The organism is Kouleothrix sp. 19917 (assembly GCF_057073505.1).
On sequence record NZ_CP097099.1, the window covers coordinates 2,595,097 to 2,825,782 of the forward strand.

General features: G+C 62.6%; 183 protein-coding genes, 1 tRNA gene and 3 rRNA genes (2 of these 187 running past the window's edge). 91 read left to right on the forward strand and 96 right to left on the reverse strand.

The annotated features are described in order from the left end of the window. Positions 1–520, forward strand: partial view of an aminoglycoside phosphotransferase family protein gene (locus tag M1P90_RS10565; protein ID WP_483702581.1) — the 3' portion only. 392 nt of this gene lie to the left of the window's left edge; 520 of the gene's 912 nt are visible here — the last part of the coding sequence; its start codon lies beyond the left edge, outside the window; it ends in the stop codon at positions 518–520. A gap of 64 nt (positions 521–584) precedes the next feature. On the opposite strand, the gene M1P90_RS10570 is transcribed toward M1P90_RS10565, so the two are convergent. The 13 genes from M1P90_RS10570 to M1P90_RS10630 all read right to left on the reverse strand — a co-directional run bounded on the left by M1P90_RS10570 (position 585) and on the right by M1P90_RS10630 (position 21,668). Continuing rightward, the gene (locus M1P90_RS10570; RefSeq protein ID WP_483702582.1) at positions 585–3,032 is read right to left on the reverse strand and encodes an ATP-binding protein; all 2,448 of its coding nucleotides are present in this window, start codon (positions 3,030–3,032) and stop codon (positions 585–587) included. Positions 3,033–3,037: 5 nt separating this feature from the next. Next, on the reverse strand, positions 3,038–3,478 hold the full coding sequence (locus tag M1P90_RS10575) for a response regulator (RefSeq protein WP_483702583.1): 441 nt from the start codon (positions 3,476–3,478) through the stop codon (positions 3,038–3,040). Positions 3,479–3,496: 18 nt separating this feature from the next. Next, the gene (locus M1P90_RS10580) at positions 3,497–5,749 is read right to left on the reverse strand and encodes an ATP-binding protein (protein WP_483702584.1); all 2,253 of its coding nucleotides are present in this window, start codon (positions 5,747–5,749) and stop codon (positions 3,497–3,499) included. Between the two features lie 912 nt (positions 5,750–6,661). Then, positions 6,662–8,593: an ATP-binding response regulator gene (locus M1P90_RS10585; protein WP_483702585.1), complete on the reverse strand. Its 1,932-nt coding sequence runs from the start codon at positions 8,591–8,593 to the stop codon at positions 6,662–6,664. 260 nt (positions 8,594–8,853) lie between these two features. After that, positions 8,854–10,383: a circadian clock protein KaiC gene (gene kaiC, locus M1P90_RS10590; RefSeq protein WP_483702586.1), complete on the reverse strand. Its 1,530-nt coding sequence runs from the start codon at positions 10,381–10,383 to the stop codon at positions 8,854–8,856. Then, on the reverse strand, positions 10,383–10,691 hold the full coding sequence (gene kaiB / locus M1P90_RS10595; RefSeq protein WP_483702587.1) for a circadian clock protein KaiB: 309 nt from the start codon (positions 10,689–10,691) through the stop codon (positions 10,383–10,385). Before kaiB ends, kaiC begins: the two co-directional genes overlap by 1 nt. A 12-nt stretch (positions 10,692–10,703) precedes the next feature. Next, positions 10,704–11,522 carry a response regulator gene (locus tag M1P90_RS10600; RefSeq protein ID WP_483702588.1) on the reverse strand — a complete coding sequence of 273 codons (819 nt, stop codon included), beginning with the start codon at positions 11,520–11,522 and terminating at the stop codon, positions 10,704–10,706. A gap of 11 nt (positions 11,523–11,533) precedes the next feature. Beyond that, a complete protein-coding gene (locus tag M1P90_RS10605) occupies positions 11,534–11,986 on the reverse strand; it encodes a response regulator (protein ID WP_483702589.1) in 453 nt (150 codons plus the stop codon). After that, the gene (locus M1P90_RS10610) at positions 11,983–14,280 is read right to left on the reverse strand and encodes a PAS domain-containing sensor histidine kinase (RefSeq protein WP_483702590.1); all 2,298 of its coding nucleotides are present in this window, start codon (positions 14,278–14,280) and stop codon (positions 11,983–11,985) included. The genes M1P90_RS10605 and M1P90_RS10610 overlap by 4 nt, the downstream gene beginning before the upstream one ends. A gap of 39 nt (positions 14,281–14,319) precedes the next feature. Continuing rightward, positions 14,320–14,784 (reverse strand): response regulator, encoded by a 465-nt coding sequence (locus M1P90_RS10615; protein WP_483702591.1) that lies wholly within the window; start codon positions 14,782–14,784, stop codon positions 14,320–14,322. A 334-nt stretch (positions 14,785–15,118) separates the two neighbouring features. Then, positions 15,119–15,418, reverse strand: coding sequence for a response regulator transcription factor (locus M1P90_RS10620; protein ID WP_483702592.1), 300 nt, complete (start codon positions 15,416–15,418; stop codon positions 15,119–15,121). Further along, positions 15,397–15,768 carry a response regulator gene (locus M1P90_RS10625; RefSeq protein ID WP_483702593.1) on the reverse strand — a complete coding sequence of 124 codons (372 nt, stop codon included), beginning with the start codon at positions 15,766–15,768 and terminating at the stop codon, positions 15,397–15,399. The genes M1P90_RS10620 and M1P90_RS10625 overlap by 22 nt, the downstream gene beginning before the upstream one ends. A 17-nt stretch (positions 15,769–15,785) precedes the next feature. Beyond that, positions 15,786–21,668, reverse strand: coding sequence for a PAS domain S-box protein (locus M1P90_RS10630; RefSeq protein WP_483702594.1), 5,883 nt, complete (start codon positions 21,666–21,668; stop codon positions 15,786–15,788). Positions 21,669–22,147: 479 nt separating this feature from the next. Between M1P90_RS10630 and M1P90_RS10635 the strand changes: the two genes are divergently transcribed. Then, positions 22,148–22,495 carry a hypothetical protein gene (locus tag M1P90_RS10635; RefSeq protein ID WP_483702595.1) on the forward strand — a complete coding sequence of 116 codons (348 nt, stop codon included), beginning with the start codon at positions 22,148–22,150 and terminating at the stop codon, positions 22,493–22,495. Between the two features lie 201 nt (positions 22,496–22,696). Here M1P90_RS10635 and M1P90_RS10640 read toward each other — a convergent pair whose 3' ends face one another. The 15 genes from M1P90_RS10640 to M1P90_RS10710 all read right to left on the reverse strand — a co-directional run bounded on the left by M1P90_RS10640 (position 22,697) and on the right by M1P90_RS10710 (position 39,777). Then, a complete protein-coding gene (locus M1P90_RS10640) occupies positions 22,697–23,299 on the reverse strand; it encodes an HD domain-containing protein (protein ID WP_483702596.1) in 603 nt (200 codons plus the stop codon). Positions 23,300–23,426: 127 nt separating this feature from the next. Further along, positions 23,427–24,683 (reverse strand): enolase C-terminal domain-like protein, encoded by a 1,257-nt coding sequence (locus tag M1P90_RS10645; RefSeq protein ID WP_483702597.1) that lies wholly within the window; start codon positions 24,681–24,683, stop codon positions 23,427–23,429. Between the two features lie 76 nt (positions 24,684–24,759). Then, positions 24,760–25,161, reverse strand: coding sequence for a GxxExxY protein (locus tag M1P90_RS10650; RefSeq protein ID WP_483702598.1), 402 nt, complete (start codon positions 25,159–25,161; stop codon positions 24,760–24,762). 120 nt (positions 25,162–25,281) lie between these two features. After that, a complete protein-coding gene (locus tag M1P90_RS10655; protein ID WP_483702599.1) occupies positions 25,282–26,598 on the reverse strand; it encodes a mandelate racemase/muconate lactonizing enzyme family protein in 1,317 nt (438 codons plus the stop codon). A 388-nt stretch (positions 26,599–26,986) separates the two neighbouring features. After that, positions 26,987–27,808, reverse strand: a complete 822-nt coding sequence (locus M1P90_RS10660) for an RraA family protein (protein WP_483702600.1) — start codon at positions 27,806–27,808, stop codon at positions 26,987–26,989. A gap of 195 nt (positions 27,809–28,003) precedes the next feature. After that, a complete protein-coding gene (locus tag M1P90_RS10665) occupies positions 28,004–28,831 on the reverse strand; it encodes an NAD-dependent epimerase/dehydratase family protein (protein WP_483702601.1) in 828 nt (275 codons plus the stop codon). Between the two features lie 85 nt (positions 28,832–28,916). Then, positions 28,917–29,894, reverse strand: a complete 978-nt coding sequence (locus M1P90_RS10670; protein WP_483702602.1) for a mannonate dehydratase — start codon at positions 29,892–29,894, stop codon at positions 28,917–28,919. Positions 29,895–30,075: 181 nt separating this feature from the next. Then, the gene (locus tag M1P90_RS10675; RefSeq protein WP_483702603.1) at positions 30,076–31,164 is read right to left on the reverse strand and encodes a GntR family transcriptional regulator; all 1,089 of its coding nucleotides are present in this window, start codon (positions 31,162–31,164) and stop codon (positions 30,076–30,078) included. Positions 31,165–31,552: 388 nt separating this feature from the next. Next, entirely contained in the window at positions 31,553–32,344 is a 792-nt protein-coding gene (locus tag M1P90_RS10680) for an SDR family NAD(P)-dependent oxidoreductase (protein ID WP_483702604.1), read from the reverse strand. A gap of 65 nt (positions 32,345–32,409) precedes the next feature. Beyond that, a complete protein-coding gene (locus M1P90_RS10685) occupies positions 32,410–33,570 on the reverse strand; it encodes a mandelate racemase/muconate lactonizing enzyme family protein (RefSeq protein ID WP_483702605.1) in 1,161 nt (386 codons plus the stop codon). A gap of 114 nt (positions 33,571–33,684) precedes the next feature. Then, positions 33,685–34,695 carry an ABC transporter ATP-binding protein gene (locus M1P90_RS10690; RefSeq protein WP_483702606.1) on the reverse strand — a complete coding sequence of 337 codons (1,011 nt, stop codon included), beginning with the start codon at positions 34,693–34,695 and terminating at the stop codon, positions 33,685–33,687. A 3-nt stretch (positions 34,696–34,698) separates the two neighbouring features. Continuing rightward, positions 34,699–35,667, reverse strand: a complete 969-nt coding sequence (locus tag M1P90_RS10695) for an ABC transporter ATP-binding protein (protein ID WP_483702607.1) — start codon at positions 35,665–35,667, stop codon at positions 34,699–34,701. Positions 35,668–35,760: 93 nt separating this feature from the next. Beyond that, positions 35,761–36,660, reverse strand: coding sequence for an ABC transporter permease (locus M1P90_RS10700; RefSeq protein WP_483702608.1), 900 nt, complete (start codon positions 36,658–36,660; stop codon positions 35,761–35,763). Between the two features lie 10 nt (positions 36,661–36,670). Continuing rightward, positions 36,671–37,669 carry an ABC transporter permease gene (locus tag M1P90_RS10705; RefSeq protein WP_483702609.1) on the reverse strand — a complete coding sequence of 333 codons (999 nt, stop codon included), beginning with the start codon at positions 37,667–37,669 and terminating at the stop codon, positions 36,671–36,673. 185 nt (positions 37,670–37,854) lie between these two features. After that, the gene (locus M1P90_RS10710) at positions 37,855–39,777 is read right to left on the reverse strand and encodes an ABC transporter substrate-binding protein (protein ID WP_483702610.1); all 1,923 of its coding nucleotides are present in this window, start codon (positions 39,775–39,777) and stop codon (positions 37,855–37,857) included. A 256-nt stretch (positions 39,778–40,033) separates the two neighbouring features. Between M1P90_RS10710 and M1P90_RS10715 the strand changes: the two genes are divergently transcribed. The 10 genes from M1P90_RS10715 to M1P90_RS10760 all read left to right on the forward strand — a co-directional run bounded on the left by M1P90_RS10715 (position 40,034) and on the right by M1P90_RS10760 (position 55,592). Continuing rightward, positions 40,034–43,363 (forward strand): DUF5107 domain-containing protein, encoded by a 3,330-nt coding sequence (locus M1P90_RS10715; RefSeq protein ID WP_483702611.1) that lies wholly within the window; start codon positions 40,034–40,036, stop codon positions 43,361–43,363. A 12-nt stretch (positions 43,364–43,375) separates the two neighbouring features. After that, on the forward strand, positions 43,376–44,872 hold the full coding sequence (locus M1P90_RS10720; RefSeq protein WP_483702612.1) for a PQQ-dependent sugar dehydrogenase: 1,497 nt from the start codon (positions 43,376–43,378) through the stop codon (positions 44,870–44,872). Between the two features lie 81 nt (positions 44,873–44,953). Continuing rightward, entirely contained in the window at positions 44,954–45,742 is a 789-nt protein-coding gene (locus M1P90_RS10725; RefSeq protein ID WP_483702613.1) for a FadR/GntR family transcriptional regulator, read from the forward strand. Between the two features lie 251 nt (positions 45,743–45,993). After that, positions 45,994–46,827, forward strand: coding sequence for an NAD-dependent epimerase/dehydratase family protein (locus M1P90_RS10730; RefSeq protein ID WP_483702614.1), 834 nt, complete (start codon positions 45,994–45,996; stop codon positions 46,825–46,827). 218 nt (positions 46,828–47,045) lie between these two features. Further along, positions 47,046–48,224 (forward strand): mandelate racemase/muconate lactonizing enzyme family protein, encoded by a 1,179-nt coding sequence (locus tag M1P90_RS10735; protein WP_483702615.1) that lies wholly within the window; start codon positions 47,046–47,048, stop codon positions 48,222–48,224. 243 nt (positions 48,225–48,467) lie between these two features. Beyond that, positions 48,468–49,526 carry a lactonase family protein gene (locus tag M1P90_RS10740; protein WP_483702616.1) on the forward strand — a complete coding sequence of 353 codons (1,059 nt, stop codon included), beginning with the start codon at positions 48,468–48,470 and terminating at the stop codon, positions 49,524–49,526. A 204-nt stretch (positions 49,527–49,730) separates the two neighbouring features. Next, positions 49,731–50,729 (forward strand): sugar kinase, encoded by a 999-nt coding sequence (locus M1P90_RS10745; RefSeq protein ID WP_483702617.1) that lies wholly within the window; start codon positions 49,731–49,733, stop codon positions 50,727–50,729. Between the two features lie 247 nt (positions 50,730–50,976). Continuing rightward, complete coding sequence (locus tag M1P90_RS10750) at positions 50,977–51,603, forward strand: bifunctional 4-hydroxy-2-oxoglutarate aldolase/2-dehydro-3-deoxy-phosphogluconate aldolase (protein ID WP_483702618.1); 627 nt, start codon at positions 50,977–50,979, stop codon at positions 51,601–51,603. Positions 51,604–51,759: 156 nt separating this feature from the next. After that, positions 51,760–52,812 (forward strand): aldose epimerase family protein, encoded by a 1,053-nt coding sequence (locus M1P90_RS10755; protein WP_483702619.1) that lies wholly within the window; start codon positions 51,760–51,762, stop codon positions 52,810–52,812. Positions 52,813–53,144: 332 nt separating this feature from the next. After that, positions 53,145–55,592: a GcvT family protein gene (locus tag M1P90_RS10760; RefSeq protein ID WP_483702620.1), complete on the forward strand. Its 2,448-nt coding sequence runs from the start codon at positions 53,145–53,147 to the stop codon at positions 55,590–55,592. Between the two features lie 87 nt (positions 55,593–55,679). Here M1P90_RS10760 and M1P90_RS10765 read toward each other — a convergent pair whose 3' ends face one another. Further along, positions 55,680–56,540: an IclR family transcriptional regulator gene (locus tag M1P90_RS10765; protein ID WP_483702621.1), complete on the reverse strand. Its 861-nt coding sequence runs from the start codon at positions 56,538–56,540 to the stop codon at positions 55,680–55,682. A 369-nt stretch (positions 56,541–56,909) separates the two neighbouring features. Between M1P90_RS10765 and M1P90_RS10770 the strand changes: the two genes are divergently transcribed. From M1P90_RS10770 to M1P90_RS10790, 5 genes are all read left to right on the forward strand, one after another. Continuing rightward, the gene (locus tag M1P90_RS10770; RefSeq protein WP_483702622.1) at positions 56,910–58,661 is read left to right on the forward strand and encodes an ABC transporter substrate-binding protein; all 1,752 of its coding nucleotides are present in this window, start codon (positions 56,910–56,912) and stop codon (positions 58,659–58,661) included. 88 nt (positions 58,662–58,749) lie between these two features. Beyond that, entirely contained in the window at positions 58,750–60,057 is a 1,308-nt protein-coding gene (locus tag M1P90_RS10775) for an ABC transporter permease (RefSeq protein WP_483702623.1), read from the forward strand. Between the two features lie 77 nt (positions 60,058–60,134). Further along, the gene (locus M1P90_RS10780; RefSeq protein WP_483702624.1) at positions 60,135–61,082 is read left to right on the forward strand and encodes an ABC transporter permease; all 948 of its coding nucleotides are present in this window, start codon (positions 60,135–60,137) and stop codon (positions 61,080–61,082) included. Between the two features lie 107 nt (positions 61,083–61,189). After that, positions 61,190–63,304 carry a dipeptide ABC transporter ATP-binding protein gene (locus tag M1P90_RS10785; RefSeq protein WP_483702625.1) on the forward strand — a complete coding sequence of 705 codons (2,115 nt, stop codon included), beginning with the start codon at positions 61,190–61,192 and terminating at the stop codon, positions 63,302–63,304. A gap of 211 nt (positions 63,305–63,515) precedes the next feature. Next, complete coding sequence (locus M1P90_RS10790) at positions 63,516–64,181, forward strand: CBS domain-containing protein (protein ID WP_483702626.1); 666 nt, start codon at positions 63,516–63,518, stop codon at positions 64,179–64,181. 126 nt (positions 64,182–64,307) lie between these two features. Here the strand turns inward: M1P90_RS10790 and M1P90_RS10795 are convergent, their stop codons facing one another. Continuing rightward, positions 64,308–64,727 carry a hypothetical protein gene (locus M1P90_RS10795; protein ID WP_483702627.1) on the reverse strand — a complete coding sequence of 140 codons (420 nt, stop codon included), beginning with the start codon at positions 64,725–64,727 and terminating at the stop codon, positions 64,308–64,310. Between the two features lie 253 nt (positions 64,728–64,980). Between M1P90_RS10795 and M1P90_RS10800 the strand changes: the two genes are divergently transcribed. From M1P90_RS10800 to solA (M1P90_RS10820), 5 genes are all read left to right on the forward strand, one after another. Continuing rightward, positions 64,981–66,156 carry an iron-containing alcohol dehydrogenase gene (locus M1P90_RS10800; RefSeq protein WP_483702628.1) on the forward strand — a complete coding sequence of 392 codons (1,176 nt, stop codon included), beginning with the start codon at positions 64,981–64,983 and terminating at the stop codon, positions 66,154–66,156. Positions 66,157–66,461: 305 nt separating this feature from the next. Continuing rightward, positions 66,462–67,583, forward strand: a complete 1,122-nt coding sequence (locus M1P90_RS10805; protein WP_483702629.1) for a mandelate racemase/muconate lactonizing enzyme family protein — start codon at positions 66,462–66,464, stop codon at positions 67,581–67,583. Between the two features lie 17 nt (positions 67,584–67,600). Then, a complete protein-coding gene (locus M1P90_RS10810) occupies positions 67,601–68,533 on the forward strand; it encodes a hypothetical protein (RefSeq protein WP_483702630.1) in 933 nt (310 codons plus the stop codon). A gap of 160 nt (positions 68,534–68,693) precedes the next feature. Further along, positions 68,694–70,223, forward strand: a complete 1,530-nt coding sequence (locus M1P90_RS10815) for a trimethylamine methyltransferase family protein (RefSeq protein ID WP_483702631.1) — start codon at positions 68,694–68,696, stop codon at positions 70,221–70,223. 850 nt (positions 70,224–71,073) lie between these two features. After that, positions 71,074–72,252: an N-methyl-L-tryptophan oxidase gene (gene solA / locus M1P90_RS10820; RefSeq protein WP_483702633.1), complete on the forward strand. Its 1,179-nt coding sequence runs from the start codon at positions 71,074–71,076 to the stop codon at positions 72,250–72,252. Between the two features lie 196 nt (positions 72,253–72,448). Here the strand turns inward: solA (M1P90_RS10820) and M1P90_RS10825 are convergent, their stop codons facing one another. The 3 genes from M1P90_RS10825 to M1P90_RS10835 are packed head-to-tail and all read right to left on the reverse strand — an operon-like array spanning position 72,449 to position 73,823. Then, positions 72,449–72,679 carry an indolepyruvate ferredoxin oxidoreductase subunit alpha gene (locus tag M1P90_RS10825; RefSeq protein WP_483702634.1) on the reverse strand — a complete coding sequence of 77 codons (231 nt, stop codon included), beginning with the start codon at positions 72,677–72,679 and terminating at the stop codon, positions 72,449–72,451. 53 nt (positions 72,680–72,732) lie between these two features. After that, positions 72,733–73,578, reverse strand: coding sequence for a ferric reductase-like transmembrane domain-containing protein (locus tag M1P90_RS10830; RefSeq protein WP_483702636.1), 846 nt, complete (start codon positions 73,576–73,578; stop codon positions 72,733–72,735). A gap of 17 nt (positions 73,579–73,595) precedes the next feature. After that, positions 73,596–73,823 (reverse strand): hypothetical protein, encoded by a 228-nt coding sequence (locus M1P90_RS10835; protein ID WP_483702637.1) that lies wholly within the window; start codon positions 73,821–73,823, stop codon positions 73,596–73,598. 365 nt (positions 73,824–74,188) lie between these two features. Between M1P90_RS10835 and M1P90_RS10840 the strand changes: the two genes are divergently transcribed. The 4 genes from M1P90_RS10840 to M1P90_RS10855 all read left to right on the forward strand — a co-directional run bounded on the left by M1P90_RS10840 (position 74,189) and on the right by M1P90_RS10855 (position 78,407). Beyond that, positions 74,189–74,983 carry a PhnD/SsuA/transferrin family substrate-binding protein gene (locus M1P90_RS10840; protein WP_483702638.1) on the forward strand — a complete coding sequence of 265 codons (795 nt, stop codon included), beginning with the start codon at positions 74,189–74,191 and terminating at the stop codon, positions 74,981–74,983. A 75-nt stretch (positions 74,984–75,058) separates the two neighbouring features. Then, positions 75,059–75,694 (forward strand): hypothetical protein, encoded by a 636-nt coding sequence (locus M1P90_RS10845; protein ID WP_483702640.1) that lies wholly within the window; start codon positions 75,059–75,061, stop codon positions 75,692–75,694. A 23-nt stretch (positions 75,695–75,717) separates the two neighbouring features. Continuing rightward, complete coding sequence (solA, locus tag M1P90_RS10850) at positions 75,718–76,878, forward strand: N-methyl-L-tryptophan oxidase (RefSeq protein WP_483702641.1); 1,161 nt, start codon at positions 75,718–75,720, stop codon at positions 76,876–76,878. Between the two features lie 158 nt (positions 76,879–77,036). Continuing rightward, the gene (locus tag M1P90_RS10855; RefSeq protein ID WP_483702642.1) at positions 77,037–78,407 is read left to right on the forward strand and encodes a hypothetical protein; all 1,371 of its coding nucleotides are present in this window, start codon (positions 77,037–77,039) and stop codon (positions 78,405–78,407) included. 222 nt (positions 78,408–78,629) lie between these two features. On the opposite strand, the gene M1P90_RS10860 is transcribed toward M1P90_RS10855, so the two are convergent. Then, positions 78,630–79,463 carry a DeoR/GlpR family DNA-binding transcription regulator gene (locus M1P90_RS10860; protein WP_483702643.1) on the reverse strand — a complete coding sequence of 278 codons (834 nt, stop codon included), beginning with the start codon at positions 79,461–79,463 and terminating at the stop codon, positions 78,630–78,632. A 154-nt stretch (positions 79,464–79,617) separates the two neighbouring features. Between M1P90_RS10860 and M1P90_RS10865 the strand changes: the two genes are divergently transcribed. The 11 genes from M1P90_RS10865 to M1P90_RS10915 all read left to right on the forward strand — a co-directional run bounded on the left by M1P90_RS10865 (position 79,618) and on the right by M1P90_RS10915 (position 94,931). After that, complete coding sequence (locus M1P90_RS10865) at positions 79,618–80,655, forward strand: amidohydrolase family protein (protein WP_483702644.1); 1,038 nt, start codon at positions 79,618–79,620, stop codon at positions 80,653–80,655. Positions 80,656–80,770: 115 nt separating this feature from the next. Beyond that, positions 80,771–81,802 (forward strand): SIS domain-containing protein, encoded by a 1,032-nt coding sequence (locus M1P90_RS10870; RefSeq protein WP_483702645.1) that lies wholly within the window; start codon positions 80,771–80,773, stop codon positions 81,800–81,802. A gap of 187 nt (positions 81,803–81,989) precedes the next feature. Next, complete coding sequence (locus M1P90_RS10875; protein WP_483702646.1) at positions 81,990–83,396, forward strand: ABC transporter substrate-binding protein; 1,407 nt, start codon at positions 81,990–81,992, stop codon at positions 83,394–83,396. A gap of 17 nt (positions 83,397–83,413) precedes the next feature. Further along, positions 83,414–84,301 carry a carbohydrate ABC transporter permease gene (locus tag M1P90_RS10880; RefSeq protein WP_483702647.1) on the forward strand — a complete coding sequence of 296 codons (888 nt, stop codon included), beginning with the start codon at positions 83,414–83,416 and terminating at the stop codon, positions 84,299–84,301. Further along, positions 84,294–85,175 (forward strand): carbohydrate ABC transporter permease, encoded by an 882-nt coding sequence (locus tag M1P90_RS10885; protein ID WP_483702648.1) that lies wholly within the window; start codon positions 84,294–84,296, stop codon positions 85,173–85,175. Before M1P90_RS10880 ends, M1P90_RS10885 begins: the two co-directional genes overlap by 8 nt. A 188-nt stretch (positions 85,176–85,363) precedes the next feature. Then, a complete protein-coding gene (locus M1P90_RS10890; protein WP_483702650.1) occupies positions 85,364–86,947 on the forward strand; it encodes an STAS domain-containing protein in 1,584 nt (527 codons plus the stop codon). A gap of 489 nt (positions 86,948–87,436) precedes the next feature. Next, entirely contained in the window at positions 87,437–87,916 is a 480-nt protein-coding gene (locus tag M1P90_RS10895; RefSeq protein ID WP_483702652.1) for a MarR family winged helix-turn-helix transcriptional regulator, read from the forward strand. 36 nt (positions 87,917–87,952) lie between these two features. Then, positions 87,953–89,710 carry an ABC transporter ATP-binding protein gene (locus M1P90_RS10900; protein ID WP_483702653.1) on the forward strand — a complete coding sequence of 586 codons (1,758 nt, stop codon included), beginning with the start codon at positions 87,953–87,955 and terminating at the stop codon, positions 89,708–89,710. A gap of 98 nt (positions 89,711–89,808) precedes the next feature. Next, positions 89,809–90,210, forward strand: a complete 402-nt coding sequence (locus M1P90_RS10905; protein WP_483702654.1) for a nitroreductase family deazaflavin-dependent oxidoreductase — start codon at positions 89,809–89,811, stop codon at positions 90,208–90,210. A 318-nt stretch (positions 90,211–90,528) separates the two neighbouring features. Continuing rightward, positions 90,529–92,349, forward strand: coding sequence for an ABC transporter ATP-binding protein (locus tag M1P90_RS10910; RefSeq protein ID WP_483702655.1), 1,821 nt, complete (start codon positions 90,529–90,531; stop codon positions 92,347–92,349). A 635-nt stretch (positions 92,350–92,984) separates the two neighbouring features. Beyond that, the gene (locus M1P90_RS10915; protein ID WP_483702656.1) at positions 92,985–94,931 is read left to right on the forward strand and encodes a S8 family peptidase; all 1,947 of its coding nucleotides are present in this window, start codon (positions 92,985–92,987) and stop codon (positions 94,929–94,931) included. A gap of 180 nt (positions 94,932–95,111) precedes the next feature. Here M1P90_RS10915 and M1P90_RS10920 read toward each other — a convergent pair whose 3' ends face one another. Beyond that, positions 95,112–95,549 (reverse strand): nitroreductase family deazaflavin-dependent oxidoreductase, encoded by a 438-nt coding sequence (locus M1P90_RS10920; RefSeq protein WP_483702657.1) that lies wholly within the window; start codon positions 95,547–95,549, stop codon positions 95,112–95,114. 243 nt (positions 95,550–95,792) lie between these two features. Between M1P90_RS10920 and M1P90_RS10925 the strand changes: the two genes are divergently transcribed. The 4 genes from M1P90_RS10925 (at position 95,793) to M1P90_RS10940 (ending at position 101,215) form a co-directional block, all read left to right on the forward strand. Beyond that, the gene (locus M1P90_RS10925; protein WP_483702658.1) at positions 95,793–97,832 is read left to right on the forward strand and encodes a sensor histidine kinase; all 2,040 of its coding nucleotides are present in this window, start codon (positions 95,793–95,795) and stop codon (positions 97,830–97,832) included. Between the two features lie 11 nt (positions 97,833–97,843). Next, on the forward strand, positions 97,844–98,530 hold the full coding sequence (locus M1P90_RS10930) for a response regulator (protein WP_483702659.1): 687 nt from the start codon (positions 97,844–97,846) through the stop codon (positions 98,528–98,530). A gap of 153 nt (positions 98,531–98,683) precedes the next feature. Then, positions 98,684–99,559, forward strand: coding sequence for an acyl-CoA desaturase (locus M1P90_RS10935; protein ID WP_483702660.1), 876 nt, complete (start codon positions 98,684–98,686; stop codon positions 99,557–99,559). Between the two features lie 354 nt (positions 99,560–99,913). Beyond that, positions 99,914–101,215: a glycosyltransferase 87 family protein gene (locus M1P90_RS10940; protein ID WP_483702661.1), complete on the forward strand. Its 1,302-nt coding sequence runs from the start codon at positions 99,914–99,916 to the stop codon at positions 101,213–101,215. 92 nt (positions 101,216–101,307) lie between these two features. Here the strand turns inward: M1P90_RS10940 and M1P90_RS10945 are convergent, their stop codons facing one another. Both M1P90_RS10945 and M1P90_RS10950 read right to left on the reverse strand, forming a co-directional pair. Further along, positions 101,308–101,676, reverse strand: coding sequence for a VOC family protein (locus M1P90_RS10945; protein ID WP_483702662.1), 369 nt, complete (start codon positions 101,674–101,676; stop codon positions 101,308–101,310). 53 nt (positions 101,677–101,729) lie between these two features. Beyond that, positions 101,730–102,989, reverse strand: coding sequence for a glycosyltransferase (locus tag M1P90_RS10950; protein ID WP_483702663.1), 1,260 nt, complete (start codon positions 102,987–102,989; stop codon positions 101,730–101,732). Positions 102,990–103,306: 317 nt separating this feature from the next. On the opposite strand from M1P90_RS10950, the gene M1P90_RS10955 reads away from it, so the two are divergent. Together M1P90_RS10955 and M1P90_RS10960 are read left to right on the forward strand one after the other, a co-directional pair. After that, positions 103,307–104,236 carry a trypsin-like serine peptidase gene (locus M1P90_RS10955; RefSeq protein WP_483702664.1) on the forward strand — a complete coding sequence of 310 codons (930 nt, stop codon included), beginning with the start codon at positions 103,307–103,309 and terminating at the stop codon, positions 104,234–104,236. 170 nt (positions 104,237–104,406) lie between these two features. Beyond that, positions 104,407–105,192: a hypothetical protein gene (locus M1P90_RS10960; RefSeq protein ID WP_483702665.1), complete on the forward strand. Its 786-nt coding sequence runs from the start codon at positions 104,407–104,409 to the stop codon at positions 105,190–105,192. 94 nt (positions 105,193–105,286) lie between these two features. Here M1P90_RS10960 and M1P90_RS10965 read toward each other — a convergent pair whose 3' ends face one another. From M1P90_RS10965 to M1P90_RS11020, 12 genes are all read right to left on the reverse strand, one after another. Then, the gene (locus M1P90_RS10965; RefSeq protein WP_483702666.1) at positions 105,287–106,393 is read right to left on the reverse strand and encodes an alginate lyase family protein; all 1,107 of its coding nucleotides are present in this window, start codon (positions 106,391–106,393) and stop codon (positions 105,287–105,289) included. Positions 106,394–106,687: 294 nt separating this feature from the next. Beyond that, positions 106,688–107,125 carry an SRPBCC family protein gene (locus M1P90_RS10970; protein ID WP_483702667.1) on the reverse strand — a complete coding sequence of 146 codons (438 nt, stop codon included), beginning with the start codon at positions 107,123–107,125 and terminating at the stop codon, positions 106,688–106,690. A gap of 345 nt (positions 107,126–107,470) precedes the next feature. Then, complete coding sequence (locus tag M1P90_RS10975; RefSeq protein ID WP_483702668.1) at positions 107,471–108,022, reverse strand: hypothetical protein; 552 nt, start codon at positions 108,020–108,022, stop codon at positions 107,471–107,473. A gap of 126 nt (positions 108,023–108,148) precedes the next feature. Further along, complete coding sequence (locus M1P90_RS10980; RefSeq protein WP_483702669.1) at positions 108,149–108,400, reverse strand: DUF4242 domain-containing protein; 252 nt, start codon at positions 108,398–108,400, stop codon at positions 108,149–108,151. A 254-nt stretch (positions 108,401–108,654) separates the two neighbouring features. Further along, the gene (locus M1P90_RS10985; RefSeq protein WP_483702670.1) at positions 108,655–111,261 is read right to left on the reverse strand and encodes a LuxR C-terminal-related transcriptional regulator; all 2,607 of its coding nucleotides are present in this window, start codon (positions 111,259–111,261) and stop codon (positions 108,655–108,657) included. Positions 111,262–111,367: 106 nt separating this feature from the next. Next, a complete protein-coding gene (locus M1P90_RS10990; protein WP_483702672.1) occupies positions 111,368–112,258 on the reverse strand; it encodes an MOSC domain-containing protein in 891 nt (296 codons plus the stop codon). A 109-nt stretch (positions 112,259–112,367) separates the two neighbouring features. Then, a complete protein-coding gene (locus tag M1P90_RS10995; protein WP_483702674.1) occupies positions 112,368–113,372 on the reverse strand; it encodes a LacI family DNA-binding transcriptional regulator in 1,005 nt (334 codons plus the stop codon). Between the two features lie 92 nt (positions 113,373–113,464). Then, complete coding sequence (locus tag M1P90_RS11000) at positions 113,465–114,292, reverse strand: response regulator transcription factor (RefSeq protein ID WP_483702675.1); 828 nt, start codon at positions 114,290–114,292, stop codon at positions 113,465–113,467. 31 nt (positions 114,293–114,323) lie between these two features. Next, positions 114,324–116,870 carry a PAS domain-containing sensor histidine kinase gene (locus M1P90_RS11005; RefSeq protein ID WP_483702677.1) on the reverse strand — a complete coding sequence of 849 codons (2,547 nt, stop codon included), beginning with the start codon at positions 116,868–116,870 and terminating at the stop codon, positions 114,324–114,326. A 302-nt stretch (positions 116,871–117,172) separates the two neighbouring features. Beyond that, complete coding sequence (locus tag M1P90_RS11010) at positions 117,173–119,176, reverse strand: S8 family peptidase (protein WP_483702678.1); 2,004 nt, start codon at positions 119,174–119,176, stop codon at positions 117,173–117,175. 181 nt (positions 119,177–119,357) lie between these two features. Next, a complete protein-coding gene (locus M1P90_RS11015; RefSeq protein WP_483702680.1) occupies positions 119,358–119,777 on the reverse strand; it encodes a nitroreductase family deazaflavin-dependent oxidoreductase in 420 nt (139 codons plus the stop codon). A 176-nt stretch (positions 119,778–119,953) separates the two neighbouring features. After that, the gene (locus tag M1P90_RS11020; RefSeq protein WP_483702681.1) at positions 119,954–121,087 is read right to left on the reverse strand and encodes an alginate lyase family protein; all 1,134 of its coding nucleotides are present in this window, start codon (positions 121,085–121,087) and stop codon (positions 119,954–119,956) included. A gap of 487 nt (positions 121,088–121,574) precedes the next feature. On the opposite strand from M1P90_RS11020, the gene M1P90_RS11025 reads away from it, so the two are divergent. The 3 genes from M1P90_RS11025 to M1P90_RS11035 are packed head-to-tail and all read left to right on the forward strand — an operon-like array spanning position 121,575 to position 123,556. Continuing rightward, on the forward strand, positions 121,575–121,904 hold the full coding sequence (locus M1P90_RS11025; RefSeq protein ID WP_483702682.1) for a hypothetical protein: 330 nt from the start codon (positions 121,575–121,577) through the stop codon (positions 121,902–121,904). A 10-nt stretch (positions 121,905–121,914) separates the two neighbouring features. Next, positions 121,915–122,964 (forward strand): D-TA family PLP-dependent enzyme, encoded by a 1,050-nt coding sequence (locus M1P90_RS11030; RefSeq protein ID WP_483702683.1) that lies wholly within the window; start codon positions 121,915–121,917, stop codon positions 122,962–122,964. A 13-nt stretch (positions 122,965–122,977) separates the two neighbouring features. After that, positions 122,978–123,556, forward strand: coding sequence for a GNAT family N-acetyltransferase (locus M1P90_RS11035; RefSeq protein ID WP_483702684.1), 579 nt, complete (start codon positions 122,978–122,980; stop codon positions 123,554–123,556). A gap of 295 nt (positions 123,557–123,851) precedes the next feature. On the opposite strand, the gene M1P90_RS11040 is transcribed toward M1P90_RS11035, so the two are convergent. Next, a complete protein-coding gene (locus tag M1P90_RS11040) occupies positions 123,852–124,505 on the reverse strand; it encodes an MOSC domain-containing protein (protein ID WP_483702685.1) in 654 nt (217 codons plus the stop codon). A gap of 591 nt (positions 124,506–125,096) precedes the next feature. Here M1P90_RS11040 and M1P90_RS11045 point away from each other — a divergent pair. The 3 genes from M1P90_RS11045 (at position 125,097) to M1P90_RS11055 (ending at position 127,699) form a co-directional block, all read left to right on the forward strand. Continuing rightward, the gene (locus M1P90_RS11045; protein WP_483702686.1) at positions 125,097–126,533 is read left to right on the forward strand and encodes an ammonium transporter; all 1,437 of its coding nucleotides are present in this window, start codon (positions 125,097–125,099) and stop codon (positions 126,531–126,533) included. Positions 126,534–126,745: 212 nt separating this feature from the next. After that, complete coding sequence (locus M1P90_RS11050; protein ID WP_483702687.1) at positions 126,746–127,117, forward strand: roadblock/LC7 domain-containing protein; 372 nt, start codon at positions 126,746–126,748, stop codon at positions 127,115–127,117. Positions 127,118–127,237: 120 nt separating this feature from the next. Then, a complete protein-coding gene (locus M1P90_RS11055) occupies positions 127,238–127,699 on the forward strand; it encodes a V4R domain-containing protein (protein WP_483702688.1) in 462 nt (153 codons plus the stop codon). A 97-nt stretch (positions 127,700–127,796) separates the two neighbouring features. Here M1P90_RS11055 and M1P90_RS11060 read toward each other — a convergent pair whose 3' ends face one another. The 4 genes from M1P90_RS11060 to M1P90_RS11075 form a co-directional block, all read right to left on the reverse strand. Next, positions 127,797–130,091: a sensor histidine kinase gene (locus tag M1P90_RS11060; RefSeq protein ID WP_483702689.1), complete on the reverse strand. Its 2,295-nt coding sequence runs from the start codon at positions 130,089–130,091 to the stop codon at positions 127,797–127,799. Positions 130,092–130,320: 229 nt separating this feature from the next. Next, positions 130,321–131,208, reverse strand: coding sequence for a DAK2 domain-containing protein (locus M1P90_RS11065; RefSeq protein ID WP_483702690.1), 888 nt, complete (start codon positions 131,206–131,208; stop codon positions 130,321–130,323). Between the two features lie 498 nt (positions 131,209–131,706). Further along, positions 131,707–133,152: an HlyD family secretion protein gene (locus tag M1P90_RS11070; protein ID WP_483702691.1), complete on the reverse strand. Its 1,446-nt coding sequence runs from the start codon at positions 133,150–133,152 to the stop codon at positions 131,707–131,709. Between the two features lie 54 nt (positions 133,153–133,206). Next, the gene (locus M1P90_RS11075) at positions 133,207–136,437 is read right to left on the reverse strand and encodes an efflux RND transporter permease subunit (protein WP_483702693.1); all 3,231 of its coding nucleotides are present in this window, start codon (positions 136,435–136,437) and stop codon (positions 133,207–133,209) included. Between the two features lie 212 nt (positions 136,438–136,649). Between M1P90_RS11075 and M1P90_RS11080 the strand changes: the two genes are divergently transcribed. Together M1P90_RS11080 and M1P90_RS11085 are read left to right on the forward strand one after the other, a co-directional pair. After that, complete coding sequence (locus M1P90_RS11080; RefSeq protein ID WP_483702694.1) at positions 136,650–137,318, forward strand: TetR/AcrR family transcriptional regulator; 669 nt, start codon at positions 136,650–136,652, stop codon at positions 137,316–137,318. Positions 137,319–137,340: 22 nt separating this feature from the next. Further along, entirely contained in the window at positions 137,341–138,576 is a 1,236-nt protein-coding gene (locus M1P90_RS11085) for an MFS transporter (RefSeq protein ID WP_483702695.1), read from the forward strand. A gap of 152 nt (positions 138,577–138,728) precedes the next feature. Here M1P90_RS11085 and M1P90_RS11090 read toward each other — a convergent pair. The 4 genes from M1P90_RS11090 to M1P90_RS11105 all read right to left on the reverse strand — a co-directional run bounded on the left by M1P90_RS11090 (position 138,729) and on the right by M1P90_RS11105 (position 143,672). Then, a tRNA-Met gene (locus M1P90_RS11090) sits at positions 138,729–138,803 on the reverse strand. Between the two features lie 4 nt (positions 138,804–138,807). Further along, positions 138,808–138,923: ribosomal RNA gene (gene rrf, locus M1P90_RS11095) — 5S ribosomal RNA — on the reverse strand. A gap of 76 nt (positions 138,924–138,999) precedes the next feature. Continuing rightward, a 23S ribosomal RNA gene (locus M1P90_RS11100) occupies positions 139,000–141,949 on the reverse strand. 242 nt (positions 141,950–142,191) lie between these two features. Beyond that, positions 142,192–143,672: ribosomal RNA gene (locus tag M1P90_RS11105) — 16S ribosomal RNA — on the reverse strand. Together the 16S, 23S and 5S rRNA genes with 1 tRNA gene alongside form the textbook arrangement of a ribosomal RNA operon. An 807-nt stretch (positions 143,673–144,479) precedes the next feature. On the opposite strand from M1P90_RS11105, the gene M1P90_RS11110 reads away from it, so the two are divergent. The 5 genes from M1P90_RS11110 (at position 144,480) to galE (ending at position 149,628) form a co-directional block, all read left to right on the forward strand. Next, complete coding sequence (locus tag M1P90_RS11110) at positions 144,480–145,397, forward strand: oxidoreductase (RefSeq protein ID WP_483702697.1); 918 nt, start codon at positions 144,480–144,482, stop codon at positions 145,395–145,397. A gap of 52 nt (positions 145,398–145,449) precedes the next feature. After that, positions 145,450–145,851 (forward strand): hypothetical protein, encoded by a 402-nt coding sequence (locus tag M1P90_RS11115; protein ID WP_483702698.1) that lies wholly within the window; start codon positions 145,450–145,452, stop codon positions 145,849–145,851. A gap of 26 nt (positions 145,852–145,877) precedes the next feature. Beyond that, positions 145,878–147,155, forward strand: a complete 1,278-nt coding sequence (locus M1P90_RS11120) for a M16 family metallopeptidase (protein ID WP_483702699.1) — start codon at positions 145,878–145,880, stop codon at positions 147,153–147,155. Between the two features lie 9 nt (positions 147,156–147,164). Next, the gene (locus tag M1P90_RS11125; protein WP_483702700.1) at positions 147,165–148,445 is read left to right on the forward strand and encodes a M16 family metallopeptidase; all 1,281 of its coding nucleotides are present in this window, start codon (positions 147,165–147,167) and stop codon (positions 148,443–148,445) included. 199 nt (positions 148,446–148,644) lie between these two features. Then, on the forward strand, positions 148,645–149,628 hold the full coding sequence (galE, locus tag M1P90_RS11130) for a UDP-glucose 4-epimerase GalE (protein WP_483702701.1): 984 nt from the start codon (positions 148,645–148,647) through the stop codon (positions 149,626–149,628). 62 nt (positions 149,629–149,690) lie between these two features. On the opposite strand, the gene M1P90_RS11135 is transcribed toward galE, so the two are convergent. Then, on the reverse strand, positions 149,691–149,891 hold the full coding sequence (locus M1P90_RS11135; RefSeq protein ID WP_483702702.1) for a hypothetical protein: 201 nt from the start codon (positions 149,889–149,891) through the stop codon (positions 149,691–149,693). Between the two features lie 160 nt (positions 149,892–150,051). Between M1P90_RS11135 and M1P90_RS11140 the strand changes: the two genes are divergently transcribed. Continuing rightward, positions 150,052–150,963 (forward strand): hypothetical protein, encoded by a 912-nt coding sequence (locus tag M1P90_RS11140; RefSeq protein ID WP_483702703.1) that lies wholly within the window; start codon positions 150,052–150,054, stop codon positions 150,961–150,963. A gap of 157 nt (positions 150,964–151,120) precedes the next feature. Here M1P90_RS11140 and M1P90_RS11145 read toward each other — a convergent pair whose 3' ends face one another. Together M1P90_RS11145 and M1P90_RS11150 are read right to left on the reverse strand one after the other, a co-directional pair. Beyond that, entirely contained in the window at positions 151,121–151,942 is an 822-nt protein-coding gene (locus M1P90_RS11145) for an HTD2 family dehydratase (protein ID WP_483702704.1), read from the reverse strand. Between the two features lie 149 nt (positions 151,943–152,091). Continuing rightward, positions 152,092–153,495: an MBL fold metallo-hydrolase gene (locus M1P90_RS11150; RefSeq protein WP_483702705.1), complete on the reverse strand. Its 1,404-nt coding sequence runs from the start codon at positions 153,493–153,495 to the stop codon at positions 152,092–152,094. A gap of 97 nt (positions 153,496–153,592) precedes the next feature. On the opposite strand from M1P90_RS11150, the gene M1P90_RS11155 reads away from it, so the two are divergent. Further along, complete coding sequence (locus tag M1P90_RS11155) at positions 153,593–154,963, forward strand: CCA tRNA nucleotidyltransferase (RefSeq protein WP_483702706.1); 1,371 nt, start codon at positions 153,593–153,595, stop codon at positions 154,961–154,963. Between the two features lie 67 nt (positions 154,964–155,030). On the opposite strand, the gene M1P90_RS11160 is transcribed toward M1P90_RS11155, so the two are convergent. From M1P90_RS11160 to rarD, 3 genes are all read right to left on the reverse strand, one after another. After that, positions 155,031–155,546 (reverse strand): SRPBCC family protein, encoded by a 516-nt coding sequence (locus M1P90_RS11160; protein ID WP_483702707.1) that lies wholly within the window; start codon positions 155,544–155,546, stop codon positions 155,031–155,033. Further along, entirely contained in the window at positions 155,521–155,865 is a 345-nt protein-coding gene (locus M1P90_RS11165) for an ArsR/SmtB family transcription factor (protein WP_483702708.1), read from the reverse strand. The genes M1P90_RS11160 and M1P90_RS11165 overlap by 26 nt, the downstream gene beginning before the upstream one ends. A 175-nt stretch (positions 155,866–156,040) precedes the next feature. After that, on the reverse strand, positions 156,041–156,934 hold the full coding sequence (rarD, locus tag M1P90_RS11170) for an EamA family transporter RarD (protein WP_483702709.1): 894 nt from the start codon (positions 156,932–156,934) through the stop codon (positions 156,041–156,043). A gap of 105 nt (positions 156,935–157,039) precedes the next feature. Between rarD and M1P90_RS11175 the strand changes: the two genes are divergently transcribed. Continuing rightward, the gene (locus M1P90_RS11175; RefSeq protein ID WP_483702710.1) at positions 157,040–158,248 is read left to right on the forward strand and encodes a class I SAM-dependent methyltransferase; all 1,209 of its coding nucleotides are present in this window, start codon (positions 157,040–157,042) and stop codon (positions 158,246–158,248) included. A 125-nt stretch (positions 158,249–158,373) separates the two neighbouring features. Here M1P90_RS11175 and M1P90_RS11180 read toward each other — a convergent pair whose 3' ends face one another. Next, positions 158,374–159,465 carry a hypothetical protein gene (locus M1P90_RS11180; RefSeq protein WP_483702712.1) on the reverse strand — a complete coding sequence of 364 codons (1,092 nt, stop codon included), beginning with the start codon at positions 159,463–159,465 and terminating at the stop codon, positions 158,374–158,376. Between the two features lie 167 nt (positions 159,466–159,632). On the opposite strand from M1P90_RS11180, the gene larB reads away from it, so the two are divergent. The 6 genes from larB to M1P90_RS11210 all read left to right on the forward strand — a co-directional run bounded on the left by larB (position 159,633) and on the right by M1P90_RS11210 (position 164,401). After that, positions 159,633–160,406, forward strand: a complete 774-nt coding sequence (gene larB, locus M1P90_RS11185) for a nickel pincer cofactor biosynthesis protein LarB (protein ID WP_483702713.1) — start codon at positions 159,633–159,635, stop codon at positions 160,404–160,406. Continuing rightward, a complete protein-coding gene (larE, locus tag M1P90_RS11190; protein WP_483702714.1) occupies positions 160,390–161,259 on the forward strand; it encodes an ATP-dependent sacrificial sulfur transferase LarE in 870 nt (289 codons plus the stop codon). The genes larB and larE overlap by 17 nt, the downstream gene beginning before the upstream one ends. Positions 161,260–161,322: 63 nt before the next feature. Next, entirely contained in the window at positions 161,323–162,873 is a 1,551-nt protein-coding gene (locus tag M1P90_RS11195) for an acyl-CoA carboxylase subunit beta (protein WP_483702715.1), read from the forward strand. 28 nt (positions 162,874–162,901) lie between these two features. Further along, positions 162,902–163,516, forward strand: coding sequence for an ATP-binding protein (locus M1P90_RS11200; protein ID WP_483702716.1), 615 nt, complete (start codon positions 162,902–162,904; stop codon positions 163,514–163,516). Positions 163,517–163,526: 10 nt separating this feature from the next. Next, positions 163,527–163,976 (forward strand): ATP-binding protein, encoded by a 450-nt coding sequence (locus tag M1P90_RS11205; protein ID WP_483702717.1) that lies wholly within the window; start codon positions 163,527–163,529, stop codon positions 163,974–163,976. Positions 163,977–164,038: 62 nt separating this feature from the next. Then, entirely contained in the window at positions 164,039–164,401 is a 363-nt protein-coding gene (locus M1P90_RS11210) for an STAS domain-containing protein (RefSeq protein WP_483702718.1), read from the forward strand. Between the two features lie 54 nt (positions 164,402–164,455). Here M1P90_RS11210 and selD read toward each other — a convergent pair whose 3' ends face one another. Beyond that, positions 164,456–165,505, reverse strand: a complete 1,050-nt coding sequence (gene selD, locus M1P90_RS11215) for a selenide, water dikinase SelD (RefSeq protein WP_483702719.1) — start codon at positions 165,503–165,505, stop codon at positions 164,456–164,458. A gap of 410 nt (positions 165,506–165,915) precedes the next feature. Here selD and M1P90_RS11220 point away from each other — a divergent pair, with 410 nt between their 5' ends. Beyond that, entirely contained in the window at positions 165,916–166,329 is a 414-nt protein-coding gene (locus tag M1P90_RS11220; protein ID WP_483702721.1) for a hypothetical protein, read from the forward strand. A gap of 27 nt (positions 166,330–166,356) precedes the next feature. Further along, positions 166,357–167,676 (forward strand): amidohydrolase family protein, encoded by a 1,320-nt coding sequence (locus tag M1P90_RS11225; RefSeq protein WP_483702722.1) that lies wholly within the window; start codon positions 166,357–166,359, stop codon positions 167,674–167,676. A 57-nt stretch (positions 167,677–167,733) separates the two neighbouring features. Here M1P90_RS11225 and M1P90_RS11230 read toward each other — a convergent pair whose 3' ends face one another. Then, positions 167,734–168,390 carry a Crp/Fnr family transcriptional regulator gene (locus M1P90_RS11230; protein WP_483702723.1) on the reverse strand — a complete coding sequence of 219 codons (657 nt, stop codon included), beginning with the start codon at positions 168,388–168,390 and terminating at the stop codon, positions 167,734–167,736. A gap of 119 nt (positions 168,391–168,509) precedes the next feature. Then, the gene (locus tag M1P90_RS11235) at positions 168,510–169,832 is read right to left on the reverse strand and encodes an MFS transporter (RefSeq protein ID WP_483702724.1); all 1,323 of its coding nucleotides are present in this window, start codon (positions 169,830–169,832) and stop codon (positions 168,510–168,512) included. Between the two features lie 289 nt (positions 169,833–170,121). Between M1P90_RS11235 and M1P90_RS11240 the strand changes: the two genes are divergently transcribed. From M1P90_RS11240 to M1P90_RS11250, 3 genes are all read left to right on the forward strand, one after another. Next, the gene (locus M1P90_RS11240; RefSeq protein ID WP_483702725.1) at positions 170,122–171,486 is read left to right on the forward strand and encodes a family 43 glycosylhydrolase; all 1,365 of its coding nucleotides are present in this window, start codon (positions 170,122–170,124) and stop codon (positions 171,484–171,486) included. 164 nt (positions 171,487–171,650) lie between these two features. Further along, positions 171,651–172,283: an antibiotic biosynthesis monooxygenase family protein gene (locus M1P90_RS11245; protein ID WP_483702726.1), complete on the forward strand. Its 633-nt coding sequence runs from the start codon at positions 171,651–171,653 to the stop codon at positions 172,281–172,283. A 175-nt stretch (positions 172,284–172,458) separates the two neighbouring features. After that, positions 172,459–172,935, forward strand: a complete 477-nt coding sequence (locus M1P90_RS11250) for a cupin domain-containing protein (RefSeq protein WP_483702727.1) — start codon at positions 172,459–172,461, stop codon at positions 172,933–172,935. A gap of 351 nt (positions 172,936–173,286) precedes the next feature. Here M1P90_RS11250 and M1P90_RS11255 read toward each other — a convergent pair whose 3' ends face one another. From M1P90_RS11255 to M1P90_RS11265, 3 genes are all read right to left on the reverse strand, one after another. Continuing rightward, a complete protein-coding gene (locus M1P90_RS11255; protein ID WP_483702728.1) occupies positions 173,287–173,625 on the reverse strand; it encodes an ArsR/SmtB family transcription factor in 339 nt (112 codons plus the stop codon). 36 nt (positions 173,626–173,661) lie between these two features. Next, positions 173,662–174,588, reverse strand: coding sequence for an SRPBCC domain-containing protein (locus M1P90_RS11260; RefSeq protein WP_483702729.1), 927 nt, complete (start codon positions 174,586–174,588; stop codon positions 173,662–173,664). 391 nt (positions 174,589–174,979) lie between these two features. Beyond that, positions 174,980–175,348, reverse strand: coding sequence for a nitroreductase/quinone reductase family protein (locus tag M1P90_RS11265; RefSeq protein ID WP_483702730.1), 369 nt, complete (start codon positions 175,346–175,348; stop codon positions 174,980–174,982). A gap of 184 nt (positions 175,349–175,532) precedes the next feature. On the opposite strand from M1P90_RS11265, the gene M1P90_RS11270 reads away from it, so the two are divergent. Then, positions 175,533–176,543 carry a hypothetical protein gene (locus M1P90_RS11270; RefSeq protein WP_483702731.1) on the forward strand — a complete coding sequence of 337 codons (1,011 nt, stop codon included), beginning with the start codon at positions 175,533–175,535 and terminating at the stop codon, positions 176,541–176,543. On the opposite strand, the gene M1P90_RS11275 is transcribed toward M1P90_RS11270, so the two are convergent. The 3 genes from M1P90_RS11275 to M1P90_RS11285 form a co-directional block, all read right to left on the reverse strand. Next, positions 176,529–177,248 carry a GNAT family N-acetyltransferase gene (locus tag M1P90_RS11275; RefSeq protein WP_483702732.1) on the reverse strand — a complete coding sequence of 240 codons (720 nt, stop codon included), beginning with the start codon at positions 177,246–177,248 and terminating at the stop codon, positions 176,529–176,531. The genes M1P90_RS11270 and M1P90_RS11275 overlap by 15 nt on opposite strands. A gap of 108 nt (positions 177,249–177,356) precedes the next feature. Further along, positions 177,357–177,962, reverse strand: coding sequence for a GNAT family N-acetyltransferase (locus M1P90_RS11280; protein WP_483702733.1), 606 nt, complete (start codon positions 177,960–177,962; stop codon positions 177,357–177,359). A 343-nt stretch (positions 177,963–178,305) separates the two neighbouring features. Further along, complete coding sequence (locus M1P90_RS11285; protein WP_483702735.1) at positions 178,306–178,773, reverse strand: N-acetyltransferase family protein; 468 nt, start codon at positions 178,771–178,773, stop codon at positions 178,306–178,308. A gap of 420 nt (positions 178,774–179,193) precedes the next feature. Between M1P90_RS11285 and M1P90_RS11290 the strand changes: the two genes are divergently transcribed. Beyond that, the gene (locus M1P90_RS11290; RefSeq protein ID WP_483702736.1) at positions 179,194–179,895 is read left to right on the forward strand and encodes a WYL domain-containing transcriptional factor; all 702 of its coding nucleotides are present in this window, start codon (positions 179,194–179,196) and stop codon (positions 179,893–179,895) included. A gap of 514 nt (positions 179,896–180,409) precedes the next feature. Here M1P90_RS11290 and M1P90_RS11295 read toward each other — a convergent pair. The 6 genes from M1P90_RS11295 to M1P90_RS11320 all read right to left on the reverse strand — a co-directional run bounded on the left by M1P90_RS11295 (position 180,410) and on the right by M1P90_RS11320 (position 188,391). Continuing rightward, on the reverse strand, positions 180,410–181,480 hold the full coding sequence (locus M1P90_RS11295) for a hypothetical protein (RefSeq protein ID WP_483702737.1): 1,071 nt from the start codon (positions 181,478–181,480) through the stop codon (positions 180,410–180,412). Continuing rightward, positions 181,461–181,919 (reverse strand): hypothetical protein, encoded by a 459-nt coding sequence (locus tag M1P90_RS11300; RefSeq protein WP_483702738.1) that lies wholly within the window; start codon positions 181,917–181,919, stop codon positions 181,461–181,463. The genes M1P90_RS11295 and M1P90_RS11300 overlap by 20 nt, the downstream gene beginning before the upstream one ends. Positions 181,920–182,414: 495 nt before the next feature. Continuing rightward, complete coding sequence (locus M1P90_RS11305) at positions 182,415–182,879, reverse strand: hypothetical protein (RefSeq protein WP_483702739.1); 465 nt, start codon at positions 182,877–182,879, stop codon at positions 182,415–182,417. 152 nt (positions 182,880–183,031) lie between these two features. Next, positions 183,032–184,828 carry a choice-of-anchor Q domain-containing protein gene (locus tag M1P90_RS11310; protein ID WP_483702740.1) on the reverse strand — a complete coding sequence of 599 codons (1,797 nt, stop codon included), beginning with the start codon at positions 184,826–184,828 and terminating at the stop codon, positions 183,032–183,034. Between the two features lie 434 nt (positions 184,829–185,262). Continuing rightward, positions 185,263–186,288, reverse strand: a complete 1,026-nt coding sequence (locus M1P90_RS11315) for an aldo/keto reductase (protein WP_483702741.1) — start codon at positions 186,286–186,288, stop codon at positions 185,263–185,265. A 762-nt stretch (positions 186,289–187,050) separates the two neighbouring features. Beyond that, positions 187,051–188,391 (reverse strand): fasciclin domain-containing protein, encoded by a 1,341-nt coding sequence (locus tag M1P90_RS11320; protein ID WP_483702742.1) that lies wholly within the window; start codon positions 188,389–188,391, stop codon positions 187,051–187,053. 164 nt (positions 188,392–188,555) lie between these two features. Between M1P90_RS11320 and M1P90_RS11325 the strand changes: the two genes are divergently transcribed. After that, positions 188,556–192,350 (forward strand): nSTAND1 domain-containing NTPase, encoded by a 3,795-nt coding sequence (locus tag M1P90_RS11325; protein WP_483702743.1) that lies wholly within the window; start codon positions 188,556–188,558, stop codon positions 192,348–192,350. Between the two features lie 10 nt (positions 192,351–192,360). On the opposite strand, the gene M1P90_RS11330 is transcribed toward M1P90_RS11325, so the two are convergent. Together M1P90_RS11330 and M1P90_RS11335 are read right to left on the reverse strand one after the other, a co-directional pair. Continuing rightward, complete coding sequence (locus tag M1P90_RS11330) at positions 192,361–192,702, reverse strand: DUF5615 family PIN-like protein (protein ID WP_483702744.1); 342 nt, start codon at positions 192,700–192,702, stop codon at positions 192,361–192,363. A 3-nt stretch (positions 192,703–192,705) separates the two neighbouring features. Continuing rightward, entirely contained in the window at positions 192,706–193,062 is a 357-nt protein-coding gene (locus tag M1P90_RS11335; protein ID WP_483702745.1) for a DUF433 domain-containing protein, read from the reverse strand. Positions 193,063–193,225: 163 nt separating this feature from the next. Between M1P90_RS11335 and M1P90_RS11340 the strand changes: the two genes are divergently transcribed. Beyond that, complete coding sequence (locus M1P90_RS11340; protein ID WP_483702746.1) at positions 193,226–193,951, forward strand: HAD family hydrolase; 726 nt, start codon at positions 193,226–193,228, stop codon at positions 193,949–193,951. 388 nt (positions 193,952–194,339) lie between these two features. On the opposite strand, the gene M1P90_RS11345 is transcribed toward M1P90_RS11340, so the two are convergent. Together M1P90_RS11345 and M1P90_RS11350 are read right to left on the reverse strand one after the other, a co-directional pair. Continuing rightward, positions 194,340–194,720 carry a hypothetical protein gene (locus M1P90_RS11345; protein ID WP_483702747.1) on the reverse strand — a complete coding sequence of 127 codons (381 nt, stop codon included), beginning with the start codon at positions 194,718–194,720 and terminating at the stop codon, positions 194,340–194,342. Next, complete coding sequence (locus tag M1P90_RS11350; protein ID WP_483702748.1) at positions 194,717–195,766, reverse strand: response regulator; 1,050 nt, start codon at positions 195,764–195,766, stop codon at positions 194,717–194,719. Before M1P90_RS11350 ends, M1P90_RS11345 begins: the two co-directional genes overlap by 4 nt. Before the next feature lie 96 nt (positions 195,767–195,862). Between M1P90_RS11350 and M1P90_RS11355 the strand changes: the two genes are divergently transcribed. Continuing rightward, a complete protein-coding gene (locus M1P90_RS11355; RefSeq protein WP_483702750.1) occupies positions 195,863–196,867 on the forward strand; it encodes an NAD(P)H-dependent amine dehydrogenase family protein in 1,005 nt (334 codons plus the stop codon). 273 nt (positions 196,868–197,140) lie between these two features. Here the strand turns inward: M1P90_RS11355 and nikC are convergent, their stop codons facing one another. The 3 genes from nikC to M1P90_RS11370 form a co-directional block, all read right to left on the reverse strand. Then, a complete protein-coding gene (nikC, locus tag M1P90_RS11360) occupies positions 197,141–198,016 on the reverse strand; it encodes a nickel transporter permease (RefSeq protein ID WP_483702751.1) in 876 nt (291 codons plus the stop codon). Positions 198,017–198,051: 35 nt separating this feature from the next. Further along, the gene (locus M1P90_RS11365) at positions 198,052–199,059 is read right to left on the reverse strand and encodes an ABC transporter permease (protein WP_483702752.1); all 1,008 of its coding nucleotides are present in this window, start codon (positions 199,057–199,059) and stop codon (positions 198,052–198,054) included. 86 nt (positions 199,060–199,145) lie between these two features. Next, the gene (locus tag M1P90_RS11370) at positions 199,146–200,855 is read right to left on the reverse strand and encodes an ABC transporter substrate-binding protein (RefSeq protein ID WP_483702753.1); all 1,710 of its coding nucleotides are present in this window, start codon (positions 200,853–200,855) and stop codon (positions 199,146–199,148) included. 377 nt (positions 200,856–201,232) lie between these two features. Between M1P90_RS11370 and M1P90_RS11375 the strand changes: the two genes are divergently transcribed. Continuing rightward, complete coding sequence (locus tag M1P90_RS11375) at positions 201,233–202,345, forward strand: site-2 protease family protein (RefSeq protein WP_483702754.1); 1,113 nt, start codon at positions 201,233–201,235, stop codon at positions 202,343–202,345. A 268-nt stretch (positions 202,346–202,613) separates the two neighbouring features. Here the strand turns inward: M1P90_RS11375 and M1P90_RS11380 are convergent, their stop codons facing one another. After that, a complete protein-coding gene (locus tag M1P90_RS11380; protein WP_483702755.1) occupies positions 202,614–203,447 on the reverse strand; it encodes a class I SAM-dependent methyltransferase in 834 nt (277 codons plus the stop codon). Positions 203,448–203,675: 228 nt separating this feature from the next. Between M1P90_RS11380 and M1P90_RS11385 the strand changes: the two genes are divergently transcribed. The 7 genes from M1P90_RS11385 to M1P90_RS11415 all read left to right on the forward strand — a co-directional run bounded on the left by M1P90_RS11385 (position 203,676) and on the right by M1P90_RS11415 (position 214,339). Then, positions 203,676–204,356, forward strand: a complete 681-nt coding sequence (locus M1P90_RS11385; protein WP_483702756.1) for a carboxylesterase family protein — start codon at positions 203,676–203,678, stop codon at positions 204,354–204,356. 32 nt (positions 204,357–204,388) lie between these two features. Continuing rightward, positions 204,389–207,634 (forward strand): substrate-binding domain-containing protein, encoded by a 3,246-nt coding sequence (locus M1P90_RS11390; protein WP_483702757.1) that lies wholly within the window; start codon positions 204,389–204,391, stop codon positions 207,632–207,634. Between the two features lie 236 nt (positions 207,635–207,870). Next, positions 207,871–208,254, forward strand: a complete 384-nt coding sequence (locus M1P90_RS11395) for a hypothetical protein (protein WP_483702758.1) — start codon at positions 207,871–207,873, stop codon at positions 208,252–208,254. 293 nt (positions 208,255–208,547) lie between these two features. Further along, a complete protein-coding gene (locus tag M1P90_RS11400) occupies positions 208,548–210,461 on the forward strand; it encodes an ABC transporter substrate-binding protein (RefSeq protein ID WP_483702759.1) in 1,914 nt (637 codons plus the stop codon). Between the two features lie 217 nt (positions 210,462–210,678). Next, positions 210,679–212,007: a mandelate racemase/muconate lactonizing enzyme family protein gene (locus M1P90_RS11405; RefSeq protein WP_483702760.1), complete on the forward strand. Its 1,329-nt coding sequence runs from the start codon at positions 210,679–210,681 to the stop codon at positions 212,005–212,007. Positions 212,008–212,227: 220 nt separating this feature from the next. Next, complete coding sequence (locus M1P90_RS11410) at positions 212,228–213,136, forward strand: dihydrodipicolinate synthase family protein (RefSeq protein ID WP_483702761.1); 909 nt, start codon at positions 212,228–212,230, stop codon at positions 213,134–213,136. A gap of 423 nt (positions 213,137–213,559) precedes the next feature. Further along, positions 213,560–214,339 carry an NAD-dependent epimerase/dehydratase family protein gene (locus tag M1P90_RS11415; RefSeq protein ID WP_483702763.1) on the forward strand — a complete coding sequence of 260 codons (780 nt, stop codon included), beginning with the start codon at positions 213,560–213,562 and terminating at the stop codon, positions 214,337–214,339. 91 nt (positions 214,340–214,430) lie between these two features. On the opposite strand, the gene M1P90_RS11420 is transcribed toward M1P90_RS11415, so the two are convergent. The 3 genes from M1P90_RS11420 to M1P90_RS11430 form a co-directional block, all read right to left on the reverse strand. Beyond that, complete coding sequence (locus M1P90_RS11420; protein WP_483702764.1) at positions 214,431–215,285, reverse strand: amidohydrolase family protein; 855 nt, start codon at positions 215,283–215,285, stop codon at positions 214,431–214,433. Positions 215,286–215,525: 240 nt separating this feature from the next. Next, on the reverse strand, positions 215,526–216,827 hold the full coding sequence (locus tag M1P90_RS11425) for an L-fuconate dehydratase (protein WP_483702765.1): 1,302 nt from the start codon (positions 216,825–216,827) through the stop codon (positions 215,526–215,528). Between the two features lie 161 nt (positions 216,828–216,988). Further along, complete coding sequence (locus M1P90_RS11430; RefSeq protein WP_483702766.1) at positions 216,989–217,645, reverse strand: transaldolase family protein; 657 nt, start codon at positions 217,643–217,645, stop codon at positions 216,989–216,991. Positions 217,646–217,727: 82 nt separating this feature from the next. Here M1P90_RS11430 and M1P90_RS11435 point away from each other — a divergent pair, with 82 nt between their 5' ends. Together M1P90_RS11435 and M1P90_RS11440 are read left to right on the forward strand one after the other, a co-directional pair. Continuing rightward, entirely contained in the window at positions 217,728–218,144 is a 417-nt protein-coding gene (locus M1P90_RS11435) for a hypothetical protein (RefSeq protein ID WP_483702767.1), read from the forward strand. A 96-nt stretch (positions 218,145–218,240) separates the two neighbouring features. Continuing rightward, positions 218,241–218,462, forward strand: a complete 222-nt coding sequence (locus M1P90_RS11440) for a transposase family protein (RefSeq protein WP_483702768.1) — start codon at positions 218,241–218,243, stop codon at positions 218,460–218,462. A 52-nt stretch (positions 218,463–218,514) separates the two neighbouring features. Here the strand turns inward: M1P90_RS11440 and M1P90_RS11445 are convergent, their stop codons facing one another. Next, positions 218,515–219,096: a biliverdin-producing heme oxygenase gene (locus M1P90_RS11445; protein WP_483702769.1), complete on the reverse strand. Its 582-nt coding sequence runs from the start codon at positions 219,094–219,096 to the stop codon at positions 218,515–218,517. A gap of 383 nt (positions 219,097–219,479) precedes the next feature. Here M1P90_RS11445 and M1P90_RS11450 point away from each other — a divergent pair, with 383 nt between their 5' ends. From M1P90_RS11450 to M1P90_RS11460, 3 genes are read left to right on the forward strand one after another with little or no spacing between them, the layout of a single operon-like run. After that, positions 219,480–220,448, forward strand: coding sequence for an aldo/keto reductase (locus M1P90_RS11450; protein ID WP_483702770.1), 969 nt, complete (start codon positions 219,480–219,482; stop codon positions 220,446–220,448). A gap of 7 nt (positions 220,449–220,455) precedes the next feature. Continuing rightward, positions 220,456–221,175, forward strand: a complete 720-nt coding sequence (locus tag M1P90_RS11455; protein WP_483702771.1) for an SDR family NAD(P)-dependent oxidoreductase — start codon at positions 220,456–220,458, stop codon at positions 221,173–221,175. A gap of 22 nt (positions 221,176–221,197) precedes the next feature. Beyond that, a complete protein-coding gene (locus M1P90_RS11460; RefSeq protein ID WP_483702772.1) occupies positions 221,198–221,839 on the forward strand; it encodes a ThuA domain-containing protein in 642 nt (213 codons plus the stop codon). 96 nt (positions 221,840–221,935) lie between these two features. Here the strand turns inward: M1P90_RS11460 and M1P90_RS11465 are convergent, their stop codons facing one another. Next, entirely contained in the window at positions 221,936–223,003 is a 1,068-nt protein-coding gene (locus M1P90_RS11465) for an alpha/beta hydrolase (RefSeq protein ID WP_483702773.1), read from the reverse strand. Between the two features lie 393 nt (positions 223,004–223,396). After that, positions 223,397–224,944, reverse strand: a complete 1,548-nt coding sequence (locus tag M1P90_RS11470) for an acyl-CoA synthetase (protein ID WP_483702774.1) — start codon at positions 224,942–224,944, stop codon at positions 223,397–223,399. A gap of 387 nt (positions 224,945–225,331) precedes the next feature. Here M1P90_RS11470 and M1P90_RS11475 point away from each other — a divergent pair, with 387 nt between their 5' ends. Further along, the gene (locus tag M1P90_RS11475) at positions 225,332–225,862 is read left to right on the forward strand and encodes a histidine phosphatase family protein (protein ID WP_483702775.1); all 531 of its coding nucleotides are present in this window, start codon (positions 225,332–225,334) and stop codon (positions 225,860–225,862) included. Between the two features lie 94 nt (positions 225,863–225,956). Here M1P90_RS11475 and M1P90_RS11480 read toward each other — a convergent pair whose 3' ends face one another. Continuing rightward, positions 225,957–226,787: an endonuclease III domain-containing protein gene (locus M1P90_RS11480; protein WP_483702776.1), complete on the reverse strand. Its 831-nt coding sequence runs from the start codon at positions 226,785–226,787 to the stop codon at positions 225,957–225,959. Positions 226,788–226,939: 152 nt separating this feature from the next. Next, complete coding sequence (gene purF, locus M1P90_RS11485; RefSeq protein WP_483702777.1) at positions 226,940–228,337, reverse strand: amidophosphoribosyltransferase; 1,398 nt, start codon at positions 228,335–228,337, stop codon at positions 226,940–226,942. 387 nt (positions 228,338–228,724) lie between these two features. On the opposite strand from purF, the gene M1P90_RS11490 reads away from it, so the two are divergent. Then, a complete protein-coding gene (locus M1P90_RS11490; protein WP_483702778.1) occupies positions 228,725–229,360 on the forward strand; it encodes a TMEM175 family protein in 636 nt (211 codons plus the stop codon). A gap of 6 nt (positions 229,361–229,366) precedes the next feature. Beyond that, positions 229,367–230,686: the beginning of a glycoside hydrolase family 2 protein gene (locus tag M1P90_RS11495; RefSeq protein WP_483702779.1), read on the forward strand. It continues 1,506 nt past the right edge of the window; 1,320 of the gene's 2,826 nt are visible here — the first part of the coding sequence; it begins with the start codon at positions 229,367–229,369; its stop codon lies off the right edge, out of view.

Below are 230,686 nucleotides of genomic sequence, written 5' to 3' on the forward strand. Positions count from 1 at the left end.
TTTGGGTGCATTCCTGCGGGCATTGCACCGGCCCGCCCCCGCCAATGCGCCGACCAACCCGGTGCGCGGTGGCCCGCTGCAGGATCGGGCCGGCCCAACTGCCGTGCGCATCGACCGGCTGTCGCAAACCACAACACACATCACCCCAGCGTTGCTTGCGCTCTGGCAAGCTGCCCTCGCCGCGCCAATCGACGCAGCGCCAGGCTGGCTGCACGGCGACCTCCACACGCGCAATATTTTGGTAGAAAAAGGGCGCATTAGTGGCATCATCGACTGGGGCGACATCACAGCCGGCGACCCGGCAACCGATCTGTCGGTGCTGTGGATGCTGTTCGGCAGCGTGGCGGCCCGGCAGGCAGCGCTCCGTGCCTACGGCCCGGTGTCGGCCGCCACGCTGCTGCGCGCCCGTGGCTGGGCGCTGGCCTTTGGGCTCATCCTGCTCGACAGCGGGATTGTCGACAACCCCCGCAACGCTGCGCTGGGCGCGCAAACCCTGCGCCGGGTTGCCGAGCCAGGCTAGCGCATTCATACACGCAAAAAAACGCCCGCCCATGCGCAACAGCCAGGGCGGGCGCGCGGCCAGCTTACTGAACCAGCGGGATTTGCACAGTGAAGGTGCTGCCCACGCCTTCCTGGCTCGTAACAGTGATAACGCCGCCGTGGCCCTGCACGATCTGGTTGACCACATACAGGCCAATGCCCGAGCCCGAAACCTGCTGCACCGACTCGCGCGAAACACGGTAAAAACGCTTGAACAAATGCGGCAGCGCGTCGGCAGGAATACCAATGCCTTCGTCGCGAATGGCGATCTGAGCACTGTTCTGTGCCGCACGCACATCAACGTGTATCGTGCCACCCGCCGGGCTGTATTTAATGGCATTGCCGATCAAATTCAGCAGCATCTGATCGAGCCGGCCAGCATCGCCGTCCACCCAGAGCAGGCTATCGCCACCGGTCAATGCGATAGAATAGCCGGGTGCCGAAACCTGCAAGCTTGCCACCGCATTGCGCACCAGCTCCGTCAGTTCCAGCGGCTTGCGCGTGATCGTCAGCTGCTCGCTGGCCAGCCGCGACACATCGAGCAGGTCGGTAAGCAGCGAGCTAATACGCAAACCCTGCGACACAATAATCTCGGCGTCGTCCTGGGCGCGGCCTGCCTCGGGCAGGCGTGCCAGGCGCCGCTGAAGCATTTGCGCACGGCCCAGTAAACTGGTAAGTGGGTTCTTGATCTCGTGTGAGGCGATCGAGATAAACGCTTCGCGCTCGCGCAGTGCTTCCTGCGCTTCCTGATACAGCTGCGCATTATCAAGCGCCAGCGCGACACGTCGTGCCAGCTCTTCAAGCGTCATCAGATCATCGGGGCTGTAGTGGCGGGGCGCGCCAAGCGCATACAGCTCGAGCACGCCAACGGTCCGTTCGCGCACGATCAGCGGCACCATCAGGAACGAGGCAGGCTGGAGTTTGTGGAATATGCGCGCATGTTCACCGTCGTAGATATTATCGGCAATAATCTGCGCAGGAATAGTGTCGACGACGAGTTTTTGGCCGTGCTTTAAAACGTATGCTACCGGGTGGCTGCTCTCGGCGCGCACCGGGTAGCGCTGCCGCATCTCGGTGAACGAGGCAGCAATATCCGGATCGTGATGCGCAATGGCTGCGACACGTATATCGTTTTGGTCGGCAAGGTCGATTGCGCAAGCCCCGCCAAAGTACGCGATCGTGCTTTGCGCCATATTCGTGAGCATTGTCACCGGATCGAGCGAGCCAGCGAGGGCAGTACTAGCATCGGCAAGAAAGCGCAAGCGCCGCTCGGCCGTTTTGTAGTCGGTGATGTCGCGCGCAACGCTCATCACAGTTGCGACCTCGCCATCAGGCGAGCGCTCGGGCACAATCGTGGCCTGGTAATGATGCAGGCCTTCAGGTGTTTGGAAATCGAACTCCATGCGCTCGGGCTGGCCATTTGCAAAGACCGCGCGCAAGTGTGTATTCCATAATGCACACTGGGGCTCGGGCATGCCCAGGTCGCGGTTGGTTTTGCCAAGAAACGCTTCCTGCGGCATACCAGTGGCCTGAGCGACAGTTGGGCTCACATAAATATGCTGCAAATCACGATTAAAGCGCGCAATAATATCGGGCGCATTTTCCACCAGCATTTTGTATTCATGCTCGCGCCGCCGCAGCTCAAGCTCGGCTTGCTTACGCGCAGTAATGTCCATCACAATGCCGATCAAGCGGGCAGGCGCGCCGCTCGCATCACGCTGCGTGTACCCACTGGCCAGCATCCAAATTGTATTGCCGTCGGCCGCGCGCAGACTGAATTCCACCTCGTCGAGCGTGCCACTTGCCACGGCCTGCTCGAGGCGCAGGCGGGTCGTTTCGCGATACTCGGGCGCCAGCAAGCCAAAAAAAAGCTCGAAGTCGCCGCCAATAACATCGGAGGCCATGCCGACACGCTCGGCAAAACCTTCGCTCCAGCGCAGTTGCCGGGTGGAAATATCCCACTCCCAGGTTACCATCTGTGCCGCGCGCAGCGCCAGGTGGAGTTGGTCGGCGCTGGCCTGCTGGGCCTGGAGCGCAGCCTGCAGCTGCTGATTACTGGCCTCGAGATCGAGGCGCTGCTGCTCAATTTTTTTCTGAAGCGCAACCTTATCGAGCGCGCTGTGGATGGCGAGGATCAGGCGCTGCTGAAGCCCGACGCTCTTGACCATATAGTCGTGCGCGCCGCGCTTCATTGCCTCGACGGCAACATCTTCGTTGCCAGTACCAGTGAGCATGAGAATAGCGAAGCGCGCCGGGCCAAATTCGCCGAGCAGGCTTTCGAGCAGATCCAGGCCATCTTCGTCGGGCAGCATGAAGTCGATCAGCACCACGTCGGGGGCGTGCTCGCGGCACAGCGCCAGCCCTTCGTCGGCCGAGCCAGCCTCGCGAAAGGTGTAGGAAGCGTCGGGATCGTGGGCAAGAAAACGCCGGTACATCATGCGATCTTCGGGCGTGTCGTCGACGATAAGAACGGAATAGGAAAGATTCGTCATATTTGTTAGGCCCGCGCTTCCGGCAATATCACTGCGCCAAACCAGTAGTCGTACACGAGTTTGAGCACTTTGGTGAAATATGTCATATTAACAGGCTTTACTAAGTAGCTATTTGCGCCATTTCGGTAGCAAACTTCAATATCTTTTGGGTTTGCCGAAGTCGTTAAAATTACAACAGGGATCGATTTTAACGTTGCATCGCGCTTGATTTCGGCCAGCACTTCGCACCCGTCGGTGGAGGGCAGGTTCAGGTCAAGCAGCACCAGGCCAGGCAGGCGCGTGCCGGCCAGGTTGCCATACACGCCGCGCCGGTGCAGCAGATCGAGCGCGTCGTCTCCATCGGTGCAGCGCGTGATCGCCACCGGCACGCCCAGCTTGCGCAAGGCCCGGCTGGCGGCTTCAAAATCTTCGTCGCTATCTTCCACAATCAGCAGTGTATGCTGCACGGCAGAGGCCTCCATCGCTTACTCCGGAATTGAAAAGAAGAATGTCGTGCCAAGATCGGGTGTCGATTCCAGCCAGATCGCCCCGCCGTGACGCTCGACGATCTTCTTAGCAATAGTGAGACCAGCGCCCGTGCCCCCGCCAAAGCGATCGCGGGCATGAAGCCGCCGAAAAATGCGGAAAATCGGCTCGAAATGCTTGTCGCGGATGCCGATGCCATTGTCGCGCACATAGATCACGTGCTGGCGCTGGCGAGCTGCGCCTTGCTGCTCGTCGGGCGATTGGTAGCCCACTTCGATCCACTTCTCGGGCTTGTCGTTATATTTTGCCGCATTACCAATCAGATTTTGCAGTACCTCGGCCAGGCGCACTGCGTCGCCTTTCACTGTTGGCAGCGGGCGCGGCACGCGCAGTTGCACACCGTCCATGCGCAAACGAAGCACTTCCACAACTTCGGCAAGCAAGGCATTTAAATTCACCGTCTGCAACAGCAGATCGACACGCCCGACCCGCGAGTATTGCAGCAGCGAATCGAGCAGTGCGTCCATGCGCTGGGTAAGCCGCACCAGTGTATCGAGCTTATTTTTCCCCTCGTCGTCGAGCTTGTCCTGGTAATCTTCCAGCAGAAAGTGCGCGTAGTTATGCAGGCCGCGCAATGGCTCCTTGAGGTCGTGCGAGGCAACATAGGCAAAGGCATCGAGCTCGACATTGCTGCGCTGCAGGGCTTCATTCAAAATCGCCATGTCGGCGGCGCGCTTGAGGATGACGCCGCGCAGGGTGTTGCCCAACCTGGCTGCTGCGGCCATTTCGGCTGGCTGCCAGGCCAGGGCGTGCTGCGCCAGGGTTTGCTGCCACAGCGCAAACGATTTGCGCGGGCTCAGCCGCACGCCGTCGTCGCTCAGCGTGACGGCTTTTTCGGGGGCGCCGGCCCAGTTGACGGTTTGCAGCACTTCGGGGCGGAACCACAGCAGATACTCGCCCAGTTCGCGCGAGATCGGCACGGCCAGCACGCCACTGGCAACGGTGGCACAGTGCGCCAGGGCTGGCAGATCGCGCGCGAGGGTATTGGTTGCATAGACATCGTCGGTCGTGCTGCCCAGCCAGCCAATCAGCGTGTGAATATCGGCCTCGGCAGGCGTGGCCCCAAGCGTCTCAAGCTCGCCGCCAAAGGACAGCGCCGCGCCGCCCGCATCGAAGAGATTCAGCAGGGTTGTGCTGCCGCGCATCAGGCCAGCGCGCCAGCTTTCGGCCTGGGCCATCTGCTGCACCAGCTGCGCGCCAGTGTCTTTCAGCTGCAGCTCGTAGGTGTGGAAATCGCCGTCTTCTTTTGCCCCAAGCTGGAGCGATACGGCCTGCGCCAGAAACTCGCAGGCAGCACGCAGTTCAAACGGCAGAAATTTCGCCGCGTAGTGGTGGCACGCAATCAGGCCCCACAGCGCGCCGTCGCGCACCAGCGAGATCGACATGGACGCGCCCACGCCCATGTTCGAAAGATACTCGACATGAATAGGCGACACACTGCGCAACACCGCGTAGCTCAGGTCGAGCGGCGCCTCGGTGCCGGGCGTCAGCGTTGGCACAATATCGGACGGCGCGTAGTGAATGCTGGGAATCAGGCGCAGCCAGTTGCGCAGGTACAGGGCGCGCGCCTGTTTGGGAATATCGGAAGCGGGGTAATGCAGGCCCAGAAACGACTCGTGCCCGGCGGTGACGGCTTCGGCGATAACGGTGCCGTGGCCGTCTTCATCGAAACGATACACCATCACCCGGTCAAAGCCGGTGAGCGCCTGAACCTCGCGCGCAACTGCATCGCAGAACGGCTGAAAGCCTTTCGCCTGCTGTAACCGGCCAACCACATTACGAACCATACGGTAGAAATCGGGCGGGCCACCCGTGCCAGGCAGCACCGGCTCAAGCTCAAGAATCAGCACACCCTGGTGGCGATGGATCAAGCCATCGTATCGTTGGGCGGCCCCATTGAGTTCCGCCGTCCAGAGATATAACGGGTTGTCGTCGATATTTTCGAGCGCGATGGTGTTGCGCAAGTAGGCCGCATACTGGGCCGGTACGAGCGTTTCCAGCGGCTGGCCCAGCATGCTGGCAGGCTCTCTGCCAATATGAACCTGAATATTCGCGCTGATCTGAAGGATGCGCAGATCAGTTTCGGCAAGCGCAACCAGCACGCCGTGCGGTTGAATACGGCCAGGAATATGAATTGGCTCGCGGTCGCAGTTGGTAAGATCAACTGGCTCATTACGATCAGGCATCGACATAGAGTATCCTCGCGTGCAATGCTCCAAAGCAGTTTGCGGTTGGCAGAAAGCAGGAGGCAGTTGCATTTTCTACGCTACAGCGCGTTTCTCGCCAGCTCATGAATGGCTCGTCGTTTTGCAAATCGCCCCAGGCCTCAGAACGCAGCAGACCCGGCTCCGTGGTATCGGAGCCAGGCAATATGTGTGCCGGCTTGCACAAGGCACCCGCTCTGCCCCGGCAAAGCCGGGCAATCAGCAGCGCCGAGTATGCCGCAAAGAAAGAGCAAGCAGATACAGCATGGCGGCGGGCGTACAAGAAGCCTGGGGCGCAGAGCTTGATTGCAAACGCAGGAAGAAGATCGCTGCGGGGGCATTGCAGCAGCCAAAAAGGCTTGTTGTTTCGTTGGCGAAGTATCATGCGTTTAAGCCACTAACACCATCGCAAATGGCTACGTCCCGCATTCCCACTCCGTACACGAACTCCCACAGCGCAGACGACACCAGCGAAATCTGCCGCGCGCGCCCACCGGATGGTGCCCTGCGCACCGCCGCGCAAAGAGCAGGGCGGGCACCGGCACGGCCCACTCGGGCAAACGCGGTTTTGCTGAACCAGACGCCAAATTCGAAGCATTAGCAACGGAAGTATTTTGGCCCACTAATAATACCATATTCTGCCTAATGCACAAATGTTTGCATAGCAATCTATGCGTAGCACAATCTGCGCCATCCGCCTACAAACAGCAAAGTCGGGGCGGCAATGCCGCCCCGACCGCCACGTTTTGTCGTTTCTCACAAATACCAAAAACTGCGCTCACGCTCCGTCCAACAGCGCTTGCTCAGTGCGCCAGGGAAGAGCGGAGCGTTGCGCAGCATGACAATTCAGAAGTAATCATCTGTACTTCGTATCAGTTGCTTTTGTGCGCGATCTGTGGCTCAACCGCTTTGCTCTGGGCTATACGTGACGTATTGTGTCGAACCGTGAACCGACTGCGACATTTGCAGGCTATCGGAAGCCTGCCCGTTTCCCGAACTATGAAACACCTCATTCAGCAGGCGGCTCAAGTCTTCGAGCGTGTTCGGCTTGAGCAAAATGCCATACAAACCCAGCTGGCGAGCGTTGGTTTCGTCTTCGGGGCGCACATAGCCCGAGGTCATAATAATCGGCACATCTGCGCGCACCGCCCGCAGCGCGCGCACCAGCGCAAAGCCCGACATCCCTGGCATCGAAAGATCGGTGATCACCGCATCATATTGCTCTGGGCTGAGCTCGAATGCCTGGAGCGCCGCCGCCGGGTCGGTATAGCCCGTCACCACATAGCCAAGCCGCGTGAGCATGCGCCGGCCAAGCATAACAAGCGCCTGTTCGTCGTCGACATACAATATATGCTTGCCCTGGCCGCTTGGCGCCTGGCTTGCCTGGTTTGGCACGCGCTGGCCAGCGAAATTGGCGGCTGGAAAATACAAGCGGAATTGCGTGCCCTTGCCAGGCTCGCTATACACACTTATTGCGCCACCGTGATCGCGAACAATGCCATGGACCACCGAAAGGCCAAGCCCCGTTCCTTCGCCCATCGGCTTGGTGGTAAAGAACGGATCGAAAATGTGCTGAAGCGTTTCCTTATCCATGCCGTGGCCGGTATCGCGTACTTCCAGTGTTACATAGTGGCCCGACTTTAAATCGCCCATGTGGCTGGCCATGTCGCTGTCGATATTCGTGTCGCTCACCGATATCTCAAGCCGACCGCCAGGTTCGCGCATTGCATGGACAGCATTCGTCGCAAGGTTCATGAGCACACGATGCAGCTGAATCGGGTCAGCCAGAGTCGCGGGCAGCTGTGGGGCGAAGTTGGTGATGATATGAACGTTGGGCGGCAGCGTGGGCCGCACAAAACGCACCACTTCCTGCACCAGCGGCGGCAGGTGGGTTGGCTCGCGCTTTAGTTCCTTCTGGCGGCTGAACAGAAGTATCTCGCGCAGCAGTTCGCTGGCCCGCTCGACGGCGCGCTCGATTTCGCCCAGGCTTTCCTGAACATTGTGGTTGCGCGGCGAATCGATCTGTGCCAGCCGCACATTGCCCAGGATCGACGTCAGAATATTATTAAAATCGTGAGTAATACCACCGGTCAGGCGACCTAACGCCTCCATCTTGCTCGATTGCTGAAGCTGGTTAGCCAGCTTTTTCTGCTCGGTTACATCGCGGATAGAAGCGAGGCAGGCCGGCTTTCCTTCCCACTCAAGGCTCACCACATGCATTTCGGCAATGCGCAGTTTATCGCCGCGCCGCACTTCAATCTCCGAGACCTCGCCTTCCCTGGTCGAAAACCCGATCAGCTCACCAACGAAATCCTCGCGGCTGCGCCCGAACAAGATGAGCGCGGCTTCGTTTACAAAACGCACAATACCCTGCAAATCAACGACAATCACCGCATCGGGGTTGGCAGCAAGCAATTTCAGCAGTTGCTCCTGCCCTTTGATCGCGCGCTGCCGTTCGAGCACATACAGCAGGCTATTGATCAACATCTTCGCAGATGTCTCGCTCTTGCTAATGAAATCGCACGCGCCTTCCGCAAGTGCCTGCTGGCTGAGCGCCTCGGAATATGAGCCCGAAAGCACGATGAAGTCGATATCGCTACGCATTGCGCGCACACGGCGCAGGGTTTCCATGCCAGAAGAGTCGGGCAGCGAAAGATCAAGCACAACGGCATCGAGATTAGCCTGGCTGAGGATTTGCTGCGCGCTTTGCAGGCTGCTCGCCTGAGAAATTTCGAATTCGTAGCCTGGTATCTCTGCAAGATGCATGGCGATCAGGTCTGCATCGCCAGGGTTATCTTCAATGAGCAGCAGGCGATATACGTTTTGTTGCATAGTAAGGCATCCTCAGGTAGGTAGCACAATTCGCGAACGCTTGGAACCAAACCATCCAGGAGCTTGAACGCCGACTTACGCGCATTGGCTTACGTACATAGTTTAGGTTTGTGCAAAAGACGCCCGGTGATATTGTATCGATATCGCGGCCTTTTTTGCCTAGCAAATTCATAGCAATTAGTTTGCTTGCAGCAGGGGGCACAAAACCAGGGCAGCGGCTTGCAGCCGTGCCTTCGGCCCGATTGGCGCAGAATAGTTGGTTAATCGGTCTTTTGCGGCGAGGAACCAAACATGCCGCCGAGGCGCTGGCGCTCTTCGGCATACGAGTAGACCGGCGTGCCGCTCAGGATGCCGTGAATGCCGCGGAACGGCTCGCGGATGTGCATCCCCTGGTTGTCGATCACATACTCGCGGATGTCTTTTTCGTGCCACGTCCCCCGCATCTTCAGCACCGTCAGCCCCCGCCGCATCTCCCCGTGCAGCTCCACATACCGCAGCAGGATGATCGTGTCCGTAATCGTCGAGATGTGCGTTTCCGTGATCGTCTCCCCGCCCATCAGCATCGACGTCGTGTTCGTGAACAGGCCCGTGATCTCCTGCTGCTTGATGAAGCTCGTCAGCCCGATCACAAACTCCCGAAACGACTTCGGCGTCGACACCCGCTCGAACGCCGACATGCTGTCCACCGCCACCCGCTTCGGCTCGAACGTCTTGATGTCGCGCTTCAGGTGCAGCAGGTGGTCTTCCAGCCCCATGATCTCCGGGTAGCGGCAGATGATCTTCAGCAGCCCGTCGCGCTCGGCCTTCTCGAAATCCACCCCCCACGACGCCGCGTTGCGCGTCAGCTGCTCGCGGCTTTCTTCCGCCCCGAACAGGATCGCCCGCTCGCCCGCCTCGATCGCCGCCTTGATATACTGCGTCACCATCAGCGTTTTGCCCGTGCCGGTTGCGCCGCTGGTCAGGATGATCGAGTCGCGGTACATCCCGCCGCCGCACATCGTGTCGAGTTCGCGCACGCCCGACGACACGCGGATCTGCGACGAGCGCTGCTTCAGCTCGATCGCCGACAGCGGGATGATCATCACGCCGTCCTCGGCGTCGATCGTGAAGGGGTATTCGCCCTTCTGGTGCGTCGAGCCGCGGAACTTGAGGATTTCGATCGTGCGGCGGCGCTTTTCCTGGTCGATGCGATTGCGCAGCAGGATGACATTGTCGGCCACGAACTCTTCCACGCCAAAGCGGCCAATGCCGGCTTCCTCGCCGGTGCGCTCCATGGTGATCAGGGTGGTGACACCGAGCATGCGCAGGCCGGCGTGGATGCGGTGCAACTCGCGTCGGACAACGTTGGCATCGGTGAACTGCGGAAACAAGGCACCGACGGCATCAAGAATGACGCGCTTGGCGCCGACCTGGCGAATGGCGTTTTCGATGCGGGCGAGCAGGGCAGAAAGGTCGTAGGCACCGGCTTCGATGGTGACCTCGCCGGGCTCGGGGGTGGCGTCGACGACGGCGATCTTGTGGTCGCGGACCATGGCCTGCAGATCCCAGCCGAAAGAAACGACGTTGCGCATGAGGTCGTCAGGAGTTTCTTCAAAGGTGACGAAGACGCCGTTTTCGCCAAAGTCGGAGACGCCAGAAACGAGGAACTGGAGGGCAAAAACGGTTTTGCCGCTGCCAGCCGTGCCCGAGATCAGCGTGCTGCGGTTTTCGGGCAAGCCGCCATTGGTAATCTGCTCGAACCCGGCGATGCCGGTTCGCATCTTTGGCAAGAGTTGGTGTATTGTTGCCATCAGATTTCCTCCTGGTTATTTGCTGGTGACGCAGGCTTGGTTGGGAAGAAATCGAGCCCAAGCAGCACTTTTTCACGATCACTGAGATCGCCAATGATCTTGCGCACCGGTTCAGGAAGCTTCTTCACCAGCGTTGGAGTCGCCATGATTTTTTCGTTTTCGGCAAGCTGTGGGTGTTCAAGAATATCGATCACTTCGACCTCGTACATTTCACGCAAATCGCGCTCGCAGATCTGGCGCAGGTTCTCGATCGCGCGGCGCGAGTGCGAGGTGTAGCCAGTTATGAACAGGCGAAGTCGGTATTTCATAGGGGTATTTCCTTATAGAAAACGGCGCCGCTGCCCGATGCGGTAGTAATCGACCAGCAGCCCCATCATCTCAAGCGCCAGTAGCCGGCCTTCAACTGCCAGCGCGCGGCGGCGCTCGGCATTTTGTTTCGCCACACTCGCATCGAGCGCAGCAACGTGAACATCCATCAGGTCACGCGGGCCGCCCCCCAGGTCGCCCAGGCGCGTAATCAGCAGTTCCATCTGATCGCGCGGCTTTTCTTTGTATACAATGAGATGATCGAGATAGGTTCCCATTACTGAGTTATAGTCGTCAACAAGCTGGCTAAATGCGCCGCTGTGGCGCTCGCGCACCGCGCCGTTCAGGGTAAGCATGGCGGTGGTTTGGGTGCGCGCACTCCCCGACGAAAGCTGGCGCATGCGCCCTATCGTTTGCTGCAGCTCGCGGATCTGGGCTTCGCGCTGGCGCGTGATCGCGTAGCCAATCGCGCGGCGCAGCGTTTGCGGCCGGATTTCTTCTTTCGCCAAATAATCCTGCGCGCCGGCGTCGATGCATACAAGCGCCAATTCTTCATCGTTTATGCCTGTCAGCACCACAATAGGGATATTTCCCGCGGCGGCCCGTATCACTTTCACTGAGCCAGATCCTTCGCCATCGGGAAGGTGCAGATCCAGCAAAATAATATCGACCTGCGTGGTTTCGAGCCGGTGAATGGCGTCGGAGATGGTCGTTGCTTTGAGAATATCGTACTGTTTGGCCGAATGATCGGCAAGCATTTCAGCGACAAGTTCTGCGTCGGAAGAGCTATCCTCCACCAGCAGTAATATATACGTTTGCAGATCTGCGTCCATTGTTTCGCCTCTTATGCGGAACTGGTTCCATCACGCGGTGGCAGCTTGGCAATCGTGAACCAAAACTGCTCAATTGATTTCACAATCGCCTGAAACGCCTTGAGATCAAGCGGTTTGGTAACGTAGCAGTTTGCACCTAAATCGTAGCTGCGGGCAATGTCGTTTTCGGCATCCGACGAAGTGAGCACCACAACCGGGATGCGTTTGATATCGTCATCCTGCTTGATTTCTTCGAGCACCTGGCGGCCATCCTTGCGCGGCAGGTTGAGATCGAGCACAATCAGGTCGGGGCGCACGGCAGATGTATGTTTCCCGCGCTGGAACAGAAATTCAAGCGCCTCCACACCATCGGTCACAACAAACAGTTGCAGAAACAGCTTGTTAAGCTCAAGCGTTTCGCGCGCCAGGTCGGCATCGGCCGGGTTGTCTTCGATCAGCAGAATGGTTGTTGGTCGCAGCATCATGAGTACTTCTCTTCTACCCCTGGCAGCGTAAAGTAGAAAGTCGATCCCTGCCCGGCTTCTGACTCAAACCAGATCCGGCCGCCATGGCGCTCGACGATCTTTTTTGCTATGGCCAGGCCAATGCCGCTGCCAGGGTAGGTATTACGCTCGTGCAGGCGCTGGAAGATCTGAAAGATCCGCTGCGCATACTCGCTGTCGATGCCGATCCCATTATCGGCGACGCTAAACTGCCACAGTTTCTGATCGATCTGCTGCGCACTGACGACGATTTCGGGCGCTTTGTCGCCGCAAAACTTGATCGCATTGCTGATGAGATTTTGAAATAGCTGGCCGATTTGAATAGGGTCGGCCATAACCATGGGCAAATGGCCATAGGTAATCTGCGCGTTGGTTTCGCGAATTCTGAGCGCGATGCTGGCCAGCACACGCTTCAGCACAAAAGCGGTGTCGGTTGGCTCGAATGCTTTGCCCTGCGTGCCAATGCGCGAGTAGCTGAGCAAATCGTTGACGAGCTGCTGCATGCGCCGCGCGCCATCGACCGCATAGTTAATAAACTTGTCGGCCCGCGCGTCGAGCTGGCCCGCATAGCGTTCGCGCAGCAGCTCGGTGTAGCTTGCCACCATGCGCAGTGGTTCTTGCAAATCGTGCGAGGCGATATAGGCAAACTGCTCAAGCTCGGCGTTCGAGCGCCGCAATTCTTGTGTTTGGGCAAGCAGCGCCATTTCGGTGCGCTTGCGCTCGGTGATATCGCGGTTGACGAGCACCAGGCCAATGATTTCGCCTGCTGCATCTTTGAGCTGCGCCACCGAGCTCAGAATATTCAGCGGCGAGCCATTGCTGCGGTAGTGAACAACCTCGCCGCGCCACGAACCTTTCTGCTTCAGCTCGGCCTGCACCTGCGCAGCCGCAGTATCAACATACTCAGTTCGCAGCACGTCGGCCATTGCCATGCCCAGCGCCTGCTCGCTCGTCCAGCCGTATAATTCTTCGGCAGCAGCGTTCCAGTTGGTGATAAGATCGTGGAGGTTGGTTGCAATAATAGCATCCGAAATATTTTCTAGCAAACATGCTTGAAAACGCAGGTTATCCTGTGCATTTTTGCGCTCAGTGACATCTGTCGTCACAATAACGACACGCCAATCGGAAAAGCTGACTGGCGCTGCGCTCACGTTTGTCCATGTTACGGTGCCATCTTCTTTAATAATGCCTGTTTCAACGTCGTACACAGTTTCCATCTGGCGCAGCGCACGATTGCTGGCAAATTCTTCTGGGTGCATCGGCGTCCCATCGCTTTGAACATAGCTTCGTTGCCGATACTCAGGCATGTCGGGCGTGCCGGGTGGCAGGTTGACGATTTTGGCCAGCGCCGGGTTGGAATAGATCATATTCCGCTGTTGATCTAAAATTGCCACGCCCACCGGCAGCAAATCGACAATGGTGCTCAGCTTCTGTTCGGTTTCGCGCACGATGCGTTCGGCTTCCACGCGCTTCGAGATATCGACAATTGCGCTGAGCACATGCACGCCATCAGAGACATGGATGGGATTCAGGCCGATCTCAACAGGAAAGGTTGAACCATCCTTACGCATCCCATGCAGCTCGCGCCCCGACCCCATCATGCGCTGTGCCGAATCGGCGGTGAAGCCAGCGCGGTGCTGGCTGTGGGTGTCGCGCAGCAGAGCGGGCACAAGCATATCGACCGGGTTGCCAAGCAATTCGGAGCGCGGGTAGCCAAATTGCCGCTCGGCTTCGGTATTCACCAGCACAATACTGCCCGCATCATCGACCATAATAAATCCGTTAGGCGATGCCTCGACAATTGTGCGGAAGAGCTGGTCGGCATTCTTCTGCCGGGTGATATCGCGCGTAATAATCGACACGCAGCTCACCTGCCCATCGGGCGACCAGACGGGCGAAACCGTGAGCGACACATCGAGCAGGTAGCCATGCTTATGCATGCGCATCGTTTCGAAATGATGCACGCGCTCGCCATTACGGATGCGCTCGATGATCGTCCAGATCTCATTGCGGCGATCTTCGGGCACAATGATCTCGATACTGCTGCCAATTGCTTCCTGCGCCGTAAAACCATATAAATGTTCGGCCCCCGGGTTCCAGGCGATAATCACGCCATCCAGCCGCTTGGCAATAATTGCGTCATCGCTCGATTCGATGATTGCGCTATACAGCCGCTCAAGCTCGCTTGCTTCACTCGCCGGGATGCGCCCAGGCATATGCGCTGTGCCGTTGCCATTATGTGAAGCATGGTGCAGGTTATCGTTCGATGCGATCATAAGGCTACCTTCCAGTGTGGCAGTGTATTCTCAGCAGCGCTATGCCGATTGCCGCCCACCATATTCTTCGCCATGTGTCCGGCTGTGTTGTTTTGCGGCAACCTTGCGAATCGCGGGCAGCAGGGTTGTGTCGAGCTGTGTTTTTGAAACAACGCTATGTGCGCCAGCTGCCAGGGCTTGTGAAACGTACTCTTCGTCATCGAGCCAGCTCAGCGCAATGATGCCAACCTGCGGCCAGTGCTGGCGCAGCTGCTGAATCATTGCCGGGTCGATCAGGTTTGGAACGCTGAGCCCGATCAGTACAATAGCTGGCGCAACGTCCGCTTGTTCGATCAGCGCAGGTATATCGTTTGCCGCAGCGACTACTGCTACTTCAGCTGCATCGCGCTGTTGAAGCACATACACCAGCAGGTGCAAAAATGACTTACTGCGATCAAGAATTGCTATGGGAATTTTCACCATCTCATAGATCCTTGCCTCGTGCCTATTTATCTTTCTAGGCATAGCGTATCAATAAAATTGTGCCCTGTATATTCGTATATTAAGCTGATTATGCCTCCGTACTTAGCGCTATAAGGAAAAGAGCGCGAATACCGTAGAATTACGCACGTAGAATGAGCATGACATGCGTACATGTACATATTCTAATAATCCACGTATGATCGTAGCAGTAGAAAAATCGACAGTCTATTCGTAGATAGGCAGATCTCTTTACCTACGTATCCTTACGTAGTGCCCGAGCAGATGGAAACAGCGATCTTCTTCACCGTGCCAACAAAAAAGGGTTCGGGGGCGGGCATCCCACCCCTGAACCCGGCCATAGTATGGTGAATGCCGTTTATGCTTCTGGGTCGGCAGCAATGCCATTGGTGATCGCGTAGCGCAGCAGTTCGGCCTGCGATTTCAAATTCAGTTTGCGCATAAGATTTGCGCGATGTGTCTCGACCGTGCGCGGGCTGATAGTCAGGCGGTCGGCTATCGTAATGCTGGTGCTTCCCGCCGCCACAAGATGCAAAATCTGCCGTTCGCGCGCTGTGAGTATCTCGATCTGCGTGTTGGCTGGCATGCCGCCGTGCTGCAAGAAAAGGTCGACGGCGCGATCGGTGATGGCCGGGCTCAGGTAGCGGCGCCCTGCCACTGCCTCACGAATCGCGTGGAGCAATTCCCCGGCTGGGCATCTTTGAGCACAAACGAGGACGCGCCGGCCTGAAGGGCAGCACGGACATAGCTGTCATTCGCGTGCATGGAGAAGATCACCACACGGATGTGGCCGTTCGTGTCGATCTGTTCGAGCAGATCGATGCCATTGATATCGGGCAGCAGAATATCGAGTACCAGAATATCGGGGTGCAGGCGGGCAAGCAGCTCTAGTGTCTCGGCACCACTGGTCGCCTCGCCAACAATCTCAAGATCCGGGGCATCGTGAATGACCGCGCGCAAACCATGCAGCACCATCGGATGATCGTCGGACAAGACAACCCTTGCCATATCAACCTTCCTTTATGTTATTCCTCGGCATCATGTTCTGGCAAAAGAGCTAGTACCGGCAGCGGGATAGTGATATTCAGGTGCGTTCCTTCATGGGGTGCCGATTCGATCAGGAACGAACCTCCCAGCAGATCGATACGTTCGCGCATACCAATCAGCCCAACGCTCTGGCGTGATTGCAGGCGCGTTTCGACATCAAAACCCACGCCTTCGTCGTCGATCTGCACCAGCAGCTGATCGTAATCGCCCATGATGCGCAGCTCGACCTCGGGCACCTTTGCGTAGCGTGCAACGTTGGTTAACGCTTCCTGCACAACGCGATACACCGTGGTTTCGACCAGCGCAGGGAAGCGCCGATCGATATTAACATACCACCATTGAACGTTGATGCGTGTTTGCGCCTGGTAGCGATCGATCAGCCAGCGCAGCGCCGGCAGAAGGCCCAGGTCGTCGAGCATGCTGGGCCGCAGATCGAGCGACAGGTTGCGCACCCGGCCCAGCAGCTCGTTGATGGCGCTGCGGGCTTCGGCAAGCTGCGCGCCCAGGTCTTCGGGCGCAAGCATGCGCGCGCTGTCGAGCACGAGCTTCAGGCCGGTGAGCGACTGGCCCACCTGGTCGTGCAGCTCGCGGGCAATATAGCGCCGTTCGGTTTCCTGAGCTTCAACCAGCTGGTGCGAAAGCCGCTGAAGCTGCTCGGCGTTTTGTTCGAGTATTTTCTGGTTGCGGCGGCGCTCTTCGATGTCGGTATTGGCGCCGACCCATTTCAGTGGCAGCCCGGCAGCATCGTGCAACAAGACGGCGCGTGAGTCGAACCAGCGGTACACGTCGTCGTAGCGCCGAATGCGAAACTCGCTCGTGAAATCGGCATTGCTGGCCACTGCTGCTTCCCAGGCGGCAATAGTTGGCGCGCGGTCGTCGGGATGCAGCGCTTCGAGCCAGCCAAAACCAAGCTGCGGGGCTTCGGGAACGCCGGTATACTCGATCCACTGGCGGCTCAGGTAATCGCACTGCCCGTTGGGCTGGCAGGTCCACACGAGCTGGGGCAGGCTTTCGGCCAGCTGGCGGAAGCGCGCCTCGCTTTCGCGCAGGGCGTCTTCGGCCTGTTTGCGCTTGGTAATATCGATGCCGGTGACCAAAAAGCATGGCTCGCCAGCAATTTCGATTGCCTCGGCCGAAAGCAGAAACAGGCGCAGCTCGCCAGACTTGGTTCGCATGAGCGATTCGATATTATGAACCGTCCCCGTTGTATCGATCTGGCGAAGCATGCTCGCGCGCACTGCCGGATCGGCAAAAATCTTCAGATCTGCGGCCGTGTGGCCCACTAGCTCTTCGGTGTTGTAGCCCAGCGTCTGTTTGTAGGTATCATTGGCATCGACAAACATCCCGTCGCTGCGGCGAACAATAATCAGCGTGGCCGGGTTGGCGCGAAATGCTGTTGCAAAGCGCTGCTCGGACTGGCGAAGCGCGGTTTCGGCGCGGCTGCGCTCGGCCAGCTCGGCCTGAAGCTGCTGGAAAAGCTGTGCGCCGCTAATCGCAAGCGCGGCACGGTCGGTCAGATCCTGCATCAGCCGCAGGTCTTCGGCATCGAATGGTGGATGCTCGGGGCGATGACGGTACAGGCTCACCACGCCGCGCGATTGCCCCTGGATGATCAGCGGCACAAGCATAATGCTGTGCACAGAAATACGTTCGATCAGCGCCTGGAATTCGGGCTTGGTTGCTGCACGAAGCTGCTCGGGGCTGACAAACGGTATCAGCAGCGGCTGCCCACTTTGCATCACGCGCGTGTTCATCGAAAAATCGTCGGCAGGAAGTGATATTTCGCCCACCACCTTGCGCAGCAGCTCCGCCGTTGCGGGGTCGCTGTCGTAGAGTGCACGCATCGGCAGCCACGCGCCATCGTCGGAAAGCAGGCGCAGCGCGCAACCATCACCCATCAGCGAGGCGATTGTTTTGACAATACTGGCGAGCAAGCTGGCGTAATCGGTGCCAAGCTGGGCAAAAACATGCGACGCATCGGCAAGCACGCGCAGGCGCTGGGTGTAGGCTTCAAGCTGCAATTCGGCCAGCTTGCGCTCGGTGACATCAAACAGCAGCGTCAGGAAGCAGGGCTCGCCATTCACCTCGATCAACTCGGCCGAAAACAGGATCACAAGCTGCCTGCGATCTTTGGTTTGCATCGCGATTTCGGTATTGCGCAACCTGCCCTGCGCGCGGGCAGCGCTGCGTATTTCGGCCAGCGCCCCGGCATCGGGGAACAGATCGAGCTGGCCCAGCGTATGCCCAACCACCTCGCCACGCTCGTAGCCAAACAGCGTGCAAAAGCGTTCGTTAACGTCGACGAAACAGCTGTCGCGCAGGCGGCTGATCGAAAGCGCGGCCGGGCTGGCCTGAAAGGCCTTGCCAAAGCGCTCTTCCGATTCGCGGAGCGCGGCCTCCGAGCGTTTGCGCTCGGTGATGTCGCTGGTCACAACCACTGCGCGCCAGTCGGGCAGCGCCACGGGCGCGGCATTCACGCTGACCCATGTGATTGCGCCATCTTCTTTGACAATGCCAGTTTCGACCCCATACACAGCGCGCTGCTCATCGAGCGCCTGCGAGCTGGCGAAATCCTCGATCCGCATGGGCGTGCCATCCGGGTGGATGTATTCGCGCTGCCGGTAGGCACCTTCGTGCACCAGCCCAAGCGGAAGATCGATAATGTGCTCAAGCGCAAGGTTTGAATACACAACCTGGCGCTGTTCGTTCAAAATCGATACGCCAACCGGCAGCAGATCGACCAGCGCGCTGAGCTTTTGCTCGCTTTCGCGCAGCGCCGTCTCGGCCCGCTTGCGCTCGGTGATATCGACCAGGCTGCCCAGGTAGCACGCCACGCCATCAATGTCAATGCTTTCCAGCCCGCACAGCACCGTGCGAAGCTCGCCCGACTTGGTGCGCAGAAGCAGCTCGTAGTTGGATAAGGAGCCGCTTTCGCGCAGCAAATCGACAATCTCAGCGCGCTGGGCGGGGTTGAGGTACAGATCAAGCCCGATGCCAGTCTTCCCAATCAGCTCATCGCGGGCATAGCCAACCAAATCTTCATAGCTCTCGTTCACGTCCATGAAGGTAGCGTCGCTCTGGCGGGTTATCAGCATTGCAGCCGGGCTGGCGTGAAATGCCTGCGCAAAGCGCTCTTCCGATTTGCGCAATGCGGTTTCGGCGCGCTTGCGCTCGGTTATATCCACAATCGTGCTGAGAATGTGCATGCCCTGGCTGGTCTCGATGGGAGTTAAACCAATCTCAATCGGGAACTCGCTGCCATCCTTGCGCAGCCCGTACAGATCGCGCCCGGCGCCCATGGGGCGGGTTTCGGGATGCAGCCCAAAGCCCTGGCGAAAGCGGGCGTGGTTGGCGCGAAAGCGCGGCGGCACCAGCATTTCGACTGGCTGGCCAGCAAGCTCCTGCGGCAGGTAGCCAAACATGCGCTCGGTTTCGGCATTCACCAGCACAATCTGCCCATCGGTGCCCGCCATCACCAGCCCGCTCGGCGAAGCCTCAACAACCAGGCGGAAGCGCTCTTCGGCGCGCTCGCGCTCGTTCATCAGCTGCATCTGGCGCAGCACAATCGCGATCTGGCCGCCGATCTCGGTGACGATCTGCTGTTCTTCTTCCAGCAGCGTGGTGGCCTGCCCGGTAAACAGGTTGAGCTGCCCCATGCGCACGCCATCGGCATCAAGCGGCAGCGTCAGCAGGCCGTGCAAGCCCTGACTGGCGAGATGCTCGCGTGAAGGCGATTGCGGCAGGGCATCGGCGAACGCAGGCACATAGCGCAGCGATTGCCCGTAAAAGATTTCCACAGCTTTGGCAAGCTGAACTGGTTCAGCAGCTTCGCCGAGCGGCAGCAAGCGCCACTCGCGCTCAAGGGCGACCTGTGGCGGATGCCCTTGCGCAAAGAGCAAAACAGCACCGTAGGCATAAGGCACCAGGCTGTGCAGATCATCGAGGGCGTGGCCAATAATATCGTCCGCTTTCTGGCCCGCGAGCATTGCCTGGTCGATCGCGCGCAGCGTGCGCAGGCGTTGCAGGCTGCGTTGCAGCACGTCGTAGGCACGGGCGCGATCGAGTGCCTGCGCGCCAGCGGCGGCCAGCGCTTCGAGCACAGTGCGCTCGGCAGCTTCAAATCTGCGGCCTTCGCGGAAGTTGATCTGCAGCACGCCAATCTTGCGCTCGCCAGAAAGCAGCGGCAGTGCCGCGCGTGCCTGGAACCCTGCGCTGAGCGGCAGCACCAGCAGGTTCGGGAACTCGCGCGTTTGCTGGGAAAGCGAACTGATCCAGAGCGGCACGCCGACCTGCACCGCCTCGGTGAGCGCCGACGGCTGGGCGAGTGGAATGCGCGGCTGGGTTTCGAGAAGGGTGGCTTCGTACCCACGCGCATCAATGATTTGAAGATCGTGGGTTACTGGATCGAGCAGGGCTACCAGGCCGGCATCGGCGCCAAGCGCGTCAACGCCCTGTGTCATAATAATTTTGCTGACTTCTGCCACCGAAAGCGCACCCGAGAGTGCTGTCGTAACGGCATGCAATCGTTCCAGCCCCGCCGAGGTCTGTTCGGCCGAGATACGATCGCGCTGCTCGGCATCGAAGCGTTGCGCACTTTCAATGGCCAGGCTCGCGCGCACGCCCAATTCCTGGGCCAGGGCGAGATCGCTTGGGGTAAAAGTGGGCCGCTCGGGCTGGTAGCGATACACGGTGAGCACGCCCACCCTGGTGCCATAAACGTGCAATGGCACGCTCATCAGGCTGTGCATGCCGATGGCATCGCAGGTGGCCCAATAGTCTTCCGGCAAAAATGTTTTGCGCTCGCCGCGATCACCGAGCGACACAATGACCGGCTGGTTGCTGGTTAGCACACCTGAATTAACGCCGCCACCCGAAACGCCGATTGACAAGCCTTCCACGAGCTTTTGTATCAGCGCCACCCCGTCGGGCCTGGCATCATAGAACGCGATCGGCTCCAGGCGCTGTTCATCGGGCGAAAGGTAGAGAATGCCACAGCCATCGCCAAGCTGCGCAGCCACCGTGCGCGCGATCTGGCCGAGCAGGGCTGGGTAGTCGTTGCCCGCCTCGGCAAAGGCCAGCGACGCCGCCGCAAGCGAATCGAGCCGGGCAGCGTGGGCGCGCTCTTCGGCCTCGGCGGCGGCGCGCCCGCGCTCGGCCTGTTCAAGCGCCTGCATCAGCCAGTTGATCAGCGCGGCACCGGCGGCAACCAGCAGCACCAGTGTCAAGCCATTGCCAAATATTCCAGCGCGCGTATTCAGGCTATGCAATACGAGGCCGAGCACCAGCAGCACGCCCATACCAAGCATCATGCGGCGAAACACGCGCCCGGTGGCGGTCGCCTGCTGAAGCAGCCACAGCGCGCCCACGTCGGCCGTGAGCAGAAGCGCGCCACACGATAGCACCAGGAATAAAAGGCTGGTGATCAGCGACATGCCGGTTTCGCCAACCACCACATAAAAGCTGGGGTCGCCGATCAGGTAGCCGATCAGCGCGCGCAGGCCGAGGAAGAACACCAGGGAAGCCAGCCACTGCGCCAGAGACACCCCCCACGCGATCGGGCGCCCCAGCAGCGCCAGCGACGCGCCAGCCAGCACAAAGGTGAGGGCGGTTGATGGCGAAGGCGTGCCACCAAAAGGGGTGTGAAGCTGGGCAACTGCCTGCGGAAACAGCCAGCCAGCCAGCGCAAACGGCTGGCCACTGGCATAGGCAAACAGGATGAGCGCGCCAAACATGCTCGCCAGCGCGCCCAGCGCACTGGCAAGCGAGCGAAGCAGCTTCACTGGCCCAACACCCTGTTGCACCCAAGCCAGCAGCGCCAGGGCGGTGCCGCTGCCCAGGAATAATAGGGCAGTTGACGGCACCAGGGGCGGCAAAGCAGGGCTTACACGATATAGTATCGGAATACCAAACGCCCAACCACACAGCGCCAGCGCGCCAACCGCTAGAACGAGCACAGCAGAAAGAAGCGCGCCTGCGCGCGCCCGAGGCAATCCTGACGATGCAGAAGCATCATTCATGGGCGATCCCTTTGTGTCCCCACCACCGACCAACACCCACATCGAGCTAATTGCAGGACGAGTTCTTTAACGAGTATTTGTAGTTGAGGGCACTTTCATCTCAGCACGTAGCTGCGGGGTATGGCAGGAATGTTCTGCGGGCGTGGCAGAAGGCATTCACTGAGCATGAAGCGCTTGATATTGCCGAATCTGGTATAGTAGCATCGTCCAGAGAGTATAGCACCTTGCGGGAATTCGTGCGCAGCGCTTGCACACGCGCATCCCGTTTTCGCAGATCGAGCCAGGTGTGAGTGAATACGTTTCTTGAAGTACAGGGGATGGCAATGAGCGAAACCGAGGCAGAAACGCCAGCCGCGCGCTATGCGGCGCTGGTGGGCACATTTGGCGGGCGCGCGGGCGTGGCGCTTGGCGCAGGCAAGAAGCGGGGCTTTGGCAGCGACGCGCTGGCCGTGCACGGCAAAATCTTCGCCATGCTGGTGAGCGGCGCGCTGGTGTTCAAGCTGCCGCGCGAGCGTGTGGCCGAGCTGGTTGCCAGCGGCGCGGGCACGCACTTTATGGTTGGCGCGAAAGGCCAGCCCATGCGCGAATGGCTTGTGCTTGCGCCCGCCGCCGATGTCGATACTCAGGCGCTGGCCGAAGAAGCGCTGGCCTTTGTTGGCAAGGGGCGCTAATGCGCTTTCAGCGCAGGGGTTAGGGGTTGGGGGTTAGGGGCTGGGGATACAATACGCAACGCGGCGTTCCCTGCCGTATAGCAGTTTGCAGTCGGCAGGAGGCAGAAGGCAGTTGCATTTTCCGCGCTACAATGCGTTCTTACAAGCATATGAGTATTCTATTGTTCTGCAAACCGCTCTACAACCTCACCTGGAATTGCGCTACAGCGGTGCGCCCGCGCCTTCGTCGTCGGCGGCGTCGAGGAAATCGCGCAGCACCTGGATGCGCGGCGCGGCCAGGGCGCGGGCGCTTGGCAGGCGCAGCTGGCCGGGCAGGGTGTGCAGGTTGCGCCGCAGCAGCGCCAGCACTTCGGCAAAGGTTGGGAAGCGCGTGTCGCGCCCGATCTTGCTGACATTGCGCAGAATACCGACCGCGCCAAGCTGCTCAAGAATGTCGGCGTCGCGCAGAATAATCCCCTCAATCGTTTCAGGCGCGCGCGCCGGCAGGTGATCGCGGATAGCAGCCTGCACCGCCACAATTTTTTCCGGTGGGAAGCCCCACCCAGCCAGCAGGGCCGGCGCGCGCTCCATGGCGTAGGCCACATTGTCCCACCGGCTGAGCGCCTCGATCTCCTCGGGGCGGTGCCCGATGAACACGCCCAGGTCGTGCAGCCATGTCGCCGCGTACAAAATCTCGTCATCGTACTCCTGCCCAGCGCCAACACGCACCGCCAGCGCATACAGGCGCGGCTGGTGGCTGTACTTGTCGATGGGCAGCGCCTGCTCGCGGATGTAGGCGGCAATTGCCGCGCGCACAGTGTCCATGTTCACTCCTAGCACGTTCAGATCACCACCAAGACACCAAGGCACCAAGTTTCACCAGGCACTTCACATGCATCTTGGTGTCTTGGTGCCTTGGTGGTAAAGCTAGAGGTCGTTTACAACAACAATCCTACGGCGTCCAGATCGTGCCGTCAGGCCAGCGGCTCTGCGTCCAGCCAATCGGCTTGATCTCGATCGGGTACTTCGCCGCCGCCGCCTCGTCGATGTCGATGCCCAGGCCGGGCTGGTCGTTGGCCCACAGGTAGCCATTCGCCAGGGTCGGCGTGCCGGGGAAGACCTCGTAGATGCGGTCGCTGAAGTTAATCACTTCCTGAATGCCGAAGTTGTGGCAGGCCAGGTCGAGGTGCAGGTTCACTGCGTGGCCCACGGGCGAGGTGTCGCCCGGGCCATGCCATGCCGTGCGCACGCCGAAGTTCTCGCACAGCGCCGCCATCTTGCGCGCAGGCGTCAGGCCGCCAAGCTGCGAGATGTGAGCGCGCACATAGTCGATCAGCTGCTCGACAATCAGCGGTCGCCATTCGAGCGGGTTGTTGTGCAACTCGCCCATGGCGATTGGCGTGGCGCTCTGTTGGCGCAGGCGGCGGAACCACTCGATCTGGTCGGGCGCCAGCGGGTCTTCGAGGAAGAAGAGCCGGTACTGCTCAAGCTCCTTGGCCATGCGAATCGCGTCGATTGGCGCAATGCGCTCGTGGATGTCGTGCAGCAGGAACAGATCAAAGCCGATCTTCGAGCGAATATGGTCGAACAGCGGCGGGATCGAGCGCGCGTACACGTCGGCGTCGTAGTAGGCACCCGGAAAGGCGCTGTCGGCGCGATCAAGCGTCTTCATGCGGTGGGTGGCCTGCGGGGCGTCCTTGCTCGGCACAGCCGTCGCGGCGGTGATCTCCTTCACGCGCCCGCCGTAGCCGCCCATCTGGCAGCGCACCGCCAGGTAGCCTTCTTCCTGGTATTTAATGACGTTTTCGAGCACTTCCTGCGGCTCACGACCGTCGGCATGGCGGTAGACCATGGCGGCCTCGCGGCACTTGCCGCCCAGCAGGTCGTACACGGGCATGTTGGCGATCTTGCCCTTGATGTCCCACAGCGCCTGGTCCACGCCGCTGATCGCGTTGTTCAGCACCGGGCCGTTGCGCCAGTAGGAGTTGACGTGCATCATGTGCCAGAGGTCTTCGATGTTGGCGGGGTCGCGGCCCTGCAAGAGCGGATCGAGGTATTCTTCCACCGCTTTGGCAACCAGCGTCGGGCGCTGCGTGAAGGTCGCGCAGCCAACGCCGTACAGGCCGTCCTGGTCGGTTTCAACCTTGACAATCACCAGCGCGATGCCGTCGGGCGCGGTGAGGATCGGGCGGACTTTGGTTATTTTCATAATCGTGTCCTGTTATTTATCCACAGATTACGCAGATTACGCAGATTTTTATAAAGAGCCGAGCAATCTAGATAATCTATGGATTCGTTTTGTTCCACACGAGACGTTCGTATTGAAGGCTACGCGCACCAAAATTAATCAGTAAGCCAACGCGAAACCCCGATGCCTTCAGATAGTTGAGAAGCTGCGCTTTCTCTCGGCCGCTCAGTATATCAAGTGCCTTTATTTCGACAATTACACGCTCGAACACAACGAAATCTGCGCGGTAGCAGGTTGAAAGGATTTGCCCTTTATAGCTCACCGGCAGTTCACGTTGTTCCTGGAATGGAATAGCACGATTGTGTAATTCACGAGCAAGTGCTTCTTGATACACTGCTTCAAGAAAACCGCACCCTAATATCCGATGCACCTCCATTGCAGCACCAATAACTGCAAATGTCTGAGGGTCGCGCTCCTGAACTCGGAGTGGCGTATCCATCACATTATGCTCCACAGATTACGCAAATACCACGATTGCATCAATTATAGGAAGGTGCCGTAACCATCGTTTCTATAATCTGTGTAATCTGCGTAATCTGTGGATGTATACGGTTCCGTGCTACGACCAGAGCCGATCGTGGCTGGGCACGCGATCCCACTCGGGCGTAGGCTCGAAGAAGCCCTTGTCCCACTCGACCAGATGCTCCTTGATCACGTCCTCGTTGACGGTGAAGCCCAGGCCCGGCCCTTCGGGCACCGGGATGTAGCCGCGCTGGATGATTGGCTTGGTTTCGCCGTTGATCGCAATAAAGTCGTTCCAGAACGGGATTTCGGTGAAGTGGTGCTCCAGCGCGATAAAATTCTCAGTCGCGGCGGCGCAATGCACGCTGGCCATGGTGCTGATTGGCGTGCCGGCCATATGCAGCGCCATGCTGATGCCATACTCCTGCGCTAGGTCGCCAATCTTCTTGGTTTCCACAATCCCGCCGCTGGTCGCCAGGTCGGGGTGGACGATGTTGACGCCACGGGCGTGGATCAGCGGGCGGAAATTCTCGGCCAGGTAGATATCCTCGCCCGTGCAGACCGGCGTGTTCAGCGCGCGCTCAAGCTGCACCCACTTGTCGGTGTACTGCCAGGGCACCATGTCTTCCAGCCAGGCCAGGTTGTAGGGCTCCAGCGCCTGCCCAAGCCGGATGCAGTCGTCGATGCCGATATGCCCGAAGTGGTCGGCCGCGATTGGCACCTCGTCGCCAACCGTTTCGCGCACCTCGGCCACATACTGGCAGATCGAGTCGATGCCCTTGGGCGTGAGGCGCACATGCGTGAAGGGGTGCTGGAGCGTCTGGATGTTGAGCATGCGCTCCAGCTTGTCTTCGGGGTCGCCGGGCAGCATGCCCTGCGGCCAGGAAAGCATGCCGGGCTTGCCGATCAGCGGCTGCACGCCCACGTCCATCTTCAGCATGGTGAAGCCGCGATCCAGTCGCTCTTGCAGCTTCTTGCCCATTTCCGTGCCGGTTTCTTCGTTGGGCGTGTCGCAGTACATGCGCACGCGGTCGCGGAACTTGCCGCCCGCCAGCACATAGGCCGGCACGCCATAGGCCTTGCCAGCGAGGTCCATCAGCGCCATCTCGACGCCGCAGACGCCGCCAGCCTGCCGGCCGTGGTGGCCGAACTGCTTGATCTTGCGGAACAGCCGGTCGATATTACACGGGTTTTCGCCCAGCAGGCGGCTTTTGAGCATCAGCGCGTAGTTCTTGCTGGCGAAGTCGCGCACCTCGCCGTAGCCGCTGATACCCTGGTTGGTGTCGATCCGCACGATTGTGAAGAACCAGTTGTTCCAGCCCACCGTGGCGGTGCGCAGGTCGGTGATCTTCAGCTCGCTCGGGCGCGACGCCGTTGCGACGTGGTCTTCGGGACGGGGTGTTTGTTCTGTCATTGTTTCTTCCTCGTTGGGGCGCAGCAGCCCTCACCGCTTCCTCTTGCGCAAAGCTCTGCTGGCTGCTGCGCCCTTACGCGCTTGGGCTACTGCGAGACCCGTTGGGGCGCAGCAGCCCTCACCGCTTCCTCTTGCGCAAAGCTCTGCTGGCTGTTGCGCCCTTACGCGCTTGGGCTACTGCGAGACCCGTTGGGGCGCAGCACCCCTCACCGCTTCCTCTTGCGCAAAGCTCTGCTGGCTGCTGCGCCCTTACGCGCTTGGGCTACTGCGAGACCCGTTGGGGCGATGCGTTCGCCGTTGTTGGGGCGAAGCATTCGCCCTGATATCTTTGCTTCTACCGCAGCTTGGTGAGGGCGAATGCTTCGCCCTTACGTAGTAGTACTGCGAGCTACAACGAGCGCGCCGTTTTCCATTCCTCGAAGTCGGCCTGGATGTCATCGCGCCAGGTTGGCACGTCGATCTCGCCGCTGATGTACTTGCCTTCGGCCAGCCGCAGCTTGCCGAACTCGTCGCGCACACGGATGTCTTCGCTGCGCTCGACCACTTCCTGCACCAGATGCGGCGGGATGGCGATGATGCCGGTGGGCGTACCCAGGATCACGTCGCCGGGCAGGATGGTGATGCCGCCGATGCGGATGGGGATGTTCAGCCCGGCCAGCGTGACATCGGCAATCGCGGTTGGGTCGACGCCGCGGATATAAAAGTTCACGTCGGTCAGCTCGACCAGCCCCTGGTAGTCGCGGATGCCACCGTCGATTACCGCGCCGGCGCGCGTGCGCGTGCGCACCGAGGTGCCCAGGTTGTCGCCCACCACGGTGCCGTCTTTCACCTTGCCGAAAATGTCGACCACCATCACGTCGTGCATTTGCAGCGTTTCGATCACCCACGAGTTCTGCCCGCCGATGCTGGCGCGCCCTTCGCGCAAGCCGGCCTGCTGAATCGCGTCGTGGTAGTCGGGGCGGTGCGGCAGAAACTGCGCCGTGACCGCGCGCCCAACCATGATCGTGTTCGGGTGGGTTTCCTTCCAGTTGCCTTCGAACTGGCGGTTGTAGCCGTGGCGGCGCATCACGCCCCAGGCTTCTTCGGTCGTCACCAGCTTCATGCGCTCAAGCAGCTCATCGGGCACCTTGGGGCGGCCGTCTTCGAAGCGCTCGAACGGGTTCTGGCTGGTCAGCTCGATCATGTCTTCGCGGGAGGGTTGGATGTGCATTTGTATCTCCAGAATAGAGCAGTCGGCAGTCGGCACTCGGCAGTCGGCAGTCGGCACTCGGCAGTCGGCACTCGGCAGTCGGCAGTCGGCACTCGGCAGTCGGCACTCGGCACTCGGCAGTCGGCACTCGGCGTTGGCAGTCGGCAAATGGATACTGCATACTGGCTACTGCATACTGCCTCCTGCCTCCTCGTCTCACTCGTCGTGTTTCCAGCCCAGCAGGCGCTCGGCCTTGCTGCAATCGAAAAAGCTGCGGTTGCCGCTCAGGTCGCCGCGGATGGGCACATCGGGGAAGTAGCGCTGCGCCAGCTCCAGCGACGGCTGGTCGGTGGTGGTGTTCGGGCCGATCAGGTAGAAAACTTCGTGGCCCTTGTAGTCGGCAGAAAGTGAGGCGAGGCAGGCGCGCGCCGCCGAGTCGAAGCGCGTGTAGCCCCACAGGTGCTTGGCCAGGGCGTCGCCAATGCGGTTGTTGTACTGCACGGCGATGGCGCGTTCGGCCACAACCCAGTGGAAGCGCATGCTGGCGATCGTCATGTCTTCGTAGCGCCGCGCAATCGAGTCGGCCTGCAGCTCGCAGATCCACTTCGAAAGGCTGTAGGGGTCTTCGTTATAGGTTGGGTGCGCTTCGTCCAGCGGGAAGTAGTCGTAGCGCGGCCAGCGGCTGTAGGCTGCGCCAATCGCGTTGACGCTTGAGGCCTGGCACACGCGCGTGATGCCCAGCTCGGCGGCGGCGCGCAGGGCATTGTAGCTGCCCACGACATTGTTGTTATGCACAACATGGTCGGGCAGGCGGCCCGGCGAAGGAATCGCGCCCATGTGAATCACCGCGTCGCAGCCGCGAAATGCCTCCAGCAGCCCATCATAGTCAGAAAGATCGAGCTGCACAAACGGCACATCGAGGTTTGCCGTTCCTTCCGGCGGCGCGACCCGGTCGATTCGTACCGGGCTGTGGCCCTGCGCCACCGCCATGTCGATAATTGCGCGGCCCACGCCGCCGCTGCCGCCCGTTACTGCAATTCGCATTATTGTTTGCTCTTGTGTTCATTCACAGATTTCACAGCGTATGTCAAATAATCTGTGCAATCTGCGTAATCTGTGGATAGAATGATTATTCGGTTGCGTACACGCCTTCAATCAAGCCGCGAATGTAGCCAATCGCATACAGCCGCCCGAACGACGAGTAGCCGGCGTTGCTGTTGCTGTCGCCCTCGACCGTGGGCACATGGTCGGGCCGCAGCACGCCCTCGAAGCCAATGTCCTTGTAGGCGCGCAGGCATTCGAGCATGTTGGTTTTGCCGGCGTCGTGCCATGTTTCTTCGAACTTCTCGGGCGTGCCCTTGACATCGCGGAAGTGAACGAAGAAGATTTTGTTCTGCCGGCCAAACTCGCGGATGGCCTTGGGCAAATTGTCGGTCATGAGCGTGAAATTGCCCTGGCAGAGCGTAATCCCGTTCACCGGGCTGGGCACCATGTCGATCAGGCGCTGGAAGTTCTCGATGCTGCGCATGATCCGGCTCACGCCACGAATGGGCGAAAGCGGCGGGTCGTCGGGGTGCATGGCCAGCTTCACGCCGGCCTTTTCGGCCACTGGCACCACGCGCTTGAGGAAGTACTCAAGGTTGGCCCACAGCTCTTCTTCGCTGATCGGGCCGAGGTCGGTGTTCGGCGCATCGCGCACCATCGCATAGTCGAAACTGGTGACCACCGAGCCGCCGCGCGAGGGCGTGTTCGTGCTGGTGCGCAGCCAGTTGAAGTCGGTCATCCACTCGTAGCACCACACCGGGATGCCCAGCCGGCCCATGTTCTCCAGCAGCGTGCAGACCGTGTCGATCTCGGCGTCGCGGCCGGGCAAACCGCGCTTGGCCAGGTTCAGCGGCGGGCGCGACTCAATCACCGCCTCGGTGAAGCCAGCATTCTCATAGGCTTGTTTGGTGCGCAGCAGCGGCATGTAATCCCACGGCGCGTCGCCCGCGTTGAGCGGCTCGTTGAACGGCAGCCCGCCAACCACCCAGTCGGCGCCGGCCTGCTTCGCCAGCTTCCACAGCGGCGAAGGTGAGGTTGGAAGCACTTCAGCGATTTTGATCATGGCTCTCCCCAAATGTTTCGTATCGTTGCAGGTTCGCAGGTTGAACGTTTCAGGTTCGCAGCGTAGTATTCCGCGCTGCGGCGGCGGCGTGAGGAATTTCGGCGTGGGGTGAAAAAGAAGGTTGAGGATTCCACATCGAAATGTTTCTCATCATCGAGCAGTGCGCGAGCGCACCAGGAAATTACGACTGCACAGACGCCGCGCCACTGGAGGCGCGCAGCACCAGGCGCGGCTGAATAATGACATGGCGGGCCGGGCCAGTGTAGCGCCCAACCATGCGATCTTGCAGAAACAGCACCGCCAGGCGACCAATCTCGCTCACGGTATGGTCAACCGTGGTCAGCGGCGGGTCGAGATGCTCGGCAATCGGGATATTGTCGAAGCCGACCACCGACACGTCGTGCGGCACGCGCAGCCGGGCGGCGCGCAGGCCGCGCAGCACGCCAACTGCCACCGTGTCGATCTGGGCGAAAATGGCAGTAAATGGCACGCCACGCGCTAATAACTCTTCCACTCCATGCTGCCCCAGCTGATCGGGTGTGTCACTGTCGCGGTGCACCATCAGCGCCGCGTCCTCGGCAATGCCGGCTTCTTGCAGCGCCTCGCAGTAGCCCACAAAATGCCGGGGCCGCACCGCGCGCGCCTGACCAATATAAGCAATGCGCCGGTGGCCCAGCCCAAACAGGTGGTGCATCAGCGCCCGTGCCCCGCCCACATGGTCAGTCGAAACCGAGTCGGCGCTGAGCATGTCGGCCTGGCGCACCACAAACAGGAAAGGCTTGCCGATCTGGGTGAGCTGCGCATAGGAATCGACCGGCACCGCATAGTCGCTGGCGATGGTAATGACGCCCTGCACGGCTGGATTCTCGGCGTAGCGCGCCAGGTAGGGCGCTTCGCTAAAGCTATCGAGGTTCGATTGACCAAGCAGCAGCTGGTAGCCGCTGCGCGTGCACTCGCGCTCAATCGCGGTCGCCAGTTCGCCAAAGTAGGGGTTGGAAAGCGAGGGCAGGATCAGGCCGATACTGGCGTGCTGCTGGCTGGCCTCGGCGAGTTGCGGGCGCGGCCGCCCAACGTAGGTACCCGAGCCGGGCACGCGGTACACCACCCCTTCGTCGACAAGCTGCTGGATGGCGCGGCGCACGGTTGTGCGCGACAAACCCTCGCGGCTGCACAGCTCGCGCTCGGATGGCAGCAGCTGCCCGGCGACATACTGCCCCTGGCTGATCGCGTCGCGCAAGCTGCTGACGAGATGTTGCGTCCGATGCACCATGATACCTGTCTTCGTTGAGCAAGTGAGTGGTATGATACCGGTCGAATGAGGCGATTATAAAACAGGAATCGTGGTTGTCAAGTGCCTGTTTGGGGGTAAAAATCGGCAAGTATCGGGGCAAAATCGTGGCACGCGCAAAACTGGTATGATACCAGTTCAATATCTCGCCACCAGGCACGCACAGGCATTTATAGGAACGAGCAGAAGTATTGGGCCACAGAGAACACGGAGGCCTCCGAGTCTGATACCCTTACTCAGTGATCTCTGTGCGCTCTGTGGCCTAAACGTTTTGCTGCCAGCTATATATTTTTTTGCCACAACGACTCGAAGTGCATGCGTTCAACCTTCGAGTCTGCGAGTTGTTGTGGCATTTCACAAGCTGGTTCCGCTAGCGATCCTGCATCACCGCGCTGCGCCCGCCGTCGATCAGGAATGTGGTGCCAGTGATAAAGCCCGCCAGCGGGCTGCACAGAAAGGCGCACAGCGCGCCGACTTCGGCGGCGGTGCCAATGCGCCCAACCGGGTGCAGGCGCTCGATCTGCGTGCGCGTCGCGGCCGGGTCGGGCGTGCGGCCAAACCACTCGACGTTCATTGGCGTGTCGATGAAGCCCGGCGCAATGCCCACCGCGCGCGCGTGCGGCCCCCACTCTAGCGCCAGCGACTGCACCAGCGCGGGCAGGCCAGCCTTGGCGACGTTGTAGGGGAAGCTGTTCGGCACCGTGAAAAAGGCGTGGTTCGAGGCAATAATAATCACCACCGGCTGCGCGGCCCGGTCGAGCCAGGGTTTGGCCTCCTGCGCCACCCGCCAGTGCGCGGCCAAGTTCAGATCCATGTTGGCCTGCCAGTCGCCTTCGCTGGCTGCGGCTGCGCCGAGGTTGTAGTTACGGCCCGCATTCGAAACCACCAGATCGATGCCGCCCAACGCTGCCGCGCCCCAGGCCACGGCCGCGCGCGTCGCCGCGCCATCGGTGAGATCGACCTGCCGGTAGGCGGCACGCAGGCCGGCGCCCCGCACCGCCACCAGAAACTCCTGCGCGCCGGAGTGCTCGGCTGGCTCGAAGGCACAGCCCGCCACATCCGCGCCAGCCTGCGCCAGCGCCAGCGCAATGCCCGCGCCAATTCCGCTGCTCACGCCCGTCACAAACGCGCGTCTGCCCGATAAATCGATCGTTAAACCCATACTTTTCATATATCCGCAGATTACGCAGATTTCTTCATCTGTGTAATCTGCGTAATCTGTGGATGCTACTCATACCCAACCACTGGCTTGCGGCGCTCCCAGCCATCACGGAACAGCGGCAGGAAGTTGTTCGGATTGTATGGGTGCTGCGCGATCTCGTCGTAGTTGAGGTCGGTGCCCCAGCCCACGCGGTCGTCGCCCAGCTCGATATAGCCGTCCTGCACCGTCACCGGGTTGGTCAGAATCCGCGCGCTCCAGTCGTCGTTGAACTCGTCGAAAATCTCGTGGATGAAGAAGTTCGGCGTGGCGGTGTTGAGGTGCGCGCACACCAGCGAGCAGATCGGCCCCTGCGCGCTGTGCGGCGCGGTGACGCCGTTGGCGGCGTTGACCATGCCACACACCTGCTTGGACGCGGTGATGCCCAGATATTGCGGTTCGAGCTGCACGATCCGCACGGCGCTTTGCGCCAGCAATTCGGCGAACTGCTGCGCGCAGTAATAGTCTTCGCCGCAGGCCACCGGCACCGGGCTGTTCCGCGCCACCTCAACCATGTCCGAAAGGCGCTGTGGCGGCACTGGCGCTTCAAACCAGGTCGGGTTGTAGGGCGCCATGGCGTCGGCGAATTGCAGGGCGGTGTGCACGCTGAAGCGGTTGTGCCCTTCGATCAGGATGTCGACGTTCGGGCCAACCGCCTCGCGCACCGCCGCAATGATCTCGATCGAGAGGCCAAAGTCGGGGCGATCAACGGCGCGCCAGGCTGCGCCAAACGGGTCGAACTTCAGCGCAGTGTAGCCGCGCGCCACCACGTCTTTGGCTTTCTCGTGAAAGCTCACCGCCTCGCGCGGGCCGCGATACCAGCCGTTTGCATACACGCGCAGGCGCTCGTGGCAGCGCCCGCCGATCAGCTTGTAGACGGGCAGATTGGTCGCCTTGCCCATGATGTCCCAGCAGGCAAACTCAATGCCGGCCAGCGCCGCGCCTTGCACCTGCCCGCCATCGGAATATACCTCGCGAAACAGGCGCAGCGTGTGGTTCTCGACGTCGAACGGGTCCTGGCCGATCACAAAGCGCTTCAGCTCGTGCACGGCCGCCTCAACCGTTTTGGCGAAGCCGTTCAGCGTACATTCGCCAATGCCATAAAGCCCTTCGTCAGTGTCCACACGCGTAAACACCCAGTTCTTCCAGGCGTTACCAACAATGTAGGTCGAAACATCGGTTATTTTCATCGGGCGCTCACTCTTGCCATGCGCAATGCCGGGTACGGGCACCGTTCGCAGGCGAAAAAAAGAGCGTGCGCAATGCGGCAGCCCGCACCACGCACGACTCACGGAGGGAAACGACTAAACCGGCAGCAGCTCGGTCAGCTGGTCGGAATGGATCTGCGGGTACTGCTCGTGCAGGAAGCACGACGTGGCCTGGTGCTCGTTCAAGCGGAACAGCGGCGGCTCGGCCGCGCACTGGTTCATGGCGAAGGGGCAGCGCGGCTGGAACTTGCAGCCCTTGCCACTGTCGCCAATATCCGATTCCTTGGCCTTGATCTCGGTTTCGCCCCAGCGGCGGCTCAGGTCGGGCCAGGGGATCGAGTCGATCAGCAGGCGCGTGTAGGGGTGCTGCGGGCTCTTGATCACCGAGTCGACATCGCCCGCTTCCATCACCGAGCCGCGATACAGCACGATGATTGACTTGGCGATATGGTAGGCGGTAGTCAGGTCGTGGGTGATGTAGATGATCGAGACGCCGTGGTTCTTCTGCAGGCCGCGCAGCGTTTCGAGAATGTTCGCGCGCAGCGAGGCATCCACCATCGACACCGGCTCGTCGGCCACCAGCAGCTTGGGCTTGAGCACCAGCGCGCGCGCGACATTGATGCGCTGGCGCTGGCCGCCCGAGAGCTGGTGCGGGAAGCGACCCAAAATATCTTCCGGGCGCAGACCCACGGCTGTGAGCGCTTCTTCCATGCGATCGCGGGCCTGCTGCTTGGTGCTGGCGAGCTTGAACTTCTTGATCGGCACCGTCAGCAGATGATCGACCGTGTAGAAGGGGTTGAACACCGCAAACGGGTCCTGAAACACCGCCTGCACCTCGCGCCGGAACGACAGGCGATCCGCGCCGCTGAGGCGCGTGATATCCTGCCCCTGGTAGAGGATCTGGCCCGAGGTTGGCGTAATAAAGCCAAGCAGCAGCATCGCCAGCGTGGTCTTGCCGCTGCCGCTTTCGCCCGCCACTGTCATGATCGTTGGCTCGTTCTCGGCCAGCTTCAGCGAGACATCATTCAGCGCCGTTGTCGACGAGCGCGACAGCACGCCGCGCGTGTAGATCTTGGTGACGTTTTTTAGCTCGAGTAAGTCGGCCATTGGTTATGCCTTTTCCGTATAGAGATGGCAGGCGACCTGCTGGCCATCTTCCAGTGTCACGAGTTCGGGGCGAACGGTGGTGCAGACTTCCATCGCATGCGGGCAGCGCGGGTGGAAGGCACAGCCGCTCGGCAGGCGCAGCAGCGAAGGCGCGAGGCCCGGGATGCCCTGGAACACACCTTTGTTTTCGAGGCTGGGCAAGCTGCTGATCAGCGCCTGCGCGTAGGGGTGCGCCGGCTTGGTGAACATCTGGCGCACGGTGCTGACCTCGGCAAGGCGGCCGGCATACATCACTGCAACCTTGTCGACGAACTGCGCCATCAGCCCCATGTCGTGGCCGATCAGGATCACCGCCGCGCCGATCTGCTTCTGCACGCGGTCGATCGTTTCCATCACCTGCCGCTGTGTCACCACATCCAGCGCGCTGGTTGGCTCGTCGGCGATGATCACCTTCGGCTTGAGCAGAATACCAATCGCGATGCACACGCGCTGCTTCATACCGCCGGAAAGCTCGTGCGCATACATTTTGAACACGGCCGGCTTCAGCTCGACCGACTCAAGCGCCTCGATGCAGCGTTCCTGAATATTGGAAGACGACTCCCTCGGGGTATGCGCCTTGACTGCGTCCATCATCTGCCGGCCAATGCGCAGCACCGGGTTGAGCGAGTTCATGGCGCCCTGCGGGATGTAGGCGATCTTGCTGAGGCGTGCCTTGAGCATTTGCTCGTCGGTCAGCGCCGTCAGGTCGGTATCGCCAACCACAACGTGCCCGCCTTCGATACGGCCCGGCGGCTTGATCATACGCATCATAGCCAGCGCCATGGTGCTCTTGCCCGAACCCGACTCGCCCACGAGGCCCAGCTTCTCGCCGCTTTCAAGCGCCAGCGAGACATTATTCAAGGCAACCGCGCGCCCGAGATCCGTGTAGTACGAAACCTGGAGATCAGATACTTTGAGGACTGGATTGCTCATATATTCCACTCACAATACCGGGTCGCAACGGCGCGCAGTGGCGGCAGCGTGGCCGCCAGGCGCGTGGCCGTTGCGCCAGGGCGCGGATACGGGCTACTCGGTTCGGCGCACGCGTGGGTTGGCCAGCTCGTCGAGGCCCATGTTGATCAGCGCAAGCGCGCTCAGGATCAACACCATCGCCAGCGACGGCCACACCGGCCACCACCACCAGCCGTTGAAGAATGCCGACTGACCTTGCGCGGCCCAGATTAGGTTGCCCATCAGCGGCTCGCGCAGCGGGCCAAGGCCCAGCACCGACAGGTAGAATGAGCCGAACAGGCCCACAAATACCTGACCGACGAAGGCGGCGACGATGAAGGGCAAGAGGTTTGGCAAGATCTCGCCAAAAATAATCCCCAAGTCGCCGACGCCCGAAAGCTTGGCGACCGAGACAAACTGGCGTTCCTTCATGGAAAGCACCTGCGAGCGGATGACGAGTGTTGGCCCCATCCAGGCGAGCAGCGCCACCACAAACGCCATGGTATAGATCGTCACCGAGCGTTTATCGATCGAGCCGGCGATAATCACCTGAATCAGGAAGGCTGGAATTGGCGTCAGAATCTGGCAGATACCTTTGATCAGCGCATCGATCATGCCGCCGAAATAGGCCGAAATAAAACCCAGCACCACACCCGTGAGCGTGCCGATGCCGCCCGCGATCAAGCCGATCAGCGCCGTCTGCCAGACGCCAACCACCATTGCCGCCAGCATATCGCGCCCGAAGAAATCGGTACCCAGCGGGTATTTCAGGCTCGGCGGCTGCTTGGAGCGCACCGACAGCGGGTAGGCATTCTTGGGGTTCACGGTCAGCAGGCCGATCACCGTAAAGCCAATCAGGAACAGCAAGATAATCAGGCCAACCACCAGCGTCTTGTTCCGGCGCAGATAGCGCAGGGCGAGCGTCACCTTGCTCGGCTGGACAACCTGCGTCTGAGGAAGAGCAATCGTTGCCATACTGGCCTCTCTAGCTGTCGCGGATGCGCGGGTCGAGCAGCGGGTAGAGCATTTCTACCACGACCATGAGCGTCGCGACGGTGATAGTGATAAACAAGACGATCCCGTAGATCACGAGAAAGTCGTTCGACTGGATCGCCGCATTGAGCACCGAGCCAACGCCGGGCAGGCCATACAGACCTTCGACGATCAGGCCAGAAAATACCAAACCGCCCAGTGCGAGTGCCAGGCCGGTAACCTGAGGCAGCAGCGCATTGCGCAGGTAATAATCACGGAAAATAGTGTAGCCGCTCAGGCCCTTGTGCTCGGCGAAGTTCACATAGTCTTCGCCCTGGATCGTCACGCCCATACCGCGCATCGAAAGCACCCACGCACCCACCGTGCCAAGGATCAGCGACAGGGCGGGCAGGATCTGGTGCTGCACGACATCGAGGAAGAACGAAAACGACCAATCGGGGATGCGGCCGGTTGAGTAGGCACTGCCGAGTGGCAGGAGCTTCAGCTTGAAGCCGATAAAGAACAGCAGGAAAATGCCGAGCAGCACCGGCGGCACGCCCTGCAACAGCACAAATGGCGTTGCTATCGAGCGCAGCCAGCCGGGGGCACGCGGCCAGGCCGCGACTGCGCCAAGCAGGTTCCCAATAATAAAAGACAGAATTGTGGTGGTAATCAGCAGGGCGATCGTCCACGGCAAGGCCTCGGCGATCAAATCCCACACGGTTTTGGGGTACTGGTTGAGCGAAACGCCAAGATCAAAACGAGCAATACTGGCCACATAATCGGCGTATTGCTGGAGGAGGGGTTTATCGAGGCCGAACTTCGTGTTGAATGAGGCGACAATCTTTTCCATGTCGCCGGGCGAGAAACCGCCCGTTCGCGCCAGGGCAGCGAAGCGCTCACGAATGGGGTTTTTGCTGGAAAGGCGTGGGATGAAGAACGTAATCGTGGACGCCGCCCACACCACGAGCACCAGGAACAGCAGGCGTTGGATCAATCGTTTAATGCTCACGGTAGTTGTCCTCGAGCTCAGTTACCAGGTTCCACATCGAAGGCTCTGCCGCGCTGCGGCACGGCAGCGTCGGGCTGGTAGCTCCATGAGCCGGTACCTTATTGTTGGCAGGCCACGCCGCCGGGAACGCAGTCGCTAAGCATAGTATCTGGGGGGCGCTGGCATGCAGCGCCCCCCAGCGTCGATTACTGGGCTGGCTTGAGCTGGGTGATGACCAGCATGCCGGTGTGGGCCCAGAAGGCACCGTTGGTACCGCCGGCAACGTTCGCCGCCGTCGGCCAGTTGGTCCAGTAGGTCTGGTTGTACGGAATGCGATGCAGCCACTGGATGATCGGAATGTCGATCACGTCGCGCCAGTAGATCTCCATCAGCTTGATCGCGTCCTCGTTGAACTTGGGATCCTCGCTGCCGAGCGGGGCCATTTCGTCAAGCAGCTTGTCGTAGTCGGGGTTCTTGTAGCGCGAGAAGCGGTTGTTGCCCGCCGAGGTGCCCACTGCCGCGCTGTACTTGCTGTGGAACAGCTCGAACGCCGCGTAGGGGTCCTTCAGGCTCGCGCCGTGGCCGAACATGTACAGGCCCGGCTTGCCATCGGCCATGTTGCTGTAGGCGTCGGTGCCGAAGTTCACGCTGGCGTCGAAGCCACCGGCCTTCAGCATTTCCACCAGCACCGGCACGATGTCCGAGTGAATGCCCTCGAAGCCGTTTATCACGGCCGACACCGTCTTGCCATCCTTCTCCCACAGGCCATCGCCATTCTGGGTGAAGCCGGCCTCGGTCATCAGCTGACCGCTCTTCTCAATGCTGAACTCGCGCGGGTTGTACTTCTCAACCAGCGCCTTGACCTCGGGCTGGTCGATGAACTTCTGGAGGCCCGGGTAGAGCGGGAAGGGATAGATCGTCGAAACCTTGGCGCCGTCGTAGATGATCTCGTCGATCTTGTCGCGGTCGATCGAAAGGCTCATGGCCTTGCGCACGCGCACGTCGTTGTATGGCTCGATCTGGGTGTTCATCCAGAGCGAGTTGGGCCACCAGTCCAGGTAGCCAAACGGCGGCTCGTTGCCAGTGTGCGACGTGATCTTGGGGTTCGAGTCGAGCAGCTGCTTGGCAACCGACGAGCGAACGTCCAGAATGGCGTCGAACTCGTTGTTGACTTCGCGCTGCACCACGATGTCCATGTTCTGGCCGACCTGGCCACCGATGTTCACCATGACGATGCGCTTGACCTCGGGCAGGGCCTCGCGGCCGGCCTTAGCCGCCCACCAGTCCTCGCGCAGGTCGAAGATCTTCTGGTTCTTGTCCCACTGCACCAGGTTGTACGGGCCCGAGTGCGGCATTTTGATGCCACCGAAGTAGGAGTTGACATCGGCCTGCTTGCTCAGGTCGTGCTCGGGAACAATCGGAATACCGGTGTCGAACTTCAGCGTCAGCACTTCGAACTTGAAGCGCGGCGCCGGGATCTTGAAGGTCACGACGACGGTCTGATCGTCCACCGCCTTGACTTCCTGCACGTACTGGTCGAACTGCGCGTGGTACGGCAGCTTCTCGTTCTTCATCTGGCCTTCGAAGGTGAACACCACGTCCTTCGAGGTCACCGCAACGCCGTCGCTCCAGGCTGCATCCTTGTTCAGCTTGATCGTCAGCTCGGTGAAGTCGGGCTTGGTGTACTCCATGCTGTCAGCCAGCCAGGGGATGTCTTTGTCGGAGAAGATACCGAAGTAGTACAGCGGCTCCCACAGGAACGCATTGCCTTCCTGGTGGGTGTAGCCCGGCACTGCCCACGGGTTCGTCACGCCAATCGGCGAGCTGATGCTCCAGCCCAGGTTGACGGTGCGGTTGCGCGGAACTTCCTTCAGCGGGCCGGCCGAAATCGGGCCGGGCTCGGCGGTGGGGGCGGCGGCGGCGGTTGGCTGCTCGGCCGGAGCCGCAGTAGCCTCAGGCGCTTGTGTAGGAGCCTCGGCCGCAGCAGCGGTGGGCTGCTCGGCTGGCGCGGCAGCGGTGGGCTGCTCGGCGGCGGGTGCGGCGGTTGGCGTTGCGGCAGGCGCGCCACCACACGCGGCCAGAACCATCATGGTTACGGCGAAGAGAATGAGAAACTTGAGTCTGATCATGGTTTTGGGTCTCCTCCATTGGAGTTGAATAGCTGCATTCCATCGTGCGGCCACCAGAACGGGTAAGAGATCAGATCAGTGCTCGCTGGCGTGGCACCTCCTTTTGGCTCGTGTTGCCTTTTTTCCCTACGGAGATTATAATTCTAGGCCAAGTACGGCGCTCTGTCAACTGCAACGTGGCAGCTTCTTTTCTGCCCTCGCCATGATTGCGCTTGCGCAGGTGCCAAGTCATTAGATCACTTGTGGAGCACGCGCCATGGTCGCCAGCCCCGATCCCGTTCGCGCCTGGGCCGAAACCGTGATGATCCCGACCTACGCCGTCGGCCAGCCCGACCGCAACCCGATGTTCCTGGAAAAACGCGTTTACCAGGGCAGCAGCGGCGTGGTCTACCCCTACCCGGTGATCGACCGCGTGTTCGACGAAAAGCGCGACCAGCCCTACACCGCGGTGTTTCTCGAAAATCGCTACCTGCGCATCATGATCCTGCCCGAGCTGGGCGGGCGCGTGCAGATGGCGCTCGATAAAACCAACGGCTACCATTTCATCTACTACAACCAGGTGATCAAGCCCGCGCTGGTGGGCCTGGCCGGGCCGTGGATCTCGGGTGGCATTGAGTTCAACTGGCCGCAGCACCACCGCCCCAGCACCTTCAGCCCGCTCGAATGGCGCATTGCCGAGAATGCCGACGGCAGCCGCACGGTGTGGTGCTCGGAGATCGAGCGCATGTTTTTCACCAAAGGCATGCACGGATTCACGCTCCACCCCGACCGGGCCTACCTCCAAATCGATGTCCAGCTCTACAACCGCAGCAGCGAGCCGCAAACCTTTTTGTGGTGGGCCAACCCGGCGGTGCACGTGAACGACGACTACCAGTCGGTGTTTCCGCCCGATGTCCACGCGGTGATGGACCACGGCAAGCGCGATGTCAGCGCCTTCCCGATCGCCACGGGAACCTACTACAAGGTCGATTACGCGCCCGGCACCGACATTTCGCGCTACAAGAACATCCCGGTGCCAACGTCGTATATGGCCTACCATTCCGATTTCGATTTTGTTGGCGATTACGACCACAGCCGCCAGGCTGGCATGCTGCATATCGCTAACCACCACCTGGTGCCGGGCAAAAAACAGTGGACGTGGGGCAACAGCGAGTTTGGGCGCGCCTGGGATCGCCAGCTGACCGACAGCGACGGGCCATACATCGAATTGATGTGCGGCGCGTTTACCGACAACCAGCCCGACTTCTCGTGGATCATGCCAGGCGAAGAAAAACGCTTCACCCAGATTTTCATGCCCTACAAGGAAGTCGGCCCGGCGACGAATGCGAGCAAAGATGCGGTGGTGAATCTCACCATCGCCAGCGATACGGCGCGGATCGGTGTGTATTGTACCGGGCCACGAACGGCCCGCGTTGAGCTTGTGTTCGACGAAACGGCGGGCGAAGCGGGCGGCGCAGTGATCTGGGCGACCACGGCGGCACTTTCGCCCGAGGAAGTGCTGGCGGAAACGCTGCCGCTGCCCGCCGGCGCGCGCCCGCAGCACCTGCTGCTGCGCGTTTCTGACGCCGACACCGGGCAGCTTCTGGTGGAATTTCGCCCGCTGCCCGACGATCACGCGCCCATCCCGGCGCCGGCCAGCCCGGCCCAACCGCCGGCCGAGATTATAACAAATGAAGCGCTTTTTCTCAACGGCCTGCACCTTGAGCAATACCGCCACGCCACCTACGCGCCCGAGCCCTATTACGAAGAAGCGCTGCGCCGCGATCCACTCGACAGCCGCTGCAATAATGCGCTGGGCCTGCTGCTCTACCGGCGCGGCATGTTTGCCGAGGCCGAGGCATATTTCCGCGCCGCCATTCGCGGCCTGACGCGCCGCAACCCCAACCCCTACGACGGCGAGCCATTCTACAATCTCGGGCTGGCGCTGCGCATGCAGGCACGCTGGCGCGAAGCGACCGACGCCTTCTACAAAGCGGCGTGGAACGCTGCCTGGCAGGATGCCGCCTTTTTCGAGCTGGCGCGATTGGCCGCGCGCGGCGGCGACTACCCGCAAGCACTGGCGCTGGCCGGCGAAGCGCTGCGGCGCAACTGGTCGCACCACCAGGCCCGCCACCTGCAAGCCGCGCTCCTGCGCCGCAGCGGTCAGCCCGACGCGGCCGCGCGCACGGTGGCGCTAGCGCTCGAGCAGGATGCGCTCGACCTTGGCGCGCTGCACGAAGAACGATTGCTGCGCGGCGACACGAGCCAGCCGCTAAGCGACAACGCCGACACCTGCATCGCCATTGCGCTCGATTACGCGCACGCCGGCCTGTGGGACGAAGCCGCCGCGCTCTTGCGTGCCGCGCCCGGCCCCGACCCGCTCGCGCTCTACCTGCTGGCGTGGTGCCACGCCCAGGCCGGCGACCCTGCCGCCGCGCAGGCCGCGCTCCACGAAGCCGCCGCTCGCCCGGTGGATGGCTGCTTCCCGCACCGGCTGGAAAGCGTGCCCGCGCTCGAATACGCCACCGCGCACCGCCCCGCCGACGCCCACGCGCCCTACCTGCTTGGCACCTTCTGGTACGCGCACCGCCGCTACACCGAAGCGATTGCCTGCTGGGAACGTGCCGCCGCGCTCGACCCAGCCTTCCCAACCGTGCAGCGCAACCTGGGCCTGGCCTCCTTCAACAAGCTAGGCGACGCCGAGCGCGCCGCAGCGGCTTATGAGCGCGCTTTTGCGCTGGAGCCGAACGACGCCCGCGTGCTGTTCGAGCTTGATCAGCTGGCGAAAAAGCGCAACCGCCCGCCGGCCGAGCGCCTGGCGCTGCTGGAGCAACACCCGGCCTTGCGCGAGCGCCGCGACGACCTGACGATTGAGTATGTCACGCTGCTGAACCTGCTTGGTCGCCACGCCGACGCGGAAAGCGCCCTGCTCGCCCGCCAGTTCCACCCGTGGGAAGGTGGCGAAGGCAAAGCGCCCGCCCAGTACGTCGCTGCGCTGCTTGGGCAGGCTGCCGCCGCGCTTCACGCTGGCGAGGCTGCCCACGCCGCTGCGCTGGCCGAACGCGCGCTCGTGTACCCGCCGAATCTGGGCGAAGGCAAGCTGCCCGCCGCGCAGGATAACAACGTGTTCTTCTTCCTCGGGCGCGCACATGCCGCATTAGGCGAATCTGAACAGGCGCGCGAGGCGTTTGAGCGCGCCGCCAGCGGGCCAAGCGAGCCAAGCTCGGCCATGTACTACAACGACCAGCCGCCCGACATGATTTTCTACCAGGGGCTGGCCCGCCGCGAGCTTGGCCGCGACGCCGAGGCGCGCCAGATCTTCGCGGCGCTGGCCGAGTATGGCGCGGCGCACCTGAACGACGCGGTGCAGATGGACTATTTCGCGGTCTCGCTGCCGACCTTTCTGGTGTTCGACGAAGACCTCGGGCAGCGCAACCAGATTCACTGCCACTACATGCGCGCGCTCGGCCTGCTGGGTCTGGGCGAGTACGCTGGCGCGCAGGCAGAATTCGCGGCGGTGCTGGCGCTCGACGCCAACCACCAGGGCGCGATCGTTCACCGGGCGCTCGTTCCCACCCAACCTGCCGACACCACTGGAGAGGGATAGATGGAGAATTTGATGACCAGTCAACGCCGACCCGCCCCACCCCGCCGTGGCTTGTTCTGGCGCGGCGCTGCCGCGCTTGCGCTTGCGGCCAGCCTGCTGGCAGCCTGCCAGTCGGGCACACCCGCCGCCGTGCCAACCGCTGCGCCCGCCCCTGCGCCAACCGCCGCGCCAGCCGCCCCAACCGCCGTGCCCACGCCCGCCAGGGTCGAAAACCAGCCGGTGGCCGGCGGCCCCACGCTGCTGCGCGCCGATATCAGCCTGCGCAAAGTTGGCGACGCGGGCGGTGGCAGCATCAAGCTGGCGCGCAGCCCGAAGGATGGCTTTCTGTACATCCTGAACGCTGGCCAGGGCTTGTTTCGCCTGAACCTCGACAGCAACGGCGGCCCGGCGCAGGTGATCGCCACCACCGGCATCTTCACCGACGCGGTGCCAGCCGGCATGGCCTTTGCGCCCGACGGCACGCTGTTCGTGTCGGGCAATCGCAAGGTGCGCACCACCTCGAATCAGGCGATCATCCGCAAAGGTACGCCCGGCGGCGCGAGTGGTTTTACCTGGACGACGCTGGCCGCGACCGCGCCCTACCCGCTCAGCGACACGCCCTTCGACCATTTGGTGAACGGCATGGCGGTCAGCCCCGACGGCAAGTTCCTGTATATCAACAGCGGCTCGCGCACCGACCACGGCGAGGTTGAGACTAACCGTGGCAACTTCCAGAATGTGCGCGAGGTGCCAATCACCTCGGCAATCCTGCGCGTGCCAACCGACGCCGAAAACCTGACGCTGCCCAACGACGAAGCCGGCCTGAAGCCCTACTTCTTTGCCGACGGCACGCGCAACTCGTTCGATCCCGAGTTTGCGCCCAACGGCGAGCTGTTTGCCAGCGAGAACGGGCCCGACGCCGACTACCCCGACGAGCTGAACTGGCTGCGCGAAGGCAAGCACTATGGCTTCCCGTGGCGCTTCGGCCAGCAGGATAACCCGCAGCAATTCCCCGACTACGACAGCAGCAAAGACAAGCGCCTGCAGCAGGATTTCACCGCCGTGCAGATCGGCGCCTACCGCACCGACCCGACCTTCCCGAAAGCGCCGGGCGCGTTCACCGACCCGGTGGCGAACAATGGCCCGGCAGCCGCGCAATACCGCGCCGACGACGGCAGCGCGCACGACGCGGCGACGGAAAACAAGCCGCTGTACAGCCTGACGCCGCACCGCTCGCCGCTGGGCCTGGTGTTCGCTACCGACGCCAAGATACCAGCCGACCTGCGCGGCGAAGGCGACAACCTGAGCGCATTTCTGCTGAACTGGGGCGCGGCCGGCGGCACGCTCACCGACCGCGGGCAGGATTTGCTGCACCTGACGCTCACCAGGGAGGGCGACAACTACAGCGCCGTCACCACGCAGATCGCGCGCGGCTTTAAAAACCCGATCGACGCCGTGCTGATCGAAAATCGCCTGTATGTGCTGGAATTTAGCGGCGACAGCACCATCTGGGAACTCACCTTCCAGTAATGGGTATCAGCGGAACGACTGACGGAATCGATTGTGTTGGCGCAACACGCGCCACACGCAGACGGCATGAGCGTGACAGCTATGACACCTGAGCTCGACTCACAATTCCAGCACGAGCCGCAGGCCGAGCCACCCGCGCGGCTCACCGACGCGCTTGCGCCCGGCAACCCGGTGTTTCAGGCGGTGTTCGATGTTCTGCGCCAGCGCATTCGTCGCGGCGAGTGGCTGCCCGGCGAGCGCCTGCCCAGCATCAGCCAGCTCTCAAAAACCATGGAGGTCAGCACCGGCTCGGTGCGCGAAGCCCTGCGCTCGCTCCAGTCGATCGGGCTGGTGAAGATTGAGCATGGGCGCGGCGTGTTTGTCACTGGCTGGCGCCCAACCACCGACCTGACGTCCTATTTCCAGAACGTCAACACCGGCCTGATTGTGGCGCTGGCCGAAACGCGCCGCATTCTGGAGCCAGAGCTGGCGGCGCTGGCCGCCGAGCGCGGCACAATCTCCGAGCTGGCGCAGATCGAGACGCTGGCGCAGGCGATGGAGCAGGATGCCCGCGAAGGGCTCGATTTTGTCGCGCCGGATGTCCAGTTTCACCGGCAGATCGCGCAGGCGGCACGCAACCCGATTATGTTTCGCATGATGGAAAGCATCAACGACCTGTTTCTCGAAAGTCGCCAGCTTACCTCGCTTGAGCCAGGAATGACCGCGCGGGCGGTGCGCTACCACCTGCTGATTGCCGAGGCGCTGCGCGACCGCAATGCGCCGCAGGCACGGCTGCTTATGCTGGCGCATATGAACGACACCCTGAGCAGCCTGATGGCGGTCGAGGCGCGCATTGCTGGGGATGGCCAGCTTGCGCCGCCCGAGCAATAAGAACCGAGAACCGCAGAGCCAGGAACCACAGAACCGCAGAACCGAGAACTGAAGAACTGCGGAACCACAGAATCAAGAACCGGGACCAGGAAGCGTAACACCGTATTGCGTACGTCAACCAAACACCTAGCGCATTTTCAAATGACCTGTGCGGATTTCGGTGGCGCCTGTTCAGCATCAGTCTGCGGCTGGCATAATCGTAAATCCAAAATCATAAATCGAAAATGCAGCAGCACACGGAAGAAAGCACTATGAGAATTGCAGTCACAGGCGGCGGCGGCGAAATGGGCCGCACGCTGGTTCCTTTCCTCCTCGAACAAGGCCACACGGTCGTCAGCATCGACCGGGCGCTGCCGCCGCCGCCCGCCAGCCGCCCGCGCCACTGGGCCGAGCATATGGTTGCCGATACGCGCGACTTCGGGCAGCTGGTGGCGTGCCTGCGCAACTGCGAGGCAGTGATCCACCTGGCCGCGCACCGCTCGCCCATGGGCCAGCCCGACACGGTTGTGTACGCCGATAACACCATCAGCAGCTACAATGTGCTGAGCGCGGCGGCTACGCTGGGCATCAAGCGGGTCTGCCTGGCCTCGTCGATCAATGCGATTGGTGGGGCCTTCAGCCGCGCGCCGCGCTACGACTATTTCCCGCTGAACGAAGAGCACCCGACCTACGCCGAAGACCCCTACAGCCTGTCGAAATGGGTGCTCGAGCAGCAGGGCGACGCCTTTGCGCGCCGCTTTGAAGACATGGCGATCGCCAGCCTGCGCTTTCACCTGCTGATCGACACCCGCGAGCGCGCCGTCGAGCGCACTGCCCATTTTGCGCCGGGCGGCACGCGCCACCTGTGGGCCTACACCCTGCTCAGCGCGGCGGCACGCGCATGTCTGCTCGCCGTCACTGCCGATTTCAAAGGCCACGAAGCGTTCTATATCGTCGCGCCGCAAACAGTCATGAATGAACCGTCGCTTGAGCTTGCGCAGCAAAACTACCCGAACACGCCCATTCGCGGCGATCTGTCCGATCACAACGGCTTCTTCGACTGCGCCAAGGCCGAGCGTTTGCTGGGCTGGAAGCACGAGGAGTGAGGATGCAGTAGGCAGTAGGCAGTAGGCAGTGGGCAGTAGGCAGTGGGCAGTAGGCAGTAGGCAGTGGGCAGTAGCCACTGAACTGCAGAACCACAGAGCCGCTGAATTTTCAAACCTGCAACCTGAAGACCTGCGACCTGGAACCTGCCAACTTTCAAACCTGCAACCTGAAACTCATACCTGAAACCCGCAATTTCATCGCACGGAGCAACGAACACATGCGCATCACCGATATCAAGCCCTACCCGGTGTGGGTGGGCAACCGCAACCAGCTGGTGGTGAAGGTCGAAACCGACGAGGGCATCTACGGCCTGGGCGAATCGGGGCTGAGCGGGCGCGAGCTGGCCGTGATTGGCGCGCTCAGGCACTTCCGCGAGTTCCTGATCGGCAAGGATGCGATGCAGCGCGGCCGGATCTGGCAGGAGCTGTACCGCAGCCAGTATTTCGAGGGCGGGCGCGTGCTGCTGGCCGCGCAAAGCGCGATCGACATTGCGCTGCACGACCTGGCCGGCAAGGCGCTGGGCGTGCCAGTCTACCAGCTGCTGGGCGGCAAGCACCGCGACACCATTCCCTGCTTCGCAACCGCCAGCGGCAGCACCGGCGAGCAGCTGCTCAACAGCGCCAAACTGCTGTGGGAAAACGGCTGGAAGGTCATTCGCACCATGGGGCTGCTGCCAAACCCGCCTGCCGCGCCCGAGATTTTCGAGCCGCGCGAAAGCATTGCCTACACCGCCCACTGGCTCACGCGCGTGCGCGAAGAGCTGGGCAGCGAGCTGACGCTCGGCATCGACTACCACCACCGCCTGTCGCCCGCCGAAACCGTCTCGTTCTGCCAGCGCATGCCAGCCGGCACGCTCGATTTCATCGAAGAGCCAATCCGCGACGAGTCGCCCGAGGCCTATGCTGCGCTGCGCAAGCAAATCAGCATTCCGTTCGCAGTGGGCGAAGAGTTTGCCAGCAAGTGGCAGTTCCTGCCGTTTATCGAGCAGCACCTCACCGACTTCGCGCGCGTCGATATCTGCAATGTCGGCGGCTTCACCGAGGCGATGAAGGTGGCTGGCTGGGCCGAGGCGCACTACATCGACCTGATGCCGCACAACCCGCTCGGCCCGATCTGCACCGCCGCGACCATCCACATGGGCGCAGCCGTGCCGAATTTCGCATGGCAGGAAGTGCGCGTCACGCAGTCGGAAAACCTCTACTACGGCAAGGACGGCATCAACGAGGCCGATCTGCTGTTCCCAGTGCAGCCGCGTCTCGACGGAAATGGCTTCCCGGTGCCCGACGCGCCCGGCCTGGGCATCGATTTCGACGAGACGATTGCCCAGCAGCATAGCTGGAAGTTCTGGGAAGCGCCGCACTACCGCCGCAACGACGGCTCGGTGACGAACTGGTAGATCGCGGGTTGCAGGTTGCAGGTTTGTTGCAAGTTTGAAAGTTGGCAGGTTGCAGGTTCGCGGCGTATCGCATACGCCTGTTGCAAGTTTGAAAGTTGGCAGGTTGCAGATTGCACCCTTCGATACAGCCTGCGGCTTACTCAGGGTGCAAGTTTGCCGCTTCTTGATCACGCAACAGGCAACTGCCACCTGCTTACTGCCTACTGCTCACTGCCGTCTGGTCTTTAGCGAGAGGAGAAACGAATGCCTTCTGATACGCAGCTTGTGCTGGTAGGGAGCTACGCCGACGCCGACCAGCCCGGCATCCGCTTGTACGAATTCAGCCCCGCCAGCGGCGCGCTAAGCGAGCGCGGATCGGTCGCGGGCATCGCCAACCCGTCGTTTCTGGCGCTGCACCCGAACGGCACTGCGCTCTTCGCCGTGAGCGAAACAGCCGCGCCAAACGGCCCGCCCGGCGGTGTGCGCGCGCTCCATTTCGACCGCGCAACAGGCAGCTTCGAGCTGCTGAACGAGCAGCCCAGCGGCGGCAACTGGCCCTGCCACCTGTGCATCGACCCGAGCGGGCGCTGGCTGATCGCCTCGAACTATGGCAGCGGCAGCGTGGGCGTCTTCCCAATCGCAGACGATGGCTCGCTCGGCGCGCACACCGACCTGGTGCAGCACCGTGGCAGCGGGCCAAACCCGCAGCGCCAGGAAGGGCCGCATGCTCACTCGGCCACACCCACGCCCGACGGCCAGCTCATTCTGGTGGCCGACCTGGGTGTGGATCAGCTTGGCGTCTACCAGCTCGACACCGACAAGGGCACGCTGGCGCGCCAGGGCACCGTGGCCGCGCCACGCGGCGTCGGCCCGCGCCACATCGCCTGGAGCGCTGACGGCACGAGCCTGTTTCTTGCCACCGAGCTGGGCAATCAGGTGATTCGCTACAGCTACGACGCCGCGGCTGGCTCGTTCAGCGAAGAACAGATCATCAGCACCCTGCCCGACGGCGCGCCCGAAAACTACGTCGCCGACATTCACACGTCGCCCGACGGCACGCGCCTGTACGTTTCGAATCGCGGGCACAACAGCATCGCCGCCTACACGATTGGCGCGGGCAATGCGCTTGCGCTGGCCGGGCACGCTTCCTGCGGCGGCAACTGGCCGCGCAACTTCGCGGTCGCGCCCGATGGTCGCTGGCTGCTGGTGGCGAACCAGAACAGCGGCGACATTGCGATCCTGCCGGTTGGCGATGATGGTGTGCCGGGCGAGGCCGCCGCGCATGTCGCCGTGCCGGGCGCGTCGTTCGTGCTGTTCGTGTAGCGCCGCGATCACGCGTAACCACGAAGGCACGAAGACACGAAGGATTGAATATTCGGGCTATCGGCCAGAAACGCAGTTAAAAAATGCAACTGCCTTCTGCTGACTGCCAACTGCAAACTGCTATAGAACCTGGTGTCTTGGTGCCTTCGTGGTAGCGCTCTAAGCAAATGATTCTCCGCTCAAGCCTCTATTGTGGATGACAGAATGACCGCAGAACAAGCAACGCGCCGCTTCGATGTCGTGAGTTTAGGCGAGTCGATGCTGCGCCTGAGCGTGCCAACCGGCGCGCGCCTCGACGCCGCCCAATCGCTCGATCTGGCGATTGGCGGGGCCGAAGGCAATGTGTGCGTCGCGCTGGCGCGCCTGGGCCGCCGCACCGCATGGGTGGGTCGCCTGCCCGACCACGCGCTGGGCACTGCCGTGCTGCGCGCCTACCGCGCCGATGGCGTGGATGTGTCGGCGGCGCGGCGCGTGCCGAACGAGCGCCTGGGCACCTACTTCATTGAATATGCCAGCCAGCCGCGCGCCATTAGCGTGATCTACGACCGCGCCGACTCGGCCGCCGCGCATATGACCGTCGACGACATCGACTGGGACTACCTGCTCGACACGCGCGTGCTGCACCTGACCGGCATCACCGCCGCGCTGAGCGCAAGCTGCTACGCGGTGCTGGAAGAAGCCATTCGCCGGGCGCGGGCGGCTGGCGTGCTGGTGAGCTTCGACGTGAACTATCGCGCGCGGCTCTGGGATGCCGAAACGGCTGGCGCGCGCCTGCGCCCGCTGATCGCCGACGCCGACCTGCTTTCGTGCAAAAGCGCCGACGCCGCGCTCTTGTTTGGCTGCCAGGGCGAGCCGCACGAGCTCATGCAGGGCTTGCAGCAGCTCACCGACGCGCAAGCGATTATCAGCACCTTTGGCGACCAGGGCGCGGCGCTGCTGGTGGGCGACACCTTTGTGCGCCAGCCGGCCCTGCCGGTGCAGATTGTCGACCGGATCGGCAGCGGCGACGCCTTTGCGGCGGGCGTGCTCGACGGCTGGCTCGATCGCGACGCGAGCGACCTGACGGGCGCGCTGCGCGAAGGGCTGCGGCGCGGCGTCGCGCTGGCGGCAATTGCGCTTTCGCAGCACGGCGACTGCGTGCTGACCACCCGCGCCGAGCTGAACGCCGTGATGAACCAGCAGCGCGGCGATGTTTCGCGGTAAGCAGTTAGAGCTTGCGAACCTGCAACAGGCGTATCGCATACGCCCCGGCTGCAACCTGTAACAGGCGTATCGCATACGCCCCGGCTGCAACCTGTAACAGGCGTATCGCATACGCCCCGGCTGCAACCTGTACCAGGCGTATCGCATACGCCCCGGCTGCAATCTGCAACAGGCATATGCGATACGCCCCGGCTGCAACCTGCAACCTGTCAACCTGCAACGTTCAAACCAAACAAAGGGAAACCCAATGAACCCAATCGACCAGATTCTCGAATCGAAGATCGTCGCGATTGTGCGGCTGGATAACTACGACCGCGCTATCGACGTGGCGCAGGCGCTGGTGGCGGGCGGCATCAATGTGCTAGAGTTCACGCTCACTGGGCGCGGCGCAATTGAGGCGATCAGCGCGGTGCGCGGCGCGCTTGGCGATGCGGCATGTGTTGGCGTTGGCACCGTGCTGCAACAGGAAGAAGCCGCCGCCGCAATCGATGCGGGCGCGCAGTTTGTGGTGACGCCCGCGCTGCGCAAGCCAGTAATCGCCGCCTGTGTGAACCGCAACATTCTGGCGCTTTCGGGCGGCTTCACGCCCACCGAGCTGCTCGAAGCCCACGAGGCCGGTGCGGCGCTGGTAAAACTATTCCCTGCGCGCCAGGGCGGGCCAAACTACCTGAAAGACGTGCTGGCCCCGCTGCCCTTCCTGAAAATCGTGCCAACCGGCGGCGTCAGCACGGCCAACGCCCGCGATTTCCTGGCGGCTGGCGCAGTGGCGCTCGGCATTGGCGGCAACCTGATCGCTAAATCAGTGGTGGCCGCCGGCGCATTCGACCAGATCACCGCCGCCGCGCGCGAGTACGTCGCCGCCGTGCAGGGCTGAGTGAGCACCAGGAACGGACGTAACCACCAAGACACCAAAGCACCAAGTTTAAAATTTGCTGCCAGTCTTGCTCTTCGTCCTTGGTTGGTCGTCAGTCGTCCGTCGTCGGCCGTCGCATCCTTCGTCTTTCGTCCTTCGTCAACTACAGGTGACCACATGAGCCTGACCCAACACGCGTTCGGCACAGCCGACGGCACGCCAATCGAGCTGTACACGCTGCAAAACGCGAACGGCATGTCCGCTGATATTATGACCTTTGGCGCGTCGCTGGTGGCGCTGCGCGTGCCCGACCGCGCCGGCCAGCCCGGCGACGTGGTGCTGGGCTTTGACGATTTTGCGCCTTACAACGGCGCGCACCCCTACTTCGGCGCGGTGATTGGTCGCTACGGCAACCGCATCGCGCAGGGCCAGTTCTCATTGAACGGCCAAACCTACACCCTCGCGCAGAACAACGGCAGCAACAATTTGCACGGCGGCCCGTCCGGTTTCGACCGGGTGGTGTGGCGCGCTGAACCGGGCGCGGACGGCGACGAGCCGAGCCTGACGCTCCATTACACCAGCCCCGACGGCGACCAGGGCTTTCCCGGCACGCTGGAAGCCACCGTCACCTACACGCTCGGCGCCGACAACACCTTGCGCCTCGACTACAGCGCGACCGCCGATCAGGACACCGTGGTGAACCTGACCAACCACAGCTATTTCAACCTGGCGGGCGGCGGCGACATTCTCGGCCACATGGTCGAGCTGCCGGCCACGCGCTTCATACCCGTTAACGCCGACCTGATCCCCACCGGCGAGCTGCAGCCGGTCGCCGGCACGCCCATGGACTTCCGCACACCCACAGCGGTTGGCGCGCGCATCGGCAACGACGACGGCCAGCTCCACGCGGCCGGCGGCTACGATCACACCTGGGTGCTCGACCGCGATGACGCGACCGGGCTGGTGCTGGCCGCGCGCGTCAGCGAGCCAACGAGCGGGCGCGTGATGGAAGTGCTGACCACCGAGCCGGGCGTGCAGTTCTACTCGGGCAACTTCCTCGACGGCACGCTGGCGGGCAAGCGCGGCCAGCGCTACGAGCGCAACACCGGCCTGTGCCTGGAAACGCAGCACTTCCCCGACTCGCCCAACCAGCCGCAATTCCCCAGCACCATCCTGCGCGCGGGCGAAACATACCGCAGCAGCACGGTGTTCCGCTTTACGGCGATGTAAATTCGATACCGGTCTCAACATTTCCATAAGTAACCACCAAGGCACCAAGACACCAAGTTTTAAAGTTTTTTGAACCTTGGTGTCTTGGTACCTTGGTGGTGAAATCGTATTCAGCATTGCGCATTCGGGAGCGGTTTCGGCCACTCCCGATTTTCTTTTTCCCATTTTTGGTGCACCATGTGCATAATGTTGCAGTATGCGCAACAAATTAAGTTGCGGCGGCTGCACACTTCATATATACTCAGTGCCACTTCCCAAACAGGCCAAATGAATACCTATGGTGGCGCATCCCGCTGCCAGATGGCGACCAGAACGCGAATGCGAGGACACCCATGCAACAGCACGCCAGGTTAGTCATTATCGGGGCCGGCATTGTCGGCTGCAGCGCGGCATATCATTTCGCCAAGCTGGGCTGGCGCGACGTCGTGGTGCTTGAGAAGGGCGATCTTCTGGAAGTCGATGGCTCCAGCTCGCACGCGCCCGGCGGCATGTTCCTCACCAACTCATCGAAAATGATGGCCGAGTTCGCCAAGTACTCGCGCGCCTTCTACGACGAGTTCAATACCGACCCGGCCGAGCCGGCGCTGTTTGGCACCGGTGGCCTGGAAGTCGCCTACACGCCCGAGCGCCTGCGCGATTTGCAGCGCCGCAAAGGCTGGGCGCACGCCTATGGCCTGCCCGCCGAGGTGATCTCGCCCGCCGAAACCACGCGCCTGATCCCGCTGATCGACCCAAAGGTGATTCATGGCGCGCTGTACACACCCCGCGACGCGGTTGCCAAGGCGGTGCGCCTGCTCACCCGCCTGACGCGCGCCGCCGAGGCGATGGGCGTGACCTTCCACGGCCACACGACCGTGACCGATCTGGACGTGCAGAATGGCCGCATCGCTGCCGTCGTCACCGACCAGGGGCGCATCGAGGCCGAGCAGGTGCTGCTGTGTACCAACATCTGGGGGCCGCTGCTGCCCGAGAAGATCGGCTTCCGCATCCCGCTGCAGGCCGCCCAGCACCTCTACACGGTCACTACACCGCTGCCCGAGCTGGCGAACGAAACGCAGGAAGTCAGCCACCCGCTGCTGCGCCACCAGGATCACGCGATGTACTTCCGCCAGCACCGCGACCAGTACGGCGTTGGTTCGTATCGCCACATCCCGCTGATGGTGGAAGCGCGCCAGCTCGGCCCGCTCGGCAACACTGCCAAGCTGCCCTTCACGCCCGAGCACTTCACCAGCGGCTGGGAATCGGCCACCGAGCTGATGCCCGCGCTGGCAAAAACTGATCTGGTGACGAAGTTCAATGGCATGTTCGCCTTCACCATCGATGGCTACCCCGTCATGGGCGAAACGCCTGTGGCTGGCCTGTGGTCGTGCGTTGGCCTGTGGCTCACGCATGCCGGCGGCGCGGGCCGCGCCATTGCCGAGTGGATGACCGAGGGCACGCCCAGCATGGACCTGCGCGAAGCCGATATTACGCGCTTCCAGCCGCACCAGACCAGCCGCGCCTACGTCGCCGAGCGCTGCGCCCAGAACTATCGCGAAGTCTACGACATTATTCACCCCATGCAGCCGATTGAGCGCCCGCGCAACGTGCGGCTCAGCCCGTTCCACCCGCGCCTGGTCGCGCAGAACGCCTATTTCTTCCAGGGTGGTGGCTGGGAAGTGGCGCAGTGGCACGAAGCCAATTCGCGCCTGCTCGAAACCTACGACGAGCGTGTGCCGGCGCGCGAAGGCTGGGGCGGGCAGTTCTGGTCGCGCATTCAGGGCGCCGAGCACCTGGCGGTGCGCGATGGCGTGGGCATGTTCAACCTGGCCGCGCTGGCGATTATTGAGGTGGCTGGCCCGGGCGCATTGAAATACCTGAACTGGCTGGCCGCCAACCAGATCGACCGCCCAGTCGGCAAGATCATCTACACCGCCATGCTGAACGAGCGCGGCGGGATCGTGATGGACGTGACGGTGGTGCGCCGCGCCGTCGATCGCTTCTGGATCATCACCGGCGGCGGCATCCTGCCGCACGACCTTGCCTGGGTGCGCTCGAATGCGCCCGCCGACGGCTCGGTGACCGTGACGGATGTGTCGTCGGGCTGGGCGACGATTGGCCTGTGGGGGCCGAAAGCGCGCGAGGTGCTGCAAAGCGTGGCCGAGGAAGACGTTTCGAACGCGGCCTTCCCATATTACAGCACCAAACAGATCACCGTGGACAACGCGCCAGTGTTTGCGCTGCGGGTTTCCTACGCGGGCGAGCTGGGCTGGGAGCTGTACACGCCCACCGAGTACGCGCTGCGGCTGTGGGATGTGCTGTGGGAAGCGGGCCAGCCGCACGGCATTGTGGCGGCCGGCAGCGGCGCGTTCGACTCGCTGCGCCTGGAGAAGGGCTACCGCCTGTGGGGCGCCGACATCCACACCGACTACAATCCGTTTGAAGCGGGCATCGGCTGGGCGGTGCGCCTCGACAAAGGCGATTTCCTGGGCCGCGACGCGCTTCTGCGCGCGAAAGAAGCCGGCCAGACGCGCAAGCTCTGCTGCATGACGCTCGATGCGCCGGGCGTGCTGCTCGGCAAGGAGCCGATCTTCGCGCCGGGCGGCGAAAAGGCAATCGGCTACGTTTCAAGCGCGAACTACGGCTACAGCGTCGGCCAGTTCATCGCCTACGGCTACCTGCCGATTGCGCTGGCCGAGCCGGGCAGCAAGGTCGAGATCGAGTACTTTGGCGAGCGGCAGGTTGCGACCGTGCGCGAGGAGCCACTGTTCGACCCGAAGATGGCGCGCTTGAAGGCGTAAAGGGCGGACACGTAGGTCCGCCCGAACAGATTTGGAATTACATGGGCGAACACATAGGTCCGCCATAAAAATCATGTCACGGCGGACCTACGTGTCAGCCGCCACCGCCCCGCGCATGGAGCCCATGCGCGCCGAGATCTGGGCGGCATAGCTGGCGGCGGCGCGGCCAGCACGATCCATTTTGTCGTTCAGGCGGAACTTGGGCGCGCTGATGTTGAGCGCCGCGACGATACGCCCACGAAAATCGCGCACCGGTGCCGAAACGCCAACCAACTCGGCTTCGAACTCTTCGCAGACGGCAGCATAGCCGGCGCGGCGGGCAATTTGCACCTGCTGGAAAAGATCGGCAACCGAGTGTACGAGCTGCACCGGGCCGTAGGGCTCGAAGGTCGTGTGCAGAAAGCGCCGCGCCAGCTCGTCGAGCGTATAGTCGATCAGCAATGCGCGGCCCGACGAGCTGCAGTAGGCCGGGAAGGTGCGGCCAACCCAGCCCGAGGCACGAAACGCATGCACTGGCGCTTCGGTCAGCACGGTGAGCACCTGGTTGGCCTGCAGCACGCACAGATGCACGCTTTCGCCAAGCTCGTCGACCAGCGCGCGCATGAGTGGCGGCGCCGACTGCATCAGCCGCATGTCGCCAACGCGCGCGGCCAGGCCAAAAAGCTGCCAGCCCAGGCGGTACTCACGCGTGGCCGGGTCGCGCTCGACCAAACCAACTTTCTCAAGCGCCCGCAGCGCGCGCGACACCTGGCTTTTTTCGCGCTGCACCAGCTCGGCCAGGCGCACCACACCCAGGCCGCCGCGCTGAAGCGCTTCGTCGCCGGCCAGCGCCTGCAGCAGATCGATATCGCGCCGCAAGCCCGACGACCCGGCGCGCTCGGCTGGCGCAAGCTCCGCATCCTCGATGCTGCTGAATGTTTGCAGTGTTTGCTCGTCGTAACCGCCCATAGGCATCTCCCGCTGCTGGGCGCGCGCGCGCCCTGCGACGACCGACGGCTCGTGACAAATATGTTTCAGGTACGCTGCGCGGTGTGAGGCTAAAATCGGCACAAACAGAACAAGCCGTTTGTTGAGTGTACCCCGGCCCGGCGAGGGAGCGAGTTGCAATATTCACAACATATATTGCAATATCCGCAACCACATGATATACTACTTTTCACCGCATAGCAATATCTTGATCTGCCACGTCGGCACTGGTTCGAATATCCGGCCCGCTCGGCCTGGGGCACTCCCGGCCGGCTGCCCGCGCCTTTTGCCTCAGCTGCGGCGCAAGCGCGCTGCATCTGCGATACAGGTTCCACCGAAAGGAGTCACCAGATGGCCAAGCGCACGGATCGAATCCACCCAGCCGTCCCCGAAATGCAGGAGCAGCTCCGCCAGGGGCGCATCAGCCGGCGCGAGTTTTTGCGCGTCGTGACGCTACTTGGCGTGAGCGCAGGCTCGGCATATGCGTTGGCGGCCTGCGGCGGCGCACCCCAGCAGCCCGGCTCGGCGGCACCCACGGCAGCACCCGCCCCGGCAGCGGCAGCAACCGCAGCGCCAGCGGCGGCAGCGCCCACAGCAGCCCAGATGGCGGCCGGCGGCATCAAGCGCGGCGGCGTGCTGAAAGTCGGCATTCAGGTGCCGGCCGTCGATCACCCGGCGCGCTTCTCGTGGGTGTTCGACTCGAACGAGTTCCGCCAGGTCTACGAGTACCTCACCGAAACCGGCCCCGACAATATCACGCGGCCATACCTGCTCGACAGCTGGAAGCCCAACGACGACCTGACCGTCTGGACGCTGAATCTCCGCAAGGGCATCAAGTGGTCGAACGGCGACGATTTCACCTCGGAAGATGTGCTGTTCAACTTCAAGGAATGGCTCAAGCCCGAAACCAAGTCGTCGATCCTGGGCCTCTGGGAAGGCTTCCTGAAGATCGAAAACGTCAAGGCCGTGGATGCGAACACCGTGCAGCTCATGCTCGATGCGCCCAAGCTCGACGTGCCCGAGACCCTGTTCCACTACCCGGCCCAGATCATGCACCGCAGCTTCAATGGCGACCTGACGACGCTGAAGAACCCTGGCACCGGCCCGATGAAGCTGGATGAGTTCAAGGTTGGCGAGCGCGTCAAGGTCTCGAAGCGCGAAGGCTACTGGCAGAACGGCGCCGACGGCCAGCCGCTGCCCTACCTCGACGGGATCGAGTATATCGACCTCGGCAACGACCAGACGGCCTATGTCTCGGCGCTGCTCGACGGCCAGATCGACACAATCTACGACCCGACGGTCGACACCTACACCGCGCTGAAAGACAACGCCAAGGTCAAGGTCGACCCGATCACGACCTCGCAGGTGCGCGTGCTGCGCGTGCGTGTCGACCAGGACCCCTGGAAGGACGTGAAGGTTCGCCAGGCGCTCAAGCTCGCGCAGGATCGCCAGGCCATTCTCGACAAAGCCTACTTCGGCCAGGGCGAGCTGGGCGGCGACTTCCACGCCTCGCCGGTTCACCCCGAGTATGCGCCAATCGACCTGCCCAAGTATGATCCCGCGAAGGCCAAGGCGCTGCTGGCCGAGGCTGGCGTTGCCACCCCGGTCAAGATGAGCATCTCGGTTGGCACGGGCTGGACCGACGTGGTGGCCTATGCCGAAAACCTCAAGGAAACCGCCAAGGACGCCGGCTTCGACATTTCGCTCGACACCATGCCCAACAACTCCTACTGGGACAAATGGACCGAGACGCCGGTGGGCATTACGCCCTGGACGCACCGCCCGCTGGCCGTGATGGTGCTGCCGCTGGCCTACATTGCCGACTCCAAGGGCGAGCCGGTGCCGTGGAACGAGAGCCGCTGGGTCGATGAGGAATTCTCGACGCTGCTGAAAAAGGCCCAGGGCACGCTCGACGTCGAAGCACGCAAAGCAATCATGAAGGACATCGAGCGCATCCAGATGGAGCGCGGATCGATCGCCATCGCATGGTGGCAGAGCGTGTGGAACATCTACAGCCCGGTGATTCAGGATATCAAAGCCCACCCCACGCACTACCAGATCTGGCGCGAGATCTGGCTCGACCCCGACAAGAAGGCCGCATAACATCCTTCGGAAATCGCAGATTGCAGATTGGGCAGTGCCCGGTCTGCAATCTGCACATTGACGATCAGCCTTTCAGCTGGGGGGCGTCATGGCAAAATTTCTTCTGCGCCGCATTTTTTTCCTGATTCTGACCCTTTTTGCCGTCTCGATGGCGATCTTCGCTATCTCCGAGCTTGCGCCCGGCAACATTGCGCGCAACTCGCTCGGCAACACGATCACACCCGAGCAGGAAGCCTCGTTTAACGCGCAAAATGGCCTCGATCAGCCGGTTATAACGCGTTATGTGCGCTGGCTGTTCGGCAGCGACTGGCAGGCCGCCAGCCGGGTCGGCACCTCGGTGCAGCGCTATTTCGACGCAACCAACAATCGCTATAACTGGTGGGGCGTCGATGCGAACGGCACGCTGTACCAGAACTACACCGACGACAGCGAAACCATGCAGCGCGTTGAGCTGCAGGCCGACGGCAGCACGCGCACAGTGGCGCTTGGCCCCGAGGTTTGGAAAGCCGACAGCGACGGCCAGCAGATCTTCTGGGGCGTCGACCGCGAAGGCCACGCCGGCATGTGGGTGAAGGGTGTGCAGGTCGAATCGTGGACGCCGCAAAAAGCCGGCTGGACGACCTCGAAGGGCGCGCCACGCGCCTACATCCCCTTGCAGTTCGGCTTGCTGCGCGGCGACCCGGGCATCTCCTTCTTCACGCGCCGCCCGGTGGCCGAAACGCTGCTGCCGCGCGCGCTGAACACGCTGTTTATGGCCGGCATTGCTTTTATTATTGTGATGCCGCTGGCCCTTGCGCTGGGCGTGCTGGCCGGCCTGAACGAAGGCCGCTGGCTGGATCGGCTCCTGTCGATCAGCAGCCTGGTGGCCACTGCCACGCCCGAATTTGCGAGTGGCGTGTTCCTGATTCTGATCTTTTCGAACTGGCTGGGCTGGTTCCCCGGCGCGGTTGTCACCACCAGCGACAGCAGCGTGTTCGCCAACCCGCGCATGCTCGTTCTGCCCATCGCCACACTGACGCTGATTGAGCTGGGCTATGTGCTGCGCATTACGCGCGCCAGCATGGTCGAAGTGATGCGCACCAACTACATCCGCACTGCCACGCTCAAGGGCCTGCCGCGCTGGCGGATCGTCATGCGCCACGCGCTGCGCAACGCCCTGATGGCACCGATCACGATCATCATCCTGCATGTCAACTGGCTGATCGGCGGCATTGTGGTGGTGGAAACGCTGTTTGGCTTCCCGGGCCTGGGCCGCTATGTGATGGAAGCTGCCCTGTTCAAAGACGTGTTCGCGATCGAGGCGGCCGCGATGCTGCTGGTATTTATTGCCGTCGGCACGCAGCTCTTTGCCGACCTGATCTATACCTACCTGAACCCGCGCATTCGCTACGCGTAGGGCTTAGGCAATGGGAAACAGGGGTTGCACTCCCAACCCCTGACCCCGACCTCCTAGCCCCCCACCGAGGTGATTTTATGGCAGCTATCGAGCAGACAAGCCGCGTTGCCGCGCCACCACGGCCGAGCCGCTGGCAGAAAGTGCGGGCCGCATTCGGCATCCTGACGCGCTCGCGCACCGCGATGGTCGGCCTGGCCCTGGTGAGCTTCTGGGTAATCGTCGCGCTCTTCGCCGACGACTGCCTGGTGCAGCCGGCCTGCTGGGTCGGCGGCTCCGACTACCAGGCCACGCCGCTGCTGGCGCGCTACTCGCCGCTGGAGCAGTTCCGTGGCGCGAACCTCAAGCCGCCGTCTGCCGACCACTGGCTCGGCACCGACCGGCTCGGCCGCGATCTGTGGGCACGCCTGGCGCACGGGGCGCGCATCATCCTGCTGCTCGCGCCAATCTCGGTCGGAATCTCGCTGATCGTTGGCGGCACGCTTGGGCTCATCGCGGGCTACTATGGCGGGCTGGTCGACGAAATCGTGATGCGCATTCTTGACGCGCTGATGGCCTTCCCGCAAATTCTGCTGTATCTGGTGATTATCGCGGCGCTTGGGCCGTCGGCGCTGAACGTGGTGCTGGCGATCACGATTGCCGGCGCGCCGGGCATTGCGCGCCTGGTGCGCAGCCTCACGCTCGACATCAAAACCCGCGACTATGTGGCGGCGGCGCAGACGCGCGGCGAAAGCCCCTGGTACATCATGTTTGTCGAAATTCTGCCGAATGCGCGCGGGCCCATCCTGATCGACGCTATGCTGCGCGTGGGCTACGCGGTGTTCGCGATCGGCACGCTCGGCTTCCTGGGCCTGGGTTTGCCGCCGCCCTCGCCCGACTGGGGCAGCATTGTCAACGCCGGGCGCAAGTTCATTCAGGCCGGCCACCCGTGGGATGCGCTGTGGGCCTCGGCCGCCACGGCCATGCTGGTGGTGGGCCTGAACCTGCTGGCCGATGGGCTTCAGGAAGAGCTGGGACGGTACAGGTAGCAGCGTGCAGTCTGCAGTTGGCAGGTACAGCATCGGTTTTCACGAAGCTCGCTGCCAACTGCCACGTGCCGACTGCACCATGGCAGCCGCTGACAAAGGGAAGAGCTATGATCCGCACTCCTGGCAAAATGGATCAGCCGGTCGTCAAGGTCGATAACCTGGCGATTGCCTATGAAACGCGCAACGGCGATGTGAATGCGGTGCGCGACGTATCGTTCGAGATCTTTCGCGGCGAAACGCTCGGCCTGGTGGGCGAATCGGGCTGCGGCAAGAGCACCGTGTCCTACGGGCTGGTGAACTACCTGGGCCGCAACGGCAAGATCGTCAAGGGCGACATTATTTTCCAGGGCGAGTCGCTGGTGGGCCGCACGCCCGAAGAATTGCGCAAGCTGCGCGGCGACCAGATCGCCATGGTCTACCAGGACCCGATGACCTCGCTCAACCCGGTGCTGCGCATTGGCGACCAGATGACCGAGGTGCTGACCGTGCACCGCGGCATCGACCGCTCCGAGGCGCGCGCCCGCTGCATTGAGATGCTGCGCCGCGTGTATATGCCCGACCCCGAGAAGGTGCTGAGTCGCTACCCGCACCAGATTTCGGGCGGCCAGCAGCAGCGCGTAGTGATCGCCATGGCGCTGCTGAACAACCCGGCCCTGCTGATCATGGACGAGCCGACCACTGCGCTGGACGTCACCGTCGAGGCGGCGGTGCTCGACCTGATTGCCGACCTGCGACGCGACTTCGACACAGCGATCCTGTTCATCAGCCACAACCTGGGCGTGATCGCGCGCGTGAGCAACCGCGTGGGCGTGATGTATGCCGGCGAGCTGGTCGAGCTGGCCAGCACGCAGGAAATTTTCGCCAACCCGCGCCACCCCTACACGCAGGGCCTCATGCGCTGCGTGCCGCGCCTCGGCTCCGACAAGGCTGGCAGCCTGCTCTACCCCATCCGTGGCCGCGTGCCCGCGCCCGACCGCCTGCCACCCGGCTGCGTGTTCGAGCCGCGCTGCGACTACGCCCGCGACGCCTGCCGCGCCGAGCGCCCCGCGCTGCGCGAGCTGGGCCGCCAGCACCAGAGCCGCTGCCTCTTTGCCGAAGAGATCGACGCGCGCGCGTGGCAGCCGCCCGCCGACGCCATCCCGCTGGTGCCAATGGCCGCGAACCCCGAGCGCCCAAGCCCGCTGCTCGACGTCGAAGGGCTGAAAACCTACTACCGCCACAGCGGCGGCAGCACCTCGCCACTCAGCATGATCGGCCTGGGGCCAAAAGAGTATGTCAAAGCCGTCGATGGCGTAAGCTTCACGCTGCCGCCCGGCAAAACATTGGGCGTGGTTGGCGAGTCGGGCTGCGGCAAAAGCACCCTGATCAAAACGATCATCGGCCTGGAAGACATGAGCGGCGGCACGGTCGAGTTCTTGGGCTTCGACCTGACGCGCAAGGCCAGCCAGCGCGATCTGTCGCTCATTCAGGAGCTGCAGATGGTCTTCCAGAACCCCGACGCGACCATGAACCCGAGCTACAGCATTGGCACGCAGATCGAGCGCCCGCTCAAGCGCTTCAAGGTCGTGCCGGGCAATCAGGTGCGCGACGAGGTTATTCGCCTGCTGCAAGCCGTGAAGCTCGACGAGCACTACTACGACCGGCGACCGCGCCAGCTTTCGGGTGGGGAAAAACAGCGCATCGGCATTGCGCGCGCCTTTGCCGGGCGGCCCGACTTGGTGCTGTGCGATGAGCCGGTCTCGGCGCTGGACGTGTCGGTGCAGGCGGCGGTGCTCAACCTGCTGCTCGAAATTCAGCGCGAGCACGGCACCACCATGATTTTTATTGCGCACGACCTGAGCGTGGTGCGCTTCTTCTCGGATTTCGTGGCGGTGATGTACCTCGGCCAGGTGGTCGAAATCGGCCCGGCTGAAGCGATCTACGCGCCGCCCTACCATCCCTACACCGAGTCGCTGCTGGCGGCGGTGCCCATCCCCGACCCGAGTGTCGAGCAGAAGCATATTCGCCTGGAAGGCAGCGTGCCCAGCCCGCTGAACCCGCCGAGCGGCTGTCGCTTTCACACGCGCTGCCCGCGCCGCCAGATGCTGCCCGACGGCGGCGCAATCTGCGCGACGCAGGAGCCGCCGTTCCAGGATGCCGGCAACGGCCACCGCATTCTGTGCCACATCCCGCTCGAAACGCTGCGCACGCTCGACCCGGTGGTGCAGGAAGAAACTACCTAGCGCGCTTGCAGCGCGGGGGTTGGGGGATAGGGGTTAGGGATTGCACTGCTGCGGAAATCCATTGCTGATTGCCGAATGACCACGGACAAGCGACCACACACCTGTCGTCCGTGGTCGGTCGTCGGTCATCAAAACCAGGGCCGAACTTCTAGCGAGCAGTCCAAGTTCTCAAATTCTCGGCAATTCGCTTTGCACGAATGAGGCAGAACGCATGCTGGTCAAAGATTACATGACGCGCCACCCGATCATGATCGAGCCCGGCCGCCGGGTGGTCGAGGTGCAGAAGCTCATGGCCGACAACAACATTCGCCACCTGCCCGTGGTGGGCGACGGCAAGCGCCTGGTGGGTATGATCACGCGCCAGCGCCTGGCCATTCGCCCCGAGCAGGTTGGCAGCCTCGACCCGTGGGAGCTGTCGCGCTACCTGACCGACCTGACCGTCGGCAAGGTCATGATTAGCGGCAGCGACCTGCACACCATCGCACCCGACGCCACCATCGAAGAAGCCGCCGACCTGATGATTTCGCACAAGATCAGCGGCGTGCCGGTGGTGGAAAATGGCGGCATTGTGGTGGGCATTATTACCGAAACCGACCTGCTGATCGAGCTGCGCAACCTGCTGGGCGCGATCGACGCGGGCTGGCGCGTGGTGATCCGCGTGCCCGACCGCGACGGCGAGTTCCGCAAGGTCATCCACGCGATTTCCAGCAATGGCTGGGGCATTATGGCGCTGGGCAGCGTGCGCACGCCCAAAGACCCTTCCCGCTGGGATTTGGTGCTGAAGGTGCGCCACGCCAGCCGCGACGCGCTGATCGATGTGCTGAAAACCATCGACGGGCAAGAGCTGATCGACATCCGCGAAACGCACCAGCCCTAGCGCGCCGCAGGCGCGCGGGGATAGGGGTTGGGGTTTGGGGAATGCTGAATGGCGGTCCGTCGTCGGTTGTCGGTCGTCGCGGCTCACCTGCCTGCTGCCGCGTGGATACGGGCGACTGCCAACCGCTCACAATTTCGGGTAGCGCAGCATAAACGAGCGCATCACAAACATCATCTGGTCGTTGGGGGTGCCGCACAGCATCACACTCATCTGCTCTTCCAGGCCCCAGCCGCGCGTGCTCGATTTGCTCATCAGGATGCAGTTGCTCTGCGCGTAGGATTCCGGCCCGAGCGAGAAGCGCACTGAGTACCAGTTATAGACTTTGTTGAAGGCGTCGGTGGTGCGGAAGACCGAAGTGCGGCGAATCACGAAATTCGGCGAGTAGCGCGTGAGCGTTTCGTCCGAAACGTGCGTCGCGCCGGGGTAGTTGATCGCCTGGAAGGTGCGGTACAGCAGCACGCCCAGCGCAATTGCGCCAAGCAGGGCGATCAGCGCGGCCACGCCCGCCACAATGCGCCAGGGTCGAATTCGTACGCCACGTTCCATCGCTGCTCCATCCGCTTGGCTCGCCTGCCGATTATACGAGGCGATGCGCCCGGCCAGATCTCAAACCGCCATAATCGTCACGCCGATGAGTTAGAGCCACAGAGCGCACAGAGATCACAGAGGCAAAACGTACTATGTGTTCTACAGCTCAATACTCTTACTATGAACTGACCGATCATAGAAAGCCATGGCATACTGACCCCTGACTTCTGACCCCTGACTCCTGAACACGCTACAGAAAGGCGCCGGTTTCATGACCACTCCATCCTACTACATCTGGCCCGGGCAAGTCTACTTCGGCGCCGGCAGCGCCAGCCGCGTCGGGCAGGAAGCGCGGGCCGAAGATGCGCGCCATGTCTTTGTGCTGGCCGATCCGGGCGTCGTCAAGGCCGGGCTGATCGAGCCGGTGCTGGCCTCGCTCAAGGCCGCCGAGATCGCCTGTACGCTCTACGACAAGGTCGAACCCAACCCCAGCACCGGCTCGGTCGATGCGGCAGTGGCGGCCTTTCGCGGGAGCGGTGCCGACCTGATTGTGGGCATTGGCGGCGGCAGTGGGCTCGACACCGCCAAGGCGCTGCGCATGGTCGCGGGCGGGCCCGCCGAGGGGCGCGTTGCCGAGTACGCCTACCGCATGAGCGACAAGGCACGGCCACACCCCAAGGCGCTGCCGCCCTACATCGCCATTCCCACGACAGCAGGCACCGGCGCAGAGGTCACGCCCTGGGCGGTCATCACCGACGAAGCCGACAAGTTCAAGTTTGGCGTGGGCGGGCCGCGCTCGGTGCCAACCATGGCAATCATCGACCCCGAGCTGATGCTGACGCTGCCGCCCTTCCTGACCGCCGCCACCGGCATGGACGCGCTGACCCACTGCATCGAGGCGTATGTTTCCACCAACGACAACCCCGTGCTCGACCCGATGATTCTATATGGTATCGAGCTGGTTGGGCGCAGCCTGCCCATCGCGGTCGTGCGCGGCGATAATCGTGCAGCGCGGACGGATATGGCCCAGGCGGCCTACATCGGCGGCGTGGCGATCAGCTCGAAGTGGCTGGGCGCGTGCCACTCGCTGGCGCACCAGCTTTCGGGCGTGGCGAATGTGCAGCACGGCCTGGCAAACTCGATCATGCTGCCGCACCAGATGGCCTACAGCCTGCCCGGCGCATATGAGCGCTACGCCCGCGTTGGCGCGGCGCTGGGCGTGCCCGCCGAAGGCAGCACCCGCCAGCGCGCCGAGCGCGCCGTCGAGGCGGTCGCGCAGCTTGCGAAGGATGTGGGTTTGCCAACGCGCCTGCGCGACGTTGGCGTCACCGACGCGATGATCAAGCCGATGGCAAAGCTTTCCTACACCGTCGACCTGAACTGGTGGACCAACCCGCGCACCGTGAACGAAGACGTGATGGAAGGGATGTATCGCGCGGCGTTCTAGTGCCTGGGCGGCCACCATACCTATTCACCACAGAGACACAGAGGCACAGAGTTTAAGACGCGAGACATGAGATAACGACCGAGTCCTTATGCGAAATGCTTTGCGCTCATGCCCCGCACATGAAAAAAATCTTGGGTAGGCAAGAAATTTCTCAATTCTGCGGGGCATGAGCGCCTGACGCCGAAACTGAGACAAGGCCATTTTGGGGTCCAGGGGCAAAGCCCCGGCCGTGGGTGCAGGGCGCACGGGAGCGCCCTGCCGCCCGCCGCGCAGGCGCAACCATATATTCAACAGACATTTGAACTATGAACATCGACTCAATCGAAATTCGCCACTACCGCCTGCCGCTCGACCCGCCCTTCCACGCATCGTGGGATCCGCGGCCGCGCACAAGCCACACCGCCACGCTGGTGCGCGTGCGCGCCGGCAGCTACGAGGGCGTGGGCTCGGGCGACGCCATGCTTGGTTTTGCCGGCCACGAGCACCTGTTCGTCGGGCACGACCCGTTCGCAATCGAGCGGCACGTCCGCATTCTCGACAACCTGCAATTCCACTACGGGCGCATGTGGCCGCTGGAGGTCGCGCTGTGGGACCTGATGGGCAAGATCAGCGGGCAGCCAGTGTGGAAGCTGCTCGGCGGGCGCAGCAACTGCGTGCGGATGTACGCCTCGTGTGGCGAGCGCCGCCCACCCGCCGAGCGCGCCGAATCGGCCCGCCAGTTGCGCGCCCTGGGCTTTCCCGCGCTCAAGGTGCGCTTTCACGCCGCCGACCCGCGCGACGACTTGGCGGTGGTGCGGGCGGTGCGCGAGGCAATCGGCCCCGACATGCACATTCTGGTCGATGCCAACCAGGGCTGGCAGATGCCGTGGGATGCCGCGCCGACCTGGGATTTCAAGACGGCGCTGTGGATGGCCGATGCGCTGGCCGAGCTGGGCGTGTACTGGCTCGAAGAACCGCTGCACCGCCACGACTACGCCGGGCTGGCCGATCTGCGGCGGCGCGCGCGCCTGCGCATCGCGGGCGGCGAGGGCAACCGCGAGTATGCCGAGCTGCGCGAATACCTGCGCCACGGCTCGTTCGACGTGTATCAGTGCGATGTCGTGTGGAGCACCGGCGTGCTGCGCGCGCGCCAGCTTGCCGGCGAGGTGCAGGCCGCCGGGGCGATCTACTCGCCGCACACCTGGGGCGACGGCCTGGTGCTGCTGGCGAACCTGCATGTCTGCGCGGCCGTTTCAACCGCGCCATTCATCGAATACCCGCTCGACCCGCCGGGCTGGACGCCCGAACGGCGCGACTACATCCTGCCGCAGCCCATCCTGCCAGACGCTGAGGCAACGATCACCATGCCCGACGCGCCGGGTCTGGGCGTCACAATCGACTGGGACGTGCTGGAGCCGCTGCGCTTCCACGCCGGAACAATGGAATAGCCACAACAGAAAAGCATATGAACCTGACACTTATTTCCCCGGCCTGCCTGCTGCTTGGCGCGGTGCCGGTCGATGGTCAGCCCCAGCAGATTGGCATTGCGCTCCAGCATCCGCCCATCCAGCTCGATGCGCGCAGCGCCGCGCAGCTGCTCGCCACTGGCGGGCGGGCCGACCTTGCGAACCAGCAGGCCGCGCGCGCCGTGGAGCGGCTGAGTCTGCCAGCGCAGGGCGACATCGAGATCGAGCTGGCGATTCCCAGCCTGATGGGCCTGGGTTCGGCTGGAATGCTGGGCCTGAGCGTCGCGCAGGCGCTCCTTGCGCTGCACGGGCAGCCTGCCACCGACGCGGCTGGGCTTGCCGACGCCGCCGGTTTGAGCCGTCCCGAGGCGCTGGAGCTGCACGCCTTCGCGCATGGCGGCTTGCTGCAAGTCGCCGCCGACGGCCAGCTTGCCCGCCGCGCCGAGATCGCCCACGACGAAGACAACGCCTGGATCTGGGTGCTCGTGCTGCCACGCCTGACTGTCGGCACCGACGAAATGCTGGAAGCGCAGCGGCGCGGCGCGCTGCTGGCTGCCACAGCCAGCGCCGATGACGGCGCGGCGCTTGGCAATGCGCTGTTTGCCGCCGTTGCCGCCGACGACATCGGTGCCTTCGCCGACGCGCTGGCCGCGCTTCAGCAGCACAATGCCGCCGCGCTCGAACGGGCCGGCGCGCACGCCCCGCTCAGCGACGACGAGCAGAAGCTGCTCGACATCATGCGGGCGCACGGCGCGCGGGTGTGCGGGCGCGCACCGGCCGGCCTGGCGTTGTTCGGGCTGATCCAGGGCGGCGGGCCAAGCCGTGAGCTGCGCCGCACGCTTGCCAACGCGATTGGGCTGTTCGGCGGCACCGCTATGGGCAGCATCTGCGCAAACCAGGGCGCGCGAATTACCAATCGCGGCGGGCAGTAGGCTGTTCTTGTTCCTCTTATGTACAATTTTCCGCGCTATGCGCGGAAAATTGTACATAAAATAATCAAAATACCTTGCTGCCGCAGGCAAAATGCACGACGTTGAAATGCGAAATTGCGCACAACGCTCAAACGTAATAATACATCAAGAAAGAAACATTATGACAACCCGTGCCGCCTCCGACCGCCGCAACGCGCGGCGTGAACTGCGCAAGCGCTCGCCGCTGGAGCAGCTGCCGTTTCGCCAGCTGCGCAACAACCTGCCACCGATTGAGATGCTTTCGGCCGAGCAGATCGAGCAGATTCACGAAACGTCGATGCGCATCATCGAAGAAATCGGCCTCGACTTCCTCGACGACGAGGCGCTCAGCATCTGGGAGCAGGCCGGCGCGAAGGTCGACCACGCCAACCAGCACGTGTGGATCGACCGCAACCTGCTGCTCGACGCGGTGGGCAAGGCGCCGGCCGAGTTCACGCTGCGCGCGCGCAACCCGGCCAAGAACCTGCGCGTGGGCGGCAACAATATTGCCTTTGTCAGCACCAGCGGCACCGCCTTTGCCGCCGACCTCGACAATGGGCGGCGGCCCGGCACGCTCGCGGATGTGCACAAGCTGATGAAGCTGGTGCATATGTGCAACCCCATCCATGTGCTCGAAAGCCAGATCACCGAGCCGCAGGACATCCCAGTGCAGATGCGCCACCTTGAGCGCGGGCGCGCAATCTTCACGCTGAGCGACAAGCCAGTGGCGCAGGCCGCCCACGGCCGCAAGGTCGCGTCCGACTGCCTGGAGATGGCGGCGATCGCGTTCGGTGGCATGGATGCGTTGCGGCGCGAGCCAGTGTTCGCCGCGATTGTGAACGCGAACAGCCCGCTGCGCTGGGACACCAGCATGATCGGCGGCATCCTGACCTACGCGCGCGGCGGACAGCCACTGGTAGTCACGCCCTTCATCCTGGCCGGCGCAATGAGCCCAATCACGATGGCCGCCGCCGTCGCGCAGCAGAATGCCGAGGCGCTGGCTGGAATCGCGCTGGCGCAGATCGTCAACCCCGGCGTGCCGATCATCTACGGCGGCTTCACCACCAACACCGACATGACCAGCGGCAGCCCGGCGTTTGGCACGCCCGAGGGCGCGTGGGCCTTTTTCGCCGGTGCGCAGCTGGCCCGCCGCTATGGCCTGCCCTATCGTGGCTCGGGTGGCCTGAACACCTCGAAGGTGCCCGACGCGCAGGCCGCCTACGAGACGCAAATGTGCCTGTGGCCCACGGTGATGAGCCACACCAACTGGGTGCAGCACGCCGCCGGCTGGCTCGAATCCGGCCTGGTCGCCTCGTTCGAAAAGCTCATCCTCGACGTCGAGGGCCTGGCGATGATGCAGCACCTGTTTGGCGGCGTCGAGGTCAGCTCCGACACGCTGGCCTTCGACTCGATCAAGGCGGTCGGGCCGGGTGGGCACCACTTCGGCACTGAGCACACGATTGGGCGCTACCAGACCGAGTTCTACCGCCCGATCATCAGCGACCGGCTGAGCATTGGGCAGTGGGAAGACGCCGGGCGGCTCGACGCGGCGCAGCGCGCTAACCGCATCTGGAAGGAGCTGCTGAACGCCTACGAGAAGCCGCCAATCGACCCGGGCGTGGAAGAGGCGCTGAATGAGTATGTGGAGCGGCGCAAGCGCGAGTTGGTGTAGCGCTCGGGCCGCAAGCCCGTTTGCTCGGGCCGCAAGGCCGCTGGAGTGCGCTTTTCAGCGTTTGCGCGTGTGCAAGGCTGATTGCTCGGGCCGCAAGGCCGCTGGAGTGCGCTTTTCAGCGTTTGCGCGTGTGCAAGCCCGTTTGCTCAGGCCGCAAGGCCACAAGAATGCTCTTTTTTGGTGCCTGCTCGTATTCAAAGCAGTTTGCTCGGGCCGCAAGGCCGCTGGAGTGCGCTTTTCAGCGTTTACTCGGGCCGCAAAGCCGCAGGAATGCGCTTTTCAGTGTTTGCTCGTGTGCAAGGCTGATTGCTCGGGCCGCAAGGCCGCTGGGGCTCCCGCCCCAGCACCCCGGCCGGGGCTTTCGCCCCTGGACCCCAAATTTGATGTGGTCAGCGTTTCAAATTTTGTGTGTCATGCCTCCGTTATGCTTAAGGCCGGCAGCATAAGAATAAGTCATTCGCAGCGTGCAGGCCTTTTATACAGCCGTGGCTCTTTCGTCCGATGCCAGCTTTGTGGCACAACGGAGGCATGACAACGAGCAATTCATCTTGTAACGTGCAAGCCTTTCAATTCAGTTTGGCTATCTCGTTCGATGCCTGCTTTCTGGCATAACGGAGGCATGACAACAAGCCTTTCGCATGTTTACCACGCTCTTTTTGGGGTCCGGGGCAATGCCCCGGCGGCGAGGTGCAGGAGGCCGGCGGCGGCCTCTTGCCGCGGGGCGCGGGGGCGCGTAGCCCCCGACAGGCATTCGCCGCAAGGCAAACGTAAGGGCACGGGGCCGCACAGGCCCCGACCTATATGGGCGTATGCGATACGCCCCCAAACGAGCCGAAATAGAAGGGTACCAATGAAAACCGCCTACGAATATATCGTCGTTGGCTGCGGCGGAATTGGCAGCGCCGCCGCTTACTGGCTCGCGCGCATGGCGGGCAGCGAGGTGCTTGGCATCGAGCAGTTCGCGCTGGGGCACGACCGCGGCGAGTCGCAGGATCACTCGCGCATCATTCGCCGCGCCTACCACACCCCCGCCTACACGGCGCTTACCGGCGCGATGTACGCCGCCTGGGCAGCAGTCGAGGAAGAGTCGGGCGTGCGGCTGCGAACGATTACCGGCGGGCTCGACCTTGAGCTGGTGGGCGCGGGCGGGCAGCAGTATATCAACCACTACGCCGACTCAATGCGCGCGGCTGGCATTCCCTACGAGGCGCTCAGCGCCGCCGAGGTGATGGCGCGCTGGCCGCAGTTCAGCCTGCCCGACAGCGTGCAGGCGCTGTTCCAGCCCGAAAGCGGCCTGGTGGATGCGCGCAAGGCCAACGCCGTCCACGCCGCGCTGGCACGCGCGCGCGGCGCGACCATCCTCGCCAGCACGCCCGTGCGCGCGATCACGCCCGTGCCGGATGGCGCGGAGGTGCACACCGACGCGGGCACGTTTCACGCCCGCCGCGTGGTGGTGACCTCGGGCGCGTGGAGCAATCAGGTGCTGCGCGAGGCCGGCATCAACCTGCCGCTCACCGTGACGCAGGAGCAGGTCACCTACTTCCAGCCACAGCAGCTGCGCGATTTCGCGCCCGAGCGCTTCCCGATCTGGATCTGGCACGGCGGCGCGCGCGATTGCTTCTATGGCTTCCCCATCCACGGTGAAGTGGCGATCAAGGCCGGGCAGGACGTGGGCGGCGATGTTGTGACTGCCGACACGCGCACATTTGACGTAAACCCGCGCTCGCGCGCCGACCTGCAGCGCTTCATGGAAACCTACATCCCAGGCGGCGCAGGCAGCGAGCTGTACACCAAAACCTGCCTGTACACGCTCACACCTGACCGCGATTTTATCATCGACACGCTGCCCGAGCACCCGCAGATTGCGGTGGCGATTGGCGCGGGCCACGCCTTTAAGTTCGCCAGCCTGATCGGCCAGATTCTCAGCCAGCTTGCGCTTGAAGGCGAGGCAGCCTACCCGCTCGACACCTTCCGGCTCGACCGGCCTGCGCTCACCGACCCGAGCTTCCCGGCGTCGTTTATGGTGTAGCCTGCTGCGTGGGGGTTAGGGGTTAGGGTTTGGTGATTACAATGCGGAAATTCTTTCCTGATTTTCGCGCCGCTTTCTTGACAATGCACTAACCCGTCGCGTGAAGTTTTGCCGCGAAGACACAAAGACACGAAGACCAAAGAAGGTAAGTCTTTGCGTCTTCGTGTCTTTGTGGCAAAGTTGGAAAGGCGTAATTCTAGAAATAGGCCCGGTTCTTCTCAGCGTAGCCGCGCATCTCGGCGGGCAGCGCGCGGTCGGCAAAGATCGCACTCACCGGGCACTCGGCCTCGCACGCGCCACAGTCGATGCACTCATCCGGGTTGATGTAGAACTGATCGTCGCCTTCGTAGATGCAATCGACCGGGCAGACCGACGAGCAAGCCGCGTTTTTGGTTTCGATACACGCTTCGGTAATCACGTAGGCCATGGAAGTCCTCCTTGCAGTGAAGTTGAAGTGAAGTTGAATGGACGCGCAGGCGATTACGCTTCCGGCTGTGCGGCAGGTGCTTTGCTGGCCTTGGCAGTTTTGCCTGCTGTGGCAGTTTTGCGCGCGGCCCATAGCCGGTGCGCCAGCAGCGCCAGCAAAATCGCCATGCTGCCGATGTAGAAGCCAGATACCCACCACGATGGTGTGTCGGTGCCGGCGGCCATGCCGTGCGTGAGCGAGAGCAGGAACGACACAAAGCTCAGGCTGTGAATGGCGCGCCAGAGTTTGTGGCCCAGCCGCGCCCGCACGAAAAAGCTCAGGCCGACGATCAGCATCAGGTACAGCCCGATCTTGCCGGCCAGGCCCATCCAGAACGGGCGGTAGCTTGAACCCCAGAAGGGCAGCAGCCCCGACGCGATCGTGTAGCCAAGCGCGGCGTTCCCCAGCAGCGAAAGCACATGCAGCAGCGTAAAGCCGATGCCGAGCAGGCTGACATACTGGTGCACATCGACTGCTGCCGGGCCGCCCGGCCACATGCGCGCCAGCTTGCTGGTGATGCTGATGCCCAGGGCCATCGACAGCCACAGCAAGGTGTAGGCGACAAAGCCACCCATCCGCGCCAGCATCAGGTAGCCGGCGGGCGTGAGCGAGGGCACCGGGATCGGGCCGGACGGCGCCCACATTGGCAGTGTGGCCAGCAGCAGAATACTGCTGACGCTGGCGAACGCCACCACGCGCACTACGCGCAAACCGAGCGGTATGGGAATGGGTTCGATGGTCGGCGGCGTGGTGGCTGGGCGCGCGGGCGTTGGCGTCGTGGCCCGCCCTTTTGCAGTCGGCGTGACTGCCGGCGTAGCGGCTCGCCCTTTCGCGGGCCGCGCAGTTGTTTGCAAAGCCATAAGAATGCTCCTTCTCGCTAGCGCGACGGCTGAACCTGCTGAACAACCACGGCGGGCTGGCGGGCCAGCGCCGAGGTATCGGGCAGTTCAACCAGCGCGTAGGTGGTAAACTGAACCAGCGACTCGGAGCGGTGATTGAGTGCTTCGCTGCCGCCAATAATCGCGGCAAGCGCAAACACGACAATCATGATTTTCGAAAGAATGACGCGACGGGTTGGACGCTTAGCAGGGCGTTGTGCTGGCATACTGTTTTCCTCCTCTTTCCATCGGCCAGTGCGGGCGCTCTTGATACATGTCGTGGCGAGTGCGGTTTGGGTTATGGCCACAAACATTACACGCACATCACTGACCGTTTCGGGCAGGCGGATGATCGCTCCCCGATTAACCACTTTTTAACCAGGGCAACCATACCATGTGCTGATACACAGCGTCTAGGCAAGGATGTTCGGCACATGCCCATCTCGGCGGTCAGGAAACGGCTGGGCTTCGTAGCACACGTTTATCGCTTTCTCATGCGCTCAATCGCGTTTACAGAGTTGTTGCTCGGCACGCTGCCCAAGTGTCAAAAGTATTTCCGCCCGTGCCAATACACGCTGTATCAGGGGGCACAATGCAACCTTTCACGATTGTTTCACTCCTGGCCGAAAACGCCCGCCCGCTCCACCACGCCATCGCGCGCTACCTGAGCGAAGAAGCGGGATTGCCGGCGCAGCTGGTGGAAGGCGTGACATGGCAGGAACAGGAGCGCATGCTCGACACGGGCGCGGCCGACGTGGGCTTTTTGTGCGGCCTGCTGTACACGCAGAAGAATACCCATTTGGCGCTTTTGGCTGCGCCGGTAATGGCCGCGCCGCGCTACGCTGGCAGGCCGATCTACTATTCCGACGTGATCGTGCCGGCAAGCAGCTCGTTTGGGCGCTTTGCCGACCTGCGTGGCGCGCGCTGGCTGTTCAACGACGCAGGCTCGTTTTCGGGCTATGCCGTGCTGCGCGCGCACCTGGCCGCGCTGGGCGAAACTGGCGATTTCTGCGGAAGCACGCAAGCCTCGGGCGGGCACATCCGCTCGCTTGAAATGGTTGCCGCCGGCGAAGCCGACGCCGCCGCAATCGACAGCACCGTGCTCGACCTGGAGCGCGCACGCCAGCCCGAGCTGGTTGCGCGGGTGCGCGTGGTCGAGACGCTTGGCCCGCACAGCATCCCGCCCGCCGCCGTGGCGCGGCATGTGCCGCCCGCCATGCAGGAACGTTTGCGCGCGGCGCTGCTGGGCATGCACACCACCGAAGCTGGACGGCGGGCGCTGGCGCTGGGCCAGCTGGCGCGATTCGTCGCCATACGCGATATCGATTACAATGATGTGCGCGCCACCGCCCTCGCCGCCAACCAGATCGTTTTCCGGCCACAATGATGTGCGCGCCATGCCCGCAAAGCAGCGCTCAACCTGTTTCACCAAGACCGTGAAGCCTGTGAATGAGGTGCAGCTATGACCATGACCGAACTGGCCCGCCTGAATGCCACCGAGGAACTGCCCGGCCGCACGTTCACCAACCCCCAGCACAGCCACGCCGACGCCACCATTCTGCGCTACATGCGCCAGCGCCTGCTCGAAACACTGCGCGACGCCGACATTGGCCCGAGCGACCCGCTGAGCCGCGAGCTGTACATCCAAACCGTGCCCGAAGACGGCGCGCGCCTGCACCGCATGGTCATCCTTTCACGCGCCGCGCTGCTGGGCAGCGTTGAGCTGGCACTGGTGGGCTTTTTCGGCAGCAAGCGCGGCGATGCCAGCCCGGCGATTTTGCAGGATGTCGACACCGAGCTGCTGCAGGAATTCCTGGTTCATACTTACGTGCTGAGCTATAGCTCGCTGGAAATGCCTGACGGCAACTGGGCAAATATGGTGCTGCTCGAACATACCGAGGGCATCGAGCACTGGCGGGCCAGCCAGAAGCACGCCTATGTCGCACGCGACCTTGCGCCGCAGTTCTACAGCTCGATTCGCCTGCACAACGGCATGCTGCCGGGCGGGCTGTCTACTGGGCCACTTGAGCTGCACACCACCAAATACTATGAATATGAGCTGGCCGGGCGCTGGCAGGCCATCCGCAGTTTCCGCTAGCACTTGAAAGAAGGAAGCGACGCATGGGCACGACCTACGATGTTATTGTGCTCGGCCTGGGCGCGATGGGCAGCACCACCGCCTACCAGCTTGCCGCGCGTGGCCAGCGCGTGCTCGGGCTCGAACAGTTTCTGCCCGCACACGACCAGGGCTCCAGCCACGGGCAGTCGCGCATCATTCGCCTGGCCTACCTCGAAGACCCCGGCTATGTGCCGCTGCTGCTGCGCGCCTACGAGCTGTGGGAAGCGGCCGAGCACGAATCGGGCGAGAAGCTGCTGACCCTGACGGGCGGGCTGATGCTTGGCCTGGCGAACAGCCGCGTGTTCAGCGGCAGTGTGCGCAGCGCCAACGAATACAATCTTGAGTTCGAAATACTTGATTCGACCGAGATCAACCGGCGCTTCCCGCAGTTCACGCCCGGCCCGAATATCAAGGCGCTGTACGAGCCGCGCGGCGGCGTGGTCTTCCCCGAGGCCAGCATCAACGCCCACCTCAAGCTGGCCGCTGCGCACGGCGCGGAGCTGCACTATGAAGAAACCGTGCTCGAATGGGAAGCCACGCCCGCAGGCGGCGTGCGCGTAACAACTGATCGTGGCAGCTACGAGGCCGAGCGGCTGGTTGTGACGGCGGGCGTGTGGGCGGGCCGCCTGCTGGCCGACCTGAATCTGCCGCTGCACGCCCAGCGCAATGTGCTGTACTGGTTCGAGCCAACCGGCGACCCCGCGCCTTTCCACCCCGACCGCTGCCCGATTTACATCTGGGAAGGCGAGGAGCGCATGTCGTTCTATGGCTTCCCGATGCTGCCCGGCACACCGTATGGCGTGAAAGTCGCCTTCCACAATTTCGGCCCCGAGTGCACGCCCGAAACGATTGACCGGCAGGTACACGACGAAGAAGTGGCGCGCATTCGCGGGTGGATGGCCGAGCGTGTGCCGGCGGTGGCGCAGGGCAAGCTGCTTGCGACCAGCACCTGCATGTACACGCTCACGCCCGACCAGCACTTCCTGATAGATCTGCACCCGCGCTATCCGCAAGTGGTCATCGGCTCGCCCTGCTCGGGCCATGGCTTCAAGTTCGCCAGCGTCGTCGGCGAAATTCTGGCCGACCTGTCAATCAACGGCGCGACCCGCCACGCGATTGATATGTTCAAGGTTGCGCGATTTCTCGGAACCAGTGGGCAGTAGGCAGGTTTTAGTTTTGAATGTTGAGTGTTGAATGTTGAGTTTCCATCAACTTTCAACCTCAGGCTTGCAACATGCTAACCTGCAACTAGCAGGCGTATACGATACGTCTCGGCAGCAACCTGCAACCTGAAAACCTGTAACCTGAAAACCTGAAATCTATGCCAACACTCCAGCAACGCATTGGCGCAAGCAGCATCGGCCTGGCCGGCATCGACGGCTGCTGGTGGCTGCCCGCCGCCCAACCATTCGCGCTGCCGGTCGCGCTGGCGGATGAGCTTGCAGCATTTGGCACAGCGTGCTTCGCGCTGTTCGATGCAGTTGGCGTGCTGTATCGCACGCCAGCGGGCCGCGAAAGTGGCCTCGATGCGCTGCTGGAGCACAAGGTGCCGCCCGATCTGCTGGCACAGAACGCGCCCGCGCCGGTGCTGGCGCTGCGCCCCGACTTCCAGCTCTGCCCGCTCGACGGCCCGGCGCGCTACCGGCTGGCCGCCACCGAGCTGGAAATCTGCCCTTCGGCGCAGGGCTACGCGCACGCCATGCAGCGCGGCTACGGCCTCGCGCCCGACCTGGCAGAAGCCTATGCGCACCTGCTGGCCGGCCGCGAGCTGCTGATCGTTGCCACCGCGCAGTGGAGCGAATTCCTCTGGGATCAGCTAGCCTTCTGCCGGGCGCTGGCCGAGCATGGCGCGCGTGCCCGCGTGCTGCTCGACATCCCCCTGGCCGAACTGATCGAGCGCGTGCGCAGTGGCGCGGTGTGGCAGCCGCCCATGTTTGGCATTCCCACGCGCCCGCCCGATTGGGACAACGACATCCCGGCACGGTTACTGGGCCACAATCTGGCGCAGTTCCTCGACCCGAGCGCGAGCTGGCCCGCCGACGTAGGCGACGCGCTCCTGTTTCGCTTTGGCTACCTCGAATGCTTCAGCCCGGCGCAGCGGGCGCGTATGCGCGAGTGGCAGGCACGCGGCGCGCAGTTCGTAAACCCGCCAACTTTCTACCTCGACAGCAAGGTTGTGATGGCCGCGCTTGGCCTGCCCGCGCTGCGCCAGCGGCTTGAGGCTGCCGCGCCCGGCGCGCTCGCCGCCCTCGACCGTGGCCTCCCCGAAACGCGCGTGCTGCTGCCCGAAACCGTGGCGCAGCTGCGCGCCGAGCAGAACCAGTGGGTGATCAAATACGCGGGCTTCGACCGGGGCGAGCAGGCGTGGGGCGGGCGCAGCCTGGCGATTGGCGCGCAGCACACAGCCGCGCAGTGGGCCGCATTGCTCCGAGCAAGTTTGGCGCTGCCGTGGCCGGTGGTGGCCCAGCGCAGCGCGCCGAGCGCGCGCATTGATATTCAGTATGAAGGAGCAAACGGTCAAGCCGAAACATTCCACGGCACCACGCGCCTGCGGAGTTTTCTGCTGCGGGAAGCGGGCGGGGGCGCGACAGTTACTGGCACGCACCTGACGGTCGCGGGCGCGGCGGTGCGCGTAGCCGAGGGCGTGGATACCGTGCAGGCACCAGTGCTGTTTGGCGGGGAGCAGAGCTAACAAGCCACGGAGCGCAAACAGGATAACCGAGAGAATCCACAGATTACACAGATTACACAGATTTTAGGCGTGTGTGAGCCATAGTACAGCGGTTTGCAGAACTATTGACCATTCATATAATGCAACTGCCTCCTGCCGACTGCAAACTGCTATAAAACCCTTCGTGCCTTCGTGTCTTGGTGGTAAAAAAGGCAATCCCGCAGCCGTACATTACTGTGCTTTCTACTCGCCGGCCGGCGCGACCACAACATTTATGCCCAGGCGGCGCAGCTCGTCGAGCAGATCAGGCGGGGCAAGCTCGCTGGTGACCAGGGTATGAATCGCGGTTGCCGGCGCGATCACGACGGTGGCGACCTTGCCGAGCTTGCTGTGGTCGGCAACAACCACGAGCTGCGGCGCGCAGTGGAGCATCGCGCGGTCGACCGAGGTTTCCAGCCCGTACTCGTTGCTCAGGCCCTCGGCGGCGCTCAGTGCGCGAATGCCCATAATCACCTTGTCGGCGCGCAGCTCGCCAAAGGCGCGCTCGGTCAGGTGGCCGATCATCGACTGCTCGGTGCTGCGCAGGAGCCCACCAGTCACGACCACCTCGATGTCGGGCAGGTCGGCCAGCAGCGCGGCGACGTTGAGCGCGTTGGTGATCACGCGCAGGCCGCGGCGGCCGGCCAGGGCGCGCGCCACTTCCAGCGTGGTGCTGCCCGAGCCAAGAATGATCGTTTCGCCGTCGCGCACTAGCTCGGCCGCCGCCGCGCCAATGCTGCGCTTTTCGGCGGCGTGCTCACCCGCGCGGCGCAGCATGGGCAGCTCGGGCTGAGCGCGCTCGTGCGCAACCGCGCCACCGTGGGCGCGGCGCAATGCCCCCAGCGCGTCGAGCTTCTCCAGGTCGCGCCGAATGGTGGCCTCGCTGACGCCAAACTGCGCGCTCAGCTCCTCGACGGTGGCGCGGCGGTGGGCCTGAATAAATGCGACAATCTGCGCGTGCCGCTCGATATTCATGGTCATTGGCGTGCCTGCACTGCAATGCGATTCTGGCGCGGCCAGCACTTTGGGATTCTGCATGGATGGTTGAATTGTAGCCGGTGGCCGATGCGAAGTCAAGCCGTTCGGATGCGCGAATGCGCAATTTCAATCAAAAACGCACATGCCCACGCTTGACATCCGCATAAACACGCATTATAGTGAAAACACCCATTCTGCCTGCCTGGAGCTTGCCATGCTGCTTTCGGAGTATCGCCCGCGCCCCGCGCTGGTGACGCGCGCGACCCGGATCGAGCGCCCGCGCTTCCCGGTGATCGACGCGCACAACCACCTCGGCCCCGAGTTTGGCGGCGGCTGGGACGACCGCCCGCTCGACGAGCTGCTGGCCGCAATGGATGCCGCCGATGTGCGCGTGCTGGTGGACCTCGACGGCGGCTGGGGCAACGATATTTTCGAGCGGCACCTGGCGAAATTCAAGCATGGCGCGCCCGAGCGCTTTCGCGTATTTGGCGGCGTGGACTGGGCGGCCTGGCCCGCGCACGGCGATGAGTTTGGCGCGTGGGCAGCCGAGCAGTTTCGCGCGCAGGTGGCGCGTGGCGCCGAGGGCCTGAAGATCTGGAAGCCGTTTGGCCTGCATGTGCGCGACCAGCACGGCGCGCTGGTGCGCGTGGATGATGCGCGGCTCGACCCGCTGTGGGCGGCGGCGGGTGCGCTCGACGTGCCGGTGCTGATCCATGTGGCCGACCCGGTGGCGTTTTTCGAGCCGCTCGACGCGACCAACGAGCGCTGGGAAGAGCTGCACGCCCACCCCGACTGGCACTTCCCCAGCCCGCCATTCCCATCGTTTATGTCAATTATGGAAGGGCTGGCCGCGCTGGTGGCCCGCCACCCCAGCACCGATTTCATTGGCGCGCACGTCGGCTGTTACGCCGAGAACCTGGGCTGGGTTGGCGCGCTGATGGAGCGCTGCCCGAACTTTTATGTCGATATCAGCGCGCGGCTAGGCGAGTTGGGCCGCCAGCCCTATAGTGCGCGGCGCTTCTTCACCGAGCACGCCGACCGGGTATTATTTGGCATCGACGTGGGCGCGGACCTTGCGACCTACCGCACCTACTACCGCTTTCTCGAAACCGACGACGAATATTTCAGCTACGACGGGCAGGATGTGCCGGGCCAGGGCCGTTGGGCGATCTATGGCGTGGCGCTGCCCGACGATGTGCTGGAGAAAATTTACTTTCGCAATGCTGAGCGCGTGATTCTGCGCAAAAAATAGCATTTTTGCGACTAGCCAATAGCATCCACAGATTACGCAGATTACACAGATTTTAGCTTTCAGCTCTTGGTTCTTTGTGCTGAAACCGGTGGATACGTAAAAGGAACAGACACCCATGCCACCATTCAACGACTATACATGGAATGAAATTCAGTCGCAGCCCGCGGCGTGGGACGCCACGCTGGCGCATATGCTTGCACAGGCCGACACGCTTGCGGCGTTTTTGCGCACCAGCGGCGCCGAGCAGGCCGTCTTCACCGGCTGCGGCTCGACCTACTACCTGGCCGTGGCCGCCGCCGCCGCGCTGCGCGAGATCGCGGGCGTGCCCGCCGTCGGCCTGCCGGCCTCAGAGGTCTGGCTCAACCCGCAGGGCAGCTTCCCGACCGACGCGCGCACCGTGCTCATCCCCGTCAGCCGCTCGGGCGAGACGACCGAAACGCTGCGCGCGGTAGAGGCGTTTCGCGGGGCCGGGCGCGGCCCGGTGCTGACCTTCTCGTGCTACGCCGACCGCCCGCTGGCGCATATGGGCGACCTGAACATGGTCATCGCGGCCGGGCAGGAGCAAAGCATTGCGCAGACCCGCGCCTTCACCACGCTCTACCTCGCCACGCTGGCGCTGGCGGCGCAGTGGGGCCAGCGCGCCGACCTCGTGGCCGACCTGGCCGGGCTGCCGGCAGCAGGGCAGGCGCTGCTGCGCGAAAGCGCGGCGCTGGCGCACACGCTTGGCGCAGAAACGCCAATCGACCGCTGCTTCTTTCTTGGCTCGGGTATGCGCTATGGCCTGGCCTGCGAAATCAGCCTGAAAATGAAAGAAATGTCGCTCAGCGAAAGCGAGCCCTTCCACTTCATGGAATTCCGCCACGGCCCGCAGTCGATGGCGCGCGCCGGCACCCTGATTGTCGGCCTGCTTTCCGACAGCGCGCGCGCCCATGAGCAGGCCGTGCTGGACGAAATGCGCGCGCTTGGGGCGCACGTGGTGGCGGTTGGCAGTGGCGCGGCCGAGGTGGCGCTGGCGAACCTGCCCGAAGTGGTGCGCGGGCCGCTGTATTTGCCCTTCGGCCAGATGCTGGCCTACGAGCGGGCGATTTCGCGCGGGCTCACGCCCGACCAGCCCAGCCAGCTCAGCGCCGTGGTGAAACTGAGCTAGAACCAATACCTGGCGAATTGCGAACATTTAGGAGCATTTACCACCAAGACACCAAGACACCAAGATTTTGAAATACTCAGGAACCTTGGTGCCTTGGTGTCTTGGTGGTTACTTAAAGCGTAGTCGAGCTACTGCCCAGGCCACGGTTTCACGCCGTGATCGTTTGCTGATGAATACGGAGGTGCCCATGAACCGCCGATTGATCGCACTGGCCCTGCTGGGCGCGCTGCTGCTGGCCGCCTGTGGTGGCAGCGCCGCGCCCGCCGCGCCAACCAGCGCGCCCGCCGAAGCGCCAACTGCGGCACCAGCCGCCGCCACTAGCGCGCCCGCGCCCACCGCCGCCGAAGCCGCCACAAATGCCCCCGCCGCCGACGCGGCCACCGCTGCGCCCGCCAACGACCAACCCGCCGAAATCACCTACATGATGTGGGGCTCACCCGATGAGCTGGCGGTCTGGCAGCAGATCGTCGACGACTTCCAGCAGGCCCACCCCGCAATCAAAGTCAAGGTCGACGTCAGCGACTGGGATTCCTACTGGAACAAGCTCAAAACGCTGTATGCCGGCGGCACCCCGCCCGATGTCTTCGCCATGGACGGCCCGCTCTACCCCGACTGGGCCGGGCGCGGCGTGCTGCTGAACCTGCAGCCCTACGTCGACAAAACGCCGGGCCTGCTGGATGGCATGTACCCGAACACGCTCGAAACCTACCGCCGGCCCGACGGCTTTTTCGGCCTGCCGCGCGACCTCCAGCCGATTGTGCTGTTCTACAACAAAGACATGTTCGACGCTGCCGGCGTGGCCTACCCAACGGCGAACTGGACCCTCAACGACCTGCGCGACGCCGCCAAGAAGCTCACCAAAGACAGCAACGGCGACGGCAAGATCGACCAGTGGGGCTTTTCGCCCGACCTGTGGGACATGGAGCTGTTCTGGAGCGAGGCGATCTGGGGCTATGGCGGCACGATCCTGAGCGATGACTACAGCAAAACCACGCTGGCCGAAGGCCCGGCCCGCGACGCCTGGAAGTATATCGACGGCATGGTCAGGGACGACAAATCGGTGCCCGGCCCGGAAATCAGCGCCGAGTACGGCAGCGACCCCTTTGCTGCGGGCGTATCGGCCATGACGACGATCGGCCACTGGGCCGTGCCGGATTACGCCAAGCTCGAATTCAAATGGGATGTTGCGCCCATGCCTGCCGGCCCGGCCGCGCACGCCACCAGCGTGAACAGCGCCGGCTTTGTGGTGGCGAAAGATAGCAAAAGCCCCGATGCAGCCTGGGAATTTGTGAAGTACGCAGTGGGCGAAGCCGGCCAGAAGCGCCTGACCGAGCTGGGCTTCGCCGTGCCGATTCTGAAATCAATCGCTGAAAGCCCGACTTTCCTTCAGCAAAAAAGCGTCACGATCAACCAGCAAGTCTTTCTCGACTCGCTTGGTTTCGCGCGCGCCAAGCCCTCGTTCCGCGGCTACGACGAGTGGGCTGGCGCGGTGGGCGATGGCTTAATACCAGCATGGAACGGCGAAAAGACCATCGACGAGGCGCTTGACGAAATTGTGCCCCAGGCCGATGAGGCATTGTCGAAGAATCAGTAGCGTGCGCGAGGAACGGCATGCAGGCAGGCATTAAACCACTGGGGCGCGAGCGGCTTTGGCTGCTCGTGCTCCTCGCGCCTACGCTGGTGGGGCTGCTGTTTGGCGCGCTCGGCTCGGTGCTGGCAACAACCGTCATCAGCTTCCTGAAATGGGACCTGATCGCGCCGCCAACCTGGGCCGGGCTGAGCAACTACACCGGCTTGCTCAGCGACACGCTCTTCCGCAAGGCCTTGGGCGTGACCTTTGCGTTCAGCGCGATGTATGTGCCCGGCACAGTCGTGCTTTCGTTGCTGGTCGCCCTGCTGCTCAACCGCAAGCTGCGCGCCGTGCCGCTGTTTCGCACACTCTTCTTCCTGCCCACCGTCTCGTCGGCAGTGGCGGTTGGCCTGGTGTGGAGCTGGATCTACGGGCGGGATCGCGGCCTGCTGAATGCGCTGATCGAAGGCGCGGGCGGCAGCGGCGTGAACTGGCTTGGCTCGCAGAACGCGCTCTACGCCGTGGTGATCGTGAACATCTGGGGCGCAATCGGCACCGGCATGATCATCTTTCTGGCCGGTCTGCAAGCCATCCCGCGCGACTACTACGACGCGGCCAGCATCGACGGCGCGACCGGCTGGCAGCAGTTCTGGCGCGTCACACTGCCCCTGATCACGCCAAGCATTTTCTTCCAGCTAATCATCACGACGATCAACTCATTTCAGGCCTTTGAGTATGTCTACATCCTCACGCGCACGGCCAATGGCGCATCGAACACGCCGACGCTGGTCTTCTCGATCTATCGCAATGGCTTCAACTTCTTTCGCATGGGCACGGCCAGCGCGCAGGCGCTGGTGCTGGCGCTGATCATTTTTGTGCTGACGATGTTCTATTTCTGGTTCGAGCGGCGCTGGGTGGTGTATGAATAAATCGCTGCCGCTGCCCAAAGCCCGCCTTGCCCGCCTGCCCGCTGGCATGCGCGCGCGCACCCGCCTGTTCGACGCGCTGGCCTACCTGCTGCTGACGCTTGGCGCGCTGGTGATGATTGGGCCGTTTGTGTGGATGCTCAGCACCGCGCTGAAGCTGCCCGCCAACCAGTTCGACCGCAGCCTCATCCCTAGCCCCGCCACGCTCGACAACTTCCGCCAGCTGTGGGACAAGCTGCCGTTCACGCAGCTGATTATCAACAGCCTGTCGATCGCATTTCTCAGCACTGTCGGCCAGATCTTTACCTGCGCAATGGCGGCGTTTTGCTTTGCGGTGGTGCGCTTCCGCTTTCGCCAGGCGCTGTTTGTGGCCCTGCTCGGCACGGTGATGCTGCCCCCGCAGATCACGCTGGTGCCAAACTTCATTCTGTTTAAGTGGCTGGGCCTGGTGGGCACGCAGGTGCCGCTGTGGCTGCCGGCCTTCTGGGGCGGCGCGTTCGGCACCTTTCTGCTGCGCCAGTATTTCCTCACCATCCCCTTCGATCTGGCCGAGGCCGCGCGCGTGGATGGCGCGTCGCTGCCGCAGATCTTCTTCCAGATCTACCTGCCGCTGGCCCGCCCCGCGCTGGCTGCACTGGCGATCTTCAGCTTCCTGAACTCGTGGAACGACCTGCTGAATCCGCTGATCTACCTGCCTTCCGACCTGCAGAAAACCACGCTGACGGTTGGCCTTGCGCTGTTCCAGACGCAATACTCTGGCCGCTGGACGGTGATGATGGCCGGCGCGCTGGTGAGTGTCGCGCCCATGATTGCGATCTTTTTTGTGGCGCAGCGCCAGTTCATCGAGGGCATTGCGCTGTCGGGCGTGAAGCGTTAGGGTCATTGCCAGGCGATGTTTGATACGAATGCGCTGCGTAATGGCGGCGCATTATATGTTTGTCGAGAAATTGTTACTTTGCCCACTTCCGCAGCCCGATGCGAAGGGCTATACTGACGCTACCTGCACACCGGCCCGAACCCGCGCCTTGCAGGCAAATTCGCCCACTTTGCGCAGAGCACCACCCTATGAGCTGGAATCAACTCTCGCTTCGCACGCGCATCCTGCTTGGCTACGGCCTTGGCCTTGTGATCATGAGCGCGCTGGTCATTTTTCTTCTGTTCCGCCTGGAGCGCCTGAACACGCAGGTTGCTGCGCTGAACGCGGGCGCGGCTGCCGAAGCGGGGCTTGGCGCGCAGCTTGCGGCACGCTCGGCCCAGGCCCAGCAAGCAGTCAGCGCTTACTTGCGGCAGCCACAGGCCAGCACGCGCGCGCAGGCCACCCAGGCGCTCGATGCGCTCGCAAGCGACCTTGCGCTGCGGGCGCAGGCGATTCACGGCAGCAGCGCGGAAGGGCTGACAAGCGAGTTTGGTAAGCGGCTGAGCGACTACCAGGCAACATTCCACACCATCGACTCGTTGCTCAAACTGCAAAAAACCCAGCAGATCGCCACTGACCGCTATACCACACAGGCAAGCACCATTATTGGCCAGCAGCTCGTCAAGTCGATTGGCACGACCTCAGCAACGCGCCTGACGGTACTGCTCACCGCGCAAAGCAACGTGCAGTCGGCGGTTCTGGCGATCAGCCATATGCTGGCCGAGCAAAGCCCGCAGCAGGCCGATCTTGCCCTGTCGGCGTTGAATCTGGCGCGCTTGCGCCTGGAAAGCATCGACGATCCGGCCGAAACGAACTTCGCCCTGCGCGAGGCGCTGAACACCACGAACCAGAGTATTTCGGCCACGCTCGACCTGAGCAACACCCTCACCCAGCTCGAAATCCTGCGCTCGACCGAGCTGAATGCGCGCTCGGATGCCTTGCAGACCAGCGCCAATACCATTGCGCGCGACTCGCTGGCCGCCTACACCATGGCCAGCGCGTCGGTCGAGCAGCAGATGCGCCAGATCGAGCAGGCCTCGGTGGTAGCGCTTGGCGCGACACTGGCCTTTGCGCTGCTGCTGGGCCTGCGGCTCGCCCGCGCGCTCACCCGCCCGCTCGACACGCTGGTGGGCGCAACCGAGCGGATTGCGCAGGGCAATTACCAGCAGGCCGTCATCAGCCGCGACGGCGGCGAGTTTGGCAAGCTGATGGCGGCGTTCGAGCGCATGCGCGTGACACTGGGCGAACAGCGCGCCGAAGTTGAGCGCCAGCAGGCCGCAATGGCCAGCCGCAACAACGAGCTTGAGCAGGCGCTTGCGCAATTGCAGCGCGCCACTGCCGAGCGTGAGGCGCTTGCAACAACCGTTCGCACGCTCAGCGTGCCGATCATTCCTATTCTGAAACATGTACTCGTCGTGCCACTGGTTGGCGAGCTTGAGCTTGAGCGGGCGCATATTTTCACCCAGCGCCTGCTCGAAGGCGTGACGAAGGAGCGCGCCCGCCTGGCGATTATCGACATCACCGGCGTGGCAATGCTCGACCCCGCAGTGGTGCGCTGGCTGCTGAACACTGCCGCCGCGCTCAAGCTGCTTGGCGCAAACACCATGCTGGCGGGCGTCAATCCCGAAGTGGCGCAGGCGCTGGTCGCCAGCGGTGCCGACCTGAGCGGGCTGGATGTCGCGCCCGACCTGCGCGCCGGCGTCGCCCTCGCAATGCGCACAATCCCGAATTAGCGCAGTTTAGTTGAGCCACAGAGCGCACAGAGGGCACGGAGTTTGGCTTTCCTGCTCAGTGATCTCGATGTTCTCTGTGGCCCTATCCGCTTTACTCTCGCGATAGTATCGGCCACGCTTGCGCCACCAAGCAGCGCGTTGCAGCGCGGAAAATACAACTGCCAACTGCCTCCTGCCGACTGCTTTAGAAACACCCGCTCTGCGTTCTTCGCTCTCCGCTCCCCGCTCACTCGCTCTCCTGCTCCCCGCACCCCTGCCCATCCGATCAGGTTGACAAACCTGCGCGCCTGCAATATACTTGCATCATACAACTATTTCATAGTACACTTATTGCATGATACATCGATAATACAAACTCCGTTTGATCACTTTTGCTTTCTGGTGCTGCGCCCGGCGAAGCCGGGGCGCAGCACCAGAAAAAGAAAATTTGGGGGCGGCGTAGCCGCCCCCAAACCCCACGCGGAATGAGCCTAAAAAGGAACTTTCATCATGCCGAATGCCGAAGAATGCACCACCTTATTAATGGAAACAATGCCACGGCTGATGCGCGGTTTTGGCGCGGCGATGCGTCAGGCGCAAGATGACGAGGAAACGCTGACACCCGGGCAGATGCGCATGCTGGGGCTGCTCTGCCACGCCCCGCGCACTTTAAGCGAGCTGGCTACGCTGCACAACGTCACGCCCTCGACAATGTCGCGCACCGTCGACGCGCTGGTGCTGCGCGAGTGGATCAGCCGCGAGCCCGGCCCACGCGACCGCCGGCAGGTCATTCTGTCGCTCACCGAGGCCGGCCGCGCCATGCACGCCGAAATGCACCAGCGCGCAAAGGCAATGCTCAGCGCGAAACTCGGCCAGCTCAACGAATCCGAGCGCGAACGGCTGCGCGATGGCCTGCTGGTGCTGCAAAAGCTGATGGAGCAATTCCCGCAGCCCGGCCAGCCTGCCCACGAGAAGCAACCTGAAGCATAAAGACGCGCCCGCTGCGGCGCAAGCAAGTGAGAGTCTATGCAACCATTACGTCGGGCGCTCGTCTACCTGCGCCCCTACTGGCGAACCACGCTTGGCGCGCTGCTGAGCCTGCTGCTCGTCACGGGCGCAAACCTCGTCAGCCCGCAGGTGCTGCGCCTGGTGATCGACCAGGGCATCAGCGCGGGCAGCCGCACCATTCTTTTGTGGGCCAGCCTGCTGCTGGTCGGCGTGGCGCTGGTGCGCGCCTTCTTCACCTTCACGCAGGGCTACTGGTCGGAAAAAACCTCGCAGTCGGTGGCCTACGAGCTGCGCAACGCCCTGTTCAACAAGCTCGAAAACCTGAGTTTTTCGTACCACGACCAGGCGCAAACCGGCCAGCTCATGACGCGCATCACCAGCGATGTCGAGCAGGTACGCACCTTTATTGGCAACGGCCTGCTCCAGCTGGTCAGCGCAATTGCCCTGCTGATTGGCAGCTTGTTTGCGCTGTTTAGCGCCAACTGGCAGCTCGCGCTCATCACCCTGCTCACCGTGCCGGCCATGGCGGTCATCATCGTGCGCTTCATGCGCGTGGTGCGGCCAATGTTCAGCCAGGTGCAGAAGAAGCTCGGCTCGCTCAACACCGTGCTGCAGGAAAACCTGGCCGGCATTCGCGTGGTGCAGGCCTTCGCCCGCGAGCCCTACGAAGCCAGCCGCTACACGCGCCTGAATGGCGAGCTGCTGGACGCCAACCTGCAAACCATTCGCGGCGTGGCGTCGAGCTTCCCGCTGATCTTCTTTATTTCCAACCTCGGCACGCTGGCGGTGATCTGGTTTGGCGGCCATCAGGTAATTGGCGGCACGCTCAGTCTGGGCGAGCTGGTCGCCTTCAACACCTACCTGGCGCTGCTGATCATGCCGATTATGACCCTGGGCATGATCGTCGCGCAGCTTTCGCGGGCGGGCGTCAGCGCCGAGCGCATTTTCGAAGTGCTGGATGCCCAGAGCGAAGTGACCGATCGCCCCGGCGCAGGCCCGCTGCCAGCCGTGCGCGGGCGCGTGGCCTTTGAAGACGTGTCGTTCCGCTACGTTGGCGGCGAGCGCAACGTGCTCGATCACGTCTCGTTTGCGGCCGAGCCGGGGCAGACTGTGGCGATCATGGGTACGACCGGCAGCGGCAAGAGCACGATTATCAACCTCATTCCGCGCTTCTACGAGGCCAGCAGCGGCAAAGTGACCATCGACGGCACGGATGTGCGCGATGTCACGCTGGAAAGCCTGCGCGACCAGATCGGCATTGTGCTGCAGGATACCACGCTGTTCAGCGGCAGCATTCGCGACAACATCGCCTATGGCCGGCCCGACGCCAGCGACGCCGAGGTCGAAGCGGCCGCGCGCGCAGCCCAGGCGCATGCCTTCGTCACCGAGTTTGCCGACGGCTACGCCACGATTGTGGGCGAGCGCGGTGTGGGCCTGTCGGGTGGGCAGCGCCAGCGCATTGCCATCGCGCGCGCGCTCCTGCGCGACCCACGCATCCTTATTCTCGACGACAGCACCTCGGCGGTGGATGCCGAAACCGAGTACCAGATCCAGCTTGCGCTGCAAGAGCTGATGCACGGGCGCACCAGCTTTGTGATCGCGCAGCGCATCAGCACCGTGCGCGACGCTGACCTGATCCTGCTGCTGGATGGCGGCAAGATCGCCGCGCAAGGCACGCACGACGACCTGCTGCGCACCAGCGCGCTGTACGGCGAAATTATCGACTCGCAGTTCGGCGGCGACCGCCAGCCCGAGCCAGCCCTGGCGCTGGCATAGCGCCAGAAAAGCACTAAAGACGGAACCACGAAGGCACGAAGGCACCAAGAAACCAAACTCTGTGGATCGCCTGAACTTATGTTGATTAAAGGACACCTATGTTCATCTTCAAGCTCGTGCTCGCCATTCACGTCGCGCTCTACCGCCTGACCGGCGGGCGCATTGGCGGCAAAAACATCGTTCTGCTCACTACAACCGGCAAAAAGAGCGGCCAGCAGCGCACGCGCCCGCTGTTTCACATCAAAGATAGCGGCGACTATATTGTGATCGCGTCGGCGGGCGGCAACCCGAAAAACCCGGCCTGGTACACCAACCTGCGCGCCGACCCGCGCGTCACGCTCGAAGACCACGGTCGCAGCTTCAAGGGCGTGGCCAGCACCGTCGACGAGGAAGAGCGCGCGCGCCTGTGGCAGAAGATCGTCGCCGCCGGCCCAGGTTTCGCCGACTACGAGAAGCGCACCGAGCGCGTCATCCCGGTGGTGCGCATCCAAACGACGTAGTGCGCCTGCGGCGCGGGGGATAGGGGTTGGGGAATGGGGGTTGGTGTGTGTGCACCACAGACTTTGTACTCCAATATCTCACTGAGAAATCTGACTGCAGTTTCACTCAGATCAGCGTTTCGTAATTGACGTGCTGAGCTTTGGGCAGATTTGGGTTGATGCTTTTCGCGCGGCGCGAAAAACATCAACTCAACAAAATCAGAAGTACCTTGCTGCCGAGCTTCCTGAGCTTGTCGAAGGGCAGGCAAAAAAAGCACAATTGCCATACTAATCGGCCGAACCATCGCCAGCGATGGTCGCCACAACGAGAGAAATTTTATGATGCACGGTGGAATTCAAGCCATCGCGAACGCGCCCCAGGAGCGCGCCACCCAAAGCAGCGTAGTGCTGCGCCGGCTGCTGGTGTACCTGCGCCCGTTCGCGAAAGAGCTCGTATTCGTGCTTGGGCTGGTGCTCGTCAGCGCCGCAACCCAGGCGCTTGGCCCCTACCTGATTGGCCGGGCGATTGATGGCGCGATTGGCGCGGGCGACGGCCCGGCGCTCGACCGCACGATGCTGCTGCTGCTGGCGGTCTATGTCGCTGGCGCGATAGCCTCGCGCGCGCAGTTCATCGCAATCGGCTCGATCGGCCAGCGCACGCTTGCGCAAATGCGCACCGAAATTTTCAGCACGGTGCAGCGCCTGTCGCTGCGCTTTTTCGACCGCCAGCCAGCCGGCGATCTGATGTCACGCCTGGTGAACGACACCGACGTGCTGAACCAGCTGTTTAGCCAGGGTCTGGTGCAGATCCTCGGCAGCATCTTTGGTCTGGCCGGCATCCTGATCGCCATGATCGCGCTGAACTGGCAGCTGGCGCTGGCGAGCTTCATTGTCATCCCGGCCATGCTGCTGGCAACCCGCCTGTTTGCGCGCATGTCGCGGCGGGCCTTTCGCCGCACCCGCGAGTCGCTGGGCGATGTTTCTTCGGAAATTCAGGAAGAGATCGCCGGCGTGAAGATCGCGCAAGCCTTCAACCGCACCGGCGTGAACCAGCAGCGTTTTGCGCAGCGCAATGCCGCCAACCGCGACGCAAACGTCAGCGCTACCGCGATCACATCTGCGTTCACGCCCACGATCGACGTGCTCTCGGCGGTGGCGACGGCAATTGTGGCCGGCTATGGCGGCTATTTGGCGCTGGGCGGCTCGATCAGTGTCGGCGTTGTGATCGCGTTTCTCACCTACGTGCAGCAGTTCTTCCGCCCGATCCAGACGATTGCGACTTTTGCGACAACCGTACAGGCATCGCTGGCCGCCGCCGAGCGCATTTTCGATCTGCTCGACACACCGGCCGACCTGACCGACGCGCCGGGCGCGCACGCCATGCCGCCGATCGCCGGGCAAGTTGTGTTCGACCATGTGTCGTTTAGCTATGGCGCGCGGCCGGGTGGTGAGGCGGCGACCCAATCGCTCACGCTCGACGACATTTCGCTGGCGGCCGAGCCGGGCGAAACGATTGCCATCGTCGGGCCAACCGGCGCGGGCAAGACCACGCTGGTGAACATGATCGGTCGCTTCTACGACGTGGATGGTGGCGCGGTGCGGATCGATGGCACCGACATTCGCGAGGTCACGCGGGCCAGTCTGCGCGCGCAGATGGGCGTGGTGCTGCAAGACAGCTTCCTGTTCGCGGGCACAATTGCCGAGAACATTCGCTATGGACGGCTCGACGCCAGCGACGCCGAGGTCGAGGCCGCCGCGCGCGCTGCCCACGCGCACGAGTTCATCGAGCGGCTGCCGGGCGGCTACGCCACTGTGCTGGGCGAGCGCGGCGGCACGCTCAGCCAGGGCCAGCGCCAACTGCTGGGCATTGCCCGCGCCATCCTGGCCGACCCGCGCATTCTCATTCTCGATGAGGCGACCAGCAGCGTCGATACGCGCAGCGAGGCGCTCATCCAGAGCGCGCTGAAGCTTTTGCTGCGCGGGCGCACCAGCTTTGTGATCGCGCACCGCCTGAGCACCATCCGCGACGCCGACCAGGTACTGGTCATGCAGGAAGGGCGCATTGTCGAGCGCGGCACGCACGACGAGCTGCTGGCGCGCGGCGGGGCCTATGCCGACCTGTACCGCCGCCAGTTTCGCGAAAGCGCCGCGCCCGTGTAGGCAACAGGCAGCCACACAGCACAGAGAGCACCGAGTGTACGCTCGGTGCTCTCTGTGCTTTGCAGGTGCATCCCTGCCTACACGGGCAAATCTGGCCCGCCAGCATCATTTTACGAATCGAGAAAATACTCGCTTGCCAGTTTACCCACCTGTAGTAACAAAAGAAAAAGGTATTTGCGTGCAAAAATCGTGTCATAGAGCGATTTTGTCGTGCGTATTTATTGACAATAGCGAATTATAACGCACATCCTTTTGGTTCTTTACAGCACAGAAACCACCCAAAATTGACCGCTTTCAGTAAATTATAACTCATCCTCAAAAATCACCTTTTTCCCTGTTGAAATAAGATTTGCACGTCTAATACACACAGTATCTTTTTCCCCTCCTTTTCTGTGTAGATGATGACACTCATCCCACGCGAAACCCGTGCGACGCGCACGCCCCACGATTCGAGCAGCAATTTGGCTGCGCTCTTCTGTTTACCGACAAGGTAAAATCATTCGTAGCTGGAGGCCGCATTGCGTACCGCTCTTCGTTGCTGTGTTGCGCTCCTTTTCGCCACGATGCTCATCTTCCCGTATCGTTTGGCCGGTGCTAACAGCCCTCATTCCCCATCGGCAGAACGCAGTCGCGTCGTGGTTGGTTTCGCGATTTCCTATCGGCTTGTTGCGCCGGTCACTGCACAATCGCTCGCCGCCCAACGCGATGCCGTGGCCGCCGCACGCACAGCCTTGCTGCAAAACAATCTCCTGGCAGGCACCGTGCTTGTACGAACATTCACCTACCTGCCGCTGGTGGTGCTGGATGTCGACAGCGCGACACTCGCATTGCTGCACACCCTCCCGGGCGTTGTTGGGGTTGACCCCGACGACCTGGCCTACACGACGCTGGCCGAAAGCACGGCGCTGATTGGCGCACCCGAAGCCTGGGCGAATGGCTATTCCGGCGCGGGCCAGACGATTGTGATTCTTGATACGGGCGTGGATAAAGCCCACCCGTTTCTGGCAAACAAAGTTGTGGCCGAAGCGTGTTTCTCGAATGCGGCAGGTGCCGGCTCCGGCGTGAGCGTCTGCCCGCTCCAGGTTCCCGCATCGACCCTTGCCGGCTCGGGTGTTCCCTGCACCCTCAGCGGCTGCGATCACGGCACGCACGTCGCAGGGATTGCGGCAGGCCACAGCACTCAGGGAGCTACGTTTTCCGGCGTGGCGCGCGATGCTAAGATCGCATCGCTTCAGGTATTCACACGGCTCAACACTGGATGTGGCTCAAAACCAGCCCCGTGTATTGCCAGCTATCGCTCGGATCAGATCGCTGCCCTGGATTACGTGGTGGCACTGAGCACACAATACACGATTGCAGCGGTGAATATGAGCATCGGCGGCGGCTCGGCAACAACAGCCTGCGACACAGATACACGCAAAATCGCGATTGACCTGCTGTGGATGCTGGGTATTGCGACAGTTATATCTTCGGGCAACGAGGGGCTGAGCAACGCGCTTTCCTACCCTGCGTGCATCTCCAGCGCCATCAGCGTTGGCGCAACACGCGACGGCGGGGCGGGAGCAACACCGGCTGATACGGTTTCAGCATTTTCGAACAGTTCAAGCGCGCTTCGGCTGCTGGCGCCGGGGCAAAGCATCACGTCATCGGTGCCAGAGGGCGGGTACGCAAGCTACGACGGAACATCGATGGCGGCGCCGCATGTGGCGGGCGCGTGGGCGGTGATAAAGGCGCGCTCACCGTCGTCCAGCGTGGCGCAGATCCTGAACACACTCCGCAGCTCTGGCGTGCCGATCACCGACACCCGTAATAACCGCACTACCCCACGCATCGATCTGGCCAGGGCGCTTGGTCTCACGCGCACGCCACCATCCATCAGTGTCACCGACAGCTCGATTGTTGAAGGAGATTCTGGCACGCGCACTGCGCATGTGAATGTGCAGCTATCAACAACAAGCTCGGCCGAAGTGCGCGTTGACTACACGACCGCAGAGGGAACAGCGGTCGGCGGCAGCGATTTCGCGCCCATAAGCAGCACGCTGGTTTTTCCAGCCGGAACAAGGACGCAGGCAATTGAGGTATCGGTCTTTGGCGACATACGGGATGAAGACGACGAAGTGTTTTCGATACAGTTGAGCCATTCCCAGCAGGCGTCGCTCGGCGATGCAGAGGGTACAATCAGGATCTATAACGATGATGCCGCTCCGACGGTCAGCATGGCGTCCGCAAGCGTGACGAGGCGCGCACCAAACCAGTACGAGGTCAGCGCGACACTTGAGTTAAATGCGCCGAGTGGCAGAAACATCTCTGTCGTCTATCAGGTGCAGACAAACATCGGCACCTACGACGGCAGCGCCTCGTTCCTGGCAGATGAACTGCATGCGGCAAGCACCATTGGGGTGCCCGTTGATGAGCAGGCCGGTGAAAGCTCAATCGCGATATATCTCACGAATACGACGAATGCGGAAATTGATTTTGCGCAGAGCACAACATACCTCAGCGTCGTTCCGCCTGACCAACCAGCGCCTGCGGATATTGAACCACGCGTCTTTGTGCCACTGGCAGAATATCCACAGCAGTAAACATGAAGCAGGTATCGGGAATAACTATGCTGCTGGCTTTCTGAAGTCTTCACGGCCCGGCAATGCAGCTCAATTGCTATGCAAAGCGCCTGCAGGTGTTCAAAAAAAGCAGAGGGAGTAGCTTCTCTGGTGAAGCCGCTCCCTCTGCTTTTACACATGCAATTCGCCTTGCAGAGCGCACTACGCGACCGGCTCGGCCACCAAAACAGGAATCAGGCGCTCGGTCTTTTTCTGATAGTCGGCATATGGCGGGTAGGCCGCCACCGCAAGATCCCACAGCCGCCCGCGTTCGGCCGGGTCGGTCACTTCGCGCACCTGCATGGGGTAGACTTCGGTCTTGTCGCGGATTTCTACGCGCGGCTCGGCCAGCAGGTTGTGATACCACAGCGGGTGCGTGGGCGCGCCACCCTGCGAGGCAATCAGGATGTAGCTCTGGCCGTCCACAACGCGCATCAGCGGGGTTTTGCGAATTGCCCCGGTCTTGCGGCCGCGGTTGGTCACAATAATCACCGGCAGACCCGTGTCGCGCAAGGTCAGCGCCTCGGTTCCGCCGCTGCCTTCATATCGCTCCACTTGTTCAGCCACCCAGGCGCTGGGGCTGGGCAGGTATTCGTCCACAATCGTCTCCTTCATGTTCAGGCAGGCATGAAATCAGTTTCTTTCCCACCCCTGCGCAGAGCACCGCACGTGGGCAGGATGCCCTGCACTATACCACAGTTCGTTCGGCAATTGTCTATCTGCGCAAACAGCCCCGGAGCAGGCACTACCTGCGGCCCCAGCAACCGCACAACCGCATAAGCGCCACGCTTTCGCTGCTGTGTCGCCCGCGCCGCCTGCGGCAGCTTGTGGTACACTGTGCCCGTGGCAAAGGCAAACCGACAACTTACCAGCTGGCTCGAGGCGCGCGCGCCCTACCCGCTGGCCCTCCAAAGCCTGATTTCTCTGGTCTTGCTGGCAACGTTGCCAAGTGCGTTCGATACCGCTGGCTACGTGCTCAGCTCGCGCCTGGCCTTGCTGTGCGCGCTGCTTGGCGCGTATGTCGCCCTGACATGGCTGGTGCCAGTGCGGCGGCTGCGCCTCGGCTTCCAGCTTTGCTATCTCGCGCTTCAGCTTGGCGCGGCCTCGCTCGCACAGCTCATTGCGCCTTCCCAAATGCTTGGCTATGTCTACCTGATTGTGGTGCTGCAAGGCGTGTACCTGTTTCGCCCAATGGTGTGGATCAGCTTTGCCGCCGTGGTGTATGCGCTCTGGAGCGGGCAGCTGATCATTTCCTCGAACCTGCTTGACTGGGTGCAGAGCAATCTCGCGCTGGCGTTCCCGATTGTCTGCATCCTGGCGGCGGCGTTGCTCTATGCGCGCCAGCACCAGCGGCAGGAATATGTTCAGCGCGTGCTGCACGACATGCAGCGCCGCTGCGACAACCTGCTGATACACCTGCGCGAGGCCCAGCAGCGCGCCGCGCAGGAAGAGCGCCTGCGCATCGCCCAGACGATCGCGCACGACATTGCCAGCACGCTGGCGCAGGTCGAACAGAATATCAGCAGCGCGATTGCACAGGCCCAGAGCAGCCTGCCGCAGATCGAGTCACCAGTGACCCAGGCGCGCGCTGCCGCCAGCCACGCCATCGAGCGTATGCGCGAAGCGGTGGCCACGCTGCGTCACGGCCCGCGCGATGAACACGCGCCCGAGCCGGTTCAGCCGCCGGCGCTGCCGCCCAGCGGCCTGATGACCATGCGCTCCGAGCGGGTGCTGAACTGGGCGCTGCCACTGGTGTTTGCGCTGGTGGCGGCGGCCTTTTCGCTCTTGCAGCGCCCGGTCGTGCCATACGAGCTGGTGCTGTTTGTGTTGTGCAGCGCCGGCCTGGTGGGTGGCTACCTGCTCACCCAGCGCGTGCACAACCCCTTGCTGGTGCGCGTGAGCCTGATGGGGCAGGCGGCGGCTGTATTTGGGCTGGTATTCGCCACGCAAACGCTGCCACTGCTGCTGGGCTTGCTGCTGGTGCTCTGGCAAATGGCGCTGCGCTTCTCCACTGGCCAGGTAATCACCTTTCTTGTAGGCATTCAGGCGCTGGTTGCGCTCAGCATTGCGCGCCTGCTGCCCGCCGCCAACAGCATCGACACCAGCCAGGTGCTGGCGCTCGGCGTTGCCTGCGTGGCCGTGGTGGTGCTGATTGGGCCGGCCCGGCGCCAGCTGCAGCGCCGCCGCGACGCCGAGGCGCGCCTGCTGCGCCTGAGCGGTGCCGCCGCCGAGCTTGAACGCCAGCTGGCCGAGATGCGCGCGCTGGCCGTGGCCGTCGAGCGCACCCGCGTTGCCCGCGAGATCCACGACGACCTGGGCCACCGGCTGATGCTGCTGACCATGCAGCTGCAGCTGGCCGAAGATATGCTGGCCGACGAACCCGACGCCGCGCTGGAGCAGCTGCAGCTCACGCGCGAGCAGTTGCACGACTCGTGGGCCAGTGTGCTGAGCACCACCGACACCGTGCTGGCGCTCGATGGCGCGGGGCTGCCGGCCGCGCTGGAACAGCTGGCCGCGCAGTGCCGCGCCCTGACGGCGATGCCGATCAATCTGCGCGTGATTGGCGACCTGAGCCACTACGATCCGGCGGTAGCGGCGGCGCTGTTCCGCGCAGCGCAGGAAGGGCTGACCAACGCCTGCAAATATTCGCGCGCCGGCGAGGTGCAGGTGCTGCTCTACTGCGACGATGTGATTGCCGAGCTGCGCGTGCGCGATGGCTGCGGGGCGGGGGCGTGCGCGCCGGCAAGCGTGCCAGAGGTGCCGGCCGGGCATTTTGGCCTGATCGGGCTGCGCGAGCGTGCCGAGCAGTTGGGCGGCAGCCTGGAAGCTGGCGCGCTGCCCGAAGGCGGTTTCCAGCTCGTTATGACCCTGCCATTGGGCTAAGAAGAACAGCCATGAGCGCAAAAATCCGCGTGTTCATCGTCGACGACCAGCCACTGATTCGTGCCGGCATTCAGGCGCTGCTTGGGCGCAAGCCCGACATCGAGGTGATTGGCCAGGCCAGCGATGGCGCCGAGGCACTGCGCAAAATCCCCGCGCTCGACCCCGACGTGGTGCTGATGGATGTGCGCATGCCGGTGATGGATGGTGTCGCCGCCACGCGCGAGCTGCTGGCCGCTGGCACGCGCGCGGGCATCATCATCCTCACCACGTTTCAGGACGACGCCAATGTATTTAGCGCGATTCAGGCCGGCGCGCGCGGCTACCTGCTGAAAGACGCCGACCACAGGCAGATCGCCGAGGCTATTCGCGAAGTAGCCGCCGGCCGTGCGCTCATTCACCCCGAGATCACCGCGCAGGTATTGCGCGAATTCAATCGCCTGGCCGCGCAGCCACCCACAGCACCTGCCTCACCCGCCAAACCCGCCCCGCGCAACGAGCGGCTGGCGCTGCTCACCGAGCGCGAGCTGGCCATCCTGCGCATGCTCGGCAGCGGGCGCAGCAACCAGGAAATCAGCGAGCAGCTGATCATCAGCATCGGCACGGTGAAGAACCATATCAGCAGCATTCTTGGCAAGCTCGACGTGCGCGACCGCACGCAGGCAGGCTTGTTCGCCCAGCAGGCCGGCCTGGCCGAATGACCCTGGTCATAGGTCGCGCGGCACCCCCTGCGCGCAGCCGGCACCCCCGAAATAGGCCACGCGACTAGCCCCGCAGCACTTTCGCGCCCCGCGCCAGTGGCATACACTACCAGCATACGTAACCGCTTTGCATGCATTGCTGGAGAAAGCCGCATGGAAACTACCGAACAGGAACTTGACAAACCACTTGGCGAAAAGATCCTGGTGTTTATTGGCGTTGTTGCCCCGCTGATCGCCACGCTCTACGCGATCACGCGCCTGTGGCAGCGCTATGTCACCTGGACCGATATTGTGCTGATGCTGGTGTTCTATGTGATCTCGGGCCTGGGCATCACCATCGGTTACCACCGCATGCTGACGCACAAAAGCTTCGAAACCTCGAAGTTCGTCAAGGCGCTGTTCCTGATTATGGGCTGCATGGCCTGGGAAGGCAACCCGATCACCTGGGCGTCGACGCACATCAAGCACCACGCCCACTCCGATCAGGACGACGACCCGCACAGCCCGCTGGTGAGCCTGTGGCACGCGCACGTCGGCTGGATCTTTGGCGAGGTCGCCGACCCCGAGACTTACGGGTCGTGGCTGCGCAAAGACCCGGTGGTGGTGTGGGTCGATAAAACATGGTGGATGTGGGGCCTGCTCGGCATGGCCATTCCCTTCGCCATTGGTGGCTGGAGCGGCCTGCTGTGGGGCGGCGCGGTGCGCATGTTCCTGACGCACCATATCACCTGGAGCGTGAACTCGGTGTGCCACACTTTTGGCAAGCGCCCGTTCCGCACCAAGGATGCCAGCCGCAATAACTGGGTCGTGGGCCTGCTGGCCTTTGGCGAGGGCTGGCACAACAACCACCACGCCTTTCCGCGCTCGGCCTTCCACGGCATGGAATGGTGGCAGTTCGACCTCTCGTCGACGATCATTCGCACGCTCGAAGCGGCCAGGGTTGTGTGGAATGTCCACCGCGTCAAGCCCGACGACAAGCAGAAGCGCAGCGCGGGCATCGCGCTCCAGCCCGACGCGCTCGAGTCGTAGAACCAATTCCCTGCAACGCACAAGGGTACGAAGAAACAGCGCTTTCTTCGTACCCTTGTTTTTGTGCGAAATGACGAGCGACGACCAGAAGAATGAACCGCAAAGAGCGCAAAGGTCGCAAAGAGTTGAATATTCGCAGGTTTGAAGGCCCTTGCCGACTGCATATTGCCTCCTGCCAACTGCATACTGCCAACTGCATACTGCCACCCCTTCACCTTGTCACCTTGTCATCTCTGCATCCCCTCAATGCCCGATATGCGCTACGCTTCGGCAGCAACCTGCAACTTGGCAACCTGCAACCTGCAACATAAGCAAAATCTGGTATGATACGCGCTCATTGATGTGCGAGGAACGATGCGCGCGAAACTCCGCGAAAACCCACGCCTGCTGGCCCTGCTGCTGATTGGCGCACAGGCAATTGCGCTGCTGCTGGTGGCGCTGCTGACGCTGCCCGGGGTAGCGCAGTGGCACGCGCTCGACCTGTCGATCTACTTTGTCGACGCGCGCAACACCCTGGGTGGCTGGCAGCCCTACACGCAGTTCAAGCTCGAATACCCGCCGCTGGCGCTGCTGCCCTTTCTCGGCCCATTTCTGCTGGCTGGCGGAAAGAGGCTCCTGTTTACGCAGTTCGCCTTCCTGTTTCTCTTGCAGAGCGCACTGTTCAGCACGCTGATCGCCTGGGCGATTGCGCGAACTGCGGCGCTGGCGTGGCCTGGGCGCACGCCCGTGGGGGTGCTCGCGCTGTATGGGCTGCTGGTCGCGATCAGCGCGCCACTGCTGCCGTGGCGCTACGATCTGTTCCCGGCCATGCTGGTGGCGCTGGCGCTGTGGGCGGTGTTTGCGGATCGGCCCGCGCTGGCTGGCGCGCTGCTGGGATTAGGAGTGGCCGCCAAGCTCTACCCGATTGTGCTGCTGCCGATCGCAGGGGCGTATTATGTGGCTGGCAGGAGCTGGCGCGCGCTGGGGCGGCTGGCGCTGGGCACCGCCGCCGCGCTGCTGGTGGCGCTGCTGCCGTTTGTGCTCACCTCGGCCGGCGCGATGATCGAGTTTTTGCGCTACCACCAGCAGCGCGGCTTGCAGATCGAAAGCCTGCCGGCCGGGCTGATCTTGCTGGCGCATGTGCTGCTCGGCACGCGCGTGGGGCTGGGCTTTAATTTTGGCGCGCTGCACCTGGTTTCGCCGCTGGCGGATGCCGCGCTGCGCTGGCTGATGCCGCTCTTTGCCGCGGCCTATGGTACAGTGCTGCTGCTTGCGTTTACACGCTTTCGCCACGAGCATCGCGAAGGCCGGAGCATCGCGCCCGCCACGCTGATCAACTTCCTGCTGGCCGGGCTGCTGGCCTTTGTGGCGACGAACAAGGTCTTTTCGCCGCAGTACATCATCTGGCTGCTGCCATTTGCGCCGCTGCTGCGCCCGCGCCTCGCTGCGCTGCTGGTGGGCATCACTGCCGCCACCATCGCGCTGTTCCCCTACGATTATGCCGACCTGCTGGCGCTGCACGATGCGCCGGTGCTGCTGCTGAATGCGCGCAATGGGCTGCTGCTGGCGCTGCTGCTTGCGCTGCTTGCCCCCTACCTGCCGCGCCTGGCTGCGTGGCGCCGCCCGCCCCAGCACACAAGCGGCAACGCCACGCGCCCAACGCTCCCCAACGATTAGAAAAGCTCGGCTGGCGTTCCGTTTCCGCTTGCCGAGACGAAGGGCGAATAACCACGCTGGCTTCGCCCTTCGTCAATATTCTTCCTGACGGACTAGCCCAGCGCCTCCACAAACACAATCGAGTTGTTGTCGGGGTCGAGCACCGTCACCACGGCGGCATCGCCAGCCTGCGCCTCGTCGTACAGTGTGCCGCCAGCAGCCAGCGCCCGCTCGACCGTGCCGGCCAGATCGGGCACGGTGAAGCTGAGCTGGTGGCGGCTGCGGTCGGCCTGCACGCCCGCAAGCTCTTCGGGGCAAACCACAAACGTTGTGCCCAGCAGTGTGCCGCGGTAGACGGTGGTATCCTGCAGCGGCACCGGCTCCAGCTCGGCGTCGAACACCGCATTGTAGAAGCGCACCACCGCCTCGATATCAACGGCGGCCTGCGTGATCTGGGCCAGGGAAAATGCGCGATCGGCCATGGTCGTGCTCCTTGCTAATTCACTCCGTTCGTGTTCAGAATAGCACAAACGAGCTAGTATCGCAATGGCTGGCGGGCTGCGCAGAAGCGCCCGATCCACGCCACGGCGCTAGCCACGCCATCCTCGGCGCGGATGCGCTCGCCCAGCGCAGATGCGTTTGCCACAAAGCGCGGCGTAGCCAGCAGCGCGTCGATTCGCTGTGCCAGCGTGTCGGCGCTGAGCTGCCCACGCGGCAGCGGGCGCGGCCCAACGCCCAGCTCGAATACGCGCCGACCCCAGAACGGCTGATCGGCCATATGCGGCACGACCAGTGTGGGCTTGCCAGCTGCAAGGCCAGCGGCAGTGGTGCCCGCGCCACCATGATGCACCAGCGCAGCCATGCGCGGGAACAGCCATTCGTGTGGCACGCTTGCCAGCGGAAAGATCGAGTCGGGCAGGTCAGCGCCATTGGCCGCGCCGCCCCAGCCACGCGCCACCACCGCACGGCGACCCAGCCGCTCCAGCGCCGCCGCCGCCAGCGCCGTGATGCGGGCCGGGTCGCTGCTGGGCATGCTGCCAAAACCCAGGTAGATCGGCGGGTCGCCGGCTGCGAGAAAGCGCAGGAGCTCGGGCGGCGGCGCGGCGGGCTCGTGCAGAAACCAGTAGCCCGTGGTGTGGGCGTTTACGTCGGGGATGGGCGGCACAACATGTGGGCTGATTGCGTAGAGCGCGGGGATGGCGCGGGCCAGGCGGCGATATTCGCGCGCGCCAATCATGGGCAGGCCCAGGCGGGCGCGCAAGCCAGGCACCACTTCGCCCGCCACCGACCACGCGAACTGCTCGGCCAGCAGGCCCGCCCACAGGTTGAACACGCTGCTGGCCTGCGGGCGCGGCGCCAGGATGCTGGCCGCGCCAACCCGCGTTGCGCGGTAGGGTTGCAGCGCCGTGCTGATCTGCGGGATGCCACGCGCCGCGCACACTGCCTGCGCCAGCGGCTCGGCCGTAAAACCGCTGAGCACCAAGTCGGCGCCTTCCAGCCCGGCAATCGTGTCTTCGATCATGCGCTCGCGCTGGCTGCGCAGCAAGGCCCGCATTGCTCGCAGCTCGGCGGGCGGGTTGGGCGCCTCGACCCAGGCCAGGCCACCCGCGCTGCGCATCAGCGCTTCCATATCCAGCGTTGGGTAGATCTCCAGCCCATACGACTCGATCCACGCCGCGAAGTTTGCGCCCGCCAGCAGGCGCACGCCATAGCCGGCCGCCCGCAGCGCCACGCCAAGCGCGATCATTGGCTGAACATCGCCGCGCGTTCCCGAGGCAAAGAGCACAATCTGCACAATTCCTCCAAAATGGTGTTCGAATTTTAGTACTTGCAGCGTTTAGTTTCATGGAAGCCCGAAAAGCAATCAAAATAATACCGCTGTTCGCTAACCTGCATTTAATAATGAATGCAGTGTCAGCCAGGCTATGTGGCATCTGGATTGTAATGTTCCTCGCCTGCGAGATCAAACAATCATTTGCTACATTTCCTGCTCTGATCGAGGGATCACTATATACAGCATAGCGTTTTAGTGTGTACGTTGCTTTCGGCACTCCAAACACAACCGCCCGCACTGTTTCGAGAATGGATGTTTCGATTTTGCAAGGAGGAAGTATGCGAACCCGGCTTTTCATCGTCACTATGCTGTCGCTCATGCTCATGGCGCTGGCCGCCGCGCCGGTCGGCGCGCAGCCGCAGCAAGCAACCGGCCCAGCAAACAACCCGAATGCCATTGCCGCAAGCGATGGCGTGGTGCCGATGAACATTGCCAACCAGGCCGCAACCGTTGGGTTTTCACCACCAGCAACTGGCACTGGCATTGTGACCAATAACCAGCCGCTGCTGCTGCCCAATCTGCCGAGCGTTGAGGTTAAAACCGGCGGCGCGCCAGAAAGCATTATTGGCGTTGATACGCGCTTCCCGATCGCGCTGACCACGGAATACCCCGCACGCACGATTGCCCTGATGACCCTGACGGGCGGGCGCTGTACTGCCTGGATGATCGGGCCCGACACTGCGGTTACCGCTGGCCACTGCGTCTTCGACGCCGGCAGGTGGTCGACGAACGTGCGTGTGTACCCCGGATTCACTGGCACCACAGCGCCGTTTGGCGGATGTGTCGCCCGCCGCCTGTACTCCGTGCTGGGGTGGACGCGGGACGGAAATCCAAACTACGATTATGGTGCAGTGAAACTCAACTGCGCTATCGGTAACCGCGTGGGCTGGCTGGGTTTACGCCCACAATCCACCTCGCTGGTGGATCAGACCGCGTTCGTCCAGGGCTACCCCGGCGACAAGCCCTTAACGCAGTGGGCCAGCCGCGACACAGTTCGCCTGAACACGCCATACAAAATGTTTTACCCGAATGATACGGTCGGTGGCCAGAGCGGTGCGCCAGTTTACAACCGCACACTCGCATGTAATCCGTGCGCCATTGGCATCCATACGACTGGCGTCGGTCTGTTTGGTGTCGGGCTGAACTCGGGCACGCGCATTATTCCACAAGTGTTCAACAATCTGATTGCGTGGCGGAACGCGCTGTAGCTGGCTGGTGTGGGTTCCTCCGAGGGTGCGCGATTAACCGCGCACCCTCGGATTATGTTGGCGAGCATGTGCGGCATAGGGTGCAGCCAGGAAGCTCAGGAACAAACCTCCGCCTGTTCGCGTCTTGCTTGCAACAGGCTCGCCAGTACGGCAGCAGAAAGGATACAACGATGCGTTCGATTCTTGTGAGCGTTGCAATTCTTGGTATCGGGCTTTTGCTGTGCGCCGCCTGTGGCGCCCCAGCCAGCGGAAGGTCCGAAGGAACAGCGACCAATCCACCCGCAAGCGCCGCGCAACCTGCGAGCAGCGACCCACAAGCCGATGCGCCCGTCAGCAGCGATAACGGTGGCGTTTCCAGCCCCAGCAGCGGTGGCGGCAGCAATCCAGGCAATGCGGGCGGACAGGCCAGCGAGCCAGGCAGCGCGGGCGGCACTGGCAATGTAAACGAACTTCCCGGCTCACCTGGCAGCGCGGGCGACCCAAACAGCGGTGTTGCGGGTGGGGCGGATGGCAGCGCAAACAACCCCGACGCGAGCCCCGTGCCACCAGCCGCGTGGAAAATACTGCGCGACACCACCCTGGGCTTTGCGATCAGCTACCCCGACGTTCTGACTCCGAACGAGGCACCCGGCGCGCAGGCAGATGCCCTGCGCAGCCTGCACTTCCTTGACGCAGCACGGGCGAACCAGCCCGGCGGCGATTTCCCGCAGTTCAGTATCGATGTCTTCAATAACCCCGGCAAGCTCAGCCTTGACCAGTGGCTGAATGCGAACGCGAACGACGGCACGCGCCAGGCCATGACGATCGACAATCAGCAGGGCTACCAGGTAACGCTGCCGATTGAAATAGCGCCCAACCAATTCTACTATGTGATCAGCGGCGAGCGCGTGTACAAGCTAACACCCCTTGGCGAATACGGCCAGCAGATGTTGCAGTCGTTCAAGCTCCAGCCCTAGCGGGGTGCAGGTTGCAGTTCGTCAATTTGTTTTACGCACAGCACAGGGCCGCGTCTTTCGACGCGGCCCTGTGCTGTGCGGAAAAAGGCCTTTCTTAGAATGGGATGCCGCTCGTCAGGGTCGTCCAGCGCACTGCCGAGTGACCATCCGCGCCATACGGCCGGCGCTTCTGGATGATCGGCTTGTAGGCCGGGTTCTGCCAGTGCTGGTAGGCAATTTCCCACAGCGGGTGGATGGTGCTGGATGCACCCGCCGACCACGGCCACGCGCTTGGGTTCAGCACATACGGGGCCACATAGTCCACCGCCAGCTTGAAGCGGCCGTAGCTCCACAGGTCCACGCCGCGCCGCTCGGCAATAATGGCCGCCGCGATCTTATAGTCGAGCGCTTCCTGTGTGTAGTTCAGGCCGCTGGTGCCGCGCCGGGTTTCTTCAGGAATGTGGCCGTCAGCGGCAATCAGGTCGACCAGCGACTTCCACTTGGCAACCGCTGCCGAGAAGCCAGCCGCGTCGCCCAGGTAGTCGGTCGCGGCGATGCGCAGGAAGGTGCCGGCGTCGCCCCAGTTGTTGGTGCGCGTGGAGGCGGTGGGCAGGATGACCGTGCGCAGCCAGCTGCGGAAGGCGGTGTCGTCGGCGGCCGAGAGCGCGCCCGACGGCTTGATCAGGTTGGCGGCGAAGACAAAGCCCGGCGCGGCGCGGCTGATGATCAGCGAGGTCTGGCACGAGCCACTGTTCGGGCAGGCGTTGACCGTGGTTTTGGTCGTGTTCACCCACGCCATAATATAGTCGCGCGACTTCTGGGCGTACTTCGCGTCGCCGCTGGTGCTGTAGGCCAGCGCCAGGCCGTAGGCCGCTGCTGTGTCGTCCACAAACGGGCCAGTCGTGCCCGAAATGTTCAGCGGCTCCTGCGGGGCTGGGTTGCTGCTGAGCTTGCCATTCGCAAAGCTCGCGACATTGCTAAACGCCGATTTATATGGCTCAACGCCCTGGCTCGCCAGCGTTTTGCGCTGCGCCAGCTCAAGCGCGCTGCCCAGGTAGCCGCCGGTACTCGGCTGGACGAGCACGGCGTTCGTGGTAGCGGCGCTGCTGGCATCCGGCCAGGCAATAATTCCAAGGCACACTCCGCTCAGCAGAATAATGCAGGCGGTAATACTCATCACATATTTGCGGGCTGCGTTGCGGGCAATGGCGTGTGCGTGCATTCGGGGTGCTCTCCTTAGTAGTGGAACGGCGTTGTTGTTACAGGTGTGTTAACCGTTCCTTAACTTGTGGAAAGCATAGCAGTTGCCGCCCGGCACGGCTACGCAAAAATGTTCGCCCGATGTTCAGGCGCAGGTGCAATTGTTAAAAAGCAGTTAATTAGGCATACCGAACGCTTCGATCGCCAGCTACGCACCTGCCTCGTAGGGCTGAACATGTGCCAGCAGCGCTTGCCGCCCGTGCCAGCGCGTGCTGCCGCCTGGTAGAAATACACAGGCCCCGCCCGCGTGGCTTGGCTACTCCTGGGCACGTATCAGGCGCTGCAATGCGTCAAGTGCTGCGGTGAAATGCGCCCGCCGCTCTTCACGCGCCGCCGCGTCGGGCAGGTGCTCCTGGTGAAAGGCCAGCACGCTTTGCGCGCCACCCGGCAGCACGCGCACCTGAATCGTCGAGGCGCGCGGCCAGTCGCCTGGCTGCCAGCTCAGCCGGACATGCGAACCAGGCCGCAGCACGCGCACCTCGCCCTGCGCGCCGTCGTCGAGCGCATAGGCCGCGCCCGGTTCCAGCGCGAAATCCGGCCCCGCGCCCAGCCACGCGCGCCGCCCTTCCGCCGACGTGACCAACAGCCACAGGGTCTCAGCCGGCACCGGCAGCGTGCGGCGCACCCCAATCTCAAAACCAGCGTCGCGCGTTTCCCCAACGCTGCGCTGCGGGCGTAAGTGAACTTTTGCCATGCGACCAATTCCTTTCATTTGCTGCTCTCACATCATTATGTATACCAAACAGCACAACCGAGTAAGTTCTATAGGACTTACGCAGTTGCGCTGTTTGGCATTTGAACGCTGTGCTTTTCGCCTGCGGCAGCAAGGTAAAAACGATCATTTTTGTGTGCAGTTTTTCCGCGCGTAGCGCGGAAAAACTGCACACAAAGAGAAAATCGAGTACCGCTCTGCCGAAGGCTCAGCAGACCAACTGCGTAAGTCCTATTCTAATTATATTGCCAACGGCAAAATAGACGAAAGACAAAGAGCCAAATGGCCCTTCGTCTTTCGTCTCTGCGAACCTCAGCCGGGCTGGATTTAGTGATGCGCCATATCGCCGCTGAAATCTTCGCACGACACGCGGGTGTTAAAGTCGGCGAACATACCACTGGGGTTGCTCTTCCACGCCCACACATGCAGCTCGTAGAAGGCCGGCAGGCGATAGCGGTTGGGCGCGCCCACGAAGTTGAACATCTGGCCCATCAGCACGGGCGGCGCGTCGTTCTTGGCATTCCACGCATCGGCCAGCACCAGGTATTCAACGCCCAGCAGCTCCATTTTGCCGTTCTTCGGCTCGTACATCAGCACCTCGGGGTGCGCCGCGTCAATCGCGCCATCGCCCACCAGGCTGCCATTGGCGAAGTGAATGCCCATTGCGCCTTCCTGCGCGCCGCTGGTGCAGCCGTGGAACATTCCATAGCCGGCAGCCGTCGCCTTGCCCACATCCTTGAACGGCCCAGTCGCCTGCCGCACTGCCGCCACCAGCGTGGCCGGCTTGCTGCTCTCGGCCGAGCCAGCCATTGCCACCGAGCTTGCCACCACCAGCAGCGCACCGATCAGCGCGCTCACAATCACGATCTTCGTCTTCATGTCACCATTCCTTTATATACTACAGAGCGGGAAGGATTGAGCGCAGCGCATCGGGCGGCCGGCTCAATGATGCCGCTTGAAAGAAATAAGGGCCTGGCCGAAATGCCAGCCAGGCCCGCGTTTGCGCTACGAACCTTCCTGCACCTCGATGATCGCGTCGGCCGTCAGGCCGTGCGAGTCGCGGTGGACGGCATTGGCAGCCTCGGCGTCGGGAGCTTCGATCAGGCAGAAGACCTTGCCCGTGCCCTCGTTGAACCAGTAGTTCAGACACTTGACGCCGTAGCGATCCTGGATCTCCAGGTCGAGCCGGTGGGCGTTGCGAACGGCGTCGGCGGTCAGGCCCTCGATGTGCTCGTGTACGTCCATAAACAGTGCCATGGTGAGTGCTCCTTTTGAGTAGTGTACGCCGGATTTGGCGTGCTAACCGCAAAATCAGTCGTTCGGCAAGCATTGCTTGTTGCTTTTGCTTGTGCATCGCTTGCTGTGTTCGACGTGTTTACAATAGCAGTTTGCCGCCAGTTCGAATATCTACCAAACGGTAGAGCCGCCGGTAGATTTCTGCGCCTCTACCAGTCGTGGGCACAAAAAAGAGGGCGGCAGCGCCGCCCCCAAAGCAACCATTTCGCAATGATTTATGCCTTCAGCAAGCCTAATTCCTGCGCACGCACAATTGCCTGTGTGCGGTTAGCGACTTCCAGCTTGCGGTAGATATTAAGGGTGTGGGTTTTCACCGTGCCCGCGCCAATCACCAGCTGCGCCGCGATCTGCGGGTTGGTCAGGCCGGCAGCCAGCAGCGCCAGAATCTCGCGCTCGCGGAAGGTCAGGAAAGGCGAGATCGATGCCGCTTCGGCTACAGCAGGCCCCGCAGCCAGTGCGCGCTCCAGCAGCGCAGCTACAGCAGGATGTGTCAGCGCGGCGCCCGCTTCCCAGAGCGCCGCGTGTTCGCCTGGGCCGAACTGCGCCTGCAAACGCGCCGTCAGGCGCCTGGCCAGGGGCCAATCGCGCGCCCAACTGTGGCCGATGTTTGGCGCGGCGCAGGCCCAGCCCAGCAGGCGCAGTGCTGCTTCCGGATCGGTTTCTGCCAGCACAAAGGCGGCGCAGGGCGCGAGCCAGAGATTGATCGCCGGGTTGGCCGCCAGGTTGGAAGGGCGCAGCACCTGCTCCAGCGCGGCACGAGCCTGGGAAACACTGCCAAGCCCGCAAAACAGCGCCGCCAGCGCCCAGAAGTACAGCTGCATAGCGATTTTGTTGGTACTCTGGTAGCTCACCAGCGTGTGCAGGCGCCTCCCCTCGGCGTAATCGTCGCGCAGGCACGCCAGCACAATCAGCAATGCGCGGTTATAGGGCTCGAACACGCGCGAGTTTATCGCTTCCATGATCTCGCGCGAGTGCTGGGCGTGTTCCTGGCAGGCCGGGTAATCGCCGGTGCAGAAATCGTGCAGTGCCAAGAGGCTGAGCGCATAGGCGATCTGGTCGCGGTGGCCCATCTCGCTGGCGATTTCCAGCGCCTCGTTACAGTAGCGCAGGCCCGATGCATATTCGCCCGACAAAATATAGTCGGAGCCACGGTTGTACAGGCAGATCACCAGCGCATTATTGTTGTGCGTTTCGCGTGCCAGCCCCAGGCTCTGCTCGGTATAGTCGTTCGCGCGCTGCGTGTCGTTCAGGTTGTAGTACACAAAGCCGATCCGGTGCAGCACCCAGCACACATAATAGCGCTGGCCAATCGCCTCGAACAGATCGCGGCTGGCGTGCAGGTGCGGCAGTGTTTCGGCAAAACGTTGGGCGCTGATCAGCACATATGCCGATACGAGGTGGCAGAACGCCATTTCAAAGCGATTGTTCTCGCGCTCCGCAACCGCCAGCGCGCCGGCAATTGCTACCAGCACGGTGTCATGCTCGGCTTGGTACATCCAGTGCAAATAGCCCCAGCGGCGCACCAGCAGCTGGCTGCGCAAGATCTCGTCGCCGCCAGCCTGCGCAAGCCCCTGCTCGAACATCGGGATCGTTTCGCGGTAGTGGCTGCGCAAAAAGCCAAACAGGTACAAGCCATTCAGCATCTCGTACAAGCTGCTGGCCTGGTGGTGGGCAGCCCATTCCCACGCCATGCGAACATTCTCGAAATCGCGCTCGATCGCCTGCACAGCCGCAAGCTGCTGCGCCTGCTGAAGCTCGGCTTCCTGCTGGCGCATCCAGCCCGCAAAATACGCGCTGTGGCGTGCCAGATTCGCCGCCTGCTCGCCCAGCTCGTGGAGCTTCACGTTCGCATACTGGCGCAGCAGTTCGTGCAGCCCAAAGCGATTGCCTGCCACGCGCTGCACCAGCGATTTTTCGACCAGCGCGGCCAGCACCGGCAGCGACGCGCCCGCAACCTGCTCGGCCGCGGCGCTGTCGAAGCCGCCAGCAAAAACCGAAAGCCGCGCAAATGCCCGCGCTTCCTCGCCCGCCAGGAGTTGCCACGATTGCTCGAACACCGCGCGCATGCTGCGGTGGCGCTGATCAGCATTACGTGCCGACGTCGCAAGAAAATCGAAGTTGTGCTGCATTGCGCTGGCAATCTGGGTGGCGTTCAAACCTTTGAGCCAGGTCGCCGCCAGCTCGATGGCCAGGGGCAGGCCAGCAGCAAGCGCGCAAATGCGCACAATCGCCTTGTGCTCGCTGGCCGCGTCGAAATTGGGCCGAACGCGGCGGGCGTGCAGCAAAAACAAGCGCGCCGCCTCGTAGTCTTCGAGCGTCGCGACATACACGCTGCTCGGTACCGTCAGGCCTTGCAGTGGGTACAGCCATTCGGCCTGCAGGTTCAGCGCTTCGCGCGAGGTGGCCAGTACTTTCACGCCCAGCGCACAGTCCAGCAGCCGGTCAATCAGGTCGGCTCCGTCGAGCAGATGCTCAAAGTTGTCGAGCACTAGCAGCAGCGCTTTGTTTTGCAGAAATTCTTGCAACTGCTCGAAGGGCTCAGCCTCCCCATTGAAGGACATGCCCAGGGCGCGCGCAATTGCGCCCACCAGCAGCTTGCTGTGTGTCAGCGCCTGCAGATCGACAAAGGCGGTGCCATGCGAAAACTGCGCCTTCAGCAGGCGTGCGGCTTCGCTTGCCAGGCGGGTTTTGCCGCTGCCACCCATGCCAGTGATCGTCAGCAGCCGGCAATCGCCGCTGGCGAGGCGCGCCGTCACTTCGGCCAGCTCGCGTGTGCGGCCAACAAACGGTAGCGCGCTGGTGGGCATGCGTGTTCGATTCATATGCGCCTGCTCTGCCCGTTCCTGCTCAACAAGGCCAAGGTGCTCCGACGATCATAGAACGCGTGGCAGCATGCAAATTCGGCGCGACCGCCGGGCGGGTTCGCGCCTACTGACCGTTGTTCGGGCCGCCCAACAGCCGCAGCATATCGCCCACATGCACCGCGCCATCGCCCAGCGCGCCAGCGTAAATCCCCGCCACCGCATGAAAAATTTCGCCTGGCGCAGCAGTGACGCTGGCCGCCGCGTTGCTTTGCGCGATCGTGCGCAGAATGCCGGGGTCGCGCGGCAAGCCCCATTGCGGCAGAGTCGTGACGATGCAGCGCGGGCTGGGGTCGATTGCGCGCAGGCGCAAGCCCGAGCCGATCAGCAGTGTCTGTTCCAGCCAGGCATTCTCGGCAAACGCGGCCGCGCCGTGTGCGGGCGAAACGAGGATATTTGGCCGAAAGCGGCGCGCATCGAAATGACCCTCGGGGTAGAGCTCGTGCAGCGCGTCGAGTGTGGCTGTCGTCAGCAGGTGAATTGGCGCGTAATCGAAAAAAGTGCCCGGTGGCGCCGCGCCACCTAACGGCTCTCGCCTGATGAGTGGCGTCACGTCTGGCTGATCAGCCGGGGTGCGCTCGGCTTCGCGCATGGCCTGGGGTGGCGCTTCGGCGATCAGGGCCACATCGCGCCCGAGCGCCCGCGACAGAATGCGGTCGGCGTCGGGCTGCTCGCTGTGCAGGCGCGTGCCGTCGGGCAGGGTGATCCATACGGGTGGTGGAGGCGCGCCCGGCCGTGGCGGCTCGGCAAAGATTGCGCGGCAGGCAAGCAGCGTGGGCCACTTGCGTGGGTGTTTGGCACTGGCCACCAGGCCGGTCGCGCGATCCAGCACGGCGTAGGCGCGATCACCCAATAACCCGCTCGTGCCCACTGCGCTGGCGGGTAGCTCTTCGCCGCGCATTGATTTGACCGGGTAGCGCCACAATGCCACAACCGTACCCGCCGGAGGAAAACGCATAAAAACTCCGCTTGCCAGAATCGTTCGGGGATAGTATAGCGCGCCTGGGGAAGCTGCGCGCAGCATGCGGCAGGATTCAGGGGCCTGAATTCAGAAATGCCCGTGTTGCTCAGCGGTGCAGAGGGCAGGCCGACTCGCGAATGACGAGCTCGGTGCTGAGCGCGGGCATGGCGAAGGTGCGCCCTTCGAGGAGGTGGCGGATCGCCTGGCCAGCGGCGCAGCCCAGCTCAAAGGCGGGCTGGCGCACGGTGGTGAGCGGCGGGGTGGTATATGCCGAGCCAAGCAGGTCGTCGAACCCGACCAGCGACACATCTTCGGGCACGCGCATGCCGCGCCGGTAGAGGGCCAGGCGCGCGCCATAGGCCATCTGGTCGTTGGCGGCGAAAATGGCCGAAAACGCGGTGCCGCTGGCAAGCAGCGTTTCAACCGCCATCAGGCCCGAAAGCTCGGTGTAATCGCCCGCGATGATCAGATCTGGGCTGGCGCTCAGGCCGGCGGCGGCCAGGGCGCGCTCGTAGCCCGCCCGGCGGTCGCGGGCATCCTGGTGCAGCTCGGGGCCAGCAATATGCACAATGCGCCGGTGCCCCAGCTCGATCAGGTAGCGCGTCGCTTCTTCGGCCGCACCCATGTCGTCGATGCGCAGGCACTGGCGCTCCATCCCCTGCACCGAACGGCCGATCACAACCAGCGGCAGCTCAGCCGCCATCTGGCGCATCTGGGCGTCGGGCGTCACGCCGGCCAGCATAATCAGCGCATCGACGCGGCGGCCAGCCAGCAGATTGAGCGCGGCCAGCTCGGCATCGGTGTGCCAGTTGCCACTGGTGAACACGGCGTGGTAGTCGCTGCCGGCCAGCCCTTCTTCAATGCCGCGCAGAATATCGCCATAGAAGGGGCTGGCGATACTTTGCGTCAGCACGCCCACCGCGCGCGTGCGGCCCCACACCAGGCCCTGCGCGCTGGCGTTCGGGCGGTAGCGCAGCTTTTTCACGGCAGCATTTACCGCGTCGCGCTTGTCGTCGGCGACGGGTGTGTTGCCATTCAGCACGCGCGAAACCGTGCTCGGCGATACGCCCGCTTCGCGGGCAATATCCAGAATCGTTGGTGGGTTGGCCATAGCACTACGAATTATACACGGCCGCCAAGCCGTGTCAATTCGCAGCCCAGCTGCTCAAAAGCAAAAATACGAGATTAGTATGTGGTGTGTTGTTACAAGCTTTGTTCAGCCGCCGCGCGCTGCATCGTGTCGCCGCGCTGGGCCTCTGCCGGGTCGACCAGCATATAGCCTGCGCTGCGCACCGTCACAAGGTAGTCGGGCGGGAGCTTGCGCCGCAGGTTGCGAACGTGCGCGCGCAGCAGCACCTGGGCTTCGGCTTCTTCGGCCTCGTAGCCGTGGGTGTTGCGCACAATTTCGGCGCAGGGGAAGACACGTCCGGGCGTTTCGGCCAGGCAGCGCAAAAACGTGTACTCGATCGGCGTCATATGCAGGGGTGTTACGCCGAGGTTGGCCGTATGGCGAAACAGATCGAGCCGCAGGTTGCCGATCTGCAAAAAGCGCCCTGGCTCGTCGACTACATTCGCCGCAGCAGCTGGCGCAGGCGGCACCACTTCATCGGCCCCCTGGAATTCCTCGGCCAGCAGACGCATGGCCTGCAAGCGGCGCTGCTCAGACGCGCGGCGGCGCGCAGCTTTTTGTACACATTCGAGCAATTCCGCCGAGTTGCATGGCTTCAGCAGGTAATTATATGCGCCCGAGCGCAGCGCCGCCACGGCGCTTTCCAGCGAACCATAGCCCGTCAGCAGAATGACCTCGGGCGGGTTGCGCAGGCTACGCGCCACATTCAGCACCTCGACGCCATCGATCTCGCGCATGCGAATGTCGCTCACCACAACATCAAAGGCGTGCTGGCCAAGCAGTTCGATTGCCACCGTACCGTTCGGCGCAGGCGTCACTGTATAACCTTCTTCTTCCAGCAGGCTTGCGATCACCTGGCGGGTGATTGTTTCATCTTCGACCAGAAGAATATGTGCGGGCATAGCCTTGCTTCCTTTGAGATAGGGATACTACCTACGTATCGATGCTGCTGGCCACTGGCAGCCGAATGGTGAACGTTGTGCCTGCATCAAGAACGCTCTGCACGGACAGCGAGCCCTGATGGCGCTGCACAATTTTCTGGCACACGGCCAGGCCCATGCCAGTGCCGTCGGATTTCGTGGTGAAGAACGGCTCGAAAATGTGCGCCTGCAATTCTTTCGACATACCCTGGCCAGTGTCGGAAATTTCAATTGTGATCTCGTCGGGCGCGGGCCGGAAACGCGTGCGAAATTGCAGCTGGCCACCGTGCGGCATCGCCTGGGCCGCGTTCATCACCAGATTAATCAGCACCTGCGTGATCTCGTCGCCGTGGCACCACACCATCGGCAGCGAGCGCAGCGCATCGAATTCCACGGCCACGCCCTGCCGCGCTAGGGTGCTGCCCATCAGCAGCAGCACGCGTTCAATCAGCGCGTTGATATCGACGGGCGCGCGGCTTGGCAGCGCTGGTTGGAATACGTCGAGCAGCTGGCGCAGGATCTGCCCAACCCGAATGACTTCTTCGCGCGCGATCTGAAGATATTCGGCGCGGCGCTTTTCATTGGCGCGCTCGGCAATGTGCAGGCAGCTTTCTACCGCCTGCAAGGGGCTGTTGACTTCGTGCGCAACCGTCGCAGCCAGACGCGCGCTGGCGGCAAAGCGTTCCTGCTCGAGCACCTGTGCTTCGAGCTGGAGCCGCTCGGACACATCGGCCACATGGACGATCAGCTGCTCGGCAGCTTCCGCGCCGTTTGCAATCGGGAAAAGCGTGATATCCAGAATGCGTACCGCGCCGTCGGGCAGGGTATAGCGTTTGCGGCGGTGCTGGGGCTGGCCTTCGCGCAGGGCAGTTTGCGCTTCCTCCCACGAAAACGGCAGAAATTGCGTGGTCTCACTAAACTCCATCCAGTGCAGCCCCACCACATCGCTGGTGCGATCTTCGAGCAGCGCAGCGAAGCGATGATTGAGCGCCTGCACGCGACCCTGAGCGTCGAGCAGCAGCAAGCCATCCTGCAAGGCGTCGAGCAGCGTGCGCAAAAGATCACGGCTGCGCTGCAGCACGCGGTTGAGCGCTTCGGTTTGCAGTTCGGCGCGCTTGCGCTCGGTGATGTCGCGCAGCACCATCACAATTGAGTCGGAACCAGTGGTGCCAATGCGGATTTCAACGTTCCGAAAGCTGCGCCCGCGCTTCCACTGAGCCAGCAACTCGTCGCGCTGCTCGGCAGAAAGTATCCCTTCAATAACTAAAATTTCGCCAAGCAAGCGATAGTTTGCTGTATTTTGGGAGGAAATTTGCAGCGCGCGAACATGCTCAAACTGTTCGCGGGTAATCACTTGTCGCGCCAGCAGATAATCGCCAAAATGCTGGGGAAGCGCATATTCAGCGCCCAACGGCTCTTCATTAGGCTGCAACGCACGAATTCGATCAAGCAAGGCTGCATTGATTGGCAGAACTGCATTAATTGGTTTGCCAACCTGTAAAGTATCAAATGGTAATTCGGAGGCCAGGTGAGAATTTTTGAAGCCAAGAATTGTGCCATCCTGGCCCAAGTGGATGATTGTATCGGGGATGGCAGCCAGCATGGCGCGGTTGCGCGCTTCGCTGGCGCGCAGCTCACGTTCGGCCTGTTTCCGCTCAGTAATATCGCGCACTGTCATCAACACCTGTTCTTCGGCGCAGCCAGCAATCCGCGCCTCATAGTCGCGCTGGCCGCGCGGCATCACCAGGTTATACTCAAACACCTCAGGGCCACCAACCGCCAGGGCCTGCCTTATACGTATCTCCAGGGTTTCGGCCAACGGGGTGGGGAAGATCGTATAGATGGTGCTGCCCAGCATGTCCTCGGGCGGTAGCAGCAGATCATGCTGCTCGCTGGCATAAATATCGAGGAATGTGCCATCGCGCCGCAGCCGAAACATAAGATCAGGCATGCTGTTGAGCAGTGCCACAAACATATCGTTGGCAGTGGCAATTTCGGCGGTGCGCTCTTCGACGCGCTGTTCCAGCTCGTCGTTCAGGCTCTGCAGGCGCGCCTCGGCGGCTTTGCACTCGCTGATGTCGCGTATGATCGAGACGAATTGCAGGGTGCCATTGCGGCTAATCGTTTTGGTGGCAATTTCCAGCGGCACGGTTCGCCCGCTTTTGTGGCGCAGCGCCCCTTCGAAGCGCCCAACCTGATCGCCATTGGCGAGCCGGCGCATGCGCTCGGCTGATGCCAACTGATAGGCGGGCACAGCCAGATCGCTAGCTGAGGGTAATGCCAGCAGCTCCCCAAGCGAATAGCCGCTTATCTCACAAAGAGCATCGTTGGCATAAATAATCCTGCTGCCTTCACCCCATAGCACGCCTTCGCCCAGGTCGCTCAGGCCTTGCAGCAACATGGCGCAGCGATCATCGGCCAGAAAGGCAGCTGGGCCAGGAGCCGGCAAAGGGGGGATGGCAGCATCGGCAGGGCAGGCGTGTGCCTGCGCCGCCCGCCACAGTGCTGCTTGCTGGTAGCCGCCCAAACACGGGGCAGGGAAATCGAAGGGAATATCCATTGCGAAGATCCTGACGCGCCCACAAACATTCGGCCCGTTGCGGGGTTGCCGTCCATCATACGGCACCAGCAGGCGGTGGATTGCATCAGGAGTGTTGCAGCTTGATTGCGAAGCGGGTGTTTACGAGGAAGGTTCGTTCGGCGTGGCCGGTGGGTCGGTTATACCAACTCCGTTTCATTACCTTTGTTTTTCTGGTGCTGCATCCCGGCTTTGCCAGGGCGCAGCACCAGAAAAAGAAAATTCGGGGACGGCTTCGCCGCCCCCGAACCCCACAGTGTGCAAGTATTTCTGCGGATTTGGTATTAGAAGCCCTGAGCCACCGGCACGAACAGCAGGTTTCCCTGCGCCGGCGCAGTGGGTAGCGTTTCTTGCAGCAAGTAGGCCTGGGCCTGGTCGCGCCCAATTGTGGCGTTGGTCGCGCCCAGGAGCGTGAGCGTAATGCTGCTCTGCGCAGAGGCGGACGTGTCGGCGTTCAGCACGAGGGTTTGTGCAGTTGTGCCGGGCGCAAAGGTCAGTGTGCTCATTGCATCCTGGGTGGTGCCGGCGGTTGCGTAGTCGATAGCAATTGGCAGGCTGCTCGGGTTCGAGAGGCGCACGCTGAACTCGGCGCGCTGCCCGACAATCTGTGTGTCGTCGAGCAGGATCTCGGGCTCTGAGTCGTCGTTGCGAATGGTGGCGGCAGGGTCGCTGTTTTCCAGCACCACGCCATTCGGCTGGCTCAGGTGCAGGGTAAACTGCTCGTCGTCTTCGTATGTCACGTCGCCCTGCACCGGCACGGTAATCTGCGCGCTGGTTGCGCCGGCCGGGATGGTGAGCGTGCCACTTACCGGCGCAAAATCACTGCCGGCCAGGGCGGTGCCGTCGGCGCTGGCGTAGTGCAGCGACACGGGCTGCTGGCTCGCGGCCGAGAGCGCCACCGTGAAGGTGATGTCGTGGCTATCTGCATTGCCCTCGGCGGCGGTGGGCGCATCCACACTGGCGCGTGGCAGGCCCAGCAGCGCCGCCGCCGCAGCATCAACCTGGATGCGCGGGGTGGTGACGTTGTTGCGGGTGTCGGTGATTGGCACGCCAGTGCTGGCGAGCGCGGCCAGCACATCGTTCACGGTGGCGCTCGGCTTCTGTGATTTGAGGATGGCCCACGCGCCGGCCACGTGCGGCGCAGCCATCGAGGTGCCGCTCATCACGGCATAGCCACCCGGCACCGACGACTCGATGTTCTGGCCGGGGGCGAGCAAGCGCAGAAACGGGGCGCTGTTCGAGAACGAAGAAACTTTGTCGCTGGGCGCGTTGTAGCTGCCATCGCCAGTTGAGCCAACACTAATCGCGCTGGAGATGCAGGCCGGCGTAGCGAGGCCGGTGCTGCTGCCCTGGTTGCCAGCCGAAACAACGGTTGCGATATTCACCGAGCGCAGCAGGTCGATCGCGGACTTGCGCGTGTCGGTGTCGCAGTTGCTTGTATAGACACTGCCGCCGAGGCTCATGTTCACAGCGGCAATTGAAAATTGCGAGCGCAGCCCGTAGACATATTCCAGGGCCGCAAGCTGGTCGGAGGTGTAGGCGGCGACGCAGGGCGCGGGGGCCGAACCACAGTTTGTATCGAAGCGGGTGAACACCTGCACCGCAATCAGGGTTGCGTCGGGCGCAACGCCCGAGAAGGAAACGCTGCCAGTGGCGTGCCCTGCGGCGATCCCGGCCACATGGGTACCGTGGCTGCAACCATCGATCTGGCAATTCAGCCCTGCGCCCGCAGCCGTGGAGCTGCCGGCGCCGCCGGGGCACAGGCTCGTGCCCGCGCCCCGGCCATTTGCATCCGAAAAGCAGGCCTGCGCCACAACTTTGCCTGCCAGAAACGGGTGGCTCGCGTCGACGCCCGTGTCAAGAATTGCGATGGTCTGCCCTGCGCCGGTCATTCCATTCGACCATGCCGCCTGTGCTCCAATCGTGGCCGTGCTTTCGGCCAGGGTCGGAAACGTCAAAGCGTCGTCCACAATCGAGATACCGGCGACTGCGCTCTGGAACGATGCCAGCGAATTGGGGGTGGCATCAAAGGCCAGGCAGGGCAGATAGGTGTACGCGCGGTTGATTGAGGCACCCAGTGGGGCGAGCGCAGCGAGCATACGCTCTTGTGCCGCCTGGGCCACCTCGGCTTGATCGATGGCCCGCGCCTGCCCGGCTTCGCTGCGTACCTGCGCGCACGCAATAACAGGGCGTGCGTCGCCAGAAACTGCGGCAGCAGCCTCCGACGGCAGTGCGACCGCGAACAGGGCGGTCAGCAGGGAAACCAGGATTGTGATACGCGTGAACATCGATCAATTACCTTTGCAGTACATCACCATCAGTGCTGCAATGGTAGCTTTTTGCGCGCTGTAATTCTATGGAGAAGGGTGGGAGAGAATTGGGAGAGAATTGGGAGAGCAAAAACCTGCGGCCCACCGCAGCATGTCGCCATGCCAGGGTGGGCCGCAAAGAGAACCGGCTGAGGTGCAATCAGGCGATGCGTTCGAGCAGCACCGCCGGAATTTTGCGGTCGGTCTTGCGCTCGTAGTCGGCGAAGCCAGGGTTGCGCGCAACCATTTTGGCATACAGGCGGTCGCGCTCGGGGCCGTCTTCCACCACCGACGCGCGCGCCTGGAACTGCTCGGTGCCCATTTCCACCGTCACAAGCGGGTTGGACTTGACGTTATAGTACCAGTCGGGGTTGCTGGGCGCGCCGCCCTTGGAAGCAATGATCACAAGCGAATCGCCATCGTGCACATACGCCAGCGGGCTGATGCGCGGCTGGCCACTTTTCGCGCCAACGCTGTGCAGCAGCAGCAGTGGCGTGTTCGCAAAATACCCGCCGACTTTGCCTTCGTTCGCCCGAAATTCGTCGATGATCTTCTGGTTGAAGTTGTTTGCTTCGCTCATGTCCATTCCTGAGTAGCGTAACCCTCAAAGGCTGCGCATCGTTTCCAGCCAGGTGGCTCTGGTGGTGCTTGCCCGGCGCACGGTATTGTACACGATTCCTCCCAACTATGGCCGCAGCGCACAAAACGAGGCCCGGAGCAGATTGCTCCGGGCCTCTTGCGGCTCGCCCTGGGCGATTAGAACGGGATGCCGTTGGTCAGGGTCGTCCAGCGCTCCGCCGAGTGACCATCGGCGTTGTACGGGCGGCGCTTCTGGATGATCGGCTTGTAGGCCGGGTTCTGCCAGTGCTGGTAGGCAATTTCCCACAGCGGGTGGATGGTGGCCGACGCGCCACTGGCCCACGGCCACGCGCTCGGGTTCAGCACATACTTCGCCGCGTAGTCCACCGCCAGCTTGAAGCGGCCATAATTCCACAGGTTCACGCCGCGCCGCTCGGCAATCACCGCCACCGCGATCTTGTAGTCGAGCGCTTCCTGCGTGTAGTTCAGGCCGCTGCTGCCGCGGCGCGTTTCTTCGGGGATGTGGCCGTCAGCCGCAATCAGGTCGACCAGCGACTTCCACTTGGCGATGGCTGCCGAGAAGCCAGCCGCGTCGCCCAGGTAGTCGGTTACGGCAGCGCGCAGGAAGGTGCCAGCGTCGCCCCAGTTATTGGTACGCGTGGAGGCGGTGGGCAGAATGACTGTGCGCAGCCAGCTGCGGAAGGCGGCATCGTCGGCGGACGAGAACGCGCCCGACGGCTTGATCAGGTTGGCGGCGAAGACGAAGCCCGGGCCGACGCGACCGATAATCAGCGAGGTCTGGCACGAGCCGCTGTTGGTGCAGGTGTTGCTGGTGCTCTTGGTGGTGTTCACCCACGCCATAATATAGTCGCGCGATTTCTTGGCATACTTGGCGTCGCCAGTCACGCTATAGGCCAGCGCCAGGCCATAGGCCGTCGCGGTGTCGTCCACAAACGGGCCGGTTGTGCCCGAAATGTTCAGCGGGTTCTGCGGCGATGGGCTGCTGCTCAGTTTGCCGCTCGCAAAGCTGATCGCCTTGCTCATTGCCGATTTGTACGGCTCGACGCCCTGGCTGGCAAGCTGCTTGCGCTGCGCCAGTTCAAGCGTGCTGCCCAGGTAGCCGCCCGTAGCGGGCTGCACCAGCACCAGCGGGCCACTGGCCGCCACGGGCGCGGCCTGCGCGGCCGGGGCGGCAAACATCGTCGCCAGCAGGCAGATCAGCATACCCAGTGTGCCAATAAAAGCAACGAACGGGCGAGCGCGGCGTTTCTTGACGCGCGGAGTTTCCGGGGTAACGATGCGAGTGTTCATATGTAACTCCTTATAGATGTCGTGCGAGATGGCCCGTGCAAGGGGCGGGTAACCGTCGGCGGGCGGGATTGTAGCGATACGGCGCCGCACTGCGATGCCGTAGATGCGGCCCGCTTGCGCGGGTGCATCGGCGTGACGTCGGTTGTTAAGGTTTGGCTGCGGAACAGTGTTAACCGTTCTTTAACCTGGCATTACGATAGCATGCCGCCATACCAAACGCCTAGAGAAAAATGCTCAGCCCATGTTCAAGGCGGCAGCGCGCCGTCCACAATTGTTAAAATATGGTAAATAAGCGCACTCCTATCGTGCGGCACACGTCGCTGCGGGCAAGCCTGGCGCAACGATTCGTGCCACAGTCCTTGCCGCCACGTGCCAGCGAAGCTGCCGGGGCTCGTGTTCCCACGCGTGTGCAGGCCGATTCCCGCGGCGGCAAACTTGCGCTACAATAGGCCCGCGCCCGCCACACCTGCCGGGCAAGGAGGACGCTATGACGCGCAAGCGCCGGCCGCAGCGGCAATCGCCCATACCCGCGCCGCACGCGCAGGAAACGCCCGAAACCAACCCCGACCTCGCCGCAGCCATTCTCGCAATCGTCGACACGCAGCTGCGCGAAGGCACGCCGCCCGAAACGCGCCAAACCTTCGAGCGCCTGGTTGACGCTGGCTACACGCCCGAAGGCGCGCGCCAGCTGCTGGCCCATGTGGTGGTGCGCGAAATCTTCAACGTCATGCGGCGCGGCGAGCGCTACAACCAGGCGCGTTTTGTGGCTGCGCTGCACCGGCTGCCCACACTGCCCCCAGAGGAAACAAGCGAATAAAGAGGATCGTATGCAGATCGATGCGCTGGAAACACCCGTCGCGGTGGTAGACATGGACCGGCTGGCGGCGAACATTGCGCGATTTCAGGAATACACCAACGCGCACGGCATCGCCAACCGCCCGCACATCAAAACCCACAAAATCCCGGCGATTGCGCATATGCAGCTTGCCGCTGGCGCTGCCGGCATCACCTGCCAGAAGATCGGCGAGGCCGAGGTAATGGCCGACGCCGGCATCAGCGACATCTTCCTGCCCTACAACATTGTGGGCGCGGCCAAGCTCGAACGGCTGGTGGCGCTGGCCCGCCGCTGCACGCTCAGCGTCACCGCCGACTCAGAAACAACGGTGCGCGGGCTGGCGGCGGCCATGCAGCGCGCCGGGCAGACTTTGCCGGTGCTGGTGGAGTTCGATAGTGGGGCGAAGCGCTGCGGCGTGCAAACGCCCGACGAAGCCGCCGGCCTGGCGCGGCTGATTGCCGACAGCGAAGGGCTGCGCTACGGCGGGCTGATGACCTACCCAAGCAGCACGCGCGCCGCCGAGTTCGCGCAGGCCACGGTGGCACAGCTGGCGGCCAGCGGCATCGCCACCGAGCGTGTGAGCGGCGGCGGCACCCCGCAGATGTGGCAAGCGCACACCTTCCCCGGCATCACCGAGCATCGCGCCGGCATGTACATCTTTGGCGACCGCTACACCATCAACTCGGGCGCGCTCACGCTCGATACCTGCGCGTTCAGCGTGCATGTTACGGTTGTGAGCCGCCCAACCGCCGAGCGCGGCATTGTGGATGGCGGCAGCAAAACCTTCTCGTCGGATCTGCTGGGGCAGGAAGGCTACGGCCTGATCCTCGAATACCCCGAGGCGCGCATCACCGGCCTGTCGGAAGAACATGGCACGGTCGATTTTTCGGCCTGTGCGCAGCGCCCAGCGGTTGGCGACCGGCTGACAGTCATCGTGAACCACTGCTGCCCGGTGGTCAACCTGTTCAACCAGCTTGTGGGCGTGCGGAATGGTGTGGTGGAAACGACATGGCCCGTGGCGGCGCGGGGCATGGTGCAATAGCGGGAGGCACAACGTGCTTGATTTTTCCCACGTATTTCTGGCCTTCCCCATGCTCGAAACCGCGCGCTTCCGGCTGCGCGCCTTGCATGAAGATGATGCGCCCGCGATCTTCCGCATCATGAGCGACGAGCGGGTGACGCGCTACTTTGGCAGCCCGCCCATGACCGACCCAGCGGCGGCAAGCAGGCGCGTACAGCGCACGCAGGAGGCGTTTGCCGCGCAGCGAGGCATTCGCTGGGCAATCGTGCCGCGCGAGGGCGGCGAGTTTATTGGCTCGTGTGGCTTCTGGCGGCTCGTGCCCGAGCATCACCGCGCCGAAATTGGCTACGAGCTTGCGCCCGAGTGGTGGGGGCAGGGCGTGATGAGCGAGGTGCTGGCGATTATTGTGGCCTATGGCTTCGGCACCATGCGGCTGCACAGCGCCGAAGCACAGATCCATCCCGACAATATTGGCTCGCGGCGCGTGCTGGAAAAGGTAGGCTTTGTGCAGGAAGGCTACTTCCGCCAGAGCTTCTACGAGCCGCACCGGGGCGAGTTTACCGACGCAGCAGTGTTCTCGCTGCTGGCGAGCGCGTGGCAACCGCCGGCGTGACGAACGACGAATGACGACCGACCACTGACGAGGAGTTTGTTCACCGCAGAGAGCGCAAAGAGCGCAAAGGTTTTGCGGTTACGGGGTTACGGTTGCAGGTTTGCAGGTTGACATGTTGCAGGTTCAGCGGTTCCGCAGTTCAGTGCCCACTGCCCGCTGCCCACTGCCCACTGCCCACTGCCCACTGCCCGCTGCCCACTGCCCACTGCCCACTGCCCACTGCCCACTGCCCGCTGCCCACTGCCCACTGCCAACTGTTCGGTTCTGCGGTTCTGTGGTTCTCGGTTCTGCGCTTCTACACTTCCTCGCCCTTGCTTTGCAACTTGCGCAATTGCTGCTCCATATCGGTGCGGGCGCGCTCGGCGATCGGCGCGGCCAGGTAGCGCTGAAGCGCGGCCACAGTCAGCGTCGGCGCAAAGCCATCGCGATACATCTCGCGCATGCTCATGCGCTCGCCATCGTAGGGCAGCAGTGTCACGGGCGTGCCAGCCGCCACAGGGCCGGCCTGGAGCACCCGGCAATACACGCCCGGCCGCTCGGCGGCACGAAAGCGCTTGAGAAAGGCTGGATCGTCCATGCGGCGCGCCAGTGTCACGCAGGGCAGGCGCGGCGAGGTGATCTGAAGCGTCACATCGCCAATCTGCAAGCAATCGCCAACTGCATAATCGGCGCTGACAAAGCCCGAAATTGTCAGGTTCTCACCAAATGTCCCCGGCGCAAGCGGCTGGCCCAGCTCCGCTGCCCACCAGTCGTAATCGGGCGTGCCATAGATGTATACCGCCTGATCGGCGCCGCCATGATTTTCGGTATCGCAGATTGCGTCGCCGGCTAAACCCAGCGTGCCCACCCACACCGGCTCGGTCTGCGCCTGCTTGAAAATGCCGGTTTTCCCCACGCGCTTGGCATCCGAAGGCCGCGCCTGCCCAACATTCACGCTGAGAACGTACATTTCTACTCCTCTAGAGGGTGATCCAATCGACACATCATTATAGCAGAGAGCACCCTGGCGCAGCCACAGCGTGCAAGAAAGCATTGAGGAAGATCTCACACTCGGTGTTTTCTGCGTACTCTATGGTCTATGCATTCTGTGCTTCGTTACAATGAAAACATCATGGATAGATTGCACAATTCGTGGCTACCGAGAGAAGTAGGCAGCTAGTTTCGGCACACTTTTACCTGCTATATCCAAACCACATACACCGCTTTTTGGATATCTTCACCATATACCAGGCGGCAGTCTTTTGCTACCATAACCGCGTATTCACAAATAAGCCACATATGTACTTGTTCTCCCTCGAAAGGAGGTGCGCACCGTAGCGCGCAATTCGCGTCTAGGCGAATTTGGCGTGCGCGTTTTTGCTGGAACTGTCGGGATTGGGCGGATTGTACAATGACAAACTACACGCGGGAGTCGGGCCGCTGCCGCACTAGCACTGTCGCTGGGTCGCACTGATGCAAAGGGTCGCGCCGCTGATTGTCACGGCGCGAGGTTAAGCAAGGAGCGAGGAATGAATAGTTCATAACCGAATAGGAGAACCAGATGATCCTCCGCAGCTTGAAGTGGGGTGCAAACCTTGTTGGCGCCCTGATGCTCTTCCTCTTGCTGGGCGGCACCGCCTTTGCCCAGGATGGTGGCCCCTCGACCGCAGAACTTGGCGTGGTAACCGACACCATGTGGCTGCTGGTCACTGCTTTTCTCGTGTTCTTTATGCAGGCTGGCTTTGCGCTGGTTGAAGCTGGCTCGACGCGCTCGAAGAACACCGTCAACATTCTCATGAAAAACCTGATGGACTTCGCCATCGCCGCGATCGTCTTCTGGATGGTCGGCTACGGCTTTGCCTACGGCACCTCGGCGGGCGGCTTCATCGGCACGGACACCTTCTTCCTTGGCGATATTCGCGAGGCGGGCAGCGTGCCCAAGCTGGCGATCTGGCTGTTCCAGGTAGTTTTCGCCGGAACCGCCGCCACAATCGTCTCGGGCGCAATGGCCGAGCGCACCAAATTCTCGTCATACCTGATCTACAGCTTTGTGATCTCGCTGATCATCTACCCGGTGGTCGTGCACTGGATCTGGAGCGGCTCGGGCTGGCTGAATACCTACAGCGGCAACACAACCGACAGCTGGGGCTTCACCGATTTTGCGGGCAGCACAGTGGTGCACAGCGTCGGCGGCTGGGCTGCGCTGATGGGCGCGATCATTCTTGGGCCGCGCATTGGCAAGTTCAACCCCGATGGCAAGCCAAACACCATCCCCGGGCACAACCTGGCGCTCTCGGCGCTCGGCGTGTTCATTCTGTGGCTGGGCTGGTATGGCTTCAACCCCGGCAGCCAGCTCGTGTTCAAGTCGCAGGGCGACGCCGATGCAATTGCGCTGGTGGCGGTTACAACCACGCTGGCCGCGGCGGCGGGCGCGCTTGGCGCAATGTTCACCACCTGGTTCAAAACTGGCAAGCCCGATCTGTCGGTTTCGCTGAATGGCGTGCTGGCCGGCCTGGTGGCAATCACTGCGCCGTGCGCGTATGTCACGCCGGCCGCATCAATCATCATCGGCCTGATCGCCGGGCCGCTGTTTGTCTTCTCGGCCAGCTGGCTCGAAGCACTGAAGATCGACGACCCGGTGGGCGCGGTGCCGGTGCACCTGGTGAATGGCATCTGGGGCACGCTGGCGGTAGGTCTGTTTGCCACCATCCCGGGCAACACCGGCACCACGGGCCTGCTGGCCGGCGGCGGCTTCGACCTGCTGCTGGCGCAGATTGTGGGTGTGGTGGGCGTGGGCCTGTGGTCGGCCATCACCTGCGGCGTGATGTTCTACGTGCTGAAGCGCACGGTTGGCCTGCGTGTAACCCCGCAGGAAGAAATCGAAGGGCTCGACTTTGGCGAGCACGGCGCGGTGGCCTACCCCGACCTGCTGCCCAACGCCGAGGAGCATGTAGCAGCGGTGCCGGCTGGCGCGATCAGCAGCCCTTCGCAGGCCTAACTGGCGCATAGCCTATACCCTTTTCGCACAGCAGCAGCGCGATCTTTGATCGCGCTGCTGTTTTTTTATTGCGCGACAAACCGCTGACGACAAGTTGCTACTATCACGTTTCAAGATTTTATAAAATCCTGGCCGCTCGCGGAGTAAACTACTCTACGTGGAACGTATTTCGTTCGCTTTACACCTGACGTATTGAAAGGAAGCAACGCACCATGGCAACTCGGCAAGAAAAAGTCCTTTCGATCCTGGATCGCCTTTCGGCACAGGGTGGGGCAGACATCACTGGCAGTGTCGCGGTAAGTATGGACGGTATTGTGCTGGCAAGCCGCATGTCCAGCGAGGTTAATGCCGACCGGGTTGGCGCTGTTGCGGCAACAATGGTCGGCGTGAGCCGCCGCGTTTCAACTGAGCTGAAAATGGGCGCGACGGAAGAAGCGATTTTGAAATCAAACGAGGGCCTCTTTATTGTCCTGCCCGCAGGGAATGAGGCAATGCTGGCGGTGAATCTGAAGCAGGGCGCCAACCTGGGCATGGTTCGCATCGAAGCGCGCGATGCGGCGACGGCCATCAGCCAGGTTATTTAATTTCCTGGCTGCATCTCATGATACTTCTGCTGCCAGTTGTGTAAACGCACTATCTGGCCTCAGCTCACAACGACACATTCAGGACCCTGTTTGTCTGCAATAATAAGGAACAGCGAATCTATGACAGCCGATCAACGGACAACACTTGGCCAATTCATGAACCTGGCGTGCTTTCAGTATCTTCGCGTTGGAACCGAGGAAGTTGCTGGCCGAGCGCCGATTGTGGCAGCTGGCCGCAAGCGCGGCTACGATCTGATCGAAAGCCTGGGCTTGCTTGGCACAACGCAGGACGCAGCTGCGATCCAAAACGCGCTGGCCGCAGCACTCGGCGTCGATGGCACGCGGCTGTGCATCGTGAACAGCATCGCTCCGACTGGCAATGGTGGGTACACCGTAAAAATCAGCGAAGGAGCCTGCACTGCCGGCCAGACGGCAAGCGAGCCGCTCTGCGCCTTTACCATGGGCGTGTTTGTTGGCGCGCTTCATGGCATCACGGGCGCGCAGATGCGTGGCAAGGAAAGCGTCTGCAGTGCATCTGGCGCTGAAACCTGCGTATATGAAATCGAGCCGGTGACCTTCTAGCACGCATCCGCACCACAGCCGGGCACAGAAGCGCCCCCATTGACGCGTCACGCGCCGATGGGGGCGTTGTTTTGACACTTGCCGGGTTTGCTTTCCGCTAATAACTTGCCTCACGCGCCTGGAGCACATCAAGCGTTGCCACTGGGAAAGTGCAGATAAAGGTAGCTCCCTGGCCAAGCGCGCTTTCCACCCTGATTTCGCCCTGCATCAGTTCCGTTAGGCGCCGGGTTATCGCCAAACCCAGGCCCGTGCCGCCAAAACGCCGCGTAAGCTGGTTATCGATCTGGTGAAACGGCTGGAAGATGCGTGCAAGCTGTTCCGCAGCAATACCAATTCCGGTGTCCTGAATACGAATTTGCACCTGATCATCGCGCGATTCGGTATGAACACGGATAAAGCCCTGCTCGGTGAATTTCACTGCATTTGCCAGCAGATTTGTCACAATCTGTTCAAGCCGCCCGCTGTTTGCGCGCGCCAGTGGCAGGCTCGGCGCAAGATCCAGCTCCAGCGTCAGGTTGCGCGCGCGCAGCTGCGGCTGCAATGTGCCCGCCACGCTGCGAATCACCGACGTCACATCCACCGGGTAAAGGTCAACATTCAGGTGGCCAGCCTCCATCTTCGAAAAATCGAGAATATCGTTGATCAGCTGAAGCAGCATCTGGCCATTGCGCCGCACATGTTCAACTGGCTCGAGCGTGCGTTCGGGTAGCGGCCCAAACACGCCCTGATCGAGCATGTCGGCATAGCCAATGATCGATGTCAGCGGCGTGCGCAGTTCGTGGCTCACCGTTGCCAGAAATATCGATTTCAGCGCGCTCGCTTCGTTTGCTGCTTCATACAGCCGCGCGCGTGTAATTGCATCGCTCACAAGCCGGCCTATCGTTTCATATAAGCGCAGATCTTGCCGGTCGATCATCTGCTCGTTCACATAACCCACTGCCAGCACGCCAAGCGCCTGCTCGCGATACCTGAGCGGGATCAGCATCATTGTTTGCAAGCCCAGGCGTTGTATCGCCACGGCTGTGTTACTGCCCTGCAATGTCGCATCTGAAATCGAAAGCTGCCGCGGCACACCGCTGCGAATGCTTTCGAATATTGTGCCAAAATCTTGCTCGGCAATATACGTATCGGGTAAAGTCGGCGGCACGCCGGCTGAGGTCGAATCCGCCACCAGACGCAGCGTTGTCCGATCGGCTTCGAGCAAACCGATCATCACCCGATCCCACTGCATGGTGTTGACAATCTCGCCGGTAATTGTGCCCATCAGCACGTCTGTATGGGTTGCGGCGTTTGCCACGCTGGCAATCTGGCTGATCAACGTTAGTTCGCTCAGTTGCCGCTCGAGCTGCTGCTCCATTGTTGTACGATCAGTCACATCGCGCAGCAGCAGTAGCGTGCCATCCTGCCCGCGCCCGGCGCCAATCGGGCGCAGCCGCACTTCGGCCACCGCAGTATTTGCGCCCACCGTGTAGCGCACGCTGGTGGCGAGTGGCGCGACTGGCTCAGGCCAGATCGGCTTGAGCGCAGCCGCCAGCGGCGAAAAGGCAGCCAGTTCGTGAAAACTGCGCCCCAGCCAGGCATCGGCAGGCGCTTGCAGCAGGCGCATGGCAGCCGGGTTCATCGTCGCAATCACCCCGCGATGATCAAGCACAATCAGGCCATCGGGCAGGTCGTCGGCGATGCCCTGCTGCGCGCTTGGTGTTAAACTCAGCAAGTGGAAATGCCGCGTCGCGTAGAACATCAGCGCGCCCGAGGCAGTAAACAGCAATGGCGTTGGGTCATCCAGCGCGCGCATCTGCACGCCCATCAGGTGCGCAATATTGCCAATGATTGGGAACATCGCGCCCAGCACAACCATCTGGGCCTGGCTGCGATACAGCAGGCGTGATTGTGTCATTGTATACACAAACAACGCCATACCGGCGACCACGCATGTATAGGAATACAGTGTGTGCAGCCAGAACAGCGGCGCGCGCTGCACGGCGATCGCCACAAACGGCCGGCTCGGGTCGGGGCGAACCGCGCTCCACCAGAGGTAATGCCAGTTGTTTGTCAGCACCACCGCATAGGCCAGCAGTGGCGGCACGACCAGCAGGGCTACCACCAGCCGGGTGACGTATTGCCAGCGCTTCGAGTATGCCAGCGCGAACAACAGCCAGCACGGCCCCACCGCCACAATACCGGCATACTGAATTTGCGCCCATAGCAGGGCCTGCTCGGGCGTTGCGCTCGCCACACTGAGCGTGTGGCAGAATGACCAGAACGCCACTGCTGCCATGAGCCAGCTAAATGGCCGCGCTTCAAACGTTCTGCGCTGCCAGCCATACACGGCTAAAGCGAACGATGAGAGTGTTGCAATGGCATACAGCGAGATCGAAGGCAGTGCACTCATGCGCTATCTCTGATATTGATTGACCGCCCAATTTCATAGTGGAAGTTTATTATACTTGAGCGCGCAAGTCCCCTGCTTTGCATTACGATATGGCAACAGAGAGCCAAAAAGCCCGCCACACCGAGCGAATTCGGCATGGCGAGCTTCTGCCAGGATTGTGGCCCACATGTGGCAAGCCTTGCGTGCCATTGTGAGCGGATGCGCCTGAGCATCAGTCAGGCGCTCTGCACTATGTGTATTTGTGCTTGCTGAGGTCGACACCCGACGCAGGTGAGCTATCGGGCGCGGATTGCCCAGCGCCGCCCAGCAAGCCGCCCAGCAAGTCGCCCAGGCCGCCTGGCAAACTGGGCAGCGGGAATGGCATGTCGCCGCCCGAGGGGATGGTTTGCGGTGCTGGCTGCGGAGACGTACGGCGAGTTGGCGTAGTTTGTGGCGTTTGCTGCGGAGCGCCACCGGCAAGCCCGCCCAACCCACCGCCCTGCAACACCTGCCGCAGAATCGACCCAAACAGCCCTTCCAGCAGCGATGCCGCGCCGGCCGCGCCCGGGTCGATCTGGCCGGTCGTGTCAGTTCCACCCGAGCGCCCATAGCCAACCGGCGACTGAGCGGTACCAAACGCGCCGCGCCGCAAGTTCAGCAGCGCCGTCAAAATCGCTTCCATATCCGACTGGCCAGCGCGCTTCAGCTGCAAATACGTCATGATTCCCGGCAAGAGCACATCGATCAGCGAGCCGGCGCCCTGGCTGCTGCCACTAGCCTTGTTTGCACCGGTCAGCAAACCTTCCAGCAGCGGCACAAGATCATCAAGTGAAAATGTCGTCTGCCCGGCCAGGCGATTGCCAGCTTCTGTCAGGCCCTGCGCATAGATCGGCGCAGTTGCGCCATGGCCCTGCCGTTTCAGCGTTTTCGCCGCCTGATTCAGCGCCTTGCCAATATCGGCTTCGTCGCCCGACCCAAGCTGTTTCTGCAAAGAGTTTGTGATCAGGCGAAAGTTCTCCGCCATATTGTCGCCCGTATCGCCATCGCTTCGGTCGATACTGTTGATATGTGCTCGATCCTGCTCAAGGTTCCGCGTCATCGCCTCAAACAGCGCCACCAGCCCATTCGCTGAAGCCATCGCAACATCCTTTCTGCTCGGCTTGCACAACTCCTTCGTGCCGGCGCAGTATAGCACGAACGCCGGCTTTCCTGGCACACAAGCAATGTCGGTGCCATTGCTTGTGTGCGCGGTAATAAACGGGTAATACACACCGTTATAGTGTAAACCATTCCATCCTGTGGTTCAGGGCATCGCCGCTATGTTCGCGCCATAACAGAAAGGAAAATGTAGTATGGAACCACGTCGGTGTTCTTCTTTCCCATTGCGCCGCTGGGCAAACAGGCTTCTTGTGCTGTTCGCACTGCTGGCAGCACTGGTGGCCTCTGGTGCTGCCCCCGCTGCATCTTCACCCGACACCGCCGTCAACTGGACATGCCGCACGAATTGTCTCGTCATCCAACCCCTATCATAATCATCCCGGCAACTTACAAGCGCCCGTGCCAGAACATGGCACGGGCGCTTATGTTTTAAGAGCGAAAAGAATGTGCTGGCGCGCCAGCGCCAGTGCCTAAGGGCCTACTTAGTATCGATATCGACGCGCACGCTCATGCCGGCGCGCAAGCCCTCCTGGTCGTCCAGTGTCACCCGCACAAGATATGTGCGGATGGTGCCAACCGTCGCAGCCGTCGGCGAGACATACGAAACTTTGCCTTTATAGGCCTTGTCGGGAACTGCGTCGGCATGTACCTCAACCGCCTGGCCTTCCGCGACCTTGGCAATGTCCACATCGGTGATCTGCGCATCGACATGCAGCGCGCTCACATCAACCACCTTAATCGCCGCTTGCCCGGCCACGGTGCTGGGGTCGCCGGGATCGATATTCACCACTGCAATAATCCCATCGAACGGCGCCACGATCTCGGCGTGTTCGCGGTTGATCTGCGCCAGCTCGAGCGCGGCCTGCGCCTGAGCAACACCAGCCGCCGCCGCAGCTTTCTGTGCATCGCGCGGGGCTGCCGTCAGGCGCGCCTGCGCGGCCTGGGCCTGGGCCAGCGCGGCCTGCGCCGCCGCCACTTGCGCGCTATCGGCTGGCAGGTTGATCTTATCGACAACCGCCTGCGCCTGGGCCAGGCCTTGCTCGGCGGCGGCAATGCCTGTAATTTCGCCCTGCTTGGCCGACTCGAATGCCGCCTGCGCCAGGGCCAAACCCTGCTCGGCCTGATGCATTCCTGCTTCGGCCTGCACAAGCTGCGCATAGTAGTTCTCGCGCTGGCCATCGCTGAGCTTGTTGCCGACTTTCTTCCCCGTCTTCGGGTCGGTCACAGTCGGCACCACTGGGTCGGTGCCCTCGGCCTGAATATGATCCCAGTAGTTCTTTGCCTGTGCGTAGCGCGCCTGCGCCTGCGTCAGCAGCTGCGTGGCCTGGTTCATGCTGTTTTCGGCCTGCGTTTTCGCCAGCGATAGTTTGTCGCGGGTCATTTGCAAATTCACCTGCGCGGCATTCAGGCCAGCTTCAGCCTGGGCACGATCAGGTGCTTTGGCACCGGCTCGCAGTGCGTCAAGCGCAGCTTTCGCCTGGCGCACCTGCGCCGCGGCGGCCGCCGCATCCGAGTTCGTTGGTGCCTGCGTCAGCGCGCCTTCCTGCGCCTGCGCATTTGCCAGCGCGGCCTCGGCCTGGTGGAGCTGCTGATCGAAGGTGCGCAGATCCAGGCTGGCGAGTACATCGCCTTTCTTCACCAGGTTGCCTTCTTTGACATTGACTTTATCAACCGTGCCCTGCGCCTGAAAAACCAAATCAGCATCCTGCGCGGCCTTGATCTCACCCGAGCCGCTGACGCCCAGCTCAAGGTTAGGTGCTGTTTCAGCCTGGCTGGTTGGCACCACCAGTGTGGGCAGCGGCGTCACAGTGGATTGCGCAGCCGAGCTTTGCGGAGCAGCCGCGCTCGGGCTGCCGCCACATGCGCTTAGCGTCAGCCCCACTACGACGATAGCAATGCCCGCGAGGGTTGGTTTTGATTTCACGTGTATGCTCCTGAGACCTTATTCTAACGGTTACGCAACAATATCGAGAACGCCCTACGATTTCTGATCGCCCGGCTCGATCTTCACGCCTACCAGGTCGCTGGTGCCGTTGGCGCTGTTTGCGGCCGCCGCCGGTTGCAGTGGCGCGGTTTCGCCACGAGCAGGCGGGGGCGCATCATCCGTGCGGCGGCGGAACAACCGCCCAATGCGCGTCAGCACCGAGTCAAGAATGCTATAGGCAGTTGGCACCACCAGCAGCGTCAGCAGCATCGAGGTAATCAGGCCGCCGATAAGCACAATCGAAAGGCCGCGCCGGAACTCAGTGCCTTCGCCAATACCAATCGCCACCGGCAAACTTCCCACCACCAGCGCCAGAGTCGTCATCAGAATCGGGCGCAATCGGATCGCGCCGGCGGCTTCGAGCGCGGCGTGCTTGCTCAAGCCAACCTCGCGCAGGCGGTTGGCGAAGTCGACCAGCAGGATCGAGTTCTTCGTCACCAGACCCAGCAACATAATCAGGCCGATCATGCCGGTGATGTCGAGGTCGATATTCGTGAGGCGCAGCGCCAGGAACGCGCCGATAAAGCTAAATGGCATCGCAAGCATAATCACCAGTGGCTGCAGGAACGAGCCGAACTGCGATGCCAGCACCATGTACACAAACAGCACCGACAGCAGCATTGCAACAACCAGCGTGCCGAAGCCTTCCTGCTGCTGCTGCGTCTGGCCCACAAAACTCACCGTAATATCGCTGGGCAGGCTTTCACCTTGCACCTTGCTGGCGATTTCGGCCTGAACATCATTCGCGTTGCGGCCCACCACATTGGCGCCAATCAGCACCTGATTCAGGCGGTCGTAGCGGCGAATGGTGGTGGGGCTTGATGCAACTTCGAGCTTCACCAGCGAGCTCAGTGGCACGCCACCTGTGCGCGTCGGCACGGTGATGCCACGAATTGCATCCACGCTGGTGCGGTCGGAAGGCTGCAGGCGCACATAGATATCAGTGTCTTCTCCGCTTTCCCGCAGCACCGTCGCGCGGCTGCCATTGATCAGTGTGCGCACCGATTGGGCGATGTCGTCGTTCGTGACGCCCAGGTCGCCAATCTTCGCCGGGTCGACATGGAAGCGCAATTCGGGCTTGCCAGGCTTGTACGAGGCCTCAACGTCCACAAGGCCCTGGATGCCCTGCGCCTGCCCCTGCAATTGCAGCAGCAGCGGCGTCAGCTCCTCAATCGGCCGCGTCGTCTGCACGCTGACCTGAATGGTGCGGCTGGTAATTGCAGTGCTATTGCCCTGGAAACTCGGCGCGCTAAATGCCAGGTTCGGCAAACCCAGCTTTTCGAGCTGCTGGCGCAGGCGTTCCTGCACCTCGTTGGTGCTTTCCTCGGTATTGATTTTCACGAAAAACTCGGCGCGTTCGGCCGTGCCAGTGCCACCCACCGACGCCAATACCGCCTCAACCGACTCATCTCCGCGCAAGAGCGATTCGACCTGCCTGGCCAACTCATCGGTGCGCGCAAGTGGCGAGCCCGGCTGCAGTTCGTAACCAACATTGAACGTATGCGTGTCCTGCGCGGGGAAGAACGAGAACTTCAGCGTACTGGCCACGAAAAAGCTCGCGCCAAACACGGCCAGTGCAATAAACACCACGGCCAGGCGGTGGTTCAAACTCCACGCCAGCAGCCGGCCATACCACTGGCCGATCCGGCCGGGATCTTCCCTGGCTTCTTCCAGCAGTTCTTCTTCGGGCGTCAGTTCCTGGGCGTGCGTGTGGCCGTGCCCGGCTTTCTGCTTGAAGAAATAGGCCGACAGCATCGGCGCGAGCGTAAAGGCCTCGATCAGCGAGATCGCCATTGCGGAGGCCACGGTGATGCCAAATGATTTGAACACAATGCCCGTCACGCCGCTGGTAAAGGTTACTGGCAGGAACACGGCAATGATTGTGAGCGACATCGCCAGCACCGACAGTGCCACCTGCGCGGTGCCACGGCTCGATGCCTGGCGCGGTGATGCGCCGCGCTCCATCTGGCGGAAAATATTTTCGCGCACCACAATCGCGTCGTCGATCACCAGACCAACCGAGAGCGAAAGCGCCAGCAGCGTCAGCAGGTTGATTGTCAGACCAAACAGCTTGATCGCCGCGAAGGTGCCAATCATGATGACTGGCAGGCCTGCGACTGTCACAAGCGTATTGCGCAGATCGCGGAAGAACAGCCACACAATCAGCATGGCCGCCAGCGACGCAATCAGCAATTCTTCAATCGCGCTGCGCGTCGAGTTCTTCACCGCCGTCGATTGGTCGTTTGGAATGAAGTAGTTCAGATCAGGCTTGCTGGCGAAAATTGTCTCAAGCTGCGCTTTGACGCTATCCGCCACTGCCACCGTGTTTGTACCCGACTGCTTGCGAATCGCGATGGTGATCGCGTCTTTGCCATCCAGGCGGGCATAGCTAACGGCCTCCGCCACGCCATCCTCAACTGTCGCCACATCGCCAATCGTGAAAGGCGTGCCAGTGATCTGCACCCGTGTGATATCGGCCGGTGTCGCCAGCATGCTTGGCGCGCGCAGGCCCACATCCTGGCCGTTTGCGTTGATCGTGCCCAGGCCGAAGTTGGTGTTAGCCTGCTGCAAGGCGCGGGTGATCTGAACCGGCAGAACCTGGTAGGCTTTGAGCTTATCGAGGTTCATCTGCACGTTGATCTGGCGTACCTGCCCACCATTCACCGTCACCGAACCCACGCCGCCGACGCGCTGCAGCAGCGGCACAATATCGTCGTCCACCAGCTTGCGAAGCTGCAAGGGCGAGCGCGTGCCGTCGCCCGCAACCGCCAGGGTCAGAATCGGCGCGTCGTTCGGGTCGAACTTGAGAAACACCGGGTCGCGCACATCGGTAGGCAGGGTTGGGCGCACGGCGTTGACTTTATCGCGTACCCCTTGCTCGGCCTTATCAACATCGACATTCGTATCGAACTCGACAATCAGCGTTGAAATACCCTCGCTGGAGTTCGAAGTAATATGCTTCACGCCGCTGAGCGTATTAAGCGTATCTTCAAGCGGCTTTGCCACCTGGTCGGCCACGCTTTCCGGGCCTGCGCCCGGATAGGGAATAGTAACTGCCACCACCGGCACCGAAATGTCGGGCAGCAAGTTTACTGGCAGCGTGGTATACGCAAGAAAACCGATCACAACCGTCAGCACCATCAGCATCGTAATGAAGACGGGTTGCCGAATCGATGTGTCGGAAATAGCCATACCCTGAAGTTTTTCCTGGCCGGATTGCGCCATAGGTAAACCCCTGCTTTCTTCTAGAAGCCGTGCAGTGTCACTCAGTATAATATGTGCGCCTTATCACAATCGTACTATAACGGAAGTTTGCTTTACTTGCAAGTAGGACTTTTGACGGTTTCGTAAGAATTGTATATTATGATAGCGTGGCGAAATATCGGAGGGTTGTGAGTGTGTGATGTTGTTGCAGCTCTCAGTATAGAAGAAAGATTTTGGGCGCACCATTGAAAGATAAGGATCATTCCATGACAACTCCATTGCGAGAACGCCGCCGCCAGATGCTGCGCGACGAAATTCTTCAGGCGGCAGGTGCGCTGCTGAATGAAAAAGGCTACGCAGCCATGTCAATGGATGATCTTGCTACATCTGCGGGCATCTCAAAGCCAACGCTGTATACGCATTTTGCGAATAAGGAAGAGTTGATTCTGGCGGCGGTGATGCACTGGTTCGAGCGCGTGGACGAGGCAGTTCAAAACGACCCAACGCCGCGCACGCCCTTGCAACAACTGACGTTTATTCTCCGCACCGTGTTGCAACTGCAAATCGATAATGGCGCACTTTCGCCCCGCCCCTGGTCGCCCGAGATTTTGCAAATCATTCGCCAGAACGAGTCGGTCTTAGCGCGCCTCTGCCAGGTCGATACCGCAATTAGCAATATTGTACAGGCTGCGCTTGCTTCCGGCGAAATCGACCAGCGTTTAGATGCAGCCACCGTCATTTACAGTTTTTTTGCATTCATTCATACCATGCACTTGCCCGTTTTTCGGCTCAAAATCCTGAACTTCAGCGATACTGATTTGCCCGCCTTCAACCCCGAAACGGCGGCCAGCGCCCTGGCGCATGTATTCGAACAGGGCGTCCGTGCAAGCACGCAGCCATAAGCGTGCATAGCCGATTGCTTTCATGAGCACAGCGCCTACAGTGGAACCGCCGCTTGGGCGTGCCGCGCGCCTCTACCTCGTTCATATCGCGCTGCTTACGGTCAGCCTGTCAATCGTTGGGTTGCTCTTCAATCTCGCAATCCTCGCATTCGGCTTCTCTATCGATTTCCTTGGCGTGCTCAACACCACGTCATTCGGCGCGTCAGTTATCCTCAGCCTGCCTTTGCTCTGGATCCTGGGACGTTTACCGCTTCGTTTTGCACTGATTGTTAGCGCCGTGCTGCAGGTACTTGGCGTGTCCCTGCTGGCACTCTGGCCACAGACAGCCGGCCTGCTGCTTGCCAGCGCCCTGCTTGGCACCGCAGCCGTCCTTTTCGACATTAGTGCCGCGCCATTCATGATGCGCCACAGCACCGACGCTACCCGCGACCAGCTGTTCAGCGCAAACACCGCCATTCGTGTCGGATTGGGCGGCGTAGGAAGTCTGTTCGGTGGTCAGCTTCCGGCGCTGGCAGCGCTCTGGCTGGAAGCCTCGGCACAAAGCCCGCTCGCATACCGCGTAGCGTTCCTGGTTGCTGTGCTTGGCCTCGCGCTGGCGCTTGTTCCCTTGCTGCTTATTGGCCGCTCAGCCCCACCGAAAACAATCACCGCACCAGCGGAAAAATCTCCTTCAGGCGTCTGGGCGTTGCTGCTGCGCAAGCCCGGCCCGCTTATCAAGCTGATGATCTCGCCGGTGCTTATATCGTTTGGCGCAGCACTCCTTGTGCCATATCTCAATCTGTTCTTCAAGCAGCGCTTCGAAACTTCCGATCAAATGCTTGGCCTCATTTTCGCGGGCCTGGGCATTTGCACAGGCCTGGCGGCACTGGCCGCTCCACGCTTATCGGCACGCATTGGAAAAATGCCAACGATCGTCCTGACCGAAGCGTTGGGTATCCCTTTCCTGCTGGTACTGGGCTTTGCGCCGCTACTTGGCATTGCAGTTGGCGCGGCGCTGGCACGCGCGGCGCTATTCAACATGGCAACGCCTTTATACGACGCTTTCGCTATGGAAACATCCAGCGAAGAAGCGCGGCCCACTATTATTGCCTTACTGAATGGCGCCTACAGCATTGGTTACCTTGGCGGGCCACTGCTGAGCACATATATTCAGTCGTACTATGGTTTCACGCCCGTGTTTCTATGCACCGCCTGCTGCTATACCCTCGCCGTGTGGGCAAAATACCAATTTTTCATCCGCCATACCAGGTTTGGGTAAAACTCACATATAGTGGGGCGTGAACTGGGCTTCGCTGCTCCACAAACCTGCTACGGCACGCCGCTTCGCCGCACGCCTAACAGGAAATATGAATACTCAGTTTGAAGCAACAAAAAAACCAGCCTGTTCATTTGAACAAGCTGGTTTCGTATTGGTAGCGGCGGATGGATTCGAACCATCGACCTTCGGGTTATGAGCCCGACGAGCTGCCACTGCTCCACGCCGCGATGAAGGGTGCACGGACCTACTCTCCCAGCGGGCAACCCGCCAGTACCATCGGCGCTGCTGCGTTTCACGACCCGGTTCGGGATGGGACGGGGTGGGACCACAGCGCTTCTCGCACACCACTGGCTCAGGGGCCAGTGCCGAGATACCAAATGACATCAGACCAAGCAGCGCATCATCTTCCGTACACGTCTTCCCCCAGGGAAGCCCTCGTCCATGCGCACTGGTCGCCTCCACGTGTCGCCACGCCTCCAGCTCCAGCCGCTCACCCAGTCATCTCCTGGGGGACTTACCGGGCCAAGCCCGTGAGTGTACTCATCTTGCGGCGCATTTCCCACTTAGATGCTTTCAGCGGTTCTTGCTTCCGGACATAGCTACGGAGCCTGCAGGTCGTCCCACAACTCCTCCACCAGCGGTCCGTCCAATCCGGTCCTCTCGTACTAAGATCAGCTCCGCGCAATACACTAGGCGCCCGTAGCGGATAGAGACCGAACTGTCTCACGACGTTCTGAACCCAGCTCGCGTGCCGCTTTAATGGGCGAACAGCCCAACCCTTGGGACCGACTCCAGCCCCAGGATGCGACGAGCCGACATCGAGGTGCCAAACCCTGCCGTCGATGTGAACTCTTGGGCAGGATCAGCCTGTTATCCCCAGGGTAGCTTTTATCCGATAAGCTACGGCCGTTCCACTCCGGGCCGTAGGATCACTAAGGCCGACTTTCGTCTCTGCGCGGCCTGTTTGCCTTGCAGTCAAGCCCCCTTGTGCCTTTGCACTCAACCGCGGGTTGCCATCCCGCGTGAGGGGACCATTGCGCGCCTCCGTTACCTTTTGGGAGGCGTCCGCCCCAGACAAACTACCCACCAGCCACGGTCCGCACCTTTCGCGCGTGAGGACGCAATCTACGACAGAGTGGTATTTCACTGCTGCCTCCCCGACCCCCGCAAGGGCCGGATCAAAGGCTCCCACCTATGCTACGCAGCCGTAGACCGCATCCAATGGCAAGCTGTAGTAAAGCTCCATGGGGTCTTTTTGTCCTGCTACGGGTTCACGGCGTCCTAACCGTGATCGCAGTTTCACCGAGCCCCGGGTCGAGACACTGCCCAGATCGTGATGCCTTTCGTGCGGGTCGGAACTTACCCGACAAGGAATTTCGCTACCTTAGGACTGTTATAGTTACAGCCGCCGTTCACTGGGGCTTCGGTTCGGAGCGTGAACCCCTCCCCTTAACCTTCCAGCACTGGGCAGGCATCAGCCCCTATACGTCGTCTTACGACTTCAGCAGGGACCTGTGGTTCTGTTATCCAGTCGCCTGGGCCTGGTTTGTGCCGCTCCCAGCCGCTCGCCGCGCAAGGCGGGTCACCGCCAGGAGCCCCCCTTCTACCGAAGGTACGGGGGTAAATTGCCGAGTTCCTTAACCCGGGATCACTCGTCCACCTTAGCTTGCTCAGCCAGCCTACCTGTGTCGGTTTGCGGTACGGGTACGGTTATTCTCCCGAGCCGGCCTTTCTTGACTGCCTAGGTGCCCCCCCCTTGCGGTGGGTATTGCTACCCCCGCTCGCTCTCGCCTCTCGGTCACCGACACAGGGATTAACCTGTGCCTCCCTACCAGCTTGGACGGCGCACGTCTCGCCGCGGCGGTTCCCCATCAGCATCCGGCATTGGTCAAACGAATAAACCATAGTACTGGAATATCTACCAGTTGTCCATCGCTCATCACCCGCTGGGGTGTGGCTTAGGCCCGACTAACCCGCCGCGGATCACCCTTGCGGCGGAACCCTTAGGCTTCCGGTGGGGGAGGTTCGCACTCCCCTTCTCTGTTACTCGTTCCGGCATTCGCACTCGACAGGCCTCCACGGTTGGCTTCCGCTACCGCTTCGCCGGCCTGCCGACGCTCCCCCTACCACGCAGCCAAAATGGCTGCATCCTGAGCTTCGGTACCATGCTTTGCCCCGCTGGATTATCGGCGCGCCGTCACTCGACCAGTGAGCTGTTACGCACTCTTTCAAGGGTGGCTGCTTCTAAGCCAACCTCCTGGTTGTTTGTGCAACGACACATCCTTTGCCACTCAGCATGGATTTCGGGACCTTAGCTGCAGGTCTGGGTTGTTTCCCTTTTGACAATGAACGTTTGCGCCCACTGTCTCACTCCGGTGGTGTGCTGCCTGCATTCGGAGTTTGCCGTCGCTTGGTAGGCGGTGAAGCCCCCGCACAACAACAGTGCTCTACCTCAGGCAGCCCCTACATCCGGGCTGCACCTCAATGCATTTCGGGGAGAACCAGCTATCTCCGCTTTCGATTGGCATTTCACCCCTATCCACAGTTCATCCGAGCAGTTTGTAACCTACACCGGTTCGGCCCTCCACGTCCTGTTACGGACGCTTCAGCCTGACCATGGATAGCTCAAGCGGTTTCGGGTCTACCCCCCGCGACACGCGCCCTATTCAGACTCGCTTTCGCTGTGGCTCCGCCTATGACTGGCTTAACCGGCCACGAAGGGTAACTCGCCGGATCATACTCCAAAAGGCACGCCGTCAGGCGACACAAGGTCTCGCCCTTCGACTGCACGTAAGCAGACGGTTTCAGGATCTATTTCACTCCCCTCGCCGGGGTACTTTTCACCGTTCCCTCACGGTACTGTGCGCTATCGGTCACTGCGTGTATGTAGCCTTGGGAGGTGGGCCCCCCAGCTTCACGCCGGATTTCTCGTGTCCGGCGCTACTCAAGAGCTATCCCAGGAGCAACGGCGTGGGTCGGGTACCCGGCTGTCACGGTCTGTGGCGACGCTTTCCAGACGTCTTTCCCTGCACGGTTGCGCACCTGCGAGAAGCGGCAGCTTCTCAGCGGATAGTCTTCCAACCCGAGACGCGCAAGGCCTGCCGGCTTGGCACGCGGCTCGTTTAGGCTTCCCCCGGTTCGCTCGCCGCTACTACGGGGATGATTTCTGTTCCTCGGGGTACATGAGATGTTTCAGTTCCCCCGGTGCCCTCCGCCAATCGGCGGTCACAGCCAAAGGCTGTGGGGTTGCCCCATTCGGAAATCGGAGGATCAACGCCCGCTCGCGGCTCCCCCCCGCTTATCGCAGCAATGCCACGTCCTTCTTCGGCACGCAGCGCCGAGGCATCCACCCTCTGCTCATTCTGTCTTCCCTGAAGGAAGACGTATATGGACGAAAATGATGCTCGGTCGCGCATCAGTCGCTTCCTTCACAGAAAGCGCTGACGCTTTGATGTCATTTCGTATCTCTGCACTTGGTAAGGTACAACAGCGGCTCCGAGGAGCTGCTGCAGGGCCTTCACCCCTGAATCGTGATGACGCCGTTGTTCCCATTCTCTCACTCCCCGCTCGCCGGGTGAGTGTTGTGGGTTCGCCTTCTCGCGAAGGTCTCCCTAGAAAGGAGGTGATCCAGCCGCACCTTCCGGTACGGCTACCTTGTTACGACTTCGTCCCAGTCGCTGCCCCTGCCCTCGGCCGCTGCCTCCGCCGAAACGGTTGGCCCACGGACTTCAAGCATTGACAACTCCCATGACGTGACGGGCGGTGTGTACAAGGCCCGGGTACGTATTCACCGCGCCATGGCTGATACGCGGTTACTAGCAACTCCGCCTTCATGGGGGCGAGTTGCAGCCCCCAATCTGCACTGGGTCGGTGATTGGCGATTTGCTCCCTGTTGCCAGGTCGCTGCGCATTGCCACCGACATTGTAGCGTGTGTGTCGCCCCAGGCGTAAGAGCCATGCGGACTTGACGTCATCCCCGCCTTCCTCCCAAGATGGGCAGTCCGGCCAGACACAGGTAACTGACCGTAGGGGTTGCGCTCGTTGCGGGACTTAACCCAACATCTCACGACACGAGCTGACGACAGCCATGCAGCATCTGTGGCACACCCTCGAAGGCGACCGGCTTTCACCGGCTTGCAGTGCCATGTCAAACCTGGGTAAGGTTCTGCGCGTTGCGTCGAATTAAACCACACGCTCCGCTGCTTGTGCGGGCCCCCGTCAATTCCTTTGAGTTTTAAGCTTGCGCTCGTAGTTCCCAGGCGGAATACTTACCGCGTTAGCTGGGGCACCCGGCGGACGAATATCGCCCCCCAGATGCCGAGTATTCATCGTTTACGGCGTGGACTACCCGGGTATCTAATCCGGTTCGCTCCCCACGCTTTCGCACCTGAGCGTCAGCTCTGGCCCAGTTCGCTGGTTTCCCCCTTGGTGTTCCTGCCGATCTCTACGCATTTCACCACTACACCGGCAATTCCACGAACCTCTGCCAGGCTCAAGTCGGGCCGTATGGGATGGCCTCGGCCCGTTAAGCGGGCCGCTTTCACACCCCACGTGCCCAACCGCCTGCGTGCGCTTTACGCCCAGTCAATCCGGACAACGCTTGGCTCCTCTGTCTTACCGCGGCTGCTGGCACAGAGTTAGCCGAGCCTTATTCCCGGGGTACGGTCACAATCATCCCCCGGAAAAGGAGTTTACAACCCGAAGGCCGTCATCCTCCACGCGGCGTTGCTCGTTCAGGCTTGCGCCCATTGACGAAAATTCCTTGCTGCTGCCTCCCGTAGGAGTCTGGGCCGTGTCTCAGTCCCAGTCTGGCTGGTTGTCCTCACAGACCAGCTACCCGTCAGTGGCTTGGTGGGCCGTTACCCCGCCAACTACCTGATGGGCCGCAGGCTCCTCCGACCGCGCATTACTGCTTTCCTCTTGCGAGCGTATGCGGGATTAGCACGCCTTTCGGCGCGTTATCCCCCACGGTCGGGCAGATTCCCACGTGTTCCTCAGCCGTGCGCCACTCAGAGCCCGAAGGCTCTCCGTGCGACTTGCATGCATTAGGCACGCCGCCAGCGTTCGTCCTGAGCCAGGATCAAACTCTTCATGCAGTGAATGGAGCGCCGAAGCGACACCACCCACGACCCTGGCGAGAAAAAGAAAGAAAAGGACGGGAACGTGTGCATCATCACGATTCAGTTGTGAAGGTACAGGGTGCCGTGGACAGGGCGAAGGCGAACAAAAAACCAGGGGTCAGCACGCAGTTGAAGCGGCGGACACCTGGCGACGTCTCTGGCCACCCGGCCAGCGCGTTTCGCGGAAAGAGAGCGCCTTGACCTGTTTGTTACGTCTACCGCGTGAGCGGTGAGACGACGGCGAAACAACGAGGGAGAGTATAGCACAGGGTTGACGACGTGTCAAACCGGTGTTGCATCTCCGCTTCGGCGTTGCGGCGAGCGGCGGTTTGGCTCATCGCCATCGTGCCGGGGGTCGTTCGCAACGTCGCGGAGTGTAGCACAGGAATGACGATTTGTCAAACCGGTGTTTCGTCTCCACTTTCGCGTTGCGGCGAGCGGCGGTTTGGCTCATCGCCATCGTGCCGGGGGTCGTTCGCAACGAGGCGGAGTATACCATCCACCCCCGTACTTGTCAAATCATTTATCGATTACAATTTCAAGCCTTCGCAATGCGGAATTTCGCCAAAATCCTTTTACTTAATGCCGAGAGAATTTCGGGCAGTTTTCGCCAATTTCTGGGAGCTAGTGCGATAGCCGCTGCGAGTTCGAATGCAAAAGTCGGCGCTGTGAAGGCAGGTTTTCCATTACTTCTTACGGTATAATGAGTGCCGGCACACAGACAATTGAGATGTGCCAGCCCCTGGTAGTGTTTGCCAAGGTGTCTGAGCGATGGAATAACCAATGCATCCTTTGTTCAGCCCACTGCGCCTTGCACATAGACGCCTGCCTAATCGTCTCGTTCTTGGGTCACTCGCAAGTGGTTTAGCCGTTCCCGATGGCGGTTTTACCGAGATGCTGCGGGCATACTATGAACTGCGCGCCAGCAGCGCCGTTAGCCTGATCGTGACTGAGCCCATGTACGCCATGCCGCCGCGCGATGCGCTTACGAACCATCTTGGCCTGTATACCCATGCACAACGCGATGGCCTGGCCCGCTGCATTCGCGGTATTCACCGCTATGATGCGGCGGCGGTGGTGATGATCGACCAGCCGCTGTGGGTGGCACGTGCCACCGACAAGGAGCTGGCCGCCCTGGGGCAGGCTTTTCTGGCGGCGGCTCAGCGCGCGCGGGCGGCCGGGGCCGACGGCGTTATGTTTTCGGCTGGCGACGGCGGCCTGTTCGACCAGCTTATTTCGCCATTGCAAAATCAGCGCGCCGCACCCTATGGCGGCAGTTTACGTGGACGTTTGAAGCTGCTGCTCGATACGATTGAAGCGCTCGCGCGGCACCGCGACCCGTTTATCATTGGCGTGCGGCTGAATGTCGAGGAATTTACGCCTGGTGGCCTGAGTCTCCCGGAAGCACGAATGATCGCTTCGCAGCTGAGCGGCGCGGGCGCACACTTCATTGAGATCTGCGCTAAAAAACCGCGCGATGCGCTGGTGGCGCAATTTCCCGGCTGGCAGGTGCCACTTGCCGAGAGTTTGAAATCGGTGGTTGCGCTGCCAGTGATGGTTGGTGGGCAGCTCGATGATCCATTTCTTGCGGATGGTGTGATTCGCGATCGCAGCGCCGATTTGATCGACATTGGCGAACGATTGCGCCAGGAACCGCACTGGCCTCTGGCGGCGCACGCCGCGCTGGATGCCCGGGCATAAGGCTGCAATTCCCCTGAACAGGCCGAGGCTGTAAATGAAGGCGGGAGGCGCAATGCGACGGAGAACGCTCTGGCTGTTGCTGGCGCTGCCGGCCTTGCTGCTGACCCTGTGCAGCGCAGGGTTCGCTCAGGCCTGGGTGGGGCGAGGGCAGGAGCTTATTCTACCAGGCGCGCATAATGCCGAAATCAAGCGAACAGGCTTGTTTAAGATTACCGCCAGCTACCAATTAGTTGATGGCAAAACAGTGCGCCATGCCCTTCAGTATATGCGAAACCATGGCTGGAGACAGGTGCACACTAGCAATATCGAACGAGGTGTCTATACGCTGGTACGCTCTGAAGTATCGGGCTATGCCCGCGATATTGTGCTGCTCAGCGTTGAAGATGGTGACCACAGCCAAATTGTAGTACAGTATGGTCGCTGCTTTCGGACGACGTGGTTGAGCTGCATGTGATTTCGAGGAGTGCAGAAAGGAAAATCATGGCTTTGGTGCAAGAAACAACACTGCCGAATGGCATGCTAGTGCTGACGCGCGAAGTGCATTCCGCGCCGGTAGCGACGTGCTGCGTGTGGTATCGCGTTGGCGCGCGCAACGAGCGCCCTGGCATCACCGGCATTTCGCACTGGGTTGAGCATATGCTGTTCAAAGGAACACCCGACATTCCCAAGGGCGAGATGGATCGCCTGATTGCGCGGAACGGCGGCACCTTTAACGGCTTCACATCGCAGGATTATACGGCCTACTTCGAAACCCTGCCGGCTGACCGGATCGAGCTGGGTTTGCAGATCGAGTCTGATCGTATGGTCAACTCGCTGTTCGACCCAGCCGAGGTCGATAGCGAGCGCACAGTGATTATTTCCGAGCGCGAAGGCCACGAAAACGATCCCGAGTGGTGGCTTTCGGAAGCAATGATGGCCTCAGCCTTCCAGATTCACCCATACCGCAACGAGGTAATTGGCTGGAAAGGCGACCTGCTTGCGATGACACGCGAAGAGCTATACAGCCACTACCAGACCTACTATATGCCTAACAACGCTATTCTCGTCGTAGTGGGCGATTTCGACACCGATGCGCTGATGCCCAGGATCGAGCACTACTTTGCTGGCCTGCCGGTTGGCCCAAGTATCCCGGCGGTGCGCGGCCAAGAGCCCGAGCAGCAGGGCGAGCGGCGCGTGGTGGTGCGGCGGCCCGGCCCGGCTGAGTATGTGCAGATCGGCTTCCATACGCCTAACTGCAAGCATGCCGACTTTGCGCCGCTGGTGATTCTCGATGCGGTGCTGTCGGGCGCGAAGGGCATGGGTTTTGGCGGCGGTGCACAAACCAACCGCAGCGCGCGCATCTACCGGGCGCTGATTGAGACGCAGCTGGCCGCCTATGCCGGCAGCGGCTTCCGCGCCATGCATGATCCCTACCTGTTCGAGCTGGACGCGACGGTGCAGGAAGGTCACACTGCCGCCGAGATCGAAGCTGCGCTCCTGCACGAAGTCGAAAAGATCCAGCAGGATGGCGTTGAGGCGGCTGAGATGGCCAAAGTCATCAAGCAAGCGCGCGCGCAGATGGCCTATTCGAGCGAAAGTGTCACGCAGCAGGCGTTGCGCCTGGGCATGTGGGAAGTGCTCGACAGTTACGGCCGACTCGACACACTGCTGGATGAACTGGCCGCCGTCACTGCCGACGACGTGCAGCGCGTGGCGCAAACCTACCTCACCGAGCGCTTTCGCACGGTCGGGCATTTTCTGCCCACGGCCGAAGCATAAGGATACGCTATGACAGCATCAAATGGGCGCGCCGCCACGATCGAAACCGCCGTGCGGCACGTGCTGCCCAATGGAATGGTTGCCCTGCTGCAGCGCAACCCGAGCAGCCCAACGGTGACGGTGCGCGGCGAAGTGCGCGTGGGCGCGGTGAACGAGCCAGCTGCGCAGAACGGCCTGGCCGTGTTTACTGGCGCATCGCTGATTCGTGGCACGCAGACGCGCACGTTTCAGGACATTGTGGCAACAACCGAGGCGCTGGGCGCGAGCGTGAACGCGGGCGGCGGGCTGCACAGCAGCGGTTTTGCCGGGCGCGCGCTGGCCGAAGACCTGGGTCTGATCCTCGAAATTCTGGCTGATATGCTCCAGCACCCGATCTTTCCCGCGCATGAAGTGGACCGGCTGCGCAACCAGTTCCTGATGGGCTTGCGCGAAAGCGAGCAGGAAACCCGCACGCAGGCATCGCGGGCGGCGCGGGCCATGCTCTTCCCGCCCGAGCACCCCTACAGCCGGCTGAGCAGCGGCACAATCGACACAGTCAGCGCGCTCTCTCGCGAGCAGTTGATCGCCTTTCACCAGAACTACCACCCGGCGGTGACAACCGTCGCGATTGTGGGCGACATCGACCCGCCCGCGGTGATCGCGGCGCTGGAGCACGCATTCGGCGGCTGGGAGCCCAGCAGCACGCCGCCCACGCAGGTGCTGCCGCCCGTGCAGCCCCTTACCGGCGTGCAGCGCCGCGACCTGACATTAAACGGCAAAGTGCAGAGCGACCTGATCTACGCGGTACACGGCCTGAATCGCATGAACCCCGATTTCTACGCCGCGAACGTGGGCAACATGATTCTCGGGCGGATTGGGCTGGGTGGGCGGCTGGGCGACAATGTGCGCGAGCGGCAGGGGCTGGCCTACTCGTGTGGCAGCAGCATCGACGCCGACCTGGGCGCGGGGCCGTGGGCGGCGCTGGCAGGTGTGAACCCGGCCAACATCGAGCGCGCAGTTGCCGCGATCGTGCACGAAATTGGCGAGTTCTGCGAGCGCGGCCCCAGCACCGAGGAGCTGAGCGACGCCCGCGACTATATGACCGGCAGCCTGGCGCTGGGCCTGGAAACAAACGACGGCATCGCCGGCACGCTGCTGGGGATCGAGCGCTACAACCTGGGCTTCGATTATATTTCGCGCTACCCCGACCTGATTCGCGGCATCAGCGCCGAGCAGATCGTGGAGGTGGCGCGCAAATATCTTTCCACCGAAAACTATATTGTCGTAACGGCTGGGCCTGCAGTCTCCTAGAAACGATGAACCACGAAGACACGAAGACATGAAGACCAAAGGCCTATAAAAATTAAGTTCAAAAGCAAGAACGAGCGCCGACGCCTGATACAGAGCGTCGGCGTTTTTCTGGCCGCCATCACGCAAGCATCATTCCCTCGGCAGCATCGGTATCTATACAATACCAGCGATGGCAAGAAGCGCAAAAGGAGATTGTGATTTGAACGTATTGGTGACAGGTGGCGCGGGCTATATCGGCAGCGCCGTGGTGGAAGAATTACTGGCCGAGCAGCACACGCCAGTTGTGTTCGATAATCTGGTGGCGGGGCATGCCGAAGCAGTGCCGCCCGATGTCGCATTTGTGCAGGGCGACCTGTTCGACAGCACGCTGCTGCGCAAGACCCTGGCCGATTTCCGGATCGACGCGGTGATTCACCTGGCGGCATTTCTCCAGCCCAATGAGTCAATGACCAACCCCGGCAAATATTTCCAGAATAATGTCGCCGGCACCGTTTCGCTGCTGAACGCGATGGTCGAGGGCAAGGTGCGGCGCTTCATTCTGTCGTCGACGTGCGCGAGCTTTGGCAACCCACAGTACACGCCGATCGATGAGCAGCACCCGCAGCAGCCGATCAGCCCCTACGGCGTCAGCAAGCTCATGATCGAGCAGATGCTGCCGTGGTACGAGCAGGCGCACGGCCTCCACTCCAGCTGCATGCGCTACTTCAACGCCTGTGGCGCAACGCCCGAGCGCGGCGAGGATCACGACCCTGAGATTCACCTGATCCCGCTGATTTTGCAGGTGGCGATGGGCAAGCGCGCGAACGTCAAGATCTTCGGCACCGACTACGACACGCCCGACGGCACATGCATCCGTGATTATGTCCATATCAGCGACCTGGGGCGGGCGCATGTGCTGGCGCTCGAGCCGCTGAGCGAGCGCAGCCGCAACTTCAACCTGGCGAATGGCGACGGCTTTACCGTGCGCGAGGTGATCGAGGCGGCGCGCAAAGTGACCGGGCACGCAATTCCGGCTGTGGAAGAGCCGCGCCGCGCGGGCGACCCGCCGGTGATGATTGGCGACAGCCGGCGCGCCCGCGAGGAACTGGGCTGGGCGCCGCGCTACCCAAACATCGAGTCGATCATCCAGAGCGCATGGGACTGGCATACGCGCTTCCCGCAGGGCTACGCCACCGCGAAGTAAACACGCGGGCAACAAAAAGCGGAGCAGCTGTGCTGGCTGCTCCGCTTTCGTTTGCCCAGAATTTAATGCTTCGGCTGCTCGACCGGCGTGCCACGCGGCACATTCACAATCTCGGCGTCGCCCTCGTCGTGCGCTTCCTCGGCATGCTCGTCGTGCGCGTGGGCGTGGTGCGCTGCGCCATACTCGGTTATCAGGCTGGCGCGCTTGATGCGCCGATCGTATTCGCGGAAAACGGCTTTAGAGATCGCAGAGAAAAAGCCCATAGTTGTGAACCTCGTTCTTGGTTTGTGGCGATCTGATGCTGCGAGTATTATACCGCACTCGAAAGAGATTGCAACGCAGCCCTTTACACCGCGAACAGATGTGCTATAATACATGCTATACCTTCTTGGGTAGAGTTTCGATACGAAAGGGACGAGCGAAATGGATGACGTAACCTTCTCACGCGGGCCAGCGCGGCGCCCAGCCGTGCGCGTTTCCGACCCGTTGCTGCAGTGGGCCACCGGCCTGCAAACCAAAGAGCGCCGCATCTACGCGGGCTGGCTGGCCGAAGTCGGCAAGATCGAAACACTCGACGATGCGATGGCGGCGGCTGGCTTCAGCCAGATCACGATCAAGCACGGCAGCGGCAATATGGTGACGCACTGGGCGGTGGAAACGGCCAACCTGTTTGTGGTGGCCGAGGGCGTGCAGTCGATTGGCGAGATGAAGCACACCGAAGATCGCTACGGCATTGCGTTTGGCTGGCGCACGCTGGAAGGTGGCCGCCAGCAGTCGGTGCTGCGCTTCCGTGGCTTCCTGCGCGAGCTGCTGCAGGTTGGCTTCTACGAGCCGCTGCTGATCACTGCAAAGAGCACGCTCACGGGCGATGTCATCAATGCGCTGACGCGTCAGTACGAAGTGCTCGACGCTGTCGACGCCTTCCGCAAGCTGGACAAGAAGCCGCCGCTGCAGCCGCCCTTTTATGCGTGCAGCATTCCGCTCGGCCCAGGCCAGGAAGTCGCACGCGGCAGCAACGGACAGACCAAAGAAATCACGCCGCCGATTGCAGTCATCCCTACACCGGTGACGAAGGATTATGTGCGCGCGAACTGGATCAAGCGCGAATGGGCGGCGCTGATCGAAGATGGGCACGGCGGCCCTTCGCTGATTGACCAGACGCTGGCCTGGTCGGTGACGACTTCGAAGATGATTGGGATTGGCGAGGAGCAGACGGCCGGCCCCGGCTACGAGGAAGAAGCGCCGATGCCGCCAGCGCCAAACCGCGCGCCCGCGCCCGCCCCACGGCCCGCCAATGGCAACGGCCGGCGGCAGCTTGAGGAAAGCCTGCTGTAGGCGATTAAGCCAGAGCAACGAAGAGGATCGAGCCACAGAGCGCACAGAGGCCACAGAGTTTCGTTTTCGTTCATTTGTGGTCAAATTCTCACACATCTATAACGCAAAAGGCGACCAGCAAATCGGTCGCCTTTTGCGTTGGTGTGCATCGCGTGACTCATTCCGCCAACGCCGTCGCCTCCATAAGCAGCCGCCCGGCGTCGTCGCGCGCCCACAGCGCTGCGCCACCCTCCTGGGCCGTGCCGCAAACGGTTAAGGCGTCGGGCAGGCATAGCGGGCTGCGCGCACGATACTCGAAACGCCGCAGTGGCGCGCCCTGCTGCACATACAGGTCGAGCAGCAGCGTGGCGATCAGTGGGCCGTGCACCACCAGATTCGGGTAGCCCTCGACCGCGCGGCAGTATTCCAGGTCGTAGTGAATGCGGTGGCCGTTGAATGTGAGCGCGGAGTAGCGAAACAGCGCGGTGCTGTCGAGCGCGTAGCGCGCCGTGTAGTCGGCGGCGTTGGGCGCGAGTGGTGCCTGCGCGCTAAGCTCAAGCGCAGCATCGCGGTAGACGATGGTCTGTGTTTCGGTGAGCGCCAGCCGCCCGCCTGTGTGCAGCGCGTGCTCAACCGCGACAAACCACAGCGCGCCCGAGCGCCCCTGCTTTGGCGTGATTGAGCGGATTGTGGTGCGGCGCTCGGCGATTTCGCCCAGCAGGAGCGGCGCGTGGAATTCCATGCTGCCGCCCGCCCACATGCGGCGGCGCGCTGGCACTGGCGGCATCACCACGCCCAGGGCGGGGTGGCCATCTTCGCCCAGATCGGCGGCGCGCGCCACGTCGTGAAAGTACAGCCAGTGCAATGCGGGCGGCAACGCGTCGCTGGAGCGAAACGCCCCTGTGCGGTCGAGTGTTGCGACCATGCGATTGGCCTGCGCGGGATCGAGCCACGCCGTTGTGCTGCTAGCGCGGCCGATCCACTCCTGCCATTCGTTCATGGCACGGCTCCTTTTCCACACGCTGCCTTTGTTCGAATAAAGCCACAGAGCGCACCGAGGCCACTGAGATTTTGAACCGGAGGCAGTTGACGTTTGAACCGCAAAGAGCGCGAAGGACGCAAAGCGGTAACTATTTCCTCTGTGGCTTTTTACCCCCGCCGCACCACGAGCGTGTATGTCTGCGTCACGCTGCCGTCGGGCGAGGTCACCTCAATCGCGAAGGTCGTGCCAGCGGTGGCAAGTTGCGCCGTGAAAGCTTCGCCCGAGGCTACCGCAGCGCCGTTCACCAGCAGGCTGCGGGCGCGACTCGATGTTGTTGTGGCGATGATCTCGGCGGTGTCGACAGCCACCTGCGCGGTGTACTCTGTCTGGTCGGGCGTGAAGCCAGGGCTGAGTGCTGCGCCGCGCACCTGCAGGTTGCTGAGCGTGGCGATCTGCGCAGGCGGTGCCGAGAGGCAGCGACCTTTCGCCACATTGATCGCCGCCCAGTTCGGGTCGGTCAGCCGGTCGCCCACCACAACCTGCCAGGCGTCGATTGGGCGCAGCGATGGCACCAGCACGTCTTCGCCTTCGTCCACCAGCAGTTGGGCGGCGCGCTCAAGATTGTCGAGATACTCTTCACCGTGAAGCGCTACGTCGTTATGGCCGCCAACGGTTGCGCGGATTTTGCCCTGCACTTTTGCGCGAAACACGCGCAGCGCCGACAGGTAGGTGTCGATTGGCATGACGCCGGGGAACTGCATCCACAGCGAGTCGGGGATGGAGACGCGATTGCTGCCGACCGCGTCGCCGGCGATCAGCAGGCCGCTCGCTTCGTCCAGCAGCACCACGCAGCCCGCCGAGTGGCCCGGCACTTCATATACCACAAAGCTGCGGTCGCCCAGGTCGAAGCGCATTCCTTCGCGCAGATCGTCGATCTGCTCGCGGTCGATGTGCAGGTTCATGCGCTCGATGAAGCGCTCGATCATGGGCAGGTCGCGGTGGTTCATGTAGACGTCGTAGTGATCCTGAAACTGGCCCATCGCCGCGATATGGTCGGGATGGCCGTGCGAAATCACGACATCCAGCGGCTTGTCGCCCACCAGCTTTTCGACAAAGGCGCGCAGGTTGCCATTGCCCAGCCCAGCGTCGATCAGCATGGCGCGCTCACTGCCGACCACGACATACATCTTGGTGTCGTCGTAGTCGGTGATCATATGCACCCCGGGGTAGATTTCTTCGGAAAGATAGCTGTCGGTGTCGCGGCGCTCGATTACATACTCGAAGCTGGCGACCGCGCTCGGCTCCAGGCCTTCCTTCAGCGCCAGCGCCTTGATTGTGTAGCTGGATGTGATGCCGTGCGTGCCTTCGTTGACGGCGTCCAGCACCGGCAGAACATACGGATCGAACACGGGGCTGGCTGCACTGGGCATGCTGCCATCGACCGTGTAGTGAATGGTCGCGCCAGGGGTCGCGCAGAGCAGGGTGACGCGCTGGGTGACATGAAAGGTATCGGGGGCGGGGATTGCCGTGGGCGCGGCAACACGCGCCGCTGATGAATTTGCTGTTGACATGCTTGCTACCTATACAGACAGGGCCACCACGAGGCCCGATTCGTTGCGTAGTATACATCTTCTGGCAGTTCGCTCAGTTCTGGCGTATACTCAGGCTATGGTACACAAACTTACTCCAATTCAACCGATTCTCGAAGCGCTTGTGCGCGCCGGTGGCCGCCCGCATGTCGTTGGCGGCGCGGTGCGCGACCTGCTGCGCGGCCTGCCGGTGAAAGATATCGACATCGAAGTGTATGGCCTGCCAATCGAGCAGCTCATTCACCTGCTGCGCGAATTTGGCCGCGTGGACGCGGTGGGCCGCTCGTTTGGCGTGCTCAAGCTGCGCCTGCCCGACGGCACGCAGATCGATGTTGCGCTGCCGCGCCGCGAAAGCAAGATCGGCGCGGGCCACCGCGGCTTTCTGGCCGAGCCCGACCCGACCATGACGCCGGTTGAGGCGGCGGCGCGGCGCGATTTCACCTGGAACGCAATGGCGCTCACGCCCGAGGGCGAGCTGCTCGATTTCTTTGGCGGCGAGGCCGATCTGGCCAGAAACATCATTCGCCATACTACGCCGGCCTTTGCCGAGGACCCGCTGCGCGTGCTGCGGGCCATGCAGTTTGCGGCGCGCTTCGACATGGAGCTGGCGCCCGAAACGGCCGCGCTCAGCCATCAGTTGCTGCCCGAGGCCGGCACGCTTGCCGCCGAACGCATCTGGGGCGAGTGGCAGAAGTGGGCGGCGAAAAGCATTCGCCCGTCGGCGGGGCTGCGCGTGCTGCGCGAAACCGGCTGGCTGGCGCTTTACCCCGAGCTGGCCGCGCTGATCGACTGCCCGCAAGACCCACACTACCACCCCGAGGGCGATGTGTGGACACATACGCTGTTTGTCTGCGACCAAGCCGCTACGGTCGCGATTCGCGCCGATCTTGGGGAAGAAGAACGCGCCATACTGCTGCTGGCCGCGCTCTGCCACGACCTGGGCAAACCCGCAACAACCGCAACCGCAGCCGATGGCAGGATTCGCAGCTTTGGCCACGCGCAGGCGGGTCTCGCACCATCGGCCGCGCTGCTGCGACGGCTGGGCGCGCCGCGCGCGATTGCCGATCGCGTGCTGCCATTGGTGGCCGAGCATATGGCCCATTATGGTATGGAAGCCAACCCGCGCGCAGTGCGGCGCCTGGCGGTGCGGTTGAGCCCGGCGACGCTCGCCCAGTGGGGCCGCCTGGTCGAAGCGGATGCCAGCGGCCGACCGCCGCGCCCGCCCGCCAACCCGTCCGCGCCCTTTCTCGCCCTGGCCGCGCAGATTGGCGCAGCACAAGGCCAGCCGGCCGCGCTGCTTCAGGGACGGCACCTGATTCAGCACGGCATGGCGCCTGGGCCACAGCTAGGCGCGTTACTGAAGCGCGCCTACCAGGCCCAGATCGACGGCGAATTTGATACGGTTGAGGAAGGGCTGGCCTGGCTGGATCGCAGCACGGCAGGGGAGTAAACGACGAAGGGCCAAGAATACACTCTCGGTCCTTTGTCCCTGGTCCTTCGTCGTTTGTGTGTCGCGGTTAGCGTTCCCAGCTTGGGTAGGCCGATTGGACCTCGCCAAAACGCCGCATCCAATCAGGCAGGGTTGTGCCAGCCAGCTGCGTCTCCAGCCGGTCGAGAAAGGCGTGCATACCCGGCGCAAAACCCAGCGCGGTGTTACGGCTCAGCCGCTTGTACGAAACCGTCAGCTCGGTGCCTTCAGTCATTGGCCGCAGTTCCCAGCGCACGGTCGCCTGCTCGCCGCCGGGCAGTTCATCGCGCGCCGCGACATTCCACTCGTGCTCAAACAGGCGCGGCGGTTCCCACGCCAGTATTGTCCCCGTGACATGAAAGCGCGACGGCCCACTGACAAGGTCAACTGCGCCGCCTGGCCGCCCATCGATGCTGGCGGTCGTCATAAACCACTGGCGCAACTGCGCCGGGTCGGTAATCGCCGCCCAGACTGCCTCGGGCGGGAAATGCAGCATGCGCGTAAACACAAGCGTCGCAGTATCGCCCTCAATTATGACATCACCCGCGTTCGGAATCGTTGCCATCGTCATCCCTTTCTGATGCTGCGGCTGTGGCGCGCGCCGCCAGATGTTCTTCCAGCGCGTCGAGTCTGGACAGCCAGAAGCTGCGGTACTGCGCCAGCCAGCGGTCAAGCTCAAGCAAGCCTTCCGGCCGCAGCGCGTAGATGCGCCGCTGCTCGTCGCGCTGCATGGTCACTAGGCCGGTTTCGCGCAACACGCGCAAGTGCCGCGAGATGGCGGGCTGTGTGAGCTGCGGAAATGCGCGTACAAGTTCGCCGGCCGGCAATTCGCCCGCCCGCAACTGGTCCAGGATTTGCCGCCTGGTCGGATCGGAAAGCGCCACAAATACATCCATACGCGAGTAATTATATAACTATATGATTATATATGTCAAGGATTATCTTCCAGACGAACGACGATAGACCAGAGACGAGAGACGAATGGAATGAAGGTTGTTGGCATCATTACCCAATTCTGCGTTCGTTGCGCCTCTGCGGTCAAATCCCGTCCGTCGTTCCTTACCCTGCTGCTGCGCGCAAACGTGCCGCGCCCGCCGCGTTGCGAATGCCTTCGAAGGTGTACAGCGCCAGCGCCGCCCAGATAATGCAGAAACCAAGCAGGCGCGCTGTGTCGAGGTGCTCGCCATATACCAGCACACCAAGCGTAAACTGCATCGAGGGCGCGATATACTGCAAAATGCCCAGCAGCGTAAAGCTGATGCGCCGCGCGCCAGCGGCAAACATCAGCAGCGGCACCGCCGTCACCACGCCCGCGCAGGAAAGCAGAATGGTCATTCCCAGGCCGGCGTGACCATATGCGCCAACACCCTGCGATTCGAGATAAAGCAAGTAGCCCAGCGCGGGCAGGAACAGGATTATCGACTCAAGCGTGTAGCCTTCGAGCGAGCCAAGGGTAGCAGTTTTGCGCAGCAGCCCATAGCCCGCGAACGAGCCAGCCAGCGCCAGCGCGATCCATGGCAGCGAACCATACTGCACCGTCAGGTAGAGCACGCCAAGCAGCGCCACGCCAATCGCCAGCGCCTGGCCGCTGCGCAGCCGCTCATTCAGGAAAATACGGCCCAGCAGCACATTCACCAGCGGGTTAATGAAATAGCCCAGGCTGGTTTCGACAATATAGCCTGCATTCACCGCCCAGATAAATACAAACCAGTTAAACGAAAGCAGCACGGCGGTCGCCACAAAGGTAAGCAGCGTGCGCGGCGTGCGCAGCACCACCGGCAGCCAGCCCCAGCCGCCGCGCGCCGACACCAAAATCACGCCCACCACAAAGCCCCACGCCACCCGGTGCGCCAGAATTTCCAGCGCTGGCAGGGTGTGCAGGCTTCGCCAAAAGATCGGCAGCAGGCCCCAGGCGATATAGGCCCCGGCGGCGTACCACATTCCGCGTTTCATGGTTTCCCTTTTCTTCACACTGTCAGTAGCGCGCTATGATAGCACAGGCAGCGCAAAATGCCTGTGGTATACTGACGCCGGAAATTGGCTATGGAGCGCGAGGGAATGGCACAACAGGAAACGCAAACTGACGATTACCGGGCGCTGGTGCGCGAGCTTGTGTTTGGCGAGCACGCATTTGTACGCCTGACACTGAAAGGCATTGTGCGCGGGGCGGCGACGCCCTGGCAGAAAATTGTGGTGCGACCAGTGCAGGTTCGTGGCCGCGATCAGCTGCAATTTTCATATTTCGACGCCAAGCGCGACATTTCGAAAAACTACTATGGCGGCGAGGCGCTCGCCCACCTCGACGAAGCGCTCGACGTTGGCTTTAGTGTGCTGGTGGCGCAAACCGCCGACGAGGACGTGCAGATTCAAATTACCAAGAAGGGCAAGGCGCTCGTTCACCGGCACCGCCACGCCAGCACAGCCGAGCCAAGCGCGGACCATAACCGCGCAAAGGAGCTGCCGCTGCCTGCGGAATCCGCCCCGTGGCTGCAAACCATTGGCATCACAAACGCGCAGGGCCAGATCAAGCCATCCATGCAGGGCAAGTTTGCGCAGATCAACGAGTTCATCAAGCTGGTTGAGGCGACCGGCGAGCTGGATAACTTCGGGCACACGCCGATCAATGTGCTCGACTTCGGCTGCGGCTCGTCGTACCTGACGTTTGGGCTGTATAGCTACCTGAACGAGCGGCGCGGCATGTCGGCGCGGCTGGTTGGTGTTGACTCGAACGCCGAGCTGATTGCGAAATGCAACGCGCAAGCTGCCGCGCTGGAATATGGCGACCTGTGCTTCACTGCCACGCCAATCATCGACTTCGCGCCCGCCGACGCACCCGACCTGGTGGTCGCGCTGCATGCCTGCGACACCGCCACCGACGACGCGATTGCTCAGACCATCCGCCACGGCGCGCGCATGCTGGTGTGCGCTCCTTGCTGCCACCATCACTTGAACGAACAACTCGACATCGCGGTGCTGCGGCCAGTAATGCGCCACGGCATCCTGAAGCAGCGCCTGGGCGATATTCTGACGGATTCGTTTCGCGCGCTGATTTTGCGCATCATGGGCTACCGCGCCGAGGTGATTGAGTTCGTGGCAGCCGAGCACACTGCCAAGAACCTGATGATCCGCGCCGTGAAAATCGCTGGCCCGGGCGACCCGCAGTTTGTGCGGGAGTATCACAACCTCAAGCAGTTCTGGGGCGTCACACCCTACCTTGAAACCCTGCTGGGTGAGCCATTCCAGCAGATCATCGCGGGCGAGCGCTAGCTCTTTCGCAACAGCCTAAATTCATCCACAGATTACACCGATGGCACAGATGAAGCGCGCGTCCCAAACCAGCCGCAATCTGCGCAATCTGCGTAATCTGTGGATCAATCATCAATCAATTCGCGCTAGCTATGCGGGTGCCGACGCAAGCGCCACGACAGGCGCCCCAGGTTTGGCGCGCGATCGCCCGACCATGGCGCGGTTGGCGCGGTGGTGAGCGCACACAGTGCGAGCAGCACCGAGTCGTAGTTCACGCGCCAGCCCACAAAATCGTGCCAGGCCTGGTCGAGATCGGGCTTGAGCGGCACCTGATTGTCTGCCAGCTCACGACATGCCGCGTCGAACTCCTCGCGCGTGACGCTGATTGAGTCGCCGGGGTGCGGGCTGGGATTGTGCGGCAGGTCGAAAAAGTCGACAATGCGGTGCAGCGCAAGATAGCCCGAGCGGATGCACAGATCGGTCTGAATGTCGCGCGGAATGTCGAGCGTCGAGGCTGCCAGCGCGGCGGCATCCAGCACTGCACCCGCCGCCGTCACCCACGAATGATCGGGCTGCGGCGAGCGGAAAAACGCCAGCGCCGGCAGTGAGGTATGGCTTTCTTCGATCTCGGAAAACCACACCTCCCAGGTCAGCCACAGCTCGCCCAGCTTGTCGAGCCGCTTGAGGCGCTGGAAGCGCTTGAACAGCTCGATTGCCGAGGGCGGCGAGCCAGCGCGCACTTCCAGCAGCGTCACCACGGTTTCGCGTTTCTGAAAGGCGCTGTAGATTGTGGGCAGGTAAGAAATCAGCAGCGCGACCAGCATCAGGCCAATCACCGCCTCGGAATAGCCCAGAATAATCACTGGCCAGCGTTCAAGGGGCGCAAAGCCCAGCGTCAGCAGCGAGGAGCCGCTGATGCGGAAGGCCATGCCCAGGCTTGGCACGCCGATCGCCCAGAACATCAGCATGTAGCCAAACAGAATATTTGCCAGCCACACCGGAGGCATCGCCAGGAGCGCGAACGGCGCGTACAGAGCCAGAATGCGGTCGCGCAGATGGTAGCTGGTGCGCCCTTTGATCAGCCCTTCGAAGAACAGTCGCACCATCAGAAAAATTACGCGCGTGAGGGTATCGGGGGCGCTGCGCGGCAGCACAAAGGTGCGCACCGCCGAAATAATTGTGCCGGCCGCCACCGCAACGCCCGCCACAAACGCCAGCAGCCGAAAAGCGAAATCCACGCTTGGTTCCTTGCTTTTTCAAACGATTGGGAAACGCAGGCAGCATTATACGGTATCGATGAACAGCGTGCCGACGGTTGCATGCGCGCCACAGCGTGCTATCATACTCGGCCGCAAGCATGTTTGCGCAGAGCTGGGGCCGCGAGGCCAAGGAGAAAGAGAGAAGTATGGACGAGCAAGCGATTCGCGAGCTGCTTGAAGGGGTGCGTAGCGGCGAGGTTCCGCTCGAAAACGCCGTTGCGACGCTGCGCGAGCTGCCGTTTGTTGATATGGGTTTTGCGCAGCTCGATACCCATCGCGCGCTACGCCGCGGCTTCCCCGAGGTGGTGCTGTGCGCGGGCAAGCGCACCGAGCACGTCGTCGCAATCGTTGAGCGCCTGGCGCAGGGACCGGGACCGCTGCTGGCAACGCGCGCCACGCCGGAGGTTTATGCTGCCGTGCGCGAGGCCGTGCCAACGGCGCGCTACTACGAGCTGGCGCGCTGCATTGTGGTCGAGCCCGAGCCGCTGCCCAAGCGCCCCGGCAGCATTCTGGTGGTTAGCGCCGGCACCGCCGACGTGCCGGTGGCCGAAGAAGCCGCCGTCACCGCCGATATCATGGGCAACCGCGTCGACCGGCTTTTTGACGTCGGCGTGGCCGGGCTGCACCGCCTGCTGGCGCATATGAACCAGCTGCTGGCCGCGTCGGTAGTGATTGTCGTGGCGGGAATGGAAGGCGCGCTGCCGAGCGTGGTGGGCGGGCTGGTGTCGCGGCCGGTGATCGCCGTGCCGACCAGCGTGGGCTATGGCGCGAGTTTTGGCGGCCTGGCCGCGCTGCTTGGCATGCTCAACAGCTGCGCCTCAGGCGTGACAGTGGTGAATATCGACAATGGTTTTGGGGCGGGCTTTGCCGCCAGCATGATGAATGGTTTACAGGAGAATACCCATGCCCACAACGCTTGACGCGACACTCGCTGCCAAGCAGCAGCGCCTGCACGATATTCTGACCGAGATGGGCAGCGTGCTGATCGGCATGTCTGGCGGCGTCGACAGCGTGCTGCTGGCCGCAGTTGCCCACCAGGCACTGGGCGAGCGCGCCGTCGCCGTCACCGCCGACTCGCCCTCGCTGCCGCGGCGCGAACTGCGCGCCACCGAAGAACTCGCCCAGCAACTTGGCCTGCACCACCTCGTCATCCGCACCGATGAGCTGGCTGATGAGCGCTACACCGCTAACCCGGTCAACCGCTGCTATTTCTGCAAGAGCGAGCTGTTTACGCATCTGGCGCGCCTTTCCCAAGAGCTGGAAATCCCCTGGATCTGCTATGGCGAAAATGTCGACGACCAGGGCGACCACCGGCCGGGCAGCGTTGCGGCGGGCGAGTACAGCGTGCGCGCGCCGCTCAAGGAAGCCGGGCTGACCAAGGCCGACATTCGCGCGCTGGCGCAGGCGCACGACCTGCCGATCTGGGACAAGCCCGCGCTGGCCTGCCTTTCGTCGCGTTTCCCCTACGGCACCGCCATCACCGCCGAGCTGCTCGCCCGCGTCGAAGCCGCCGAGGATGCACTGTGGGATCGCGGCTTCCGCCAGTTTCGCGTGCGCCACTTCGGCGATACCGCCAAGCTCGAAACCGCGCCCGAAGAAATGGCGGCTGCGGTCGCTCAATCTGCCGAGCTAGTGGCGGCATTTCGCGCGATTGGCTACCAAAGCGTCACGCTTGACCTGGCTGGCTACCGGCGCGGCAGCATGAACGAGGGCGTGATCGCGATTACGCCAGGTCAGATTGGCGTGCGCGCGCAGGAGCAGCATGGAGTGTAACTTACCCACGCCGCGCCTGTGCTATGATGTCGCTAGCTGTCCTTCCGCTGGAGCAAGAACGCTGTGAAAACAACCAAAGAACGGATTGAAGATCTGCGCCAGCGCCGCGAGCAGGCGCGCAGCGCCAACCCACAGGCCATCGAAAAGCAGCACGCGCGCGGCAAGCTCACCGCCCGTGAGCGCATCGACGCACTGCTCGACCCAGGCTCGTTTGTCGAGCTCGATGCCTTTGCCGTCCACCGCGCCTCGGCCTTTGGGATGGATCGCCAGAAGCCGCTCGGCGACGGCGTGATCACCGGGCACGGCACGATCGATGGACGTGCGGTGTGTGTGTTTGCGCAGGACTTTACGGTATTTGGCGGCTCGCTGGGCGAAGTGTTTGCCGAGAAAATCTGCAAGGTGATGGATCTGGCGCTGCGCATGGGTGTGCCCTGCATCGGCCTGAACGACTCGGGCGGCGCGCGTATTCAGGAAGGCGTGGTGAGCCTGGGCGGCTATGCGGAAATCTTCTACCGCAATGTGATGGTCTCGGGCGTCATCCCGCAGCTCTCGGTAATCGCCGGCCCGTGCGCGGGTGGTGCGGTTTACTCGCCCGCCATGACCGACTTCATCCTGATGGTCAAGGGCTCGTCGCAGATGTTTATCACTGGGCCGGACGTGATCAAAACCGTTACCAATGAGGATGTGGGCTTTGAAGAATTGGGCGGCGCGATGACCCACAACTCGCGCAGTGGCGTGGCGCACTTCGCCGCCGACGACGAGCCCGAGGTCTTCGAACAGCTGCGCGCGCTGCTATCCTACCTGCCGGCCAACAACCTCGAAGACCCGCCCTACCTCGCGCCCGCCGACGACCCCGTGCGCATGGAAGAAACGCTGCAAACGATCATCCCCGACAACGCGCGCAAGCCCTACGACATGGTGCAGGTGATCGACGCGGTAGTGGACGACGGCATCTTCTTCGAGGTGCAGCCCTTCTGGGCGCGCAATATTGTCATTGGCTTTGCACGCCTGGATGGTTTCCCGGTCGGGATTGTTGCCAATCAGCCCGCGCACCTGGCTGGCGTGCTCGACATCGACTCGTCGGTGAAGGCGGCGCGTTTTGTGCGTTTCTGCGATTCGTTCAACATCCCGCTGCTGACCTTTGTGGACGTGCCCGGTTTTCTGCCTGGAACGCAGCAGGAATATGGCGGCATTATTCGCCACGGCGCCAAGCTGCTGTACGCCTACTGCGAGGCCACCGTGCCCAAGCTGACGGTGATCACGCGGAAGGCCTACGGCGGCGCATATGATGTTATGTCGAGTAAACATATTCGCGCCGATTTCAATTTCGCCTGGCCTACTGCCGAAATTGCCGTCATGGGCGTGGACGCGGCGGTGAAAATTATCTTTCGGCGCGAGCTCAACCAGGCCGACGACGCGGCCGCGCGCCAGGCCGAACTGGTAGAAGATTACCAGAGCCGCTTTGCAAACCCCTATGTCGCCGCCGAGCGCGGTTATGTCGATGAAGTGATCGAGCCGAAAGAAACCCGCCCGGCGCTGATCCGCGCGCTGCACCTGGCGCGCAACAAACGCCAAAGCCTGCCGGCCCGCAAGCACGGCAATATTCCCCTGTAAGTGCAGCCGAGCCAGAAACGCGCCTGCTATGCTGCACCGTTCCTGGCTCGCTCCTTCATTTTACTGTCTTGATCTCAATCTCAATACCTATTGCACGCAATTTCTGAGATGTGTTAAGATTAATTGCGGGTATCGACAACGTAGTGGTAGTGATGCTTTCGAGCCCGAGAGTGGTGATAGAGGCATGACCGGTCCGATCAGCGACAACGAGCCAGCCGAGCGCGTTATTGAACTGCGACTGCCGAGCAAGCTTGGCTATGAAAAGGTCGCGATGGACACGGCTTCGTCGCTTGCGCGGCGGATGGGCTTTTTGCCCGACCGTGTCGAAGCGCTTCGTACGGCCATTGCAGAAGCAGTGACCAATGCAATAGAACACGGGAATGCGCACGATTCTGAGATGCGTGTGTTGGTGATGCTGACTGCCCGCGAAGACGAGCTGGTGGTTCGTGTGGCCGATCAGGGGCGCAAGCAGCTCGATCAGGGCTCGATTGTGCCAACGCCGCGCATCGAAGACGCGCTGAACCGGCAGGATAAAGGTGGATGGGGTATCTGGCTCATTCGTGAGCTGATGGACGAGGTTGAATTTACCACTGCACCCAGCGGCGGCAACCAGGTTCGCATGGTCATCCATCTCGAAAGATAGAGCTTATCCGATGACAGTGCAGATTGTAGCCTCAGATCCTTTTATCGAGCTTTCTTTCCCCAGCGAGCTAGGATACGAGAAAGTCGCCCGCGATGCCGTGGCCGCATTTGCGCGGCGGCTTGGTTGTGATCGCGAGCGTGTGGAAGATTTGAAGACCGCGCTTGGTGAAGCGTGCATCAATGCCATTGAGCATGGCAATGCGCGCGCGCCGGGTTTGCGCGTCGATATTCAGTGCACTGGCGCGCCCGACCGGCTGACGGTCGAGGTGCGCGATCATGGTGTGCGGCGCTACCTGGGCGATCTGCCGGCTGCGGGCATTGATCTGAAGCTGCAGGGGCTGGCGCCACGGCGCGGCATGGGCCTGATGATGATTTCGCAGCTGGTGGACGAGGCTGGTTTTACCGAGAGCCCCGACGGTGGAAACCATTTCCGGCTGGTGTTATACTTTCGGAAATCCTAATTTGGGCGTGCAACAGCGTTATAGCATGCAATGTACTTATCTGCATAGGGTAGGAGAAGGTCATGTTGGATGATGAGTTGAGCGTCAGCACCCGCGAGCGGGATGGCGTTGCGATTATCGATCTGGTCGGCGATGTCACCACGTTCGCCGAAGAAAAGATCAATAGCGCCTACGCGCAGGTGACCGGCCAGGGCGCTCGGCACATTCTGCTGAATTTTCGCCAGAACGATTACATCAATAGCGCCGGCATTGCCATTCTGATCGGGATTGTGACTGAGGTCAACCGAAACAGCCAGAAGCTGGCGGTGAGCGGCCTGTCGCAGCACTTTCAGAAAATTTTCCGTATGGTGGGCCTGGCGCAGTACGCCGAGATCTACCAGGACGAGGAAGAGGCGATTCGCGGCTTTGCGGCTGCGGCAGCCTAGCTGCGGGCACGGAGGGAAAGGCATGCGCGCCGCTTGCGCGTCACCTTTCCCTGCTTATGGGTGCACCTCGATTCCGGCCCCTTCGGTCCCTTCCCCGATCTGCCAGAGCGGTTCGTGCGCGGCGGCAAAGCGCTCGCGCAATTCGGCGGCGCGCTCCGGCGGCACTGCGAACAGCAGCCCGCCCGATGTCTGCGGGTCGAACAGCAATTGCGCAGCCGCCGCGTCGATGCCTTCCGTGAGGCGCACAGTTCCCGCGCCAAGCAAAAAGCTGCGGTTGCGGTTCAGCCCGCCCGGCACAATTTCCTGGCGCGAATATTCCAGCGCGCCGGGCAGCAGCGGCACTTGCGCCAAGGCAAGCCGCAAGCCCACTCCGCTATTCTCCGCCAGCTCAGCCGCGTGCCCTAACAGCCCATAGCCCGTAATGTCGGTGGCGCTGTGCAGCCCGAATTCGCCGGCCAGCTCGGCGGCACGGCGGTTCAGCCGCACCATGCTGGCAATCGCGGCGGCCAGATCGTCTTCGCGCACCACGCCACGTTTGTGCGCTGTGGTGATTACGCCAGTGCCGAGCGGCTTGGTGAGGAACAGTACATCACCGGGGCGGGCGTGCGCCTTGGCGGTGATGCGGTCGGGGTGCACCAGGCCGGTGACGCACAGGCCATATTTTGGCTCCTGGTCGATCACAGTATGGCCGCCCGCAACCACCGCGCCGGCCTCGGCCACTTTGTCGGCACCGCCCTGCAAAATCGCGCTGATCACTGCTGGCGGCAGATCTTCCGGGAAGCCAGCGATGGCAAGCGCCAGGATCGGCCGCCCGCCCATAGCGTAGACATCGCTAAGCGCGTTCGCGGCGGCGATCTGGCCGAAGGTGTAGGGGTCGTCGACGATGGGCGGGAAGAAATCGACCGTCTGCACCAACGCCTGATCCGCCGCGATCTGGTAGACCGCAGCGTCGTCTTTAATATCCAGCCCGATCAAAAGGTTTGGGCTGCGCGGCAGCGTCAGTGAGCGCAGAACCTGCGCCAGGGCGCCAGGGCCCATCTTCGCCGCTCAGCCAGCGCAGGAGGCCATTTCGGTCAGGCGCGTGATATCGTCGCGATTGTGCATACGTTTCTTCCAAAAACCAACGCGGGGCGTATTGCTATACACCCAGACAAAGAACCACAGAACCGCAGAACCGAGAAGCGGCGTATGCAATACGCCCCGGCGGCAAACCTGCAAACAGGCGTATGCAATACGCCCCGGCGGCCTGCAAACAGGCGTATGCAATACGCCCCGGCGGCCTGCAAACAGGCGTATGCAATACGCCCCGGCGGCAAACCTGCAAACAGGCGTATGCAATACGCCCCGGCGGCAAACCTGCCGACTGCCGACTGCCGACTGCCGACTGCCGACTGCCGACTGCCAACCGGCTACCCTAATCCGCGCCGCAATTATACACGATACTACTGCGCAAGGTCGCCGGGCAGGCGCTATGGTATAATGCCCACGTCGCTGCTGCCAAAAGGAAACGCGCTGTGCCGCCGATTGCGCTATTTTCAATTTTTATTTTGCTGATTGCCATGGTGCTGTTTGCCGTGTGGCGCTACTGGATCTCGCTGGCGCGCGTGTCGCCCGAGGAAGAAGAGTACGACGAGCGCATGGCCGCGCTGAACGAGCGGCAGGCCAACCGCATCAGCGACGAATTTCTGACCCACTCGCTCAGCGACGACGACGCATGGCAGATCATGGTGCGGCGCGGCAAGCAGGTGAAAACCCGCCGCACACGCAAGAACCGCGCAGCTGCCCAGCGCGCCCTGCCGCCCCCACGTGAAGCACCCACCCGGCGCGAGCGCTATGGCGGCGAGTTTGCGCGCCGTGTCGACGAGCGCCGCGACCGCTTTGGCGACACCAGTGCCGAGCGCCCGCGCCGCCCGCGCCGCGACGATTAACCAGTGCCAGGCGCTGGCGCTCGCTGTGTGCGCATCTGTATGCTGCTGGCCTTCGTGCTGGCAAGTGCTGGCTGCGCCACACAGCAACCTGCTTTGGAGCCAACGGCGCCGCCTGCAACCGCCACACCCCCACAAACGCCCAAAAATATTGCCACAGCCATCCCAACTGCGCCACCTGCCACAAAGACTCCTAACCCGCCCAGCCCAACGCCCGCGCCGCGCTATGATCTGGCGCTGGTTGGCGCGACGCTGATTGACGGCACAGGCGCACCAGCGCAGCCCGGCACAACACTGCTGATCCGCGATGGAACGATTGCAGCGATAGGTGCGGATGGCACGGTGGCCTTTGCGGCCGATACGCCGCGCCGCGATATGGACGGCATGACTATGCTGCCCGGATTCGTCAACACGCACGCCCACACGCACACACTGAGCGACGCCGATCTGGCCGCCTGGGCGCGCGCTGGCGTCACGACGGTGCGCGACCTGCAAGGCCCGCGCGACGCCATGCTGGCCCGCGCCGCCGCCCTGCGCGCCACAAACGACCCAACCCTGCCGCGCCTGCTGGTCGCTGGCCCGATGATCACTGTGCCGGGCGGCCACCCTGTCCCAGTCTATGGCCTGAGCGACCAGATTCTGGCCGTGCGCGGCCCCGACGATGCCCGCGCACAGGCGAGCGCGCTGCTCGATGCAGGCGCGGACGTGCTGAAAATTGCGGTGAGCGGGCGCACCGACGTGAACTGGCCCGAGCTTTCCGACGCGGAAATTCAGGCGATTACCGGTGTGGCGAGGGCGCGGGGCGTGCGTGTCGCGGCCCATGTCGACCGGGCGGCGGGGCTGGCGCGCGCCGTGGCAAATGGCATCACCGACGCGGCGCATATGCCACGCGACCGCATGCCCGACGAGCTGATCGCGCAGATGGCCGCGCGCGGTGTGGCGATGTCGCCCACCATCGCGGTGTACGAGGCGCTGGCCGCCGAGCGCGGCAACCTGAGCGAGTGGCGGCGCACGGTGCTGCCGGTGATGTACGACAACCTGCGACGCTTTGTGGCTGCCGGCGGGCAGCTCACGCTAGGCGACGATTATGGCAACCCGGGCATCGCACTTGGCATGCCCATGGCGGAACTGCGCCACTGGATCGCGGCGGGGCTTGGCCCGATGCAGGCGATTGTGGCGAGCACCAGCGCTGCGGCAGCCGCCTGCGGTCTTTCCAGTCAAATCGGCACGCTTCGCCCCGGCATGGCGGCCGATCTGTTTGCCGTGGCGGGCGACCCGCTGGCCGACATTGGCGCGCTGGAGCAGGTGCGGCTGGTGCTGCACAACGGCGCGGTGGTGCGTGAGGAATAAAAAAAGCTCGAAGGCTGCAAATGCATTCGAGCTTTGGTATGCCGATTGGGAAGCGAACTAGCCCTGCGCCAGCTCTTCCAGCCCACGCGGGTTGATCAGCGTGATGAATGAGCGGTCGATCTCCAGCAGGCGGGCGGCGCGGAACTGGTTGATGACCTTGGTGACAGTTTCGCGGTAGGCGTTGATGCGCTCGGCCAGCTGGCGGTGGCTGCGCCGCGTCACCCGCGACTGGTCGGCATCGCCATCGCGCTGCGCCAGATCGAGCAGCAGCGTCGCCAGGCGCGCCGGCACCGACTTAAACGCCACTTCGTCGAACACGTGGCTGGCCGTCTGGCGGTGGTTCAGCAGCTCTTCCAGCAGCGCCAGGCCCAGATCGGGGTGCTGCATAATCAGCGCGTGCACTTCGGCGCGCGGGATGCGGAAAAGCGTGACCGGGGAAAGCGCTTCGGCGTAGGTGTCGTAGTTGCCGCCGGGCGCGAGCGCGATCTGGCCGCAGAGCTGGCCGGGCTCGACCACACGCAGCGTCAGGGCGCGACCTTCGTCGGAAATCAGGTGCAGCGCAAGCTGCCCGCTGCTAAGCAGCACAACATCATCGGCCGGCTGCTGGGGGGTGTAGATCAGCGCCCCGCGCGCGTACGATTGTGAGCTGTGCCGTGCTGTGAGTTGCCCCCACCCGCCGACTTCTTCAGTCGCGCGGCCGTGATTGCGCCGCATAGTTCCTCCGCATTCCTGCTATCGCTTGCGTTATTGTAACACAGTGGTTCGGCTCCGGCGGCCCCAAATTATTGGCGTTCCATTAACAAGTTCTCGCAATTTGCAGCGAAACGACCAGGCTAGAGCTTGCGCGCAAACACAAGTGCCATGATAGCCCGGCCCAGGCTGCTTGCAACAAACAGCAGCGCGTAGTGGTTCAGTATGAATGGCCCAAAGTGAATGAGAGTTCCGCCGAGTGCAGTAGCGATTGCACCACCAAGCAGACTAGCAATAAACGTTCCCAGGCCGGTAATTGCACCAAACGATGCGACATAGGCACCGCGATTTTCGCTTGGGGCGCGCTCCATCACCATGTTCATCCAGCCCTGCGTGATGCCCGGCCAGAAAATGCCCGACCCGGCGGCATTCAGCCAGAGCGGCAGCAGGAATGTTGGCGTGGCAAACACCCAGCCCCACGGCAGCAGCGTCGTGCCAATCACCGACACGATCATCACGCGTTTGTCGCCATAGCGATCCTGCAGGCGGCCGATCATTGGCTGGGTTACCAGTGCCACCGCGCTCGTCACAATCGAGAAAACCGCCAGCGACGCAAACGAAAGGTTGAGCGTTTGCAGGCCATAGGCATTAAAGAAGGGCGCGGCAACGCCAATCGCAACCGCCCAGCCAGCCGAGGCCAGCGACAGCGCACGAAAGGCGCGGTGGCGCACTGGCGCGGTGAAGAGCGCGCCGATCTGCACGCGCGGCGTGCGGCTGATGGCTGGCTCGGGCTTGAGCGTGAGCAGAAACGCGCCTACCAGCGCGGCGACGACCGCAACCGCGAAAATCAGCGCGTAGCCAGTGGCCGGGCTGCCAGCGGCGCGGTAGTAGTCGACACCGCGCCCGGCCAGCCAGGCCGCGCCCATGGCAGTGATGCTGGTGATGGTGTTGCGCGTGCCGAAGTAACGCCCGCGCTGGCGCGGCGGCACCAGATCGCTCATCCAGCTGGTCCAGGCGTTTGCGGCAATGCCCAGCAGCGCCTGCGAAATCGCGAGCACCACCAAGAAAACGGCCAGACGTGCGCGGCCCAGCGCGGCCAGAAACGGCAGCACCGCAATAATCCCCCACAGCCCGCGCCCGGCCGCCGCGCCCACGGCGCACAGCATGCGGCGGTTGCCCAGGCGCGCTTCCAGGTAGGCGCCGGCAAACTGAAACAGCTGGCCCACAAAAGGCAGCGCGGCGATCACGCCCAGCTCGAAGTCGCCCGCGCCGAGCAGCAGGGCAAAGCCCGTCAGAAAGGCGTTGGTCGTGACGGTGACATGGATGTTCGAGAGCAAACCTTCGGCAATAGAGAGGCGCAAGCCGCGGGCGATTGCGCTTGGCGGCAGGGGCGTGCCGGGGAGGGGTGGCGTGGCGGGCATGCGTCGCGCCGGCGCTTTGCCGCGCACTTTTGCGAGCATATTCATACGGGCCTCTTGTACAGGACGTTTTGCCAAATCAGCCTGTATGATAGCCGCGAATGCTGTGAAGTCAACATCTTGCGGGCTGATAGCGAACTGACATTGCAGGCATACAGGGGTGCGCCGCCGAAAGCTCGTTTCTGCTACAATATGCCAGCCCATCCAGCGATTGCTTGCTTATATAGCAGTTTGCAGTCGGCAGTCGGCAGTTGCATTTTTCGCTCTACAGTGCGTTTCTCGCCAGCACCTGAATGATCAATGGTTCTGCAAACCGCCAAGGGAGAATGCAGAAAGTATGACGCTCCAGTATTTCAAGCCCGACGGCCCTTATTTCGTTGGCGACTGCATGCCGTTCTACCACGACGGCACGTTTCGGCTGTACTACCTGCTGGACGAAAACCACCACGCGGCGCGCGAAGGGCTTGGCGGGCATCAGTGGGCGCAGGCAAGCTCGCGCGATCTGGTGCACTGGGAGCACCATCCGCTTGCCATCGCGATCAGCGAGCATCGCGAAGGCTCGATCTGCACCGGCTCGGTGTTTGTGCATGGCGGTACCTACTACGGGTTTTACGCCACCCGCATGCGCGATTACACGCAGCACCTGAGCCTTGCCACCAGCCAGGACGCGATTCACTTCACAAAAACTACGCCCAACCCATTTGCGTCGCCGCCGCCGGGCTACAACCCGCTCGATTACCGCGATCCGGTGGTGTTTCAGGATGCCGACGGCGTGTTCCACATGCTGGTGACCGCCAGCTTCGAGAATTGGCCGCTTGGCGGGCGCGGCGGCTGCCTCGCGCATCTGGTTTCCAGCGACCTCGGGCAGTGGCAGAGCCAGGAGCCGTTCATCGTTCCTGGGCTGCCGGGCGCGCCTGAGTGCCCCGATTACTTTGAATGGAATGGCTGGTACTATCTGGTTTTCAGCAACGAAGGCATCGCCCGCTATCGCATGTCGCGCGGGCCGCTTGGCCCGTGGCTGCGCCCGCCCGTCGATACGCTTGATGGGCCGGCAGCGCGGGTGCTGAAAACCGCGCCCTTTGCGGATGGGCGGCGCATCGGGGTTGCGTGGCTTGGCACGCGCCGCGGCGACACCGACGGTGGCGCGCTACAGTTTGGCGGGAACACGCTGTTTCGCGAGATCGTCCAGCACAGCGATGGCACGCTTGGCGCGAAGTTCCCGGTCGAACTGACGCCCGCTGGCGCGCCAATGAGCGCGTTTCAGGTGGCGGCGCTGGATGCTACAACGCGGGTGGACGGGCGCAGCATTCGCCTGGCCCCCCAGCAGGGCTTGTCTGCCGCCGATTGCGCGGGCATTCCGTTCAATGCGCGCCTGACGCTTCGCGTCCATCCCCAGGCGAATGCGCGTGGCTTCGGGCTGCGCTTCGGCGGCGATGGAGCGTTTGACAGCGGCTATGACCTGCATTTCTCGCCCGACGCCCGCACCGCCACGCTCCACCGGCAAAACCTGTTCGCCGTCGATGGGCTCGATCGGCCCTTCACGCTTGAGGTGGTGCTGTGGAACGACATCATCGACGTGTGTATCGATGGGCGCAGGACGCTGGTTGATCGCTGCCCCGAGCGGCGCGGCAACAAGCTGCTTGTCTACGCCGAGGATTCGGATGTCGCATTCGAGTTTGTGGAAATGATGGCGCTGACCTAACGCCATTATTTTTCAGTTAACCACCAAGGCACCAAGGCACCAAGATTTTAGAGCACATATTGAAGCCCTTGGTGTCTTCGTGTCTTGGTGGTAAGCGTTCTTCAGGACTCTGATGGGAAAGGTATTGGGCGTAGCACGCTTTCAGCGGGGGAAGGATCTGGCTCATGTTTGTGGTTCTTTTCGAAGTTCACCCGAAAACTGAAGAAATCGATACCTATTTATCGCTCGGCAAATTACTGCGTCCCGAACTCGCGCAAATCGACGGGTTTATCGATAACGAGCGCTTCCAAAGCCTGTCGGTCGCCGGGCGCATTCTTTCGCTGTCCACCTGGCGCGATGAAAAGTCATTGATCCGCTGGCGAACCCACGCCACGCATCACGGTGTGCAAGAGCAGGGGCGCTCGCTGGTGCTGCTCGACTATCGGCTGCGGGTGGCGGAAGTGATGCACGATAGCCAGCCGCCGGAAGGGCTTGCACTTCAGCAGCAGCGCTTCGACGAAACCGAGCAAAGCCCGGCCAAGGCGGTAACGGTTTGCGAGGGCGAAGCGCGATTTGCCGAGCACGCGACGCCGGATGGTTGCCTCGAGCGCGAGTGCTTCGAAAGCCTGTACATCGCCGGGAAGTTTCTGGAGCTGGCGTCGTGGCCGGCTTCGGCTGCGGCAATGCAGTACGCTTCCGAGCAAGCACCCCGCGCGCGGGCAGTGCGGGTAATTCGCCAGTATGGCATGCATCAGCGCGCCGAAGCGCCGCAGTACTATCCCGCTGCACCGGCACAGGGCGAACTGGTGATCTGGTAGCATAATTCGTCATTGCAGCGCGCCGAATGTTATAGCAGTTTGCAGTCGGCAGGATGCAGAAAGCAATTGCACTTTCCGCGCTCCAGCGCTTTTCTTGCCGGTGCATGAGCGGCCAATTGTTCTGCGAACCGCTCTAGCGGGATTCAGGCCAATTGAGCCAAGTCGGAAGGATGATATGGCATCTCTTTTTACCGATGGCAAGCCCGCGTATCTTGCGGCTGGCGAAGACGTGTTTGGCGAGCAGCGCAGCCTGGGCGTGAGCCAGATCGCGTTCAAAGTCGTGCCGCCCGACAGCAGCGGCTTGTTTGTGCTAGAGAACACCTTTCACACCAAAGGTGGCCCGGCGCGGCACCTGCACCACGATCAAGATGAATGGTTTTATGTACTGGAAGGCGAGTTTGTGATCGAGGTTGGCGACGCGCGCCGGCAGCTGCACGCTGGCGACTCGCTGCTTGCGCCGCGCCAGGTGCCGCACGTATGGGCCTATGTTGGCGCAGCGCGTGGCCGCATTCTGATCACGTTTCTGCCGGCTGGCAGGATGGAAGCATTCTTTCGCGAGGTTACCAGGGCCAATGCAATGCCACCGCTCGACCCGGAGTTGTGGCGGGCACATGGCATGGAGCTGCTTGGGCCGCCATTGGCGCTTGGGTAGGCAGGCTTCCTGCATTGGCGCGCAGGTCTGTGGCTGGGGCAGGCTATTCAAAGGACTGCCGTATGCGCTGGCTGAAATATCCCATGCGGCGGATAGGGGTGGCAGCTGTACTTTTTGTCGTGGCGCTGGCGGCCAGAGTGCACAAAATGGCCGCAGTATGTTTTGCTGGTGCTGCCGCCGCTGTGCCTTGCCGCTGCGGAGGGTGTGCGCGCGCTGTGGCTTCTTGCGCGAATTACGCGGCGAAAAGTGTTTCCCACCAGCAGCGCGAAAGCAGCACAAACCACACAGTAAGGCAAGAACCGAACAGCTCGCATGAGCCATTCGGTTCTTCTGCGTCTTCTTGTTCCCGAGCTACTCGCCAGTTTCTTCCTGCTCCAGCCAGGTTTTGAGCCGCAGCAGGCGGGCATCCCATTTATCGCCAAGCGCCCTGACCCACTGCTCAAGCTCGCCAAGCGGCTCGGGCGTGAGCGAATAGCGTTTTTCGCGGCCGGCCTGCTGCACAGCAACCAGCCCCGCCGATTCGAGGATGGCGAGGTGCTTGAGAATGCCCTGCCGCGTGATCGGGTATTCCTGCGCCAGCTGGGTCGCCGTCTTCGGGCTGTACTCGGCCAGGTTCACAAGCAAGTTGCGGCGCGTTGGGTCGGCAAGCGCGTCGAAGACCGACTGCTGGCGCTCTGATGTGTGGTTCATCGGTTTCTACCCTGCTCGATTGCCTGATGCACGCGCCTAAAACCCTTGCGGATACGACAGTTCGCTTCCCTCGACATACGCTTTCACGTTTTCCAGCATCATACCAAAACCAAAGGCGTTTTGCTCCATCGCGTTCGAGCGCGCTTCGGCGGGCATGGCATCATAGCCGGAATGGATGACCGTCAGGCGCGTGCCCTGATTTTCTTCGCGCAGGGTGTAGGTTGTAACCTGGTAGCTGCCCGATGGCTCGGGTGTCGTTTGGATGGCGAAACGCCGCAGGGGATCGACCTGCTGAATAAACTGGGTGTATTGCTCGTCGCCGGTTTCGGGGTTGCGCGTAAACAGCTTGCCGCCGACTTCGAGCGCGGACATTTGCCACGACGTGCCGGGCGAAAACCAGTGCTCCATTTGCGCCGGGTCGGTCACAGCACGCCACACGCGCTCGCGCGGCGCGGCGATCCAGATGCTGCGCTCGACTGCAAAGAGCTGCGTGCTTTCGCGCCGAAAGCCTGACAGTGCTGCGATATAGCCTTCGGGGAAGGGCAGCGCCGCGCCAGCAATAAAGGCCTTCAGGTTGGCAAGCGCCTTTTCCCAGCTCGCCCCGGTTGGCCCCAGGAAGTCCTGGCGCGTGTCGGCTGGCAGCTGCTCAAAACCTGCCACCGTGACGGTGACGCGCGTGCCGCCTTGTTCTTCTCGCAGCTGGTACTCAGTGATGAGGAATTTATCGGGCAGGCTTTGGGTACGCACAATTCCGCGCGCTTCATCGGCGTCCTGGCGGATGAAAGGAATTTCCATCGGGCCGAGGCTTGCCACCAGCGCGCCCTGAGCGTCGCGCCTGAGCTGCGCGCCCAGCGCGGGCGGCAAGAGCCACTGCGCAATCTGCTCGGCGTCGGTGAGTGCCTGCCACACACGTTCACGCGGCGCGGGGATCACAATGCTGCGTTCCACAACAAGCTGTTCCATCGTCCATTCCTCCATATGTGCAACTAATTGGTTGCATATACTATAGAAGAAAATATGTTCGATGTCAAGTGTGAGATGGCGAGAGCCAAGAACCGAGAACTGAGAACCAAAACGCCAATTTGGCAATGCTCGGCGGCTCGCCAAAAAGTTTCGCAACCATCGTATCGTGCCAAAATCCATAGATACGAAGAAAAAGCCCATCCGCATACATCGAATGGGCAATTCTGCTCGCATATTTACTTTATGTGTGCTGGCGCTTTTACAGGGGATTTCAGATCAATTGAATCACAGAGAGCATCAAGATTGGGTCTCGTCCTCCGTGCTCTCTGTGTCCTCTGTGGCTCAACAATATGCGATTTGCTGCTCGATAGCTCGCCGCTCTCTCTTCTTTCTACGTCCCGCCATCCAGCCGAACTTCGACCAGCGGGCTTGATTGCACAAACGCTTCCAGCTCATTCTGGCGGTTCCACTTCGCCACGACTTTGGCAAGCACTGCGCGCCGGGTCGCTTCGTCGGTGATCGGCGTGGCAGTGGCGGCGAGGTCGGCCTGCACACTTTGCTTGAGATGAAAGGTGAATTGCGGGTGCGCAACCATATTCGCGTACCAGTCGCGTTTGCCGGGCCGGCCAGTGATATACAGCGCGCCATCGAAGTTGTGGAAGGCGATTTCAACGCGATGCGGGTTGCCTGTCTTGCTGCCAATTGTTGTTATGTCGATCAGTCCATCCGTCGTGAGGGCGCGCTCAACAGCAGGGTCCATGCTTCACCAGTTCCTTTCAGGGCTTGTGCGGGCTGCGGCGCTGTATTATACCCCTCGCGCGGTTTTCGTGTTGCGCAAGAAAATCCCAAAATTCATCCACAGATTACGCAGATTACGCAGATATGAGGTCTATAATCTGCGTAATCTGCGTCATCTGTGGATACATCAATCGCAAAGGAGTGCGATGAACGAAATTTCGCTGCATAGCACAAGCGGCAACGCGCAGGCAGACCGCATTCTGCAAGGGATCGTTGGGGTGTACGAGGCGGTGTTTCCGGGGCTGGTGGCGGGCTACTATGTGATTGGCAGCTACGCTGACGCGAGCAGCGTGCCGATCAGCGATATCGATATAGTGATTGTGTTCGGCACGGCGCTTTCCAATGCGCAATTCGGGCAAATGAACGCGCTGGCGCAGCACTGTGCCGCAATCAGCCCGCTGCGGCTCGACATGCTGTTTGCGCTGCGCGGCGAGCTTTCGGGCACGGAACGAACGCTGCTGAAGATTGGCAGCCGCTGCGTGTATGGAAGCGATCTGCGCGGCGAACTCGAACTGCCGCCAATTGGCGAGTATCAGCGCGCCATGACATGGGGGCCGTATCGCTTTCTAGGGCAAATTCTGCGCGGGCAGGAGCTTCTGCACTACCCGCTCAATTACCCCGACGGCGCGGATCGCTTTTTTGGCTACACACAGAAGCGTATTCCAGAATGGTATCCTGCTGGCGTTGAACGCGGCACTAAAGAGCTAATAAGTGGCGTGACACGCACAGCAACGGCGCTGCTGGCGCTGCGCGCACGGCAGTATGTTGCCAGCAAAGGCGGCAGTGTGCGGGCGTACCGCGAGCATATTGGCGATGCATGGAGCGACTACCTGGAAATGCTGTATCGCAAGGGCAAGATCGAGTGGCAGTACGCCATCCCGCCTAATTCCGCCGACCAGGAATTACTACACGAGCTGTGCGAGCAAACGCTGGCCTTCGAGAACCATTATTTCTGGCAGTATCGCGCTTTCTTGCTGGAATGCCTGCACGGCGCCACCACAGATCGCTTGTTTGCGGCGCAGCGCCTGACGCAGGTGGTGTTCCACGACGCGGCGATTGCAGAGGCGCTAACGGCAAACGCAGCTTCAGAAGACGCTGCGCTGCGCGAGGCTGCTATGCAGGCCTTCACTTTTGCGTCTCAATCAGCGTCCATATGAAGCGCGCGTCAGCTCGGAAAGGCTTGTGCGCTGCTGGCCCGCTTCGTCGAAGTTGGCAGGGGCAAGCCAGTGCTCGTAAGCGCGTTGGAGCGCGGGCCAATCACGATCGATGATTGCGAACCAGGCGGTGTCGCGGTTGCGGCCTTTATATACCAGCGCCTGCCGAAAGATTCCTTCGAACACAAAGCCCAGCCGCTGCGCCGCCGCCCGCGATGGCGCGTTCAGGGCGTCGCACTTCCACTCGTAGCGGCGATAGCCCAGCGCAAAGGCCTGTTGCATCAGCAGAAACATGGCTTCGGTGGCGGCGGGCGTGCGCTGCAAGGCGGGCGAGTAGGCAATGTGTCCTACTTCAATCGAGCCAGCCGCCGGGTCGATGCGCAGGTAGCTCGCAACACCCACTGCGCGCCCGCTTGCAGCATCGACAATCGCATAGAATTGCGGGTCGCTCATCGCAGCCATGCGCTCGGCCCAGGCGCGATACGCTTCGGCGCTGGCAAATGGCCCATAGCCCAGGTAGGTCCACATTCGCGCCGCGGTGTCGGCGCTGTTGGCGGCGTGCAGATCGGCGGCGTGGCGCGCAGGATCGAGCCGCTCGACGCGGCAAAAGCGCCCATGGAGCACGTTGCGCGACGGCACCGGCGGCGGGGTCCATTCTGGCACCGGGAATCCAATCGGCTGGCCAAGCGCATTGCTATAATCGGGCATTCTTTTTCCTTCAAAGGGCGTATGCGATACACAAAGGGCGTATGCGATACGCAAAGGGCGTATGCGATACGCCCTTCATATGTCTGGGCGTATCGCATACGCCCACCATCAGGCCTCGCCGACCTGGCGGCCAAATCCGATCCAGGTTTCGGCGTCGACGACGCGCGAGAAGCCGGCGCGCTCGTAGAAACGAATGCCGCGCACGTTGCTGATGCCAACGCCAAGGTGCACTGCCGGAATATGGAGCTCGCGCAAGCGCCCGAGAAAGGTTGCCATGAGCTGGTGGCCGCGCCCCTGGCCCTGCGCGACTGGCAGCAGGTCGATATGCAGGTGCGCGGGGTAGTTCGCCAGCGCGGGATCGTGGCCGGGGCGGCGATGCAGCAGGCGAATCATGTTCGCGTCGGGCGAGGTGTCGGCGGCAGCGGGCAGCGGGTAGCGCGCGCGCAGTGTTGGCAGCCAGTGTGTGTCCATCCACTCGGCAAAATCGCTGCTGCTGCGCGTGCCGAGAATATAGCCGCTGGGAATGTTGTTGTGCGTCAGCACAAAGCACAGATCGGGCTCGCGCACGGCGTAGGGCGCGGCGTAGTAGTGCCCAAGCAGCTCGGGATCGTGGTAGATTGCCGAGGCATCGCCGCCGCTGTCGCCGGTGAGCAGGCAGATGCGGTAGAGCGCATACAGATCGCTTGGGTGAAAGGGGCGTATTGCAAAGGACATGGCTGCTCCTGTTGATGGGTTGCAAGTTGGCGAGTTCGCAGGTTGCATGTTGCAGTCGGCAGGTGCCAGCCAGCAGTTTGCAGATTTGCTGGCCACACGTTCACAGGCTTCATGCACATGTGCTATTTTGTAAGTTCCGTGCATGTGCGACCTCACCCCAGCCCCTAAACCCAACATGGGCAAGGGGAGCACAAAACCTTTCCGGCCTTTGTCCCAAAACGGGAGAAAAGCGCCGCATGGCGGCGAGATGAGACAAACAGCGCGCCAAACGAATGAAACATTCATTGCAAGCATCAACCTGCAAACCTGCAAACCTGTAACCTTCAAAACCGCATCCCAACGCTCACTCGAAGTGCTTGATATAGCGCAGCAGCTCGCCGTCGTAGCCCATGCGCTCGTAGACAGCGCGGGCGCGAGTGTTCTTGGCAAAGACGTGCAGGCTCATGCTTTGCGCGCCACGCGCACGGGCGGCTTCTTCGGCGCTGCCGAGCAGCGCGCGACCCAGGCCGCGACCCTCGGCGGCAGCATCGACAGCCAGCACTTCGAGGTGGGCGCTGGGCGCGTGGCTCAGCAGCTCGTCGCGCAGGCTGATCAGCGCCACGCCAAGCACCCTGTCGTTTGCATCAACGGCCACGCGCACCAGCAGATTGGGCGCGCGGCCCGCTGCCCACTCGCGCAGCAGCTCGGCATCGCCATGCCAGAGGTGCTCGGGCACGCGGCGCGGCGGCAACTCAAATGCGGCCAGGCGCGGGAACAGCGCCAGCATCGCGTCGAGGTCGGCGGGCGTGGCGGGACGAATGGAGTAGCTCATAGGGTGGCTCGCAGGCAGGCAGCTTCTTTCTTCGGCGCTTCAAAGGCGGCTGTATTGTACCCGATTTCGCGAGCCATACAATTCACGGGCCACAAAGGCCAGGGCCATTTCGATGCTGGAATGGGAAGCGAGATGTATCCACAGATTACGCAGATTACACAGATTAGAGATATTCAAATCTGTGTAATCTGCGTAATCTGTGGATGGGTTAGGCATCGCAATCCCTGGCCCCCACCCCCTAATCCCTGCGTGCACGCCCGCCCTACCACTGGCTCTTTCCCAGCCAGTATACGCAGCCGCGCCACAGCGCAGCGTAAAACTCTTGTACAATGCAGCAGGCTTGCCGACATTGCAGTGTTAATGAATGGTGCCGAACGCTTACCAGCTTGTTCAAGCGGCCTGAAACAAGAGCTATACGCTATGCCTGCATCGCTACCTACACGCTACGTTATTCGCTTCACTGCATTGCTGCAGGCCCTGCGCGACGGCCCACTGCCCCGCCCGGAACTGCTGAAACAGCTGGGCAGCGCCTACCCGGCCACCGCAAGCGCACGCGTGATGCTCGACCGCGACATGAAGCTACTGGCCGAGCTGGGTATTGTGATCACAATCAGCCGCACGCGCCCGCCGATATACACCCTGCACGGCGGCACGCCCCTATTCAGCGCCGACGACCTGCGCGCGCTGGCGCTGATCCGCGAAAGCTTTGGCGAAAACCACCCGCAGCGCGCGGCAATCCATTCTTTGCTTGGCAAACTCACTGCCGGGCTGAGCGAACAGGAGCTGGCTGAGTTCGCACGCAGCCAGCCCGGCCGCGCACCCCTTCAGCCGGCGATCGATTACACGCCCTGCGCGCCGATCATTGCGCGGCTGGAGCAGGCACGCAGCCGGCGATGGGCCGGGCCAATTTCGGTCGGAGGAACGCTCGGGGAAGCACTCCCAAGGCAGGTCGCCGATGAGCGCGCGATACTTTTGGACGATGGGGTCGGTCGCGACCCAGGCTGGGAGCGGGGCGGAGGGCTGTTTGAGCGGGCAGGCAGGCTCGGGGTGGACAGGCGGACAGGGCGGCTGGCGCCAGAGGGTAGCGCCGAGGCGCTTGAACGAGGCGAGAAAATCGAGTAGCATGGCAGTGTCTCTCACAGGTGGTGGGTGGGTTGTTAGCGCTTCCATGCTACCACTGGTGGGCGGCACAGCGACGCCGGATGAAGATCCGGCGTCGCTGGGAGACACGAGCGCGACACCGAATGGGGAACTGGCGTCGGCGAGTGACGCCGATCTTATGTTTCGCGCACCCCTCGTTCGAGAGGGGTGCGCGAAACATAAGGAGGTGGATTTCTTGGCGCGCTGAACATAAGAAAGTGCGCACAGTCGTGGTGCGTGTATTTGCCGGCTGACGGCAGCCCCAGCGCCGCATTCCGCCCGCGCCTGGCGACACACGCACCGGCAGATGCCCGTTTCTGGCGCATCACAGCGCTGATGTGCCCTTTCACGCACACGCGCTCTCGACCCGCTCTCGCAACTGTGCGAGCAGGTGCTCGAGCTGTCTGGGTTGTCGTCCCTGGCTGTGGCGTCTGTCTCGGCGACCTGCTGCTATCAACCTACCCACCTTCGTGTACTGTGCAGGCCGCCTCTTGAGCTATGCCGCCAGGGCTGTCCTGCTCGCGCTCGGCCGCGCCTCCTGTGCGGCTCGGATGCGCTGCAAGGCACGCAGGTTGATCAGCACGTAGCTCACGCTGTTCTGGTTCGCAATCGCCCGACCACGCCGCAGCTTCGGCTGCAGCATGCCCAGCGCCTCTGCTTGCGAATTGACCCGCTCGACCATCGTGCGCTTGGCGTAGAGTTGCTTGTACCCCTCACTCTCGCGGTCGAGCGTGTGGCGCAGGCGTGAGCCGGCATCGGCTGCCAACGTCGTCGTGCAGCCGCCCTTCGCGAAATGCGCGTCATCAATCGGGCAGGGCTGGCCGTTCGGCTGTGGTGTCAGCAGCGCGCAGCCGCACTTCTCACGCCGGTGTGGAATCAGGCCGCTCGTACGGTCGAGATAGGTAAACAGCTGTGGCATGGGCAGGCCAGCCGCGCACAGCGGCCGACCGTCGGCGTCGAACAGGCGCTTGCCGCCTTTCTTGCCGGGGTTGAACGGCACCGCCGCAAAGCCGCCAGCCTGGTGAAAGTAGTCGTAGACGTAGTGCGCGTCGAAGGCACAATCCCAGGCGCCAAAGCGCGGCTTGCGACCGAGGCGGCGCTCGACCTGCTGCATCAGCGGGAAGAAGTAGGACGGGTCGCTCTCGTTGAATGGGCGAGTGCGCTCGGCCAGCACGACTTCGCTGCCATCAGGCATTCTGGTGACCACGATGCCACTTGCGTAGCCCCAGAAGATCTCGACGCCAAGCTGCACGTCGCGAGCGGGTTTGGCATCGCTGGCGGGAGCGGGTGGATTGTCGCCATCGGCGTCGTGGGGAGCGCTGTTGCGGGCCTTCTTGATGCCGAGCTTGCAGTCGGGGTCGGCCTTGGGCTGCTTGGTCTTGTCCAGACGTCCTTCCTTGATATATTGCTTGGGGTTGTTTTCCTTGACCCAGGCGAGCAGGGCTTGGGTATCGCCAGCGACAGTGTCGCCAAAGCTGGCGTGCTCGTCGGGCGGGAGCGTGGCGCGGAGCAACTCGACCGATGCAGACAGCAGCCACTGCAGGGCCTCATTGGGCAGGGTGCGCAAGACCCCGACTGAGCTGACGGCGGTCGGGGACGGTTTGGGTGACGGCAAAGCCGTGGAGGCTGGAGGGGTCGGGCACGCGCTCGAAGCCGAGCCAGTACACCAGCGCAGGATGCTCGAGGAGGAACGAGCGCAGTTCAGACATAAAGCGCTTGCCTTCGTGGAGTTTGACCAGGTAGGCGGCGACGAAGGGCGCGCGCGGGTCGGGGGAGGGACCGGGCCAATTTCGGTCGGAGGAACGCTCGGGGAAGCACTCCCAAGGCAGGTCGCCGATGAGCGCGCGATACTTTTGGACGATGGGGTCGGTCGCGACCCAGGCGGGCAGCGGGGCGGAGGGCTGTTTGAGCGGGCAGGCAGGCTCGGGGTGGACAGGCGGACAGGGCGGCTGGCGCCAGAGGGTAGCGCCGAGGCGCTTGAACGAGGCGAGAAAGTCGAGTAGCATGGCAGTGTCTCTCACAGGTGGTGGGTGGGTTGTTAGCGCTTCCATGCTACCACTGGTGGGCGGCACAGCGACGCCGGATGAAGATCCGGCGTCGCTGGGAGACACGAGCGCGACACCAAATGGGAACTGGCGTCGGCGAGTGATGCCGATCTTATGTTTAGCGCACCCCTCGTTCGACGGATTGAAACCTGCTGCTATTTCTGACTTTCTGCCTCGTATCTTTTGTTCAAACACACACAAATCCGTTCGACGGATTGAAACCAGTTTGTTCAGAAGCTTGGCCGATACGGCGAGCAAGGTTCAAACGCACACAAATCCGTTCGACGGATTACAGCAAAACACAAGCTGCAAGGCGCTATCGGACGCAGACACACGCCGACAAACGCCGACAGCCCGCCATCCACTCTTCCGCTCCGCGTCCATCCGCGTCCATCCGCGTCCAATACAAACTCGCCACCCGCAATCTTCAAGGCCCTAAACCCTAGACCCCTAGCCCTACTCCTCGCGCGTATAGGTCAGGTCGAGATCTTTCTCCCATGTAGTGCCGTCTTTGCAAAGCTCGCCCTTGCCGATAAGCGTATTGCCATCGTCGGCTATCGTTGCCTGGTAGCGCTGGGAGAAATTTGGCGCATCTCGCCACCATTTCCAAACGCCGTCGTGCAGACTCGCGTTGTGCTTACGCGAAACGCCGCGTGTATCAAAGGTGAGCATGAAATATTCACCTTTGGCATCGTCGCTACCAAGAATGGCACGCGTTGCGGGAAAGCGCGGGTCATCGAGATGTGAGCGCATGAGGATATATGCCCCACCTTCCAGCCACTCGAAAGAAGCTCGGCCTTGCAGAATAGTATCTGGCATCAGGCCGTGCGTTCCAGTCGTCTTCCAGCTCCCAATCAAGAAAGCGAAGGGCTCAAGCGCTGGATTTGGTATCGATGCCGCTGGAAAATCATGATTAGTCATAGCGCCTCCAATCGTCGTTTGGTTTCTGGCAGCGTATCGCACGAAAGGGGCAAATACTGTACCACTATTTCAGCTTGCGATGTGGCACGAGTATGACAATTGGTGCGACTTCTGAAACCTGGCTTCCCACTTCTGAATCCTGACTCCTGGCATCAGCGCGCAGCAAAGGGCACAAACTCCCGGCGCGGGCCGTCGTACTCATAGGCGCCAATGTCGCATGCCACGCCGTGCGGGCGCATCATTCCGCGCTGGTCGATCATCAGCATCATGCCCTCGGCATCGGCACATCCGTGCGGGTCGCCAGCATCGATTGCCGGGCTGCCATCGCGCAGCGGGAACAGCGCGGCATCCATATCGCCAGAAGGCATAGCGCCGTGCATCACATGCATCATATCGCTCGGCATCTGCGCGCCGGCCAGCGCGCCAAGGCGTGGGTCGAGCGCGCCGCGCCCTGTTGCGCTATCGCCAAGGCGGTCGCCGGCCGCGCCAAGGCCTGCGCACGCGCCGCCAGCCGTGTCGCCCACCAGATTATGCCCTTCCGAGAGCAGCGTGCCAGCGCAATCGGCGCGCATACTGGCCGCCATTGCGTCGGGCGTGGCGTCCATGTTGCCCGCCAGCAGTGTGTTGCGCAGCGTGGCGCTATTGCCCGGGAAATTAAACAGCCCGCCGCCATCGCCACCGCCCATCATGTCGCTGTCGGCCATATTCCCGCTGATGGTGACGTTATACAGGCGCAACTTCGCTGGCAGGCCGGGCTCGCCACGGTTATACACGCCGCCGCCGTCAGTGAACGCCATGTTGCCGCCAACCGTGCTGTTGGTGGCCGTTAGCACGCCGCTGTTGGCAATGCCACCGCCGTAGGTTAAGTAGCCAAACGGGTAGGGGTGGCTTTCGGCGGTGTTGCTAATCACCGCGCTGCTCATCATGTCGAGCGTGCCGCTGTTCGAAATGCCGCCACCGCGCCGACCCGACATATTTCCCAGCACGCGCACATCGGCCAGGGTGGCGTGGCCCGCACTATTGAACAGCCCGCCGCCGTCGCCTTCGTGCGCCTGGTTGCTGCGCAGCATGCTATCGTGCAGCTCGAGCATTGCGCGATTCAGGATGCCGCCGCCGCCATCTTCGGTCGCAACATTCTCGGCAACCTCGGAAGCCATCAGCATCAGCGTGCCTGCGGCATTGCTGATGCCGGCAGCCTCAATCGCCACATTGTCGCTCACCATCACGCCCACCAGCAATGCTTCTTCGCCCGTGTTATACAGCCCGCCGCCCGCAAGAAATGCCGTGTTATGGCGCAGCTCGCCGCCGTGGAACGCAAGCATACCCTGGTTCGCCAGCCCGCCGCCCACATTGTCGGCGCTATTGTCGGTCATCATCGTCGTGCCGAGCGTTAGCGTGCCCTGGTTGAGAACGCCGCCGCCATCGCCAAGCGCCCGGTTCAGCATCACGGTGTCGTCGTCGAGCGTCAGGCCGCCCGCGCGGTTCAGAATGCCGCCGCCGTCGAGCCCGCTATAGCCATGCTGCACGGTTATGTGCGCCAGCCGCACGCCAGCAGCATGGACATCGAACACGCGGTCGAGCGCGCCGCCGTCAATAATCGTTGTCACCGACAGCGCGCCAGTTATCGTCAGCGGCTGAAGGATGTCGAGGTCGCCGCTCAGGCCGGCATCTTCGTCTGCGCCGCCGATGTGCAGCCCATAAAAGCCCGACGGCAGCACAATCGTGTCGGTGCCGCCGCCGGCCGGGCATGCATCGACCGGCGCGTCGGTATTGGCCGCGCGAATCGCCTCGCGCAGCGTGCAATTGCCATTGGTGGCAAGGTCGTCGGCGGTGGATGTGACGGTGATTGGCGCAGCGGCGCGGGCGAAAGGGGCCGGCGCGCATGTGAAGGCAAGCAGCAGCGCAAGCATGCCAAGGAGATGGATGAAATGATGTGGTGGTTGTCGCATTGGCGTGTGCTCGTGATCGATAACGTTTGCCTGGAAACCGAGCCACGCCGCCTGTAGGCACGCGAATCGCGCCGAAATGACAAAATCCTTAGCGTGAAACCTGTTTGCCGTATGAATCGACGAATACGCTGCGAAATACCACAGATTGTATTATTGCATAAATGCAGAAAGCTATGTACGCGCAACGAAGAAATGCCACGGCATGGCCGCGTATAAATGTTGCGCCGTATTCCGTGCCATTCGCGTAGCGCAAGATGCAGAACTGTTGGGCCACAAAGCACACCGAAGACTTCGAGTTTTGACGATCCTTCCCAGTGCTTTGGAAAATACATTTTCCTGTGCTCAGCTTCCAGGAAACTCAGGCCAGTTTTCCTTCAATCTGGCGGCCAGATGAGCTTCCTGGAAGCTTGCCTGCTGTAGATCTGTGGCGCTATTTACAGCGTCGGGAACGGGTTGCGCTCTTTGAAGTTCATCTGGTGCCAGTAGGGGTAGGTCGGCGTGGTGGCACTGGCGGCGTCGAGCCGGGCAATCTGCTCGGCGCTTAGGTTCCAGCCAATCGCGCCCAGGTTTTCGCGGAATTGCGCTTCGTTACGCGCGCCAAAAATCAGCGATGCCACGGTTGGCCGTGCGAGCAGCCAGTTCAGTGCGATCTGCGAGTGGGTTTTGCCAGTTTCCTGCGCGATCTCGTCCATCACATCAACCGTGCGAAGCAAGATTTCCTGATCGCCCGACTGGTCTATTTCCAATGACGCTCTGGTGCGGCTGTTGTCGGGCGCAGACTGGCCGCGCCGCGTTTTGCCCGTCAGTCGCCCCTGCGCCAGCGGGCTCCACACCACCGTGCCCACGCGCTGGTCGATTGCCAGCGGCATCAGCTCCCATTCATATTCGCGCCCGGCCAGCGAGTAGTAGACCTGGTGGGCAACATGGCGGGGCAGGCCGTATTTCTCAGAAATCGCCAGCGACTTCATCAGGTGCCAGCCCGAAAAGTTCGAGCAGCCGATGTAGCGCACCTTGCCGCTCCGTACAAGATCTTCCAGCGCGCGCAGCGTTTCTTCGATTGGCGTCATTGCATCGAAGCCGTGGAGGTAGTAGATATCGACGTAGTCGGTTTGCAGGCGGCGCAGGCTGCCTTCGCAGGCGCGCAGCAGATGGTGGCGCGAGGAGCCAAGCCCATTCGGGCCGGCTTCGCTGCGAAAGGTTGCTTTGGTCGCCAGCACCACGCGGTCGCGCCGGCCCCTGATTGCCTCGCCCAGCACTTCCTCCGAGCGCCCGCCCGAATACACATCGGCGGTATCGAACAGGTTTGCGCCCGCTTCGACGGCAATATCAACCAGGCGCGTTGCCTCGGCTACCTGCGTATTTCCCCAAGCGCGCTCGCCCGTGCCGCCCGCAAAGGTTGCCGTGCCAAACGAGAGCACGGGCACCTGCAAACCCGAGCCGCCAAGTTGCCGGTATTCCACAATCACACCTCCCTGTTGGTTCGTCGTTCGAGCCGCCGCTATTGTACGGCATAAATTGCCCTGAAAAGGGAAATATTGGAGGTCGGCAATACAGATGGCGACGCAGGGGTTAGGGAATAGGGTCTAGGGTTTCGTGATGACAATGCACTAAGTTCCTCAGCGGGCTCGCATGCTTACTCGCAGAGGCTGAATGCTTGCTCGCGGGGGTTGAATGCTTGCTCGCAGGGGTGGCATGCTTGCTCGCGGGGGTTGAATGCTTGCTCGCAGGGGTCGAATGGTCGTTCGCAAAGGTTGAATGCTTGCTCGCGGAGGTTGCATGCTTGCTCGCAGGGGTCGAATGGTCGTTCGCAGGGGTTGAACGCTTGCTTGCAGGGGTTGAATAGTCGCTCGCGGGAGTTGAACGCTTGCTTGCAGGGGTTGCATGCTTGCTCGCAGGGGTTGAATAGTCGCTCGCGGGAGTTGCAGGGTTGTTCATCGTAGGCACAGCGCGCTGTGCCGGTTCGTATGCTTGCTCGCAGGAGTTGAACGGTCGCTCGCGGAGGTTGAACGCTTGCTCGCAGGAGTTGCACGCCTGCTCGCGAGGGTTGCGGGGTTCCTCGCCGGGGTTGAATGGTCGTTCGCAGGGGTTCGAATGCTTGCTCGCAGAGGTTGAATGGTCGGTCGTCGGGGTTCCTCCGTCGTGAAAACAGGCGAAGAACTCTTTTCTTCGCCTGCCTTCGCAGATAGAACAAGTTTTTCGGATGAGGCGAGTCTACAGCGCCGCTACTTCACATCCAGCAGCAGCTTCTGAACTGTCATCATCCGAGTTCCGTTAGCGACAAAGGCTCCACTGGTTTCGCTAATCAGCTTGCCGTTGATCGACAATCCATCACTATTCCCAGTCACCTTGAGCGCTTGCCCTTGCACATTTGTGACGGTGCGATTGAAGCCCTGCCCGACAGGGCCCATGGTGCCGTAGGGAAAATAGCCTTCGATCAGGTGCGCGTGGATGAGGTCGGCGAGTGCTTTGGGATCGGCCAGCAGCGCATCGAGTTTGTCTTTCGCCAGCGCTGCAAATGCCGCATCGGTTGGAACGAAGATTAAGTACGGGCCACCCTGCGCGATTGTATCAGTCAGCCCGGCGGCCTTGAGCGCGCTGAGGAATGTGTTGAACGTCTGGATTTTGCCAGGGTATTTCGCGCCGATTTCGTTCTGTTGCTGAAGGTAATCAAGTAGGCTCAACTCGCTTGTTGCAGGGCTGCCGTTGGAATTGTGCGCAGGGTAGATACCGCCAATACAATCGAATGTATCAGTTCCCGGTATCAGGAAACCTGATCCCCAGCCATCGGTAACTGGCTTGTCTGCTCCGTTGATGATGATTTTGCCGTCCTTGAACGGTCCAGCCGGGATGGCAGAAGCGGCGACCCCGCCGTAAGGCACGTCCTTTTCACCAGCCTCATCCTGAAGCCAGCTGATCGCGCTCGACCCTTTGATGTTATTGATCAGAATGTGACCCCATGTGTTCGGCGCGAGGCCAGCTTTCTGATACGCATCAGTTTCGTCGACCACCAGTGGCGTATGGGTATGCTCATCACGCTGGCCCAGCATAACCAGCGTATAGCGATGGCCAGCCACGATCGGTACATCGAGCGGCCCGAGCACTGCTTTGTCGATGCCCTCGCCAGTCGGCACAATCGCGACGCTATACGTGCCAGGTGCGAGATACTGATAGCCGCCGACATTCAGTTCGCCCAGGTTCGCCTGTGTGACCCCACCATTCACAGTCAACTTACCGTCGATCAGCATGTCGACGCTCGGCCCGCCAGCCACACAGTTGCTGATCCGCAATCGGCCTTGCGTTTTGTCGTCGGGCTTGGCGGGGTTTGTATCGGCAAGTGGGGCGTCTGTCGGCACTAGCGCTGCAGCCGCTGTCGGCGCAGGCACAGTCGTTGCTGCTGGCGCGACGGTAGGCGCTGCCGTTGCGATGGGCGCGGTTGTCGGGGCTGGCGCATTTGCCGGGGCAGATGTGGCGGTCGGCGATGTGGCTGCGGGCGCTCCGCCACATGCGGACAGCGCGAACGCCACGGTGGCGAGCAAAGCGAATAAGAGTGATCTGCGCGGCATGAGACGGCTCCTTGTGCTAATAAAGAATCTTGTGTTGCGGCGTTGTGAGATGCTCCAATCTAATCATGAAAGCGGCTGATCTGTGCTACTATGAGTTGCTATAAAACTTGCTACAAAACTTGCCAATGTTCGGGAAGCCTGCCAATCGTACCGGATGAGACCGCATGGTGGAGCGTGAGTCATTCCAGGACGAACTAAAGCGCCGCCGCAAGGCGCTCGACCTGACTCAGGCCGAATTGGCACGCGAGGTCGGCTGTTCGATCTACACGCTGCAGCACATCGAGGTGGGCTCGGCCCGCCCGTCGCGCCAGCTTGCCCAGCTTCTGGCGGCGCGGCTCGCTGTTCCAGCCGAAGAACACGCCGCTTTTGTGCAGCGAGCGAGGGCTGTGGGCCGAACGAATGCCCTGGGGCAAACCCAGGCGAACCTTTCAGCCGAGCTTACAAATCCCTACAAAGGCCTCCAAGCCTTTCAAGAGGCCGACGCGCCCGATTTCTTTGGCCGCGAGACGCTGACGCAGCGTCTCGGCGAACGGCTGCGCGAAGACGCCGAGCTGGCGCGTTTCCTGGCGGTGGTTGGGCCATCGGGCGCGGGCAAGTCGTCGGTCGTGCGCGCCGGCTTGCTGCCGGCCCTGCGCCAGGGAACGCATGCGCCGCTCGTGGCCGACCTCGTTCCAGGCACACATCCCTTTGAAGAGCTGGAAGCCGCACTACTACGCGCTGCTCCAAACCCGCCGCCGAGCCTGCTGGAGCAGCTTCAGTCCGACGAGCGCGGGCTGGTGCGTGTTGCCAAACGCCTTTTGCCAGCCGATTGCGAGCTGGTGCTGCTGATCGACCAGTTCGAAGAGCTATTCACGCTCACAGCTGACGAAGCGGTGCGCGCTGCATTTATTGCCAGCTTGTACAGCGCAGTGGCCGACGCGCGCTCGCAGCTGCGGGTGATCATCACGCTGCGGGCCGATTTCTACGACCGCCCATTCTTATACCTGCCCGCCAGCGAATTGTTCAGCCGGCGCACCGAGGCAATTGGCGCGCTCGCACCCGACGAACTGCACCAGGCGATCGTTGCGCCCGCCGAGCGGCATGGCCTGGAACTGGAAGCTGGGCTAGCGGCAGCGATCGTGCATGATGTCGCCGATCAGCCCGGCGCACTCCCGCTCATGCAGTACGCGCTCAGCGAGCTGTACGAGCGGCGCGACGGCCGGCGCATGACGCTGGCGGCCTACCAGGCGAGCGGTGGCGTGCGCGGCGCACTGGCGCGCCGCGCGGAGCATGTGTACACCGGGCTGAACGTGGCCGAGCAAATCGAAGCGCGCAATCTGTTCCTGCGGCTCGTCACGCCCGGCGAGAGTGCCGCCGACACGCGGCGGCGGGTAAGCCTCTCAGAACTGCTTTCCGCGACACATGACCAGACGGTGTTGCAAGCGGTGCTCGACCGTTATGTTCGCTATCGCATGCTGACCTTCGATCGTGAACCGCGTACGGGTGAGACGACCGTGGAGGTGGCACACGAAGCGCTGATTCACTCCTGGGGTCGCTTCGACGGATGGCTGGCCGAAGGGCGCGAGCAACTCCTCCTGCACCGACGGCTGCTCGCTTCGGCAGGCGAATGGCAGCGCTCGGGTCAGGAAACCAGCTTTCTTGCGAATGGAACGCGGCTGGCACAGTTTGCAGTGCTGGCCAACCAGGATGATCCGGACAGCACCGTAGCGCTGACGGCAGAAGAACAAGCCTATATTGCGGCCAGCCTCGCCGAGCAGCAACGCGCCGAAACGACCGAACGCGATCAGCAGGCCCGCGAGCTATCGTTGCAACGGCAATCCGCCCGTCGATTGCGCACGCTGGCGATTGGCCTGGTGGTGTTCCTGCTGGTTGCCTCAGGATTGGCGATGTGGGCGTTCAACCGCAGCCAGGTCGCGCAGACGAATTTCGCCCACGCCGACGCGCTGCGTCTGGCGGCCGATTCCAACAGCTTGCTGCTTGCCCAGGGTGACAACAGCCTAATCGCCTTGCTGGCCCTGCGCTCGTTGCAGATTGAGTACACGCCAGCTGGCGATGCCGCACTCACCGGCGCCTCCGCGCTCGATTTTGCCCCACAGATTTTCCAGGGTGACACGAAAGATCTCGTCGATGTCAAGTTTTCGCACGATGGCAAGTACCTGGCGACCTCCGCGATGAGTCTGCACGAGGTCCTGCTCTGGGATGTCGCTACCGGCAAGCTGCTCAAAACCTTGGGTGGTTATCCGGATCTTGTCACCAAGCTGGCCTTTTCTCCCGATGATAGCGAACTACTGACCGGCAGCTTCGATGGAACTCCACGGCTGTGGAATGTGCACACCGGGCAGCTGATCCGCAGCCTTTCCGGCCACAGCGGCTGGGTGGTTGGTGTCGCGTTCGCGCCGAGTGGCCGCTTTATCGCGACCGGCGGCAGCGACGGCAGCGCCAGGATCTGGGATCGCGCGAGCGGCGCAGAGTTGCAACGCCTCGCGGTCGCCGAAGGCGAGCAGAAGGTAGTGTTCTCGCCCGACAGCAGTACGCTGCTCACGGGTGGTGGCGATAACGTGCTGCATCTGTGGGATGTCGCCACTGGCCGGCAGATTCGCGCGTTCTCTGGCCCTAGCGGCACGATCCGGGCGATCGCGTTTTCGCCGGACGGAAGGTATGTGGCGGGTGGCAGCGACGACAAAACCATCGGGATCTGGGATGCCGCCAGCGGACAGGAATTGCACATCCTCAGCGGGCACAAGTTTGGCATCACGAGCCTGGCATTTTCACCCGACAGCCGCTATCTCATCTCGGGGAGCGGCGACTTCCTAGCCAAACTGTGGGATGTCGCCACTGGCCAGCTTGTGCATACCTTCAGCGGTCATACCAATGAGGTCGACGATCTAGCCTTTGCGCCCGACGGTCGCTCGATTGTAACATCCAGCGACGATGGCAGCGCCAGAATCTGGTCGCTCCAGCACGCTGGTGGGCCGGTGCCGTATCTCGGTCATACTGGAGCGGTCCATGAAGTCGCATTCTCACCCGATGGAAAAATCGTGCTGACCGCCAGCGACGACGATTCCGCCAAAATGTGGGATGCAGCGAGTGGCGAAGAGCGCAACCGCTTGATCGGCCACACCGACGACGTATGGAGCGCGGTGTTCGCACCCGACGGCCGAACCATCCTTACTGCGAGCGCCGACACAACTGCCCGCCTGTGGGACGCAAGCACCAGCCAGGAGCTGCGGCGCTTCACAGGGCATACCGCAGTCGTGAGACGAGCCGCGTTTGTGCCCGGTGGGAGGCGCATCGTAACCGCCAGCGAGGATGGCACGGCGCGTGTGTGGGATGTGGCGAGCGGCAAAGAATTGGCGCGCTTCAGCGGCCACAGCGGCCCAGTCCTCAGCGCTGTCTTTGCTCCCGACGGCAACACAGTGGTGACAGCCGGCGAGGATGGCACGGCACGGATCTGGGATGCTGCCACGGGCGAGGAATTGCGCGTGCTGCGCGGTCACGCCGCTGCCGTGACCGACGTGGCAATTTCGCCCGACGGCAAGCTGGTGGCCACATCCAGCAGCGATGGCACAGCCAGGCTGTGGGATGGCGCGACAGGGAAAGAAGTGCGGCAGTTTCTTGGTCACACCGGCGCGGTATTTGCCGTCACGTTTTCGTCCGATGGCGGCGAGTTGCTGACCGGCGCAAACGACCAGACTGCGCGGGTGTGGAATGTTCAGACCGGAGCCGAAGTACGGCGCTTGACCACCCAGGCGGTCGAAGTCAGCGACGCGGCTTTCTCACCTGACGGCACGCACATTCTCACATCAGGCGGGGATGGAAGCGTGCGGCTCTGGCCGACCGACTACCACGATACCATCCGCTACCTCTGCGGCGCGCTCACGCGCGACCTGACGGCGGATGAGCGCACGCAGTACGGCATCGCCGACGATGGGCCGACGTGTGGCATGTATATAAAATGAGGAAGGGGTATTACCGAGCCGGCCGGTTTACGCGAATGAGAGCACCGGCCAGAGTGGGTGCGGCAGCAATAGCATCGTGGATGCGCTGCGCTTGGTCAGCGGTATCGGCATCCTCGGTGCAGACAATGATGCCGGCATGTGTTGGCTGCTGGCGATGCAGGCGAATGAAATCACGAGGATTAAGCGTGATCAGAACACGCGCTTGCGCAGTCGCGTGCGCAAGCACGTCTTCATCCGAAATACGCTGATTATCGAACCCAGCCTCGCGTACCGTCAACACATCGTGGCCAAGCTGGCGCAGTGCTTCGACGGCTTGAAGCGGGAAGTTTTCATTGGCATACAGCCGTGTCACAGCTCAGGCTGCTTCCTGCTCACGCAGCGCAGCTTCGATCTCCTGGCGATTCGCGTCCACATACAGCCAGGCATAGAGCAAATCGGCCTCGCGGATCGTTGGAAAGTTCGTGAGTATGCGCTCGTCATTCCAGCCAAGGCGGCGGTAGGATTCAAGTGTCCAGATCGGAATGCGTGTGCGAACAATACACGCGTCGCCACCGTGGATGCCAGGCGTTTTCTCTACCCCTGGCCATGAATGAACGAGATCAAGGGCCAGGTGCTGAAAAACGCGCGCCTTTTCGGTGCGATCAAGTTGCGCGAGTTGAGCATCAATGGTTGTAGGAGTCATTATGCGACTTCCTCTCAGCGACAGGTTCACATATACTGAAAGTGTAGCACACTTGCGCGTTATGTGTGCGGCAATGATTATGTAGCAATCCCAAATGATCTGTAGACAAGAAATGGGCGGCTATCTCGGCTGGTTCTTGGCTCGCGATTCTGGTAGCTTTGTTATATGTACAATCAGAAAGTAGATTCACTCCATGCCACAGTTTCACATCCCACCCACCATCCAGGCAATCATCTTCGACAAAGACGGCACACTGATCGACTTCGAGGCCATGTGGGGCGATTGGATCGTCACGCTGGCGCGGCAGCTTGAGGCGGCAGCATACATCCCGGTCGCGCCGCAGCTGTTTCAGGCGGTTGGCTTCGACCCGGCGACGGGCGCGATTGCGCCGGGCGGGCCGCTGGCCGTTTCAACCATGGACGGCATTCGCGACCTGGCACACCATGTCCTGCGCGAAGCTGGGCTTTCGGCTGCTTCGGCGCAGGCAGCTGTGAAGGCTGGCTGGTACATCCCCGACCCGGTGGTGCTGGCACAGCCGCTGGCCGATCTTCCCGCGCTGTTTGGCGCGCTGCGGGCGCGCGGTTTGCGCATCGCCATCGCCACCACCGACGACCGCGCGCCCACCGAGGCAACATTGGCAGCGCTTGGTGTCGCGCACCTCGTCGATGGCGTGGCCTGTGGCGACGACGGCCACCCGATCAAGCCCGCGCCCGACGCGATTGTGAAGCTGTGTGCGCAGTTCGGCATCGCGCCCGCGCAGGCCGCGATGATCGGCGACACCGGGGCGGACATGCGCATGGCGCGGGCGGCGGGCGCGGGGCTGGCGATTGGTGTGCTGTCGGGCGTTGGCTCGGCTGAGGTGCTTGGGCCGCTGGCCGATGTGCTGCTGCCGTCGGTGGGGGAGCTATTGAGTCAGTAGCGTGAAGTTGGAAAACCGCAGAGGACGCAAAGAGCGCAAAAAACTATCACAGTTTGCAGGAGGCAGGAGGCAGGAGGCAGGAGGCAGGAGGCAGGAGGCAGGAGGCAGGAGGCAGGAGGCAGGAGGCAGGAGGCAGGAGGCAGTAATCTGAAACCTGCAACCATATGGGGGTTTAGGGTCTGGGGTTTTGGGATTGAACCTGCAAGCTGCAACTTTCAACGTTCAAACCTGCAACCTGCAACTTTCAGCGTTCAAACCTGCAACCTGCAAGCTGCAACTTTCAACGTTCAAACCTGCAACCTGCAAACCTAAAACCTTCGCGGCCTTTGCGCTCTTTGCGGTTAAAATTATTATCTGCTGGTTCTTCGCGCCCTTTGCGGTTAAAAGTTTACTTGCTGCCCGGCGCAGGCGTCGCGCCCTGGCGGTGGCAGAAGCCGCAGCTTGGGAAAGCGACATGCGGCATGGGCGGGGCGTTGTTGCTGCGCTCCGTGTGGCAGGTCACGCAGCGGCTTGGCGGCACAGAAATATCGTGCCCGGGCAGTGTTTCGACATCGCGCGCGAACACGGCCGCCACGCCAAAGCCCCACGCCACCAGAATGATCAGCGCCAGCGTAATATTCATCGTCCGCATGAACGGCCCGCGCATGGTGGCGCGGTAGCGCTTGCGCGCAGCTTCTTTGTCGAAGGCGGGCAGGGCAAGCGGCTCATCGTGCTCGCTCGGCGCGTCGTTGCTGGCGGGCGCTTCGTTAGGGTTTTGCTCGTCGCTCATGGCTGTGGCGTGGCAGGCGGGTTGGCGGCGGGCGCAGCGGGCAAACCAATGCGCTCCATCACGGCGCGCACGCCAGCGGCATCGTAGGCCCAGATCGAGCCGCAGCCGATTGTGACGGCCAGCAGCGCCGCCACCACGCCAATCACCCAGGCGGGCATGCGCCGGGGCGCGGGCGCGCCACCCAGGCCCTCGACGGGCGCGGACGGCGCGATGTAGTGCAGGCGGTTGTATTCTTCCAGCGCGCTTGGCACGTCCACGCCCACGAAGGTGGCATAGCTGCGCAGCAGCTCTTCGGCCATCGCACCGCGCGGCAGCAGCGAGAACTTTTCTTCTTCCATGGCCTGAATGTAGTGCATTGGCACCGACGGGCGCGTTTCGAGCTCGGCCTGCACAAGGGTGAGGCGTTTGCGCATGCGCGCGGCGTGCAGGCGCTGGCCCAGCGGCAACTGCGCAATGTCGCCAATGTCGGCGGCGGCTTCGGGGCGGGCGTCGCGCAGCAGGCGGCCTTCTTCGCCATAGGACATAAACACCGCTTCGCCGTCGTCGTCGCCGGGGGCGCGCAAATCGCGCCGGCGCGACGACGCAGGGGACAAAGGCGGTGGCGGCGCAGAAGTGGCTGCAGCACGTGGCGTGGGTGTTTCGCTTGCGGGCGCGGCGGCCAGTTCATTTGCAGCGACCAGCTGCGCGCTCCGCTCGCGCTCGCGCATGCGGGTGCGCATACGCGCCAGCAGCTCGGCGGTGCCAAAGGGCTTGGCCAGGTAGTCGGTCGCGCCCGAGTCGAGCCCGCGCACAATATCTTCTTCGAGCCCTTGCCCGCTGATCACAATCACCGGCGTGCTGGCGGCGGCCGCGCCCAGCAGCACCCAGCCATCGCCCCGGCCCATGTCGGGGTCGAGCAAAATCAAGTCGAACGACTGCTCGCGCAGCAGCAGCTCGGCATACTGCACCTGGTTTGCGCGCAGCACTGTATAGCCCTGGTCGCCCAGCAGTGTCGCCAGGCGCTCCATCAAGGTCACATCATCATCGGCCAGGAGAATTGTCGGCATACACCCATTCCTTCAAATCTGCGCGGTGAGCTTTGACACCGGGCAGGCGGCGCGCTATTATAGCACGGCCTTTCCGCAGCTACAAAGGAGCGCATTATGACGACCCGCGTGGTATGTTACGGGCTTGGCCCGATTGGGATGGGCATTGCGCGGCTGGCAGCCGGCCGCAGCGGCATCGCCATTGTTGGCGCGATCGACGTGGACCCGCAGAAAGTTGGCAAGCCGCTGGGCGTGCTGCTGGGATCTTCGGCCCCGGCGCTGCGCGACGATGTGCTGGTGAGCGACGACGCGGCGGCAACCCTGGCCGAAACAAAGCCCGATGTCGTGCTGCATGCCACCTCTTCATCGCTGGCAAACGTGCGCGATCAGCTTGCGCAGATCGCCGAAGCCGGCGCGCATGTCGTTTCAACCTGCGAGGAGCTTTCCTTCCCGTGGACATCGCAGCCGCAGCTGGCGGCCGAGCTGGATGCGATTGCGCGGCGCACCGGCGTGGCGCTGCTCGGCACGGGCATCAACCCCGGCTATGCGATGGATGCGCTGCCGCTGATGCTCACCGCGCCGTGCGCGGCGGTGCGGGCGGTGCGCGTGCTGCGCGTGGTGGATGCCGGACGGCGGCGCGGCCCGCTGCAGCGCAAAGTTGGCGCGGGCCTCACGCCCGAGCAGTTTGCCGAGCGCGTGGAAGCGGGCGTGGTGCGCCACGTCGGCCTGCCCGAGTCGCTGCACATGCTGGCCACCGGCCTGGGCTGGCAGCTCGACCGCAGCGAAGACTCGATTGGCGCGGTGCTGGCCGAGCAGGCGATCACCACCGAGTATGTCACGGTTGCGGCCGGGCAGGTGGCGGGCGTGCGGCAGGTGGCGCGTGGTTTCGTGGGCAATCGCGAGGTGATCAACCTGGAACTGCGCATGTACCTCGGCGCGACTGACCCGCAGGACACAGTTGAGATCGACGGCGAGCCGCCGGTGCGCATGACGGTTGCGGGCGGCCTCCATGGCGACATCGCCACTGCCGCGATTGCGATCAACGCCATTCCCAGTGTGCTGCGCGCCGCGCCCGGCCTCGCCAGCATGCGCGACGTGCCGCTGGTGCACTTTTTCGGTTAGAAAGTTTGAAAGTTAGCAGGTTAGAAGGTTTGCAGGCGGGGCGTATGCAATACGTCCCGCCTGCTTTCATACATGCAACCGCCTGAAGGGCCGGGGTCAGGGTTTAGGGATTGAGCCTGCACCCTTCGATACGGCCTTTGGCCTACTCAGGATGCAACCTGCAACTTGCCAACCTGCAACCTGCAACCTGCGAACCTGCAACCTGCGAACCTGCAACCTGCGAACCTGCGAACCTGCGAACCTGCGAACCTGCAACTTCCCCAAACCCGCACCCTACCGGCCGCGCAGCCGCGGGTCGAGCAGGTCGCGCAGGCCATCGCCAAGCAGATTGAAGCTCCCCACCACCAGCATAATCGCCAGGGCTGGGAAGGTGCCCATCCACCAGGCCGTGGCCATGTAGGTGCGCGCCTCGCTGATCATCACGCCCCACTCGGGCGTGGGCGGCTGCGCGCCAAAGCCAATGAACGACAGGCCCGCCACCGACGTAATCGCGCCGCCCATGTCGAAGCTGGCCTGCACCAGCAGCGGCGCAAGCATGTTTGGCAGCAGGTGGCGCAGAATAATTTGCCATTCTGGCACGCCCACCGTGCGCGCGGCCAGCACAAACTCGCGCTCGCGCAGCGCCAGCACCTGCCCGCGCAAGAGGCGCGCATACACTGGCCACGTCACCGCGCTGATCGCGATCAGCGCGTTCTGCAAACTGGGGCCAAGCGCGCCGGCAATTGCCATGGCGAGGATCAGCGCGGGAAAAGCAAAAAAAATGTCGGTGACGCGCATCAGCGCTTCATCGACTCGCCCGCCGACGTAGCCAGCAATCGTGCCCACCAGCGACCCGACGATACTCGACATCAGCACCACGGCAACGCCCACAAACAGCGAAATGCGCGCGCCGTACAAAATGCGGCTGAACAGCTCGCGGCCAAGCTTATCGGTGCCAAACAGGTGCGCGGCCGAGGGTGGCTTCAGGCCTTCAAGAATATTCTGCGCCAGCGGGTCGGTTGGGCTGAGCAGCGGGGCCAGCAGCGCCGCCAGCAGAAACAGCACCAGCACCACTACCCCCGCCAGCACGGCGGGCTGGCGCAGCGCAAACGCGATCTGGCGGCGGCGCGCGTTGGTCGGCGCAACAGATTCAGCAGCGACGGCGGCCATACGATCCTATTCTGATTGGCTGCTCCCGGCGGCGTCTAGCGCACACTGATGCGCGGATCGAGGAAGTTATAGCCAATATCGACAATCAAATTCACCAGCGGGTAGATCACCGCTGCCAGCAGCGTCACGCCCATCACCGCCGGCAGATCGAGGCTGGTAACCGACGTGGTGGCGTAGCGCCCCAGGCCCGGCCAGCCAAAGATCGTTTCAGTCAGCACCGCGCCCGAGAGCAGGCTGCCGAACACAATACCGATGGTGGTAAGCACCGGGATCATGGCGTTGCGCAGGGCGTGCCGCAGGATCACCACCCGGTCGCGCAGACCCTTGGCCTGGGCGGTGCGCACATAATCCTGCCCCAGCACCTCCAGCATAGCCGAGCGCGTCATGCGCAGCACCACGGCTGTGGAAAAATAGCCCAGCGTGACGGCGGGCAGGATCAGGTGGCGCAGGCTGTTCTGGAAAATCGGCCAGTTGCCGGTCAGCAAGCTATCGACCGTGTACAGGCCAGTGATGTGGGTGGGCGGGCGCAGCACTGCGTCGAGCCGGCCAGGGCCGGGCAGCCAGCGCAGCTTGCTGTAGAACAGCGCCAGCATCAGCAGGCCAACGAAGAAGATCGGCAGCGAGCCGCCAACCAGCGCAAACACGCGTGCCGCGCCATCGATCAGGCTGTTGCGGCGCAGCGCGGCAACGATACCGAGCGAAATGCCCAGCACAACGGCAACAAGCATGGCCGCAAGCGAAAGCTCCATCGTAGCAGGAAAGAAATCGCGCAGGTCGTCGGCCACCGGGCGGCGGGTGCGAATCGACTGGCCGAAATCGCCTTGCAGCAGGCGGCGCACATAGTTGAAATACTGCACTGGCGCGGGCTGATCGAGGCCAAGCTCCTTGCGGTAGGCTTGAATCTGGTCTTCGCGCGCATTCTGCCCCAGCGCCGAAGCGGCCGGGTCAATCGGCACAAGCTGCGACAGCGCAAAGGTAATGATCGACACGCCGATCATCACAAAAACGAGGCCGGCGAGGCGGCGCAGGATGAATCGGATCATGGGAAGTTTTGAATGTTGAGTTTTGAGTGTTGAGTTCTGAATTGAGCTAATTCAGCATTCAACACTCAAAACTAAGAACGTAAGATTTAGCTCTTGCCAATCGTCCAGAAGAAGATGCTCGGCATGGTGGCCGGATCGTACTGGAAGCCAGTGATATTCTTGCGGACGCCGAAGGTCGTGACCGGCTGGAACAGCACGGCATACGGGCCTTCGTGGAACAGTTTTTCCGTCATCTGCTTGTACAGCGCCGCGCGGGCATCGGGCGTAGGCGCCAGCGAGGCATCCAGCGTCAGCTTGGCGATCTCATCCGACTTAAAGCCATTGCGCCACGCGATCGACTTGGCATCGTAGGTCGTGAACGGGTAGGCATTCGTGTGCGGGTCGGGGTAGTCGGGGCCCCACGAAAGCATGACCATCTGCAGCTTCTGCGCGCGATACTGGTTGAGCAGCTCGGACGACTGAAGCGACTGGATGGTGACCTTCAGGCCAGCTTTTTCGAGGTCGCTCTGGATCTTGGCGGCCAGCACAGCATTCTCGATACCGCCAGCCGAACCGGAGGAGTAGACCGTCAGCGTGATCTCGGTGCCATCGGCCACGCCGGCCTTGGCCAGCAGTTCCTTGGCCTTGGCAGTGTCCTGCTTGAACGGCGTTTCGCCGGTATAGCCCAGGAAGCCTTCGGGAATGATCTCCTGCACGATCTTGCCGTTGCCGGCCAGCAGGGTGTTCAGGTCGTCGTAGTTGATTGCATAGCGAACGGCCTCGCGCGCATCGGCATTGTCGAACGGCGGCATCATGGAGTTCATGCCGACATATTCAAGCTGCGTCTTGGTGGCCTTCACCAGCGACACGTCGGCATTGCCTTCCAGCGCCTTGATCTGCTCGCTGCCAAGCTCCTGCACAATATCGGCATCGCCGGTTTCGATGGCCGCCTGGAGGTTGGCCTGCTCGGTGATATTGCGCATGATTACGCGCTTGAACTTCGGCGCCTCGCCCCAGAAGTTCGGGTTCACGTCGAGCACGTTCTGGGTGTTGCGCTCCCAGGCCGAAAGCACATACGGGCCGCTGCCAGCCGAGTGGTCGTTCAGCCAGGTCGAGCCCATGTCGCTGCCGGCATTCGCCTCAACCAGCTTCTTCTCAACCACGCCAGCCACGCTGTTCGCCACCACGGTCAGGAACACCTGCGGGCTGGTGGTTTTTGGCAGCTTCAGCTCAACCGTCTGCGCATCGACGGCCTTGAAGCTGTCTTTTGTCGCGCCGAAATCGGTGAACAGGAAGGCCGGCGACTTGTTCAGATCGACGATGCGGCCCCACGAATACACCACATCGTCGGCAGTGACCGGCGCGCCGCTGGCGAACTTGGCCTTCTCATCCAGCGTAAAGGTGATGGTCGAGCCATCGGCAGTTTCTTTAATGTCCCATTTCTTCGCCAGCAAGGGCTTGATCGTCGGGTCGCCGGGGTCGGTCTTGACCAGTGACTGGTACACGCTGGCGACCACCTGGATGCCGCCGAACTCATAGGCGACCGCCGGGTCCATCGAGATCTGGTCGGTGAAATCGCCGCCAAAGATCAGCGTGTCGTCGCGGCTGACATCGGCGAGCTGCGGCGCGGCGGCGGCAGCGGTGGGCGCTTCAGCGGCGGCAGCCGTAGGCGCTTCGGCGGCCGGGGCAGCGGTTGCCTCGGCAGCAGCGGGCGCGCTGGTTGGCGCAGCAGCCGGGGCCGCGCCGCCACATGCGGCCAGCACTGCGGCCAGGGCCAGCAGCGCAAACACATGCACAAAGCGGAAAGGTCGGGCCATGCGGGGCTCCCTTCTTTAGTGGAACATCTGAGTCCATCGGTGGGGTTCGGGTATTATAGACCCTCCGGGCGTTCTGTCAAGCGGTGGGCAAGGGCTGCGCAATGGGGAGAAGCGGGCGTGCTACCGCGCTTCGTTGGCTGCGCAGGGTGGCCCGCACGCCTGCCGCCCGCCGTGGTATACTAAACGGCAAAACGCTGCTGCCCGTGCGGCGCGATGCGGCGGCACCCTTTCTGCTCTGCCCTCACTGGTGCCACCGAGCCATTTTATCCTGCCATGCGTCGGCGTTCGCCCAGGTTTGCGCGCCGCGATCTCGCTTCCAAATTACCTCTCGCATGGCAGCCTAACCCAGCTATGAGTAGCTGAAACTGAGGAGATACTTGAATACGACATTCATCGAGGACTTCGACCGTTTGGAGCTGACCGGTCAGGTGCATGAGTCGTTGCAGGGGTTGATGGAGATCGACCGGTACCAGTGGGACGAGCGCGGCGCGCTGACGCTGCGCGGCCGGCTGACCGACAAGGCCGACGCTATTTACCGCACGATTCGTGGCCGGCTGGAAAGCCTGGGCTATACGCCATTTCTGGCGCGCGCCGCCGGCGACGACGAGCTGGTGGCGGTGCCGGGGGTGGTTGATCGGCGCCAGCCGCGCGTGTGGCTGCCGGTCGCGCTGTTCATCGTAACCATGTTTACGGTGCTGCTGACGGGCGCGCTGAACGAAGGCGCCGACCTGCTGCGCAATCCGGCCAGCCTGGGCGCGGGCCTGCCGTTTGCCGCTACGCTGCTGAGCATCCTGTTCACGCACGAGATGGGGCACTATGTGGTGGGCCGGCTGCGCAACGCGCCAGTGAGCCTGCCCTACTTTATTCCCATGCCACCATTTATTAGCTTCACCGGCACCATGGGCGCGGTCATCGTGCAGCGCGAACCAATGGAAGACCGCCGCACCGTGCTGGAAGTGGGCATTGCTGGGCCGCTAGCCGGGCTGACGGTGGCGCTGCCACTGCTGCTCTACGGCCTGGCGCACTCGACAATTGGCCGGCCCGCGAGCGCGAGCTACCTGCAAGAAGGCAACTCGCTGATCTACATGGCGGCGAAGTGGCTGATCTTTGGTCAGGTGCTGCCGAGCGGCGGCGTGGACGTGCAGCTTAGCCCGGTGGCATGGGGCGCATGGATCGGTCTGTTGATCACAATGCTCAACCTGCTGCCAATCGGCCAGCTCGACGGCGGGCACGTTTCCTACGCGCTGCTCGGCGAGCGCGCACACTACCTGGCCTATGCGCTGATTGCTGCGTGTGTGCTGCTGGGCGTATTCGTCTCCACCACCTGGCTGTTCTGGGCCGTGCTGGCGGTCGTCATCGGCCCGCGCCACCCCGCGCCGCTGAACGACATCTCGCGGCTGGGCGCGCGGCACGTTGCGCTGGCGATCTTCGGGCTGCTGGTGTTTGTGCTGCTGTTCATGCCCGACCCACTGCGGATTGTCGGGCGGTAGCGACGTCCGAAAGAATAAACCGCAAAGAGCGCAGAGAGCGCAGAGATTTTGGCAGAAGGACGGCTGACAACTGACGACCTGCTACTTCCTAAATCTATCCGCAGATTACGCAGATTATAGACCTTATTTCTGTGTAATCTGCATAATCTGTTGATAGATCTTGTTGCTATTTCAACGTTGACATGCCGCTGGCTATTGGCAACAGGTATTCAAACCTTTGTGTCTTCGTGCCTTGGTGGTTATTGGTTTTCCCTTCGTACCTTCGTGGTTATTGGTTTTCTCCCCCGCGCTTTTCCACCAGAAACGCCAGCTCGCCCGCAAAATCCATGCGCTCGACGATCGGCCAGCCCTCGGCGGCGGCCAGCGCGCTGAAACGCTCGCCGTAGTGCGCGCTCATGTGCTTCTCGCGGCCGCCCAGGCTTTGCGCCGGGAACGAAACCAGCAGCCAGCGCGCATTGAGCGCCCGCAGCACCGTGCGCCCGCCCTCCTTCGCCAATTGGTCCAGCGGCGGCAGCGCCTTGAGCACCAGCGCGAGATCGACCGCCTGCGCGGGCGGCCCGCTGATCAGGTCGCACACGCCCGCGCTGCCGCTAATGCCCGCCAGCGCAAAAAAGCCATTGAGGAAATCGACCATGTCGGCGTACAGGTCGCAGGCGTAGTAGTGCGCGCCGGGCGCAAGTGGCATCCAGTCGCGCGCAAGCGGGTTCAGGCCGCACGCCACATCCAGCACGGAATGAATTGGCGGCAAGTGCGCAAAAATGCGCTCGTAGAAGGGCGCAAGTATCGGCAGGCGCTCGCGTGTGGAAGCGTGGTGCTGCATCACATCGAGGCAGGCGCGGCGTAGTGCTTCTGGCCCTTCGGCCTGCGCCGCTTCGAGCTGGGCTAGCCATGCCGCATAGGGCGGGCGCGCATCGAGAAATGCGCCGGCCACCTGGTGCAGCTTGTTTTTGGTAGCCTTGATCGCTTCTTTCACATTACGGCGCGCAGCCAGCTCGCGCCGCGCCACGCCACGAATCAGGTCGGCGCTGATCGCCTGGTACTTCGCGCTTTCGCGCACGCGCGCAACGATCTCGTCGACCTGCTGCTCGGGATTTAGTGGCATAGTGTGTTCTCAAAAATTGGCGAATGACGGCCAGGAAGCTAACCACAGAGGCACGGAGATTTGGGGTTTGGGTATATAACCTGTAACCTGTAAACTTGCAACCTTCCAACTCAACCCTTTCACCCCTTCCATTATAATGGCGAAGCAGGAAACGACGAAGCCGCAGTTAAGAAGCCATGAGCAAGCCCACACCATTGTTGGGGACTGAATTGTAACAAGGACCGCAGCATGCACGCACAAGCGCTGACGCTGGATACGCAAATCGTGAAAACCATTCGCCTGGACTACCTGCTCTGGCTGCCAGAAGGCTACGACGCCGCGCAACCCTGGCCGCTGATTCTGTTTCTGCACGGCAGCGGCGAGCGCGGCAGCGATGTGCGGAAGGTCTTGAATCACGGCCTGCCCAGGCGGCTCGCGAGCGATCTGAGCTTGCCCGCCATTATTGTCGCGCCGCAATGCCCGGCCGACTCGGATTGGACACTCCACGACGACGCGCTGCTCACCCTGCTCGATGAAATCGCCGCCCAGTACCCTGTCGATTTGGATCGTGTGTATCTCACTGGCCTGAGCATGGGCGGGCGCGAAACGTGGCGGCTCGCCTGTGGCAACCCGCAGCGCTTCGCCGCGATTGTGGCGATCTGCGGTCGCCGGCCCTATGGGCTGCGCAGCGAAGAAGATGCGCCGCTGATCAGCCACATCCCGATCTGGGTGTTTCATGGCGCGCAGGATCCGGTCGTATCGATCGAGGAATCGAGCCGCATGGTGGCGGCATTGCGCAGGCACGGCGCCGATGTTCGCTATACGGTGTATGCCGACGCCGACCACGATTCATGGACCCAGGCATACGCAGAAGATGCGCTCTACCCGTGGCTGTTGGCGCAGCGGCGCGAGCCGCAGAATGTGCTATAGTTGGCGCGTGTCCCGCTGACCATCTCAATACTATGCCCGAACTGTTCGCGCCAGCCAAAGGTGGCCGCGCCGGCCAGCGCCCAACGATCGGCGTACTTTCTACGTGGGCGATCTACGAAGGCACCAGCCTCGACTGGTATGCCCATACCCTGCTGCGCGGCATGCGCGTCGCCGCGCGCGATCACGGGTGCGACCTGCTGCTTGGCTGCGGGATTGGCCTGCCAAGCGGGCCGCGCGAAAGCCGCACCGCCTGGGCGATCACCGGCACGGGCATCAACTTCATCCCAGTTGGCGCGTGGAACGCCGACGGCCTGATCGTTATTCCCGACAACCTGTCCGACGTTCAGTCGGCCTATGTGCAGGATTTGATTCGTGCTGGCTACCCGGTAATTGCGACTACCGCCGAGCAGCCCTGGCCGCTGGTCGCAATCGACAATGCCGGCGGTATTCGCCTGGCGCTCGATCACCTGCTTGAACACGGCCACCGCAATATCGCGTTTGTGGCGGGCAATACCGGCGGCGGCGGCGACAGCGCCGAGCGCCTGCACGCCTACCAGGCCGGTCTGCGCGCCGCTGGCATCGCGCTCGACCCGCGCCTGGTTGCGTATGGCGACCTGTGTTACAGCGGTGGCGTGGATGCGATGCGCAGCATTCTGGCAGCGGGCGCGCCATTTTCCGCCGTGCTCGCCAGCAACGACCAATCATGCCTGGGCGCGCTGAGTGTGCTGCGCGCGGCTGGTTTGCGCGTGCCAGAAGACGTGGCGGTGATCGGCTTCGACGACAGCCAGGAAGCGCGCACGCACATCCCGCCAATCACCTCGGTGCGCCACCCGGCCTACCGCCTGGGCTACCGCGCAGTGCAGGCATTATGCGCAATCATGGCCGGCCAGCCCGACCTCGCGCTTCACGCCCGCATCCCCACGCGCCTGATCGTGCGCCAGTCGTGCGGTTGCCAGCCGGCCAGCACCAACGCGCTGGCGCTGCCCGCCGCGCCCGCCGAGCCAGAAACACACGCTACGCTGGCCCGCGCCATGGCCGATGCGATTATGGCCGAGGTGCGCGGGCGCGCCGCCGACACGATTGAAGCGCGCTGCCGCATACTTGCCGCCGCCGCTGCCAGCCTGCTCCTGAGCGGCGACCCGGCCACCTTCGACGGCGCGCGCCAGCAACTACTCGCGTGGATCGAGCAGCACGGCGACGACGGCGCGGGTTGGCAGGCTGGCCTGGCGGTATTGCGTCAAAACCTCGATCTGCTCGCGCCGGCGGTCAGCCCCGCACACCACGCCGTTGCGGCAGCGGCACTCGACGACGCGCGGGTGGCCGTGAGCGAATGTGCCTACCGGCAAGCCTCGCGAGCGCTCTTGCAGCACCAGCAGAGCGCCAGCCGCCTGGGCCTCATGGCCGCGCAGCTCCTGTCGGCGCTCGATATTGCGGAAAGCGCGGCCATTCTGGCGCAGCACCTGCCCGAGCTGGGAATTGCGCATCTGGTGGCGGCAAGCTATGTGGGCGAAGACGACGACCCTTTTGCCCAGAGCGTGGTGGCGATCACCGCCGGCCTGCCCGCGCCACAGCTTGGCCGCACATTCGCCACGCGCGCCTTTCCGCCGCCCGGTATGTTCGCCGCTGGCGAGGCGCTCCAACTCGCCGTGCTGCCACTGGTGATCGATGACCAATCGACTGGTTTTGTGGCGATGAGCGCCAGCAACCTCGAGCTGTGCGCCGCGATTGCGCACCACCTCGCCGCCGCGCTGCGCACCAGCCGCCTGTACCACGCCGCGCTGGCCGGCCGCCGCCAGGCCGAAGAAGCCAGCCGCATGAAAAGCCGCTTTCTCGCCACTGTTGGCCACGAGCTGCGCACGCCGCTGAACCTGATCGTGGGATTGAGCGACATGATGCTGCGCGAACACGGCGAAACGCTGCGGCCATTTGGCGCGGCGCTGCGCGACCTCAATCACATCCACGCCAGCGCGCAGCACCTCGGGCGCCTGATTGGCGATGTGCTCGACCTGACCAGCAGCGAGGCCGGGCAGCTGCATCTGTTCCGCGAGCAGCTTGATCTGGCCGACGTATTGCGCGGCGTTGCGCCGCTTGGTGAGCAGATGGCGCGCGAGCATGGGCTGGCGTGGCATGTGTCGCTCCCAGCGTGCGGCCCGCATGTGTTTGGCGACCGCACGCGGCTGCGCCAGGTTGCGCTGAATCTGATCAGCAACGCCGTCAAATTCACCGAGCGCGGCGCGGTGGCGCTTGAGCTGGCGCAGGCCGACGGCCAGGCGCTTGTGTCGGTGAGCGACACCGGAATTGGCGTAGCCGACGCCGAGCGCGAGCTGATCTTCCACGAGTTCCACCGCGCCGAGGCCGCCCAGCGCCTGGGTACGAGCGGGCTGGGACTGGGCCTGGCGGTCTGCCGGCAGCTGCTGGCCCTGCATGGCGGCACGCTCGGTCTGCGCTCGCCCGGCGATCTGGGCAGCGGCGCGACCTTTTTCTTTGCGCTGCCGGCCCTGGCAAACACTGGCGCATCTGCCGATACACTCACACCGACAGCACGCGAACACGCACAGCGCGAGCTGGTGCTGGTTGTCGACGACGACCCGCGCATGCTCGATCTGCACTGCCGCATGATCGAGCGGAGTGGGCGCGCAACCCGACGGGCAGAACATGGCCGCGCCGCGCTGGCCGTTGCGCGCCAGCGCCCGCCCAGCCTCATTCTGCTCGACCTGATGATGCCAGAGATGGATGGCTTCGCCACGCTCGACGCGCTCCAGGCCGACCCGGCGACGCGCGACATTCCGGTGGTCATTCTTACCGCCCAGTCGCTGGGCGAGGCCGAGATCGAGCGTTGCAATCGCGGCGTCGCGACCCTGCTGAATAAAGGGCTGTTCGACTCGTTTGAGACGCTGGAGCGCATCGAGCGCGTGCTGGCGCATCAGCGCACGCTGGGCGGGCCAACGCAGCGGCTGGTGCGCCGCGCCATGGCCTTTGTGCACGAACACTATGCCGCGCCATTGCGGCGCGAGCAGATCGCCGCGCATGTTGGCGTCAGCGCCGACTACCTGGCCGATTGCTTTCGGCAGGAGCTGGGTATCACGCCCACGACCTACCTGCATCGCTACCGCATCCACCAGGCCCGCGAGCTGCTCACCGGCAGCGACATGAGCATTGCCGCCGTTGCGCTGGCGGTTGGCTTTTCCGAAAGCGCGCACTTCACCCGCACCTTCCACCGCGAAGTTGGCATCTCGCCACGGGCCTACCGGCGCGGCCTTGCCCCCGAGCAGCGCTAGCGAAACACCCCGAGAAAATACAAAAACACCCCGAATTTCGGCAAGACACGCGCGCCCGGCCCGGCTATACTCGTGCCATCCCTACGGCTGTGCCTATCCGAATAGCTCAACTCGCTGGCGCCCCCGTGCGGCCCGTAGTTCTTGGACGAGATCATGGCGTCCTGGTGCTACGCGCCTGCCCCGAAAGCAGGCAGGGGCATGGCTGTTCGGGTAGGCACACAACGCTGAAAGTAGCCATGCAGCCACGTATTCTGCTGGTTGATCACGATCAAGGGTTCGCCTATCTGCTCCGGCGCTACGCTGAGCAGTGCGGCTTTGGCTGCGATCTCGCGCTTTCTTTTGAAGCCGCCCGCGCCCTGATCGCGCCGCGCCGACCCGCGCTCGTGCTGGTGAATCGCCAGCTTGCAAGCCCGGAAGCGGCGGGCGCGCTCGCCGCCTTGCAGGCCGAGCTGGCCGCCTACGACATTCCGCTCGCCAGCGTCGCACAGGAAGCAGGAAACCCGGCGCCCGCGCTCGCCGCCGATTACGAGTTCACCTTGCCGCTCCTGTTCGACGACTTCCGCCACGCGCTTGCCGCGCTTGGCATTCAGCCACACGAAACTGATGAACCCAAAAGCTAATCGCGCAGAAAGGAGGTGCCACGACGACACGAGGAGATTGACATCTGATGAACGACGAAGAAACGATACACCACAGAGACACGAAGGGTTTGCGGGTTGCAGGTCCGAAGGTTCGCAGGTTTGAAGGTTGCGGGTTGTTAGCCCAATCCCAAAACCCCAGACCCAAAACCCTCATACGGTTACAGGTTTACAGGTTCTACGCTTTGTGCTCTGCGCTCTTCGCTCTGCGCGCACACAACCATCGCTGCAACGACGCACACCAGCCACCGTTTGCTATCAAGGAGATCGACGCGATGATCCGACACAAATTGCTCCTCGCCGCCACCGTCTTCGCTCTGCTGCTGGTCGCCTGCGGCGGCTCGCCTGCTGCACCCGCGCCCGCCGACCAGCCCACCGCCGCGCCAGCTGCCGCCCAGCCCACCGCCGCCGCTCCGGCCGCCGCCGAAGCCACTGCCGCGCCGGCTGCCGCTGAGGCCACTGCTGCGCCCGCCGCCGCCGAAGCCACCGCCGCACCCGCGCCAACCGACCCGCCGACCCTGTCTGCCGGCCCGCTCAAGGAAATCCCGCGCAACCAAACCCTGATGCTCGGCCACGGCAACGACACCATCGGCGTCACCAACCCCTGGGCCATTCCTGGCTACACCCACCAGAGCGGCAACGCCTTTATGTGGGAGGGCCTGTACTACTTCGGCATCTTCGCCGACAAAGACATCCCCTGGCTGGCCGAGAGCATGGAGTACACCAAGCCCGACTTCACCGAGCTGACCATCAAGATGCGCGATGGCGCGGCCTGGAGCGATGGCGAGCCCGTCACCTCCAAGGATGTCGTCTTCACCTTCGAAGGCCAGATGAAGAACGACAAGCTGCCCTACCACGCCCAGTTCGACCAGTTCGTGCAGGAGGTTAAGGCCCCCGACGCCAAAACCGTGGTCGTGACCTTCAAGCAGCCTTCGCCGCGCTTCAAGTTCGAAGTGCTGACCCTCAAATTCGACACCGGCATCCCGATCGTGCCCGAGCACGTGCTCGCCAAGGAAGCCGATGTCAACGCCTTCACCGGCGGCATTGAGATGCCCCATTCCGGGCCGTACAGCGTGGTGCTGTGGGACAAGAACCAGAAGATCTTCGACCTGCGCGAAGACTGGTGGGCGGTCAAGACCGGCCTGCACCCACTGCCCGATGTCAAGCGCATCGTCATTGGCAACATCAACGGCGTGCAGATGGACACGGTCGCGCAGCGCGTGGTCAACAACGACTTCGACGCCACGCTCGACATGCGCAGCCAGGTGATCGGCAACATCCTGAAGAGCAACCCGAAAGTCACCAGCCACACCGGCGACAAATCGCCCTACGGCTACCTGGACTGGTGGCCGAACTCGCTGTGGATGAACACGCAGATCGAGCCGTACAGCGATGTGCGCGTGCGCAAGGCCATGGCCCTGACGATCGACCGCGACAAGATCGACGAGATCGTGTACGACGGCGCGAAGATCGCGACGGTCTACCCCTTCCCGCTCTATCCCGGCTTGCAGAAGTTCGTGGATACGCCGGAAGTGAAAGCGCTGGAAGCGAAGTACAACCCGCGCGAGTTCAGCCTGGAGAAGAGCGCGCAGCTGATGACCGAGGCCGGCTTCACGCAGAACGGCGACGGGCTGTGGGAGAAAGATGGCAAGACGGTGTCGGCGGTGATCAACGGCTTCGAGGGCATCCACTCGGACATCGTGCCAGTGCTGGTGGAAATGCTGAAAGCCGGCGGCTTCGACGCGAGCGTGAACTTCGGCACCGACTCGTACTCGAACATGGCCGAGGGCAAGGCCGGGCTGTATATGTTCGGGCACGGCGCAAGCCTGAAAGACCCCTACGCAGCGTTTGAGCTGTTCCACAGCCGCTACAGCGCCTCGGTGGGCACAACCGCCGGGAACAACCGCTTCTCGCGCTACAAGAACCCGGAGTACGACGCGATTGTGGACGAGATGGCGCCGCTGGGCGAGGACAACCCGACCTTCAAGGCCGATGCAGTGAAGGCGCTCGAGATCTACTGGCGCGATGTGATCGACATCCCGATCATCCAGTGGCTGCATCGCATTCCCTACAACCAGACGTACTGGACGAACTGGCCCACCGAGGCGAACCTGGCCGACGGGACGAACGGGGCGTACTGGGCGCACACCGGCATGCTCGTCGTCAGTGGCCTGAAAACCGCGCAGTAGCGAATAGCAAATTGCAGTCGGCAGGATGCAGAAGGCAGTTGCATTTTCCGCGCTACAATGCCTTCTCGCCAGCATATGAGTGTCCAATTGTTCTGCAAACCGCTATAGGAATGACAGGATGACACGATGACAGAGTGCTTGCTGATCGTGTCATCCTGTCATCCTGTCACCTTGTCAGCGGAGTTTTGCACATTTCTTAGATTTGGTAGGAGCCCCCATGTCTGAATCGTTAGACGCCGAAACCCAACTCGGCCGGGTCGAAGACGCAGTCAACACCAACTCGCGGCCCAGTGACCTCAAGATCACCGACATCCGTATCGCCGTGGTCGCCGCCAACTACGACTACCCGATCATCCGCATCGATACTAACCAGGGCGTGTATGGCCTGGGCGAGGTGCGCGACGCCGGCCACCGCGAAAATGCCTTGCAGTTCAAGAGCATGCTGCTCGGCCAGAACCCCTGCAACATCGACATGATCTTCCGGGCGATCAAGCACTTTGGCAGCTGGGGCCGCGAGGGCGGCGGCGTTTCGGGGATTGAAATTGCGCTGTGGGACCTGATCGGCAAGGTCTATGGCGTGCCGTGCTATCAGTTCCTTGGCGGCAAATATCGCGACCGCGTGCGCCTCTACGCCGACACGCCCGCGCCCGAAGAAGCCACGCCCGAGGGCTACCGCCGGGCGCTGGCCGGTCGCAAGGCACTCGGCCTGACCTTCATCAAGTTCGACATCCGGCCGCGCCTGTTCGAAGACACGCCGGGCGGCTTGGTCGGTCAGAAAACCAAGCACGAGTACGAACTCGGCCAGCGCTGGCGCGCGCCGGGCAGCGGGCAGGGCGCCAAGCTCACCGACCGCGCCATCGCCCGCTCGGTCGAGATCGTCGCCGCCATTCGCGAAGCCGTGGGCGACGAAGTGTCGCTCTGCACCGACCACTTCGGCCACGGCTACCTGACGCTCGACGAGATGATTCGCCTGGGCGAGGCCTGGGAACCCTACCACCTCGCCTGGATCGAAGACCCCATGCCCTGGTACGATATCGCGGGCCACAAGCGCGTGGCCGACGCACTGCGCACGCCCATTGCGGCCGGCGAGGAATTGTACCTGTGGGACGGCTTCCGCGACTTCATCGAGCAGCGCGCGATCGACATCCTGCACCCCGATCTGCTCACCTCGGGCGGTATGCTCGAAACCAAGCGCATTGCCGACTATGGCGAGCGCTATGGCATCACTACCGCGCTGCACTGCGCCGGCTCGCCAATCGCCTTTATGGCGAACGTCCACTGCGCTGCCGCTATCCCAAGCTTCCTGGCGCTCGAGCACCACGGCCTCGACCTGCCCTTCTGGGAGAGTCTCGTCACCGGCCTACCCGCCGACTACATGGCCGACGGCTATGTCGTCGTGCCCGACCGGCCCGGCCTGGGTGTCGATCTCAACCTCGAAGGCATTGAGGCAAACCTGCGCACGCCCGGCACCATGTTCCTGCCCACCGACGAATGGAACACACCGAAGCTGGGCTTCTGGCGGCCCGATAATCGCTGGCCGGAGTAAATGTTGAGTTTTGAGTGCTGAGTGCTACATTCCTAAGGAAGCATTCAATACAGCACATTTCAGTCCGTTTCTGTATGGTTTTCGCGCTATGCGCGAAAACCATACAGAATAAATCGCAAACTACCATGCTGCCGAACTTCCTGAGCTTGTCGAAGGGCAGGCAAAAGCTGCGCAGCTCAACATTCAGCGCTGGGCATTCAAACCTCATCGGAGATACACTATGGCGCGATTCGACAACCTGAAGGGCGTGTTCGGGCTGCTGCCCACGCCCTACACCGAGGACTACGAAATCCACACGCCCGATCTGCGCGCGGCGGCGAATTTCTGCTGCCGCAGCGGGCAGCACGGCATTGTGTGGCCGGTGATGGTGGGCGAGTTCTACTTCCTGGGCGAAGAAGAGCGCATCCGCAACCTCCACGCCGTGCTGGAAGAAATCAACGGTCGGCTGCCGCTAGTCTTCGGCTGCTCGGGCGTGTCGGTGCCGCAGGTGCTGCTGTTCGCCCGCGCCGCACAGCAGGCCGGCGCCGACGCAATCATCGCCATGGCCCCGGCGCAAACGAATGCCGCCATCGCCATCGACATGTTCAAGCGGCTTGGTGATGTGTATGATGGGCCGATCATCTTGCAGAACGCCGCGGCGTATGCCCCGCTGACCGGCGAGCAGATCGCCATGCTGGTGGAGCAGGTGCCGCAAATTCAGTATATCAAAGAGGAGCGCCCGCCCGGCCCGCGCCATATTGCCGAGGTGCACCAGCTGCTTGGCGACCGCGTCAAGGCGATCTTTGGCGGCTTTGGCGGGCGCGTGCTGCCCGACGAGCTGCGGCGCGGCGCAAACGGCTGTATGCCCGCCTGCGAAATCGCCGACCTGCTGGCGAAGGTGATGGAACTATGGTGGCAGGGCGACGAGGCGCGCGCGCGCGACCTGCACAATCGCCTTCTGCCGCTGATCATCCGCGAGAACCAGCCGTTTATGCGCTACATCCTCAAGCGGCGCGGTGTCTTTTCCAACACATTGCAGCGCGCCCCCGCCGGCGTCGACGCCCTCGACGCCGACGACCGGCGCGAAATCTCGACCCTGCTCGACGCAATCAAGGACGATGTGGAGTACTATCCATTCGGGCCGGAGTAACGGGAGAGCGAGTGAGTTCGAAGGTTGCAGGTTTACACATTGCAGGTTGTGTGTTCTATCCCACTACCAGGCCAGTTGGCAAATCTGCAACCGTATACGGGTTTAGGGTTTTGGGATTGAACCTGGAATGTGTAACTTTCAACCTTCAAACTTGCAACCTGTAAACCTGCTTCAAACCCTCCGTGCCTCTGTGTCTCAGTGGTGAATTTTCGGCTATCGCTCGCCCCAATCGTAAATCGGCAGTTTGCAGTTGGCAGTAACCTGCAAACGAATACGTGGTCATTCGCAAACTTTGCGTCCTTTGCGTTCTTTGCGGTAGTTTTCATTCGTTGGCTGTCGGCGCTGGCTCGCCCCAATCGTAAATCGCAAATCGTCAATCGTCAATCCCGCGTCGGTCGTCATCCTGCTATCACGAGAGTTGCCGTGCAATCACCACCCGCCCCGCGCAAAGTCCTGATCACCGGCGCATACGGCCTGATCGGCAACCTGGTGTATGCCCACCTCGCCGCGCAGCCCGAGCGCTATGCCGCCTATGGCATGGTGCGCCGCAACGAAGCCTCAGCGCGCGTCGAGCCACTGGAGCTTCAGATCATCCCCGACGAGCGCCTGCACTACGCCGACCTGACTGACTTCGCGGCGGTGCAGCGCGCCGTCGAGGGCATGGATACCGTGGTGCACATGGCCGCCGACCCCGATGGCCGCGCCGGCTGGGAAAGCGTGCTGAACAGCAATATCATCGGCAACCAGCACCTGTTCGAGGCATGCCGCCTGGCCGGCGTGCGGCGCGTTGTTTTCGCCAGCACCAACCAGGTCGTGTTTGGCTACCGCGCCGACGAACCCTACCGCTCGCTGGAGGATGGGCAGTTCACGCCTATTCTGCACACGCAGCCCACCCGCCCGCTGAACTACTACGCCTGCAGCAAGGTGTTTGGCGAGGCGCTGGCCCACATGTACGCCTTTACCCACGACATGTCGTGCCTGTGCCTGCGCATCGGCTGGGTCACGGCGGACGACCGGCCCGCCAACGCGCAGGCTGGCCCAATCTGGTGCAGCCAGCGCGATATTGTGCAGATCGTCGAGCGCTGCATCAGCGCGCCGGCCAGCCTGCGCTTCGATATCTTCTTCGGCCACTCCAACAACCACCCCAACCTCGTCGACATCCAGCACGCCCGCGAGGTGCTGGGTTACGCCCCGCAAGATTAGCCGCTACTGAAACGGCGCGTGCACAAACTGCGGGGGAAAATCGCCGCCGTGCGCCCAGCCCTGCACCTTGCCCGCCGCCGCAGCATAATCGCTAGATACGATAGAAGCGCCGCCCATTTTCGGCCCACAGCTTGCGGCGCGCGGCCTCGGGCAAATCTGCCGTCAGCGTGTCGAGCGCCTCCACCCAGCGCCGATACTCCGACGCCATCAGCACCACCGGCCAGTCGCCGCCGAACGCCACCCGGTCTTCGCCAAATGCCGCCAGCACATGCTGCACATACGGCGCGATCTGCTCGGGCGTCCAATGCTCACGGTCGGCCTCGGTCGTCACGCCACTGACCTTGCAGATCACATTTGGCAGCGCGGCGAGCTCGCTGATCTGCGCGCGCCACGGTTTCAGCTGGCCGCTGGCAATATCGGGCTTGCCGATATGGTCGAGAATAAACGACACATCGGGGCAGCGCCGCACCAGCTCGATCGTGGCGGGAAGCTGCGTGTGCCTGATGCAGATGTCGCACGTCAGCCCGTATTCGCCGAGCAGCTGTGTTCCGCGCACAAAGCCCGGCCGGGTGCTGAAGTTTGGGTCGGGCTCGCCCTGCACCAAGCGGCGCACGCCGCGCACCAGCGGCGAAACTCGCACCAGCGCGTCGAGGTAGGAACGCACGCAGTCGCCATCTTCCAGCGGCGCCCAGGCCACAATCGCGCCAATGCGCGGGTCGCGCTGCGCCAGCTCGGCCACGAACTGCGCTTCCAGCAGGCCATAGGCCGGCGCAACGTCCACCTGCAGGTATACCATCGACTCAATTGTTAGGCCGGCGGTGTGCGCGCGGTATTCTTCAAGCAGGTAGGGCTTGTTCAGCAGGTCGTTGCCATCCAGCCAGGCCATGCGAAAGCGCGCCGGGTCCCACAGGTGGACGTGCGTATCGACAATTGGGAAGTTGGGCATGGTTCACCTTTACGATGTACGATGTACGATTGGCGATAGACGAACGAACACTACCGCAAAGAACGCAAAGAGCGCGAAGAGTTGCAGGTCGTGACGACGAACCTATTCACCACGGAGGCACAGAGACACGGAGATTGTTGGCTTGCATGACTGCCGACTGCCTACTGCCCGCTGGAGTTTAGGTTTTGGGATTGAGCATACAACCTGCAACCTGTAAACCTGCAACGTTCGAACTCCGTTTCACTCCGCCCACGCCGGGCCGTGCGGGTAGGCGTAGCGCGCCAGCGACTCGGGCTTGATCTCGATGCTGTAGCCGGGCATTCGGGGCGGCATATACGCGCCATGCTGCATGCGCACCGGCTCGACGAAATGCTCGTGCAGGTGGTCGACAAACTCGATCACGCGATTTTCGAGTGACGCTCCCACGTAAATATAGTCGATCATCGAAAGGTGCTGGACATATTCGCACAGGCCGACGCCACCTGCGTGCGGGCATACCGCCACGCCAAACTTCGCCGCCATCAGCAGAACGGCCAGCACCTCGTTCACGCCGCCCAGCCGGCACGCATCGATCTGGCAGAAACGAATCGCGTCGGCCTGGAGCAGCTGCTTGAAAATAATGCGATTCTGCACGTGCTCGCCCGTCGCAACGCCAATTGGCGCAATCGCGCGCGCAATCGCCGCGTGGCCCAGCACATCGTCGGGGCTGGTCGGCTCCTCGATCCACCAGGGCTGGTATTCCGCCAGGCGCTGCATGTTCGCAATCGCCTCGCCCACGCCCCAGACCTGGTTCGCATCGACCGACAGGCGGCGCTCGTAGCCAATTTCTTCGCGCATGAGCGCCGCGCGGCGGCAGTCGTCCTCAATATCTGCGCCAACCTTGATTTTGAAATGCGTCCAGCCGGCGGCCAGCGCCTCGCGGCACAGGCGGCGCACTTTCTCGTCGGGGTAGCCCAGCCAGCCGGTCGAAGTCGTGTAGGCCGGGAAGCCACGCTCCTGCAACTCGGCAATGCGCGCGGCGCGGGTGGGCGCGTTGCGCTGCACGATCTCCAGCGCCTCGGCGGGCGTGATCGCGTCGGTGATATAGCGGAAGTCGATGCAGCGCACGAATTCCTCGGGCGTCATGTCGGCAACGAGCTGCCAGAGCGGCTTCTGCTCCACTTTCGCCCACAGATCCCACACGGCATTGACGACGGCGGCAGTGGCAAGGTGGATCACGCCCTTCTCGGGGCCAACCCAGCGCAGCTGGCTGTCGCCGGTAATCATGCGCCAGAACGCGCCCATGTCGGCAGTGAACGACTCAAGCGTTTTGCCCTGCACCAGTGGCGCAAGCGCCTCGATCGCCGCCACACAGAGCTGGTTGCCGCGCCCGATCGTGAAGGTCAGGCCGTGGCCTTCCAGCCCGCCCGGGTGGTCGGTTTTCAGGATCACATAGGCGGCGGAGTAATCCGGGTCGGGGTTCATCGCGTCCGAGCCGTCGAGCTGGCGCGAGGTGGGGAAGCGAATGTCGAGCGCTGCGACGCTGGTGATGGTCATGGGCATGGCGGGCCTCACTGCTGTGCTTGCTGGCGCAGATTGTACCACGGCTGGCGACGCGCAAAGGACGATACCACCAAGGCACCAAGACACCAAGATTGCAGAATAGAACGATGAGATGACGACCGCTCGTTATCTGTGTAATCTGCGAAATCTGTGGATTATGTCTAGCCCTGAATTGCACGCGCGTCGTCGGCAAAAGTCGCGGCGGCTTTGGCAGTCGCATCCGACTCGGGCAGGCGCGCAAGAATGGCGGCGGGCAGCGTTGCCGAGCCAATGCCAGCGAGCGCAAGCTCGGTCACTTCGTTGGGGTCGCGGATGCTGGCGGCCAGGATGCACACCCGCGAGCCTTGCGCATTCAGCAGCGCCTGCATCTGCCCGGCCAGCGCCATCGCGTCAATTCCCGCGTCGCGCATGCGGCCCAGGTAGATCGCGGCATAGCTCGCGCCGACGCTGTGCGCCAGCAGCGCCTGCCGCAGCGTGTAGACGGCAGTGAGCGTCACGCGCGCGCCCCCGCTCACCAGCTGCGCGGCGGCGCGGAAACCGTCGGCCGTGGCAGGGATTTTCACCAGCACGCGCGCCGGGTCGAGCGCGATCAGCGCGGCTGCGTCGGCCAGCATGCCGGCGGTGTCGGCAGCATACACCTGCAGGTGCAGCTCGCCCGCACCCCAATCGAGAATCTGCCGCGCCAGCGCCGGCACACCGGCGGCGCGCACGCCCGCCCGCCGCAGCAAGGTGGGGTTGGTAGTCGCGCCCGCGACAACGCCGCTCGCCAGCGCGGCCTGCACATCATCGCGTACTGCGCTATCGATCAAAAGTTTCATAATTCATCCCTGGCAATTGACAGCGGCCCAATGGCGCGCTAATCTCTACACAGCCGCAATCGTACCAGAAAAGAGGCACCCTGTGATCAGCGCATCGCTCGCCCAGCAGCTCAAGCAGCGCGGTTTGCGCTGGCAGCCCACCGAACGCGATTTCTTCATTATGCCCGAGCATAACCTCGATGAGCAGGTGTTTGTGGTCAGCGCGCTGCCTGCGCTGGTGCAGAGTTTCAGTGGCCAGCAGACCATCACTTTCCACGGCAGCATTGAATGGGCGCTCGATTATGTCGTGCTGTCCGAGGCGGTCTGGCTGCCAAGCGAGACACAGCTGCGCGAGCTGCTGTCTGCCACGCTTGGCCCGGATGCGCCCCTGCGGCTTGAGCGCCTGTCGCGCGGCTACCGCCTGCAGGTGGCAATTGGCGCGGAAATGCGCGAGTTCGAGGAAAGCGCGGCGGAGGAGTGCTACGCGCTGGCGCTGCTGGCAGCCCTGACAGAGGCGTAAATTGTTGCTCCGGCCACATAGGGTTTTGGGAGTGGGGTTTGGGATTTAGTGCTGCGCCTGTTTCTGTATGAAATAGAACGCGACAAGACGTATCGGATGCTTGACCAGTATGCAACCTGCCCCTTGCCCTCCAAAGAAGATCGCCTGCTCTTCATCCTGACCTATTTCAAGCAAGCCGCGACCCAGACCTTTCACGGCGCTGCCTTTGGCATGGGCCAGCCGAAAGCCAACCAGTGGATCCAGGCGCTGCTGCCTGCGCTCCATGCTGCGCTGGCGAGCCCGGGCGACTTGCCCTCACGCAACCTTGCCGACTTATAGGATTGCTATACAGCGCTACAGCTTGCAGGTGAAGAAACTCAACACTGAGCATTCAGCACTCAAAACTGCCAATCCACTCACCAAAGGCCGCAAAAGTCGCGTGCGCGCCCACCACGATAGAGTCGGCGCTGGCGGGATTCTCGGCTTCGACGTTGGCGAGAAAAGCGCGAAACGCCTGCCACATCGGCCCAAGCTCGCGGCCATAGCTCGCAAAGAAAGCGCAGCCCGCCTCTGGCGTGAAGCCAAGCTCGGCGCGCACCGCCCGGCTGATCACCTGCCCGCCCAGCGTTGCCCCTTCCAGCACATACATCGCGCCCAGCACCGCCGGGAAGCTCGCGAGGGCGGGCAACTCCGCGCAGCGCGGCAGGTCATTCATTTCCTCAGATGTATATCCAAGCGCCGCAAGGTCGCGGGTGAGCGCGGGCACTTTGGCGCGCTGCGCGATTGGGAAGTCGTAAGGAGCCCACTCGTCGCGCGCAGTGATGCGCGGCTCCAGCGGCGCGTAGAAGCCATAGAAGCGCGCCAGCAGATCGCGGTAGCATTCTGTTGAGCGCAGGCGACTGGGCAGATCAACAATGGCTTCCAGGCGCATATGCGCGGCGTGGGTTTCGTGCTTGAGGCGTTCGAGGATCACGAATATTCCTTGTTGCAGGTGAGCGAGTTCGCAGGTTCGCAGGTTGCAGGTTGCAGGTTGTCAGGTTGCAGGTTGCAGGTTCGCAGGTTGCAGGTTTGAAAGTTCGCAGGTTGCAGGTTGCAGGTTCGCAAGCACAGCTCACTGCCAACTGCCGACTGCTTACTTCTCGGTTCTGCGATTCTGCGGTTCTGCAGTTCTGCGGTTCTGCCGCCCCGCATTGTACCATTTGCCCGCCGAAACGGTGGTACAATAGCCCGCAGCCACCTGAACACACCAGAATAAGCCCCACACGCCATGATCGGTTCCCATGCATGTTCGGGCGGACCTATGTGTCCGCCCCAAGAACCTGCGTGTCCGCCCAAAACCCCAAAAGGAGCACCACCATGCAGTACACCCACCTTGGCCGCACCGGCCTGAGCGTCAGCCGCCTGTGCCTCGGCACCATGAACTTCGGCCCGCAAACCAGCGAGCCCGATAGCTTTGCGCTGATGGACCAGGCGCTGGAGCTGGGGATCAACTTCTTCGACACTGCCAACCGCTATGGCGGCACGCTGGGCGTGGGCGTCACCGAAGAGATCATTGGGCGCTGGATGGCGCAGGGCGGCCGCCGCGAGCGCATTGTGCTTGCCACCAAAGTGTACGGCCCCATGGGCGAGGGCAAAAACGATCGCGGCCTCTCGGCCTACCACATCCGCAAGGCGTGTGAGGACAGCCTGCGCCGCCTGCAGACCGACCACATCGACCTCTACCAGATGCACCACATCGAGCGAACGACGCCGTGGGAAGAAATCTGGCAGGCGATGGAGCAGCTGGTGCGCGAAGGCAAAGTGCTGTATGTCGGTTCGAGCAACTTCGCGGGCTGGAACATTGTGCAGGCCAACGAGCGCGCCGCCCGCCGCAACTTCCTGGGCCTGGTGTCCGAGCAAAGCCTGTACAACCTGGCCGCGCGCACAATCGAGCTGGAGGTCATTCCGGCCTGCCGCGAGTATGGTCTGGGCCTGATCCCGTGGAGCCCACTTTCGAGCGGGGTGCTGGGCGGCGCGCTGCAAAAAGCCACCGAAGGCCGCCGCTCGTCGGAAGCAAACCAGCAGCGCATCGAGAAAATTCGCCCGCAGCTCGAAGCCTACGAAAACTTCTGCCGCGAGCTGGGCGAACAGCCCGGCGATGTCGGTCTGGCGTGGCTGCTGAGCAACCCGGTCGTCACTGCGCCGATCATCGGGCCGCGCACGGCCGAGCAGCTGAGCGGCAGCCTGCGCGCAGTCGAAATCACGCTTTCCGACGAGTCGCTGAAGAAGCTCGACGAGATCTGGCCCGGCCCAGGCGGGCAGGCGCCCGAAGCCTACGCCTGGTAGGAGCGATATGACATCCACAGCCTTTGTGACAGGCGCGGATCGCGGGCTGGGGCTGGCGCTCTGCGCTGGCCTGCTCGCGCGCGGCTGGCGCGTGTTCGCCGGCCAGTATATGCCCGACTGGCCCGAGCTGGCCGCGCTGGCCGAACAGTTCCCCGGCGCGCTCACGCCCGTGCCGCTCGACGTGGCGGCGGGCGAGTCGGTGGCGGCGGCAGCGGCGCAGGTGGCTGGCATCACCTCGTCGCTCGACCTGCTGATCAACAACGCGGGCGTGAACTCGCCCACTTCGCGACGCGGCATCCGCGAGCCGCAGGATTACGGCGAAATGAACCGGCTCTACGCCACCAACGCGCTCGGCCCGCTGCGCGTGGTCGAGGCATTGCTGCCGCTGCTCGATGCCGGCGCGGGCAAGCGGCTGTGCTTTGTGTCGTCGGAAGCGGGCAGCATCAACCGCGCCGCGCGCACATCCTGGTTCGGCTACTGCATGTCGAAAGCAGCGCTGAACATGGGCGCGCGCCTGCTGTTCAACGACCTGCGGCCGCAGGGCTACAGCTTTCGCGTCTACCACCCCGGCTGGATCCGCTCGTACATCAGCGGCGCGAAAAACCCCGACGCCGAGCTGGAGCCGGAAGAAGCGGCGGAGCTGGCGCTGGGCTATTTCCTGACCGACCGCGCCGATGAAGATGCGCTGGTGCTGCGCGATTATGCCGGCCGCGAGTGGCCGTGGTAATGCGGTGAAAGGATCACGCCCTATGCGTGTGCTTGTGCTCTGCGACGACTACTGGCACCCGGCCCGCACGCCGCGCGCTGGCCTCGCGCCCCTGGCGGCGAGCGGCTTTGCGTTCGACTGGATCGAAAACGCGGGCGACTGGTCGGCCGGGCGGATGGCGGAATTTCCCGCCGTGCTGCTCACCAAGTCGAATGATGTTTCGGCCAGCGACCGCACACCATGGATGACGCCCGATGTAGAAGCGGCTTTCGCGGCGTATGTGCGTGGCGGCGGCGGGCTGCTGGCTGTGCATTCCGGGCTGGCGGGCTACGCCGACACGCCGGTGCTGCGCGAATTGCTGGGAGGAGTGTTCGCCAGCCACCCGCCGCAATGCCCTGTCACCGTCGCGCCCATAGAAGGCCACACGCTCGCGGCGGGCAGCGCGCCGTTCACCCTCACCGACGAGCACTACATGATGGACATGGGCGACGCGCCGGGCGAGGTCTTTCTGACCACCACGTCGGAGCATGGCACGCAGCCGGCTGGCTGGGCGCGCACCGAAGGTGCAGGGCGCGTGGTGGCGCTCACTCCCGGCCACAACCTGGAGGTCTGGCTGCACCCCGCATACCAGACGCTGATTGCGAATGCGCTGCGCTGGTGTGGCAGGATGGGGGATGGGAGGTAGGGGATGGGGGATGGGAGATTGACGAATTCACCACCAAGGCACCAAGATTTCAAAAATTCTTGGTGCCTTGGTGTCTTGGTGGTTCGGTTTCTCTTCCTACGCCGCGCCAAGCTGCTCGGCCAGCAGCGCATTGAACTCCCCGGGCCGCTCGATGTAGGGCGTGTGGCCGGTGTCGGGGAAGACGACCTCGCGGTAGCTGCCGCCGCCGGCCTGGTAGCGCTCCAGCACCGCGCGCGTCTGGCTCACCATTGGCTGGGGCGGGTGGGCATCCGCGCCCGGCCAGCCCGGCACAATCCCCAGCTGGCCCAGCGTGCCCAGGTTGAACAGCGAGAAATCGCCCACGATCTGGTCATCCGCGCCGCGCACCCACAGCACCGATGGCTTGTGCGCCGCCGCCACAAAACGCTCCACGCTATCGCCAACGTACTTGGGCGCGAGCGCATTGGCTGGCCCCCACACGCCCGGCCCCACGCCCGGCCAGTTCTCCGACGCCACGAAATCGCCGGGGTATTTGTCGGGGCCAATTTTCTCGCTCAGCAAGCCCGACAGCAGTTCTTCCTCGCGTGCAGGAATAAATGGCGGCTTCCAGTAGAAGCTATTCATCACCACGCGTGGCGATGCCTGCGGGTTGTCGCTGCTGCGGTCGCTAATGCTCATCAGGCGGGTAAACTCGGCGTTGACAATGCCACCACCCGCGCCAGCGGAGTCGGGCGCGCACATGGTGCCTTCGACATCTTTGGTGCCGCCAAAGCCGTAGGGCGAGCCGGGCGCGGCCAGCGTGGCCGAGAGCACGCGGTCGCCAGCCGCCGGGATGAGCACGAACAGCACCGCGCCGCCCAGCGAGTGGCCGACGACGTGGAAGCGCGCGATGTCGAGCGTGTCGACCAGCGCGAGCAGGTCGTCGGAGAAATCGGCCAGGCCGCGCGTCGCGTCGATCAGCTTGTCCTCGGTGTCGCCATAGCCGCGCAGGTCGGGCGCGATGCCGCGATACTGCGGCGGCAGCGCCAGCATAGTTTCTTCCCAGTAGGTTGCCGACGACGCGTTGCCATGCACAAACAGCACCGGGATACCGTCGGCCGGCCCGCTGGTCAGCGTGTGAATGGACAGGCGGGGCGTGTCGATCATCTGCGAGGTGATGCCGGGGAGCGTGGGGATACTGCTCACGAGCCAACTCCTTTTTCCTAGCGAATAACGAAACCGATTGGGCAAAGCGGGTTTACGGGCTACACAGGGCGATTCTCGTTGTGTGGTGCGTAGTGCATAGTGCGTATGTGTGATCTCTTCTTCCGAGTATGCCATTGTAGTGCGTGGTGCGTAGTGCGTGTTTATGATCTCTTCTTCCGAGTATTCCATTGCAGAGCAATTCCTGCTTTCCAGTTCTGCGGTTCCGTAGCTCCGCGGTTCCGCGGTTCTGCGGTTCTGCGGTTCCGCGGTTCTCGGTTCTCAGTCTGGACGTAAGCAATACGCCCTTCAGCGGTTCTGCGGTTCTTGGTTTTGCGGTTCCGTGGTTCTGCGGTTTTTGGTTTTGCGGTTCCGTGGTTCCGCGGTTCTCGTAGTTCAGGCTTCTTCGGCCGGGCCATAGCGCCTTATCAGCGCCAGCTTATCGACCTTGCCCGCGCCAGTACGCGGCAAAGCCTTGGCCAGCACCACGCGCCTGGGGATTTTGTAGCGCGCCAGCCGTTCGCCGCAAAACGCCAGCAGCTCGCCCGCATCGAGCGTCGCGCCGGGCTGCGGCACCACCACCGCGCAGCCGACTTCGCCCCAGCGCGCGTCGGGCACGCCAATCAGCGCGGCATCGGCAACGGCCGGGTGCGCGGCCAGCACATTCTCGACCTCGGCGGGGTAGATGTTCTCGCCGCCCGAAATAATCACGTCCTTCAGCCGCCCGACGATCCAGTGGTAGCCTTCCGCGTCGCGGCGGGCCAGGTCGCCGGTGTGCAGCCAGCCGCCCGCCAGCGCCTGCGCGCTTTCCTCGGGGCGGTTCCAGTAGCCCGCGCACACATGCGGCCCGCGAATCAGCAATTCGCCCGGCTCGTCGGCGTCGCACTCGCTGCCATCGGGCCGCGCCACGCGCACATCGACATGCATCAGCGGAAAGCCAACCGCGCCCGGCTTGCGGCGCACATCTTCGGCGGGCAACCAGAAGGTATTCGGCCCGGCCTCGGTCAGCCCGTAGCCGGTTTTGAAATCGACACCGCGCGCCCAGAAGCGCTCGAAGATTGGCAGCGGGCAGGGTGCGCCGCCGCTGATCACCAGCTTCAGATGCGAAAAATCGGCCTCGGTCCAGCGCGCGTGCTGCTGCAAGGCCAGAAACATGCTCGGCACGCCAAAAAAGAGCGTCACGCCCGCGTCGGCCAGCAGGTCGTAGACCTGATCGCAATCAAAGGCGCGGCACACAATCGAAGTTCCGCCCAGGTGCACTAGCGGCGCGGTGAACACATTCAGGCCGCCCGTGTGAAACAGCGGCGCGTTCAGGATCGCAACGTCGTCGGGCGCGAGGCCCCAGCTCGTGTTGGTGTTGATCGCGTTCCAGGTGATCGCGCGGTGCGTGAGCAGCGCGCCTTTGGGCAGGCCAGTGCTGCCGCCGGTGTAGCAGATCACCCACGGGTCGTCCCAGCTCAGCTCGGCGGGCGCGGGCGCGGTGTCGGGCTGGCTGTCGCGCTCGGCAAACAGCGCGTCGGCAGGGTGGGCGTGGGCGTTTGCGTCAAGCGCGGCGAGGTGCGGCACGCCCGGGCGCTCGCGCAGCGCGGCGGCCTGCTCGGCAAAGTCGGGGCCATAGATCAGCACCTGCGGCGCAGCATCTTCCACCAGCGCGCGCAGCTCGGGCACGGCCAGCCGCCAGTTGAGGTTTTGCAGGATCGCGCCGATCTTCCCGCAGGCGAACCAGATGTCGAGGTACTCGGTGCAGTTGGCGGCCAGCACGGCCACGCGGTCGCCGTGGCGCACGCCGGTGCGCTCGCGCAGCAGGTGGGCAGTGCGATTGGCGGACCCGTTCCACGCCGCATACGAAATTGGCCGGCGCGCGCCGCCAGCGGCAGCATCGATCAGCGCGATCTTGTGCGGGCTCAGCTGCGCCCGCCGCGCCAGCCAGTCGCCAATATACATCGCCGCACCCTTGCACTCGAAATTTCGTTGGGAATAGGGCTATACTATACCAGAGAGTTACACCGCAGTTGCACACAATTTCATAGCCCAGGGCAGAAACGGTTGAGCCACAGAGCGCACCGAGGCCACTGAGAAGGAGAGCTATAGCCGCTCGCAGAACAATTGACTATTCATGTGCTGACGAGAAACGCTTTGTAGAGCGGAAATACAACTGCCTTCTGCATCCTGCCAACTGCAAACTGCCGTAAAACTTGGACTCTTGGTGTCTTGGTGTCTTGGTGGTTTTGCCCTTTTCGAATCACCCTGAAGAAATTCGTTTTTGCTGCTACAATACAGGCTGCGGCAGCCGCGTGGCTGTCGCTCCGAATGTTTGAAGAATAAAAAGGCATGTTAGAAGAACTGTACCTAGTGCGCCACGCCCTGCCCGACCGCGCGAGCAGCATTCCCTACCACACGCCACCCGGCCCGCCGCTCTTGCCGCACGGCGAGCGCGAAGCCGCCGAAACCGGCGCGTGGCTGGTGGGGCGCGGCATCGAGCAGCTATTTGCTTCGCCGTTTGTGCGCACGCGCCAGACCGCCGAGGCCGTGTCGGCGGAGCTGGGTCTGCCGATCACCTTTACCGAGGCGCTGCGCGAAGGCGCGCCCGGCGAGAAGATGGACCAGATCCGCGCGCGCACCAGCGAGCTGCTGGCCCAGCTCGACGATAGCCCGCTGCGCTGCGTGGCTCTGGTGAGCCACGGCGCGCCGATCCGCTCGCTGCTGGAATACACCACCGATATGCGCATCGACCTCAAGCCGCATGTGTACGACAACGGCAACTGCGCGCCGACCGCTGCCGTGTGGCATGGCCGCCGCACCGACGCAGGCTGGGTGTGGGAGCTGGCGTTTCGCCCGACCCAGGCAGCTAGCGTTTCGTAGCACCAAAATAGAACCACGAAGGCACGAAGGCACGAAGGAGTTATAAAAAACCTTCGTGTCTTCATATCTTCGTGGTATCGGTTCTCTAAGCCCTCTATTGAGCAAGGAATGTGGCGCACATGCCGGTGAGCGGGCAGCCCGCGCAGCTGCGGCAGTGCGCCGCGCACTTGCGCGGGTCGACAAACGTGCGCCGCGCGCCGGGCTCCTTCTGGCGCATGCGCGTGGCCAGGCAGTGGTGAATGCACTCCTCGACGATCAGCGCGTGGAAGTTGCGGAAGAACTGCGCACGCGGCGGCGCGGCGTCGCGGATGGGCGGGGCAAAAGCCGGCTCGTCCAGGCGCGCATCAAGCTCCGGGCCGGCCAGCGCATCTTCAATCAGCGCCTGAATCGTGTCGTAGGGCGCGCGCATGGCGTCGACGCCCGGCAGCATGCCCAGCCGCCCGAGCAGGCGGCGCGCATAGGCATCCACAATGAATAAAGGATGCGCGCCGCCGTAGAGCATGATCGTGTCGGCGGTTTCGCGGCCAATGCGCGGCAGGGCCAGCAGCTCGGCGCGCAGCGCGGCGCGTGGGCGGGCCAGCAGCGCGCCCACATCTTCGTCGTACTTCGTGGCGAGGTAGCGCGCAATTGCCTGCAAGCCGGGCGCTTTCTGGGTATGAAAGGCGCAGGGGCGGATCAGCGCCGCCAGCGTGCCTGTGTCGGCGGCGGCCAGCGCGGCCGGGCGCATCAGCCCAGCAGCGTGCAGGCGCGCAATCGCCGCCTCGACCGTTTCCCAGCGGGTTTGCTGCACCAGCACCGTCCCAACCACCACCTCGAACTGCGGCGTGTCGGTGATGATCGGCCACCAGTGCGGCTCGCTGCCGAAGTGCGCCAGCATGGCGTCGTAGAGGGCGAGCACGCGGTCGCGCAGGGTGGAATCGGGCACGGGGAAGGCTTTCTAGTGCAAGCTCAAGCAGCAACAGCCATCCACAGATTACGCAGATTCACAGATTTTATGTGGCTTGAGAAAGCCTTATCTGTGTAATCTGCGTAATCTGTGGATGATTTTCAGGAGCAAAGACAGGAAGGCAAATCGCCTCAGTTCTCGAAGGTTTCTTTCTCGACCAGATGAATATCAACCGGGTAGCGCCCGGTGAAGCAGCCCTGGCAGAAGCCCGCGTCGGCGTGGCCGGTGGCGCGGATCAGGCCATCCAGGCTCAGGTAGGCCAGACTGTCGACGCCCAGGAAATCTTCGATCTCGGGGATGCTCATGCGGTGCGCAATCAGCTCGGGGTAGGAAGCCATGTCGACGCCGAGGAAGCAGGGGTGGCGGATGGGCGGCGACGACACGCGCATATGCACCTCGACCGCGCCAGCATCGCGCAGCAGCCGCACGATCGGGCCGGAGGTGTTGCCGCGCACAATGCTGTCGTCGATCAGCACCACGCGTTTGCCTTCCAGGTTGTCGGCCAGCGGGTTGAACTTGAGCTGGATGCCAACCTTGCGCAGCCGGTCGTCGGGCTGAATGAACGTGCGGCCGATGTAGCGATTTTTGATCAGGCCCTCGCTGTAGGGGATGCCCGACGCCTGCGCGTAGCCGATTGCGGCCGGCACCGCGCTGTCGGGCACCGGGATCACAATGTCGGCGTCGGCGGGCGACTCGCGGGCCAGCTCGCGGCCCTGCGCCACGCGGGCGGCGTGCAGGGTTTGCCCTTCCACCAGGCTGTCGGGGCGCGCGAAATAGATGTACTCGAACAGGCACATGGCGCGGTCGGGTGCGGGCATGCGCGCCACCGTGCGCGGGCCGTCCTCGCCAATCGCAATAATCTCGCCCGGCGCAACCTCGCGCTCGAACTCCGCGCCGATGGTCGCCAGCGCGCAGCTTTCCGAGGCCACCACCCAGCCGGTTTCGCCCACGCGCCCGATGCAGAGCGGGTGCAGGCCCCACGGGTCGCGCACGGCAAACAGCGAATCTTTGGTCAGCACCGTCAGGCAGTATGCCCCCTGCGCGCGCACCATAAACACGCGCAGCTTTTCGTCCCAGGTGCGGCCCTCGCCGCCCGCCAGCATCTGCGTAATCACCTCGCTGTCGCTGCTGGATGTCAGGCCGACGCCGCGATTCAGCAGTTCCTGGCGCAGATCATGGGCGTTGGTGAGGTTGCCATTATGCCCAACCGCCAGCGGGCCAAGCGCACTTTCGACGACAAAGGGCTGGGCGTTTTGCAGCTTCGAGGAGCCAGTGGTGGAATAGCGTGTGTGACCGATCGCCAGGTGGCCTTGCAGCGGGCGCAGGCTGTTTTCATCGAACACCTGCGCTACCAGGCCCATCTCCTTATGCAAATTAATCCGCCGCCCGTTCGACACCGCAATGCCCGCACTTTCCTGCCCGCGGTGCTGCAACGAATACAGCCCGAAAAAGGTCAGCCGCGCCACGTCTTCATCGGGGGCATAAATGCCGAAGACGCCGCATTCGTGCTGGGGCTTGTCGTCCATCATCTCCTGTGTCTCCTCGCGTGTTGCGCCCTGTTCGCCGGGCGAAAATGGCCGGTTTCTCACCCGCGCCGTTGTGGGCAAGGCGCATTATAACACCCGTTCTTGCGGCTGGCTTTCTACTTCACCATCGAGATAACTGGGCCACAGAGCGCACAGAGATCACTGAGTTTCGCGCATTCGCACCCTTCGATACGGCCTGTGGCCTACTCAGGGTGCATCCTTCTCGCCCTTCGATACGCGCCCTGCTCATTCGTCCTTCGTCTTTCGTCCTTCGTCTTTCGTCCTTCGTCTTTCGTCGTTCGAATATTGACAAGCGCGCCTGCGAACGGCTATAGTTGCGAGCGCATATTCCCGTAAAGTATCAGATATAGAGCTGTTGATGGAGCAAGCGTGAGCGAGAGTAGCTTTGCCGAAAAGGAAACCGGCCGGATCGAGGCGTTTAGCGACGGCGTGTTTGCCATTGCCGTAACGCTGCTGGTGCTGGAGCTGAAAGTGCCGCAGCTGGCCGAAGAAGCCGGCGGCGGGGAATTATGGTCGGCCCTGCTGAATCGCTGGCCGTCGTATGCCGCCTACACCCTCAGTTTTCTGTCCATTCTGATCGTATGGGTCAACCACCATCGTCTGTTTCGGCTTATTCGCGGGGTCGATTCGCGCTTTCTGTTCATCAATGGGCTGCTGCTGCTGGTAGTCACCACCATCCCTTTTCCCACCGCGCTGCTGGCCGAGTACCTCGAAAAGCCGGCCGCGTGGGTGGCCTGCGCGATCTACTCGGGCACATTTCTGGCGCTGGCGCTGGCGTTTAACCTGTTCTGGCGCTATGCCGCGCGCAGCAACCGCCTGCTGGCCCAGCCGCTCAGCGCCGAGCAGCACGCGCAGATCTCGCGCAGCCTCATGTTTGGGCCAATCACCTATGGCATTGCCTTTGTGCTGGCGTTTTTCAGCGTGGCCGCGAGCTTTGGGCTGTGCATTGTGCTGGCGCTCTACTGGGCAATTTCGGGGTTTGAAGAAGCGACCAGAAAGGCCTAGCCGCCCATGCAGCCGATAGAACTGCCCGGCCCGTGGGAAATCCGCCGCGACGGCGCAGCGGCGTGGCAGCCAGTGGCGGTGCCGGGCTGCTGGGAAGCGCAGGGCGCGCCGCTCGACGACGCCGGGCCGTTCTGGTACCGCACGCGCTTCACTGTGCCGGCGGAATGGGCCGAGCGGCGCATCTGGCTGCGCTTCCACGGCGTGAGCTACCATTGTGCGGTGTTTGCCAACGGCCATGCACTAGGCGAGCACACCGGGCTGTGGGATGCCTTTGAGATGGAAATCGGCGGCGCGGTGACGGCTGGCGCGGAGTGCGAGCTGCTGCTGCGCGTTGAAAAGCCCGCCAGCCTCACCGCCGGACCCGACTCGCCGTCCGCGCCGGGGCGCTTCCGACTGCGCGAAACGCTGGCCGGCTTTCTGCCCTACGTCTGGGGGCATATATTCGGCGGAATATGGCAGCCGGTCGAGCTGTTTGCCACCGGCGCGGCACGCTGGGACGATGTGCTGGTGCGCGGCGCGGCCGACGGCATGGTCGAGATCACGGCCACCACGTCTGCACCGGCCGCGGTGCGTATCACGATCTTCGACCCTGAGATGCACGAAGTCTGGCGCGGGGAAGCGAACGCGCCGCTCGATACCCGCGTGCAAGTTCCCGCGCCGCGCCCGTGGTCGCCCGAAACGCCCGCGCTTTACACCGCCCGCCTCGCGCTGGCCGATGGCGACGAGTGCACGGTGCCCTTTGGGCTGCGCTCGCTGCGCGCCGAGAGCAGCCGCCTGCTGCTGAACGGTGCGCCCATCTACCCGCGCATGGCGCTTTCGTGGGGCTGGTACCCCGAGTCGCTGCATAGCAACCCCGGCCCCGAGCGCGTGCGCGCCGACTTCGCACGCCTGCGCGCGCTGGGCTACAACGGCGTGAAGCTGTGCCTGTGGTTCCCGCCGCACTACTACTTCGATCTTGCTGACGAGCTGGGCATGCTCGTGTGGGTCGAGCTGCCGATGTGGATCCCGCAGCCGTCGCCGTTTTTCCGCGCGCAGGTGCCGCTTGAGTACGACCGCCTGATGCGCCAGGCACGCCAGCACCCGGCCATCATCCTCTACACGCTTGGCTGCGAGCTAAGCCGCATGGTCGATGCGCAGATGCTCGCGCCCTTGTTCGCGCTGGTGAAGGGGCACGCGGGCGATTCGCTGGTACGCGACAACAGCGGCTCGGGCGAGGCGTATGGCGGGCTGCTGAACGAGTTCGCCGAGTTCTACGACTACCATTTCTACAGCGACCTGCACCATTTCCGCCCGCTGCTCGACTACTTCGCGCCGCGCGGCCGGCCG

Excerpts from the sequence above, each read along its gene's own strand:
- M1P90_RS10635 (WP_483702595.1), top strand. The coding sequence starts at position 22,148 with ATGAGCGAAACCGAGGCAGAAACGCCAGCCGCGCGCTATGCGGCGCTG.
- M1P90_RS11310 (WP_483702740.1), bottom strand. The coding sequence starts at position 184,828 with ATGCGACAACCACCACATCATTTCATCCATCTCCTTGGCATGCTTGCG.
- M1P90_RS10655 (WP_483702599.1), bottom strand. The coding sequence starts at position 26,598 with ATGACAGAACAAACACCCCGTCCCGAAGACCACGTCGCAACGGCGTCG.
- M1P90_RS11200 (WP_483702716.1), top strand. The coding sequence starts at position 162,902 with ATGCTGCACCGTTCCTGGCTCGCTCCTTCATTTTACTGTCTTGATCTC.
- M1P90_RS10615 (WP_483702591.1), bottom strand. The coding sequence starts at position 14,784 with ATGCCTAGAAAGATAAATAGGCACGAGGCAAGGATCTATGAGATGGTG.
- M1P90_RS10830 (WP_483702636.1), bottom strand. The coding sequence starts at position 73,578 with ATGGCTTTGCAAACAACTGCGCGGCCCGCGAAAGGGCGAGCCGCTACG.
- M1P90_RS11020 (WP_483702681.1), bottom strand. The coding sequence starts at position 121,087 with ATGAACACTCGCATCGTTACCCCGGAAACTCCGCGCGTCAAGAAACGC.
- M1P90_RS11140 (WP_483702703.1), top strand. The coding sequence starts at position 150,052 with ATGGATGACGTAACCTTCTCACGCGGGCCAGCGCGGCGCCCAGCCGTG.
- M1P90_RS11305 (WP_483702739.1), bottom strand. The coding sequence starts at position 182,879 with ATGACTAATCATGATTTTCCAGCGGCATCGATACCAAATCCAGCGCTT.
- M1P90_RS11440 (WP_483702768.1), top strand. The coding sequence starts at position 218,241 with ATGCTTGACCAGTATGCAACCTGCCCCTTGCCCTCCAAAGAAGATCGC.
- M1P90_RS11145 (WP_483702704.1), bottom strand. The coding sequence starts at position 151,942 with ATGAACGAATGGCAGGAGTGGATCGGCCGCGCTAGCAGCACAACGGCG.
- M1P90_RS11285 (WP_483702735.1), bottom strand. The coding sequence starts at position 178,773 with ATGAGCTACTCCATTCGTCCCGCCACGCCCGCCGACCTCGACGCGATG.
- M1P90_RS11430 (WP_483702766.1), bottom strand. The coding sequence starts at position 217,645 with ATGAAACTTTTGATCGATAGCGCAGTACGCGATGATGTGCAGGCCGCG.
- M1P90_RS10875 (WP_483702646.1), top strand. The coding sequence starts at position 81,990 with ATGAACCGCCGATTGATCGCACTGGCCCTGCTGGGCGCGCTGCTGCTG.
- M1P90_RS10905 (WP_483702654.1), top strand. The coding sequence starts at position 89,809 with ATGTTCATCTTCAAGCTCGTGCTCGCCATTCACGTCGCGCTCTACCGC.
- M1P90_RS10800 (WP_483702628.1), top strand. The coding sequence starts at position 64,981 with ATGACCACTCCATCCTACTACATCTGGCCCGGGCAAGTCTACTTCGGC.
- M1P90_RS10960 (WP_483702665.1), top strand. The coding sequence starts at position 104,407 with ATGCGTTCGATTCTTGTGAGCGTTGCAATTCTTGGTATCGGGCTTTTG.
- M1P90_RS11115 (WP_483702698.1), top strand. The coding sequence starts at position 145,450 with ATGCGACGGAGAACGCTCTGGCTGTTGCTGGCGCTGCCGGCCTTGCTG.
- M1P90_RS10835 (WP_483702637.1), bottom strand. The coding sequence starts at position 73,823 with ATGCCAGCACAACGCCCTGCTAAGCGTCCAACCCGTCGCGTCATTCTT.
- kaiB (WP_483702587.1), bottom strand. The coding sequence starts at position 10,691 with ATGAAATACCGACTTCGCCTGTTCATAACTGGCTACACCTCGCACTCG.
- M1P90_RS10685 (WP_483702605.1), bottom strand. The coding sequence starts at position 33,570 with ATGAAAATAACCGATGTTTCGACCTACATTGTTGGTAACGCCTGGAAG.
- M1P90_RS11210 (WP_483702718.1), top strand. The coding sequence starts at position 164,039 with ATGTTGGATGATGAGTTGAGCGTCAGCACCCGCGAGCGGGATGGCGTT.
- M1P90_RS10845 (WP_483702640.1), top strand. The coding sequence starts at position 75,059 with ATGACCATGACCGAACTGGCCCGCCTGAATGCCACCGAGGAACTGCCC.
- M1P90_RS10755 (WP_483702619.1), top strand. The coding sequence starts at position 51,760 with ATGAGCCTGACCCAACACGCGTTCGGCACAGCCGACGGCACGCCAATC.
- M1P90_RS10805 (WP_483702629.1), top strand. The coding sequence starts at position 66,462 with ATGAACATCGACTCAATCGAAATTCGCCACTACCGCCTGCCGCTCGAC.
- M1P90_RS10585 (WP_483702585.1), bottom strand. The coding sequence starts at position 8,593 with ATGCAACAAAACGTATATCGCCTGCTGCTCATTGAAGATAACCCTGGC.
- M1P90_RS10625 (WP_483702593.1), bottom strand. The coding sequence starts at position 15,768 with ATGGCAAGGGTTGTCTTGTCCGACGATCATCCGATGGTGCTGCATGGT.
- M1P90_RS10690 (WP_483702606.1), bottom strand. The coding sequence starts at position 34,695 with ATGGCCGACTTACTCGAGCTAAAAAACGTCACCAAGATCTACACGCGC.
- M1P90_RS10970 (WP_483702667.1), bottom strand. The coding sequence starts at position 107,125 with ATGGCAAAAGTTCACTTACGCCCGCAGCGCAGCGTTGGGGAAACGCGC.
- M1P90_RS10600 (WP_483702588.1), bottom strand. The coding sequence starts at position 11,522 with ATGGACGCAGATCTGCAAACGTATATATTACTGCTGGTGGAGGATAGC.
- M1P90_RS11340 (WP_483702746.1), top strand. The coding sequence starts at position 193,226 with ATGCCACAGTTTCACATCCCACCCACCATCCAGGCAATCATCTTCGAC.
- M1P90_RS10930 (WP_483702659.1), top strand. The coding sequence starts at position 97,844 with ATGAGCGCAAAAATCCGCGTGTTCATCGTCGACGACCAGCCACTGATT.
- M1P90_RS11290 (WP_483702736.1), top strand. The coding sequence starts at position 179,194 with ATGCCTGCATCGCTACCTACACGCTACGTTATTCGCTTCACTGCATTG.
- M1P90_RS10670 (WP_483702602.1), bottom strand. The coding sequence starts at position 29,894 with ATGATCAAAATCGCTGAAGTGCTTCCAACCTCACCTTCGCCGCTGTGG.
- M1P90_RS11425 (WP_483702765.1), bottom strand. The coding sequence starts at position 216,827 with ATGCCCATGACCATCACCAGCGTCGCAGCGCTCGACATTCGCTTCCCC.
- M1P90_RS11260 (WP_483702729.1), bottom strand. The coding sequence starts at position 174,588 with ATGGAACAGCTTGTTGTGGAACGCAGCATTGTGATCCCCGCGCCGCGT.
- M1P90_RS10720 (WP_483702612.1), top strand. The coding sequence starts at position 43,376 with ATGACCAGTCAACGCCGACCCGCCCCACCCCGCCGTGGCTTGTTCTGG.
- M1P90_RS10990 (WP_483702672.1), bottom strand. The coding sequence starts at position 112,258 with ATGCGTTTTCCTCCGGCGGGTACGGTTGTGGCATTGTGGCGCTACCCG.
- M1P90_RS10745 (WP_483702617.1), top strand. The coding sequence starts at position 49,731 with ATGACCGCAGAACAAGCAACGCGCCGCTTCGATGTCGTGAGTTTAGGC.
- M1P90_RS10610 (WP_483702590.1), bottom strand. The coding sequence starts at position 14,280 with ATGATCGCATCGAACGATAACCTGCACCATGCTTCACATAATGGCAAC.
- M1P90_RS11015 (WP_483702680.1), bottom strand. The coding sequence starts at position 119,777 with ATGAGCGAAGCAAACAACTTCAACCAGAAGATCATCGACGAATTTCGG.
- M1P90_RS10645 (WP_483702597.1), bottom strand. The coding sequence starts at position 24,683 with ATGAAAATAACCAAAGTCCGCCCGATCCTCACCGCGCCCGACGGCATC.
- M1P90_RS10870 (WP_483702645.1), top strand. The coding sequence starts at position 80,771 with ATGCCACCATTCAACGACTATACATGGAATGAAATTCAGTCGCAGCCC.
- M1P90_RS11380 (WP_483702755.1), bottom strand. The coding sequence starts at position 203,447 with ATGCCACTAAATCCCGAGCAGCAGGTCGACGAGATCGTTGCGCGCGTG.
- M1P90_RS10765 (WP_483702621.1), bottom strand. The coding sequence starts at position 56,540 with ATGGGCGGTTACGACGAGCAAACACTGCAAACATTCAGCAGCATCGAG.
- M1P90_RS11110 (WP_483702697.1), top strand. The coding sequence starts at position 144,480 with ATGCATCCTTTGTTCAGCCCACTGCGCCTTGCACATAGACGCCTGCCT.
- kaiC (WP_483702586.1), bottom strand. The coding sequence starts at position 10,383 with ATGGCAACAATACACCAACTCTTGCCAAAGATGCGAACCGGCATCGCC.
- M1P90_RS10975 (WP_483702668.1), bottom strand. The coding sequence starts at position 108,022 with ATGAAGACGAAGATCGTGATTGTGAGCGCGCTGATCGGTGCGCTGCTG.
- M1P90_RS11250 (WP_483702727.1), top strand. The coding sequence starts at position 172,459 with ATGGCATCTCTTTTTACCGATGGCAAGCCCGCGTATCTTGCGGCTGGC.
- M1P90_RS10770 (WP_483702622.1), top strand. The coding sequence starts at position 56,910 with ATGGCCAAGCGCACGGATCGAATCCACCCAGCCGTCCCCGAAATGCAG.
- M1P90_RS11075 (WP_483702693.1), bottom strand. The coding sequence starts at position 136,437 with ATGGCGCAATCCGGCCAGGAAAAACTTCAGGGTATGGCTATTTCCGAC.
- M1P90_RS11065 (WP_483702690.1), bottom strand. The coding sequence starts at position 131,208 with ATGGCTTCAGCGAATGGGCTGGTGGCGCTGTTTGAGGCGATGACGCGG.
- M1P90_RS11205 (WP_483702717.1), top strand. The coding sequence starts at position 163,527 with ATGACAGTGCAGATTGTAGCCTCAGATCCTTTTATCGAGCTTTCTTTC.
- M1P90_RS11370 (WP_483702753.1), bottom strand. The coding sequence starts at position 200,855 with ATGGCCCGACCTTTCCGCTTTGTGCATGTGTTTGCGCTGCTGGCCCTG.
- M1P90_RS11420 (WP_483702764.1), bottom strand. The coding sequence starts at position 215,285 with ATGCCCAACTTCCCAATTGTCGATACGCACGTCCACCTGTGGGACCCG.
- M1P90_RS11300 (WP_483702738.1), bottom strand. The coding sequence starts at position 181,919 with ATGCTACTCGACTTTCTCGCCTCGTTCAAGCGCCTCGGCGCTACCCTC.
- M1P90_RS11230 (WP_483702723.1), bottom strand. The coding sequence starts at position 168,390 with ATGCGGCGCAATCACGGCCGCGCGACTGAAGAAGTCGGCGGGTGGGGG.
- M1P90_RS10895 (WP_483702652.1), top strand. The coding sequence starts at position 87,437 with ATGCCGAATGCCGAAGAATGCACCACCTTATTAATGGAAACAATGCCA.
- M1P90_RS11050 (WP_483702687.1), top strand. The coding sequence starts at position 126,746 with ATGGCAACTCGGCAAGAAAAAGTCCTTTCGATCCTGGATCGCCTTTCG.
- M1P90_RS10675 (WP_483702603.1), bottom strand. The coding sequence starts at position 31,164 with ATGGTGCATCGGACGCAACATCTCGTCAGCAGCTTGCGCGACGCGATC.
- M1P90_RS10570 (WP_483702582.1), bottom strand. The coding sequence starts at position 3,032 with ATGACGAATCTTTCCTATTCCGTTCTTATCGTCGACGACACGCCCGAA.
- M1P90_RS10580 (WP_483702584.1), bottom strand. The coding sequence starts at position 5,749 with ATGTCGATGCCTGATCGTAATGAGCCAGTTGATCTTACCAACTGCGAC.
- M1P90_RS10605 (WP_483702589.1), bottom strand. The coding sequence starts at position 11,986 with ATGATGCTGCGACCAACAACCATTCTGCTGATCGAAGACAACCCGGCC.
- M1P90_RS10910 (WP_483702655.1), top strand. The coding sequence starts at position 90,529 with ATGATGCACGGTGGAATTCAAGCCATCGCGAACGCGCCCCAGGAGCGC.
- M1P90_RS10985 (WP_483702670.1), bottom strand. The coding sequence starts at position 111,261 with ATGAATCGAACACGCATGCCCACCAGCGCGCTACCGTTTGTTGGCCGC.
- M1P90_RS10665 (WP_483702601.1), bottom strand. The coding sequence starts at position 28,831 with ATGCGAATTGCAGTAACGGGCGGCAGCGGCGGCGTGGGCCGCGCAATT.
- M1P90_RS10725 (WP_483702613.1), top strand. The coding sequence starts at position 44,954 with ATGACACCTGAGCTCGACTCACAATTCCAGCACGAGCCGCAGGCCGAG.
- M1P90_RS10650 (WP_483702598.1), bottom strand. The coding sequence starts at position 25,161 with ATGGATACGCCACTCCGAGTTCAGGAGCGCGACCCTCAGACATTTGCA.
- M1P90_RS11125 (WP_483702700.1), top strand. The coding sequence starts at position 147,165 with ATGACAGCATCAAATGGGCGCGCCGCCACGATCGAAACCGCCGTGCGG.
- M1P90_RS11455 (WP_483702771.1), top strand. The coding sequence starts at position 220,456 with ATGACATCCACAGCCTTTGTGACAGGCGCGGATCGCGGGCTGGGGCTG.
- M1P90_RS11470 (WP_483702774.1), bottom strand. The coding sequence starts at position 224,944 with ATGTATATTGGCGACTGGCTGGCGCGGCGGGCGCAGCTGAGCCCGCAC.
- M1P90_RS10995 (WP_483702674.1), bottom strand. The coding sequence starts at position 113,372 with ATGGCCAACCCACCAACGATTCTGGATATTGCCCGCGAAGCGGGCGTA.
- M1P90_RS10735 (WP_483702615.1), top strand. The coding sequence starts at position 47,046 with ATGCGCATCACCGATATCAAGCCCTACCCGGTGTGGGTGGGCAACCGC.
- M1P90_RS10775 (WP_483702623.1), top strand. The coding sequence starts at position 58,750 with ATGGCAAAATTTCTTCTGCGCCGCATTTTTTTCCTGATTCTGACCCTT.
- M1P90_RS11450 (WP_483702770.1), top strand. The coding sequence starts at position 219,480 with ATGCAGTACACCCACCTTGGCCGCACCGGCCTGAGCGTCAGCCGCCTG.
- M1P90_RS11025 (WP_483702682.1), top strand. The coding sequence starts at position 121,575 with ATGACGCGCAAGCGCCGGCCGCAGCGGCAATCGCCCATACCCGCGCCG.
- M1P90_RS11405 (WP_483702760.1), top strand. The coding sequence starts at position 210,679 with ATGTCTGAATCGTTAGACGCCGAAACCCAACTCGGCCGGGTCGAAGAC.
- M1P90_RS11040 (WP_483702685.1), bottom strand. The coding sequence starts at position 124,505 with ATGTACGTTCTCAGCGTGAATGTTGGGCAGGCGCGGCCTTCGGATGCC.
- M1P90_RS11235 (WP_483702724.1), bottom strand. The coding sequence starts at position 169,832 with ATGAATATGCTCGCAAAAGTGCGCGGCAAAGCGCCGGCGCGACGCATG.
- M1P90_RS10885 (WP_483702648.1), top strand. The coding sequence starts at position 84,294 with ATGAATAAATCGCTGCCGCTGCCCAAAGCCCGCCTTGCCCGCCTGCCC.
- M1P90_RS11255 (WP_483702728.1), bottom strand. The coding sequence starts at position 173,625 with ATGAACCACACATCAGAGCGCCAGCAGTCGGTCTTCGACGCGCTTGCC.
- M1P90_RS11350 (WP_483702748.1), bottom strand. The coding sequence starts at position 195,766 with ATGCCGACAATTCTCCTGGCCGATGATGATGTGACCTTGATGGAGCGC.
- purF (WP_483702777.1), bottom strand. The coding sequence starts at position 228,337 with ATGATGGACGACAAGCCCCAGCACGAATGCGGCGTCTTCGGCATTTAT.
- M1P90_RS11175 (WP_483702710.1), top strand. The coding sequence starts at position 157,040 with ATGGCACAACAGGAAACGCAAACTGACGATTACCGGGCGCTGGTGCGC.
- M1P90_RS10840 (WP_483702638.1), top strand. The coding sequence starts at position 74,189 with ATGCAACCTTTCACGATTGTTTCACTCCTGGCCGAAAACGCCCGCCCG.
- M1P90_RS11275 (WP_483702732.1), bottom strand. The coding sequence starts at position 177,248 with ATGCCCGATTATAGCAATGCGCTTGGCCAGCCGATTGGATTCCCGGTG.
- larB (WP_483702713.1), top strand. The coding sequence starts at position 159,633 with ATGGACGAGCAAGCGATTCGCGAGCTGCTTGAAGGGGTGCGTAGCGGC.
- M1P90_RS11155 (WP_483702706.1), top strand. The coding sequence starts at position 153,593 with ATGGTACACAAACTTACTCCAATTCAACCGATTCTCGAAGCGCTTGTG.
- M1P90_RS10640 (WP_483702596.1), bottom strand. The coding sequence starts at position 23,299 with ATGGACACTGTGCGCGCGGCAATTGCCGCCTACATCCGCGAGCAGGCG.
- M1P90_RS10785 (WP_483702625.1), top strand. The coding sequence starts at position 61,190 with ATGATCCGCACTCCTGGCAAAATGGATCAGCCGGTCGTCAAGGTCGAT.
- M1P90_RS11280 (WP_483702733.1), bottom strand. The coding sequence starts at position 177,962 with ATGTCCTTTGCAATACGCCCCTTTCACCCAAGCGATCTGTATGCGCTC.
- M1P90_RS11270 (WP_483702731.1), top strand. The coding sequence starts at position 175,533 with ATGAACGAAATTTCGCTGCATAGCACAAGCGGCAACGCGCAGGCAGAC.
- M1P90_RS11345 (WP_483702747.1), bottom strand. The coding sequence starts at position 194,720 with ATGAGCGACGAGCAAAACCCTAACGAAGCGCCCGCCAGCAACGACGCG.
- M1P90_RS11120 (WP_483702699.1), top strand. The coding sequence starts at position 145,878 with ATGGCTTTGGTGCAAGAAACAACACTGCCGAATGGCATGCTAGTGCTG.
- M1P90_RS11355 (WP_483702750.1), top strand. The coding sequence starts at position 195,863 with ATGACGACCCGCGTGGTATGTTACGGGCTTGGCCCGATTGGGATGGGC.
- M1P90_RS10980 (WP_483702669.1), bottom strand. The coding sequence starts at position 108,400 with ATGGCACTGTTTATGGACGTACACGAGCACATCGAGGGCCTGACCGCC.
- M1P90_RS11000 (WP_483702675.1), bottom strand. The coding sequence starts at position 114,292 with ATGCCCGCACATATTCTTCTGGTCGAAGATGAAACAATCACCCGCCAG.
- M1P90_RS10780 (WP_483702624.1), top strand. The coding sequence starts at position 60,135 with ATGGCAGCTATCGAGCAGACAAGCCGCGTTGCCGCGCCACCACGGCCG.
- M1P90_RS10730 (WP_483702614.1), top strand. The coding sequence starts at position 45,994 with ATGAGAATTGCAGTCACAGGCGGCGGCGGCGAAATGGGCCGCACGCTG.
- M1P90_RS10740 (WP_483702616.1), top strand. The coding sequence starts at position 48,468 with ATGCCTTCTGATACGCAGCTTGTGCTGGTAGGGAGCTACGCCGACGCC.
- M1P90_RS11055 (WP_483702688.1), top strand. The coding sequence starts at position 127,238 with ATGACAGCCGATCAACGGACAACACTTGGCCAATTCATGAACCTGGCG.
- M1P90_RS10880 (WP_483702647.1), top strand. The coding sequence starts at position 83,414 with ATGCAGGCAGGCATTAAACCACTGGGGCGCGAGCGGCTTTGGCTGCTC.
- M1P90_RS11320 (WP_483702742.1), bottom strand. The coding sequence starts at position 188,391 with ATGCCGCGCAGATCACTCTTATTCGCTTTGCTCGCCACCGTGGCGTTC.
- M1P90_RS10810 (WP_483702630.1), top strand. The coding sequence starts at position 67,601 with ATGAACCTGACACTTATTTCCCCGGCCTGCCTGCTGCTTGGCGCGGTG.
- M1P90_RS11390 (WP_483702757.1), top strand. The coding sequence starts at position 204,389 with ATGCCCGAACTGTTCGCGCCAGCCAAAGGTGGCCGCGCCGGCCAGCGC.
- M1P90_RS11150 (WP_483702705.1), bottom strand. The coding sequence starts at position 153,495 with ATGTCAACAGCAAATTCATCAGCGGCGCGTGTTGCCGCGCCCACGGCA.
- larE (WP_483702714.1), top strand. The coding sequence starts at position 160,390 with ATGCCCACAACGCTTGACGCGACACTCGCTGCCAAGCAGCAGCGCCTG.
- M1P90_RS11135 (WP_483702702.1), bottom strand. The coding sequence starts at position 149,891 with ATGGGCTTTTTCTCTGCGATCTCTAAAGCCGTTTTCCGCGAATACGAT.
- M1P90_RS10955 (WP_483702664.1), top strand. The coding sequence starts at position 103,307 with ATGCGAACCCGGCTTTTCATCGTCACTATGCTGTCGCTCATGCTCATG.
- M1P90_RS11240 (WP_483702725.1), top strand. The coding sequence starts at position 170,122 with ATGACGCTCCAGTATTTCAAGCCCGACGGCCCTTATTTCGTTGGCGAC.
- M1P90_RS11245 (WP_483702726.1), top strand. The coding sequence starts at position 171,651 with ATGTTTGTGGTTCTTTTCGAAGTTCACCCGAAAACTGAAGAAATCGAT.
- M1P90_RS11395 (WP_483702758.1), top strand. The coding sequence starts at position 207,871 with ATGCAGCCACGTATTCTGCTGGTTGATCACGATCAAGGGTTCGCCTAT.
- M1P90_RS11010 (WP_483702678.1), bottom strand. The coding sequence starts at position 119,176 with ATGTTCACGCGTATCACAATCCTGGTTTCCCTGCTGACCGCCCTGTTC.
- M1P90_RS10700 (WP_483702608.1), bottom strand. The coding sequence starts at position 36,660 with ATGGCAACGATTGCTCTTCCTCAGACGCAGGTTGTCCAGCCGAGCAAG.
- M1P90_RS10945 (WP_483702662.1), bottom strand. The coding sequence starts at position 101,676 with ATGGCCGATCGCGCATTTTCCCTGGCCCAGATCACGCAGGCCGCCGTT.
- M1P90_RS10900 (WP_483702653.1), top strand. The coding sequence starts at position 87,953 with ATGCAACCATTACGTCGGGCGCTCGTCTACCTGCGCCCCTACTGGCGA.
- M1P90_RS11265 (WP_483702730.1), bottom strand. The coding sequence starts at position 175,348 with ATGGACCCTGCTGTTGAGCGCGCCCTCACGACGGATGGACTGATCGAC.
- M1P90_RS11475 (WP_483702775.1), top strand. The coding sequence starts at position 225,332 with ATGTTAGAAGAACTGTACCTAGTGCGCCACGCCCTGCCCGACCGCGCG.
- M1P90_RS10860 (WP_483702643.1), bottom strand. The coding sequence starts at position 79,463 with ATGCAGAATCCCAAAGTGCTGGCCGCGCCAGAATCGCATTGCAGTGCA.
- M1P90_RS11030 (WP_483702683.1), top strand. The coding sequence starts at position 121,915 with ATGCAGATCGATGCGCTGGAAACACCCGTCGCGGTGGTAGACATGGAC.
- M1P90_RS11385 (WP_483702756.1), top strand. The coding sequence starts at position 203,676 with ATGCACGCACAAGCGCTGACGCTGGATACGCAAATCGTGAAAACCATT.
- M1P90_RS11460 (WP_483702772.1), top strand. The coding sequence starts at position 221,198 with ATGCGTGTGCTTGTGCTCTGCGACGACTACTGGCACCCGGCCCGCACG.
- M1P90_RS10890 (WP_483702650.1), top strand. The coding sequence starts at position 85,364 with ATGAGCTGGAATCAACTCTCGCTTCGCACGCGCATCCTGCTTGGCTAC.
- M1P90_RS10695 (WP_483702607.1), bottom strand. The coding sequence starts at position 35,667 with ATGAGCAATCCAGTCCTCAAAGTATCTGATCTCCAGGTTTCGTACTAC.
- M1P90_RS10760 (WP_483702620.1), top strand. The coding sequence starts at position 53,145 with ATGCAACAGCACGCCAGGTTAGTCATTATCGGGGCCGGCATTGTCGGC.
- M1P90_RS10660 (WP_483702600.1), bottom strand. The coding sequence starts at position 27,808 with ATGCACATCCAACCCTCCCGCGAAGACATGATCGAGCTGACCAGCCAG.
- M1P90_RS10815 (WP_483702631.1), top strand. The coding sequence starts at position 68,694 with ATGACAACCCGTGCCGCCTCCGACCGCCGCAACGCGCGGCGTGAACTG.
- M1P90_RS10710 (WP_483702610.1), bottom strand. The coding sequence starts at position 39,777 with ATGATCAGACTCAAGTTTCTCATTCTCTTCGCCGTAACCATGATGGTT.
- nikC (WP_483702751.1), bottom strand. The coding sequence starts at position 198,016 with ATGGCCGCCGTCGCTGCTGAATCTGTTGCGCCGACCAACGCGCGCCGC.
- solA (WP_483702633.1), top strand. The coding sequence starts at position 71,074 with ATGAAAACCGCCTACGAATATATCGTCGTTGGCTGCGGCGGAATTGGC.
- M1P90_RS10935 (WP_483702660.1), top strand. The coding sequence starts at position 98,684 with ATGGAAACTACCGAACAGGAACTTGACAAACCACTTGGCGAAAAGATC.
- M1P90_RS11045 (WP_483702686.1), top strand. The coding sequence starts at position 125,097 with ATGATCCTCCGCAGCTTGAAGTGGGGTGCAAACCTTGTTGGCGCCCTG.
- M1P90_RS11410 (WP_483702761.1), top strand. The coding sequence starts at position 212,228 with ATGGCGCGATTCGACAACCTGAAGGGCGTGTTCGGGCTGCTGCCCACG.
- M1P90_RS10965 (WP_483702666.1), bottom strand. The coding sequence starts at position 106,393 with ATGCACGCACACGCCATTGCCCGCAACGCAGCCCGCAAATATGTGATG.
- M1P90_RS10750 (WP_483702618.1), top strand. The coding sequence starts at position 50,977 with ATGAACCCAATCGACCAGATTCTCGAATCGAAGATCGTCGCGATTGTG.
- M1P90_RS11060 (WP_483702689.1), bottom strand. The coding sequence starts at position 130,091 with ATGAGTGCACTGCCTTCGATCTCGCTGTATGCCATTGCAACACTCTCA.
- M1P90_RS11325 (WP_483702743.1), top strand. The coding sequence starts at position 188,556 with ATGGTGGAGCGTGAGTCATTCCAGGACGAACTAAAGCGCCGCCGCAAG.
- M1P90_RS11400 (WP_483702759.1), top strand. The coding sequence starts at position 208,548 with ATGATCCGACACAAATTGCTCCTCGCCGCCACCGTCTTCGCTCTGCTG.
- M1P90_RS10855 (WP_483702642.1), top strand. The coding sequence starts at position 77,037 with ATGCCAACACTCCAGCAACGCATTGGCGCAAGCAGCATCGGCCTGGCC.
- M1P90_RS10790 (WP_483702626.1), top strand. The coding sequence starts at position 63,516 with ATGCTGGTCAAAGATTACATGACGCGCCACCCGATCATGATCGAGCCC.
- M1P90_RS11365 (WP_483702752.1), bottom strand. The coding sequence starts at position 199,059 with ATGATCCGATTCATCCTGCGCCGCCTCGCCGGCCTCGTTTTTGTGATG.
- M1P90_RS10940 (WP_483702661.1), top strand. The coding sequence starts at position 99,914 with ATGCGCGCGAAACTCCGCGAAAACCCACGCCTGCTGGCCCTGCTGCTG.
- M1P90_RS11005 (WP_483702677.1), bottom strand. The coding sequence starts at position 116,870 with ATGGATATTCCCTTCGATTTCCCTGCCCCGTGTTTGGGCGGCTACCAG.
- M1P90_RS10795 (WP_483702627.1), bottom strand. The coding sequence starts at position 64,727 with ATGGAACGTGGCGTACGAATTCGACCCTGGCGCATTGTGGCGGGCGTG.
- M1P90_RS10680 (WP_483702604.1), bottom strand. The coding sequence starts at position 32,344 with ATGGGTTTAACGATCGATTTATCGGGCAGACGCGCGTTTGTGACGGGC.
- M1P90_RS10825 (WP_483702634.1), bottom strand. The coding sequence starts at position 72,679 with ATGGCCTACGTGATTACCGAAGCGTGTATCGAAACCAAAAACGCGGCT.
- M1P90_RS11085 (WP_483702695.1), top strand. The coding sequence starts at position 137,341 with ATGAGCACAGCGCCTACAGTGGAACCGCCGCTTGGGCGTGCCGCGCGC.
- M1P90_RS11160 (WP_483702707.1), bottom strand. The coding sequence starts at position 155,546 with ATGGCAACGATTCCGAACGCGGGTGATGTCATAATTGAGGGCGATACT.
- solA (WP_483702641.1), top strand. The coding sequence starts at position 75,718 with ATGGGCACGACCTACGATGTTATTGTGCTCGGCCTGGGCGCGATGGGC.
- rarD (WP_483702709.1), bottom strand. The coding sequence starts at position 156,934 with ATGAAACGCGGAATGTGGTACGCCGCCGGGGCCTATATCGCCTGGGGC.
- M1P90_RS10715 (WP_483702611.1), top strand. The coding sequence starts at position 40,034 with ATGGTCGCCAGCCCCGATCCCGTTCGCGCCTGGGCCGAAACCGTGATG.
- M1P90_RS10865 (WP_483702644.1), top strand. The coding sequence starts at position 79,618 with ATGCTGCTTTCGGAGTATCGCCCGCGCCCCGCGCTGGTGACGCGCGCG.